This is a genomic window from Pseudomonas sp. KH_040 (genome assembly GCF_057839305.1).
In genome coordinates this window covers 5,602,662-5,828,975 of sequence record NZ_CM174487.1, presented here as the reverse complement: position 1 = coordinate 5,828,975, position 226,314 = coordinate 5,602,662, and the positions used below count along the sequence as shown (strand labels likewise).

At 59.2% G+C, this 226,314-nt stretch carries 206 protein-coding genes, 8 tRNA genes, 3 rRNA genes and 2 pseudogenes (1 of these 219 cut by a window edge); 108 read left to right on the top strand and 111 right to left on the bottom strand.

Annotated features, from left to right (window positions below; all coding sequences use genetic code 11):
• The 3 genes from AC3IUF_RS25965 to AC3IUF_RS25955 form a co-directional block, all read right to left on the bottom strand.
• Window positions 1–534 carry the 5' portion of a WaaS/CpsH family glycosyltransferase gene (locus AC3IUF_RS25965; protein WP_489279684.1) on the bottom strand. 387 nt of this gene lie to the left of the window's left edge, so 534 of the gene's 921 nt are visible here — the first part of the coding sequence; the start codon lies at window positions 532–534; the stop codon falls past the left edge of the window.
• A gap of 51 nt (window positions 535–585) precedes the next feature.
• Window positions 586–1,665, bottom strand: a complete 1,080-nt coding sequence (locus AC3IUF_RS25960; protein ID WP_095114043.1) for an endonuclease/exonuclease/phosphatase family protein — start codon at window positions 1,663–1,665, stop codon at window positions 586–588.
• A 74-nt stretch (window positions 1,666–1,739) separates the two neighbouring features.
• Window positions 1,740–2,414 (bottom strand): YciC family protein, encoded by a 675-nt coding sequence (locus tag AC3IUF_RS25955; RefSeq protein WP_007909682.1) that lies wholly within the window; start codon window positions 2,412–2,414, stop codon window positions 1,740–1,742.
• Window positions 2,415–2,592: 178 nt separating this feature from the next.
• Between AC3IUF_RS25955 and AC3IUF_RS25950 the strand changes: the two genes are divergently transcribed.
• From AC3IUF_RS25950 to AC3IUF_RS25940, 3 genes are all read left to right on the top strand, one after another.
• The gene (locus tag AC3IUF_RS25950; RefSeq protein WP_007909684.1) at window positions 2,593–3,351 is read left to right on the top strand and encodes a DUF2076 domain-containing protein; all 759 of its coding nucleotides are present in this window, start codon (window positions 2,593–2,595) and stop codon (window positions 3,349–3,351) included.
• Between the two features lie 138 nt (window positions 3,352–3,489).
• Window positions 3,490–3,969, top strand: coding sequence for a LabA-like NYN domain-containing protein (locus AC3IUF_RS25945; RefSeq protein ID WP_007949802.1), 480 nt, complete (start codon window positions 3,490–3,492; stop codon window positions 3,967–3,969).
• 41 nt (window positions 3,970–4,010) lie between these two features.
• The gene (locus AC3IUF_RS25940; protein WP_007909701.1) at window positions 4,011–4,616 is read left to right on the top strand and encodes a 3'-5' exonuclease; all 606 of its coding nucleotides are present in this window, start codon (window positions 4,011–4,013) and stop codon (window positions 4,614–4,616) included.
• Between the two features lie 130 nt (window positions 4,617–4,746).
• On the opposite strand, the gene AC3IUF_RS25935 is transcribed toward AC3IUF_RS25940, so the two are convergent.
• Entirely contained in the window at window positions 4,747–5,202 is a 456-nt protein-coding gene (locus AC3IUF_RS25935; protein WP_489279681.1) for an Lrp/AsnC family transcriptional regulator, read from the bottom strand.
• Window positions 5,203–5,364: 162 nt separating this feature from the next.
• Between AC3IUF_RS25935 and yedA the strand changes: the two genes are divergently transcribed.
• Complete coding sequence (yedA, locus tag AC3IUF_RS25930; protein ID WP_095114045.1) at window positions 5,365–6,300, top strand: drug/metabolite exporter YedA; 936 nt, start codon at window positions 5,365–5,367, stop codon at window positions 6,298–6,300.
• 52 nt (window positions 6,301–6,352) lie between these two features.
• On the top strand, window positions 6,353–7,687 hold the full coding sequence (gene rhlE1 / locus AC3IUF_RS25925) for an RNA helicase RhlE1 (RefSeq protein WP_212550834.1): 1,335 nt from the start codon (window positions 6,353–6,355) through the stop codon (window positions 7,685–7,687).
• 298 nt (window positions 7,688–7,985) lie between these two features.
• On the opposite strand, the gene AC3IUF_RS25920 is transcribed toward rhlE1, so the two are convergent.
• Window positions 7,986–9,233 carry a TIGR03862 family flavoprotein gene (locus AC3IUF_RS25920; protein ID WP_489279679.1) on the bottom strand — a complete coding sequence of 416 codons (1,248 nt, stop codon included), beginning with the start codon at window positions 9,231–9,233 and terminating at the stop codon, window positions 7,986–7,988.
• A gap of 280 nt (window positions 9,234–9,513) precedes the next feature.
• Window positions 9,514–10,434, bottom strand: coding sequence for a histone deacetylase family protein (locus AC3IUF_RS25915; protein WP_463399843.1), 921 nt, complete (start codon window positions 10,432–10,434; stop codon window positions 9,514–9,516).
• An 81-nt stretch (window positions 10,435–10,515) separates the two neighbouring features.
• Between AC3IUF_RS25915 and AC3IUF_RS25910 the strand changes: the two genes are divergently transcribed.
• From AC3IUF_RS25910 to AC3IUF_RS25900, 3 genes are all read left to right on the top strand, one after another.
• Window positions 10,516–11,085 (top strand): GNAT family N-acetyltransferase, encoded by a 570-nt coding sequence (locus AC3IUF_RS25910; RefSeq protein WP_038361818.1) that lies wholly within the window; start codon window positions 10,516–10,518, stop codon window positions 11,083–11,085.
• A 109-nt stretch (window positions 11,086–11,194) separates the two neighbouring features.
• Window positions 11,195–12,064, top strand: a complete 870-nt coding sequence (gene tesB, locus AC3IUF_RS25905; RefSeq protein ID WP_003228466.1) for an acyl-CoA thioesterase II — start codon at window positions 11,195–11,197, stop codon at window positions 12,062–12,064.
• Entirely contained in the window at window positions 12,061–12,654 is a 594-nt protein-coding gene (locus AC3IUF_RS25900) for an HAD family hydrolase (protein ID WP_007909708.1), read from the top strand. The genes tesB and AC3IUF_RS25900 overlap by 4 nt, the downstream gene beginning before the upstream one ends.
• A 114-nt stretch (window positions 12,655–12,768) precedes the next feature.
• Here the strand turns inward: AC3IUF_RS25900 and AC3IUF_RS25895 are convergent, their stop codons facing one another.
• From AC3IUF_RS25895 to AC3IUF_RS25880, 4 genes are all read right to left on the bottom strand, one after another.
• Window positions 12,769–13,719 carry an alpha/beta hydrolase family protein gene (locus AC3IUF_RS25895; RefSeq protein WP_042704932.1) on the bottom strand — a complete coding sequence of 317 codons (951 nt, stop codon included), beginning with the start codon at window positions 13,717–13,719 and terminating at the stop codon, window positions 12,769–12,771.
• Entirely contained in the window at window positions 13,720–14,607 is an 888-nt protein-coding gene (gene ypfJ, locus AC3IUF_RS25890; protein WP_489279676.1) for a KPN_02809 family neutral zinc metallopeptidase, read from the bottom strand. It abuts the gene before it with no gap.
• Between the two features lie 192 nt (window positions 14,608–14,799).
• Window positions 14,800–15,633 (bottom strand): aldo/keto reductase, encoded by an 834-nt coding sequence (locus tag AC3IUF_RS25885; protein ID WP_489279675.1) that lies wholly within the window; start codon window positions 15,631–15,633, stop codon window positions 14,800–14,802.
• Window positions 15,617–17,356 carry an FAD-dependent oxidoreductase gene (locus tag AC3IUF_RS25880; RefSeq protein ID WP_414916756.1) on the bottom strand — a complete coding sequence of 580 codons (1,740 nt, stop codon included), beginning with the start codon at window positions 17,354–17,356 and terminating at the stop codon, window positions 15,617–15,619. Before AC3IUF_RS25880 ends, AC3IUF_RS25885 begins: the two co-directional genes overlap by 17 nt.
• Before the next feature lie 176 nt (window positions 17,357–17,532).
• Between AC3IUF_RS25880 and AC3IUF_RS25875 the strand changes: the two genes are divergently transcribed.
• From AC3IUF_RS25875 to AC3IUF_RS25860, 4 genes are all read left to right on the top strand, one after another.
• Window positions 17,533–18,309 carry an IclR family transcriptional regulator gene (locus AC3IUF_RS25875; RefSeq protein ID WP_414895073.1) on the top strand — a complete coding sequence of 259 codons (777 nt, stop codon included), beginning with the start codon at window positions 17,533–17,535 and terminating at the stop codon, window positions 18,307–18,309.
• A 231-nt stretch (window positions 18,310–18,540) separates the two neighbouring features.
• Window positions 18,541–19,602 (top strand): Gfo/Idh/MocA family protein, encoded by a 1,062-nt coding sequence (locus tag AC3IUF_RS25870; protein ID WP_007909715.1) that lies wholly within the window; start codon window positions 18,541–18,543, stop codon window positions 19,600–19,602.
• Between the two features lie 2 nt (window positions 19,603–19,604).
• Window positions 19,605–20,420, top strand: coding sequence for a sugar phosphate isomerase/epimerase family protein (locus AC3IUF_RS25865; RefSeq protein ID WP_489279672.1), 816 nt, complete (start codon window positions 19,605–19,607; stop codon window positions 20,418–20,420).
• 99 nt (window positions 20,421–20,519) lie between these two features.
• On the top strand, window positions 20,520–21,398 hold the full coding sequence (locus AC3IUF_RS25860; RefSeq protein ID WP_007909717.1) for a DMT family transporter: 879 nt from the start codon (window positions 20,520–20,522) through the stop codon (window positions 21,396–21,398).
• A gap of 126 nt (window positions 21,399–21,524) precedes the next feature.
• Here the strand turns inward: AC3IUF_RS25860 and AC3IUF_RS25855 are convergent, their stop codons facing one another.
• Window positions 21,525–22,862 (bottom strand): MFS transporter, encoded by a 1,338-nt coding sequence (locus AC3IUF_RS25855; protein ID WP_447787211.1) that lies wholly within the window; start codon window positions 22,860–22,862, stop codon window positions 21,525–21,527.
• Between the two features lie 356 nt (window positions 22,863–23,218).
• On the opposite strand from AC3IUF_RS25855, the gene quiC reads away from it, so the two are divergent.
• Together quiC and AC3IUF_RS25845 are read left to right on the top strand one after the other, a co-directional pair.
• Window positions 23,219–25,120, top strand: coding sequence for a 3-dehydroshikimate dehydratase QuiC (gene quiC, locus AC3IUF_RS25850; RefSeq protein WP_007909724.1), 1,902 nt, complete (start codon window positions 23,219–23,221; stop codon window positions 25,118–25,120).
• A gap of 101 nt (window positions 25,121–25,221) precedes the next feature.
• Complete coding sequence (locus AC3IUF_RS25845) at window positions 25,222–25,899, top strand: TetR/AcrR family transcriptional regulator (RefSeq protein WP_007909725.1); 678 nt, start codon at window positions 25,222–25,224, stop codon at window positions 25,897–25,899.
• A 113-nt stretch (window positions 25,900–26,012) separates the two neighbouring features.
• Here AC3IUF_RS25845 and AC3IUF_RS25840 read toward each other — a convergent pair whose 3' ends face one another.
• Window positions 26,013–26,867, bottom strand: a complete 855-nt coding sequence (locus AC3IUF_RS25840; RefSeq protein ID WP_007909726.1) for a shikimate dehydrogenase — start codon at window positions 26,865–26,867, stop codon at window positions 26,013–26,015.
• Window positions 26,868–26,872: 5 nt separating this feature from the next.
• A complete protein-coding gene (gene aroQ / locus AC3IUF_RS25835) occupies window positions 26,873–27,313 on the bottom strand; it encodes a type II 3-dehydroquinate dehydratase (protein ID WP_007909727.1) in 441 nt (146 codons plus the stop codon).
• A 328-nt stretch (window positions 27,314–27,641) separates the two neighbouring features.
• On the opposite strand from aroQ, the gene AC3IUF_RS25830 reads away from it, so the two are divergent.
• Window positions 27,642–28,070: a DUF4160 domain-containing protein gene (locus tag AC3IUF_RS25830; protein WP_081498730.1), complete on the top strand. Its 429-nt coding sequence runs from the start codon at window positions 27,642–27,644 to the stop codon at window positions 28,068–28,070.
• Window positions 28,067–28,510 (top strand): DUF2442 domain-containing protein, encoded by a 444-nt coding sequence (locus AC3IUF_RS25825; protein WP_042704861.1) that lies wholly within the window; start codon window positions 28,067–28,069, stop codon window positions 28,508–28,510. The genes AC3IUF_RS25830 and AC3IUF_RS25825 overlap by 4 nt, the downstream gene beginning before the upstream one ends.
• 58 nt (window positions 28,511–28,568) lie before the next feature.
• Here the strand turns inward: AC3IUF_RS25825 and trmA are convergent, their stop codons facing one another.
• Window positions 28,569–29,648: a tRNA (uridine(54)-C5)-methyltransferase TrmA gene (gene trmA, locus AC3IUF_RS25820; RefSeq protein ID WP_007909731.1), complete on the bottom strand. Its 1,080-nt coding sequence runs from the start codon at window positions 29,646–29,648 to the stop codon at window positions 28,569–28,571.
• Window positions 29,645–30,940, bottom strand: coding sequence for an NCS2 family permease (locus tag AC3IUF_RS25815; RefSeq protein ID WP_007909733.1), 1,296 nt, complete (start codon window positions 30,938–30,940; stop codon window positions 29,645–29,647). The genes trmA and AC3IUF_RS25815 overlap by 4 nt, the downstream gene beginning before the upstream one ends.
• A gap of 222 nt (window positions 30,941–31,162) precedes the next feature.
• Here AC3IUF_RS25815 and AC3IUF_RS25810 point away from each other — a divergent pair, with 222 nt between their 5' ends.
• Together AC3IUF_RS25810 and AC3IUF_RS25805 are read left to right on the top strand one after the other, a co-directional pair.
• The gene (locus AC3IUF_RS25810; RefSeq protein WP_007909735.1) at window positions 31,163–31,612 is read left to right on the top strand and encodes a DUF4879 domain-containing protein; all 450 of its coding nucleotides are present in this window, start codon (window positions 31,163–31,165) and stop codon (window positions 31,610–31,612) included.
• A gap of 66 nt (window positions 31,613–31,678) precedes the next feature.
• A complete protein-coding gene (locus AC3IUF_RS25805) occupies window positions 31,679–32,224 on the top strand; it encodes a DJ-1 family glyoxalase III (protein ID WP_447787208.1) in 546 nt (181 codons plus the stop codon).
• Window positions 32,225–32,236: 12 nt separating this feature from the next.
• Here the strand turns inward: AC3IUF_RS25805 and AC3IUF_RS25800 are convergent, their stop codons facing one another.
• Window positions 32,237–33,475: an MFS transporter gene (locus tag AC3IUF_RS25800; RefSeq protein WP_007909739.1), complete on the bottom strand. Its 1,239-nt coding sequence runs from the start codon at window positions 33,473–33,475 to the stop codon at window positions 32,237–32,239.
• Window positions 33,476–33,867: 392 nt separating this feature from the next.
• Here AC3IUF_RS25800 and AC3IUF_RS25795 point away from each other — a divergent pair, with 392 nt between their 5' ends.
• The 3 genes from AC3IUF_RS25795 to AC3IUF_RS25785 all read left to right on the top strand — a co-directional run bounded on the left by AC3IUF_RS25795 (window position 33,868) and on the right by AC3IUF_RS25785 (window position 36,565).
• Window positions 33,868–35,316, top strand: coding sequence for a cytochrome ubiquinol oxidase subunit I (locus AC3IUF_RS25795; protein ID WP_007909747.1), 1,449 nt, complete (start codon window positions 33,868–33,870; stop codon window positions 35,314–35,316).
• 3 nt (window positions 35,317–35,319) lie between these two features.
• Window positions 35,320–36,327 carry a cytochrome d ubiquinol oxidase subunit II gene (gene cydB / locus AC3IUF_RS25790; RefSeq protein WP_007909749.1) on the top strand — a complete coding sequence of 336 codons (1,008 nt, stop codon included), beginning with the start codon at window positions 35,320–35,322 and terminating at the stop codon, window positions 36,325–36,327.
• Window positions 36,328–36,397: 70 nt separating this feature from the next.
• The gene (locus AC3IUF_RS25785) at window positions 36,398–36,565 is read left to right on the top strand and encodes a DUF2474 domain-containing protein (RefSeq protein ID WP_007909751.1); all 168 of its coding nucleotides are present in this window, start codon (window positions 36,398–36,400) and stop codon (window positions 36,563–36,565) included.
• Window positions 36,566–36,637: 72 nt separating this feature from the next.
• On the opposite strand, the gene AC3IUF_RS25780 is transcribed toward AC3IUF_RS25785, so the two are convergent.
• Entirely contained in the window at window positions 36,638–37,762 is a 1,125-nt protein-coding gene (locus tag AC3IUF_RS25780; protein ID WP_095114061.1) for a methyltransferase, read from the bottom strand.
• Between the two features lie 178 nt (window positions 37,763–37,940).
• On the bottom strand, window positions 37,941–38,654 hold the full coding sequence (locus AC3IUF_RS25775; RefSeq protein ID WP_176472365.1) for an autoinducer binding domain-containing protein: 714 nt from the start codon (window positions 38,652–38,654) through the stop codon (window positions 37,941–37,943).
• A 283-nt stretch (window positions 38,655–38,937) separates the two neighbouring features.
• Between AC3IUF_RS25775 and AC3IUF_RS25770 the strand changes: the two genes are divergently transcribed.
• Window positions 38,938–39,714, top strand: a complete 777-nt coding sequence (locus tag AC3IUF_RS25770; RefSeq protein ID WP_489279665.1) for a ferredoxin--NADP reductase — start codon at window positions 38,938–38,940, stop codon at window positions 39,712–39,714.
• Window positions 39,715–39,760: 46 nt separating this feature from the next.
• Here the strand turns inward: AC3IUF_RS25770 and mscL are convergent, their stop codons facing one another.
• Window positions 39,761–40,174: a large-conductance mechanosensitive channel protein MscL gene (gene mscL, locus AC3IUF_RS25765; RefSeq protein WP_007909770.1), complete on the bottom strand. Its 414-nt coding sequence runs from the start codon at window positions 40,172–40,174 to the stop codon at window positions 39,761–39,763.
• 286 nt (window positions 40,175–40,460) lie between these two features.
• Here mscL and katB point away from each other — a divergent pair, with 286 nt between their 5' ends.
• From katB to radA, 3 genes are read left to right on the top strand one after another with little or no spacing between them, the layout of a single operon-like run.
• On the top strand, window positions 40,461–42,002 hold the full coding sequence (katB, locus tag AC3IUF_RS25760) for a catalase KatB (RefSeq protein ID WP_489279664.1): 1,542 nt from the start codon (window positions 40,461–40,463) through the stop codon (window positions 42,000–42,002).
• 59 nt (window positions 42,003–42,061) lie between these two features.
• The gene (locus AC3IUF_RS25755) at window positions 42,062–42,607 is read left to right on the top strand and encodes an ankyrin repeat domain-containing protein (RefSeq protein ID WP_007909772.1); all 546 of its coding nucleotides are present in this window, start codon (window positions 42,062–42,064) and stop codon (window positions 42,605–42,607) included.
• Window positions 42,608–42,650: 43 nt separating this feature from the next.
• The gene (radA, locus tag AC3IUF_RS25750; RefSeq protein ID WP_007909773.1) at window positions 42,651–44,018 is read left to right on the top strand and encodes a DNA repair protein RadA; all 1,368 of its coding nucleotides are present in this window, start codon (window positions 42,651–42,653) and stop codon (window positions 44,016–44,018) included.
• Between the two features lie 127 nt (window positions 44,019–44,145).
• Here the strand turns inward: radA and AC3IUF_RS25745 are convergent, their stop codons facing one another.
• On the bottom strand, window positions 44,146–44,514 hold the full coding sequence (locus AC3IUF_RS25745; RefSeq protein ID WP_007909775.1) for a PilZ domain-containing protein: 369 nt from the start codon (window positions 44,512–44,514) through the stop codon (window positions 44,146–44,148).
• Between the two features lie 159 nt (window positions 44,515–44,673).
• On the opposite strand from AC3IUF_RS25745, the gene AC3IUF_RS25740 reads away from it, so the two are divergent.
• From AC3IUF_RS25740 to yjiA, 3 genes are all read left to right on the top strand, one after another.
• Window positions 44,674–46,740: a carbon starvation CstA family protein gene (locus tag AC3IUF_RS25740; protein ID WP_007909776.1), complete on the top strand. Its 2,067-nt coding sequence runs from the start codon at window positions 44,674–44,676 to the stop codon at window positions 46,738–46,740.
• A gap of 15 nt (window positions 46,741–46,755) precedes the next feature.
• Window positions 46,756–46,953: a YbdD/YjiX family protein gene (locus AC3IUF_RS25735; protein WP_003228401.1), complete on the top strand. Its 198-nt coding sequence runs from the start codon at window positions 46,756–46,758 to the stop codon at window positions 46,951–46,953.
• 164 nt (window positions 46,954–47,117) lie between these two features.
• Entirely contained in the window at window positions 47,118–48,089 is a 972-nt protein-coding gene (gene yjiA / locus AC3IUF_RS25730; RefSeq protein WP_489279661.1) for a GTPase, read from the top strand.
• Window positions 48,090–48,187: 98 nt separating this feature from the next.
• Here yjiA and AC3IUF_RS25725 read toward each other — a convergent pair whose 3' ends face one another.
• The 5 genes from AC3IUF_RS25725 to morA all read right to left on the bottom strand — a co-directional run bounded on the left by AC3IUF_RS25725 (window position 48,188) and on the right by morA (window position 56,713).
• On the bottom strand, window positions 48,188–48,898 hold the full coding sequence (locus AC3IUF_RS25725; RefSeq protein WP_447787195.1) for a GntR family transcriptional regulator: 711 nt from the start codon (window positions 48,896–48,898) through the stop codon (window positions 48,188–48,190).
• Window positions 48,899–48,917: 19 nt separating this feature from the next.
• Window positions 48,918–49,622: a FadR/GntR family transcriptional regulator gene (locus tag AC3IUF_RS25720; RefSeq protein WP_489279659.1), complete on the bottom strand. Its 705-nt coding sequence runs from the start codon at window positions 49,620–49,622 to the stop codon at window positions 48,918–48,920.
• An 87-nt stretch (window positions 49,623–49,709) separates the two neighbouring features.
• Entirely contained in the window at window positions 49,710–51,023 is a 1,314-nt protein-coding gene (locus tag AC3IUF_RS25715; RefSeq protein ID WP_160059488.1) for a C4-dicarboxylate transporter DctA, read from the bottom strand.
• A gap of 334 nt (window positions 51,024–51,357) precedes the next feature.
• Window positions 51,358–52,611: a serine hydroxymethyltransferase gene (glyA, locus tag AC3IUF_RS25710; RefSeq protein WP_007909785.1), complete on the bottom strand. Its 1,254-nt coding sequence runs from the start codon at window positions 52,609–52,611 to the stop codon at window positions 51,358–51,360.
• 253 nt (window positions 52,612–52,864) lie between these two features.
• A complete protein-coding gene (gene morA / locus AC3IUF_RS25705; RefSeq protein ID WP_489279657.1) occupies window positions 52,865–56,713 on the bottom strand; it encodes a cyclic di-GMP receptor MorA in 3,849 nt (1,282 codons plus the stop codon).
• Window positions 56,714–56,998: 285 nt separating this feature from the next.
• Between morA and ettA the strand changes: the two genes are divergently transcribed.
• Window positions 56,999–58,663, top strand: a complete 1,665-nt coding sequence (ettA, locus tag AC3IUF_RS25700) for an energy-dependent translational throttle protein EttA (protein WP_122599745.1) — start codon at window positions 56,999–57,001, stop codon at window positions 58,661–58,663.
• Between the two features lie 197 nt (window positions 58,664–58,860).
• On the opposite strand, the gene AC3IUF_RS25695 is transcribed toward ettA, so the two are convergent.
• Window positions 58,861–59,040: a hypothetical protein gene (locus AC3IUF_RS25695; RefSeq protein ID WP_489279655.1), complete on the bottom strand. Its 180-nt coding sequence runs from the start codon at window positions 59,038–59,040 to the stop codon at window positions 58,861–58,863.
• Here AC3IUF_RS25695 and gdhA point away from each other — a divergent pair.
• Window positions 59,039–60,376 carry an NADP-specific glutamate dehydrogenase gene (gdhA, locus tag AC3IUF_RS25690; protein ID WP_007909792.1) on the top strand — a complete coding sequence of 446 codons (1,338 nt, stop codon included), beginning with the start codon at window positions 59,039–59,041 and terminating at the stop codon, window positions 60,374–60,376. The two genes, AC3IUF_RS25695 and gdhA, sit on opposite strands and share 2 nt — an antisense overlap.
• Here gdhA and AC3IUF_RS25685 read toward each other — a convergent pair.
• The 4 genes from AC3IUF_RS25685 to AC3IUF_RS25670 form a co-directional block, all read right to left on the bottom strand.
• Window positions 60,373–60,867: a GreA/GreB family elongation factor gene (locus AC3IUF_RS25685; RefSeq protein ID WP_150694649.1), complete on the bottom strand. Its 495-nt coding sequence runs from the start codon at window positions 60,865–60,867 to the stop codon at window positions 60,373–60,375. The two genes, gdhA and AC3IUF_RS25685, sit on opposite strands and share 4 nt — an antisense overlap.
• A gap of 70 nt (window positions 60,868–60,937) precedes the next feature.
• Window positions 60,938–61,294 carry a hypothetical protein gene (locus AC3IUF_RS25680; protein WP_016986195.1) on the bottom strand — a complete coding sequence of 119 codons (357 nt, stop codon included), beginning with the start codon at window positions 61,292–61,294 and terminating at the stop codon, window positions 60,938–60,940.
• A gap of 211 nt (window positions 61,295–61,505) precedes the next feature.
• A complete protein-coding gene (locus AC3IUF_RS25675) occupies window positions 61,506–63,359 on the bottom strand; it encodes an Lnb N-terminal periplasmic domain-containing protein (RefSeq protein ID WP_007909796.1) in 1,854 nt (617 codons plus the stop codon).
• A 94-nt stretch (window positions 63,360–63,453) separates the two neighbouring features.
• A complete protein-coding gene (locus AC3IUF_RS25670; protein ID WP_007909797.1) occupies window positions 63,454–63,942 on the bottom strand; it encodes a DUF3015 domain-containing protein in 489 nt (162 codons plus the stop codon).
• A gap of 416 nt (window positions 63,943–64,358) precedes the next feature.
• On the opposite strand from AC3IUF_RS25670, the gene AC3IUF_RS25665 reads away from it, so the two are divergent.
• Complete coding sequence (locus AC3IUF_RS25665) at window positions 64,359–66,797, top strand: Lon protease family protein (RefSeq protein ID WP_007909798.1); 2,439 nt, start codon at window positions 64,359–64,361, stop codon at window positions 66,795–66,797.
• A 309-nt stretch (window positions 66,798–67,106) separates the two neighbouring features.
• On the top strand, window positions 67,107–67,421 hold the full coding sequence (locus tag AC3IUF_RS25660; RefSeq protein WP_007909799.1) for a PA4575 family protein: 315 nt from the start codon (window positions 67,107–67,109) through the stop codon (window positions 67,419–67,421).
• Window positions 67,422–67,457: 36 nt separating this feature from the next.
• Here the strand turns inward: AC3IUF_RS25660 and AC3IUF_RS25655 are convergent, their stop codons facing one another.
• On the bottom strand, window positions 67,458–69,287 hold the full coding sequence (locus tag AC3IUF_RS25655) for a hypothetical protein (protein ID WP_489279653.1): 1,830 nt from the start codon (window positions 69,285–69,287) through the stop codon (window positions 67,458–67,460).
• A 159-nt stretch (window positions 69,288–69,446) separates the two neighbouring features.
• Between AC3IUF_RS25655 and AC3IUF_RS25650 the strand changes: the two genes are divergently transcribed.
• From AC3IUF_RS25650 to bamJ, 3 genes are all read left to right on the top strand, one after another.
• Window positions 69,447–69,935 carry a TIGR00645 family protein gene (locus AC3IUF_RS25650; RefSeq protein WP_007909801.1) on the top strand — a complete coding sequence of 163 codons (489 nt, stop codon included), beginning with the start codon at window positions 69,447–69,449 and terminating at the stop codon, window positions 69,933–69,935.
• 135 nt (window positions 69,936–70,070) lie between these two features.
• Complete coding sequence (locus AC3IUF_RS25645) at window positions 70,071–70,376, top strand: DUF6482 family protein (RefSeq protein ID WP_007909802.1); 306 nt, start codon at window positions 70,071–70,073, stop codon at window positions 70,374–70,376.
• Window positions 70,377–70,498: 122 nt separating this feature from the next.
• On the top strand, window positions 70,499–71,116 hold the full coding sequence (bamJ, locus tag AC3IUF_RS25640; RefSeq protein ID WP_034153844.1) for a BamJ family beta-barrel-assembly machinery protein: 618 nt from the start codon (window positions 70,499–70,501) through the stop codon (window positions 71,114–71,116).
• 131 nt (window positions 71,117–71,247) lie between these two features.
• On the opposite strand, the gene AC3IUF_RS25635 is transcribed toward bamJ, so the two are convergent.
• From AC3IUF_RS25635 to AC3IUF_RS25625, 3 genes are all read right to left on the bottom strand, one after another.
• Entirely contained in the window at window positions 71,248–71,505 is a 258-nt protein-coding gene (locus tag AC3IUF_RS25635) for a PA4570 family protein (RefSeq protein WP_034153845.1), read from the bottom strand.
• Window positions 71,506–71,710: 205 nt separating this feature from the next.
• Entirely contained in the window at window positions 71,711–72,052 is a 342-nt protein-coding gene (locus AC3IUF_RS25630) for a zinc ribbon domain-containing protein YjdM (protein ID WP_007909815.1), read from the bottom strand.
• A gap of 146 nt (window positions 72,053–72,198) precedes the next feature.
• Window positions 72,199–73,167 (bottom strand): polyprenyl synthetase family protein, encoded by a 969-nt coding sequence (locus AC3IUF_RS25625; RefSeq protein WP_007909817.1) that lies wholly within the window; start codon window positions 73,165–73,167, stop codon window positions 72,199–72,201.
• A 239-nt stretch (window positions 73,168–73,406) separates the two neighbouring features.
• Here AC3IUF_RS25625 and rplU point away from each other — a divergent pair, with 239 nt between their 5' ends.
• The 5 genes from rplU to AC3IUF_RS25600 all read left to right on the top strand — a co-directional run bounded on the left by rplU (window position 73,407) and on the right by AC3IUF_RS25600 (window position 77,247).
• A complete protein-coding gene (gene rplU, locus AC3IUF_RS25620; protein WP_003176051.1) occupies window positions 73,407–73,721 on the top strand; it encodes a 50S ribosomal protein L21 in 315 nt (104 codons plus the stop codon).
• Between the two features lie 34 nt (window positions 73,722–73,755).
• Complete coding sequence (gene rpmA, locus AC3IUF_RS25615; protein WP_007909818.1) at window positions 73,756–74,013, top strand: 50S ribosomal protein L27; 258 nt, start codon at window positions 73,756–73,758, stop codon at window positions 74,011–74,013.
• 193 nt (window positions 74,014–74,206) lie between these two features.
• A complete protein-coding gene (gene cgtA, locus AC3IUF_RS25610) occupies window positions 74,207–75,430 on the top strand; it encodes an Obg family GTPase CgtA (protein ID WP_123375908.1) in 1,224 nt (407 codons plus the stop codon).
• A 220-nt stretch (window positions 75,431–75,650) separates the two neighbouring features.
• Entirely contained in the window at window positions 75,651–76,769 is a 1,119-nt protein-coding gene (gene proB / locus AC3IUF_RS25605; protein WP_042704923.1) for a glutamate 5-kinase, read from the top strand.
• A gap of 10 nt (window positions 76,770–76,779) precedes the next feature.
• Window positions 76,780–77,247, top strand: a complete 468-nt coding sequence (locus AC3IUF_RS25600) for a CreA family protein (RefSeq protein ID WP_007909822.1) — start codon at window positions 76,780–76,782, stop codon at window positions 77,245–77,247.
• A 184-nt stretch (window positions 77,248–77,431) separates the two neighbouring features.
• Here the strand turns inward: AC3IUF_RS25600 and rpsT are convergent, their stop codons facing one another.
• Entirely contained in the window at window positions 77,432–77,704 is a 273-nt protein-coding gene (rpsT, locus tag AC3IUF_RS25595; protein WP_003228351.1) for a 30S ribosomal protein S20, read from the bottom strand.
• 252 nt (window positions 77,705–77,956) lie between these two features.
• On the opposite strand from rpsT, the gene murJ reads away from it, so the two are divergent.
• From murJ to ispH, 6 genes are all read left to right on the top strand, one after another.
• A complete protein-coding gene (gene murJ, locus AC3IUF_RS25590) occupies window positions 77,957–79,495 on the top strand; it encodes a murein biosynthesis integral membrane protein MurJ (RefSeq protein WP_007909826.1) in 1,539 nt (512 codons plus the stop codon).
• Window positions 79,496–79,624: 129 nt separating this feature from the next.
• Window positions 79,625–80,563 (top strand): bifunctional riboflavin kinase/FAD synthetase, encoded by a 939-nt coding sequence (gene ribF / locus AC3IUF_RS25585; RefSeq protein ID WP_007909828.1) that lies wholly within the window; start codon window positions 79,625–79,627, stop codon window positions 80,561–80,563.
• A gap of 13 nt (window positions 80,564–80,576) precedes the next feature.
• Entirely contained in the window at window positions 80,577–83,408 is a 2,832-nt protein-coding gene (gene ileS, locus AC3IUF_RS25580) for an isoleucine--tRNA ligase (protein WP_414895059.1), read from the top strand.
• Window positions 83,401–83,913 carry a signal peptidase II gene (gene lspA, locus AC3IUF_RS25575; RefSeq protein ID WP_007909836.1) on the top strand — a complete coding sequence of 171 codons (513 nt, stop codon included), beginning with the start codon at window positions 83,401–83,403 and terminating at the stop codon, window positions 83,911–83,913. The genes ileS and lspA overlap by 8 nt, the downstream gene beginning before the upstream one ends.
• 7 nt (window positions 83,914–83,920) lie before the next feature.
• Window positions 83,921–84,358, top strand: coding sequence for an FKBP-type peptidyl-prolyl cis-trans isomerase (gene fkpB, locus AC3IUF_RS25570; RefSeq protein ID WP_447787607.1), 438 nt, complete (start codon window positions 83,921–83,923; stop codon window positions 84,356–84,358).
• A gap of 136 nt (window positions 84,359–84,494) precedes the next feature.
• Window positions 84,495–85,439 carry a 4-hydroxy-3-methylbut-2-enyl diphosphate reductase gene (ispH, locus tag AC3IUF_RS25565; RefSeq protein WP_007909838.1) on the top strand — a complete coding sequence of 315 codons (945 nt, stop codon included), beginning with the start codon at window positions 84,495–84,497 and terminating at the stop codon, window positions 85,437–85,439.
• Here the strand turns inward: ispH and AC3IUF_RS25560 are convergent.
• The gene (locus AC3IUF_RS25560) at window positions 85,411–85,965 is read right to left on the bottom strand and encodes a GspH/FimT family pseudopilin (RefSeq protein ID WP_007909839.1); all 555 of its coding nucleotides are present in this window, start codon (window positions 85,963–85,965) and stop codon (window positions 85,411–85,413) included. The two genes, ispH and AC3IUF_RS25560, sit on opposite strands and share 29 nt — an antisense overlap.
• A 130-nt stretch (window positions 85,966–86,095) precedes the next feature.
• Here AC3IUF_RS25560 and AC3IUF_RS25555 point away from each other — a divergent pair, with 130 nt between their 5' ends.
• From AC3IUF_RS25555 to thiO, 7 genes are read left to right on the top strand one after another with little or no spacing between them, the layout of a single operon-like run.
• Window positions 86,096–86,569: a GspH/FimT family pseudopilin gene (locus AC3IUF_RS25555; RefSeq protein ID WP_007909840.1), complete on the top strand. Its 474-nt coding sequence runs from the start codon at window positions 86,096–86,098 to the stop codon at window positions 86,567–86,569.
• The gene (pilV, locus tag AC3IUF_RS25550; protein WP_007909841.1) at window positions 86,566–87,015 is read left to right on the top strand and encodes a type IV pilus modification protein PilV; all 450 of its coding nucleotides are present in this window, start codon (window positions 86,566–86,568) and stop codon (window positions 87,013–87,015) included. The genes AC3IUF_RS25555 and pilV overlap by 4 nt, the downstream gene beginning before the upstream one ends.
• Window positions 87,012–87,725, top strand: coding sequence for a PilW family protein (locus AC3IUF_RS25545; protein ID WP_489279648.1), 714 nt, complete (start codon window positions 87,012–87,014; stop codon window positions 87,723–87,725). Before pilV ends, AC3IUF_RS25545 begins: the two co-directional genes overlap by 4 nt.
• Window positions 87,726–87,736: 11 nt before the next feature.
• Window positions 87,737–88,216: a pilus assembly PilX family protein gene (locus tag AC3IUF_RS25540; RefSeq protein WP_489279647.1), complete on the top strand. Its 480-nt coding sequence runs from the start codon at window positions 87,737–87,739 to the stop codon at window positions 88,214–88,216.
• A complete protein-coding gene (locus tag AC3IUF_RS25535) occupies window positions 88,203–91,286 on the top strand; it encodes a pilus assembly protein (RefSeq protein WP_489279646.1) in 3,084 nt (1,027 codons plus the stop codon). The genes AC3IUF_RS25540 and AC3IUF_RS25535 overlap by 14 nt, the downstream gene beginning before the upstream one ends.
• Window positions 91,287–91,301: 15 nt before the next feature.
• Window positions 91,302–91,703: a type IV pilin protein gene (locus tag AC3IUF_RS25530; RefSeq protein WP_007909846.1), complete on the top strand. Its 402-nt coding sequence runs from the start codon at window positions 91,302–91,304 to the stop codon at window positions 91,701–91,703.
• 57 nt (window positions 91,704–91,760) lie between these two features.
• Window positions 91,761–92,861 carry a glycine oxidase ThiO gene (gene thiO / locus AC3IUF_RS25525; RefSeq protein ID WP_007909847.1) on the top strand — a complete coding sequence of 367 codons (1,101 nt, stop codon included), beginning with the start codon at window positions 91,761–91,763 and terminating at the stop codon, window positions 92,859–92,861.
• Window positions 92,862–92,976: 115 nt separating this feature from the next.
• On the opposite strand, the gene AC3IUF_RS25520 is transcribed toward thiO, so the two are convergent.
• The 4 genes from AC3IUF_RS25520 to AC3IUF_RS25505 form a co-directional block, all read right to left on the bottom strand.
• Window positions 92,977–94,323, bottom strand: a complete 1,347-nt coding sequence (locus AC3IUF_RS25520; protein WP_414895056.1) for a sigma-54-dependent transcriptional regulator — start codon at window positions 94,321–94,323, stop codon at window positions 92,977–92,979.
• Complete coding sequence (locus AC3IUF_RS25515; RefSeq protein WP_489279645.1) at window positions 94,320–95,909, bottom strand: sensor histidine kinase; 1,590 nt, start codon at window positions 95,907–95,909, stop codon at window positions 94,320–94,322. Before AC3IUF_RS25515 ends, AC3IUF_RS25520 begins: the two co-directional genes overlap by 4 nt.
• Window positions 95,899–96,141: a PP0621 family protein gene (locus tag AC3IUF_RS25510; protein WP_007909852.1), complete on the bottom strand. Its 243-nt coding sequence runs from the start codon at window positions 96,139–96,141 to the stop codon at window positions 95,899–95,901. The genes AC3IUF_RS25515 and AC3IUF_RS25510 overlap by 11 nt, the downstream gene beginning before the upstream one ends.
• A 126-nt stretch (window positions 96,142–96,267) precedes the next feature.
• The gene (locus AC3IUF_RS25505) at window positions 96,268–97,284 is read right to left on the bottom strand and encodes an outer membrane protein assembly factor BamD (protein ID WP_007909854.1); all 1,017 of its coding nucleotides are present in this window, start codon (window positions 97,282–97,284) and stop codon (window positions 96,268–96,270) included.
• A 151-nt stretch (window positions 97,285–97,435) separates the two neighbouring features.
• Here AC3IUF_RS25505 and rluD point away from each other — a divergent pair, with 151 nt between their 5' ends.
• The 9 genes and pseudogenes from rluD to AC3IUF_RS25460 all read left to right on the top strand — a co-directional run bounded on the left by rluD (window position 97,436) and on the right by AC3IUF_RS25460 (window position 104,316).
• Complete coding sequence (gene rluD / locus AC3IUF_RS25500; protein WP_007909858.1) at window positions 97,436–98,398, top strand: 23S rRNA pseudouridine(1911/1915/1917) synthase RluD; 963 nt, start codon at window positions 97,436–97,438, stop codon at window positions 98,396–98,398.
• On the top strand, window positions 98,395–99,117 hold the full coding sequence (pgeF, locus tag AC3IUF_RS25495; RefSeq protein WP_123375915.1) for a peptidoglycan editing factor PgeF: 723 nt from the start codon (window positions 98,395–98,397) through the stop codon (window positions 99,115–99,117). Before rluD ends, pgeF begins: the two co-directional genes overlap by 4 nt.
• Before the next feature lie 130 nt (window positions 99,118–99,247).
• The gene (gene clpB, locus AC3IUF_RS25490) at window positions 99,248–101,812 is read left to right on the top strand and encodes an ATP-dependent chaperone ClpB (RefSeq protein ID WP_007909871.1); all 2,565 of its coding nucleotides are present in this window, start codon (window positions 99,248–99,250) and stop codon (window positions 101,810–101,812) included.
• Between the two features lie 297 nt (window positions 101,813–102,109).
• Window positions 102,110–102,185, top strand: a tRNA-Asn gene (locus AC3IUF_RS25485).
• Window positions 102,186–102,194: 9 nt separating this feature from the next.
• Window positions 102,195–102,271, top strand: a tRNA-Pro gene (locus AC3IUF_RS25480).
• 5 nt (window positions 102,272–102,276) lie between these two features.
• A tRNA-Lys gene (locus AC3IUF_RS25475) sits at window positions 102,277–102,352 on the top strand.
• Between the two features lie 97 nt (window positions 102,353–102,449).
• A tRNA-Pro gene (locus AC3IUF_RS25470) sits at window positions 102,450–102,526 on the top strand.
• Between the two features lie 164 nt (window positions 102,527–102,690).
• Window positions 102,691–103,461: pseudogene (locus tag AC3IUF_RS25465) on the top strand (MCP four helix bundle domain-containing protein); the annotation flags it as partial.
• Complete coding sequence (locus AC3IUF_RS25460) at window positions 103,453–104,316, top strand: methyl-accepting chemotaxis protein (protein WP_409212654.1); 864 nt, start codon at window positions 103,453–103,455, stop codon at window positions 104,314–104,316. The pseudogene AC3IUF_RS25465 and the gene AC3IUF_RS25460, both read left to right, overlap by 9 nt.
• A 59-nt stretch (window positions 104,317–104,375) precedes the next feature.
• Here the strand turns inward: AC3IUF_RS25460 and AC3IUF_RS25455 are convergent, their stop codons facing one another.
• The 5 genes from AC3IUF_RS25455 to AC3IUF_RS25435 all read right to left on the bottom strand — a co-directional run bounded on the left by AC3IUF_RS25455 (window position 104,376) and on the right by AC3IUF_RS25435 (window position 107,839).
• Window positions 104,376–104,783 (bottom strand): HvfA family oxazolone/thioamide-modified RiPP metallophore, encoded by a 408-nt coding sequence (locus AC3IUF_RS25455; RefSeq protein WP_038361654.1) that lies wholly within the window; start codon window positions 104,781–104,783, stop codon window positions 104,376–104,378.
• A gap of 318 nt (window positions 104,784–105,101) precedes the next feature.
• On the bottom strand, window positions 105,102–106,400 hold the full coding sequence (locus AC3IUF_RS25450) for an NAD(P)/FAD-dependent oxidoreductase (RefSeq protein WP_038369052.1): 1,299 nt from the start codon (window positions 106,398–106,400) through the stop codon (window positions 105,102–105,104).
• Window positions 106,401–106,463: 63 nt separating this feature from the next.
• Window positions 106,464–106,637, bottom strand: coding sequence for a DUF3094 domain-containing protein (locus AC3IUF_RS25445; protein WP_007909875.1), 174 nt, complete (start codon window positions 106,635–106,637; stop codon window positions 106,464–106,466).
• 51 nt (window positions 106,638–106,688) lie between these two features.
• Window positions 106,689–107,216, bottom strand: a complete 528-nt coding sequence (locus tag AC3IUF_RS25440; RefSeq protein ID WP_007909885.1) for an MOSC domain-containing protein — start codon at window positions 107,214–107,216, stop codon at window positions 106,689–106,691.
• Window positions 107,213–107,839: a DUF1780 domain-containing protein gene (locus tag AC3IUF_RS25435; RefSeq protein ID WP_007909887.1), complete on the bottom strand. Its 627-nt coding sequence runs from the start codon at window positions 107,837–107,839 to the stop codon at window positions 107,213–107,215. Before AC3IUF_RS25435 ends, AC3IUF_RS25440 begins: the two co-directional genes overlap by 4 nt.
• Before the next feature lie 130 nt (window positions 107,840–107,969).
• On the opposite strand from AC3IUF_RS25435, the gene AC3IUF_RS25430 reads away from it, so the two are divergent.
• From AC3IUF_RS25430 to AC3IUF_RS25420, 3 genes are all read left to right on the top strand, one after another.
• Window positions 107,970–108,437 carry an FAD/FMN-containing dehydrogenase gene (locus tag AC3IUF_RS25430; protein WP_095114081.1) on the top strand — a complete coding sequence of 156 codons (468 nt, stop codon included), beginning with the start codon at window positions 107,970–107,972 and terminating at the stop codon, window positions 108,435–108,437.
• Window positions 108,434–109,123 carry an energy-coupling factor ABC transporter permease gene (locus AC3IUF_RS25425; protein WP_489279642.1) on the top strand — a complete coding sequence of 230 codons (690 nt, stop codon included), beginning with the start codon at window positions 108,434–108,436 and terminating at the stop codon, window positions 109,121–109,123. The genes AC3IUF_RS25430 and AC3IUF_RS25425 overlap by 4 nt, the downstream gene beginning before the upstream one ends.
• Before the next feature lie 65 nt (window positions 109,124–109,188).
• Window positions 109,189–109,404, top strand: coding sequence for a hypothetical protein (locus AC3IUF_RS25420; RefSeq protein ID WP_007909901.1), 216 nt, complete (start codon window positions 109,189–109,191; stop codon window positions 109,402–109,404).
• A 5-nt stretch (window positions 109,405–109,409) separates the two neighbouring features.
• Here the strand turns inward: AC3IUF_RS25420 and yacG are convergent, their stop codons facing one another.
• Genes yacG through pilB form a run of 5 tightly spaced genes read right to left on the bottom strand, consistent with a single transcriptional unit; the run spans window position 109,410 to window position 114,021 of the window.
• The gene (yacG, locus tag AC3IUF_RS25415; RefSeq protein WP_007959585.1) at window positions 109,410–109,610 is read right to left on the bottom strand and encodes a DNA gyrase inhibitor YacG; all 201 of its coding nucleotides are present in this window, start codon (window positions 109,608–109,610) and stop codon (window positions 109,410–109,412) included.
• The gene (coaE, locus tag AC3IUF_RS25410; protein WP_489279641.1) at window positions 109,607–110,230 is read right to left on the bottom strand and encodes a dephospho-CoA kinase; all 624 of its coding nucleotides are present in this window, start codon (window positions 110,228–110,230) and stop codon (window positions 109,607–109,609) included. Before coaE ends, yacG begins: the two co-directional genes overlap by 4 nt.
• Window positions 110,227–111,099: a prepilin peptidase gene (locus AC3IUF_RS25405; RefSeq protein WP_489279640.1), complete on the bottom strand. Its 873-nt coding sequence runs from the start codon at window positions 111,097–111,099 to the stop codon at window positions 110,227–110,229. The genes coaE and AC3IUF_RS25405 overlap by 4 nt, the downstream gene beginning before the upstream one ends.
• Before the next feature lies 1 nt (window position 111,100).
• Window positions 111,101–112,318 (bottom strand): type II secretion system F family protein, encoded by a 1,218-nt coding sequence (locus AC3IUF_RS25400; RefSeq protein WP_489279639.1) that lies wholly within the window; start codon window positions 112,316–112,318, stop codon window positions 111,101–111,103.
• Window positions 112,319–112,320: 2 nt separating this feature from the next.
• Window positions 112,321–114,021: a type IV-A pilus assembly ATPase PilB gene (gene pilB / locus AC3IUF_RS25395; RefSeq protein WP_007909906.1), complete on the bottom strand. Its 1,701-nt coding sequence runs from the start codon at window positions 114,019–114,021 to the stop codon at window positions 112,321–112,323.
• Between the two features lie 226 nt (window positions 114,022–114,247).
• Here pilB and AC3IUF_RS25390 point away from each other — a divergent pair, with 226 nt between their 5' ends.
• Both AC3IUF_RS25390 and AC3IUF_RS25385 read left to right on the top strand, forming a co-directional pair.
• Complete coding sequence (locus tag AC3IUF_RS25390) at window positions 114,248–114,679, top strand: pilin (RefSeq protein WP_007909907.1); 432 nt, start codon at window positions 114,248–114,250, stop codon at window positions 114,677–114,679.
• A gap of 297 nt (window positions 114,680–114,976) precedes the next feature.
• Window positions 114,977–115,333 (top strand): BON domain-containing protein, encoded by a 357-nt coding sequence (locus AC3IUF_RS25385; RefSeq protein WP_038369042.1) that lies wholly within the window; start codon window positions 114,977–114,979, stop codon window positions 115,331–115,333.
• Between the two features lie 235 nt (window positions 115,334–115,568).
• On the opposite strand, the gene AC3IUF_RS25380 is transcribed toward AC3IUF_RS25385, so the two are convergent.
• From AC3IUF_RS25380 to dksA, 16 genes are all read right to left on the bottom strand, one after another.
• Complete coding sequence (locus AC3IUF_RS25380; protein ID WP_007909909.1) at window positions 115,569–115,865, bottom strand: DUF2845 domain-containing protein; 297 nt, start codon at window positions 115,863–115,865, stop codon at window positions 115,569–115,571.
• A complete protein-coding gene (locus AC3IUF_RS25375) occupies window positions 115,865–118,816 on the bottom strand; it encodes a DUF748 domain-containing protein (RefSeq protein ID WP_489279638.1) in 2,952 nt (983 codons plus the stop codon). Before AC3IUF_RS25375 ends, AC3IUF_RS25380 begins: the two co-directional genes overlap by 1 nt.
• Before the next feature lie 199 nt (window positions 118,817–119,015).
• Window positions 119,016–120,032 carry a class I SAM-dependent rRNA methyltransferase gene (locus AC3IUF_RS25370; RefSeq protein WP_489279637.1) on the bottom strand — a complete coding sequence of 339 codons (1,017 nt, stop codon included), beginning with the start codon at window positions 120,030–120,032 and terminating at the stop codon, window positions 119,016–119,018.
• A gap of 139 nt (window positions 120,033–120,171) precedes the next feature.
• Window positions 120,172–121,044 carry an oxygenase MpaB family protein gene (locus tag AC3IUF_RS25365; RefSeq protein ID WP_489279636.1) on the bottom strand — a complete coding sequence of 291 codons (873 nt, stop codon included), beginning with the start codon at window positions 121,042–121,044 and terminating at the stop codon, window positions 120,172–120,174.
• A gap of 51 nt (window positions 121,045–121,095) precedes the next feature.
• Window positions 121,096–123,033 (bottom strand): acetate--CoA ligase, encoded by a 1,938-nt coding sequence (acs, locus tag AC3IUF_RS25360; RefSeq protein WP_489279635.1) that lies wholly within the window; start codon window positions 123,031–123,033, stop codon window positions 121,096–121,098.
• 320 nt (window positions 123,034–123,353) lie between these two features.
• Complete coding sequence (pgi, locus tag AC3IUF_RS25355; protein WP_007909914.1) at window positions 123,354–125,018, bottom strand: glucose-6-phosphate isomerase; 1,665 nt, start codon at window positions 125,016–125,018, stop codon at window positions 123,354–123,356.
• A 231-nt stretch (window positions 125,019–125,249) separates the two neighbouring features.
• Window positions 125,250–125,630 carry an aspartate 1-decarboxylase gene (gene panD / locus AC3IUF_RS25350; RefSeq protein ID WP_003205654.1) on the bottom strand — a complete coding sequence of 127 codons (381 nt, stop codon included), beginning with the start codon at window positions 125,628–125,630 and terminating at the stop codon, window positions 125,250–125,252.
• Window positions 125,631–125,840: 210 nt separating this feature from the next.
• Window positions 125,841–126,701 (bottom strand): pantoate--beta-alanine ligase, encoded by an 861-nt coding sequence (panC, locus tag AC3IUF_RS25345; protein WP_007909915.1) that lies wholly within the window; start codon window positions 126,699–126,701, stop codon window positions 125,841–125,843.
• Entirely contained in the window at window positions 126,698–127,498 is an 801-nt protein-coding gene (gene panB / locus AC3IUF_RS25340) for a 3-methyl-2-oxobutanoate hydroxymethyltransferase (protein WP_007909916.1), read from the bottom strand. The genes panC and panB overlap by 4 nt, the downstream gene beginning before the upstream one ends.
• A 389-nt stretch (window positions 127,499–127,887) precedes the next feature.
• On the bottom strand, window positions 127,888–128,373 hold the full coding sequence (gene folK, locus AC3IUF_RS25335; protein ID WP_447787149.1) for a 2-amino-4-hydroxy-6-hydroxymethyldihydropteridine diphosphokinase: 486 nt from the start codon (window positions 128,371–128,373) through the stop codon (window positions 127,888–127,890).
• Window positions 128,374–128,377: 4 nt separating this feature from the next.
• Complete coding sequence (locus AC3IUF_RS25330) at window positions 128,378–129,781, bottom strand: polynucleotide adenylyltransferase PcnB (protein WP_007909918.1); 1,404 nt, start codon at window positions 129,779–129,781, stop codon at window positions 128,378–128,380.
• 733 nt (window positions 129,782–130,514) lie between these two features.
• Window positions 130,515–131,951: a sigma-54-dependent transcriptional regulator gene (locus tag AC3IUF_RS25325; RefSeq protein WP_007909919.1), complete on the bottom strand. Its 1,437-nt coding sequence runs from the start codon at window positions 131,949–131,951 to the stop codon at window positions 130,515–130,517.
• Window positions 131,952–131,973: 22 nt separating this feature from the next.
• Window positions 131,974–134,928, bottom strand: coding sequence for a sensor histidine kinase (locus AC3IUF_RS25320; RefSeq protein ID WP_007909920.1), 2,955 nt, complete (start codon window positions 134,926–134,928; stop codon window positions 131,974–131,976).
• The gene (locus AC3IUF_RS25315) at window positions 134,912–135,088 is read right to left on the bottom strand and encodes a hypothetical protein (RefSeq protein ID WP_003176118.1); all 177 of its coding nucleotides are present in this window, start codon (window positions 135,086–135,088) and stop codon (window positions 134,912–134,914) included. The genes AC3IUF_RS25320 and AC3IUF_RS25315 overlap by 17 nt, the downstream gene beginning before the upstream one ends.
• Window positions 135,089–135,165: 77 nt before the next feature.
• On the bottom strand, window positions 135,166–136,062 hold the full coding sequence (gene gluQRS / locus AC3IUF_RS25310) for a tRNA glutamyl-Q(34) synthetase GluQRS (RefSeq protein WP_134177341.1): 897 nt from the start codon (window positions 136,060–136,062) through the stop codon (window positions 135,166–135,168).
• A gap of 191 nt (window positions 136,063–136,253) precedes the next feature.
• On the bottom strand, window positions 136,254–136,697 hold the full coding sequence (gene dksA, locus AC3IUF_RS25305) for an RNA polymerase-binding protein DksA (protein ID WP_007909922.1): 444 nt from the start codon (window positions 136,695–136,697) through the stop codon (window positions 136,254–136,256).
• A gap of 334 nt (window positions 136,698–137,031) precedes the next feature.
• On the opposite strand from dksA, the gene AC3IUF_RS25300 reads away from it, so the two are divergent.
• Window positions 137,032–138,204 (top strand): pyridoxal phosphate-dependent aminotransferase, encoded by a 1,173-nt coding sequence (locus AC3IUF_RS25300; RefSeq protein WP_489279630.1) that lies wholly within the window; start codon window positions 137,032–137,034, stop codon window positions 138,202–138,204.
• Complete coding sequence (gene sfsA / locus AC3IUF_RS25295) at window positions 138,204–138,917, top strand: DNA/RNA nuclease SfsA (RefSeq protein ID WP_489279628.1); 714 nt, start codon at window positions 138,204–138,206, stop codon at window positions 138,915–138,917. The genes AC3IUF_RS25300 and sfsA overlap by 1 nt, the downstream gene beginning before the upstream one ends.
• On the opposite strand, the gene AC3IUF_RS25290 is transcribed toward sfsA, so the two are convergent.
• On the bottom strand, window positions 138,914–139,231 hold the full coding sequence (locus tag AC3IUF_RS25290; protein WP_489279627.1) for a Rieske (2Fe-2S) protein: 318 nt from the start codon (window positions 139,229–139,231) through the stop codon (window positions 138,914–138,916). The genes sfsA and AC3IUF_RS25290 overlap by 4 nt on opposite strands.
• Window positions 139,232–139,396: 165 nt before the next feature.
• Between AC3IUF_RS25290 and AC3IUF_RS25285 the strand changes: the two genes are divergently transcribed.
• Genes AC3IUF_RS25285 through AC3IUF_RS25270 form a run of 4 tightly spaced genes read left to right on the top strand, consistent with a single transcriptional unit; the run spans window position 139,397 to window position 142,943 of the window.
• Window positions 139,397–140,269 carry a heme/hemin ABC transporter substrate-binding protein gene (locus tag AC3IUF_RS25285; protein ID WP_489279625.1) on the top strand — a complete coding sequence of 291 codons (873 nt, stop codon included), beginning with the start codon at window positions 139,397–139,399 and terminating at the stop codon, window positions 140,267–140,269.
• 50 nt (window positions 140,270–140,319) lie between these two features.
• Window positions 140,320–141,303 carry a FecCD family ABC transporter permease gene (locus AC3IUF_RS25280; protein WP_177321058.1) on the top strand — a complete coding sequence of 328 codons (984 nt, stop codon included), beginning with the start codon at window positions 140,320–140,322 and terminating at the stop codon, window positions 141,301–141,303.
• A gap of 44 nt (window positions 141,304–141,347) precedes the next feature.
• Window positions 141,348–142,070, top strand: a complete 723-nt coding sequence (locus tag AC3IUF_RS25275; RefSeq protein ID WP_414895106.1) for a heme ABC transporter ATP-binding protein — start codon at window positions 141,348–141,350, stop codon at window positions 142,068–142,070.
• Between the two features lie 21 nt (window positions 142,071–142,091).
• Entirely contained in the window at window positions 142,092–142,943 is an 852-nt protein-coding gene (locus AC3IUF_RS25270) for a ChaN family lipoprotein (protein WP_447787138.1), read from the top strand.
• A 226-nt stretch (window positions 142,944–143,169) separates the two neighbouring features.
• Here AC3IUF_RS25270 and AC3IUF_RS25265 read toward each other — a convergent pair whose 3' ends face one another.
• The 4 genes from AC3IUF_RS25265 to AC3IUF_RS25250 form a co-directional block, all read right to left on the bottom strand.
• On the bottom strand, window positions 143,170–143,970 hold the full coding sequence (locus tag AC3IUF_RS25265) for a Crp/Fnr family transcriptional regulator (protein WP_489279623.1): 801 nt from the start codon (window positions 143,968–143,970) through the stop codon (window positions 143,170–143,172).
• Window positions 143,971–143,986: 16 nt separating this feature from the next.
• Window positions 143,987–144,259 (bottom strand): TfoX/Sxy family protein, encoded by a 273-nt coding sequence (locus AC3IUF_RS25260; protein ID WP_003228231.1) that lies wholly within the window; start codon window positions 144,257–144,259, stop codon window positions 143,987–143,989.
• A gap of 285 nt (window positions 144,260–144,544) precedes the next feature.
• Window positions 144,545–144,889 carry a pentapeptide repeat-containing protein gene (locus AC3IUF_RS25255; RefSeq protein WP_007909940.1) on the bottom strand — a complete coding sequence of 115 codons (345 nt, stop codon included), beginning with the start codon at window positions 144,887–144,889 and terminating at the stop codon, window positions 144,545–144,547.
• A gap of 90 nt (window positions 144,890–144,979) precedes the next feature.
• Entirely contained in the window at window positions 144,980–146,536 is a 1,557-nt protein-coding gene (locus AC3IUF_RS25250) for a bifunctional aminoglycoside phosphotransferase/ATP-binding protein (protein WP_489279621.1), read from the bottom strand.
• Window positions 146,537–146,654: 118 nt separating this feature from the next.
• Between AC3IUF_RS25250 and mrcB the strand changes: the two genes are divergently transcribed.
• Genes mrcB through AC3IUF_RS25235 form a run of 3 tightly spaced genes read left to right on the top strand, consistent with a single transcriptional unit; the run spans window position 146,655 to window position 150,080 of the window.
• Window positions 146,655–148,979, top strand: coding sequence for a penicillin-binding protein 1B (gene mrcB / locus AC3IUF_RS25245; RefSeq protein WP_489279619.1), 2,325 nt, complete (start codon window positions 146,655–146,657; stop codon window positions 148,977–148,979).
• A gap of 16 nt (window positions 148,980–148,995) precedes the next feature.
• Window positions 148,996–149,745, top strand: a complete 750-nt coding sequence (locus AC3IUF_RS25240; RefSeq protein WP_489279617.1) for a tetratricopeptide repeat protein — start codon at window positions 148,996–148,998, stop codon at window positions 149,743–149,745.
• Window positions 149,745–150,080 carry a YqcC family protein gene (locus tag AC3IUF_RS25235; RefSeq protein WP_007909947.1) on the top strand — a complete coding sequence of 112 codons (336 nt, stop codon included), beginning with the start codon at window positions 149,745–149,747 and terminating at the stop codon, window positions 150,078–150,080. Before AC3IUF_RS25240 ends, AC3IUF_RS25235 begins: the two co-directional genes overlap by 1 nt.
• A 108-nt stretch (window positions 150,081–150,188) precedes the next feature.
• Here AC3IUF_RS25235 and AC3IUF_RS25230 read toward each other — a convergent pair whose 3' ends face one another.
• The gene (locus AC3IUF_RS25230; RefSeq protein ID WP_007949939.1) at window positions 150,189–150,605 is read right to left on the bottom strand and encodes a DUF4124 domain-containing protein; all 417 of its coding nucleotides are present in this window, start codon (window positions 150,603–150,605) and stop codon (window positions 150,189–150,191) included.
• A 399-nt stretch (window positions 150,606–151,004) separates the two neighbouring features.
• Here AC3IUF_RS25230 and AC3IUF_RS25225 point away from each other — a divergent pair, with 399 nt between their 5' ends.
• The 14 genes from AC3IUF_RS25225 to AC3IUF_RS25160 all read left to right on the top strand — a co-directional run bounded on the left by AC3IUF_RS25225 (window position 151,005) and on the right by AC3IUF_RS25160 (window position 166,410).
• Complete coding sequence (locus AC3IUF_RS25225; protein ID WP_007949940.1) at window positions 151,005–152,729, top strand: acetolactate synthase 3 large subunit; 1,725 nt, start codon at window positions 151,005–151,007, stop codon at window positions 152,727–152,729.
• Window positions 152,730–152,731: 2 nt separating this feature from the next.
• Window positions 152,732–153,223, top strand: coding sequence for an acetolactate synthase small subunit (gene ilvN / locus AC3IUF_RS25220; RefSeq protein WP_003176102.1), 492 nt, complete (start codon window positions 152,732–152,734; stop codon window positions 153,221–153,223).
• Between the two features lie 48 nt (window positions 153,224–153,271).
• A complete protein-coding gene (gene ilvC, locus AC3IUF_RS25215; RefSeq protein ID WP_007909969.1) occupies window positions 153,272–154,288 on the top strand; it encodes a ketol-acid reductoisomerase in 1,017 nt (338 codons plus the stop codon).
• A 149-nt stretch (window positions 154,289–154,437) separates the two neighbouring features.
• Window positions 154,438–155,295, top strand: a complete 858-nt coding sequence (gene pssA, locus AC3IUF_RS25210; RefSeq protein ID WP_016983477.1) for a CDP-diacylglycerol--serine O-phosphatidyltransferase — start codon at window positions 154,438–154,440, stop codon at window positions 155,293–155,295.
• 63 nt (window positions 155,296–155,358) lie between these two features.
• Window positions 155,359–156,372, top strand: coding sequence for a protein-methionine-sulfoxide reductase catalytic subunit MsrP (msrP, locus tag AC3IUF_RS25205; RefSeq protein ID WP_095114485.1), 1,014 nt, complete (start codon window positions 155,359–155,361; stop codon window positions 156,370–156,372).
• A complete protein-coding gene (gene msrQ, locus AC3IUF_RS25200; protein ID WP_095114483.1) occupies window positions 156,372–156,995 on the top strand; it encodes a protein-methionine-sulfoxide reductase heme-binding subunit MsrQ in 624 nt (207 codons plus the stop codon). The genes msrP and msrQ overlap by 1 nt, the downstream gene beginning before the upstream one ends.
• A gap of 484 nt (window positions 156,996–157,479) precedes the next feature.
• Window positions 157,480–159,016, top strand: a 16S ribosomal RNA gene (locus AC3IUF_RS25195).
• 123 nt (window positions 159,017–159,139) lie between these two features.
• Window positions 159,140–159,216 (top strand) — tRNA-Ile (locus AC3IUF_RS25190).
• A 10-nt stretch (window positions 159,217–159,226) separates the two neighbouring features.
• Window positions 159,227–159,302, top strand: a tRNA-Ala gene (locus AC3IUF_RS25185).
• Window positions 159,303–159,535: 233 nt separating this feature from the next.
• Window positions 159,536–162,429: ribosomal RNA gene (locus AC3IUF_RS25180) — 23S ribosomal RNA — on the top strand.
• Between the two features lie 151 nt (window positions 162,430–162,580).
• A 5S ribosomal RNA gene (rrf, locus tag AC3IUF_RS25175) occupies window positions 162,581–162,696 on the top strand.
• The 16S, 23S and 5S rRNA genes sit together here with 2 tRNA genes alongside, the layout of an rRNA operon.
• 148 nt (window positions 162,697–162,844) lie before the next feature.
• Complete coding sequence (locus AC3IUF_RS25170) at window positions 162,845–163,504, top strand: paraquat-inducible protein A (RefSeq protein ID WP_007912972.1); 660 nt, start codon at window positions 162,845–162,847, stop codon at window positions 163,502–163,504.
• Window positions 163,491–164,114: a paraquat-inducible protein A gene (locus AC3IUF_RS25165; protein ID WP_007912971.1), complete on the top strand. Its 624-nt coding sequence runs from the start codon at window positions 163,491–163,493 to the stop codon at window positions 164,112–164,114. Before AC3IUF_RS25170 ends, AC3IUF_RS25165 begins: the two co-directional genes overlap by 14 nt.
• Window positions 164,107–166,410: a PqiB family protein gene (locus AC3IUF_RS25160; RefSeq protein ID WP_007912970.1), complete on the top strand. Its 2,304-nt coding sequence runs from the start codon at window positions 164,107–164,109 to the stop codon at window positions 166,408–166,410. Before AC3IUF_RS25165 ends, AC3IUF_RS25160 begins: the two co-directional genes overlap by 8 nt.
• A 182-nt stretch (window positions 166,411–166,592) precedes the next feature.
• Here the strand turns inward: AC3IUF_RS25160 and mksF are convergent, their stop codons facing one another.
• From mksF to mksB, 3 genes are read right to left on the bottom strand one after another with little or no spacing between them, the layout of a single operon-like run.
• Window positions 166,593–169,433, bottom strand: a complete 2,841-nt coding sequence (gene mksF, locus AC3IUF_RS25155; RefSeq protein WP_489279614.1) for an Mks condensin complex protein MksF — start codon at window positions 169,431–169,433, stop codon at window positions 166,593–166,595.
• On the bottom strand, window positions 169,430–170,131 hold the full coding sequence (gene mksE, locus AC3IUF_RS25150; RefSeq protein ID WP_007912968.1) for an Mks condensin complex protein MksE: 702 nt from the start codon (window positions 170,129–170,131) through the stop codon (window positions 169,430–169,432). The genes mksF and mksE overlap by 4 nt, the downstream gene beginning before the upstream one ends.
• Complete coding sequence (gene mksB, locus AC3IUF_RS25145) at window positions 170,121–171,398, bottom strand: Mks condensin complex protein MksB (RefSeq protein WP_414893553.1); 1,278 nt, start codon at window positions 171,396–171,398, stop codon at window positions 170,121–170,123. Before mksB ends, mksE begins: the two co-directional genes overlap by 11 nt.
• Window positions 171,399–171,616: 218 nt before the next feature.
• Between mksB and AC3IUF_RS25140 the strand changes: the two genes are divergently transcribed.
• Window positions 171,617–172,363: a hypothetical protein gene (locus tag AC3IUF_RS25140; protein ID WP_007912965.1), complete on the top strand. Its 747-nt coding sequence runs from the start codon at window positions 171,617–171,619 to the stop codon at window positions 172,361–172,363.
• A complete protein-coding gene (gene rimI / locus AC3IUF_RS25135; RefSeq protein WP_007912963.1) occupies window positions 172,356–172,808 on the top strand; it encodes a ribosomal protein S18-alanine N-acetyltransferase in 453 nt (150 codons plus the stop codon). The genes AC3IUF_RS25140 and rimI overlap by 8 nt, the downstream gene beginning before the upstream one ends.
• A gap of 103 nt (window positions 172,809–172,911) precedes the next feature.
• Here rimI and AC3IUF_RS25130 read toward each other — a convergent pair whose 3' ends face one another.
• The gene (locus AC3IUF_RS25130) at window positions 172,912–173,316 is read right to left on the bottom strand and encodes a hypothetical protein (RefSeq protein WP_007912958.1); all 405 of its coding nucleotides are present in this window, start codon (window positions 173,314–173,316) and stop codon (window positions 172,912–172,914) included.
• A 141-nt stretch (window positions 173,317–173,457) separates the two neighbouring features.
• On the opposite strand from AC3IUF_RS25130, the gene can reads away from it, so the two are divergent.
• Window positions 173,458–174,102 carry a carbonate dehydratase gene (gene can, locus AC3IUF_RS25125; RefSeq protein WP_007912954.1) on the top strand — a complete coding sequence of 215 codons (645 nt, stop codon included), beginning with the start codon at window positions 173,458–173,460 and terminating at the stop codon, window positions 174,100–174,102.
• A gap of 8 nt (window positions 174,103–174,110) precedes the next feature.
• Here the strand turns inward: can and AC3IUF_RS25120 are convergent, their stop codons facing one another.
• From AC3IUF_RS25120 to AC3IUF_RS25095, 6 genes are all read right to left on the bottom strand, one after another.
• The gene (locus AC3IUF_RS25120; RefSeq protein WP_007949698.1) at window positions 174,111–174,635 is read right to left on the bottom strand and encodes an SET domain-containing protein-lysine N-methyltransferase; all 525 of its coding nucleotides are present in this window, start codon (window positions 174,633–174,635) and stop codon (window positions 174,111–174,113) included.
• Window positions 174,636–174,815: 180 nt separating this feature from the next.
• Window positions 174,816–175,988: a hypothetical protein gene (locus AC3IUF_RS25115; protein ID WP_007912948.1), complete on the bottom strand. Its 1,173-nt coding sequence runs from the start codon at window positions 175,986–175,988 to the stop codon at window positions 174,816–174,818.
• 120 nt (window positions 175,989–176,108) lie between these two features.
• Window positions 176,109–177,803, bottom strand: a complete 1,695-nt coding sequence (locus tag AC3IUF_RS25110; RefSeq protein ID WP_489279610.1) for an acid phosphatase — start codon at window positions 177,801–177,803, stop codon at window positions 176,109–176,111.
• A gap of 98 nt (window positions 177,804–177,901) precedes the next feature.
• Window positions 177,902–179,629: a J domain-containing protein gene (locus tag AC3IUF_RS25105; RefSeq protein WP_489279608.1), complete on the bottom strand. Its 1,728-nt coding sequence runs from the start codon at window positions 179,627–179,629 to the stop codon at window positions 177,902–177,904.
• An 11-nt stretch (window positions 179,630–179,640) separates the two neighbouring features.
• Window positions 179,641–181,338, bottom strand: coding sequence for a molecular chaperone HscC (locus tag AC3IUF_RS25100; RefSeq protein ID WP_007912942.1), 1,698 nt, complete (start codon window positions 181,336–181,338; stop codon window positions 179,641–179,643).
• 185 nt (window positions 181,339–181,523) lie between these two features.
• Window positions 181,524–182,942 carry a short-chain fatty acid transporter gene (locus AC3IUF_RS25095; protein ID WP_489279607.1) on the bottom strand — a complete coding sequence of 473 codons (1,419 nt, stop codon included), beginning with the start codon at window positions 182,940–182,942 and terminating at the stop codon, window positions 181,524–181,526.
• Window positions 182,943–183,293: 351 nt separating this feature from the next.
• Here AC3IUF_RS25095 and AC3IUF_RS25090 point away from each other — a divergent pair, with 351 nt between their 5' ends.
• On the top strand, window positions 183,294–184,607 hold the full coding sequence (locus AC3IUF_RS25090) for an MFS transporter (protein ID WP_007912938.1): 1,314 nt from the start codon (window positions 183,294–183,296) through the stop codon (window positions 184,605–184,607).
• Between the two features lie 39 nt (window positions 184,608–184,646).
• Here the strand turns inward: AC3IUF_RS25090 and AC3IUF_RS25085 are convergent, their stop codons facing one another.
• Complete coding sequence (locus AC3IUF_RS25085; protein WP_007912937.1) at window positions 184,647–186,017, bottom strand: GntT/GntP/DsdX family permease; 1,371 nt, start codon at window positions 186,015–186,017, stop codon at window positions 184,647–184,649.
• Between the two features lie 190 nt (window positions 186,018–186,207).
• Between AC3IUF_RS25085 and AC3IUF_RS25080 the strand changes: the two are divergent.
• From AC3IUF_RS25080 to AC3IUF_RS25065, 4 genes and pseudogenes are all read left to right on the top strand, one after another.
• A pseudogene (locus tag AC3IUF_RS25080) lies at window positions 186,208–187,032 on the top strand (PAS domain-containing protein); the annotation flags it as partial.
• Complete coding sequence (locus AC3IUF_RS25075) at window positions 187,012–187,572, top strand: methyl-accepting chemotaxis protein (RefSeq protein ID WP_371748318.1); 561 nt, start codon at window positions 187,012–187,014, stop codon at window positions 187,570–187,572. The pseudogene AC3IUF_RS25080 and the gene AC3IUF_RS25075, both read left to right, overlap by 21 nt.
• Before the next feature lie 181 nt (window positions 187,573–187,753).
• The gene (locus tag AC3IUF_RS25070) at window positions 187,754–188,353 is read left to right on the top strand and encodes a flavin reductase family protein (protein WP_489279604.1); all 600 of its coding nucleotides are present in this window, start codon (window positions 187,754–187,756) and stop codon (window positions 188,351–188,353) included.
• A 73-nt stretch (window positions 188,354–188,426) separates the two neighbouring features.
• Complete coding sequence (locus AC3IUF_RS25065) at window positions 188,427–189,059, top strand: LysE family translocator (RefSeq protein WP_489279603.1); 633 nt, start codon at window positions 188,427–188,429, stop codon at window positions 189,057–189,059.
• 81 nt (window positions 189,060–189,140) lie between these two features.
• Here the strand turns inward: AC3IUF_RS25065 and ggt are convergent, their stop codons facing one another.
• Window positions 189,141–190,973, bottom strand: a complete 1,833-nt coding sequence (gene ggt, locus AC3IUF_RS25060; RefSeq protein ID WP_489279601.1) for a gamma-glutamyltransferase — start codon at window positions 190,971–190,973, stop codon at window positions 189,141–189,143.
• 260 nt (window positions 190,974–191,233) lie between these two features.
• Here ggt and AC3IUF_RS25055 point away from each other — a divergent pair, with 260 nt between their 5' ends.
• Complete coding sequence (locus tag AC3IUF_RS25055) at window positions 191,234–192,334, top strand: DUF2817 domain-containing protein (protein WP_489279600.1); 1,101 nt, start codon at window positions 191,234–191,236, stop codon at window positions 192,332–192,334.
• A 112-nt stretch (window positions 192,335–192,446) separates the two neighbouring features.
• Complete coding sequence (locus tag AC3IUF_RS25050) at window positions 192,447–192,923, top strand: helix-turn-helix domain-containing protein (RefSeq protein WP_489279598.1); 477 nt, start codon at window positions 192,447–192,449, stop codon at window positions 192,921–192,923.
• Window positions 192,924–192,991: 68 nt separating this feature from the next.
• Here AC3IUF_RS25050 and AC3IUF_RS25045 read toward each other — a convergent pair.
• The 6 genes from AC3IUF_RS25045 to AC3IUF_RS25020 form a co-directional block, all read right to left on the bottom strand.
• Window positions 192,992–193,068 (bottom strand) — tRNA-Met (locus AC3IUF_RS25045).
• A gap of 86 nt (window positions 193,069–193,154) precedes the next feature.
• A complete protein-coding gene (locus AC3IUF_RS25040; protein ID WP_489279597.1) occupies window positions 193,155–194,609 on the bottom strand; it encodes an amidase in 1,455 nt (484 codons plus the stop codon).
• A gap of 60 nt (window positions 194,610–194,669) precedes the next feature.
• Entirely contained in the window at window positions 194,670–195,716 is a 1,047-nt protein-coding gene (locus tag AC3IUF_RS25035) for an ABC transporter substrate-binding protein (protein ID WP_007912918.1), read from the bottom strand.
• Window positions 195,717–195,743: 27 nt separating this feature from the next.
• Window positions 195,744–196,550: an ABC transporter permease gene (locus tag AC3IUF_RS25030; protein WP_007912916.1), complete on the bottom strand. Its 807-nt coding sequence runs from the start codon at window positions 196,548–196,550 to the stop codon at window positions 195,744–195,746.
• The gene (locus AC3IUF_RS25025; RefSeq protein ID WP_489279595.1) at window positions 196,550–197,470 is read right to left on the bottom strand and encodes an ABC transporter permease; all 921 of its coding nucleotides are present in this window, start codon (window positions 197,468–197,470) and stop codon (window positions 196,550–196,552) included. Before AC3IUF_RS25025 ends, AC3IUF_RS25030 begins: the two co-directional genes overlap by 1 nt.
• 15 nt (window positions 197,471–197,485) lie before the next feature.
• Entirely contained in the window at window positions 197,486–198,604 is a 1,119-nt protein-coding gene (locus AC3IUF_RS25020) for an ABC transporter ATP-binding protein (RefSeq protein WP_489279593.1), read from the bottom strand.
• A gap of 226 nt (window positions 198,605–198,830) precedes the next feature.
• Here AC3IUF_RS25020 and AC3IUF_RS25015 point away from each other — a divergent pair, with 226 nt between their 5' ends.
• Window positions 198,831–199,733 (top strand): LysR substrate-binding domain-containing protein, encoded by a 903-nt coding sequence (locus AC3IUF_RS25015; protein WP_007912910.1) that lies wholly within the window; start codon window positions 198,831–198,833, stop codon window positions 199,731–199,733.
• Here AC3IUF_RS25015 and AC3IUF_RS25010 read toward each other — a convergent pair.
• Window positions 199,726–201,783 carry a methyl-accepting chemotaxis protein gene (locus AC3IUF_RS25010; RefSeq protein ID WP_489279591.1) on the bottom strand — a complete coding sequence of 686 codons (2,058 nt, stop codon included), beginning with the start codon at window positions 201,781–201,783 and terminating at the stop codon, window positions 199,726–199,728. The two genes, AC3IUF_RS25015 and AC3IUF_RS25010, sit on opposite strands and share 8 nt — an antisense overlap.
• 333 nt (window positions 201,784–202,116) lie before the next feature.
• Here AC3IUF_RS25010 and AC3IUF_RS25005 point away from each other — a divergent pair, with 333 nt between their 5' ends.
• Window positions 202,117–203,334: an MFS transporter gene (locus tag AC3IUF_RS25005; RefSeq protein ID WP_007912906.1), complete on the top strand. Its 1,218-nt coding sequence runs from the start codon at window positions 202,117–202,119 to the stop codon at window positions 203,332–203,334.
• A 185-nt stretch (window positions 203,335–203,519) separates the two neighbouring features.
• Here AC3IUF_RS25005 and ychF read toward each other — a convergent pair whose 3' ends face one another.
• The 8 genes from ychF to AC3IUF_RS24965 all read right to left on the bottom strand — a co-directional run bounded on the left by ychF (window position 203,520) and on the right by AC3IUF_RS24965 (window position 210,441).
• Complete coding sequence (ychF, locus tag AC3IUF_RS25000) at window positions 203,520–204,620, bottom strand: redox-regulated ATPase YchF (RefSeq protein WP_007912904.1); 1,101 nt, start codon at window positions 204,618–204,620, stop codon at window positions 203,520–203,522.
• Window positions 204,621–204,642: 22 nt separating this feature from the next.
• On the bottom strand, window positions 204,643–205,227 hold the full coding sequence (gene pth, locus AC3IUF_RS24995) for an aminoacyl-tRNA hydrolase (RefSeq protein WP_007912902.1): 585 nt from the start codon (window positions 205,225–205,227) through the stop codon (window positions 204,643–204,645).
• A 171-nt stretch (window positions 205,228–205,398) separates the two neighbouring features.
• Entirely contained in the window at window positions 205,399–206,001 is a 603-nt protein-coding gene (locus AC3IUF_RS24990; RefSeq protein ID WP_007912900.1) for a 50S ribosomal protein L25/general stress protein Ctc, read from the bottom strand.
• Window positions 206,002–206,142: 141 nt separating this feature from the next.
• Window positions 206,143–207,084 carry a ribose-phosphate pyrophosphokinase gene (locus AC3IUF_RS24985; RefSeq protein WP_003171603.1) on the bottom strand — a complete coding sequence of 314 codons (942 nt, stop codon included), beginning with the start codon at window positions 207,082–207,084 and terminating at the stop codon, window positions 206,143–206,145.
• Between the two features lie 45 nt (window positions 207,085–207,129).
• Window positions 207,130–207,204, bottom strand: a tRNA-Gln gene (locus AC3IUF_RS24980).
• A 36-nt stretch (window positions 207,205–207,240) separates the two neighbouring features.
• Window positions 207,241–208,092 carry a 4-(cytidine 5'-diphospho)-2-C-methyl-D-erythritol kinase gene (gene ispE / locus AC3IUF_RS24975; protein WP_489279587.1) on the bottom strand — a complete coding sequence of 284 codons (852 nt, stop codon included), beginning with the start codon at window positions 208,090–208,092 and terminating at the stop codon, window positions 207,241–207,243.
• Window positions 208,093–208,095: 3 nt separating this feature from the next.
• Complete coding sequence (gene lolB / locus AC3IUF_RS24970; protein ID WP_007912895.1) at window positions 208,096–208,713, bottom strand: lipoprotein insertase outer membrane protein LolB; 618 nt, start codon at window positions 208,711–208,713, stop codon at window positions 208,096–208,098.
• Between the two features lie 3 nt (window positions 208,714–208,716).
• The gene (locus AC3IUF_RS24965) at window positions 208,717–210,441 is read right to left on the bottom strand and encodes a tetratricopeptide repeat protein (RefSeq protein ID WP_007912892.1); all 1,725 of its coding nucleotides are present in this window, start codon (window positions 210,439–210,441) and stop codon (window positions 208,717–208,719) included.
• A 182-nt stretch (window positions 210,442–210,623) separates the two neighbouring features.
• Between AC3IUF_RS24965 and hemA the strand changes: the two genes are divergently transcribed.
• The 6 genes from hemA (at window position 210,624) to AC3IUF_RS24935 (ending at window position 215,984) form a co-directional block, all read left to right on the top strand.
• The gene (gene hemA, locus AC3IUF_RS24960; protein WP_007912890.1) at window positions 210,624–211,910 is read left to right on the top strand and encodes a glutamyl-tRNA reductase; all 1,287 of its coding nucleotides are present in this window, start codon (window positions 210,624–210,626) and stop codon (window positions 211,908–211,910) included.
• Complete coding sequence (prfA, locus tag AC3IUF_RS24955) at window positions 211,907–212,989, top strand: peptide chain release factor 1 (protein ID WP_095114376.1); 1,083 nt, start codon at window positions 211,907–211,909, stop codon at window positions 212,987–212,989. The genes hemA and prfA overlap by 4 nt, the downstream gene beginning before the upstream one ends.
• A complete protein-coding gene (prmC, locus tag AC3IUF_RS24950) occupies window positions 212,990–213,820 on the top strand; it encodes a peptide chain release factor N(5)-glutamine methyltransferase (RefSeq protein ID WP_489279584.1) in 831 nt (276 codons plus the stop codon).
• Window positions 213,814–214,569 (top strand): molybdopterin-synthase adenylyltransferase MoeB, encoded by a 756-nt coding sequence (locus AC3IUF_RS24945; protein WP_007912884.1) that lies wholly within the window; start codon window positions 213,814–213,816, stop codon window positions 214,567–214,569. Before prmC ends, AC3IUF_RS24945 begins: the two co-directional genes overlap by 7 nt.
• Window positions 214,562–215,353 (top strand): glutamate racemase, encoded by a 792-nt coding sequence (gene murI, locus AC3IUF_RS24940; protein WP_095114378.1) that lies wholly within the window; start codon window positions 214,562–214,564, stop codon window positions 215,351–215,353. The genes AC3IUF_RS24945 and murI overlap by 8 nt, the downstream gene beginning before the upstream one ends.
• 112 nt (window positions 215,354–215,465) lie before the next feature.
• Entirely contained in the window at window positions 215,466–215,984 is a 519-nt protein-coding gene (locus AC3IUF_RS24935; protein ID WP_095114379.1) for an acyloxyacyl hydrolase, read from the top strand.
• 95 nt (window positions 215,985–216,079) lie between these two features.
• Here AC3IUF_RS24935 and AC3IUF_RS24930 read toward each other — a convergent pair whose 3' ends face one another.
• The 12 genes from AC3IUF_RS24930 to AC3IUF_RS24875 all read right to left on the bottom strand — a co-directional run bounded on the left by AC3IUF_RS24930 (window position 216,080) and on the right by AC3IUF_RS24875 (window position 226,178).
• A complete protein-coding gene (locus AC3IUF_RS24930; RefSeq protein ID WP_007912865.1) occupies window positions 216,080–216,385 on the bottom strand; it encodes a YkgJ family cysteine cluster protein in 306 nt (101 codons plus the stop codon).
• Between the two features lie 53 nt (window positions 216,386–216,438).
• On the bottom strand, window positions 216,439–216,930 hold the full coding sequence (locus AC3IUF_RS24925) for a DUF2878 domain-containing protein (RefSeq protein ID WP_007912864.1): 492 nt from the start codon (window positions 216,928–216,930) through the stop codon (window positions 216,439–216,441).
• The gene (locus AC3IUF_RS24920; RefSeq protein ID WP_007912863.1) at window positions 216,923–218,188 is read right to left on the bottom strand and encodes an SAM-dependent methyltransferase; all 1,266 of its coding nucleotides are present in this window, start codon (window positions 218,186–218,188) and stop codon (window positions 216,923–216,925) included. Before AC3IUF_RS24920 ends, AC3IUF_RS24925 begins: the two co-directional genes overlap by 8 nt.
• Complete coding sequence (locus AC3IUF_RS24915) at window positions 218,175–218,990, bottom strand: DUF1365 domain-containing protein (protein WP_489279583.1); 816 nt, start codon at window positions 218,988–218,990, stop codon at window positions 218,175–218,177. The genes AC3IUF_RS24920 and AC3IUF_RS24915 overlap by 14 nt, the downstream gene beginning before the upstream one ends.
• Window positions 218,987–220,234, bottom strand: a complete 1,248-nt coding sequence (locus AC3IUF_RS24910; RefSeq protein ID WP_489279582.1) for an NAD(P)/FAD-dependent oxidoreductase — start codon at window positions 220,232–220,234, stop codon at window positions 218,987–218,989. The genes AC3IUF_RS24915 and AC3IUF_RS24910 overlap by 4 nt, the downstream gene beginning before the upstream one ends.
• On the bottom strand, window positions 220,231–221,013 hold the full coding sequence (locus tag AC3IUF_RS24905) for an SDR family NAD(P)-dependent oxidoreductase (RefSeq protein ID WP_007912854.1): 783 nt from the start codon (window positions 221,011–221,013) through the stop codon (window positions 220,231–220,233). The genes AC3IUF_RS24910 and AC3IUF_RS24905 overlap by 4 nt, the downstream gene beginning before the upstream one ends.
• Window positions 221,010–221,432, bottom strand: a complete 423-nt coding sequence (locus AC3IUF_RS24900) for a nuclear transport factor 2 family protein (RefSeq protein ID WP_007912852.1) — start codon at window positions 221,430–221,432, stop codon at window positions 221,010–221,012. The genes AC3IUF_RS24905 and AC3IUF_RS24900 overlap by 4 nt, the downstream gene beginning before the upstream one ends.
• Window positions 221,425–222,870: a deoxyribodipyrimidine photo-lyase gene (gene phrB, locus AC3IUF_RS24895; protein ID WP_489279580.1), complete on the bottom strand. Its 1,446-nt coding sequence runs from the start codon at window positions 222,868–222,870 to the stop codon at window positions 221,425–221,427. The genes AC3IUF_RS24900 and phrB overlap by 8 nt, the downstream gene beginning before the upstream one ends.
• A gap of 20 nt (window positions 222,871–222,890) precedes the next feature.
• Window positions 222,891–223,832: a MerR family transcriptional regulator gene (locus tag AC3IUF_RS24890; protein ID WP_489279578.1), complete on the bottom strand. Its 942-nt coding sequence runs from the start codon at window positions 223,830–223,832 to the stop codon at window positions 222,891–222,893.
• On the bottom strand, window positions 223,832–224,794 hold the full coding sequence (locus AC3IUF_RS24885; protein ID WP_095114383.1) for a YbgA family protein: 963 nt from the start codon (window positions 224,792–224,794) through the stop codon (window positions 223,832–223,834). Before AC3IUF_RS24885 ends, AC3IUF_RS24890 begins: the two co-directional genes overlap by 1 nt.
• Before the next feature lie 182 nt (window positions 224,795–224,976).
• Window positions 224,977–225,195 carry a TIGR02450 family Trp-rich protein gene (locus AC3IUF_RS24880; protein WP_095114384.1) on the bottom strand — a complete coding sequence of 73 codons (219 nt, stop codon included), beginning with the start codon at window positions 225,193–225,195 and terminating at the stop codon, window positions 224,977–224,979.
• Window positions 225,192–226,178, bottom strand: a complete 987-nt coding sequence (locus tag AC3IUF_RS24875; RefSeq protein ID WP_007912846.1) for an NAD(P)/FAD-dependent oxidoreductase — start codon at window positions 226,176–226,178, stop codon at window positions 225,192–225,194. Before AC3IUF_RS24875 ends, AC3IUF_RS24880 begins: the two co-directional genes overlap by 4 nt.
• Window positions 226,179–226,314: the final 136 nt, after the last annotated feature.

Here is a 226,314-nt window from a genome sequence, read left to right as displayed (position 1 = left end):
CCCGAGACGATCGAATGCCTGCGCCAGGCCTTCAAGTGCCGGCACCCGATCCTTGCCCGCCATTACCACAAACGCCGAGTATTCACCGGGTTCGCCGTCTGCGGTGTAGTCGTCGTAAATGAAGTTGTGGAGCTTTTTCAGGCCGTAGCTTTCAGCATTCTGCGGGTCGAAAGAAAACACCTCGTCATAACCGGCAAGTTCTTCCCGGGTCATCGGCCAGCGACTGAAACTGTCGTAGAGGTAGGCGATCTTGCGCTCGCTGGCATTGAGGCCGGCGGTCAGTTGCTTGGGCTCGATTTGCGCCGGGTTGATGATCAACGCAACGTCAAAGCGCCCTGAGGCACCGATACTCTTCTTGAACTGGCGTAACTGCGCCCAGCGTTTAAGCGGGCGGCGCAGGATCTTCGGCGCTCGATCAAAGCTGTTCTGCATCGCTGACGTATCGATGAAACACACGTCATTGTCGATCATCAGGTAGTCCGCCAGTTTGCGCGCGTAACCACCAATGTCCTTGCACACCAATAAGATTTTCATGAGATTCCATATCGTCAATTCGGGCGACGGGTCGATGCTCCTCGGCCCTGCCTAGGGCGCCGCCGGCAGCAGGAAGCGCGCAATCACCGGCAGATGATCGGAGATGCGCAGCGTATCGTCCTGGCGCACCCTCGCTTCCACCCGTTTGATCTTCGGGCTGTAAAACAGATAGTCGACCGTGCGATCCGGGCCATTCAGGCCGGGGTCGTTGGGGTAGTGGGTCAGCCACTGCGCACGGTCGATGCCGCTGGCTTCGTTGTTGGTCGGGATCATCGGGTACTTGTCCCACAGCAGATGCAGTTCGCTGTCGGCGGAGTAGGGCGTGCGCTGCTCGGCAGGCAGGCGGCGGAACTGGCCGAGCGGCAGCAGATTGAAATCGCCACCGATCAACCATGGCAGGCCCTGACTTTCGTACTTGTCGAGCACTTTGGCCACGGCGCTCACTTGCGCCTGCAACGTGTCATCGGGCTGGCTGGCACGCTCCAGATGGGTATTGAAAACGGTCAGTTGCCCACCATCGCTCAGGGGCAGTTTGGTCGCGAGCAGGGCGTCTTTTGGCTGGAATTGACGGCTGATGAAATTGGCCGCAGCAACCGGCAATTGCAGGCGTTCGGCGTGTTCGATGCGATAGCGGCTCAGGGTTGCCAGTTGCCGGCCGACGCTGCCGAAAACGTGTCGATCAGGGACGAAATCGGCTTTCCAGTCGAATGCGCTGGCGCTGCACGGGTACAGGTCGGCGACGCGTTCCTGCAACAGTTTTAGCTGGTTCTGATAGTCGCTGGCCTTGGCGCCGTCATCGAGCTCCTGCAACAGCACCACATCGGGCTGCTCGTCGCGGATCACCCGCGCCACTTCGTCGAGGCTGAAGGCCATGTCTTCCTGTGTCGGCGCTTCATCGTTGCCCTGGGCCAGATCATTCCAGAACACGTAACGCTTGCCGGCCAGATACTGCACGTTCCAGGTCATGACTTTCAGCGCCTGGCCCGGCACCAGCGTCGGTGGCGTTCCCGTGCAACTGACTGGCAGGGTTTCGCGGGCGTCCGGGCGCCAGGTCAGGCTGAAGATCAGCGCGCCAATCAGCACAAGGGCGAGCACAGAAAGAAACAGGGTGTAGCGCAGTAGACGGGTCATGGCTCGGCTTATAGCGTTACAGAAAGTGGCCCGAGCATACCTGACGGCCGTCTCGAAGCCCAAGCGCAGTGCTGTCAGACCACTCTGTCGCGTTTGTCAGGCAATTCGCTGATCAGCATGAACAGGCGGAACAACACCACGCTGGTGAACAGTTGCAGGAAGCTGTGAGCACTGTCGATCAGTACCGCAATCAGCGGATTCTGCGGCTCGGGGTACACCGCCAATGTCGCGCCTTTGAGCAACCACAGTGGCGTCATCACACAGAGAATGCACAGCAGGATCCGCCAGAAGTGTCCACGGGTCAGGCGCAGGCTTTCTTTCATCGCCTGCAAAGGCCCCATGCCGCGCAGCACCAACAGGTATTCGCCGAACGCGAGCATGACCATCAGCATCAGGCCTGGCAGGAAATACAGCGACAGGCCCAACAGAATCAGCAAGGTATTGAGCGCCGTGAGCAACGCGAAGCGCGGCCACAGAGTGGCGGCCATTGCCAGCAGGTCACGGTTGCGCGGCGCTTCGCCACGGCTGCGCGCATCGAGGAACAGGATCAGCGCTGCGGTGTACAGCGGATACACCAGCAGACCGACGACGATACTGATCGCCGAGATATTTTCCGGCCCGCTGGCGCGATCGACCACTTGTTGTAAAAACGCTTCGAAAATCACCAGCGGCAGGCACAACCGTACGATGCTGCCCAAATGGCGTTTGAAAAAATACAGAGAGTCGCGCAGCACTTCGAGGGCATTCATCAGTCGGTATCGCAGGTCGAAAACAGTGGCTCACTTTAACCGATGATGGCTGGCGCGACACAAACGTAAACATTCGGTAAAGGTCATTGAAACGTTTTGTCACCGTCTCCATTACAGGAGAGCACCTCGGCCAATGTGGACGAGGGCAATGTTATCCCCGGCAATCTACGAGGTCGCCATGAACAGCGAAGAGCAAACCCTGATCGATGGACTGTTTTCCCGGCTGCAACAGGCCGAAACGGAGGCAGCCCCGCGCGATGCCCAGGCTGAGGCGCGGATCAAGGAACACCTGACCCGCCAGCCAGCGGCAGGTTATTTCATGACCCAGGCGATTCTGGTGCAAGAGGCGGCGCTCAAAAGCCTCGATGAGCAGAACAAGCAACTGACTCAACAGGTCCAGCAGTTGCAGGCTGAACTGCAATCGGCCAAAGCGCAGAGTGCCGCACCGGCGCCGAGCGGTGGTGGCGGTTTCCTGTCGAGCATTTTTGGTGGCAGCCCGCGTCCGGCGCCGACCCAGAGCGCCGCCCCGGCGTCCACTGGCGGTTGGCGTGAGCCGGCACCGCAGCAGAACTTCGGTGCTCCTGCGCCACAACAGAACTTCGGCGCAGCGCCGCCTAACTATGCGCAGCAAGCCGCTCCGGCGGCCGGCAGCAGCTTCCTCGGCGGCGCCTTGAAAACCGCCGCCGGTGTGGCCGGTGGCGTGATGCTGGCGCAGGGCATCAGCAGCTTGTTCCATCACAATCAGCAACCGGAAGAAATCGTTGAAGTGATCAAGGAAGAGCCGGCGCAGGTCGCCGACCAGAGCAGCAACGGCTGGGGCGATGATCAGCGTGTGGCCGATAACGGCTTCTCAGGCAATGACCAGGGCGGCTTCACCGACACCGACTACGGCAACGACAATTCCTCGTTCTTTGATGACGACGATTCCTTCGTCTGACTCACCATTCGTCCGGAGCCCTTGAGGGCTCCGGGCCGATTATTCGCGGAACCCTCCTGATGGCTGGCATACTGAGCGCCTTTTTCGGGCCTGGCGCCTGATCCCGCTTCGTGCGCTTGCGCGCCCACAGGAACTCCGGTGAAAAAAATCGCAGTGTTCGCCGACGTGCAGAACCTCTACTACACCGTGCGTCAGGCCTATGGTTGTCACTTCAACTACGCCGCATTGTGGGCAGACATCAGCAAGGACGGACAGATCGTCGAGGCCTACGCCTACGCGATCGACCGTGGCGACAGCAAGCAGCAGCAGTTCCAGCAGATCCTGCGCAACCTCGGCTTCACCGTGAAACTCAAACCCTACATCCAGCGCAGCGACGGCTCGGCCAAGGGCGACTGGGACGTGGGCATCACCCTCGACATCATGGACGCCGCCGACCACGTCGACGAAATTGTCCTGGCCTCCGGTGACGGCGATTTCGACATGCTGCTCGAACGCATTATCAGCAAACACGGCGTGCAAGCGGTCGCCTACGGCGTGCCCGGCCTGACCGCCAACTCGCTGATCCGCGCCGCCAGCCGTTACGTGCCGATCGAAGGCGCGCTGCTGCTGAAAAATTGAGCGGCTACTGAAGAATTGATTTGTACGGAGTTGAACCCGGTTTGGAACGCATTGCAGTCATCGACTTTGAAACCACCGGCCTGTCGCCGAACAGCAGCTGCCGCGCCACGGAAATCGCCGTGGTCATGCTGGAGAACGGCCGCATCGTCGAGCGTTACCAGAGCCTGATGAACGCCGGCGTCCGCGTTCCGGCGTTTATCGAGCAACTGACCGGCATCAGCAACGCCATGCTGCGCACCGCGCCGCCGGCGGAGCGGGTGATGGAAGAGGTCAATGAGTTTGTCGGCTGCACGCCGCTGGTAGCGCACAACGCATCCTTCGACCAGAAGTTCTGGGATTTTGAACTGGGGCGGATCAAGCGCACGCGGTTGCAGAACTTTGCCTGCTCGTTGCTGCTGGCACGGCGGTTGATGCCGGCGGCGCCGAACCACAAGCTCGGTACGCTCACCACGTTTGCGCGCCTGCCGCACACGGGGCAGGCTCACCGGGCCATGGCCGATGCCGAGATGGCGGCCAATCTGATGGCGCATCTGGCTGATGAGTTGCGGCACAAGCACGGCGTCAGCGAGCTATCGCATGACCTGCTGTGCAAACTGCAGAAAGTCCCCGCCGCCAAAGTCAGCGAGCACCTGCAGCGCTATCGCTGATCCCAAGCCCAACACAGACCCCCTGTAGGAGTGAGCCTGCTCGCGATGACGGTGTGTCAGTCAACATTCGTTTCGACTGACGCGCCGCTATCGCGAGCAGGCTCACTCCTACAGGGAGGAATCATCATCCTCAGGATTTGCCGCTGCCTTCGATCTGGCCGAGTGGCACGCGCTTTTCGATGGCGCTCGACAGCACAATCGAGGTCTTGCTGAAACCAAACTTCGCCACGCGATTGATCAACTCCTCCAGCTCCGTCATCGATCCCACCGCAGCCTTCATCATCACGCACGGATCACCTGTCACTCGAAAGCATTCGGTCAGTTGCGGGATTTTCACCAGTTCGTCGTAAACCTTCTGACTGCCGTTCTGGTGCAGGCGCAATTCGATCATGCACTGGATCGGCAGGCCGATTTTCGACAGGTCAATTTTCGCCTCATAGCCGGTGATCACGCCCGATGCCTCAAGCTTGGCCACGCGCTCGGCAACTGCCGGGGCGGAGAGGTTAACTTTGCGCGCCAGATCGGCGTAGGACGCACGGCCGTTTTCCAACAGGGCGCTGAGCAGCATGCGGTCGTATTTATCCAAGGCCGGACTCCTGAAAATGCCAGACTTTCGAAATCACGGCTTAAGCCGTCGATCTCCGTTCTTTCCAAAGTGTACCGGCGCTATAAACAGGTTTTGTAACTTATTTTTAGTCGTGGGCCTTTCTAGAATAATCCATCCCCTGCCCAGACTTTCGAGCTGCCCATGCCTGCCTTGCGCCGTTTTTCCTTGCCGCTGATCGCCGCGTTTTTTGCGTTGTATGTGATTTGGGGATCGACCTATCTGGTGATCCGCATCGGCGTCGAGTACTGGCCACCGCTGATGCTCGGCGGTGTGCGCTTTGTGATCGCGGGTACGTTGATGTATGCCTTTCTGCGCTGGCGCGGGGCACCGGCGCCGACCTGGGCGCAGTGGAAAGCGGCGGGGATCATCGGGATTTTGCTGTTGAGTTTTGGTAATGGCGCGGTGAGTGTGGCTGAGCACACCGGTGTGGCCTCCGGCGTGGCGGCGTTGGCGGTGGCAACGGTGCCATTGTTCACCTTGCTCTGTGGATATTTCTGGGGCGCGCGCAATACCCGTCTGGAGTGGGCCGGGGTGGCGTTGGGGATTATCGGTATCGCCATGCTCAACATGGGTTCCAACCTGCAATCGAGTCCGCTGGGCGCGGCGTTGCTGATTTTCGCAGCGGCGACCTGGGCGTTCGGTTCGGTATGGAGCAAGCATCTGCCATTGCCGCAGGGGGCGATGGCCAGTGCGGTGGAAATGCTCGTTGGCGGTGTGGTGCTGCTGATTGGTAGCGCCGTCAGTGGTGAACACCTGCAAGCTGTGCCGCCGATTGAAGGCTGGCTGGCGCTGGCGTACCTGATCTTCTTCGGCTCGATCATCGCCTTCAACTCTTATATGTACCTGCTCAAGCACGTGCGTCCGGCGGCGGCGACCAGTTATGCCTACGTCAACCCGGCGGTGGCGGTGTTGCTGGGGATCGTGTTCGTTGGCGAGACCATCGGCATCGAAGAAGCGCTGGCGATGCTGGTGATCATCAGCGCCGTAGTGTTGATTGGCTTGCCACAGTGGCGCCGGCCAGCACAGCCGCCAGTCGTGGCGCCGACAGCCGTTCCCACAGAAACGCGTACGAATTAGGGTAAACTGCGCGGCATTGCATGCCTGCGTCATTTTTTCCTACGGTACTTCCATGACTTTCGCCACCCTTGGCCTGATCGAACCCTTGCTGCGCTCCCTCGAGAAGCTCGGCTACCAGACCCCGACGCCGGTTCAGGCGCAAGCCATTCCGGCCGTGCTGGCCGGTCGTGACCTGATGGCAGCGGCGCAGACCGGCACCGGCAAAACCGCCGGTTTCGCCTTGCCGCTGCTGCAGTTGCTGGCCATGGAAGGGCCGAAAGTCGCCGCCAATTCGGTGCGCGCGCTGATTCTGGTGCCGACCCGTGAGCTGGCCGAACAAGTCCACGAAGCCGTGCGCCAGTACGCCGAAAACCTGCCGTTGCGCACGTACGCGGTGTACGGCGGCGTCAGCATCAACCCGCAAATGATGAAGCTGCGCGGCGGCGTCGATCTGCTGGTGGCGACGCCGGGCCGTCTGCTCGACCTGTTCCGCCAGAAGGCGCTGAAATTCAATCAGCTGCAAACCCTGGTGCTCGACGAAGCCGATCGCATGCTCGATCTGGGCTTCTCCGAAGAACTGTCGAACATCTACCGCGCACTGCCGAAGAAACGTCAGACGCTGCTGTTCTCCGCGACCTTCTCCGATGACATCCGCCTGCTGGCCGGGCAGATGCTCGACGATCCGCTGACCGTCGAGGTCAGCCCGCGCAACGTGGCTGCCAACACGGTCAAGCAGTGGATCGTGACGGTGGACAAGAAGCGCAAGGCTGAGCTGTTCGTGCACTTGATGCGCAAGAACAAGTGGAAGCAGGTGCTGGTGTTCGCCAAGACCCGCAACGGTGTGGATGCGCTGGTGGAAAAACTTCAGGGCCTTGGTGTGAATGCTGACGGTATCCATGGTGATAAACCGCAGGCAACCCGTCAGCGAGCGCTGGATCGTTTCAAGCTCAGTGAAGTGCAGATTCTGGTTGCGACTGATGTAGCGGCGCGGGGGCTGGATATCGAAGATCTGCCGTTGGTGATCAACTTCGATCTGCCGATCGTGGCTGAGGATTACATTCACCGTATTGGCCGTACCGGCCGTGCTGGCGCAACCGGTGAGGCGATTTCGCTGGTGTGTGCGGATGAAGTGAACATGTTGTCGGCGATTGAAATGCTGACACGGCAGACCTTGAAGCGTCAGAACGAGCCGGATTTCGAACCTGAGCACCGCGTGCCGGACACCGACGCCAGCGGTCAGGTGATCAAGAAGCCGAAAAAACCGAAGAAGCCGAAAGCTTCGGGTGGTGGCAAGCGCAATCTGGGTAAGTGGGTCGATAGCGGCGAGACGCAGGCGCCGGAGCCTTCGGTCAAGCCTGTGCGTAAAGTGCCGGTGTTTAACACTGGACCGCGCAAGCGTAAGCCTTAAGGTCAAAAGCCCCTCACCCTAACCCTCTCCCCAAGGGAGAGGGGACTGATTGGGGGATGCTCGCGAAGTACGCCGACTTGATCCTATGGCTGTGAATCCATAATCGACAAAGCTTTCGCCTGACACCTAGGTCGTCTGACCAAATCCATAATCGACTCGGTGTTTCAGGTCGATGTATGGCGCCAGACACCTCGGTCGGTTGACCAAATCGATAATCGACTCGGTGGTTCAGGTCGATGTATGGCGTCAGACACCTCACCCCAGCCCTCTCCTTCTGGGAGAGGGCTGGGGTGAGGGTTCAGGCAGACGCCTCGGACTTGAACCACTGCACAATCCCCAACCCTGCCGCCCGCCCGCTGGCAAAACACCCCGTCAGCAAATACCCGCCCGTCGGTGCTTCCCAATCCAGCATCTCCCCCGCGCAGAACACCCCCGGCAACGCCTTGAGCATCAAACGCTCATCCATCGCCTCGAACGTCACGCCACCAGCGCTGCTGATCGCTTCGTCCAGCGGACGGGTTTTCACCAAGGTCAGCGGCAACGCCTTGATCGCCCGCGCCAATAGCGCCGGATCGGCGAAAGTCGCAGCATCGGTCAGCTCACGCAGCAATGCCGCTTTCACCCCATCAATCCCGACCTGACTGTGCAAATGCTTGGCCATCGAACGCGAACCGCGAGGCTTGCTCAACGCTGCCTGCAATTTATCCACAGGCCGGCCGGGCAGCAGATCGATGTGAACGGTCGCTGCGCCGTACTGATTGATCGCCTCACGAATCGGCGCCGACAGCGCATAAATCAAACTGCCCTCAATGCCGGTCGCGGTGATCACGCATTCGCCCAAGCGTGGAGTGTCATCGTTCAAACCGATGGCGATATTTTTCAGCGGTGCGCCGGCGAATTTGCTGACCATCAACTCGCTCCAAGCCTGCACCTCGAAGCCACAATTACTTGGCTGCAACGGCGCCAGTCCTACACCGCGTTGCTCCAGCGGCAGCATCCAGGCACCGTCGGAACCGAGGCGCGACCAACTGCCGCCGCCGAGGGCGAGCAGGGTGGCGTCGGGTTTGACGGTGATTTCACCTTCCGGGCTGTCGATGCGCAGCGCGCCGTGTTCATCCCAGCCGAGCCAGCGATGGCGGGTGTGGATAACTACGCCGCTGTCGCGTAAGCGTTTGAGCCAGGCACGCAACAGTGGCGCGGCTTTCATGTCGGTGGGAAACACGCGGCCGGAGCTGCCGATGAAGGTTTCGATGCCCAGATCGTGAATCCATGTGCACAACGCATCGGCGTCGAAGCTGCGCAACAACGGCGCGATCTGCGGCGCGCGTTCGGCGTAGCGCGAGAGGAATGCCGGGTAGGCTTCGGAGTGGGTGATGTTCATGCCGCCGACGCCGGCGAGCAGGAATTTTCGGCCCACCGAGGGCATGCCGTCGTAGAGATCGACGCGGATTCCGGCCTGGCTCAGCACTTCAGCGGCCATCAGGCCGGCGGGGCCACCGCCGATGATGGCGACGTGAGCGGGGGAGGAGGCGGAAGTCTGGGTCATGGCATGCGCTGCGGTATGGCGGGATAAGGCGCGCATTCTAACAGCGCGGATCTCTTGTAGGAGTGAGCCTGCTCGCGATAGAGGTGTGTCAGCCAAATTAATGTTGAAGGTGCTGACGCATCGCGAGCAGGCTCACTCCTACAGGGATTTGAGGTGGCCTTGAGTTGTTGGTTGAAAAGTGATCAGTGCTCTGTAGGCCCTGTCGGATATGGCCTGTAGTCCCTTTCACTCAGGTTATCCACAGGCCGTTCCACAGCGATTGTGGGTAACGCAGCACAACTCAATGACAACCGTGTGACTGCCAGACCCGTTGCGCGCTGTGATGCAGGATGCCGTGGCGGCGGGCGAGGGCGTGGCGATCCTTGCTGTAGCCGCCGCCGATCACGCCCATCACCGGAATGTCGCGGCCCAGGCAATGGCGCATCACGCTTTCATCGCGGGCGGCGACGCCTTCGTCGGTCAACTGTAGATAGCCGAGGGCGTCGTCCTTGTGTACATCGACGCCGGCGTCGTACAGCACCAGATCCGGTTGATAAAGCGGCAGCAAATAGTTGAGCGTGTCGTCGACCACCTTCAAATAATCGCCATCGCCCATGCCTTTGGGCAGCGGAATATCCCAGTCACTTTCCGCTTTGCGTGCAGGAAAATTCTTCTCGCAGTGCAGGGAAACGGTAATCGCCTCCGGCGTGTCATGCAGGATTCGCGCGGTGCCGTCGCCCTGATGCACATCGCAGTCGAAAATCAGCACGCGGTTGACCCGGCCGCTTTGCAGCAGGTAATGGCTGATGATCGCCAGGTCATTGAAAATGCAGAAGCCCGCCGGGTAATCGTAATGCGCATGATGGGTGCCTCCGGCCAAGTGGCAGGCGAGGCCATGCTCAAGGGCTTTTTCCGCCGCCAGTATCGAACCGCCGACGGCCCGCACCGTACGCCGTGCCAACGCTTCGTTCCAAGGCAGGCCGAGGCGCCGCTGGTCTTCGCGGGACAACTCGCCGCTCATGTAGCGTTCGATATACGCACGGTCATGGGCCAGGGCGAGGATGTCGTTGGGGCAGATCTCCGGGCGCAGCAGGTCGGCATCGCGGGTCAGACCGCTGTCGACCAGGTGATCGCGCAGCAGGCGAAACTTGTCCATCGGGAAGCGGTGATCCGCCGGAAACTCGGGGCTGTAGTCTTCGTGGTAGATCAGCGGCAGTGGCATGGCGGTTTCATGTAGGAACGTAGGAAAGAGTGAAGGATCCTACCAGCGATGTAGACTTGCGGCATGGAAACGGAGGGCACGATGGAGCCGATACTGGAACTTGAAAGCGCGCGCTTGCTGATGCGTCAGTGGCAGGACGAGGATTTGCCGGCATTTGCCGCGATGTGCGCCGATCCTCAAGTGATGCGTTATTTTCCGGCCCCGTTGAGCCGACTGGAAAGCGCTTCAATGATCGGCCGCGTGCGCGGGCATTTTGCCGAGCACGGTTTCGGCTTGTGGGCGCTGGAGCGCAAGGACAGCGGCGAATTCATCGGTTTCACCGGGCTCGGCGTGGTCGGTTTCGACGCGCCGTTCACCCCAGCAGTGGAAATCGGCTGGCGCCTGGCCAAGGAACATTGGGGCCTGGGTTATGCCAGCGAAGCGGCATGGACAGCTCTACGCTGCGGCTTTGATCGCTTGGCCTTGAAGGAAATCGTCTCCTTCACCGCGCAATCCAATCTGCCGTCGGAGAAAGTCATGCAGGCGATCGGCATGCATCACGCCCCGGACGATGATTTCGATCACCCCAAGCTTGCCGTCGATCATCCGTTGCGCCGGCATGTGCTCTACCGCATCACCCGCGAACAATGGCTGCAAACCTTGCATGGATAAGCCGACACGGACGTTTACAATGGCCGCCATATCATTGGCCCGCGCCAGAATCTGAATCGGCCGCCGCAGCCAAGACTGCGCGGCATAGCTTTGTGTGAGGAGAGTCTGAATGAGCCAAGTGTTGGAAGATCTGGTTGACCTGCTGACCCTGGAACCGATCGAAGAAAACCTGTTCCGTGGCCGCAGCCAGGATCTGGGTTTCCGTCAGTTGTTCGGTGGCCAGGTGCTCGGCCAGTCGCTGTCGGCGGCCAGTCAGACCGTTGAAGAGGCGCGCCATGTGCATTCGATGCACGGTTATTTCCTGCGTCCGGGCGATGCCAAGTTGCCGGTGGTCTACTCGGTTGATCGCGTGCGCGATGGCGGCAGCTTCAGCACTCGTCGGGTCACGGCGATCCAGAAGGGCCATCCGATCTTCACTTGCAGTGCTTCGTTTCAGTACGACGAAGCAGGCTTTGAGCACCAGAGCCAGATGCCGGTGGTGGTCGGTCCGGAAAACCTGCCGTCGGAGCTGGAATTGACCCAGCAACGCGCGCACCTGATCCCGGAACACATGCGTGAAAAACTGCTGTGCCCGAAGCCGATCGAAGTGCGCCCAGTCACCGAAAAAGACCCGTACAACCCGCAACCGGCGGATCCGGTGAAGTACGTGTGGTTCCGTGCTGACGGTGCGTTGGCCGACATTCCGGCCCTGCACAAATACCTGTTGGCCTACGCCTCGGACTTCGGCTTGCTGACCACGTCGATGCTGCCCCACGGCAAGTCGGTCTGGCAGAAAGACATGCAGGTCGCCAGCCTCGATCACGCGCTGTGGTTCCACAACGATCTGCGCGCCGATGACTGGTTGCTCTATGCGATGGACAGCCCGTGGGCCGGCAATTCCCGTGGTTTCTCCCGTGGCAGCGTGTACAACCGCGCCGGGCAATTGGTGGCTTCGGTGACGCAGGAAGGCTTGATCCGCCATCGCAAGGATTGGGCATGAGCCTGAAGGATGTGAAGCACTGGGTGTTCGACATGGACGGTACGCTGACCGTCGCCGTACATGATTTTGCAGCGATTCGCGTGGCGCTGGCGATTCCGCCGCAGGACGACATCCTCACTCATCTTGCGGCATTGCCGGCGGATGAGGCAGCAGCGAAACATGCCTGGTTGTTGGAGCACGAGCGCGATCTGGCGCTGGGTTCGACCCCGGCCAACGGGGCGGTAGAGCTGGTGCGTGATCTGCACGCACGCGGTTATCGCCTCGGCATTCTGACCCGCAATGCGCGGGAACTGGCACATGTGACGCTGGAGGCCATTGGTTTGGCTGACTGTTTTGCGGTGGACGATGTGTTGGGCCGTGATGAAGCACCGCCGAAGCCGCATCCGGGTGGTTTGCTGAAACTGGCAGACGCTTGGGACGTGCCGGCGAGTGAGCTGGTGATGGTCGGTGATTACCGCTTTGATCTGGATTGCGGCCGCGCGGCGGGCGCGCGGACAGTGCTGGTGAATCTGCCGGAAAACCCGTGGCCGGAGCTGACCGATTGGCATGCGAAGGATTGTGTCGAGTTGCGGCGGATGCTGCTGGCCTGAAATCTTGGCTGCTTTAGCGGGCCTCATCGCGAGCAGGCTCACTCCTACAATTGAATGCGTTCCCCTGTAGGAGTGAGCCTGCTCGCGATGGCGTCAGATCAATCAGCACAAAACTTATTCGAACAACGCCTTCTGCCCCTCCGGCGAGGTCAGCATTCCATCTCCGTTATGCCCAACCCCGGGCACTTCAACCAACCGCTGATTCACCCCTTCCGGATGGCGACGCAGCAAATAGCCGAAGTAAAACTTGCCACGCTCCAGGCGATACGCCCCTTGCGCTTCGGCTTCACAACGCTTGTCCAACGCCGGATGGTTAGGATCGGTGTCCTGCTGCCCAAGCAGATAAATCACCTCGCGTTTGACGTAACCGCTCTCAAGCTGCAACGGCGTTTGCCCACCGGCGTACACCGGCATGTCCGACAGACCGTACTTCCAGCGATTGAAACCCGCGCACTTGGCGTGATCGAACGCCACCGGCCGTTGCTCATTGAAATACGCATAGGACGACGGATTGGCCACCACATAACGCAAGCGAATGCCGTTGGCCTTCAGCGCTGGCTGATCCTTGGCGAGCAGGGCATAACGCTGCACCACTTGACCGCCACCGGAATGACCGAAAATCACGATCTGCTTCACGTCCGGAAACTGTTTGCGGTCGCTGATCCGCGCGACGATCTCATCGAGCGCCGCATAGGAACTCAACGGATTCGGTCCTGTGGATAACCCGCCGCCCATCCACTCGTTGCCTTGCCAGCGCAGCAGCGTGGTGGGGAGCGAGTACAGCGCGACATCGCTTTCATTGAGGAACTGCGGCGCAATCACCAGCGTGTGGGGGCTTTGTCCCGCCAGCTCGGCCGCGCTCTCGGCGCTTTTGCGATAGGTCTCGGCGTTGCGCAACCGGCCATGAATGACGATCAGCACACGCTCGATCTTCTCCGGCGCAGGACCAATGCCTACCGCCATTTCCCCGGCCTTGAGTTGCAAACGACCGGGGCTGATCGCATCGACACCTGCGGCGTGCGCGGTGCTGCCAACCATCAGTAACGCTAAAAGCCATTTATGCATTTACAGGTTTTTCGCCGCGAAGGTGTCGCACTGGCCGACCTGGCCCTGTGCGAATCCGGTTTTGAACCAGCGCACCCTTTGCGCCGACGTACCGTGGGTAAACGAGTCCGGCACCACACGGCCCTGACCTTGTTGTTGCAAGCGATCATCACCGATGGCGTTGGCCGCATTCAAGGCTTCTTCGATGTCGCCCGGTTCCAGCCAGTGCAAGCGCTTCTGTGCGCTGTAGGCCCAGACGCCGGCGAGGCAATCGGCCTGCAATTCCTGACGCACCAGCAAACCGCCGTCGCCTTCCATTTGCCGACCTTGCTGGCGGGCTGTCTGAATTTTCGCCGAGACGCCAAGAAGCGTCTGCACATGGTGTCCGACTTCATGCGCGATGACGTAGGCCTGAGCGAAATCGCCGGCAGCCTTGAAGCGTTGCGACATCTCCTGGAAGAACGCCATGTCCAGATAAACCTTCTGGTCCGCCGGGCAATAGAACGGGCCAGTGGCCGAGGTCGCCAGACCGCAGGCGGAATTGACCCGGTTGCTGAACAGCACCAAGGTCGGGTCCTTATATTGCCGGCCAGCCTGCTGGAAAACCGCGCCCCAGGTGTCTTCGGTATCGCCGAGGATCGAGCGGACGAATTCGGCCTGTTCATCATTGGCCGGCGGCGCCTGACGGGTTTGCGAAGTCGGCGCGGCTTGTTGCCCCGATTGCCCGGCGAGCTGACCGAGGATCTGCAGCGGATCCTGCCCGGTGATCCAGCCAATGCCGACAATCAGCAGGATGGCCCCCAGGCTCAGGCCTTTGCCGCCGCCGAAACGCATGCCGCCACCGCCGCCGGCATCATCACCACGGGCATCGACGACGTTGTCACTGCGTCGGCCTTTTTTCCATAGCATGTGGGAATCCTCTGTGTGTATCGGGTGATGATGAGTGTTGCTGCTGTGTGAGTGTGGCGCCAGTCCGGTCGTCCGTCTATTGGCCACACGCAAACAGGCCCGGCCTCGTGCTGACGAGGTCGGGCCTGTTATTGACGATCACCCGCCCTGGGAATTCAATCCCTTGGCGGGTTTCTTTCAGCAGGTCATCGATCAGCGATCAAACGCATCCCACTGCGGTGCGAAATCCGGGCTGACCTGGCGTTGATTTTTCGGCAGTGCGGCAATCAAAGCACGGTCCTCATCGTCCAGTTCGACCTTCAGTGACGCCAGGTTGGCCAGTTGATTGGTCTGGCTGCTGGCCTTGGGAATGGCCGCAACGTTGGGCTGATCGAGCAACCATTTCAGTGCGACCTGCGTCGGCAATACGCCGTGCTTTTTGGCGATCTGTTGAATCTGCGGGATGTCCGAGACCTTGTTGCGTGCCAGTGGGGTGTAGGCCGTCAGTGCCATGTCGTGTTGACGGGCGTAGTCGAGCAGGGCGTTTTGGCCGAGCAGGACGTGGTACTCGACCTGAATCGCTGACAGACCAATCCCATATTCCTCGATGACTTTGCGTAGCAGGGGCAGCGGAAAATTCGCCACGCCGATGTTGCGCGCCAGGCCCTGCTCCTTGAACGATGCCAGCGTCTCGAGGGTGCGCGGCAGATCCCAGTCGGTGGCTGGCCAGTGGATCATGAACAGATCGACGTAGTCGCTGCGCAAAGCGCTAAGGCTGCGGTTCATGGAATGGCGCATCGCGTCGGGTTGCAGCTGATCCCACCAGACCTTGGTGGTGACATGAATCTGTTCGCGCGGTGTCGGCGTATTCGCCAGTGCTTGTCCGACCGCGTCTTCGTTGTTGTAGGCCGCCGCGGTGTCGATATGTCGATAACCCAATTCCAGCGCTTGCTCGACGGCGCGGGTGCATTCGTCGCCGAGCATCGGCCAGGTGCCGAGACCGAGTTTCGGCATGTTCAAACCTTGGGCGTTAACGATGTGCTGCATGGTCGATCTCCTGTTCGAAAGCAGTCATGCCGGCAATGTGCCGGGCGGCGATGTAGCCGAAAGTCAGTGCCGGGCCGAGGTTGATCCCGCCCGCCGGGTAGTGGCCACCCATGATGCTGGCCATGTCGCCGCCCGCTGCGTAGAGGCCGGTGATGGGCTGTTCGTGGGCGTCCAGCACTTGTGCGTGTGGGTTGACCTTGAGCCCGGCAAACGTACCGAAGCAGCCCGGTTGGACTTTTACGGCGTAGTACGGGCCGGTATCTATTGGGGCAACGCAGGGGTTGGGAAGGTTCGCCGGATCACCCTGTTTGCGGTTGTAGGGTGTTGCGCCGCGACCGAACTGCGGGTCTTCGCCGTGACGGGCATGGCGGTTGTAGTTATCCACAGTCTGGCGCAAGCCGCTCGGGTCGATGCCGCAGGCGAGGGCCAATTCTTCAATACTGTTACCGCTTTTCAGATAGCCGCTGCGGATAAATTCTGACACTGGCAGCGGAAATGGCCGCGATATGCCGAGGCCATAACGGCGTTGAAAAGCGTGGGTGCAGATCAGCCATGAGGCGACTTCTTCACCTTCAGGCGCGGCGGCAACCATGGCGCTGACGTAGTCGAAATAGCCGTTGGCTTCGTTGACGAAACGCTGACCGTTGCTGAGCACGCCGATGATGCCGGGTTTGCCGCGCTCGATGATGTGTGGGAAATGGCCGATGCTGCCGTCGGAATGTGGCACTTGCGAAACCGGTGCCCACGCCACGGGCGAAGCCACATCGGTATTGACCCGTGCACCGACGCTTTCGCCCAGGCGCAGGCCATCGCCGTTGATGGCCTGCGGTGGCAGCGCCCAATGCTCGTGACCGGTCGGCGTGCGCGGGAACAGGGCTTTGCGCCGCTCGATGTCATTGGCAAAACCACCGGCGGCGAGTACTACGGCTTTGCGTGCATGAATGCGGATCGGGCCCTTGCGGGTGCTGACCTGCGCGCCCGAGACGCGCGAGCCATCACGCAGCAGTTCCGTTACGGGCGCCGATTCCCAGAGCAGAACGCCAAGGTCTTCGGCGGACTTCGCCAGCCTTGCCACCAGCGCCACGCCGTTGACCAGTTGCATCGCCCGGCCATGCACCGCGAAGTCGAACAAGTGCCGAGTGAATCGTCGCGTCACGTGCCACGCGGCTTTCAGCGAACGGGTCAAGTTGAGGAACGCCGACAGATCTGCGCCCGCCATGATCGGCATGCCCATGAAGGACGTTTCGCGCATGGTCGTGCGAAGTCGCTTGAGCAAGCGTCCGACCTTGCGGCCATCGTAGGGTGCGGCGATCACCGATCGACCACCGGTGCCTGCGCCCGGTGTGTCGCCATGGATGTCGGCGATCGCATTGCCGTCGGCGAATTGCAAGGCAGTGTGCTGTTCGAAAAACGCAACCATGCGTGGCCCGGCTTCCAGGAAAGCGTCGATCATCGCCGGATCGAAATGCTCGCCCAGTTCATGGCGCAAATAGGTGCGCGGTTGTTCGACGTCTTCGATGATGCCGGCGCGACGTGCCAGCGGATTGCACGGCACCCACGCCCAGCCACCCGACCACGCGGTGGCGCCACCGAACACCGAATCCTTTTCGACGACGATGACTTTCAGACCATGCCATGCAGCGGTGACGGCTGCTGACAATCCGGCGGCGCCGGAGCCGATGATTAAGACGTCGCAGTCGATAGCGGGAAGTTCGGCAGGCATCAAACAAGGCTCCAGCATTGGTTTTTTTTGGAATTTGATTCCAGAAAGTAACCATTGCTACCATCGGCCTACAAGCCTTGATACGACAAACCGGGCGGTTATCGAACGCGCAGTTCCGGATTTCGCTTTGCGGTAGATGTCTTCTAGAATCGGCGAAATTTCATTTGGATTTCCCTATGGCCGGCAGTCAAATCGAACGGGTTTTCAGCGTGCTGGAAAGCCTCACCAGTGATCCGCGCGGGCTGCCGATGCAGACGCTGGCCGAGCAATTGGACATCCCCAAGAGTGCAACGCACCGCTTGCTCGCCGAGCTGATCCGCCTGGGCTACGTGCGGCAGAATGGGGAAACCTTGCGTTATCACTTGTCGACCAAACTGGTGGCGATGGGCTTCCAGTATTTATCGAGCAGCGGCGCCGATATTGTCCAGCCCGTGCTGGATCGACTGGCGCAGGAAACCGGTGAACTGGTGCGTCTGGGCGTGATCGATGGCGAGCGGCAGACCTGGATCGCCAAGGCGCAGGGCGCGCGTACCGGCCTGCGTTACGACCCGGACATGGGCCGCGATGCGCCGCTGTTTTACACCGCGTCCGGGCACGCATGGCTGGCGTGCATGAGCGATGCCGAGGCGCTGTCGCTGGTTGAGCGTCAAGCGGCGGAAGTGCCTGTGGGGATTGGGCCGAATGCGCCGCGCTCGAATATCGAATTGCTGGAACGCCTACGTCTGGCGCGCGAGCAGGGCTATGCCTGGGTCGAGGAGAGCTCGGCAGTCGGCACTTCGGCGATTGCTGCGGTGGTGAAACACCCGGCGGATGGACGGGTGATCGGCGTACTCAGTATTGCCGGGCCGAGCGCGCGGATGCCGGGGGCACGGTTGCATGAGCTGGCGCCGTTGTTGCTGAAGTCTGCCGAGGAAATGTCAGCGGCGAGCCTGGCCTCAGAACTGTTTATCTAATCCGCCGCAAATCCTCTGTAGGAGCTGCCGAAGGCTGCGATCTTTTGATCTTGTCTTCTAAAGCAAAATCAAAAGATCGCAGCCTTCGGCAGCTCCTACATGGATCTTCGTTTGGCGTGAAATTGTGCGGTGTTCGCACGGTTTTGGCGTTGACGGGTTTTTGATTGTGGAACTCGGTTCTAGATTGTTTGCGGAGTGTCATTCCAACAACAATCACAAAAGGACCGCACCTTGAATTCGCCCCTTCGAATCGCCCTGATCGGCGCCGGCAACATGGGCCAGCAACATTATCGGCATCTGCAATCTCTCACCGAAGCGACGCTGTGCGCGGTGGCTGATCCCGGGCCGCAATCAGCAGGGCTTGCGGCTGAGTGGGGTGTAAGGCATTTCGCTGATCATCGTCAGATGCTCGAGCACATCAGGCCCGACGCGGTGATCGTCGCCAATCCGAATAACCAGCACGTCGCTACGGCGCTCGATTGTCTGGCGGCAGGCGTACCGGTGCTGTTGGAGAAACCGGTCGGCGTGCACCTGGATGAAGCGCGCGAGCTGGTCGCGGCGGTTAAACGCAGCGGTGTGCCGGTGCTGGTCGGCCATCACCGGCGCCACAATCCACTGATCGTGCGCGCCCATGAGCTGTTACAGCGCGGAGCGCTCGGGCGTCTGACCACGGTCACCGCGCTGTTTCAGTTGCGCAAACCGGATAGCTATTTCGAGGTCCCGTGGCGCCGTGAAGCGGGGGCGGGGATGTTGCTGACTAATCTGATTCACGATCTCGATCTGCTGCGTCACCTGTGCGGCGAAGTGCGCTCGGTACAAGCGATCACCGACAACTCAGTGCGCGGTTTCGCCAATGAAGACAGCGCGGCGGTGTTGCTGCAATTCGAAGGTGGCACATTGGGCACGTTGAGCGGGTCCGATGCGGTGGCTGCGCCGTGGAGTTGGGAACTGGATTCCGGTGAGAACCCGGTGTATCCGCGTCAGGCCGATCAGCCGTGTTATCTGCTGGCCGGGACTGCCGGCGCCTTGAGCATTCCGCAGCTCAAGCGTTGGCATTACGCCGCTGATCAGGTCGATGCCGGTTGGCATGAACCCTTGTTGATGGTCGAAGAGTCCTACAGCGGTGACGAAGCTTTGCGCTTGCAGTTACAGCATTTCGTACGCGTGGCACGGCGTGAAGTCGCGCCACTGGTGAGTGCGGCCGACGCTGCGCGCACTTTGGCGCTGATCGAAGCCATCCGCGAGGCCGCCGCCACTGGCCGCGCCTGCGCCCCTGCACTGATCGAGGCTTGAACATGAGCGAACGAATCCTGTCTCTGGCCAGCCTGACTGTGCTGGAGTTATCGCCACCGCAAATGGTCGAGGTGGCGGCACGTGCCGGATACAGCCATGTCGGTTTGCGCCTGGAACCGGCAACGCCCGAGGAGCATCACTTCCCGTTGGTCGCCGATGCTGAATTGCGCCGTCAGACGTTGCAGCGTCTGCGCGATACCGGCATCCGTGTGCTCGACGTGGAAATCCTGCGCTTGAAGCCGCAAACCATCGTTGCCGATTTCGAGAAACTTTTAACGGTCGGTGCAGAATTTGGCGCTACCCAATTGCTGGTCGCCGGTAACGATCCTGACGAGCAGCGGCTTACCGATAACTTTGCGGCGCTTTGCGATCTGGCCAGGCCTTACGGGTTGCACCCGCATCTGGAGTTCATGCCCTGGACCGATGCGCGCGACCTTGAACAAGCGCTGCGAATTGTCGAGAACGCGGATCGGGAAAACGCTGCGGTGCTGGTCGATGCCTTTCACTTTGATCGTTCGGCTTCACGGCTTGAGGATCTGCAAACGGTGTCGCCGGCGAGGCTGCGTTATGCACAATTATGTGATGTCGCGGGTCCGCGACCGTCAGACATGGCCGAGATCTTGCGTCAGGCGCGCAATGAGCGGCGGTTTCCCGGCGAGGGTGATTGTGATCTGCTCGGGCTGCTGAAAGCGCTGCCGGCTAATATCCCACTGAGTCTGGAAATTCCCACGGTTAAACTGCTGGAGCAGGGCGTGAGCGGATTGCAGCGGGCGCAGATGGCGATTGATCGAACGCGCAAGTTGTTGGCGCGGCTGTAAGCGCGGCTGCGCACCTGTCGCGGGCAAGCCCGCTCCCACAGGGGGAGGCGAGACTGCCTGCGAAGCTTTTGATCTTTTACGGCACCACAAGGAAACCCGATGACTGTCAGCACTCCGCTCTCTGGTGTCAACCAACCCTTCAAGGGGATCTTGCTGATTGTCGTGGCGACCTTCCTGTTCTCCAGTCACGACGCATTGTCGAAATATCTCTCGGGTTTCTATCCGATCGTGATGGTGGTCTGGGCGCGCTATCTGGTGCACACCTTACTGATGGCGGGGATTTTTCTGCCGCAGTCCGGGTTGCGCGTCCTACGCACCAAGAAGCCGTTATGGCAGTTGACCCGAGCACTTTGCCTGCTCGGTACCAGCCTGTTTTTCACCACGGCCTTGCTGTATATCCCGCTGGCGGAAGCCACGGCGGTCAACTTTCTTGCGCCGGTATTGGTGACCGCGTTGTCGGTGCCGCTGCTCAAGGAGCGAGTGACACGCGGCCAATGGATCGCGGTGATCTGCGGCTTTATTGGCGTGCTGATCATCGTTCACCCGGGCGGTGAATTGTTCACTCCGGCGGTGTTGCTGCCGTTCTGCTCGGCGCTGTTTTTCTGCTTCTATCAACTGCTGACCCGCAAGCTCGCCGAAGTCGACAGCCCGACCACCAGCAACTTCTTCGCCGGGCTGTGCAACACATTGGTGATGAGTGCGCTGGTGCCGTTCTTCTGGCAAGTGCCGACGTTGACCCATGCCGGGTTGATGCTGGCGCTGGGCAGTTGCGGGATGACTGCGCATTTGTTTCTGACCCAAGCCTTCCGCCATGCCGCACCGGCGCTGCTGGCGCCGTTCGGTTATTGCCAGATCGTGTTTGCCGGGTTGTTGGGTTGGCTGCTGTTCAATCACACGCCGAGTCTGTTGACGATCATTGGCATTGCGGTGATCTGTTGCAGTGGACTGGCGGCAGCGTGGCAGCAGAGCCGCCGCTGAAGAGACCGCAACCCCCTGTGTAGGAGCTGACGAGTGAAACGAGGCTGCGATCTTTTGATCTTCAACATCAAGATCAAAAGATCGCAGCGTGCCGCAGCTCCTACAAGGGAGCCGGGTGTAGGCAGGTTATTCGGTGACGGTCGGGATCTTGCGCGGGGCCATGAAGTACATCCACGTCAGCGCAAGGAAATACATCGCCGGAATCAGGGTGAACAACACGGTGTAGTTGTTGTTGGTCACGGTCAGGATGTGGCCGACGATCTGGGTCATGAACATCCCGCCAATCGCTGCGCACATGCCGCCGAAACCGAACACCGTGCTCATCATGTGCTTGGGCGTGTAGTCCATCACCAGGCTCCAGATGTTCGCCGTCCACGCCTGGTGCGCACCGATGGCCAGAGAGATCGCAGCGACTGCAACCCACAGATTGGCTGAACCGGCCGCCATGACCACGCCGATGATGCAGCAGGCGAACAGCAACATCGACAGCAGCCGCGCCTTGATCGAGTTCATGCCGCGACCGATCAGGAACGAAGACAGAATCCCGCCACCGACGCTGCCGAAGTCAGCCGTGACGTAGATGATGATCAACGGAATACCCATCTGGGTGACGTTGATGCCCAGGTTGTATTGCTGGTTGAGGAACGGCGGCAGCCAGTACAGGTAGAACCAGAACACCGGCGCGGTCAGCGCATAAGCGATGGCGAAGGCCCAAGTGCCGCGCATGCGCAGGATTTTCGAGAACGGCACGCGGGCCTGTTCCGGTTCGACTTCCTGCTGGATGTAGTCCAGTTCGGACTGTTTAACGCTCGGGTGATCTTCCGGGTTGAAGTACTTCAAACCCCAGAACAGCAACCAGATGCCGCCCAGTGCCGCCATGCACAGGAACGCCGCTTGCCAGCCCCAGACGTGCAGAACCAGTGGCAGCAGCATCGGTGTGAACATCGCGCCGACGTTGGTGCCGGCGTTGAAAATGCCGGTGGCGACCGCACGTTCGCCGGCCGGGAACCACAGGCGTGTGGTTTTCACGCAGGCCGGGTAGTTCGCCGCTTCGGTCAGACCGAGAATAAATCGGCAGACCATAAAGCCGACCGCCGATGTCGCCAGGCCGTGAGCACCGGTGGCCAGGCTCCACAGCAGCACGGCGCAGAAGAACACGCGTTTGACGCCGACCCGGTCGATCAAGCGACCTTGCAGAACGAAACCGATCGCGTAGCCGACCTGAAACCAGAAGTTGATGTTGGCGTAATCCATCGCCGTCCAGCTCATTTCCTTGGCGAGGATGGGTTGCATGACGCCGAGGGCGGCGCGGTCGATGTAGTTCAGGGTAGTGGCGAAAAACACCAGCGCCAGCATGCCCCAACGGGTTTTGCCGACAGCCATGGCGCCGCGGATCTTGTCGCCGATGCCACCCGTGGCAGTGCTCATGGCCGGAGCCATGCGGGAAGTCTGTGAAGGAATCATGTGTTCCACCCGTTTTTGGATTTGTTATTTGGTGTGCTTGTTACTTGCACGCTGCGACCGGTGGTTCAGATCCGGACTCAATGTGCGGTCGATGTTGGGCAGTGGACGAAAAATCGTCAATTCGCCAAACCGCCATTGTGTTCGATAATCGCACGCAAAACTAACCGGGTAGTACACTTTAAATTGCTGCCGCGATCGATGCAGCCAATAATTTCCCTACTATAAAAACCATCCCATGTAGGAGCTGCCGAAGGCTGCGATCTGTTGATTCTGTTTTCACGAAGAAAGATCAAACGATCGCAGCCTGCGGCAGCTCCTACAGTAAAGATAAAGCGGCGCAGTCCGGGAGTTGAAACATGCAGCGTTCCATTGCCACCGTTTCCTTGAGCGGCACCCTGCCGGAAAAACTCGAAGCCATTGCCGCCGCCGGGTTCGACGGGGTGGAGATTTTCGAAAACGACCTCCTGTACTACGACGGCAGTCCACGGGAAATTAAACAGATGTGCGCCGACCTCGGCATCGCCATCACTCTGTTTCAGCCGTTCCGCGATTTCGAAGGCTGCCGTCGTGATCGCCTCGCGCGCAATCTCGAGCGGGCCGAGCGCAAGTTCGACCTGATGCAGGAACTGGGCACCGATCTGGTGCTGGTCTGCAGTAACGCCTCGGCCGACAGCGTCGGCGATCAACAAATTCTAGTCGATGACCTGCGGCTGCTGGCTGAACACGCCGGTGCGCGTGGTTTGCGCATCGGTTACGAAGCACTGGCCTGGGGCCGTCACGTCAACACTTATCAACAGGTCTGGGACATCGTGCGCCAAGCCGATCACCCGAGCCTGGGCGTGTTGCTCGACAGTTTTCATACGTTGTCGCTGAAGGGCGATCCCCGCGCCATCGCCGACATTCCCGGTGACAAGATCTTCTTCGTACAGATGGCAGACGCGCCGATTCTGGCCATGGACGTGCTGGAGTGGAGCCGGCATTTCCGCTGCTTCCCGGGACAGGGCGAATTCGATCTGCCGGGCTTCCTCGCGCCGATCATCCAGAGCGGTTACACCGGGCCGCTGTCGCTGGAAATCTTCAACGACGGCTTCCGCGCCGCACCGCCACGGGCCAATGCCGCCGACGGTTTGCGTTCGCTGCTGTATCTGGAAGAGAAGACCCGCCAGCGTCTGGAGCAGGCAGCCCAACCTGTGGCCAACCGTGAAATCCTTTTCGAAACACCGAAGGCCAGCGAGTACAACGGCATCGAGTTTCTTGAGTTTGCCGTAGACGAAAGCCTCGGCGCCAAACTGTCGAACTGGCTGGAGCGCCTCGGTTTCGTCAAGGCCGGGCAGCATCGTTCCAAGAGTGTGAGCCTGCTGCGTCAGGGCGACATCAACCTGATCCTCAACTCCGAACCGTATTCGTTTGCTCACAGCTTTTTCGAGGCTCACGGCCCGTCGCTGTGCGCCACCGCCGTGCGGGTCAAGGACAGCGCCAGTGCGCTGGCCCGCGCCGTCGCCTACAAAGGTCAGCCTTATCGCGGACTGGTCGGCCCCAATGAACTGGAGCTGGCAGCGGTGCGCGCGCCGGACGGCAGCCTGATTTATCTGGTGGATGAACAGGCCGACGTCTACGGCACCGATTTCAATCTGCTGGCAGATGCGCCGGCCCGTGGCGGCCTTAAACGTATCGACCACATGGCCATGGCGCTGCCGGCCGACAGCCTCGACAGTTGGGTGCTGTTCTACAAGAGCCTGCTGGATTTCGAGGCGGACGATGAAGTGGTACTGCCCGACCCGTACGGTCTGGTGAAAAGTCGCGCACTGCGCAGCCGCGACAGTTCGATCCGCTTGCCGCTGAACATTTCCGAGAACCGCAACACCGCCATTTCCCATGCGCTGTCGAGTTATCGCGGCTCCGGTGTGCACCACATCGCCTTCGATTGTGACGACATCTTCGCCGAAGTGAGTCGCGCCAAAGAGGCTGGCGTACCGTTGCTGGATATCCCGCTCAACTATTACGACGACCTTGCTGCGCGCTTCGATTTCGACGACGAATTTCTCAGCGAACTGGCCTATTACAACGTGTTGTACGACCGTGATGCGCAGGGCGGTGAGCTGTTCCACGTCTACACCGAACCGTTCGAAGGGCGCTTCTTCTTCGAGATCATCCAGCGCAAAAACGGCTATGCCGGGTATGGCGCGGCGAACGTCGCGGTGCGTCTGGCGGCGATGGCCAAATCACGCAGTGGCGCTGTGCGCCAGGCGAAGTTGTAGGAAATTCGTAAACGCGGGATTAAACACAGGTCCCGCAGCTTCCTTCACTGTGCTGCGCGGCCCATAATCGCCGCCTGTGCAGTGATGGCCGTGAGCCCGCAATGACGATGAATACAGAACTTTCCGCAGCTCCTGAAGTGTCCGCCGTAGAGCCGCGCAAGAGTCGCAAGAACAACCCGGAAAAGACCCGCGAGAATATCCTGCAGGAGGCGATCGTCGAGTTCGTCCAGCAGGGTTTGTCCGGCGCTCGCGTTGATGCGATTGCCGAGCGCATCCACACCTCAAAACGCATGATCTATTACTACTTCGGCAGTAAGGAGCAGTTGTACGTTGAGGTGCTGGAGAAGCTTTACGGTGATATCCGCAGCACTGAAAGCCGTCTGCACCTGGCCGAGCTGGCGCCGGTGGACGCGATTCGCCGACTGGTCGAATTCACCTTCGATCACCATGATCGCAACGTCGATTTCGTGCGCATCGTCAGCATCGAAAACATCCACAACGCTGAATACGTGAAGCGTTCCGATGCGATCAAGGCGATGAACAACACCATCCTCGATTCGCTCGGCGAGATTCTGCGTCGGGGCGCTGAAGAGGGTGTGTTCCGTGCCGGGCTGGATGCTCTGGATGTGCATTTGCTGATCAGTTCGTTCTGCTTCTATCGCGTATCGAACCGGCACACGTTTGGCGAGATTTTCCAGATCGATCTACCGGATGAAAGCATCAAGCAGCGGCATCGCGAGATGATTTGCGAGTCGGTGCTGCGCTACCTGCAAGCCTGACACAGCTCCCCTGTAGGAGTGAGCCTGCTCGCGATGGCGTACCGTCAGCTAACACATTAGTTGCCTGACACACCGCTTTCGCGAGCAGGCTCGCTCCCACAGGGGGAAAGCGTTCAGCCATTCATGCTTTGAAAATGCGCGAGCATCCGCTGCGCATCCGGCACCATGCCACTGAACAACTCAAACGCCTTCACCGCCTGAAACACCGCCATATTGCCGCCGTCCAGCGTCCGGCAACCGAGCGCGCGGGCATTGCGCAGCAGTTCGGTTTCCAGCGGGAAATACACAATCTCCGCCACCCACAATTCCTTGCGCAGCAGTTCGACCGGTACCGGCATGCCCGGCAGTTTGGCCATGCCCATGGGCGTGGTATTGACCAGACCGTCGGCCAGATTCAGCGTGCTCGGCAGATCCCGACCGGCCACCGCACGACCAAAACCGAAATGCTGATTGAGATTGTTCGCCAGGCTCTCGGCGCGCTCACTGTCGACGTCAAAAATGCTCAGTTGCTGTACGCCTTCGCTCAACAGCGCGTGGGCCACTGCCGCGCCAGCGCCGCCAGCGCCCATCTGCACAACGCGCTCACGGGCAGCGTCCTTCAAGCCTCGACGAAAACCTTCGGCAAAACCGAGGCAGTCGGTGTTGTGGCCAACACGTTTGCCGTCCTTCAACACCACTGTGTTCACGGCGCCGATGCCCTTGGCTTCCGGCGACAGCTCATCGAGCAGCGGGATGATTGCCTGCTTGCACGGGAAGGTGATGTTCAGCCCGGTGTAATTCATCCGCTCGGCCGCCAGCAACAGGTCGGGCAGGGCGGTGCTATCCATTTTCAACTGATCGAGATCGATCAGTCGGTACAGATAACGTAGGCCTTGGGCATCGCCTTCGTGCTCATGCAGCGCCGGCGTGCGCGAGGCCTGAATGCCGGCGCCGATCAGTCCTGCGAGTATTACGTTAGAGCGAGACATGCGCGTTACCCCTTCAGCCGCTGGCTGAAATGTTCCAGTGCCAGTCGATAGCCGTGACTGCCAAAACCGGCCATTACCGCTGTGGCAATCGCCGAGACAAAAGAGTGATGACGAAACGGTTCGCGGGCGTGGACGTTGGACAGGTGTACTTCGATCACCGGCAACTCACTGGCCACCAGCGCATCGCGAATCGCTACCGAGGTGTGCGTCCACGCCGCCGGATTGATCACGATCCCGGCGCAGCGACCACGGGCGGCGTGTATCCAGTCAAGCAGTTCGCCTTCGTGATTGGTCTGGCGAAATTCCACGGCCAGGCCGAATTCTTCGCCAGCGCGACCGCACAACGCCGAGATGTCCGCCAGGGTTTCGTGACCATAAGTCGCCGGCTCGCGGGTGCCGAGCAGGTTCAGGTTCGGGCCGTTGAGCACCAGAACGATAGGGGGCATGAGGGGTAACTCCACTTATTGTTTTTGGCTTTGGCCGAGTTTCAGCCTGTGGAGATAAAATGTACTAGATGGTTACCATGGTCAATCGAAGTGCCTGAGCCTAGGATTTTTGTGTTCGGTAATCGCACCAAGGCTGTTTGATACTTAATGTTGTTCGAATCGTAACGACAGCTTTGCTTACGTTTTCCCTCGAAGATTTACCGACTCCTGGCCCATGCCGGCGCTAGCCTGAGAGAAGAGCGGAGCCGCTTGCGTTCTACGGCACCGGTCGTCGGATTTGAAAGGATTATCGAATCCTGAAATTTATTAACCTAACGGATGGGTTAGCATGAACGTATGCAACTACAAGGGATTGTCGATACGCGTAATGTTGCGGAATGAGCATTGCCCACCGCACGCTCATGTAAATGCGGGCGCCTGGAGTGCGCGATTCCATTTCAGCTTTTGGCACAACGACATTGATCTGTGGGATGTCGTGCCGCTGTCTCGTCGACCGACGATGGCTGTATTGGAGGGTTTGTGTCGATCGTTGGGACATCCCGTTCATCTGCGTCGCGCACGAGGGATCTGGTGGTCAGGTTTGCAAACCGTCTGTCTCGGCAATCAAGTGTGGGACTGCGAATCAAACGAGGTACCGGTGATGAAACTGGTTACCGATACGACTTACAGGATCGCTGCGGCGCGCTACGAACCAGAAGAAGACAAGTTGCTTCTGACATTGGTTGGCAAACTGGAAGGAGTTGAAATCCATTTATGAAAGTCATTAAGGCAAAGCCGTCCGTACATCGACCACTGACGGAAGAAATGCTCGATGCAGCCATAAAGCTTGGTGAAGTACGACAGGCCAGCAGTTTCCAAGCTGTTTCTGTGTGCTTTGAAAAATCATCTTTGGTCATCCGTTTTGAGGATGGCAGCGGTGTGTTGCTTCCGGTGAACCAGTATCCAGAGTTTGACGGGTTTGATGCAGGCGATTACGAGGGGCTGACAGTCGGATTCGCAGGCACTGCGCTTTGCCATGAGGGCAAAGACCTTGACGTTTCCATTGCCGGAATGATTTCAGCGAGCCCGTCACTCATGAAGATGGCTGCGTCGGTGGTTGCATCGCGTAACGGTCGTCAAAGCAGTGCCGCAAAGTCCGAAGCCGCGCGGGCGAATGGCAAAAAGGGCGGGCGTCCGCGTAAGGTCGATCCCGCTTAGTGAGCGCCCACAAAAAAGCCGTCAATCACGACGGCTTTTTCGCATCCGGCATCGGCAATCAACGGCGGGTCAGCAACACACCCGATTCCATGTGATGCGTCCACGGGAACTGGTCAAACAACGCGCACGTGGTAATGCGGTGCGTGTCGTGCAACTGAGCAATGTTCGCTGCCAGGGTTTCCGGGTTGCAGGAGATGTACAGGATGTTGTCGAAGCGCCGGGTCAGCTCGCAGGTGTCCGGATCCATGCCAGCGCGCGGCGGGTCGACGAAGACGCTGCCGAATTCGTAGCTCTTCAGGTCGATACCCTGCAGGCGGCGGAACGGGCGCACGTCGTTGAGCGCTTCGGTCAGCTCTTCGGCGGACAAACGGACCAGCGTGACGTTGTCCACAGCATTTTCGCTGAGGTTGCTCAGTGCGGCGTTGACCGAGGTCTTGCTGATTTCGGTGGCCAGCACTTTGCGCACGCGCGTGGCGAGTGGCAGGGTGAAGTTGCCGTTGCCGCAGTACAACTCCAGCAAGTCATCGGTACGATCGCCCAGTGCTTCGTACGCCCAGTTGAGCATCTTCTGGTTCACCGTGCCGTTAGGCTGGGTGAACGCGCCTTCCGGCTGGCGATAGCTGAAGGTGCGACCGCCGACGTCGAGCTTCTCGACCACGTAATCGAGGCCAAGTACTTCGCGTTTGCCCTTCGAGCGACCAATGATGCTGACGCCCAGATCTGCCGACAACTGGGTCGCAGCGGCATGCCAGTGCGCGTCCAGCGGGCGGTGATAGCACAGGGTGATCATTGCATCGCCGGCCAGCGTGGTCAGGAACTCGACCTGAAACAACTTGTGGCTCAACGCTGAACTGGCCTGCCACGCCGCTTTCAGCTGCGGCATCAACTGGTTGATGCGCAGGCTGGCGATCGGGAATTCTTCAATGAGGATCGGCGTGCGTTTGTCGTCCTGAGCGAACATCGCGTAATGCCGCTCGCCACCCTCGCGCCACAGGCGGAATTCGGCGCGCAGACGGAAGTTCTGCAGCGGCGAATCGAACACCGTTGGCTCGGGGGCATCGAACGGCGCCAGCAGATCACGCAAGCGCGTGACCTTGGCTTCTAGTTGCTCGGCGTAAGCCTGGGAATCGAAAGTCATGCGTTGAACCAACCCAACTTGATCACAAACAGAATCGACAGAATCACCAGCGCCGGGTTCAGCTCACGAGCGCGGCCGGACAGCAGCTTGATCACGGTCCAGGCGATGAAACCAAACGCGATGCCGTTGGCGATCGAGTAAGTGAACGGCATGGCCAGCGCGGTCACGACAACCGGTGCGGCGACGGTGATGTCGTCCCAGTCTATTTCCGCCAGACCGGAAGTCATCAACACGGCGACGAACAGCAGCGCTGGCGCGGTGGCGAAGGCCGGAACGCTGGCCGCCAGTGGCGAGAAAAACAGCGCCAGCAGGAACAGAATCGCCACGACGATGGCCGTCAGACCAGTACGCCCGCCCGCACTCACGCCGGCAGCGGATTCGATGTAACTGGTGGTGGTCGACGTACCCAGCAACGAACCGGCCATGGCCGCAGTGCTGTCAGCGATCAGGGCGCGGCCCATTTTCGGCATGTGGCCGTCCTTGCCCATCAGGCCGGCGCGTTTGGCGACGCCGATCAGGGTGCCGGAGTTGTCGAACAGGTCGACGAACAGGAAGGCGAAGATCACGCTGACCAGACCGATGTCCAGTGCGCCTTTGATGTCCAGTTGCATGAAGGTCGGCGCCAGCGAAGGTGGCATCGAAGTCACGCCGTTGAACGGGGTGAAGCCCATCGCGATGGAAATGATGGTCACTGCCAGAATGCCGATCAGTACCGCACCGCGCACTTTCAGCGCTTCGAGCGCGACGATCAGAGCGAAGCCGAGGGTGGCGAGGATTGGGGCCGGGGCTTTCAGGTCACCGAGGCCGACCATGGTCGCCGGGTTGCTGACCACGATGCCAGCGTTGTGCAGGGCGATCAACGCCAGGAACAGGCCGATACCGGCGGCAATCGCCGAGCGCAGCGGCAGCGGAATGCTGTTGATGATCCATTCACGGATGCGGAAGATCGACAGCAGGAAGAAGCACACCGCCGAGATGAATACCGCGCCCAGCGCCACTTGCCAGGTGTGACCCATGTGCAAGACCACGGTGTAGGTGAAGAAGGCGTTCAGGCCCATGCCCGGAGCGAGGGCAATCGGGTAGTTGGCGATCAGGCCCATGATCGTCGAACCGATCGCGGCGGCCAGGCAGGTGGCGACAAACACCGCACCTTTGTCCATGCCGGTCTCGCCGAGAATGCTCGGGTTGACGAACAGTATGTAGGCCATGGCCAAGAAAGTCGTGATGCCCGCGAGAATCTCGGTGCGCACGTTGGTGTTGTGTGCCTTGAGTTGAAACAGCCTTTCCAGCATGTCTGCTCCCCGTGGCGCGCGTGGCGCCGTGAATGTATCGACCTCAACAGCAAAGCACAGACCGTCGCAAGCGCCTGGAAAATTGTGGTGGGCCGGAAAAAGCCGCGCATCATACCAGCAGCGTGAGGAATATGGCGGTTGTTGGTGTCGATCGTCGGCGAAGTTTTGCGTTGACGCCAACTGCGCCATACTGCGCGCTGATTTTTTCGGGGCGGGAAGCGCATGAGCAAGTGCTGGATGAAGGTTTTGGGTTTGATTGCCGTACTGATGGCCGGGATGTCGACAGCCTGGGCGGCATCGGCGCCACCGTTGACGCAAGTGAAAGTGATCAAGGTGCAATCGCCAGCCTGTGGTCTTGAAGACATCGCCGATGGCCAGGCGCAGACCCAGTGCAATCACAGCGGACCGAATATCAAGGTCTACGTGCTCGAAGTCGGCTACGGCAAGAGTCAGCCTCAGGTCGCACTGGACGGCTTTGAAGTGAACGGCACCCGTGCCCCGGTGTGTGCCTTTGATAACGGCAACCTGACCGAATGCACCCCCGGTAATAAAACCGTCGGTTCTCTTTATACCTTCGATCTGGCGGGCAAGCAGGAAGGCACCTTCACCTTCAGCAACACCTCGATCAATGCGCCGCGCAACACGATGTCGACTCAGCTTTACATCAAGTAACGGCTGCTGCAGCGCGATCCGGTTGAAGCTGACTACGCTTCAAGCATCACCCAGCGGATAACGCCCATGACCTTTAGAGCCCTGATTACCCTCGCCGAGGGCATCGATGATCTGCAAAGCGTGACCCTGATCGACGTGCTGCGCCGCGCCGGTATCGAAGTGGTGGCCGCCAGTATTGAAGGACGACGCATGCTGACCTGCGCGCGTGGCACACGCCTGACCGCCGACGGCATGCTGGTCGATGTGCTGGCGCAAACCTTTGACCTGATCGTCCTGCCCGGCGGTGTTGTCGGTTCACAACACCTGGCCGCGCACCAACCTCTGCAACAGTTGCTCAAGGATCAGGCCAGCGCCGGACGCCTGTTCGCCGCCATCGCCGAATCCCCGGCCGTCGCCCTGCAAACCTTCGGCGTGCTGCGCCAGCGGCGCATGACCTGCCTGCCCAGCGCCAGCCATCAACTCTCGGGCTGTACGTTTGTTGATCAACCGGTGGTGGTCGACGGCAACTGCATCACCGCACAAGGCTCCAGCGCTGCGCTGGAATTTGCCTTGACGCTGGTCGAGCAACTCGGCGGCAAGGCCTTGCGGGGGAAAGTGGCGGGGGAGTTGTAGGTCTGGATCGCTTCAGACCTTCACCTCTTCCACCGGCACATGCATCCGATCGCGGTTAGCCAGCGTCGGAAACAACTTGATCCACGTCCCCGTCACCACCAGCGTGCCGATCCCGCCCATCACCACCGCCGGCACCGTGCCGAACCAGTGAGCGGTGACGCCGGATTCGAATTCGCCCAACTGGTTTGAAGCTCCGATAAACAGCCCGTTCACCGCGCTGACCCGGCCACGCATTTCGTCCGGGGTTTCCAGCTGCACGAAAGACGCGCGGATGACCATGCTGATCATGTCCGCCGCGCCGAGCACCACCAGCACCGCCAGCGAAAACCAGAACGAGGTCGACAGGCCGAAGGCAATGGTCGCGACGCCAAACACCCCAACCGCGGTGAACATCACCCGGCCAACATTGCGTTCCACGGCAAATCGCGCGAGGAACAGCGACATGCCCAATGCGCCGACCGCCGGTGCCGAACGCAGCAACCCGAGGCCCCACGGCCCGGTCAGCAGAATGTCTTTGGCAAATACCGGCAGCAGCGCCGTGGCGCCGCCGAGCAACACCGCAAACAGATCCAGCGAAATCGCCCCGAGAATGTCCGGGCGGCTGCGAATGAAACGAATCCCCGCGAGCAACGAATCCAGTGTGGCTTTGCCTTTATTCAGCGGCGTTTGCCGCGCGGGCAGGTTGAGCATCAGCGTGCAAGCGATCACATAGAGCAGCACTGTCGGGCCATAAACCCAGACACTGCCGAATGCATAGAGCAAACCGCCCAGCGCCGGGGCGACGATCGTTGCCGACTGCTGCGCTGACTGCGCCGCCGCCACTGCCCGAGGAAACAGCGCGCTGGGCACGATGCTCGGCAGCAGTGCCTGCGTGGTCGGCATCTCGAACGAACGCGCCGCGCCGAGCAGGAAGGCGAGGATGAAGATCATCTCGCGGGTGACGTGATCGGTGGCGCTGCCGATGGCCAGCGCCAGGGCGATCAACGCCTGCAACGACTGACAGATCGCCGCGACTTTGCGCCGGTCGTAGCGGTCGGCGACATGCCCGGTGTGCAGCATGAACAGCACGCGCGGGGCGAATTCAACCAGCCCGACCAGACCCAGATCGAGGACGTTACCGGTCAATTGGTAGAGGTTCCAGCCAATCGCCACGGTGAGCATCTGGAAACCGCTGGCGGTAAAAATCCGCGCGAACCAGAAAGCGAGAAACGGACGATGGTGACGTAACAGCAGGGGCTCTTGACTGGGCATCTGAAGGCAGGTCTGGCTCGAGGGGAACCGCGAGGTTATCACCAGTCTGTAACAGGAAGTTGCTATGACAAAAAATTTAGTTAGCCAGACATCGATTTCCACAAGCTCGCCGCAAGAAATCCATTGCAGAGCATTGCCACGCCGATGAGGCAACTTGTCACGCGGCAAACGACCACGCAGTTCATCGGCAAAAATGGGACTACTCTTTTAACGTTGCTTGATCCAGATCAAGACCTAGAAGGAATTGATCCGGTGGCCAGTTGGCCAGACTCCCTGCGTTGCGATGGTTGTTTAAAAAGAACGAATCAGAATTCGCCGCACTCCATATCCGTGGGGGCAGTGGGTGCAGGCCTCCGGGTCCGCAGCCGGTATTACCTGACAGAGGAAGCCATATGTTCGGTTTAGAGGCACTAGATCTCGCCCGAATTCAGTTCGCGTTCACCATTTCGTTCCACATCCTGTTCCCGGCCATCACCATCGGCCTGGCGAGTTACCTCGCGGTACTCGAAGGCCTGTGGCTGAAAACCCGCAACGACACCTACCGTGACCTCTACCATTTCTGGTCGAAGATTTTTGCCGTCAACTTCGGCATGGGCGTGGTCTCGGGGTTGGTCATGGCCTACCAGTTCGGCACCAACTGGAGCCGTTTCTCGGACTTCGCCGGCGCCGTCACCGGGCCGTTGCTGACTTATGAAGTACTCACGGCATTCTTCCTTGAGGCCGGTTTCCTCGGGGTGATGCTGTTTGGCTGGAACAAGGTCGGGCGCGGGCTGCACTTCTTTTCCACCGTCATGGTGGCGATCGGTACGCTGATTTCGACGTTCTGGATTCTCGCTTCCAACAGCTGGATGCAGACACCGCAGGGCTTCGAAATTGTTAACGGGCAAGTCATTCCCACCGATTGGCTGGCGATCATTTTCAACCCTTCGTTCCCGTATCGCCTGATGCACATGGCGACGGCGGCGTTCGTCGCGACGGCATTCTTTGTCGGCTCCTCGGCGGCCTGGCACTTGCTGCGCGGCAAGGACAACCCGGCGATCCGCACCATGCTGTCGATGGCAATGTGGATGGCGCTGATCGTCGCGCCGATCCAGGCCGTCATCGGCGACTTTCATGGTTTGAATACGCTCAAGCACCAACCGGCAAAAATCGCTGCGATCGAAGGTCACTGGGAAAACCACGGTGACGAGGCAACGCCGCTGATTCTGTTCGGCTGGCCGGACATGAAAGAAGAGAAGACCAAATACGCCGTGGAGATTCCGTACCTCGGCAGCTTGATCCTCACCCACTCGCTGGACAAACAGGTGCCAGCGCTCAAGGAATTCCCGCCGGAAGACCGGCCGAATTCGACCATCGTGTTCTGGTCGTTCCGGATCATGGTCGGCCTCGGTTTCCTGATGATCTTCACCGGTCTGTGGAGTTTGTGGCTGCGTAAACGCGACACGCTCTACACCTCACGTCCGTTCCTGTATCTGGCGTTGTGGATGGGGCCGTCCGGTCTGATTGCGATTCTCGCTGGCTGGTTCACCACCGAAATCGGTCGTCAGCCGTGGGTGGTCTACGGGCTGATGCGCACGGCGGACGCGTCCTCCAACCATAGCTTCATGCAGATGAGCATCACCCTGATCATGTTTGTGGTGGTGTACTTCGCGCTGTTCGGCGCAGGTCTGGGCTACATGATGCGTCTGGTGCGCAAAGGGCCGAAGATCAGCGAGGGCACGGAAACGCCCGACGGTGGTCCAGGCAAGAAACGCACACCGGCCCGTCCGTTGTCCGCTGCCGACGACTCGGCCGATGCCGATCACGGCGACGACGACATTCGCGTGACCAAGGAGATTTGACTCATGGGTATTGATCTTCCGCTGATCTGGGCCGTGATCATCATCTTCGGCATCATGATGTACGTGGTCATGGACGGCTTCGACCTGGGGATCGGGATTCTCTTCCCGTTCATCCCCGGCAAAGTCGACCGTGACGTGATGATGAATACGGTCGCACCGGTCTGGGACGGCAACGAAACCTGGCTGGTATTGGGCGGCGCGGCGTTGTTCGGCGCGTTCCCGCTGGCCTATTCGGTGGTGTTGTCGGCGCTGTACCTGCCGCTGATTTTCATGCTGATTGGTCTGATCTTCCGCGGTGTAGCGTTCGAATTCCGCTTCAAGGCCAAGGATGACAAGCGTCACCTGTGGGACAAGGCTTTTATCGGCGGCTCGGTGGCGGCGACTTTCTTCCAGGGTGTGGCGCTGGGCGCGTTCATCGATGGCTTGCCGGTGGTCAATCGGCAGTTCGCCGGCGGCTCACTCGACTGGCTGACGCCGTTCACAATGTTCTGCGGCGCCGCGCTGGTGGTGGCCTATGCCTTGCTTGGCTGCACCTGGCTGATCATGAAAACCGAAGGCAAGCTCCAGGAACAGATGCATGACCTGGCACGGCCATTGGCTTTCGTACTGCTGGCCGTGATCGGTATTGTCAGTATCTGGACGCCGCTGGCTCATCCGGATATTGCCACCCGCTGGTTCAGCATGCCGAACCTGTTCTGGTTCATGCCGGTGCCGATTCTGGTGCTGGTGACGATGTACGGTCTGATCCGCGCCGTGGCACGCAACGCCAACTACATGCCGTTCCTGCTGACGCTGGTGCTGATCTTCCTCGGCTACAGCGGTTTGGGCATCAGCCTGTGGCCGAACATCGTGCCGCCGTCGATCTCGATCTGGGACGCCGCCGCACCGCCGCAAAGCCAGGGCTTCATGCTGGTGGGCACGCTGTTCATCATCCCGTTCATCCTCGGTTACACCTTCTGGAGCTACTACGTGTTCCGCGGCAAGGTTACCCATGAAGACGGTTATCACTAAACCTGTGGGAGCGTGCTCGCTCGCGATGGCGTCGGCAGCGGCGCCATCGATCTGACTGAGGATCGAAACAATGCCCGGCAAACATTCCCTGCACGACATTGAAGAAGCCGAAAAAAAACCGCTGTGGCAGCGGCTCGGCTGGTTGGCCCTGATCTGGGTCGGTAGCGTCGGCGTGCTGTTTATCGCCGCCAGCCTGATGCGCATGTTCATGAACGCAGCAGGCTTGACCACGCACTGAATCATCCCCGTCCCGGCGCCTTCGGGTACGGCTTTGCAACCCTCCTCACGGAGGGTTTTTTTTGTCTGAAGGTTACTTGCGGGCCTTGAGGATCACGAATTTCGGCGTGGCAGCCACTTGCTCGACGCCGCGGAACAGCCGCGCCAGTTTGCTGTGGTAACCCAGATGGCGGTTGCCGACGATGTACAGCGCGCCACCCACCACCAGCGCTTCGCGCGCCTGCTGGAACATGCGCCAGGCGAGGAAATCGCCCACTACCTGCTGTTGATGGAATGGCGGATTGCACAGCACCACGTCCAGTGATTGCGGGTCCTGGCCGGCCAAGCCATCGCCGGCACGCACGATGACCTCGCGATCGCCCAGCGCTGCCTGCCAGTTCTCGGCAGCCGATTGCACGGCCATGAACGATTCGTCGACCAGTGTGTAATGCGCATCGGGGTTTTGTAGTGCACTCGCGATCGCCAGAACACCATTACCACAGCCCAGATCGGCGACTCGGGCACTACCAAGGTTTTTCGGCAGGTGTGGGAGGAAGGCACGTGTGCCGATGTCCAGACCTTCGCGGCAAAACACGTTGGCGTGGTTGAGCAATTCGATCGACGGCTCGTCGAGGCGATATCGCGAAGGGTAGGGCGACACGGCCGGGGCTTTGGCTTCTGGCGTGGCGATCAACAGCCGTGCCTTTTTTACCGCTAGCGAGGCTTGTACCGGACCGATGTAGCGTTCAAGCAGATCACCGGCAGCGCGTGGCAGGTGTTTGACCATGGCCGCTGCGATCACTTCGGCGCCGGGTGCGAGTTGCCCTTGCAAGCGGATCAATTGTTCTTCCAGCAGCGCGAGGGTTTTCGGCACGCGGATCAGTACCCGGTCGAACGGTCCGACCAATGGTTCGCTGGCGGGTATCCCGCGAACAGCGTCAAACGCCTGGCCATTGCGCAGCAGGTTTTTCTCCAGCCCCTGAAAACCCAGGAATGAGTCACCACTGCTACTGACCTTGACCTTGCCCGACAGACTGGCAGCCAAAGCACCGAAGCTGTCGTTGAGCACCAATACGCGGGTGTCGGCCATCGGTTGCTGCGCCGCCAGATGGTTGAGCAGGTATTCGTCGGCGGCATCGAAGGCTTGCAGCGGTTCATTCTGCTGTTCAGGCTGGCGGATCAGATCGAGCTGGGCAAAGGGCGTATCAAGCAAAGGCATCGGGCGGGAACTCAGGGTAATCAACGGGGTGTTCCGCAGCCCTGACATTGTGCAGCGGAACCGACCGAGTGTAATGCAACGCTTAACGTTCGCGTCATCACTCTGGAGGGTCTCGAATGGTACGTTTTTTTCTTCTTTATTACCCGCAAGTTTTCTATGGGAGGCAAGGCTGGATCGACTAGATGATCCCGGCTCTGGCGGCCGCTATGACAGCGGAAATCTTGTTGCAGACGTTGAGCTTCTCGATGACGTTCTGCACGTGGTAGTTCACGGTGCGCTCGCTCAGGCTGAGGATCTTCGAGATTTCATAGGCTGTCTTGCCTCCCGCGGACAATTGCAGAACCTCCAGCTCTCGCGGCGAAAGGTGTGGTTGGCGGGGTTTGAGGGACTCTGCCGGCAGGGTTCGGGCAAACAGCTCACTCAGGTGACTGGTGGCGTAGAACATATAACCAAAGTGCTCATACAGCTCCAGAGGACTGATCGGACAGTGTTTGCGCGCCAGGCTGATAATGCTGCACAAGCCGCTTTGCTCATGATGGAACGACTGGGACCAGCCATGTTGCATACCGTGATGCTGTAATCCTTGCCATAACGGTCGAGTATTTGCGAATACCGACTCGCACCAGACAATAGGTGACATCGAGTGATTGCAGTGTGCTATTAGTGGGTCAACTTTGCTGTAATTGTTTTTCTCGTATTGTGAATTCCATTCGTCAGGGTAGTTGTTGATTTGAAAGGTTTTAAGAGGCATATCGCGATGTAGTGAAACAACTGAAATTGCACAAAAATTGAATCCGAGATTTTCTGCGAATTGCAATAATATCGGATAGGCAGTCTCTACTCCGTTGGCAAAAGTCAGTCTTTTTAACTGTGACTCCTTCCACGTTTCCATCTCTGAACACTCCATTGGCGTTGCGGGGGGGCGCCGAATGGATCCAAAGGATCCGGCACGAAACGAAGTGTAGGATGTTTCTTACAATAAGCTTTAAATTTTTTCGAGATTGCAGATAGCCAAATATCCATAAAGCGTTCTTAGGATGCGCGATTTTTATATTGATGTTGTCATCTGATAATACTGCCGACTTGCTTAATTGATTGAATGTCATTACCAATCATCAGTGTTTAGACCAGTTAATTTGCGCGACACTGTAGGCAATCGTTCAATGGAGTGTCCCATGACTGCCAGCGCAGAGAAGTACACCACGCAGACGTTGCTCGATGTCCAACCCCTGACCCCGAGCCTGTTTACCCTGCGCACCAGCCGGGATGCCGGTTTCCGTTTCCGCGCCGGGCAGTTCGCCAGGCTTGGTGTGAGCAAAGCCGATGGCAGCATCGTGTGGCGCGCGTATTCGATGGTGTCGTCGCCTTTTGACGAGTTTCTCGAGTTCTTTTCCATCGTCGTGCCGGGCGGGGAGTTCACCAGTGAGCTGAGCCGGTTGCAGGTCGGCGACACCTTGCTGGTGGATCGCCAGGCATTCGGCTACCTGACGCTAGATCGCTTTGTCGACGGGCGCGATCTGTGGCTTTTGTCCACAGGCACCGGGGTGGCGCCGTTTCTGTCGATCCTGCAGGACTTCGAAGTCTGGGAGAAATTCGAGCGCATCATTCTGGTGTACAGCGTGCGCGAAGCGCGGGAGTTGGCTTATCAGGAGTTGATTGCCGGACTTACGCAGCGTGAATACCTCAGCGAATACGCGCACAAATTGCAGTTCATCGCCACGGTGACGCGTGAAGCGCACCCCGGTGCACTGCACGGGCGCATCACCACATTGATTGAAAGCGGTGAGCTGGAGCGCGCAGCGGGCGTGGCGCTGTCGGCGGAGCACTCGCGGGTCATGCTGTGCGGCAATCCGCAGATGATCGATGACACACGCGCGTTGCTGAAAAAGCGCCACATGAGCCTAAGCCTGACTCGCCGGCCCGGTCAGGTGGCGGTGGAAAACTACTGGTAAACAAACGGCGCCTCGAAGGCGCCGTTGTTTCTATCGTGCACAGAATTCAGGGCCGGGTGTTCTGGGCCTTGAGCAAGTCGCGGATCTCGCCGAGCAACTCTTCTTCCTTGGTCGGAACCGGTGGCAGGGTAGGGGCCACGGCTTCTTCGCGTTTGAGACGGTTGATGGCTTTGACGCCCATGAAGATCGCGAAAGCGACGATCACGAAGTCCAGAACACTCTGGATGAACTTGCCGTAAGCCAGCATGACCGCAGGGGCATTGCCCTCGGCGGCCTTGAGCGTGATGGCCAAGTCACTGAAATCCACCCCACCGATCAGCAGGCCGATTGGCGGCATGATCACGTCACCGACAAACGACGAAACAATCTTGCCGAAGGCCGCACCGATGATGATACCGACGGCCATGTCGACCACATTGCCTTTGACCGCGAAGGCCTTGAACTCACTTAGCACGCCCATAGTTATTTCCTTGTTACAGATGAGTTTGGTGTACGCAGTGTAAATCAGCAAAACGCGTCCTGCGCGAAACACCTTCTTACAATGCCCGTTTTTATCGACACATCAATAGGCGATTAGTTTGCAAAGTGCCATCAATCGCGCGCGAAATATACGGTAACTCGCTGATCGAACAGCCAATTTTCTCAATCATGGCGTTACGTTCTTTCTATTTATGTTCGACGTCGCAGGCCTCTAGCCTTGGCTTGGCGCATCTGGATGCGCCCCAAAATAACCAGAGGATCCTGATATGAACTCCGCACTTGGACTGGGGGCTTTTCCCCGTCGCCGCACCCTCGGTGTACTCACCGCCAGCCTGTTGACCTTCTCCGTAAACGCCGCGCCCCTGACCCGCGATAACGGGGCTGCGGTTGGCGACAATCAGAACTCGCAGACCGCCGGCGCCAACGGCCCGGTGCTGCTGCAGGATGTACAACTGATTCAGAAGCTGCAGCGTTTCGACCGTGAGCGCATTCCCGAGCGTGTGGTTCACGCCCGCGGTACCGGCGCCCATGGCACCTTCACCGTGACCAACGATCTCAGCGACCTGAGCAAGGCCAAGGTCTTTGCCGCCGGTCAGACGACGCCGGTCTTCGTGCGCTTCTCGGCAGTGGTGCACGGCAATCACTCACCGGAAACCCTGCGCGACCCTCGAGGTTTCGCCACCAAGTTCTACACCGCCGACGGCAACTGGGATCTGGTCGGTAACAATTTCCCGACCTTTTTCATCCGCGACGCGATCAAGTTTCCCGACATGGTGCACGCGTTCAAACCGGACCCGCGGACCAACCTTGATGACGATTCGCGCCGATTCGATTTCTTCTCCCATGTACCGGAAGCCACCCGTACCTTGACCGAGTTGTATTCGAACTCGGGAACGCCTGCCAGTTATCGAGAAATGGACGGCAACGGCGTACACGCTTACAAGTTGATTAATGCCAAGGGCGAAGTTCACTACGTCAAGTTCCACTGGAAGAGTTTGCAAGGACTTAATAACCTTACGCCAAAGCAAGTCGCGAAAGTTCAGGGTCAGGACTACAGTCACATGACCAATGACTTGGTGAGCAACATCAATAAAGGTAACTTCCCGAAGTGGGACTTGTACATTCAAGTGCTGAAACCACAAGATTTGTCCAAGTTTGATTTTGATCCATTAGACGCGACCAAGATCTGGCCAGGTATTCCTGAGCGAAAAGTTGGACAAATGGTATTGAACCGTAATCCGGCAAATGTATTCCAGGAAACCGAACAAGTGGCCATGGCGCCGGCGAATATTGTTCCGGGTATCGAACCTTCTGAAGACCGTTTGTTGCAAGGCCGAGTGTTTTCTTATGCCGATACACAAATGTATCGCTTGGGTGCCAATGCCCTGCAATTGCCGATCAATGCGCCGAAAGTTGTCGTGAACAATGGCAACCAGGATGGCGCGATGAACTTCGGCGCCAGCAACAGCGGTGTCAACTACCAGCCAAGCCGACTGCAACCCCGTGACGAGACGCCAGGCGCGCGTTACAGCCAGTTGGCGCTGTCGGGCAGCACGCAGCAGGCGAAGATCCAGCGTGAGCAGAACTTCAAGCAGGCCGGCGATCTGTATCGCTCGTTCAGCAAGAAGGAACGCCGCGACCTGATCGACAGCTTCGGTGGCTCGCTGGCGACCACCGATGACGAGAGCAAGCACATCATCCTGTCCTTCCTTTATAAGGCCGATCCGGAATACGGCACCGGCGTCACGGAAGTGGCCAAGGGTGACCTCAGCCGGGTCAAGGCGCTGGCGGCCAAATTGGTCGACTGATACCGACATAGCGCACACGGGGCCTGAGCCAGGCCCCGTTCCACGCAAGGAGACTGCTTATGCGAATCTGTTTTTTACTGTTGGCCGGTTGTCTGTCGTTCGCGGCATGGGCGGCACCGGTCGAGCAGACTCCCGAGGCGATCAAGGCCCAGTTACAGGACTACTATTTCGACGCGGCCCGGCGCGGTGATGTGCCGATGCTCGACACGTTCATCGAGTCCGGCTATTCCCTCGACACTCGTGACAGCAAGGGTTACACCGCGCTGATTCTGGCGGCCTATCACGGTCAGGCACCGGCGGTGGAACGTTTGCTCGCTGCTGGCGCCGATGCCTGTGCCCAGGATCAACGCGGCAACACCGCGCTGATGGGGGCCATTTTCAAAGGTGAACTACAGATCGCCCGACGCCTGATGGCCACCGATTGCAGCCCCGACCAGCGTAACGGTGCCGGGCAGACGGCGGCGATGTACGCCGGGTTGTTCAAGCGTCTGGAATTGCTCGATGCACTGAAGGCCAAGGGCGCGGACCTGAATGCCGAAGATCCGTTGGGCAACAGCGCCGCGCGTCTGGCCAACGGCGAAATCCGCACCGCCACGCCGCGCTGAGCGGTGGCTGCGTTATCATCGCGGTTTTTGCCGGGGGATCCAGATGGCCAAGGCCAAGCGCATGTACGGCTGCACTGAGTGCGGCGCAACCTTTCCCAAATGGGCGGGCCAGTGCGGCGAGTGCGGCGCCTGGAACACCCTGACTGAAACCATGATCGAAAGCGGCGGGGCCACGGCGCCGACCGGCCGCACCGGCTGGGCCGGGCAGCAGGCGCAGATCAAGACCCTGGCCGAAGTCAGCATCGAAGAGATTCCGCGCTTCTCCACCGCGTCCGGTGAACTGGACCGGGTCCTTGGCGGCGGTCTGGTCGACGGTTCGGTGGTGCTGATCGGTGGTGATCCGGGGATCGGCAAATCGACGATCCTGTTGCAGACCCTGTGCAACCTCGCCAAAAGCATGCCCGCCCTGTACGTCACCGGCGAAGAATCCCAACAGCAAGTGGCCATGCGTGCCCGGCGCCTTGGCTTGCCGCAGGATCAACTGCGGGTGATGACCGAAACCTGCATCGAAACCATCATCGCCACGGCCCGTCAGGAAAAACCCAAGGTGATGGTGATCGACTCGATCCAGACGATCTTCACCGAACAGTTGCAATCGGCTCCCGGTGGCGTCTCTCAGGTGCGTGAGAGCGCGGCGCTGCTGGTGCGGTATGCCAAGCAGAGCGGTACGGCGATTTTCCTCGTCGGCCACGTCACCAAAGAAGGCGCACTGGCCGGTCCGCGGGTTCTCGAGCACATGGTCGATACCGTGCTGTATTTCGAAGGCGAATCCGATGGGCGTTTGCGTTTGTTGCGTGCGGTGAAAAACCGTTTCGGCGCGGTCAACGAATTGGGTGTGTTCGGCATGACCGACAAGGGTTTGAAAGAAGTCTCCAACCCTTCGGCGATTTTTCTCACCCGTGCGCAGGAAGAAGTCCCGGGCAGTGTGGTCATGGCGACGTGGGAAGGCACCAGGCCGATGCTGGTGGAAGTGCAGGCGCTGGTCGATGACAGCCATCTGGCCAACCCGCGACGGGTGACGTTGGGCCTGGATCAGAACCGTTTGGCGATGTTGCTTGCGGTTTTGCATCGCCACGGCGGAATTCCGACTCACGATCAGGATGTGTTCCTCAACGTCGTGGGTGGGGTGAAGGTGTTGGAGACGGCTTCAGACCTGGCGCTGATGGCGGCCGTGATGTCGAGCCTGCGCAACCGGCCATTGCCGCATGATCTGTTGGTATTTGGTGAAGTGGGGCTGTCCGGTGAGGTGCGGCCGGTGCCAAGCGGGCAGGAACGTTTGAAGGAAGCGGCCAAGCATGGCTTCAAACGGGCGATCGTGCCCAAGGGCAATGCGCCGAAGGAATCTCCGCCAGGCCTGCAGATCATCGCCGTGACCCGCCTCGAACAGGCCCTTGACGCGCTCTTCGAATAACTTGAACCCACTGCATAACCTTTGGGAGCTGGCTTGCCAGCGATTGCGTTCTGTCCGTCGACATATTCGTCGAGTCTGAAATCGCTATCGCTGGCAAGCCAGCTCCCACAGGGTTCAATTGTGGATTCTAGATTTCGATCAGGGCAGCCAACTCGCGCTCCAGTTCGGCCTCATCCGCCAGATTCAACTCGATCAGGCGCCGCAAGCGCTGGATCGATTCCAGGCTTATATGTCGGCAGACAAAGCCCAACTGGTTATTTTCTTCGTGTGCCAGATGCACATCCATCTTGATATCGACGTCATCGCTCAGGTGAATGTCGACGAAAAAATCCTTCTCCGCATCCCCCAACCACGGCTCCGGCCTTTCGATCAGCAATCCTTTGAGCGACAGGTCGATCAGCTTGACCGGCCAGATGTAATCGCCCTGACTCAGCTCGGTTCTGGCATCGAACGCAATACGTTTGAAGCGACGACGGTTGGCTGGGTGTTCGCTCATGGCGCAATCCTCATGAAGGTTCGCTGACTATAGACCGCGAATGCGGGCGCCAGCCAATCGCTAAAGCGTCTAGACCAACGTCGGGGTATGGCCTTTGGCGCCGTAAGCGCTAAACTCGGGGTGGCTGTCTTTCTTGTCCACCCTGGCTGGAATAATAAAATGAAAAATAATAATAGCCTGCTACGCCATTTACCCTGGCTAGTGCTGGCAATCGTAGGAGCGTGCGCCCTGGGCGTAGTGGCATTGCGCCGCGGCGAGGCGATCAACGCCTTGTGGATCGTGGTCGCAGCCGTGGCCATTTATCTGGTTGCGTACCGTTACTACAGCCTGTTCATCGCTAACAATGTGATGCAACTCGATCCGCGTCGGGCCACCCCCGCCGTGCTCAACAATGATGGTCTGGACTATGTGCCGACCAACAAACACATTCTTTTCGGTCACCACTTCGCCGCGATCGCGGGCGCCGGACCTCTGGTCGGCCCGGTGCTGGCGGCGCAGATGGGCTACTTGCCTGGCACGCTCTGGCTGATTGCCGGCGTGGTGCTGGCGGGCGCGGTGCAGGACTTCATGGTTCTGTTCATGTCGACCCGGCGCAACGGCCGTTCCCTGGGCGACATGGTGCGTGAAGAAATGGGCCGCATTCCCGGTACCATCGCCCTGTTCGGCTGCTTCCTGATCATGATCATCATCCTCGCGGTGCTGGCGCTGATCGTGGTTAAAGCGCTGGCCGAGAGCCCGTGGGGCATCTTCACCGTGATGGCGACCATCCCGATCGCGATGTTCATGGGCATTTACATGCGCTACATCCGCCCGGGCCGTATCGGCGAAATCTCCGTGGTCGGTGTGTTGCTGCTGCTGGGTTCGATCTGGCTCGGTGGGCAGATTGCCGCTGATCCGGTGTGGGCCAAGGCGTTCACCTTCACCGGCGTGCAGATTACCTGGATGCTGGTCGGTTACGGTTTCGTCGCTGCATCGCTGCCTGTTTGGCTGATTCTGGCACCGCGTGACTATCTGTCGACGTTCCTCAAGATCGGCACCATCGTCGCCCTGGCGATCGGTATTCTGATCACCATGCCCGAGCTGAAAATGCCGGCGCTGACCCAGTTTGTCGATGGCACTGGCCCGGTGTGGAAGGGCGGTCTGTTCCCGTTCCTGTTCATCACCATTGCTTGCGGTGCGGTTTCCGGTTTCCACGCGCTGATTTCTTCGGGCACCACGCCGAAGCTGCTGGATAACGAAACCAACGCCCGTTACATCGGTTACGGCGGCATGCTGATGGAGTCGTTCGTCGCCATCATGGCGATGGTTGCCGCTTCGGTGATCGAGCCTGGCGTGTACTTCGCCATGAACAGCCCGGCCGCTGTGGTTGGCAGTGACGTTGCTTCGGTTGCGCAAGTGGTCTCCAGCTGGGGCTTTGCGATCACGCCGGAAGCGCTGCAAGCCGTGGCGCATGACATTGGCGAAACCACCATTCTGGCCCGTGCCGGCGGTGCGCCGACCCTGGCGGTCGGTATCGCGCAGATCCTGCACAGTGTCCTGCCGGGTGAAAACACCATGGCGTTCTGGTACCACTTCGCGATCCTGTTCGAAGCGCTGTTCATTCTGACCGCAGTCGACGCCGGTACTCGTGCCGGTCGTTTCATGCTGCAGGATCTGCTCGGCTCCTTCGTGCCAGCGCTCAAGCGTACTGAATCGTGGACCGCCAACCTGATCGCCACCGCCGGTTGTGTGGCGATGTGGGGCTGGTTGCTGTACCAGGGCGTGATCGATCCACTGGGCGGCATCAACACCCTGTGGCCACTGTTCGGTATCTCTAACCAGATGCTGGCCGGTATCGCGCTGATGCTCGGCACCGTGGTCCTGATCAAGATGAAGCGTCAGCGCTACATCTGGGTCACCCTGCTGCCAGCCACCTGGCTGTTGATTTGCACCACGACGGCGGGCTTCATCAAACTGTTCGATGCCAACCCGGCAATCGGCTTCCTGTCGCTGGCCAAGAAGTACAGCGATGCGCTGGCCAATGGTCAGGTGCTGGCCCCGGCAAAAAGCGTCGAGCAGATGCAGCACGTGATCTTCAACGCTTACACCAACGCAACGCTGACGGCGCTGTTCCTGTTCGTGGTCTTCAGTATCCTGTTCTATGCGCTCAAGGTCGGCATCGCCGCCTGGGGCAAAAAAGAGCGTACGGATAAAGAATCGCCATTCCAGGCTCTGCCGGATGCGTAACCAGAGGATTGCAGCATGTTCAATGACCTGAGTCGCCTCGGTAAATACCTCGGTCAGGCCGCGCGCCTGATGGTCGGCATGCCCGACTACGACACCTACGTCGAGCATATGCAAACCAAGCACCCGGACAAACCGGTGATGAGCTACGAGATGTTCTTCCGCGAACGTCAGGAAGCCCGTTACGGTGGCAAGGGTGGGCCGAAGTGCTGTTGAGCTGACAGCGCAAGGTTGAGGTAATCCCCCTGTGGGAGCGAGCTTGCTCGCGAATACGGAGTGTCAGTTGATGAATGATTTGACTGACACACCGCTTTCGCGAGCAAGCTCGCTCCCACAGTTGTTTTTGTGTTGTTCATTCATTTTGTGAAGGAGATCGAGTTTTGTCCTCTCCCATCCCGGTCACGGTACTCAGCGGTTTCCTCGGCGCCGGCAAGACCACTTTGCTGCGCCATATCTTGAAAGCCGAGCACGGCCTGAAAATCGCCGTGATCGAAAACGAATTCAGTGACGCCGGTATCGACACGCAGCTGTTGGGTGACGAACCGGTGCAAGTCATGACCCTGGCCAACGGCTGCGTGTGCTGCACCATTCACACCGACCTGACCAAAGCGCTTTACCTGCTGCTTGAACGGCTGGACAGCGGCGAAATCGCCTTTGATCGCTTGGTCATCGAGTGCACCGGTCTGGCCGATCCGGCGCCGGTGGCGCAGACCTTCTTTATTGACGAAGAACTGCGCGAGCGCTACCTGCTCGACGGCATCATCACCCTGGTCGATGCCGCTCACGCGGACGTGCACCTGAGCCAGACCATCGCCCAGGCGCAGATTGGTTTCGCCGACCGCTTGCTGGTGAGCAAGACTGATCTGGTGGACGAGGCGACTTTCAACGCGCTGAACGAACGCCTGACGCGAATCAACCGTCGTGCGCCAATCCGCGTGGTTGAACATGGCAACATTGATCTGGCTGAACTGCTGGATGTGCGTGGCTTCAACCTCAATGCCGATCTTGGCGGCGGATTGAGCCTTCGCCCAGTGAGCAAGGCACCGTCGATTGATCGCATTTCCAGTCTGGTGTTGCGCACCGATCAGCCGCTGGATATCGATCAGCTCAGCGAGTTCATGAATGAACTGCTGGAAGAACACGGCAAGCAATTGCTGCGTTACAAAGGCGTGTTGAACATTGCGGGTGAGGATCGGCGCTTGGTGTTTCAGGGTGTGTTGAAGCTTTACGGTTTCGACTGGGATACTGAATGGGCCGAGGGTGAGGCGCGGGAAAGTGTGATTGTGTTTATTGCTGATGAGTTGCCGGAAGAGAAGATTCGGGCGGGGTTTGCCAGAGTGGCTTCTGCCTGATGGGTTTGTAGTGTCAATGATGACGCCATCGCGAGCAGGCTCACTCCTACAGGGGAACGCGTTTCAAATGTAGGAGTGAGCCTGCTCGCGATAGTAATCTAACCTGCAACACAATGTTCAAGGTCTGAACCCAGCAACGTCTGCTCAAGATGATCCAGATGCCGATTCATCAGCATCCCGGCCTTGGAAGCATCCCGATTTTCCACCGCTTCAACCAACGCCAAATGCTCCTGCCATGCGCAACAGCTGTGCGTTTGACGCTCACTTCGCGCAACCGCCAATGACGTCAACGGCACCAGGCTGCCGAGAAAATGCGCCAACGGTGCATTCCCCGCCATCTGCGCCAAGTGCAGATGAAACTCCCCGGACAAGCGAATCGCCGCACCACGCCGATCCTGCTCGACAGCCTGACGCTCGCGCTCGATCAACCCGCGCAAGCGTTTCAACCCTTCCGCTTGCGCGCGCTGACAGGCCAGATGTACCAGCGTGCTTTCGGCCAGCCGCCGCGCATGCAGGGCCTGTCGTGTCTGCTCCCGATCAGGTGCTGCCACACGCGGCCGATGGTTGGCCCGCAGCACAATGACGTGCTCAAGCGACAACTGCGTCAACACCCGCCGCACATCGGCGCGGCTGGCGCAGAACATCTCTTTCAAGCTGTCCTCGGTAAATCGGCTGGTCGAATCGATGCGCTGTTCCAGAATCGCATCGAACAATCGCGGATAAAGACCCTCTGCCGTTTCGCGCAGGCGGGAGAAGGGCAGGGGCGTCGTGGTCTGGCGAGTGTGTGACGCTGAGGCGAAACTGTTCATGGCCTGTCTCCAATAGAAATCAGCGACTCAAGTTGTCTTCCGGGATGTTCAACTCGATGCCCATCCGTTGACCTTCGCGCAGAATGTGCCGACGCAATTGCGCACTGGCCTGGGCGCTGTTCTTGCTGCGGATGGCGCGGACCACCGCTTCGTTTTCTTCGAGGCGCTCGGCCAGATGTTCTGGAGAATTACGCAGCACCTCGGCGCTCTGCTTGAGGGCGTTACTGGTTTGCTGCACCACGCTCTGAAAAATCGGATTCGAGGTCAGGGTGAACAATTCTTCGTGAAAGGCGATGTAGGCGCTGACTCCGGCTTCACTGTCGCCAGCCTCAAGGGCTTCGCGCATGTCCATCAGGGTCAGGCGCAACTGGCCGACTTCCTTGCTGCTGATCGACTGCGCAACCAGACCGACAATGAACGGCTCGAGGGTGTAGCGCAGTTGCAGCACGTCTTCGAGGCTGGCACCGGCCACCGCGCTGTCGTGGCTCTGGTTATCGCTCAATTGCGCGTCGAGCACGACCACGCCTTTGCCCGGCATCGAACGGACGAGGCCGAGGGTTTCCAGGACGATCACTGCTTCGCGCAGGCTCGGGCGGCTGATGCCCAATTGTTCGGCCAGTTCGCGCTGGCCCGGCAGCATGTCGCCGGAGCGCCACTGGCCACGGGCCAATGCGGCGCGCAGTTTTTCTACGACTGAGTTGACGACGGTTGATGTGGTTATCAAGGGTCTTGCTCCATTTGCCTGGGGGGAGATAGCCGCAAACTCAAGATCAAAAGATCGCAGCCTGCGGCAGCTCCTACAGGGGTTAAATCAGAACTCCTGCTGGTGCGCCGGAGTTGCTGTTTTACGCGGCTGAAAGGTGTAGCCCTGCTGACCGCTGAGTACTTTGTTGGCGCGTTGCACGTCGATGTCTTTTTCCCAACGGGCGATCGCAACCGTGGCGACGCAGTTGCCGATGAGATTGGTGAGTGCTCGGCCGATGCCCATGAACCAGTCCACTGCCAACACCAGCACCAGACCGACCACCGGGATCGCCGGAATCGCTGTCAGCGTTGCCGCCAGAATCACCAGTGCCGAACCCGGAATCCCGTGGGCACCTTTGGAGGTAATCAGTGACACCAGCAAAATGGTCAGCAGATCGGTCATGGCCAGCGGCGTGCCGGTGGCGTTGGCAATGAACACGATGGCCAGGGTCAGGTAGATCGAGAAACCGTCAAGGTTGAACGAGTACCCGGTTGGAATCACCAAACCAACGGTCGAGCTGCCAATGCCGAGGTGTTCGAGTTTGCGCATGATTTGCGGCAGCACGGCGTCGGAGGATGCCGTGCCCATGACGATCAGCAGTTCTTCGCGCAGATACTTCAATAGCGGCCACATGCGCAGGCCGGAAGCGCGCATCACCAGACCGAGAATCACACTGACGAACGCGATGCAGGTCAGGTAGAACAAACCGACCAGGCTGCCCAGGTGTTGCAGGGAATCGAGGCCATATTTGCTGGTGGTGAAGGCGATGGCGCCGAACACGCCGATCGGCGCCAGACGCACGATCATGCCCATGATGCGGAAGATCACATGGCTCAGCTCGTTGATCAGCCGCGAGATCCCGGAAGCCGCTTCGCCGACCAGATTCAAGGCGCTGCCGAACAGCACCGAGAACAGCAATACTTGCAGAATGTTGTTATCAGCGAAGGCTCCGATCACCGACGTCGGGATCAGGTCCATCAGGAATTGCGTGGTGGTGTGCATGTGCTGGCCGCGTTCGGCGAGATCGCCCATGTCGGCGGTCGACAGCTGCTCCAGATGGATATTCGCGCCGCTGCCGATGCCGGTACTGAAGGCGAACACCAGACCGATCACCAGTGCGATGGTGGTCAACACTTCGAAGTAGATCACCGATTTGAGACCGATGCGCCCGACCTTCTTCAGATCGCCGGCGCCGCTGATGCCGCTGACCACCACGCAGAACACGATGAGGCCGATGAGCATCTTGATCAGTTTGATGAAACCGTCGCCGAGCGGTTTGAGCTGGGCCGAGTATTCAGGAAGGGTCAGCCCGCAGACGATGCCGAGCATCAGTCCGAGAACCACTTGGAGGAAGATTGAACGCGAGCACCATCTGAGCATGGGAGGAATCCTGGTCGGTGTCCTGGCTGCCGTGCGCTTGAACGCATCAGATTCAGAACTTAATTATTGTGGTCTTACCGGTATGTCCAGTGCGGGTGCAGTCTACGCTCGGTTTTTTCGCGATGACAAGTGAAAACATGAAAATTGGCATGACCGGTCTGACCGGCGGCCATAGCCCGTAGGAGCTGCCGCAGGCTGCGATCTTTTGATCTTGTTTTTAAGATCCAGATCAAAAGATCGCAGCCTGCGGCAGCTCCTACACGGGAAATCAGGGGCGAAAAAAAACCGGCCAATCACTTGGCCGGTTTTTCATGCTGCGGATTTAACGGCGCAATTAAGCGCCGTATACCGGCAGCTTCTTGCAGATGGCTTTGACTTTCTCACGAACGGCGTCGATCACCGCTTCGTTGTTCAGGTCAGCCAGGATGTCGCAGATCCAGCCAGCCAGCTCTTTGCACTCAGCTTGCTTGAAGCCACGAGTGGTTACAGCCGGAGTACCGAAGCGCAGGCCGGAAGTGACGAACGGCGAGCGTGGATCGTTTGGCACGGAGTTCTTGTTCACGGTGATGAACGCTTTGCCCAGAGCGGCGTCGGCGTCTTTACCGGAGATGTCCTGCTTGATCAGCGACAGCAGGAACAGGTGGTTCTTGGTACCGCCCGAAACCACGTCGAAACCGCGCTCGATGAACACTTCGGCCATGGCCTGGGCGTTCAGCACCACTTGTTCCTGGTAGGCCTTGAACTCTGGCTGCAGCGCTTCCTTGAAGCAGATCGCTTTAGCGGCGATCACGTGCTCCAGCGGGCCACCCTGGGCGCCCGGGAATACCGCGGAGTTCAGCTTCTTCTCGATGTCGGCGTTGGCGCGCGCCAGGATCAGACCGCCACGTGGACCGCGCAGGGTCTTGTGCGTGGTGGTGGTCACGACGTCAGCGAAAGGCACCGGGTTCGGGTAAACACCCGCGGCAACCAGACCGGCTACGTGAGCCATGTCGACGAACAGGTAAGCACCGACTTTGTCAGCGATGGCGCGGAAACGCGGGAAGTCGAGAATTTGCGAGTAGGCAGAGAAACCGGCCACGATCATTTTTGGCTTGTGCTCAACTGCCAGACGCTCGACTTCGTCGTAGTCGATCAGGCCGTTGGCGTCGATGCCGTACTGCACAGCGTTGTACAGTTTGCCCGAGGAGGAAACGCTGGCGCCGTGGGTCAGGTGACCGCCGTGGGCCAGGCTCATGCCCAGAATGGTGTCGCCACCTTGCAGCAGGGCCAGGTAAACAGCAGCGTTGGCTTGCGAACCGGCGTGCGGCTGAACGTTGGCGTAATCGGCGCCGAACAGCTCTTTGGCGCGGTCGATGGCCAGTTGCTCAACGATGTCGACGTACTCGCAACCACCGTAGTAACGCTTGCCTGGGTAGCCTTCAGCGTACTTGTTGGTCAGGACCGAGCCTTGAGCTTCCATCACCGCTGGGCTGGTGTAGTTTTCCGAAGCGATCAGCTCAATGTGTTCTTCCTGGCGCTGAGCTTCTTGCTCCATGGCGGCAAAAAGGTCGGCGTCGTACTTGGCAATAGTCAAATCACGGCTGAACATGGCGGTCCTCAAGGATCGGGGGCAGAAAAGGGGGGCATTCTAACCCAATGGGTTTTGGATGGCATATGAAACGACATCATGTCGCAGACAAGTGGCGTTCATGCGCAGATAGATGGTGATTGTGCTGGCCTCAAAAGATCGCAGCCTTCGGCAGCTCCTACAGTAATCCGAGCTGATCCCGAATACTGTGACCGACATCAATCCTTGCAGGAGCTGCCGAAGGCTGCGATCTTTTCGGTTGCGCCGCCGATGTTCAGTCGAACATGAACAGCGCGTCATTGCTGAACTGCGCCTCAAACCGCCCCGCCGGCATCGGCCGCCCGAACAGATAGCCCTGAACCTCATCGCAGCCATGTTCGCGCAGGAAGTCCAACTGCTCATGGGTCTCCACACCCTCGGCGATCACCGCCAGATTCAGGCTGTGCGCCATGGCGATGATCGCCCGGGCGATCTGCGCGTCCTGCTCACCGGACGGCAGGCCATCGACGAACGTGCGGTCGATCTTCAGCACGTCGATCGGGAATTGCTTGAGGTAGTTCAGCGATGAGTAACCGGTGCCGAAGTCATCGACTGCGATGCTCAGGCCAAGGTTTTTCAGCCCGGCAAGAATCTGCATGGCCTCGCTGACTTCACGCATCAGGATACTTTCGGTCAGTTCCAGCTCCAGGCATGCCGGCGGCAGGCCGGTTTCGCGTAGGATCGTGGCGATCCGCGTGCCGAGCTGGCCATCGGAGAACTGCCGCGCGGAAATGTTCACCGAGACCTTCGGCACGCGTACACGATTCTGGTGCCAGGTCTTCAACTGACGGCACGCCTCGCTGATCACCCAGTCGCCGACGTCCACCACCAGCCCGAGTTCTTCCAGCACCGGAATGAAATCCCCCGGCGGTACCAGTCCGCGACGTGGATGGCGCCAGCGCAACAGCGCTTCGGCGCCGGTCAGGCGTTTGCCGTCGCCGCTGAATTGCGGCTGGTAATACAGGACGAATTCGTTCTGTTCCAAGGCATGGCGCAAGTCGCTTTCCAGCTCCAGACGCTCCAGCGCACTGGCGTTCATGTCGGCCTGATAGAACTGGAAGTTGTTCTTGCCGCGCTCCTTGGCGTGGTACATCGCGGTGTCGGCGTTCTTCATCAACTGGCTGAGTTCGTTGCCGTCCTGCGGACTCAGGGCGATGCCGATACTGGCGGTGACGAAGAACTCGCGACCTTCGAGCACGAACGGCCGCACCAGGCTGCCGAGGATCTGTTCGGCGACATGAATCGCCCGGTTCAACGCCATTTCGCGACTGGAGCGATGTTGCAGCAGCAGCGTGAATTCGTCACCGCCCATGCGCGCCACAGTGTCGTCATCGTCGACGCAGGCCAGCAGGCGCGTGGCCATGTCTTTCAACATGCGGTCGCCGGCGGCGTGGCCGAGGGAGTCGTTGATCGGTTTGAAACGGTCGAGGTCGAGGAACATCAGCACCACCCACGACTTCTGCCGCTCGGCCGATTGCAGCGCGGTGTGCAGGCGATCCTGGAACAGCGTGCGGTTCGGCAGGTGGGTCAGGGCGTCGTAGTAGGCGAGGCGGTGAATCCGCTGCTCGCTGGCCTTGCGCTCGCTGATGTCGCTGAAGAAGCACACATAACTGGCCAGATCGCCTTCGTCGTCGAGCACCGCGGTGATGCCGACCCACGCCGGGTAGTGCTCGCCGTTACGGCGCTTCATCCAGACTTCGCCTTCCCACGTGTTGTGCTCGTGCAATTGCTTGATCACGTAACGCAGGTGCGCGTCCTGCTGTTCGTCAACGGTGAGCATGTTCGGCAATTGGTCGAGCACTTCGCTCACCGCGTAACCGCTGACGCGGCTGAAGGCTTCGTTGGCCTGCACGATGTATCCGGCCGGGTCGGTGATCAGGATCGCCGAGGTCGAGTGTTCAAATACTGTGGCGGCCATGCGCAGGTCTTTTTCGGCGCGGCGCTGCTGACTGATGTCGCGACCGACACCGAGCACGCCTTCGAACGCGCCGTGCTCGTCCCACACCAGCACCAGACGCAACTCGATCGGGATCTTGCGGCCATCGGCGCGCAGGCAGTCGAACAGGAACAATTGCGTTTGCACCTGATTGCGCAACACCGCCAGTTGCTCGGGCTTGTCCAGCGCCTTGCTGACCCGATCCATCAGCGTATAGATGCCGCTCAGTTGCTGCGGGTTGGCGATGGTCGATTGCCAGCCGTTCTGGAAAATCCACTCGGCGTCGTAGCCCAGTACCGCCTGCACCGACGGGCTGACGTAGTTCAGCGAGAGCTTGCTGTCGGTGGAAAAAATCACGTCACTGATGCTTTCGGCGAGCATGCGATAACGCTGCTCGCTGTCGCGCAGGGATTCGCTGGCTTCGATCTGTTCGGTGATGTCCTTGGCCACGCCGATGATTCGCGTCACCTGATCGTGTTTGTCGCGAGCCAACGCCTGTTCGCGAATGTCGAAACGCCGCCATTTGCCGTCGCGATGGCGGAAGCGCAATTGGCACTGAAGCAACTGACTGTAACCGGCGTGCCGCTGCATCTGCCGCGAGCGATGGTAGTAGTCGGCGTCTTCCGGGTGCAGGAGGATTTCCCAGAAATACTCGCCCATCTGATGCAGTTCAGTGCGGTTGTAGCCGAGGGTTTGACCGAGGTGGTGGTTACTGAAAATCATCCGCTGGCTGATCACGTCCTGCACGTACAGATGATCCGGCACGGTGCGCACCACGTCGGACCAGAAGCCTTCGCGTTCGAGCAGCGACAGTTCGATCAGCTTGCGGCTGGTGATGTCGTTGATGCTGAGGATCACCGCTTTGTAGTCGTGCTGCTCGGTCGGCAGGCGCAACACCATCCACAGGTGCTGGTCGCGGCCATTGATGTCCGGCAGTTTGATTTCCAGTTCCAGCTGCTTCTGTTGCTGCAGGACGGCGTCGAGTACTTGATTGCCGATGGCGCACTGACGGTGTGGGTGGCCATCGATCAACAGTTGCCAGGCGTGCTCGCAAGAGTTGACGTTGAGCAGTTGCAACGCGACCTGGTTGACCTCGGTGACGCGCAATTCCTGCAGCAGTTGCTGACGTTGCGCCGGCTGGTCGAGCCAGGCTTTGAGCTGGTCGCTGGTCTGGATCTGCGCCTTGTCGAAGACCTGCTTGAGGCCGGACAGGTCCAGCACGCACAGGGCGACGCCAGTGCCTTCGAAAATGTCCTGATAGCGCCGGCGGCCTTCATGCAACTGGCGCTGGCGGCGGCGCATGTTCAACAGCGCAATCACCGGCAGCATCGAGAACGCCAGGCCCAAAAGGCATTTGCCGATAAATGCCGGCAGCAGTTCTTCGAGTACGCGCTGGCGGTCGAACAGGCCACGCAACTGCCAGTCGCTGCTGCTCAGTGGCACGGTCAGCACGGTGTTGGCGAGGTCGTCCGGGCTCAGCACGCCGGGCTTGGCCGAGGGCAACGCTTCATCGCGGCTGATGATCTGATGGTTGATGCGGTTTTCCACCAGCCACAACGGGCGGATGCCGGTTTCGCCCTGTTTGGTCAGCGAGTCGAAAAAGGTCGGGGTCAGGCGCAAGGCCCAATAACCGCGCGTGCTGCCGCTGGCTTGATGCAGCAATAGATGCACCACCGAGCCGTCGTCGGCGTTACTGAAATAATGTGCCTGGGCACGGCTGCGGCGCACCAGTTCGGTGAGGTAGTCGGCATCGTGACTGTCGACGGCGCTGTCGTTGATGATTCGTCCGGAAGGGCTGAGCAACGCCAGGCTGCGCAAATCGGGCAGCGATTGCTGGAGCTTGCGCAGCAACGCCTGCTGTTCGTCGGCTGATTGCGGTTGTTCGACGATCGGTAGCAGGTTGAGGGCGATTTGCGCGTTCAGCGCCATGTTCAGGCTGACCTGCGAGGCGAGGTCGGCGGTGTAATCAATGGTGTACTGGCGCTGGTTTTTCTGGGTTTCGCGCAGTTGATCGAGCAGTTGCCAGAACAGCAATGCGAGCAACAAAAGCACAAGCGTCGCCAGCGCACCCTTTAATGTACCGCGCAGGGACGAGCCGGGCGCCGGTGGGGTGCTGCTCACAGAGGCTGGCGGAGTGACATTGGACAAGCTGGAATCCTGCGGTTTGGCTGGACTGGCGCGACGTGCACTATAAGCCGGACGCCCAAAGGGCGGCTAGCATGCCTTGAGTTGTGGCGAAGTGCCAGCCCCGCTCGGCTGGACTGCCACCGGTCATTAAGGTAGCTTTGCCGGTTACGCGGGAGCGTTCCAGCTCCTAGACTCAGACTTTTTCAGCGCGCACGCATTGATAACCATCAAGTGAACGACGCGCATGGTCTGGCCGGGCATCGCCCGCGCTGCAATCATTCATCTGTCACTGACCCAAGGTTCTCCATGGCTCAATACGTCTTCACCATGCATCGGCTGGGCAAAGTTGTTCCGCCGAAGCGGGAAATCCTCAAAAACATTTCGCTGTCGTTCTTCCCCGGCGCCAAGATCGGCGTGCTCGGCCTCAACGGTTCGGGTAAGTCCACGCTGCTGAAAATCATGGCCGGCGTCGACACCGAGTTCGAAGGCGAAGCGCGCCCGATGCCGGAACTGAACATCGGTTATCTGCCACAAGAGCCACAACTTGACCCGACCAAGACCGTGCGTGAAGTGGTCGAGGAAGCAGTCAGCGTGATCAAGGATGCGCAAGCGCGTCTGGACGAGGTCTACGCCGCTTACGCCGATCCGGATGCCGACTTCGACAAGCTCGCCGCCGAGCAAGCCAAACTCGAAGCGATCCTGCAGGCCAGCGATGGCCACAACCTTGAGCGCCAACTGGAAGTCGCTGCCGACGCACTGCGTCTGCCGGCCTGGGACGCAAAAGTAGAACACCTGTCCGGTGGTGAAAAGCGTCGTGTGGCCCTGTGCCGTCTGCTGCTGTCCGCCCCGGACATGCTGCTGCTCGACGAACCGACCAACCACTTGGACGCCGATTCGGTGGCGTGGCTGGAGCACTTCCTGCACGACTTCCCGGGCACCGTGGTAGCGATCACGCACGACCGCTACTTCCTCGACAACGTCGCCGGCTGGATTCTCGAACTCGACCGCGGCGCGGGCATCCCGTACGAAGGCAACTACTCGGGTTGGCTCGAGGCCAAGTCCGATCGTCTGGCGGCGGAATCCAAGCAGCAGTCGGCCCACGAAAAAGCCATGAAGGAAGAACTGGAGTGGGTGCGCAAAGGCGCCAAGGCCCGCCAGTCGAAATCCAAGGCTCGTCTGCAACGCTTCGAGGAAATGCAATCGCAGGAATTCCAGAAGCGCAGCGAAACCAACGAGATCTACATCCCGGCCGGTCCGCGCCTGGGCGACAAGGTCATCGAATTCAAGAACGTCACCAAGGGCTACGGCGATCGCGTGCTGATCGACAACCTGTCGTTCTCGATGCCGAAGGGCGCCATCGTCGGCGTGATCGGCGGTAACGGTGCCGGTAAGTCGACCCTGTTCCGCATGCTGATGGGCAAGGAAACACCGGATTCGGGCAGCATCGAAGTCGGCGAAACCGTGCAACTCGCCTGCGTCGATCAGAGCCGTGACGACCTGGATGGCAGCAAGACTGTGTTCCAGCAAATCTCCGACGGTTCCGACCAGATCCGCATCGGCAACTACGAGATTCCGTCGCGTACTTATGTCGGTCGCTTCAACTTCAAGGGCGGCGATCAGCAGAAGTTCGTCAAGGATCTGTCCGGTGGTGAGCGCGGTCGTCTGCACCTGGCGCTGACCCTGAAGGAGGGCGGCAACGTCCTGCTGCTCGACGAACCGTCCAACGACCTCGACGTTGAAACCCTGCGTTCCCTGGAAGAAGCCCTGCTGGACTTCCCGGGCGCTGCGATTGTGATCTCTCACGATCGGTGGTTCCTTGACCGTGTGGCGACGCACATCCTGGCGTACGAAGACGACTCGCAAGCGATCTTCTTCGAAGGTAACTACACCGAGTACGAAGCCGATCGCAAGAAACGCCTCGGCGAAGCGGCTGCCCAGCCGCACCGCGTACGTCACAAGAAACTGGCCTGATATCGGGTTGGTTGCATGAAAAAGCGGAGCCTTCGGGCTCCGTTTTTTTTTGCCTGGTTTTTCAGGGATACCGAGTTGGATTCATCGCTGGCAAGCCAAGCTCCCACAGGGTTTTGTGGGGTGTTCGAGATAGGTGTTTCACCGATGTCCACTGTGGGAGCGGGCTTGCCAGCGATGGCGGTATAACTGTTGGTGCATCACTTGAATTTGATCTCACCATTCAGGTGCAAAACTGGGCAAAAACCAGCCGGATTTATATCCTGTGCACCATTTGATTTCATAACTGCGACATTTTGCTCTGTTCCTGTGCGCATTTCGTTTGTTACAGTCCGGCCAATCTCCTCCAACGACAATAAATTTGCCGAGACTTTTGCCATGATCGAATCCGTTGAATCCTTCCTCGCCCGCCTGAAAAAACGCGATCCGGATCAACCCGAATTTCACCAGGCCGTCGAAGAAGTCCTGCGCAGTCTGTGGCCGTTCCTCGAAGCCAATCCGCATTACCTGAACTCGGGGATTCTGGAACGTATCTGCGAGCCGGAGCGTGCCGTGGTGTTCCGCGTGTCATGGGTCGACGATCAGGGCAAAGTGCAGGTCAATCGCGGTTTCCGCATCCAGATGAACAGCGCCATCGGCCCGTACAAGGGCGGCTTGCGCTTCCATCCGTCGGTGAACCTGGGTGTGCTGAAATTCCTCGCCTTCGAACAGACCTTTAAAAACTCGCTGACCTCGCTGCCCATGGGCGGCGGTAAGGGCGGCTCGGACTTCGATCCGAAGGGCAAAAGTGACGCTGAAGTCATGCGTTTCTGCCAGGCGTTCATGAGCGAGTTGTATCGCCATATTGGCGCCGACGTTGACGTGCCGGCCGGTGATATCGGTGTCGGTGCGCGCGAGATTGGCTTCCTCTTCGGCCAGTACAAACGCTTGAGCAACCAATTCACCAGTGTGCTGACCGGCAAAGGCATGACCTACGGCGGCAGCCTGATTCGTCCGGAAGCCACCGGTTTCGGTTGCGTGTATTTCGCTGAAGAAATGCTCAAGCGTCGCGGGCAGGGCGTTGAAGGCAAGCGCGTGGCGATCTCCGGTTCCGGCAACGTTGCGCAATACGCGGCGCGCAAAGTGATGGATCTGGGCGGCAAGGTGATTTCCCTGTCCGACTCCGAAGGCACGCTGTATTGCGAAGCCGGGCTGAGCGAAGAACAGTGGCTGGCGCTGCTGGAACTGAAAAACGTTAAACGCGGGCGCATCAGTGAATTGGCGGCAGCGTTCGGTCTGGAATTCCGCGCCGGCCAGTTGCCGTGGTCGCTGCCGTGCGACATCGCGCTGCCGTGCGCTACGCAGAATGAGCTCGACGCTGAAGCCGCACACGCGTTATTGCGCAATGGCTGCGTGTGCGTGGCTGAAGGCGCGAACATGCCGACCACACTGGAGGCTGTGGATATCTTTATCGAGGCCGGGATTCTGTTCGCCCCGGGCAAAGCATCCAACGCCGGCGGCGTGGCGGTGAGTGGTCTGGAGATGTCGCAGAACGCCATGCGCCTGCTGTGGACGGCGGGTGAGGTGGACAGCAAGCTGCACGCGATCATGCAGTCGATCCATCACGCTTGCGTGCATTACGGCGAAGAGAACGGGCGGATCAACTACGTCAAAGGTGCGAACATCGCCGGCTTCGTCAAAGTCGCCGACGCGATGCTCGCGCAGGGCGTGGTTTAAGCCGGTTCGATGCGGATCACTTCAATCATTTGATCGCCGGCGGGGCGCTGCCACAGCACCTCGTCATTGAGTCGGGCACCGAGCAGCGCCCGGCCCAAGGGTGAGCCCCAATTGATCAGGCCTTTGCTGGCATCGGCCTGATCTTCGCCGACCAGTTGCACCCGGCGTTCGGTGTCGTGCTCATCGGCGTAGGTCACCCAACTGCCGATCTGCACTTTGTCTCTGGACGTTGCTGCTACGGCGACTTGTGCGCTGCTCAGGCGCTGATTGAAATAACGCAAATCACGTTGCAGATCCGCCAGCCTTTGCTTGTCGGCCTGCTCACCTCTGGCTGATTGTTCGGCATGCAGGGTTTGCAGTTCGGCGACTTTTTCCTGCAACTGCGCCAGCCCTTGTGCGGTGACGTAATTGGGCTGCTCGCTGACCTGCCGTTCGACCGGCTGATCGGCTTGCGCGGCGGCGTTGTCTTCGTTGACGAATGCGCGACTCATGGTGTCCTCCTCGTATGAGGTTTGGGCCATGCTCGCAGGCATTTGGTTTCACTGGATGTCTGGAAGCGACCTATTGCGAGCGATAAGCCCGTCCGGCGTCCTGATCTTTCTGCTGCTGCCAGGCGCGTTCTCGTTCGTCCCAGTGTTCGTTGCGATACTCTTCTCGTCCCTTGTTTTCCAGCATCGCCTGACACTGGCGGAAGCCGTCGGTCCAGCCTTCGGCGTATTGCTTGTCTTTAAGATAACGCGGCACGTTCTTGCGGAATTCGCCGCTGATCGAACCGGCCGCCTGGCGGCCGCTGATGCAACCGTCATCGAAGCCGTCGGCGAAGGCCGGAGGATAACCCTTGGCGATCAGATCTTCATGGGTGGTCTGGCAACCGCCCAGCAACAGCACAACACCCAGTAAACCCGCACACCGCCACATCGCACTCTCCCGCGCCGGTTCTCGGCTTATGGGAAAGTCTAGAAGCTGATTCGTCGAGCGTTGGTGAAAGGCATGTGAGTAATTCGTTGAGCACCACAAATCCCCTGTAGGAGTGAGCCTGCTCGCGATAGCGGTGTATCAGTCACCGCACCAGTGACTGATGAATTGCTATCGCGAGCAGGCTCACTCCTACAGGGGGATGTGTTCGGGATCAGTAGTGATACCACTTCACTTCAAGCATGACTTCGGTTTCCGGCGTGGCGAGATGGCTGAACTCACGCTGCGCACTCAGGCGCAAACCAAGGTTGCGCGACAATTCCCACTGCTGATTCAGACTCAGGCTGCGGCGCACTTCGCCATTGAAGAAGTAATCGCCCTTGGCCTCCAGGCTGAGATTGCCCAGCGGGTTTTTCCACAACACGCCGGTATTGAAACCGCCGGCCGGGGACACGAACTCGGCGAAATCATTGTTGTGTTCAACGCGCACGGTGCCGAGGGCAAAACCCAGCACATCGTCACCCAGCGCCCACGTGCCACCGCCACCACCGTTGACGTGGCTGACCAGCGTCTCGTCATCATGCTTGCCCGGTACGCGCTCCAGACCACCAGTGACCTGCCACGACAGCGGTTGCAGCAGCTCATTACGCGGCGTCAGCGAACGAATCGTCGCCAGATCCAGTTGCTGGAACTGCCAGTGATTGCCTTCGTACTGACGCAACTTCATCTGCAGGATCTCGATTTGTGCGCCGAGCGGGAAGCTTTCGGCGTTGTCGTTGAGATCGTGATAAGCCATGCGCAAACCGTACTCACCGAATGCACGATCACCACGGGTGCCGAGACCGGCCTGCCAGGTGCGGGATTCGTGGCCGTCTTCCGGCAAGCCTGGCTGCGGAATGTCCAACTCAGGCGCCGGGTTCTTGTTGATCGCCCGCAGCAATTCGAAACTGCGTTGCGCCCGTTGCGGATCACGCTCCTGACCGTTGGCGCGGTAGCGCTCCAGACGATACGCCGCGTCGATGATCAACGCCTGACGGTCGCGTGGCAGGGCTTTGAACGCCGGATCCTGCAACTGCTGCTGATCGGCGCTGACGTTCAGCACCCATTGCTGCTCTTCACCGCTGAGCGGCTCGGCGCGGCTGAGCAGTTCGCGCTCGCGGGACGGGCGGTATTCGATGCTTTCCACCAGCCCGGCTTCTTTCACCGCTTTAACGGTGTCGGTAGGAATGGCGGTCAGCGGGAATTGTTCGGTCAGGCGCAGGCTCGGCCGTGCGACTTGCAGCAGTTCCAGCAGGCGATACGAGCAGTTTTCATCGAAGAAAAAGTAATCGAACTGGATCTGCTTCAACTCCCACACATGCTCGACCATGCGCGCGGTTTCTTCTTGGCTCAGATTGAGCCGGTATTCCCACAGGTCGCGGTTTTCCAGGCTGCGGTATTCCGAGAGTTTTTCCTGATACGGCACCAAGGCGAACAATCCCGGATAACCGCCCATCAAACCTTTCCAAGCGTAGAGAATGCTGTTGTCCGAGCCTTCGATGTAGGCGCCAAAGTTGATCGCATAACTGAGCAGCGACGTCTTGTCGGCCTGCACGTCAGCCTGATCGATACGCAGCAGGGTGTGACCGAACATCGATGACGGACTGTTCAAATAAGCCGCCGGGAAGATCATCACCGCGCTGTGCGGCGAGACATCCTTGAACCACTTCTTGTATTCAGCGCATGCCGGTGTCGGTAGATCCCCGAGATTGAGCTGCGCTTTCAGCCAGCGGGTGCGCGCCGGATAAACGCATTGCGCATGTTGCTCGCCGAGACTGGCCGGTGCGTACAGCGCTTGCACGGTGGCCGCCAGTTCATGATCGGGGTGTTCGTTGCCATCGGGCGCCAGAAAAAACTTCTTGTCGCTGACATAGCTGCGCCAGCCGCCAAGCTTGGCGGTTTCGTAGTGACCGAGGGAAATCCAGAAGCGGTCGTTGGCCAGTTGCTGCAAACGTTGAGGGTCGATGGTTGGCGCGGCGGACAGCGGGGCGCAGACACAGAGCGCCAGCCAGGCAAGGCGTTTGAGCATAGTCGGCAACTTGAACAGGAAAGAAATAAAGACCCAAGGAGGGCGGGCCGAAAAAATAAAACCCGCTTCCCGAAGGAAGCGGGCGAGGTCGAGCTTAAGCCTGAGTTGCGTACTTGGCCAGACGAGGATCCGATTTCAGTACGGCCAGGGTGTTGGTATGCACGTCTTCAGCGGTCACGTCAGCCTTGCTGAAGATCTGCTGGAAGTGCTCGTGAGTCACAGCTGCGAAGTGCGCACGGTCTTCCGGCGCCACGCCCAGTACCACGGCATAAGTCGTCAGCGCTTCGCCGTTGCCTTTGGCCATGTCTTCGGACAGCTCGTTCATCATGCCATTCATGGCAAACCAGGATTTGCCGCCGTAGGTCAGCGATGCGTTGGTCGAGCAACCGTTGGTGCCGGACGTCATCCCGAAGGTGGCGTTACCGGAAGTACCGTTGGTGGTGGAAGCGAGGAAGTGAGCAGGGGTGCCACGCTGACCTTCGAACAGCATGTTGCCCCAACCGCAATCCGGGCCGCCTGGAGCTTGCGCCATTGCGTTGATGGATACAGCGGTGAAGAGAGTACCGAGAAGAATCCGTTTCATAGCTTTTTTCTCTTTGTGTGCATACCAATGGACAGGGTTCTGGCCGGCTCTAAACGTAAGCTGCCTGCGCGACGATCATGCTGCGTTGAAAACAGGCTCGGAATGCTCATGTAGGACCCTACACTCCGCTTCCTCGCCTGTTTTCGCCTTGCCTGATCGCCGCTCGGCGAGCTTACGTTCAGAGCCAAACGAAGCCAGTGGGCCGGTATTAGTTCCAGCCGCGCAGTTTGGAGTTTAGGCACGTTCCAGGGGTTCCGTGGTTTTTTGCAAAATATTTGGAATAAACCCCGGTTTCAGGGGGCGGGCCGCCGGCTTGGCCGGTTGTCTATGCTTTGTGGTGTGGCGCGCCTTGCCAGTGGGGCACGGGCAGCGCCAGAATGCCGCTATCTGCCCCGCCTGATTGTTAAGGAAGCCCGATGCCTGATCCTGTTGCTGCCAGCTTGCGTCTCGCGCCCGAAGCGCTGACCCGTCCGTTTTCCGCTGAACAGTTCAGCTTCACTACCACCAATGATCTGGAGCCCTTTCGCGGTGTGCTCGGCCAGGAACGCGCGGTCGAAGCCTTGCAGTTCGGTGTGGCCATGCCACGCCCCGGTTACAACGTATTCGTGATGGGCGAGCCCGGCACCGGCCGCTTCTCGTTCGTCAAACGCTACCTGAAAGCAGAAGGCAAGCGCCTGCAGACCCCGGCCGACTGGGTCTACGTGAATAATTTCGACGAGCCGCGCGAACCGCGTGCACTGGAATTGCCTTCTGGCACTGCCGGCGTCTTTATCGGTGACATCAACGGCTTGATCGACAACCTGCTGGCAACGTTTCCAGCGGTGTTCGAGCACCCGTCCTACCAGCAAAAGAAAAGCGCCATCGACCGCGCCTTCAACCAGCGCTATGACAAGGCCCTCGACATCATCGAGCGTCTGGCCCTGGAAAAAGACGTCGCCCTGTACCGCGACAGCAGCAACGTTGCCTTCACGCCGATGCTCGACGGCAAGGCTCTGGACGAAGCGGAATTCGCTCAGTTGCCAGAGGCTGATCGCGAGCGTTTTCACGAAGACATTTCCGGCCTCGAAGAGCGCCTGAACGAAGAACTCGCCAGCCTGCCGCAGTGGAAGCGCGAGTCGAACAATCAACTGCGTTCGCTCAACGAAGAAACCATCACCTTGGCGCTGCAGCCATTGCTGTCGCCGCTGTCGGAGAAGTACGCCGAGAACGCCGCGGTCTGCGGTTACCTGCAAGCCATGCAGGTCTACTTGCTGAAAACCGTGGTCGAGCAATTGGTCGATGACAGCAAGACCGACGCCGTCGCGCGCAAGCTGCTGGAAGAGCAATACGCGCCGAGCCTGGTGGTCGGCCATCCGGTGAGCGGCGGTGCGCCGGTGGTGTTCGAGCCGCACCCGACTTACGAAAACCTCTTTGGTCGTATCGAATACACCACCGATCAGGGCGCGCTTTACACCACCTATCGGCAGTTGCGTCCCGGTGCCTTGCACCGCGCCAACGGTGGTTTCCTGATTCTTGAAGCGGAAAAAATGCTCAGCGAGCCGTTCGTGTGGGACGCGCTGAAACGCGCCCTGCAATCGCGCAAACTGAAAATGGAATCGCCGCTGGGCGAGATGGGTCGTTTCGCCACTGTGACGCTCAACCCGCAGCACATACCGTTGCAGGTCAAAGTCATCATCATCGGTGCGCGCTCGCTGTATTACACGCTGCAGGACCTTGATCCGGACTTCCAGGAGATGTTCCGCGTCCTCGTGGATTTCGACGAAGACATCCCGATGGTCGACGAGAGCCTGGAGCAATTTGCCCAGCTGTTGAAAACCCGCACGTCGGAAGAAGGCATGGCACCGCTGACCGCCGACGCGGTGGCACGTCTGGCGACGTACAGCGCTCGTTTGGCCGAGCACCAGGGGCGTTTGTCGGCACGTATCGGTGATCTGTTCCAACTGGTCAGCGAAGCGGATTTCATCCGTCATCTGGCCGGCGATGAGATGACCGATGCCGGGCATATCGAACGTGCGTTGAAGGCCAAGGCCACACGGACCGGTCGCGTGTCGGCGCGGATTCTCGACGACATGCTCGCCGGGATCATCCTGATCGACACTGATGGTGCGGCGGTCGGCAAATGCAATGGCCTGACCGTACTCGAAGTCGGTGATTCGGCATTCGGTGTGCCGGCGCGGATTTCCGCCACGGTGTATCCGGGCGGCAGCGGCATCGTCGACATCGAGCGTGAAGTCAACCTTGGGCAGCCGATTCACTCCAAAGGCGTGATGATTCTCACCGGGTATCTGGGCAGCCGTTACGCTCAGGAATTCCCGCTGGCTATTTCCGCGAGCATCGCGCTGGAGCAGTCGTACGGTTACGTCGATGGCGACAGTGCGTCGCTGGGTGAGGCGTGCACGCTGATTTCGGCGCTGTCGAAAACCCCGTTGAAGCAGTGCTTTGCGATCACCGGTTCGATCAATCAGTTTGGCGAAGTGCAGGCGGTGGGCGGGGTCAACGAGAAGATCGAAGGCTTCTTCCGTCTCTGCGAAGCACGCGGGCTGACGGGCGAGCAGGGCGCGATCATTCCGCAGGCCAACGTCGCTACGCTAATGCTCGATGAGAAAGTCCTGGCGGCGGTGCGTGCCGGGCAGTTCCACGTGTACGCGGTGCGTCAGGCCGACGAGGCGTTGAGCCTGCTGGTCGGTGAACCGGCCGGTGAGCCGAATGCCGATGGCGAATTCCCGGAAGGCAGCATCAACGCGCGGGTGGTGGAGCGCTTGCGCGACATCGCTGAAATGATCAGCGAAGAAGACCTCAAGGAAGCCGAGAAGGAACTGGCGCAAGAGGCCTTGGCCGAAGCCAAACCGGCTTAAGCCTGGCGCGGTCAAACTGTAGGAGTGAGCCTGCTCGCGATAGCGGAGTGTCAGTCGGCGAATAAGTCGACTGGTTCACCGCTATCGCGAGCAGGCTCACTCCTACATTTGTTTTGTGGGGATCTTCGGGAAAATCGCCACTACTCTGGCGCCAATATTCACACAATGACCATTCGGCGCCTTCTGGTTTCATTCGGCTTGCGCAGCGGACTTTTCTTCTATTCTCAGCTCAAGGATATCGACAGTATCACTGGATCGAGCCAGTCCTCCCGTGGGGGCTGAATACCGGCTTCACCGAGGGTCGCCGCCATGTCGCGCAACCTCTGCCTCACCCGTCAATGCCTGGGTCTTGTGACCCGTATCGAATGCGCCATCAAGCCGTTGGCCGGCGATAACGGTATGTGGACGCTGCTCTTCGCGGCCGGCATGGCCGGCGAACAACCTTCTGCCATCAAAGCCCAGGGCCCGTTTCATGGGCCGGTCGCCGCCGAATCGATACTCGACACCATTGTCGAAAGTCTGACCTTGCATGGCTACGAACTGGCTGACGATCCGCAGATCTGGAGCCTGCACCTGCAAGCGCAGTTGCGGCAGATCAACGGTGGTCGCGGCCGCGCTCTTTAGGCGCTGCCGCAGGCTGCGATCTTTTGATCTTGCCCTTCAAGGCGCAGTCTCAGGCATCGGCGCCTTGTCGAGCTTGACCTCAAAACCGTATTGCACGGTGGCGAGGTCGGTTCGCTGATAGGCTTCGACGTGGGTCGGGCGGCCATAAAAGTAATGCACACCAAACAACGCCGGGCCTTCTGCGCTTGCATCGTGGCTGACCGAGAGAATCTGCTTGAGGTAGTTGCCACTGTCGTCTTTGACGAAGAAACGCCACTCGTTGGGCGGGAACAGTTTCAGATCCACCACCAATTGGTTGTTCTTGATCTCCAGGCCTTTGGGCAAGGATTTGGCGTCGTATGCCTGTTTAGCCACCGTGGCGAGAAACAGCGGCATTGAGCCGACCGCAATCGCCGGGGTTTCCGGGAACAGGTTCAGGTCGTAGGTGATCGTCGCGCGCAGCGGATCGACTTGATAGGCCTCGGGCGGCAGTTCGATCGGTTCATCGAGCTTGCCACTGCGCTTTTCGGTAAAGAACGTGACCGGACTGACGCCCGGACTGAAGTCATCGCCCAGCAACTCATCGTTGAACGTACGGCGATGGGAAAACTCGATGCGCGCTGCGCTCGGTTCTTCCACGGACTGATGGACGCGGATGCCAGCCTTCAATTGCTCTTCGGTCAGGCTCGCGCCCTTGAGCCAGCTAACCGCCAGATCGTCGTACACCGTCACCGAGGGATCCAGCGGCTGGATGGTTTTCTCCGTGGTGTGCTGATTGAACGTACGAATCGGCAGATCCAGCGATTTGCGGGTCACGGTCGCCGAAGAAAAATCCAGCACGCTGACTTCCAGCGTTTCGATCGGGCCATTGAAATAGACCTTGTTGTAGCGACGCGGGTGTTTCTGCTCGAAATCCTGTTGTTCCTGGGTCAGCTGCTTTTCCAGCGTAGCGCTCCAGGCTTTCTGCTGTTGCAGGTACGTCAGTTGTTTTTCGTAGAAGGCTACTTGCTCCGGACTCTCGTTGATCGAACCGGCGCGTACCAGATACTGCCCGGTTTTATCGCGGGCCTGGACGATCAGCGGATTGAGCTGCGCCTCTGCGACTTCCGCAGCCAGTGGCAGGTTGTTGCTGAATTCGACTTCGGCGTAGTTGTTTGCAAGTTTCAGCAGTTTGACGCTGAGGTTGTCATTGCTGCGGGTCTGGCCGACGTCCTGTTGTGTCAGGTCGAAGCTGTACAGGCGGCGCGGGGCGATGACTTCGATCTGGCCTTGCAGGCTGACCGGTTGCGGCAGGGACTTCTTGTCCACGTTCAGCCCATCAATGAACGGATAGGTCACGGTCAGGTCATCGGGGTTGGTGACGTTGGAGCTGGAAGGGCTGAGCTGAATGCCCGGATCGGTTTCCGACCATTCCGGCTGATAAGCGATCACGCGTTTGTTGCTCAAGGTCACCGACTGCCATTCCACACCATGGGGAAACAGGAAGCCGCCGGGAATGTTCAGGTTGAACGGGAACACCGGTTGCAGATCGGTGAGGTAATCGGAACTGGCGTCCTTGTGCAGCACGAACAAGCCATTGATAAACGTGTCGACCAGCGTCTGCGGGGCAGGGTAGTGCTTGAGCACGGCGAGGGCGTCTTCACCGTATTCGGTGTGCGGTGGGTTGTCGTCGAGTTTGATCTGCGCCCGTTCGAGCAGCAGCAGCGAGCCGCCGAGTTCAGTGATGGCGTCCTTGAGTTTTGGATCGGTGATGGCGTCCAGTGACTGTTCGAACTTTGCGGTTTTTTCTTCAAGGCTGGCGGCGTGTTTCTCGTCGCCGGGCGAGCAACCGCTGATCAACAGAGCAAGGCAGATTCCGGCCGTCATTATCGGTAATCGCACATCCATTTCCACACGTCCTGTCTACAGTCACTGGGCTGTCAATGGTTTGGACACTAGCAGAAAAAAAACACCCACACGCGCAGGTGGCGGATTTTCGGGCAGTTTCTGGCTGTCATGGGGGGCTGGTATACTCGCGGCCATTTCCAGCCCCCTGTGTGAGATTCAATGGAACGCTTTATCGAAAATGCAATGTACGCCTCGCGCTGGCTGCTGGCGCCGATCTATATCGGGCTGTCCCTCGGGCTGCTGGCGCTGGCACTGAAATTTTTCCAGGAAGTTTTTCACATCCTGCCCAACGTGTTCTCGATGGCCGAGTCGGAACTGATTCTGGTGCTGCTGTCGCTGATCGACATGGCGCTGGTTGGCGGCCTGCTGGTGATGGTGATGATTTCCGGCTACGAGAACTTTGTCTCTGAACTGAACATTGATGAAGGCAAGGAAAAACTCAGCTGGCTCGGCACCATGGACTCTTCGTCGCTGAAGATGAAAGTGGCGGCCTCGATCGTGGCGATCTCCTCGATCCACTTGCTGCGCATCTTCATGGATGCCAAGAACGTCGATCCCGAGCACTTGATGTGGTACGTGATCATCCACATGACCTTCGTCGTCTCGGCGTTCGCCATGGGTTACCTGGACAAGGTCACCAAGCACTGATCAACCGTTGATCGCTGCAAAAACACCGCCCGTCTGTTGCGAAACAGACGGGCGGTGTCATTTGTGGCTTGTGCTTTGATGCGTGCGGGCATATCCCTGTAGAGGTCCTGATTCGCCACTGTCTGAGGTGCGTTCATGAACCTGCAAGAGTTGAATGCGTATGCCATCGCCAAGAAGGTCGATGAGTTGAACCTGATCTCCATGGAAGGCGGGATTTATCTGCTCGAAGCACGGATGCATGGCGCGGCATATCCGTTAAGTGATCTCAAAGGCAACATGCTGACACTGCGTTCGGTGGAGCATGCGCGGGATTTGCTGCATGCCTTCCCGGTGCTGCCGTTCAATCTCGTGCACACCTCGGTACACGATGAAATGTGTGGCCTGGGCCCGAGCAGCGAGGAAAGTCTGAAAGTGCCACTGGCCTGGGGTTCGGCGCTGTAGGCCTTGCGCGCCATCGCCTGAGCATCTGTGCTAGTCTGCTCGCCCTTTTGGTTCCGGGCGCGCCGGGACGCGCTGTGCACGCACGGCAAGTCTTGTGGCCGTCCGCACAGCGGAGCAGTGTCATGTCCGAAGTAAATCTGTCCACCGACGAAACCCGCGTCAGCTACGGCATCGGCCGTCAGCTGGGTGACCAGCTGCGCGACAACCCGCCACCGGGCGTGAGCCTGGACGCGATCCTGGCTGGCCTGACCGACGCGTTCGCCGGTAAGGAAAGCCGTGTTGGCCAGGAAGAGATGTCCGCCAGCTTCAAGGTTATCCGCGAGATCATGCAAGCCGAAGCGGCTGCCAAAGCTGAAGCCGCTGCTGGCGAAGGCCTGGCCTTCCTGGCTGAAAACGCCAAGCGTGAAGGCATCACCACCCTGGCTTCCGGCCTGCAGTTCGAAGTGCTGACTCAGGGCGAAGGCGCCAAGCCGACCCGTGAAGATCAAGTACGTACGCACTACCACGGCACACTGATCGACGGCACTGTGTTCGACAGCTCCTACGAGCGTGGCCAGCCTGCAGAATTCCCGGTTGGCGGCGTGATCGCCGGCTGGACCGAAGCTCTGCAACTGATGAATGCCGGCAGCAAATGGCGTCTGTACGTGCCGAGCGAACTGGCTTACGGCGCTCAAGGCGTTGGCAGCATCCCGCCGCACAGCGTTCTGGTATTCGACGTCGAGCTGCTGGACGTTCTGTAAGACCGGGCCTGCCTTGATGGCGGGCTAATGTGGGAGCCAGCCTGCTGGCGATAGGGTCGACCGGGTTTTCCTTCAGGACCGCGTTGATACCATCGCCAGCAGGCTGGCTCCCACAGTTTTTTGGGTGATGCTCATAGTTCTATCTTGTGATGCAGCTCACTGGTCGGGCGCAACGCCCGGGCATAGCAGAACAGGAACAGATTGCGCACCAGCTCCTTGAGCACCAATGGCTCGCTGGAATTCAGGCTGCTGACGTCCAGATCCCCTTGGTCTTGCAGCTCATGCAGGGCCTCTTCTTCAAGCACCGCGCAGACTTCACCGGTTTCCCGATGGAGGATTCTGAGGTAAGGGTGTGGGCGATCCAGCCACGCGTCGATCAAATAAGTCATGGTTCTCATCTCCTTGAAGGGTTTCAATGAGAATAATTCTTATTCATTAAATAGCAAGCGTCTATTGGCGGATTCTGAGATTTTCCGGGTAAAGATTGCGTAAGGTCAAAACGACTGGCGTTTGGCTATTGCGTGATTTTATTGGGGCGGAGCGCGGAGGGCGAAGCTCCATCCCACGTCTGGCGCGGGATGGATGACAACAGATTCAGACCTTTCTGACGAACTCGGATTTGAGCTTCATCGGGCCGATACCGTCGATCTTGCAGTCGATGTCGTGGTCGCCATCGCACAGGCGGATGTTCTTGACCTTGGTGCCGACCTTGACCACCAGCGAGGTGCCCTTGACCTTGAGGTCCTTGATCACGGTGATGGTGTCGCCGTCCTGCAGGACGTTGCCGACCGAATCTTTCTTCACGGCATCATCGGACGCCACTTCGGTTTCGCCGCTGGCGGACCACTCGTGGGCGCACTCCGGGCACACCAGTTGGCTACCGTCTTCGTAGGTGTATTCGGAATTGCATTTTGGGCAGGGTGGCAACGTGCTCACTAAGGCTCCTTGGGTATGGATCGCTAAAAGTCGCACATTGTATAGGGTTTTAGCTTTTCAGGCAGTCAAAAGCAAAAGATCGCAGCGTCGACAACCCCTGTAGGAGCTGCCGAAGGCTGCGATCTTTTGATCTTGCTTCAGCGATATCAGTGCGTACGGGCGACCGCAAACTCGCTCAGTTCAACCAGTGCATCCCGATATTCACTGGCTGGCAGCGCCTCAAGGCACTTGATCGCACGGGCTACATAATCACGGGCCAGTTGCGCGGTGTACTCCAGCGAACCGGAAGCTTCTACGGCAATACGGATGCTTTCCAGGTCTTCGATCCCGCCTTTCTGGATCGCCTGACGTACCAGTGCAGCCTGTTCCGGCGTGCCTTCGCGCATGGTGTAGATCAGCGGCAGGGTCGGCTTGCCTTCGGCCAGATCGTCACCGACGTTCTTGCCCAAGGTTTCGGCGTCACCCTTGTAGTCAAGCAGGTCGTCGACCAACTGGAACGCCACACCGAGGTGATCACCAAACGTGCGCAGCGCTTCGCTCTGTTCGGCGGTAGCGCCGGCCAGTGCGGCAGCACTGTGGGTTGAGGCTTCGAAGAGCATCGCGGTCTTGCCGCGGATGACTTCCATGTAGGTTTCTTCGGTGGTGCTGGCGTCGCGCACCTTGGACAGTTGCAGCACTTCGCCTTCGGCGATGATGCGCGTGGCCTGGGAGAGGATCTTCATCACCGGCATCGAGCCCAGTTCGACCATCATTTCGAACGAGCGCGAATACAGGAAGTCGCCGACCAGCACGCTCGGGGCGTTGCCCCACATGGCGTTGGCGGTCGAACGGCCACGGCGCATGCCGGACATGTCGACCACGTCGTCATGCAGCAGAGTGGCGGTGTGCAGGAATTCGATGGTGGCGGCCAGCAGACGCATGTCGTCGCCTTCGCGACCCAGGGCCTTGCCACACAGCAACACTAATAAAGGACGCAGACGTTTGCCGCCGGCCGAGGTAATGTAATCGCCGATTTTCGATACCAGCGGTACTCGGGAAGTCAGCTGCTTCTTGATGATGCCGTCGACGGCGCTAAAATCGTCCGCCACCGCGCGGTAGAAAGCTTGGGGTTGCATCAGCGAGAGTCGCTCCAGAAGGGTTGCGCGGCATGCTAGGACCCCCGTCCAGACCTGTCAAGGCGCGATGGACGGCTACTTGCAAGGCTGCCGCGCCTTGCGTACAATCGCGCACCCTGAACTTCCTGGGCAGCACCTGCCTTACGCAATTGCAACGGGCCTTCCAGCCTAATGCAGCCATGCCAGCCAATACCTCTTCTTATAAAGAGCTGGGTGAGCAGGATTATCGGAGAAATACCATGTCTTATGCAGTAATCGTTACTGGCGGCAAGCAGTACAAAGTCGCCCCAGGTGAATACCTGAAGATCGAAAAACTGGAAATCGCTACCGGCGAATCCGTTACCTTTGATCGCGTTCTGTTGGTTGCCAATGGCGACGACGTGAATATCGGCGCTCCAGTTGTTGCTGGCGCTACCGTTGTGGCTGAAGTGATCTCCCAAGGTCGTCACGATAAAGTCCGCATCATCAAGTTCCGTCGCCGTAAGCACCACATGAAGCGTATGGGCCACCGCCAGTGGTACACCGAGATCAAAATCACCGGTATTCAGGCTTAATTTCAGCCTAATTCCTCACTAGGAGAATTGACTCATGGCACACAAAAAAGCTGGTGGTAGTACCCGTAACGGTCGCGACTCAGAAGCCAAACGCCTTGGCGTGAAGATGTATGGCGGCCAGGTCATCAAGGCCGGCAACATCATCGTGCGTCAGCGCGGCACCCAATTCCACGCTGGTTACGGCGTTGGCATGGGTAAAGATCACACCCTTTTCGCGAAAATCGAAGGCGTGATCAAGTTTGAAGTAAAAGGCGCTTTCAACCGCCGTTACGTGAGCGTAATCGCGGCTTAATCGCGAGATCGCTGGAAGAGCCCTGTCTTGCGACGGGGCTTTTTCGTTTGTGGGGTGAGTCTCTTGCAAAACTGTTTGTATGGGCTGTCGGCGTGCGATACATGTCGTGTTTTGGGGTCGCTGCGCTCATTTTTGCAAGAGTCTTATGTCTTGATTGTTTTTCGGCTCGTCCGTATGGCGAGAGGCGTTGGTTATGAAGTTTGTTGATGAAGTATCGATTCGCGTAAAGGCTGGTGACGGCGGCAATGGCGCCATGAGTTTCCGTCGGGAAAAGTTCATCGAAAACGGTGGCCCGAACGGCGGTGATGGTGGTGATGGCGGTTCCATCTACATGATGGCCGATGAAAACCTCAACACCCTTGTCGACTACCGTTACACCCGGCACTTCGATGCCGAGCGTGGTTCCAACGGCGGCAGCACTGACTGCACCGGTAAAAAAGGCGAAGACCTGATCCTGCGCGTGCCGGTCGGCACCACAGTGATCGACTCTGCTACCCAGGAAGTGATTGGCGACCTGACCAAGGCTGGCCAGAAGCTGATGGTCGTGCAGGGCGGTTGGCACGGTCTGGGTAACACCCGTTTTAAATCCAGTACCAACCGTGCGCCGCGTCAGACTACGCCGGGCAAGCCGGGTGAGCAGCGCGACCTGAAGCTGGAAATGAAAGTCCTGGCTGACGTCGGTCTGCTGGGCTTGCCGAACGCCGGTAAAAGTACCTTTATCCGTTCCGTATCGGCCGCAAAGCCGAAAGTCGCCGACTACCCGTTCACCACGCTGGTGCCGAACCTCGGTGTGGTCAGCGTCGATCGCTGGAAGAGCTTCGTCATTGCCGACATTCCGGGTCTGATCGAAGGTGCTTCCGACGGTGCCGGTCTGGGTATTCGCTTCCTCAAGCACTTGGCGCGTACGCGTCTGCTGCTGCACCTCGTCGACATGGCGCCGCTGGATGACAGCAGTGCACCGGATGCCGCTGAAGTGATCGTCAACGAGCTGATCAAGTTCAGCCCGTCCCTGGCTGAGCGTGATCGTTGGCTGGTACTGAACAAGTGCGACCAGATCCTTGAAGAGGATCACGATGAGCGCGTCAAGGAAATCGTTGATCGCCTCGAGTGGACCGGTCCGGTCTACGTTATCTCGGCCATCGCCAAGATCGGTACCGAGCGTCTGTGCCACGACATCATGCGTTACATGGAGGATCGTGCTGACCGTTTGGCTGCCGACCCGGCGTACAAGGAAGAGCTGGCCGATCTCGATCAGCGCATCGAAGACGAAGCTCGCGCGCAACTGCAGGCGCTGGATGACAAGCGTGCCCTGCGTCGCAGCGGTGTGAAGTCGGTCCATGACATCGGCGACGATGATTGGGACGAAGAAGATGTAGATGACGAAGACGGTCCGGAAATCATTTACGTGCGTGACTGATTCGTTGGGTAGGAGCTGCCGCAGGCTGCGATCTTTTGACCTTCAGAAGATCGCTGGTGTGTGCTGAGTCTTCGTCTCAGGGCGGTGTTATCATCGCTGCAAGCCGTTTTTCTAAGGCGCCGCTCAATCGAGCGGCGTTTTAGTATCTGGAAATCGCAAGTCACAAATAACGTCATGGGCAGCGCTGGGTCGCGCTGCCCTCAAGCTAAGGTTGAAGATGATGCGGAGCAAGGTGACAGGTGCGCAGCGTTGGGTCGTGAAGATCGGCAGCGCTTTGCTGACAGCTGATGGCAAAGGGCTGGATCGCGCGGCAATGAGTGTCTGGGTCGAGCAGATGGTGGCCTTGCATGAGGCAGGCGTCGAGTTGGTGCTGGTGTCCTCCGGGGCAGTGGCCGCCGGCATGAGTCGTTTGGGCTGGACCGCACGACCCAGTGCGATGCACGAGCTCCAGGCGGCCGCTGCTATTGGTCAGATGGGTCTGGTGCAGGCGTGGGAGTCGAGCTTCGCTGAGCATGGCCGGCACACTGCACAGATTCTCCTGACGCACGACGACCTGTCCGACCGCAAGCGCTACCTGAACGCCCGCAGCACCTTGCGCGCACTGGTCGAGCTGAAAGTCATCCCGGTGATCAACGAAAACGACACTGTGGTCACTGATGAAATCCGTTTCGGCGACAACGACACGCTGGCGGCGTTGGTGGCGAATCTGGTCGAGGCGGATCTGCTGGTGATCCTGACTGATCGCGACGGCATGTTCGACGCTGATCCGCGTAACAACCCTGAAGCGCAGCTGATTTACGAAGCGCGCGCCGATGATCCGAGCCTCGATGCGGTAGCGGGCGGCACGGGTGGTGCGCTGGGGCGCGGCGGCATGCAGACCAAGCTGCGTGCGGCGCGACTGGCTGCGCGTTCCGGTGCGCACACCATCATTGTCGGTGGGCGTCTTGAGCGCGTGCTTGATCGCCTGAAGGCGGGTGAGCGCATTGGCACCTTGCTGTCGCCGGAGCGCGGCATGCTCGCGGCGCGCAAGCAATGGCTGGCCGGGCATCTGCAAACTCGCGGCACCCTGGTGCTGGATGAGGGGGCGGTGTCGGCGTTGTCCAAGGGCAATAAAAGCCTGCTGCCTGTCGGTGTGAAGTTGGTGCAGGGCAGTTTCCGCCGCGGCGAAATGGTCGTCTGTGTGGCGCCTGACGGTCGTGAGATTGCCCGGGGCCTGGCTAACTACAGTGCGCTGGAAGCGCAAAAAATCATCGGTCAGTCGTCGGATGCGATTGTCGGTTTGCTCGGTTACATGGCGGAGCCGGAACTGGTTCACCGTGACAACCTGATTCTGGTCTAAGGAAAACTCGATGCGTTTAGCGAAAGGATTGTTGGGCTTGCTGATGGCAATGCCATTGCTCGCCTCGGCCGAGGAAATCGGTCAGGTGTCGACGGTGTTCAAGTTTGTCGGCCCGAACGACCGCATTGTGGTCGAGGCTTTCGATGATCCGAAAGTCGAAGGGGTGACCTGTTACCTGTCGCGCGCCAAGACGGGCGGTGTGAAGGGCGGTCTCGGTCTGGCTGAGGATCGCGCCGAGGCGTCGATCGCCTGTCGCCAGGTTGGTCCGATCAAGTTCAAGGGTGATCTGAAGGATGGCGATGAGGTGTTCAAGGAGCGCACTTCGCTGGTATTCAAGACCATGCAGGTGGTGCGTTTCCTCGACAAGAAGCGCAACACGCTGGTGTATCTGGTCTACAGCGACCGCTTGATCGAAGGCAGTCCGCAGAATGCCGTGACCGCCATCCCGATCCTGCCGTGGGTGCCGGTCCAGCAATAACGCCGCGAAACCAACTGTAGGAGTGGGGCTGCTCGCGATAGCGGTGTGTCAGTCGATGCAATTATTGACTGTGACACCGCTATCGCGAGCAGGCTCACTCCTACATTTTTTTGCGCTGGGGTTTGTTAAATCACAGGCAATAAAAAACCGACCCTAAGGTCGGTTTTTTAATGACTACGTCGGATTAAGCAGCTTCTTTCAGTGCTTTGACGTGGCCATTCAGACGGCTCTTATGGCGAGCAGCCTTGTTCTTGTGGATGATGCCTTTATCGGCCATACGGTCGATAACTGGCACAGCCAGAACGTATGCAGCTTGAGCTTTTTCAGCGTCTTTTGCGTCGATGGCTTTAACTACATTCTTGATGTAGGTGCGAACCATGGAACGCAGGCTGGCGTTGTGGCTGCGACGCTTCTCAGCCTGTTTTGCACGTTTTTTGGCGGAAGGTGAGTTGGCCACCGTCGAGCTCCTCGAAAGACTTTTTAGGAAATAGCAAACAAAATAGGCCGCGAATCATGCCGATGAGTTGAAGTCTTGTCAAGGGCACTTGAAACGTTCCGCTAAGTGGTAGGTATAAAGAGGCGGGATATTTATTTCCGGCGCTTGACCTGTAAACTCGCGAGCTTTGGCTCTGTGCTGCTGCGGCGCGGAGTATCGCACAAGTAGGCGCTTTGTTCGCCTGCTGTTTATCGACAGGCACAAATTCCCTCAATGAATCTGCTCAAATCGTTGGCCGCCGTCAGCTCTATCACGATGCTTTCCCGGATTCTGGGCTTTGTTCGTGACACGCTGATTGCCCGTACATTCGGCGCCGGGATGGCGACGGATGCCTTCTTTATTGCCTTCAAACTGCCCAATCTGTTGCGACGAATCTTCGCCGAGGGTGCTTTCTCTCAGGCTTTTGTGCCGATTCTCGCTGAATACAAAAGCCAGCAAGGTGAAGAGGCAACCCGTACGTTCATTGCCTATGTCTCGGGTTTGCTGACACTGGTGCTGGCGGTGGTGACTGCGCTGGGCATGATTGCCGCACCCTGGGTGATCTGGGCTACGGCTCCGGGTTTTACCGACACGCCGGAAAAATTCCAGCTCACTTCTGATCTGTTGCGGGTGACCTTCCCTTATATATTGCTGATCTCCCTGTCCTCACTGGCGGGCGCGATTCTAAATACCTGGAACCGTTTCTCCGTGCCGGCCTTCGTGCCGACTCTGCTTAACGTCAGCATGATCGTGTTTTCGCTGTTCCTCACACCATACTTTGACCCGCCGGTGATGGCGCTCGGTTGGGCGGTGCTGGTCGGTGGTCTGGCGCAATTGCTCTACCAACTGCCGCACCTGAAAAAGATCGGCATGCTGGTACTGCCGCGTCTGAATCTGCGCGATACCGGCGTCTGGCGCGTAATGAAGCAGATGCTGCCGGCGATTCTCGGCGTCTCGGTCAGCCAGATCTCGCTGATCATCAACACCATCTTCGCCTCGTTTCTGGTCGCAGGCTCGGTGTCGTGGATGTATTACGCCGACCGCCTGATGGAGTTGCCATCCGGCGTACTGGGTGTGGCGCTGGGCACAATCCTGCTGCCGACCCTGGCGAAAACTTACGCGAGCAAAGATCGCCACGAATATTCGCGGATTCTCGATTGGGGCCTGCGCCTGTGCTTTGTGCTGGTGCTGCCCTGTGCGCTGGCGCTGGGGATTCTCGCCGAGCCGCTGACGGTTTCGTTATTCCAGTACGGTCAGTTCAGTGGCTTCGACGCCGAAATGACTCAGCGCGCATTGATTGCTTACTCTGTCGGTTTGCTCGGGATTATCGTGATCAAGGTTCTGGCGCCGGGCTTTTATGCGCAACAGAACATCCGTACGCCGGTAAAAATCGCAATATTCACCCTGGTGGTTACTCAGTTGTTCAACCTGGTGCTGATTGGCCCGTTGGCGCACGCGGGGCTGGCACTGGCGATCAGTGCCGGTGCCTGTCTCAACGCCGGATTGCTGTTCTATCAACTGCGCAAGCAGCAGATGTATCAGCCGCAGCCGGGCTGGGCCAAGTTCGGTTTCAAACTGGTTATCGCGGTGGCGGTGATGTCGGCAGTGCTGTTGCTGGGCATGCATTTCATGCCGGCGTGGGATCAGGGGCACATGCTTGAGCGCTTTCTGCGTCTGGGCGCATTGGTCGCGGCGGGCGTGGTCGCTTATTTCGGTATGTTGCTGCTGCTCGGTTTCCGCCTGCGAGACTTCAATCGCAAGGCCTTGAGCTAAGGTTTTACCCTTTATAAGCAGGCCCGGGCCGGCAGTTTTGTCGGCTCGTTCACTTTGCGTTACGGTGTTGCCTGTCGTCGACCGTCGGGTGTGGTTATAATCGACCACTTTATGAGCAAGAAGCGCGTTATGCAGCTGGTTCGAGGCCTCCACAACTTGCGCCCCCAGCATCGGGGCTGCGTCGCCACTATTGGCAACTTTGACGGTGTTCACCGTGGTCACCAGGCTATCCTGGCCCGACTGCGTGAGCGTGCGCTCGAGTTGGGCGTACCCAGCTGCGTGGTGATTTTCGAGCCGCAGCCACGGGAGTTCTTTGCCCCCGAGACTGCGCCGGCGCGTCTGGCAAGGTTGCGCGACAAGCTGCAACTGCTGGCGGCCGAAGGCGTTGACCGGGTCTTGTGCCTGGCGTTCAACCAGCGCTTGAGCAAGCTCAGCGCCAGCGAATTCGTCGACACCATCCTCGTCGATGGCCTCGGCGTGCAGCACCTGGAAGTCGGTGATGATTTCCGCTTCGGCTGCGACCGCCTCGGCGATTTCGATTTTCTGATGCAGGCCGGGCAGATGCACGGTTTTACCGTCGAAGCGGCACAAACCGTCGAGCTGGACGGCATTCGCGTCAGCAGCACACAAGTGCGCAACGCCTTGGCCGCCGCCGATTTTGCCTTGGCCGAACGTTTGCTCGGCCGCCCGTACCGCATCGCCGGTCGCGTGCTGCATGGCCAGAAGCTGGCCCGGCAACTGGGTACGCCGACTGCGAACATTCAACTCAAGCGTCGTCGCGTGCCGTTCACCGGGGTGTACCTGGTGGATGTCGATATCGACGGCAAGACCTGGCCCGGTGTCGCCAATATCGGCGTACGGCCTACGGTGCAAGGTGATGGCAAGGCCCACCTTGAAGTCCATCTTTTAGATTTTGCCGGCGATCTGTATGACCGGCGTTTGACGGTGGTTTTCCACCAAAAGCTGCGTGAAGAGCAGCGCTTCGCCTCCCTGGAGGCATTGAAAACGGCGATCAATGCGGATGTCGCCACCGCCCGTGCACTAGCCGCACCTAGCGCCCATCGCTAATGAAGAGCCTTAAATGACCGACTATAAAGCCACGCTTAACCTTCCGGACACCGCCTTCCCAATGAAGGCCGGCCTGCCACAGCGCGAACCGCAGATCCTGCAGCGCTGGGACAGTATTGGCCTGTACGGAAAGTTGCGCGAGATTGGCAAGGATCGTCCGAAGTTCGTTTTGCATGACGGCCCTCCGTATGCCAACGGCACGATCCACATCGGTCACGCACTGAACAAGATTCTCAAGGACATGATCATCCGCTCGAAGACCCTGTCGGGCTTCGACGCGCCGTATGTTCCGGGTTGGGACTGCCACGGCCTGCCGATCGAGCACAAGGTTGAAGTGACCCACGGCAAAAATCTGGGCGCGGACAAGACCCGCGAACTGTGCCGTGCCTACGCCACCGAGCAGATCGAAGGGCAGAAGTCCGAATTCATCCGTCTCGGCGTGCTGGGCGATTGGGCTAACCCGTACAAGACCATGGATTTCAAGAACGAGGCCGGTGAAATCCGCGCCCTCGCGGAAATCGTCAAGGGCGGTTTCGTGTTCAAGGGCTTGAAGCCTGTGAACTGGTGCTTCGACTGCGGTTCGGCTTTGGCTGAAGCGGAAGTCGAGTACGAGAACAAAAAGTCCTCGACCATCGACGTGGCCTTCCCGATCGCTGACGAAGCCCAACTGGCTGCCGCGTTCGGTCTGCCATCGCTGAGCAAGCCTGCCTCGATCGTGATCTGGACCACTACCCCGTGGACCATCCCGGCCAACCAAGCGCTCAACGTTCACCCGGAATTCAACTACGCGTTGGTTGATGTCGGCGACAAGCTGCTGGTACTGGCTGAAGAGCTGGTCGAGGCCTGCCTGGCGCGTTACAGCCTGGAAGGTTCGGTCATCGCCACCACCACCGGTAAACAGCTGGAACTGATCAACTTCCGTCACCCGTTCTACGACCGTCTGTCGCCGGTGTACCTGGCTGACTACGTCGAACTGGGCGCTGGCACCGGTGTGGTTCACTCCGCTCCGGCCTACGGCGTGGACGACTTCGTGACCTGCAAGAAATACGGCATGGTCAACGACGACATCCTCAACCCGGTGCAGAGCAACGGCGTGTACGTGCCGTCGCTGGAGTTCTTCGGCGGTCAGTTCATCTGGAAGGCCAACCCGGCCATCGTCGACAAGCTGACCGAAGTCGGTGCGCTGATGCACACCACCGTCATCGAACACAGCTACATGCACTGCTGGCGTCACAAAACCCCGCTGATCTACCGCGCGACTGCGCAGTGGTTCATCGGTATGGATAAAGAGCCAACCAGCGGTGACACCCTGCGTGTGCGCTCGCTCAAAGCCATTGAGGACACCAAGTTCGTTCCGGCCTGGGGCCAAGCGCGCCTGCACTCGATGATCGCCAACCGTCCGGACTGGTGCATCTCGCGTCAACGTAACTGGGGCGTGCCGATCCCGTTCTTCCTCAACAAGGAAAGCGGCGAACTGCACCCACGCACCGTCGAGCTGATGGAAGAAGTCGCCAAACGCGTTGAAGTCGAAGGCATCGAAGCCTGGTTCAAGATGGACGCTGCCGAACTGCTCGGCGACGAAGCGCCGCTGTACGACAAGATCAGCGACACCCTCGACGTCTGGTTCGATTCGGGCACCACGCACTGGCACGTCCTGCGCGGTTCGCACCCGATGGGCCACGAGAGCGGCCCGCGTGCCGACCTGTATCTGGAAGGTTCCGATCAACACCGTGGCTGGTTCCACTCGTCGCTGCTGACCGGTTGCGCCATCGACAACCACGCGCCGTACCGCGAACTGCTGACCCACGGTTTCACCGTCGACGAAGCCGGCCGCAAGATGTCCAAGTCGCTGGGCAACGTGATCGCGCCACAGAAAGTCAACGACACCCTGGGCGCCGACATCATGCGTCTGTGGGTGGCTTCGACCGACTACTCCGGCGAAATGGCGGTTTCCGACCAGATCCTGCAGCGCAGTGCGGACGCCTATCGTCGTATCCGTAACACCGCGCGTTTCCTGCTCTCGAACCTGACCGGCTTCAACCCGGCCACCGACATCCTTCCGGCCGAAGAAATGCTCGCGCTGGATCGTTGGGCGGTCGACCGCACCTTGCTGCTGCAGCGCGAGCTGCAAGAGCACTACGGCGAATACCGTTTCTGGAACGTCTACTCGAAGATCCACAACTTCTGCGTGCAGGAGCTGGGCGGTTTCTACCTCGACATCATCAAGGACCGTCAGTACACCACTGGCGCCAACAGCAAGGCCCGCCGTTCGGCGCAAACCGCGCTGTTCCATATCTCCGAAGCGCTGGTGCGCTGGATCGCGCCGATCCTCGCCTTTACTGCTGACGAACTGTGGGAATACCTGCCGGGCGAGCGTAACGAATCGGTGATGCTCAACACCTGGTACGAAGGCCTGACCGAACTGCCGGCTGACGTGGAACTGGGTCGCGACTACTGGGAACGCGTGATGGCGGTCAAAGTAGCGGTCAACAAAGAAATGGAAATCCAGCGCGCAGCGAAAGCTGTCGGTGGCAACCTGCAAGCCGAAGTGACGCTGTACGCCGAAGACGCCCTGAGCGCCGATCTGGCCAAGCTGAGCAACGAACTGCGCTTTGTCCTGATCACTTCGACCGCAAGCGTTGCGCCGTTCGTTCAGGCACCGGCTGATGCGGTAGTGACTGAAGTCAGCGGCCTGAAGCTGAAGATCGTCAAATCGGCCTTCCCGAAGTGCGCCCGTTGCTGGCACTGCCGCGAAGACGTCGGCGTGAACCCGGAGCATCCGGAAATCTGCGGTCGTTGCGTCGACAACATCAGCGGCGCTGGCGAGGTTCGTCACTATGCCTAATGCCGTTGGCCGTTTCGGACGGTTGAGCTGGCTGTGGTTGAGCTTGCTGGTTCTGGTCATCGACCAGGCCAGCAAGTTCTACTTCGAAGGCAAGCTCGAAATGTTCCAGCAGATCGTGATCATTCCCGATTACTTCAGCTGGACCCTGGCCTACAACACCGGCGCTGCTTTCAGCTTTTTGGCTGACAGCTCCGGCTGGCAGCGCTGGCTGTTTGCCCTGATCGCGATTGTGGTCAGTGCGGTGCTGGTGGTCTGGCTCAAGCGTCTGGGCCGCAACGAAACCTGGCTGGCCGTCGCGCTGGCGCTGGTATTGGGCGGCGCGCTGGGCAATCTGTATGACCGCATTGCCCTGGGCCATGTGATCGATTTCATTCTGGTGCACTGGCAGAACCGCTGGTACTTCCCGGCGTTCAACTTCGCCGACAGCGCGATTACCGTTGGCGCGGTGATGCTGGCACTGGATATGTTCAAAAGTAAAAAGACCGGAGAAGCCGTTCATGACTGAACAGGTATTGGCTGAGCAACGCATCGGCCAGAACACGGAAGTCACCTTGCACTTTGCATTGCGCCTGGAGAACGGCGACACCGTCGACAGTACGTTCGACAAAGCCCCGGCGACCTTCAAGGTCGGCGACGGCAACCTGCTGCCGGGTTTCGAAGCAGCGCTGTTCGGCTTCAAGGCCGGCGACAAGCGCACGCTGACCGTCGAGCCGGAAAACGCCTTCGGCCAACCGAACCCGCAAAACGTACAGATCATTCCGCGCTCGCAGTTCGTCGATATGGAGCTATCACCGGGTTTGCTGGTGATCTTCAACGATGCGGCCAATACTGAGCTGCCGGGTGTGGTGAAAGAGTTCGATGACGCGCAAGTGACCATCGACTTCAACCACCCTCTGTCGGGCAAGACGCTGACCTTTGACGTCGAGATCATCAACGTTAAAGCGCTGTAAAAATGTGGGAGCGAGCCTGCTCGCGAATGCGGTGTGTCAGGCGACATCAGTGTTGAATGTCAGTCAGCTTTCGCGAGCAGGCTCGCTCCCACAATTAGTAATTCATTGTTTTCGCGCGCAAGACACGAGGCACAGCATGCAAATCAAACTCGCCAACCCCCGTGGCTTCTGCGCCGGCGTGGACCGGGCGATCGAAATCGTCAACCGCGCCCTGGAAGTCTTCGGGCCGCCGATCTACGTGCGTCACGAAGTGGTGCACAACAAGTTTGTCGTTGAAGACCTGCGTAGTCGCGGGGCGATCTTCGTCGAGGAGCTGGATCAGGTGCCGGACGACGTCATCGTGATTTTCAGTGCTCACGGTGTTTCCCAAGCCGTGCGCACCGAAGCCGCCGGCCGTGGCCTGAAAGTATTCGACGCCACTTGCCCGCTGGTGACCAAGGTGCACATCGAAGTGGCGAAATACAGCCGCGACGGTCGTGAGTGCATCCTGATCGGTCACGCCGGTCACCCGGAAGTCGAAGGCACCATGGGCCAGTACGACGGCAGCAATGGCGGCGCGATCTACCTCGTTGAAGACGAGAAAGACGTCGCCGAATTGCAGGTACACAACCCGGACAAACTGGCTTTCGTCACCCAGACCACGCTGTCGATGGACGATACCAGTCGTGTCATCGATGCGCTGCGCACGCGCTTCCCGGCTATCGGCGGCCCGCGCAAGGACGATATCTGCTACGCCACGCAAAACCGTCAGGACGCGGTCAAGCAATTGGCTGACGAGTGCGACGTGGTGTTGGTGGTCGGCAGCCCGAACAGCTCCAACTCCAATCGTCTGCGTGAACTCGCCGAGCGCATGGCCACACCGGCCTACCTGATCGACGGCGCCGAAGACCTGCAAAAGAGCTGGTTCGATGGCGTTGAGCGTATCGGCATTACCGCCGGTGCTTCCGCGCCGGAGGTACTGGTGCGCGGCGTGATTCAGCAATTGCAGGCCTGGGGCGCTACCGGTGCCGATGAACTGGCCGGGCGTGAAGAGAACATCACGTTCTCGATGCCTAAAGAGCTGCGCGTGCGTTCGATCTGACGTTTTCGGTTTTTTGACACAGCGCCTGCTCAGTCTCTTGACTGTTCAGGCGCACGCGACCGGTCGCCGCCAGTACTATCTGGCGCTGACTGACCGGCTCGCGAGCCGAGCAGACATGTAATGTCCCAGCCTGAAACGCCCGCCCGGGCATCAGTGGTTGCCCCAGACTGCTGAAACGTACGTAACGACTCACCGACCAATTGCCGACAATCGGCACCTGCGTGTCACTCGCACGCTCTTGCAGCAGCGGATTGCTGCTGTCCTTCGGCCCTTTGCCGCTGATATCCAGAATGATCCGCCAGCCCTGACTCCAGTCGCCGTTGATGCCATGAATCACCACGCTCTGATTGCGCGTGATGGCCAGTGTGCGAGCGTTACGCAGGCCATCGAGCAGCGATTGCGCCGCTTGATCCCGATGGTTCGATTCTCTGAGCGTGGCGAACGCCGGACTGACCAGCAGCAGAACAATTGCGCCAATCGCCAGTCCCATAAGCAGTTCTATCAGGCTGAAACCCTGTTGCGGCATGAAAACTCCCTCCATGGAGTGTGATGTGCGGCGCGCTCCGTGCGCCGGGCAGGGCAAATCAACCGACGCGGGCCGGTTGAATGTTCTAGCGTGTAGAAGCAGGTATAGCCGACGGCAACGGAGGGCATCGATGGATCTTCGTACAAAAGGTTTCACGCTGATCGAGTTGTTGGTTGCGATCGCGATCTTTGTGATCCTGATTACCCTGGCGGTGCCGGCGTTCACCCGTTCGGTACAGGGCAGCAAGGCTGATACCGAGATGGGCGATCTGCAACGGGCGATCAATTTCGCCAGGCTCGAAGCCATCAATCGAGGTACTACCTTGCGCCTGCGCCCGACTGCCGGCGGCAGCGTCTGGACCGGTGAACTGGCGGTTTATGACAGTACTGGCACTCCGGCCAATGTGTTGCGGGTTGTTCCCGCGATGAGCAGTGGTGCGACTCTGACGCTACCCTCAGGAGTGACCGCACTGGATTTCAACAACCTTGGCGGTCTGGCAGCGCCGTCGACGGCGGTGGTCATCAGTTACACGCTGGGAACGCAAAGCAGGACGCTGAACGTGTGTTTGAACGGACGAATTCAATTGGGTGGAAGTTGCGGATGAGGGCAGGGAGCAAAAATGCACAGCACGGCATGACGCTGATCGAGGTGCTGGTCGCGTTGCTGATTCTGACGGTCGGGCTGCTGGGCGCGGCAGCGGTGCAACTGAATGCGCTGAAGTACACCGATAGCTCACGGATGACCAGTCAGGCCAGTTTCATTGCCTACGACATGATGGACCGCATCCGCGCCAACTCCGGCGCCGACTACACCGCCACGCCGCCGACCTCGGGCAATCTGAGCGTTGCCCGCGATCAGGACCTCTACGATTTCACTACCAACATCACCAACTTCGGTGGGCCGACCGCGACTGGCAGCATCACCCTCAATCAGCGCGTCTACACCATCACCATCAACTGGAGCGATGCGCGAGCCGCCAACACCGCCAGCGCCCAGCGCAGCTTTGTCCTGACCAGCCGCGCTGCGGTTGATCCGGTGGCCACGCCATGAAGCAGCAAAACCGTGGATTCGGTCTGATCGAATTACTTATTGCTTTGGCACTGGGGCTCATCGTGGTTCTGGGCGTGGTGCAGATTTTCATCGCGGCGAAAAATACTTATGTCAGCCAGAACACTGCCGCGGCGATGCAGGAAGACGCACGGTTTGTGTTGAGCAAGATGATTCAGGAAATTCGCATGGTCGGGATGTTCGGCTGTCTTGGCACCATTACCGATTCGAGCAGTGCGGGCGACTTCAACGCTGCGCAGGTCACGCCGATCAACTGGGACAATGCCAACCTCAAACTGACGCTGGTCACTGCCGATATCGGCAGCGGCGGGGGCACGCCAACCTGGACCGTGGTCTCCGATTGCCGCAACAGCGCAACGGCCTATACCGGCTTGCGCTCCCCGGCGAGCGGGCAGATCGCGTTCCCGATCCGGCGTCTGATCTACAGCTTCAGCAACAATCAGATTCTCATGGGCACCGGCAGCGGCAATCCTGCGCAGCAGGTGCTGGTGAACAACGTCAGTGCGTTCACCGTGATGTTCGGTCTGGCCAGTTCGGCAACGGATGTGGCCGCTTCGACTTACAGCACCAATCCCAGTGATCCGGCGCGCATCCGCAGTGTGCGCCTGAGCCTGACCCTCACCGACCCGAACAACCGGGTGCGCAATCAAACCTTCAACGTGGTTGCCGCTTTGCGCAACCGCTTGCAGTGAGGGGCGCGGCGATGAGGATGACTCTCCACACCCGTCAGGCGCAGCACGGCATGGTCTTGCTGGTCAGTCTGGTATTCCTGTTATTGCTGACCCTGATTGGTCTGTCGTCGATGCAGAGCGCCAACCTGCAGGAAAAAATGGCCGGCAGCGTGAGCCTGCGCAATCAGTCGTTCCAGACTGCCGAGGCGGCGTTGCGCATTGGCGAAAGTGCGGTGCAACTGGACAGTTATTCGCTGGCTGTATGCAGCGGTACCACGCAATGCGCGCCGCCGGCGGAGTCGTCGGTGGTCAGCGCGGCGGGACTCAATTCGACTTCCGGGGTGACCTGGATTGCGGTCGGCAATGGATTCTATGGAGTACAGAACATCGGTACGACTCTGACGGCCGTGAACGTACCGAGCAACACCTCGGCGACGTTGTATCGGGTTACAGCGGTCGGCATCGCCGGCACTTCGCGTAGCGTGGTGGAGAGTGTTTATGCGAAGTATTGAGCGCTGCATATCAGTATGGATCGGCATGCTGCTGAGCTGTTATCTGGCCGCGCCGGCGTATGCGTTCACGCCTTCCGATTCGCCGCTGTTGAGTGCGGCAGCGGTACCACCCAACGTCATGCTGCTGATCGACGATTCGGGGAGTATGAACAGCATCATCTATGCGACCGGTTTTGACCCCACCGACAATTTCACCCCGGCCCGGCAATGCAACGCCTTACTTGGCCTGTGCCTGAGTTCGACAGCGATTACCGGCGATACGATCTTTCTGTCCAGCCTGCCGACATCAGGTTGCTCCGGCGGCGCCTATGCGTTCTATAACAACAGTCTGGCGCCGTTGTGCCTGAAGCTGCCGGATCCGGTCGGCAGCGGCAATACGCGTTACTCAGGGGATTACATTTCCTACGTATTCGGCCTGGCCATCAACAACGGCACACGCGATTTCACCACCGGGGCGATTCCCAACGACTACCGCATCAACGTCGCGCGCAACGTCTCTACGGCATTGGTCAGCAGCAACCGCACGTTGCGTATGGGTCTGTCGACATTCAATCCGGCCACCAGCAACAACTCCGGCAATGGCGGTTTCATTGCTCGTGCGATCAGCGATTTGTCGCCGGTGTCCGGCAGCGTGACTCAAGCCCAGGCCGACTCCAATTACAACGCACTGATCTCTTCCATCAACGGTTTGAGCGCCGTGGCCAACACGCCGTTGGCGGAAACCTATTACGAAATCACTCGTTACATGCGTGGCATGGCGCCGTACTACAACAGCACACCGACCACCTACACCAGCCCGATTCAGTACCGCTGCCAGAAAAACTATGGTGTGGTGATCACCGACGGCTTGCCGACCTTCGACCGTACTTTCCCCACCAATGACCCACTGGGCGGCAGCCGTTTGCCGAACTGGGATGGCGTCAACAATGACGGCAACAACCTTAACGGTGATGGTGAAGGGGATACGCTGTATCTGGATGACATCGCCAAGTTTGCCTTTGACATCGATATGCGTTCGACCGGCACCGACGCAGCGGGTAAGAGCTGGAATGCGGTGGATTTTCCCAAACAGAACATGAACACCTACACCGTGGGTTTCACCGCCGATAATGACATGCTGTCGGACGCCGCTAGTTATGGACAGGGCAGGTATTACCAGGCGACCGACAGTACCGGGCTCAACGCCGCCTTATCCTCGGCGCTGAGCGACATCACGTCCAAGGCCGGCTCCGGCGGCGCGGGAGTCACCAGCGGAACCACACTGACGTCCAGCAGCAGCTTTTATCAAACCACTTATGACCCCAAGGACTGGCGCGGCACGATCAAGTCGTTTGGGTTCACCTCGACCGGGACGGTCAATACCTCGGCGGCGCAGTGGACGACCGACACCACCATCGTGCCAGCCGCCACCGCCGCGACCTTTCAGTCATGGAATACCCTGAGCAACGCAGCGGTAACCCTGGCTTACGGCAACTTTTCCCCGGCCCAGCAGACCACGCTGAGTCAGGGATTGCCCACCGGTATCAGTGGCATTGATCTGGTGGAGTGGAGCAAGGGCACGAACAAGGCCGGGCTGAAAGTGCGCAGCGTGCTGCTCGGCGACATCATCAATTCGCCGCTGGTGCTGGCTTCGCCATCAGACAAAACCGCCTCCGATCTTTCCGGTGACACCAGCTACAGCACTTACCTGGCCACCAAGGCTGCGAATATGAACACCAGCCTGGTGGTCAACGCCAACGATGGTTTCGTCAACGTGATCAATTCGGCGAACGGTACTCGCCGTTACGCCTACATGCCGTCCAGTGTGCTGCCGTCATTGCGCCTGATCGCCGATACCAACTACGTCAACGGTGTGAGCCACAAGTTTTTGGTAGACGGTCAGGTTGGGGTGTTCGATGCGCAGTCCGGCACCGTGTGGAAAACCCTGGCCATTGGCGGCACCGGTGCCGGGGGTAAAACCTTCTACGGGCTGCAACTGTTTGATGCGTCTGCGGGCAATGTGATCAAGGCCTTGTGGGAGGTCAGTGCGCCGGCCACCGCCAGTGCTGCGAACGCATTCAATGATCTGGGTTATGCCTACGCCCGTCCGGAAGTGGCACGCTTGGCCAATGGTCGCTGGGCGACATTCATTGCCAATGGCTACGGCAGTAATTCGGGCGTGGCGGCCCTGTATGTACTGGATGCGCTGGACGGTTCGCTGATCAGGAAAATCGTTATCGACAGCACGGAAACCACCAACGGTTTGTCGTCGGTGAAACTCAAGGTCAACTCTTCGAATGTGGTGCAGGCCGCTTACGGTGGCGACTTGAAGGGGCGGTTATGGAAGTTCGACCTGAGTGCCACGTCCTCCGATAGTTGGGGCGTGGCGTTTTCCGGCAAGCCACTGTTCACCACGGCGGGCGGGGCGACTCAACCGATCACCGCGCAGCCGTTACTGGCGGATAACGCGCTGGGCGGCAAACAGGTCTTCGTCGGTACCGGCAAGTTCAATGAAACGGCCGATAAGACCAACAAGGATTTGCAGGCGTTCTATTCCGTGTGGGACGCCGATGGTGGTTCTGGACAGTTGACCGTCAGCAGTTTGCAGCCGCAGGCGATCACCGGATCATTCTCCGGCAGCTCTGGACAGTTTCTGACCACAACGCAGAATGACACGACGTATCCGGCGGAGAAGGGTTGGTATCTTCCGCTGGTGTACAACAACGTGCTGACCGGCGAGCGGGTGATCAATCAGGCGAGTATCGTGCTGGGCCGTGTTGTCTTTACCACGGCGAGTGTTGATACCACTGATCCCTGTGCGAGTTTTGGTACCGGCAAACTGGTCGAACTGGATGCGTTCAGCGGTAAGATGCTCAATTACGCCGTGCTCGATACCAGCTCTGACGGTTTGGTCGACAGCAATGACTCGATCTCCAGCGGCGTGATATTCACCGGTGGCATTCCGACCCTGAACTTCGTCTCCAGCGATGGCAAGCGCAAGGGTACGACCGACACCAGTGGCACCATCACGATCATTGTAGAAAAGGGCGGTGGCGGCAGCCGTCGTATCATGTGGCGACAAATACAGTAAGCGAGAGTTTGAGGCATGCGCAGATCCAACCGAGGCTTCACCCTGATCGAAATCATGATCGTGATTGCGATCATCGGGATCGTCATCACCATCGCCGCACCGAGCTATACCGAATATGTGAAAAAGGGCCGTCGCGCCGAAGTGGTGTCGCTGCTCTCGGAGCAGGCGCAGACCCTTGAACGTTTCTACACCAAGAGCAATGTCTACACCGGCGTTACCGGGCTCAGCACGGGCACTGATTTCTACACCATCACCCCGACCATCGCTGACCAGACCTTCCTGTTGACCGCCACCCGCAAGACGGGCACGGCCATGGCCACCGACAAATGCGGGGATTTCACCCTGACCAACACCGGTGTCAGAAGCATGAACAACGCGACTACCGGGCTGACCACCAAGGATTGCTGGGGCCGCTGAGGCGCTTTCTTTCGGGTGCCTTTTGCGCCCACTGTCTTTTTTACGGTTGGATCAAACATGACCAGGCAACAGCAAGTGGTGATTGTCGGTGGCGGGGTGATTGGCCTGCTGACCGCCTACAATCTCGCCTCCGAAGTACGCAGCGTGGTGCTGCTCGATCGCTCGAACCTCGGCCAGGAATCGTCCTGGGCGGGCGGCGGTATCGTTTCGCCGTTATATCCGTGGCGTTATAGCCCGGCGGTCACGGCACTGGCGCACTGGTCGCAGGATTTTTATCCACAGCTCGGCGAGCGTTTGTTCGCTGACACCGGGGTGGATCCTGAAGTACATACCACCGGCCTGTACTGGCTGGATCTGGACGATGAAGCCGAAGCGCTGGCCTGGGCCGAGCGGGAAAACCGGCCGCTGCGGGCTGTGGATATCTCGGCGGCGCATGATGCGGTGCCGGTGCTCGGTGGCGGTTTCTCCCGAGCGATCTACATGGCGGATGTCGCCAACGTGCGCAATCCGCGTCTGGTGAAATCACTGAAAGCGGCGTTGCAGGCACTGCCTAACGTGACGATTCACGAACAGTGCGAAGTCAGCGGGTTTGTCCGTGAGGGCGGGCAGGTTGTTGGCGTCGAGACGTCGAAGGGTGTGATCAACGGTGATCAGGTCGTACTGACCGCGGGGGCGTGGAGCGGTGATCTGCTCAAGACGCTGGATCTGACATTGCCGGTCGAACCAGTCAAAGGCCAGATGATTCTCTATAAATGTGCGGCAGATTTCCTGCCGAGCATGGTGCTGGCCAAAGGGCGTTATGCGATTCCGCGTCGTGACGGTCATATCCTGATCGGCAGCACGCTGGAGCACGAAGGTTACGACAAGACCCCAACCGACGTTGCGCTGGAAAGTCTCAAGGCTTCAGCGGTGGAATTGTTGCCGGCGCTGGCAGAGGCCGAAGTGGTAGGGCACTGGGCAGGGTTGCGTCCGGGGTCGCCGGAGGGCATTCCGTACATTGGCCGTGTGCCGGGGTTTGCCGGGTTGTGGCTGAACTGCGGACATTACCGCAATGGGCTGGTGCTGGCGCCAGCGTCGTGTCAGTTGTTTGCCGATGTGATGCTGGGAAGGGCGCCGATTATTGATCCGGCGCCGTATGCGCCTGAAGGCCGCATTTAGTCTGATATTTCTCTGTAGCCTGGCAGATCTCTTTCGCGAGCAGGCTCGCTCCCACAGTTGATCTTTGTCGGTCACAAAATCCAATGTGAGAGCGAGCTTGCTCGCGAAGGGGCCCTCAGTCCAAACCGAGTTTTTTCAGCCTGTAACGCATCGACCTGAACGATAGACTCAAGCGCTGCGCCGCCGCCGTACGATTCCAGCGCGTCTCCTCCAGCGCTTGCAGAATCAGCTTCCGCTCGACGTTCTCCAGGTAATCCTCAAGATTATCGATCTGCGTCAGATCGGCAATCGCGCCATCCGCCGCGCAGTTCCCCTCGCTCAAGCGCAAATCCTCTGCCTCGATCGTGCGGTTTTCACACAAGGTGTGCGCCCGTTCGAGCACGTTTTCCAGCTCCCGCACATTCCCCGGAAACCGGTAATTCTTCAGCGCTTCCAACGCCTGCGGATGCAAGCGTGCTGCTGGTTGGCCGGTGTCCTTGGCGAGGCGCTTGAGCATATTGGCTGCCAGCACTTCAATGTCATCACGGCGCTCACGCAGGGACGGCACGCGCAATTCAATCACGTTCAGGCGGTAATAAAGGTCCTGACGAAAGCGTTCGGCCGCGACCTCGGCATCGAGGTCCTTGTGCGTGGCACAGAGGATCCGCACATCGACCACGCTTTCCTGCTGACCGCCAACACTGCGCACAGCTTTTTCCTGAATCGCTCGCAGCAGTTTTACCTGCATCGACAACGGCAAGTCTGCCACTTCATCGAGGAACAACGTGCCGCCATGGGCCGCCTGAAACAGCCCCGGCTTGTCTTCGACCGCGCCGGTGAAACTGCCTTTGCGATGGCCGAAAAACTCGCTTTCCATCAGCTCCGAAGGTATTGCCCCACAGTTCACCGGCACGAACGGCTGGCTGGCGCGTGGCCCTTGTTCATGGATCAGCCGCGCGACCAGTTCCTTGCCACTGCCCGACTCGCCACTGATGTACACCGGCGCTTGGCTGCGAGCGAGTTTGTCGATTTGCTTGCGCAGACTGCGCATCGGCTGCGAATCGCCCAGCAAGCGCCGTTCTATCGTTGTAGAGCTGCCTCCTGCCGCCGGCATGCGCAGGGCCGTGCCGACCAGTTCGCGCAGGCGCGTGAGGTCGACCGGTTTGGTCAGGAAGTCGAAAGCACCTGCTTTCAAAGCGTTGATGGCCGTTTCCAGGCTGCCATAGGCGGTGATCATCGCCACCGGCAGTTGTGGATAACGTTGCTGAATGTGCTGCACCAGTTCCAGGCCCGTACCGTCGGGCAGGCGCATGTCGGTCAGGCACAGATCGAAGTTCTCGCGGTTGAGCAGCGCCTGGGCTTCAGCCAGATTGCGTGCGCTGTAGGTGTCGAGCTTCATCCGTCCCAGAGTGATTTCCAGGAGTTCGCGGATGTCCGGTTCGTCGTCGACGATGAGGATTTTTTGCCGTGGGCTCGTATTCAACTTTGTTTCCGTCCGTGAGCAAAGGTGATGCGAAAGCAGCCGCCGCCTTGGCGTGATTGAAAGTCTAGGCGCGCTTGGTTGCTTTCGCACAGCTCACGGGACAGATAAAGCCCAAGGCCGGTGCCCTGGCTGCTGGTGGTGAAGAACGGTTCGAACAGATGCGCCTGTTCATCGGCAGGCACGCCGGGGCCGTTGTCCTGCACTTCAAGGACCGCCAACTGGCTCTCGGGATCGATGAACAGGGCCAGCCAGACTTGCGCTTGATCGTGCAGCAGGGCGCTGTGGCGCCAGCCGTTGCGTAACAGGTTGTCGAGAATTTGCGTGAGCTGGTTGGGGTCCATCAGCGTGGTGAAATCCCCCGAATCGATTCGCAGGTGAATCTGCTGGCGCTCACTGGCTTGTTCGCGGCTTTCAACAACGAAGTTTTCCAGCCACGGCTTGAGATCCAGTCGTTGCGGGGCGCTCTGTTGGCGGCGGGACAGTTGCAGGACGTTTTCGATGACTCGGTTCATGCGCTGGGAGTGGTCTTGAATGATCTGCGTCAGACGCCGATCGGCGCTATCGAGTTCCTCGGATTCAGCCAATAGCTGTGCGGCGTGACTGATGGCACCCAGCGGGTTGCGGATCTCATGGGAGATGCCAGCGGTCAGTCGCCCCAACGCAGCGAGTTTCAGTTGCTGAGCTTGTTGGGCGATTTGCGCGAGGTCTTCGAGAAATACCAGGGTTTGCTGGTTTGGGCTTTGTTCGAGGGCGATGAAACTCGGTTGCAGCTCCAGGCCGTTGCCGGGGATTTTCAGGCTCTGTGGGCGCAGGGTCGGGTTGTTCATCCACAGTTGCAGGCGATCAACCAGCGCCATCGAATAGTCATCGATCAGATGTCCCTGAAGTTGCGATTGCGCGAGCAGGGTTTGCGCGCTGTGGTTGGCCAGTTGCACCCGACGCGCCTCGTCGAGCACCAGAATGCCGGTGCGCATGCGTTGCAGGATCAGCGCGTTGAGGGCTTCGAGCCCCACCACTTCGCTGGCGCGTTGCTCGGCCAGGGTTTCGCTGACCTCCAGGCGTCGGATCAAGCCTTGCACCAACAGCGAGGCGGCAAAGCACAGAGCGCCGAGGGTGCCGGCCTGCAAGTATTCATTGGCGCTCAGGGGATGGTTGAAGCCGAGCAGGAAACTCGAGCCGACGATGCCCAGCGCACCGATAGCGGCGATCAACAGGCCGATGCGTCGCCGTAGCAGGGTGTTGCTGATCGCCACCGAGACAATCAGCAAATTACCCAGCGCACTGCCGACGCCGCCCGCAGCAAAGAACAATGCGCATAAAAGCAGGATATCGACGAGGGCCAGGCTGAATAGCTGCGCCGGCCGTCGTGTGTTCTCCAGGAACACCACCAACAGAATATTGAGGATCAGGTACAGCCAACTGCCACCGCGCAGCAATTCGTCATTGGCCGACGTCAGCAGGCGGTTGTCCATGTTGCTGGAGATCAGCAGCACCAGGGTGATGCCGATGCTTAAGCGGTAGAGATGATAAAGGCGCAGCAGGCGCTGCGCCTGTTTGCTGTCGGCGTGGGTGGCCTCAGCGATCACTGGAGCCCGGGCCTTGCTCGAGGTGAGCCTGGCTGCAATACCACTGTTGTTGCACGCTCAGCGCACGGTCGCGCGGCAAATGTACGCCGCAATGGGCGCAGCGCACCATCGGTGGCGCGTCCTGTTCGCGATTTGGGCGATTGGATGGGTTGGACGCGGCAGGCGCCTTGAATTTACGCCACAACCATATCGCGGCAAAAATCACGACGATCCAGAACAATAAACGAAGCATGATGAGCGGCTTTTCGACTGATGATCCGGCAGTTTAGCCAAGGACCTGACGAGCGCACAGCGGATTAAAGCGCAGAAATGAAAAAGGGAGATCCGCAGATCTCCCTTTTCTGTACCGCCGGTGTGATCAGTCGAACACGCCGAAAGTCATGTAGCTGAACCACGAGCGGTCGGTGTTGCTCGACTCTGGTTCCGGCTCTTCGATCACGTCGCCGTTTTCGTCTTTAGGCTTGAGCTCGTTCGGGATCGCGTCTTTCGCATCCTGGAACTGCTTCTGCACGTCCTGGTTGGCGCGGGTTTCGCCCGGCGGCAGCGGTGGACGCGACTCGATCAGACCCAACGTCGCCTTGCTCAGGAACGAACGGTTGTCGGCTTCGGCAACCCGTGGCACGAACTGGCCGTCTTGCAGGCTCGGGTGGTTCGGGTAGTTGAGCTTCAGGGTTTCCAGGCTGGTGGCCGCCAGTTCGTCCAGGTGCAGACGCTGGTAGGCTTCAGTCATCACTGCCAGGCCGTCGCCGACCGATGGGGTTTCCTGGAAGTTTTCCACTACGTAACGGCCACGGTTGGCAGCGGCTACATACGCCTGACGGGTCAGGTAGTAGTCGGCCACGTGGATTTCGTAAGCGGCCAGCAGGTTGCGCAGGTAGATCATGCGCTGCTTGGCGTCCGGCGCGTAGCGGCTGTTCGGATAACGGCTGGTCAGCTGTGCGAACTCGTTGTACGAGTCGCGGGCGGCGCCCGGGTCACGCTTGGTCATGTCCAGCGGCAGGAAGCGCGCCAGCAGGCCGACGTCCTGGTCGAAAGAGGTCAGACCTTTCAGATAGTAGGCGTAATCCACGTTCGGGTGCTGCGGATGCAAACGAATGAAACGCTCGGCGGCGGACTTTGCAGCTTCCGGCTCGGCGTTCTTGTAGTTGGCGTAGATCAGCTCCAGCTGTGCCTGATCGGCGTAGCGACCGAACGGATAACGCGACTCCAGAGCCTTCAGCTTGGCTGTGGCGCTGGTGTAGCTGTTGTTGTCCAGGTCAGTCTGAGCCTGCTGATACAGCTCGGCTTCGCTGAGGTTTTCGTCTACGACTTCCTTCGATGAGCAAGCAGCGGTCAATGCGAGGATGGCGATCAGCAGCAGGTGTTTCACTTGCATGGCGGCTTGCGTCCCTATGACGGCCGCTGTCTTGGGCGGGGCCGTCCTGTTATGATGAGCGCCCCGTTGAAAAGCCTCGGGGCAAAAGACGCCGTATTTAACCACAAGCGCGCAGCCGAAACCAAAAGCTGTGCCGACGCACAGTCAGAGCATGTCCGATAAAATTGAACTTCGCGCAGAGGTGCCGTCCGAATTGGGCGGCCAACGCCTCGATCAAGTCGCTGCCCAACTCTTCGCTGAGCACTCACGCTCGCGCCTTTCCGCCTGGATCAAAGAAGGTCGCCTGACTGTGGACGGGGCGGTCATCCGCCCTCGCGACATCGTGCACGGGGGGGCCATCCTTGAGCTGACTGCCGAGCAGGAAGCCCAGGGTGAATGGATCGCCCAAGACATCGAGCTCGACATCGTCTATGAAGACGACGACATTCTGGTGATCAACAAGCCTGCGGGCCTGGTGGTACACCCGGCTGCCGGTCACGCCGATGGCACCTTGCTCAACGCCTTGCTGCACCACGTGCCGGACATCATCAATGTCCCGCGTGCCGGCATCGTGCATCGTCTGGACAAGGACACCACCGGTCTGATGGTGGTGGCCAAGACCATTCAGGCGCAGACCAAGCTTGTTACTCAACTGCAGAGTCGCAGCGTCAGCCGCATCTATGAGTGCATCGTGATTGGTGTCGTGACCGCCGGGGGCAAGATCAACGCCCCGATCGGTCGTCACGGCCAGCAGCGCCAGCGCATGGCGGTTATGGAAGGTGGCAAGCCTGCCGTCAGCCACTACCGCGTGCTGGAGCGCTTCCGCTCCCACACCCACGTACGGGTGAAGCTGGAAACCGGTCGTACTCACCAGATTCGCGTGCACATGTCGCATATCAACTTCCCGTTGGTCGGTGATCCGGCGTATGGCGGGCGTTTCCGCATTCCGCCGGCGGCAAACCCGACGATGGTTGAGTCCCTCAAGCATTTCCCGCGTCAGGCCCTGCATGCGCGCTTCCTTGAACTCGATCATCCGACGACCGGTGTGCGCATGAGCTGGGAATCGCCGCTGCCAGAAGATTTCGTCTGGCTGCTGACCCTGCTCAAGCAGGATCGCGAGGCCTTCGTCGGATGAACTGGCTGACGCCGGACTGGCCTGCGCCGGCCAGCGTCAAAGCCTGCGTCACCACCCGCGAGGGCGGTGTCAGCGAGGCGCCGTTCGACAGCCTCAATCTGGGCGATCATGTCGATGATCGTCCTGAGGCTGTTGCCGAGAACCGACGGCGCCTGACCGATCACTTCTCTATACAGCCTGCCTGGTTGCAGCAAGTGCACGGGATTGCCGTGGCGCATGCTGATCCGGGCATTGTTGCGACTGCCGATGCCAGCTGGACGGCAACGCCGGGCATTGCCTGCGCGGCGATGACGGCAGACTGTCTGCCAGCATTATTCTGCGATCGTGCCGGTACTCGCGTCGCAGCGGCTCACGCCGGTTGGCGTGGTCTGGCGGCGGGTGTGCTGGAAGCGACCCTCGACAGCCTCAATGTTCCGGCTGAAGACGTTTTGGTCTGGCTCGGTCCGGCGATTGGCCCGAAGGCCTTTGAAGTCGGCCCGGAAGTGCGGGAAGTCTTTATTGATCAATTGCCCGCAGCGGCAGATGCCTTCGTGCCGAGCCACAATGCCGGCAAGTTCATGGCTGACATCTACTTGCTGGCGCGCCTGCGCCTGGCGGCTCGTGGTGTCACAGCGGTTTACGGCGGTGGCTTCTGCACCGTGACCGATCCACGCTTCTTCTCCTATCGCCGTGCTTCACGCACCGGTCGCTTCGCCTCCTTGGTTTGGCTCACCCGCTAGACTGTCTGATCTGCATCAACTGCCTGACGCTTGAATCTTGCAGAATCGACCGCATCTACAGTGGTATCTGGCAGGTTTCTTTATTCAGGATGGTTTTTTAGGTCCGGCCTGCTCAAAAGGAAGGTGACCCATGCGTATAGACCGTTTAACCAGCAAATTACAGTTGGCCTTGTCCGACGCCCAGTCGTTGGCTGTCGGCCACGATCATCCGGCCATCGAGCCGGCGCACTTGATGCAAGCCATGCTTGAACAGCAGGGTGGTTCGATCAAACCTCTGCTGATGCAGGTGGGCTTCGACGTCAACAGCTTGCGTAAAGAGCTGACCAAAGAGCTCGACCAATTACCAAAAATCCAGAACCCGACTGGCGACGTCAACATGTCGCAGGATCTGGCGCGCCTGCTTAACCAGGCTGACCGGCTGGCCCAGCAGAAGGGCGATCAGTTCATTTCCAGCGAACTGGTGTTGCTCGCGGCGATGGACGAGAACAGCAAGCTCGGCAAGTTGCTGCTCGGCCAGGGCGTGAGCAAGAAAGCTTTGGAAAACGCGATCAATAACCTGCGTGGCGGCGAAGCGGTGAATGACGCCAACCACGAAGAGTCGCGCCAGGCGCTGGATAAATACACCGTCGACCTGACCAAGCGCGCCGAAGACGGCAAGCTCGATCCAGTGATCGGTCGTGATGACGAAATCCGTCGCACCATCCAGGTTCTGCAGCGCCGCACCAAGAACAACCCGGTGCTGATCGGCGAACCTGGCGTGGGTAAAACTGCAATTGCCGAAGGTCTGGCCCAGCGCATCATCAACGGCGAAGTGCCGGACGGCCTTAAAGGCAAGCGTCTGCTCTCGCTGGACATGGGCGCGTTGATTGCCGGTGCCAAGTATCGCGGTGAGTTCGAAGAGCGCCTGAAATCGCTGCTCAACGAGCTGTCGAAGCAAGAAGGGCAGATCATTCTGTTCATCGACGAACTGCACACCATGGTCGGCGCCGGTAAGGGCGAAGGTTCGATGGACGCCGGCAACATGCTCAAGCCAGCACTGGCGCGCGGCGAGTTGCACTGCGTCGGTGCGACCACGCTCAACGAGTACCGCCAATATATAGAGAAGGACGCGGCGCTCGAGCGACGCTTCCAGAAAGTATTGGTGGATGAGCCAAGCGAAGAAGACACCATCGCCATCCTGCGGGGCCTCAAAGAGCGTTACGAGGTTCACCATAAAGTGGCGATCACCGACGGCGCGATCATCGCCGCGGCCAAGCTCAGCCATCGCTACATCACTGACCGGCAGTTGCCGGACAAGGCCATCGACCTGATCGACGAGGCTGCGAGCCGTATCCGCATGGAAATCGATTCCAAGCCGGAAGTGCTCGATCGTCTGGAGCGTCGCCTGATTCAGTTGAAGGTGGAATCCCAGGCGCTGAAGAAAGAAAGCGACGAAGCGGCGATGAAACGTCTGGAAAAACTCCAGGAAGAAATCGTCCGTCTGGAGCGCGAGTACTCGGACCTGGAAGAAATCTGGAACTCGGAGAAAGCCGAGGTGCAGGGTTCTGCGCAGATTCAGCAGAAGATCGAACAGTCGCGTCAGGAGCTGGAAGCCGCACGCCGTAAGGGCGACCTTAACCGCATGGCCGAGTTGCAGTACGGGGTGATCCCGGATCTGGAGCGTAGCCTGCAAATGGTCGATCAGCACGGCAAGAGCGAAAACCAACTGCTGCGCAGCAAAGTGACTGAAGAAGAAATCGCTGAAGTTGTATCGAAGTGGACCGGCATCCCCGTGTCGAAAATGCTCGAAGGCGAGCGCGACAAGCTGATGAAGATGGAAAGCCTGTTGCACAAACGCGTGATTGGCCAGGAAGAAGCGGTGGTTGCCGTCGCTAACGCTGTACGCCGTTCGCGTGCCGGGTTGTCCGATCCGAATCGTCCAAGCGGCTCGTTCATGTTCCTCGGCCCGACCGGTGTCGGTAAAACCGAACTGTGCAAGGCGCTGGCCGAATTCCTCTTTGATACGGAAGAGGCGATGGTGCGGATCGACATGTCCGAGTTCATGGAGAAACATTCCGTGGCGCGTCTGATCGGTGCGCCACCGGGATACGTCGGCTATGAAGAGGGCGGTTACCTGACCGAAGCGGTGCGTCGCAAGCCTTATTCGGTGATCCTGCTGGACGAAGTCGAGAAGGCGCACCCGGATGTGTTCAACATCTTGCTGCAAGTGCTTGAGGACGGTCGCCTGACTGACAGCCATGGCCGTACGGTGGACTTCCGCAATACCGTGATCGTCATGACCTCGAACCTGGGGTCGGTACAGATCCAGGAGCTGGTCGGTGATCGTGAAGCGCAGCGTGCTGCGGTGATGGATGCGCTGACGTCGCACTTCCGTCCGGAGTTCATCAACCGGGTCGACGAAGTGGTGATCTTCGAGCCACTGGCGCGGGATCAGATTGCGGGCATCACCGAGATCCAGTTGGGTCGCCTGCGTACGCGTCTGGCTGAGCGTGAGCTGAAGCTGGAACTCAGCCCGGAAGCGATGGACAAGCTGATCGCTGTCGGTTACGACCCGGTGTATGGCGCACGTCCTTTGAAACGGGCGATTCAGCGCTGGATCGAAAACCCGCTGGCGCAATTGATCCTTTCGGGTCACTTCATGCCAGGCGACACCGCAACCGGCGTGGTTGAGAACGACGAAATCGTTTTCAACTAAGTCCAAACGCCAATGAAAATTGGCAGGCCCCACCTTGTGGGGCCTTTTTTTTCGTTAGGCTGTTGAACTCAAAGGAAAAGGCTTGTAAAGTGCGCCCCGCAGTCAGTCGCCAAGACGGTCTCAGCTCACTGAGTTGAAATCTGAAATAAGTTGCAAATCATTAACTTGAAAGCAATTTAGGGGGTTGACAGAGGTGTTCTAGGTTGTAGAATAGCGCGCCTCAGACACACGAACGCAGCGATGCGAACGAGTGACTGAAAGCAACAGGTTTCACCGTTGTAAATTGAAATATGTAGTTCCGTGATAGCTCAGTCGGTAGAGCAAATGACTGTTAATCATTGGGTCCCAGGTTCGAGTCCTGGTCACGGAGCCAATTTCAAACCGGGGTATAGCGCAGTCCGGTAGCGCGCCTGCTTTGGGAGCAGGATGTCAGGAGTTCGAATCCCCTTACCCCGACCATTTTTGGGTCGTTAGCTCAGTTGGTAGAGCAGTTGGCTTTTAACCAATTGGTCGTAGGTTCGAATCCCACACGACCCACCATTTTTGAAACCAGTTAGCGCTGGGATCGAATCTTAAGATCAGAGGCCAAAAGCGCTGATCGAAGAAGGCGATCTTTGAAAGGTCGCCTTTTTTTTACCGGGGTATAGCGCAGTCCGGTAGCGCGCCTGCTTTGGGAGCAGGATGTCAGGAGTTCGAATCCCCTTACCCCGACCATATTAAAAATCCTCGTATCGAAAGATACGGGGATTTTTTTTGTCCGACAAAAACTCATTTCCCTTCAAGTCATCATACAACCTGCCGATAGCCCGCTAACACGAGGGGACTGCCATGGCTTTCGCCCCTTGAATCTGGCCAATACAAGAATAAGGGCGTGCGTCATGTTGCTTCGTCAGTTGAATATTGCTCCCCGGGCTGCCTTGGGATTTGCCCTGATTGCGGTGTTGGTCGCCTTGCTCGGCGTGTTTGCGCTGGGGCAGATGTCGAGTATTCGCGACAGTGAAGTTGCGGTAGAAAATCAGTGGCTGCCAAGCATTCGTGGCGGCGACGAGATTCGCGAGATCATGCTGCGCATTCGCACCATCTCGTTGCGCATGGCGCTGGACCAGGATGCGAACAATATCGCCACCTACCGCAGCCAGATGGACACCCGCGACAAGGAGCTGAGCGAGAAAATCGCCGCCTACGACAAACTGGTCAATACCCCGGAAGGCCAGCAGCTATACGACCAATTCAAAAAGACCTTCGCCGCGTATCGCAGTGGTATTGCTCAATCTTTCGCCCTCGCCGAGCAAGGTAAGCGTGATGAGTTGACCAAATTGTTGCTGGTCGACATGAAGACAGTGGTCGATGGCTCCGGCAAGCAACTCAACGACTTGGCGGACCTGTTCGCCAAACAAGTCGCGGCTGAAAGCCAGAAGTCCGCTGCGCACTACGAAAACTCGCGCACGATCGTCAGCTTGTTCATTGCCTTGGCAGCGCTGGCCACGGTGGCACTGGCGATGATGCTCACGCGCAGTATCGTTCGTCCGCTGAGCAGTGCCGTGAGCGCCGCAGAAAGTGTGGCGCAGGGTGATCTGACCCGGCCGATCGAAACCCATGGCAACGATGAAGTCAGTCGCTTGCTCAAAGCGTTGGCGACCATGCAGCAGAACCTGCGCGAGACGCTGCAAGGCATCAGCGGTTCCGCCACGCAACTGGCGACCGCTGCCGATGAACTCAATGCGGTAACACTCGACAGTACGCAAGGGCTGCAACAGCAGAACCACGAAATCGAACAAGCCGCGACAGCGGTCAATCAGATGACGGCTGCGGTGGAAGAGGTCGCACGCAATGCGGTGTCGACCTCTGACGCGACCCGCCAGTCCAGCGAGTCGGCGCATCTGGGGCAGGTGCGTGTCAGTGAGACCGCCACGGCCATCAACGCACTGGCCAGCGATGTGCAACAGACCGGCGAGTTGGTGCAATCACTGGCCAACCAGTCGCAGGACATCGGCAAAGTACTCGACGTGATTCGGGCGATTGCCGAGCAGACCAATCTGCTGGCGCTCAACGCGGCGATTGAAGCAGCGCGCGCCGGCGAGAGCGGCCGAGGTTTCGCCGTAGTGGCCGATGAAGTGCGGGCGCTGGCTTATCGCACGCAGCAATCGACTCAGGAGATCGAGCAGATGGTTCAGGGCATGCGCAGCGGTTCGAGCCTGGCATTGGATTCGATGCAGGCCAGTACGGCGCGTGCAACCACCACGCTGGCATTGGCTGAGCGCGCCGGTGAGGCGCTGCAAACCATTACCGCGTCGGTGCACGAGATCCATGAGCGCAACCTGGTGATCGCCAGCGCTGCGGAAGAACAGGCGCAAGTCGCGCGGGAAGTGGATCGCAATCTGGTGAACATTCGTGATTTGTCGGTACGTTCTGCCGCAGGCGCCGACCAGACCAGTGCTTCCAGCCATGAGTTGTCGCAACTGGCCAATGCTTTGCAGGGCATGGTGCGGCGTTTCCAGCTGTAAATAACCACACATGAAAAAGCCGCGCTTCTCACAGGAGAAGTGCGGCTTTTTTCTGCCGATCAGGCGCCGTCTTGATCTTTCAGGTGTTCGAACAGGCCTTTGGGCATCTTCTTGCCGTTGGCTTCAAAGTTGGCCTTTACGTTGTTGTAGGCCTCTTGCTCGTCGATGAAACCGTCATGGTTGGTGTCGATCTTGTCGAAGTCGGACTTCGGCGCGACTTTGAGGAATTCGGCGCGGGAGACCTTGCCGTCTCCGTCGCTGTCAGTCTTGGCCATCGAAGCATCGCCACACTTGCCTTCACCGCATTTGCCTTCCGGCGCTTTCACCGAGGTATCGGCCGAAGCGACCATATAGCCCTGCGCCAGTGGCTGGGCGGCAAACACCGAACCGGACAACATCAGACCGCCAGCCAGTGCGGCGCCGATCAGGCCAATGGATTTTTTACCGAGGGTCGAAGTACGGAACATTTTACATTCTCCTGGCTGCACAACGCAACCACACGTTAAGGACGAAAGCCTGAGCAGGTGCGCTCGGGTGTGGCCATTAGGCGGTGGCGGTGTATCGCGACTGTGTCGCGGAGCGGGGGAGTTTGTAAGCGAAGGAGGGAAAAGCGGGGCGGGGATACAGTAAGAAACAGATCTTTCGATCAACACAAAACAATGTGGGAGCGAGCCTGCTCCGGGCGGCGATCCGACGAATGCGTCAGATCAGTCGCATCAATAACGACTGACAGAACGCTTTCGTCGGATCGCCGCCCGGAGCAGGCTCGCTCCCACAGGTTTACATCAATGCAATTTCAGACGCGGTTCAGTGCCACGGCCGATCTTGCTGCCCAGCATCAGCATCGCCGTGCGGAACGGCCCGTACAGCGCCATCTGGTGCATGCGGTACAGCGACACGTAAAACATCCGCGCCAGCCAGCCTTCGAGCATCACGCTGCCGGTCAGGTTGCCCATCAAGTTACCCACCGCCGAAAAACGCGACAGCGAGATCAGCGAGCCGTAGTCGGTGTACTTGTACTCCGGCAGGGGCTTGCCTTCGATGCGCAACTTCAGCGATTTGGCCAGCAGTGACGCCTGTTGATGCGCGGCTTGCGCCCGTGGCGGCACGTTGCGATCGGTACCCGGTTGCGGACAGGCGGCGCAGTCACCGAAAGCGAAGATGTTCTCGTCGCGGGTGGTTTGCAGCGTCGGCAGCACTTGCAACTGATTGATGCGGTTGGTTTCCAGGCCATCGATGTCCTTGAGAAAACCCGGTGCGCGAATACCGGCGGCCCATACTTTCAGGCTGGCCTTGATCTCATTGCCATCGGCCGTGATCAGACTGTCGGCGGTCACTTCGCTGACCGAAGCGTTGGTCATCACATTGACCCCGAGCTTTTCCAGGGTTTTGTGCACCGGCCCGCTGATACGCTCGGGCAGGGCAGGCAACACCCGTGGCCCGGCTTCGATCAGGGTAATGTGCATGTTTTCCGGTTTGATCCGGTCCAGACCATACGCCGCCAGTTCATGGGCGGCATTGTGCAGTTCTGCCGCCAGCTCGACGCCCGTGGCGCCAGCGCCGACGATCGCGACGCTGATCTGCTCGACCACATCGGTTTGCCCGGCGTGTGCACGCAGATAGTGATTCAGCAGTTGCTGATGGAAACGCTCGGCCTGTTTGCGCGTGTCCAGGAACAGGCAGTGCTGCGCCGCGCCCTGTGTGCCGAAATCATTGGTGGTGCTGCCGACGCTGATCACTAGCGAGTCGTACTGCACTTCACGCGCCGGCACTAGCTCGACGCCGTTTTCGTCGTAGGTCGCCGCCAACTGGATTTTCTTCTGTGCGCGATCAAGCCCGCTCATGCGCCCCAGCTGGAACTCGAAGTGGTTCCATTTCGCCTGGGCAACATAGTTGAGTTCGTCTTCGGAAGAGTTCAGCGATCCGGCGGCCACTTCGTGCAGCAAGGGCTTCCAGATGTGCGTCAGGTTGGCGTCGACCAGCATCACACTGGCGGTGCCGCGTTTGCCCAGAGTCTTACCCAGACGGGTAGCCAACTCCAGACCGCCGGCGCCGCCGCCGACAATAACAATACGATGGGACATAGGGATAACTCGCAAGGTTTTTAAAGGAAATCGGTGCTGTTACCCAAGCGAGCGCGAGGCAGCTCATAGCGTCAGGTAACTGATAAATCGGCTCAACAAGCCCAGACCAATGGTCACTGCCAGCACCAGCACGAGGAGCATCCACGGCCGGAAAGGCCGGCGCTCGACTCGGTGTTGGGACAGTTGCAGGTACTCTTCGACATGTTTCTGGTCTTCGGGGTTCAGGCGGCTGGTCATATTTGCCTCGTCAGGTAGACGTTGCTGAATGGACAGAAGCTACAGCGGTTTTTATCCGGGGTTGAACGCAGCATAGCCGCTGTCCGGAACCGGCTCGACGCTGACCCGGTCTTCGAGGCGAATGATCCCGCTTTGTAACACCCGCGCGGTAATTCCGCCATGCCCGCGCACCGCTTGAAAGGTGCCCGGGCCAAGGTTGTTCTGCAGGCGTGCGCAGGGCTGACACCAGCCCGTGGTTTCGAATATTGCCTGACCGATGCGAAAGCGCCGACCCTTGAGACTAAACAAATTGATACCGCTGATAACGAGATTGCGCCGCAGGTCTTCAGGCCTGACGGGTTGATCGTCGGGGCGGCCCATCAATGCGCTGATCACTGCCAGATGTTCCCACTGGATCAACGTCACCTGCCGCGCGTTACGCACACCGGGACGGGCGTGATCGCCGGTCAGCCCTGCTTCCAGCCGCGCTTCCACCGCATCAAGTTCGATCATCGGCCCACGGGATTCCGGACGCACGCCGATCCAGCGCACGCGGCCGGTTTGCGGCACATCGGCGATCAATTGCTGCAGCGGCGTCACAGGCTGATCCCGACATCGAAAACAATGCTACGACCGAGGTTGCTGCGCAGAAAATCTGGCGCGTCCGGATGGGCGAACAGCACGCGGGCGAAAGTCGGGCCGACCAGCGACAGCGAGCGCCAGCCTTGGCGCAAATATTCGGTAGGCGGGGGGAAATGGCTGTTCAGATCCAGCACCTCACGTTTAAGACTGGCGAAGGCGATGATATCCAGTTCGCCCAGATCCATACCGCGTTCCTTGTAGTTGTGGGCTTTTTTGCGCAGGGTCGGCGCCAGTCGCAGCAAGAATTCATTGGCCGGGATCCGTTTCGGTTTGGCTTCGCGGCGCACCAGTTGGCTGAGGGAAAAGGCGCTGCGGCGGCGCTGCAGTTCATCGCGCCATTCGTCGTTGAGTCGGCGCCCCTCGTCGAGCACGAAGAACACCTCGAAATTGGCATCGCGAAACAGCACATCCGGCGGTTCGCCGGCCGGCGCGAATTCGTCGGCGCGGTAGGGAATGTTGAGGCCTTGCAGCAGGCGTTGGCAGACCCAACGCTCACGCTCCCATTTGCGGGCATTGGACAGAAAGGCGTTGGCCTGCTCGGCCGCGATGGTCAGCAGGCGTAAATAATCTGAGTCATCCATAAGCCCAAGCTTAGCGTTCAAATGCGACAAGCTGAAAGCGTTACCCGGCAAAGTGCATCAGTGGGCAGTCGAGAAGGGCAGTGTAGACTCATGGCAATCGATTATTTGCGCCAAACCGTGAGGACTCATCGTGAAATTTCGCTGGCTGCTGCTGTTTGCTGTTTTTCCGCTGTGTGCCCATGCACTCGAAACCGGCGAGCGTCTGGCTCCCTGGACGTTACTCGATCAGCACGAGCAACCCTTCACCCTCGACAACAGCACCACCACGCTGCTGGTGGCGCGCGATATGGACGGCGCCAAACTGATCAAAGAAGCGTTGAAGGATCGGCCCAAGGGCTATCTGGAGGCGCGCCACGCAGTATTCGTTGCCGACATCCAGCGCATGCCGGCGCTGATTGCCAAAATGTTTGCCGTACCGGCCATGCGCGACTACCGCTATCGAGTCATGCTCGATCGAGAAGGTCGGGTTGCATCGCGCTATCCCGGCGCGGAAGGGCAGGTGTTGTGGTTGCAACTCAAGGACGGTCAATTGCTCTCGCAACGTGAATACGCCAACGCGAGCGAGCTGCGCGAGGCACTGGAGAAGGCGCGCCCATGATCGGCGTCGAGGTGCTGGCGACTGAAAGTCTGCTGCTGGGCTGGCTGATTTACTTGCCGGTGTTGCTCTGGACGATCATGCGTGCACCGTGGGTCGAGTTGTTCAGCGACAGCCGGCGTCAGCATCTGCTGTTCGGCACCGTGTTTGCGTTGTTTCTGTTGTGGTTGATGCGCAGGGATTTCGATACCGGTGTGTCGTATCACTTCCTCGGCATGACGGCGGTGACCCTGCTGCTGGACTGGCCGCTGGCGATCGTCGGCGGGCTGGTGGCGCAAATCGGCCTGGTGCTGCTCGGTCGTCAGGATCTCGCGGCGATGGGGGTCAATGGCGCGATGTTCATTTTGCTGCCGGTGCTGGTCACCGAGTGTGTGGCGATCCTCGTCGAGCGGGCGCAGCCGCGCAACCCGTTCGTGTACATCTTCTGTTCCGGATTTTTTGCCGCCGCGCTGTCAGCCCTGTTGTGCCTGATCCTCAGCCTGACGCTGCTGTGGTACGACGGCCTCTTCGCCATGCCGGAGTGGCTGGAAGACTTCATCGGTTACGTGTGGCTGATCATTTTCCCCGAGGCGTTCATCAACGGCATGATCGTCAGTGCGCTGGTGGTATTCAGCCCGGAATGGCTGGAGACCTTCAACCGCACGCGCTACCTTTCGGCGCCGTGGAAGGACGACGACCCCAAGTCTTGATCCACATCAAACCCGCCACGCGCGGGAAATTTCATGCTCGCGCAAATCTCTTCAGGAGCAGCGGCATGAGCGTTTACGAGTGGGCAAGGCAGGAAACCCGGCAGAGTCTGGACATGGCGCAGGAGGTGGGCTTTGACCCGGGGTTGAGTTTGCGCGCCTTGCTCAGTGCGGTGGTGCAGCAGAGCAAGGCCGTGCGCAACGCCGAAGACCTGGCCGACGAGTTGCGCTTTCTGGCGGAAAACCTCGACGACGATCAGGACTACGGCTTTATGCGGCCCTGAGAGGATCAGTGGCGCGGATCGAAATCGCCGGAAAACAGTTCGTCCTCGGCGTCCGGTGCGACCGGAATTTTGTGTTCTTCCGACGCCCAGGCGCCGAGGTCGATCAGTTTGCAGCGATCGGAGCAGAACGGCCGAAACTTGTTCTCAGGGGTGAATTCTACGGGGGCGCCACAGGTCGGGCATTCAACGGTGGGGATCTGGCTCATGCTTGGCCTCCGGATAAAGTCAGGTAAAAGTGATGCAGACGCTCGACTTCGCTGTGCAGCCAGGCGAGGTCGCGGTCATTGACCACCACGTCGTCGGCGCGGCTCACACGGTCTTCGCGGCTCGACTGAGCGTTGAGGATCGCCTGAACCTGCTGCTCGCTGGTCTGGTCACGCTGCAAGGTGCGTTCGATCTGCAATTGTTGCGGGGCGTCGATCACCAGGATGCGCTGGGTCATCGCGTATTGCCCGGATTCGATCAGCAGTGGCGAAACCAGAATCGCGTAAGGCGATTTTGCCAGCGCCAGGTGATGGGCGATTTCTTCGGCGATCAACGGATGCAGCAGCGCTTCGAGCCAGCGACGTTGCTCCGGCAATTCGAAGATCAGTTTGCGCAGGGCGGCGCGGTCCAGCGTGCCATCGGCCTGCAGCACGTCGGGGCCGAAGTGTTCGGCAATCTTCGCCAGCGCCGGGCGCCCCGGTTCAACCACCCAGCGCGCCGCGTGATCGGCATCCACCACGTGGACACCCAAATCAATGAAGTGCTGAGCTGCCGCGCTTTTGCCGCTGCCGATGCCGCCGGTGAGGCCGAGAATCCAGGGTTTTTCCACAGGGGTATTCATTTCAAACCGACAAACTGCCAATAGAAGTCGGTTATTTGACCACCCCAGAGCAAGGCAATCCAGCCAGCAATTGCCAGCCACGGGCCAAAGGGTATCGGCGTGGAGGTTTTCTCATTGCGCAAGCGCAGTAAAACCACCCCGATAATGGCGCCCACCAGCGATGAGAGGAGGATGGTCAGCGGTAGAATCTGCCAGCCGCCCCAAGCGCCAAGCAGCGCCAACAGCTTGAAATCACCATGGCCGATGCCGTCCTTGCCGGTCAGCAGCTTGAACAGCCAGAACACCGACCACAGCGCCATATATCCGGCCACCGCGCCCCACAGTGCATCGTGCAACGGCACGAACAGGCCGAAGCTGTTGACGATCAACCCCAGCCACAGCAACGGCAGCACCAGCACATCGGGCAGCAGTTGATGTTCGGTGTCGATCAGGCTCATCGCCAGCAACCCCCAGGTGAGGACGATCAGCAGGCACGCCGGCCAACCGAAACCGAAGTGCCAGCCGATGAAGGCCGAGAGCAACCCGCAAGTCAGTTCGGTCAAAGGATAGCGTTTGCTGATGGGCGCCGCGCACGCTGAACAACGCCCGCGCAGCCATAGATAACTGAGCAGGGGAATGTTTTCCCACGGACGGATCCGGTGGGCGCAATGCGGGCATTCGGAGTGCGGCAGCATCAGGTTGTAGGTCGGCAACGGCGCTTCGCCGGGCAAACCGAGTACGTCGTGGGCTTGCTGGCGCCAATCGCGTTCGAGCATTTTCGGCAGGCGCCAGATCAGCACGTTAAGGAAACTGCCGACCACCAGACCCAGCAGCAGGGCGGTGAAAACAAAGGCCAGTGGATACAGGGCGAACAGTTCGTCGATAGGCATGTCAGATCGCTGAGCCGAGTTGGAAGATCGGCAGGTACATGGCCACCACCAGCCCACCGACGATAACGCCTAGCACCACCATGATGAACGGCTCCATCAGGCTGGTGAGGTTGTCGACCATGTTATCCACTTCTTCTTCGTAAAAGCCTGCAACCTTGTCGAGCATTTCATCTAGAGCCCCCGACTCTTCGCCAATTGCGGTCATCTGCACGGCCATGTTGGGAAAGACCCCGGTGCTGCGCATCGAAAAATTCAACTGCATGCCGGTGGAGACGTCCTGGCGAATGCGCAACACGGCACGCTTGAAGACAACGTTACCGGTGGCGCCGGCCACTGAGTCGAGCGCTTCCACCAGCGGCACACCGGCAGCAAACGTGGTCGACAGGGTTCGAGCGAATCGCGCCACCGCAGACTTGTACATCAGCGTGCCCACCAAGGGCAGTTTCAACAGCCAGGTGTCTTTGCGGTCGCGTAATGCCTGAGATGTTTTCAGTGCATGGCGGCTACCAAAGATCGCCGCGACCAGCGCGCCGAGCATCGCCCACCACCATTGCTGCATGAATTCCGACAGGCTGATCACCATCAGGGTGAAGGCCGGCAGTTCGGCGCCGAACCCCGAGAACACCGACTGGAATTGCGGCACCACTTTGACCAGCAGGATCCCGGTCACGACTGCCGCCACCAGCACCACGGCGGTGGGGTAGGTCATGGCTTTTTTGATTTTGGCCTTCAGCCGTTCGCTTTTTTCCTTATAGGTCGCGACGCGTTCCAGCAACGTGTCGAGGGCGCCGGACTGCTCGCCCGCATCGACCAGATTGCAATACAACTCGTCGAAATACTGCGGCTTCTTGCGCAGGGCTGTGGCGAAGCTGTTACCGGCCGCGACCTCCTGTTTGACCTCGTCCACCAGCTTGCGCATGGCCGGGTTTTCAAAGCCTTCGCCAATGATGTCGAACGACTGCAGCAGCGGCACTCCGGCCTTCATCATGGTCGCCATCTGCCGGGTGAACAGAGCGATGTCCTGGGCCTTGATGCGTTTGCCAAAACTCAACAACGATGCGGATTTTTTGCGTACCTTGCCGGGACTGATCCCCTGTTTACGCAGTTGGGCCTTGATCAGTGCCGGATTCTGTCCACTGAGTTCACCGGTGACTTTGCTGCCTTTCCTGTCCGTACCTTCCCAGGCATAGATACTGATTTTCGCTGCCTTGACCGCCATGTTCAGTCCTTGGTGACCCGGTTGATTTCTTCAAGGCTGGTGATGCCTTGCATGGCCTTGTGCAGCCCGGAGGTGCGCAGGTCGTCGAAGCCGTCGCGGCGCATCTGCAGGTCGATTTCCAGCGAGTTGCCTTCGGCCATGATCAAGTGTTGCAGTGCTGGTGTGTTCTTCACCACTTCATATATCCCCACGCGTCCTTTGTAGCCGCCGTTGCAGTGATCGCAACCGACCGGCTCGTAGATCGTGAAATGGCCGATGCGTTCCTCGGGGAAACCTTCCTTGATCAAGGTTTCGCGCGGGATCTCGATGGCTTTCTTGCAGTGACTGCACAGTTTGCGCGCCAGGCGCTGGGCAATGATCAGGCTGACCGAGGTGGCAATGTTGAAGCCGGGAATGCCCATGTTGTGCAGGCGCGTCAGGGTTTCCGCGGCGCTGTTGGTGTGCAGGGTCGAGAGCACCAGGTGACCGGTCTGCGCAGCTTTGATGGCGATCTCGGCGGTTTCCAGATCGCGGATCTCACCGACCATGATCACGTCCGGGTCCTGGCGCAGAAACGAGCGCAACGCCTGAGCAAAGTCGAGTCCTTGTTTAGGATTGACGTTGACCTGGTTGATGCCTTCCATGTTTATCTCCACCGGGTCTTCGGCGGTGGAGATGTTGATGTCGACGGTATTGAGGATATTCAGGCCGGTGTAGAGCGACACGGTTTTACCCGAGCCGGTGGGGCCGGTGACCAGAATCATGCCCTGTGGCTGCTTGAGTGCGGCCATGTACAGATCCTTTTGCTCGGGCTCATAGCCGAGGGCGTCGATACCGATCTGCGCGCTGGACGGGTCGAGAATCCGGATCACCACTTTTTCGCCCCACAACGTGGGCAGCGTGTTGACCCGGAAATCGATCGACTTGCTTTTCGACAGGCGCATCTTGATCCGCCCGTCCTGCGGTTTGCGCCGTTCCGAGATATCGAGGCTGGCCATGACTTTCAGGCGTGCGGCGATGCGCCCGGCCAGTTGAATCGGTGGTTTGGCCACCTCACGCAGGATGCCGTCGGTGCGCACCCGTACCCGGTAGTTTTTCTCGTAAGGCTCGAAGTGCAGGTCGGAAGAGCCACTCTTGATCGCGTCGAGCAGCATCTTGTGCACGAAACGCACCACCGGCGCATCGTCGGCATCGAGGCCACCGATGGCGTCCTGCTTGCTGTCATCGACGGATTCGACATCGAGGCCGTCAAGATCGACATCGGCCATGTCTTCCAGGCCACTGCTGTGGGTGTCGAAGAACTTCTCGATGGCATCGGTGAGCTTGTCGTCCTCGACCAGAATGGCTTCGGTGCTCAGCCCGGTGCTGAACTGAATGTCGTTGATCGCTTGATGGTTGCTCGGGTCGGAGATGCCAACGAACAGCTTGTTGCCACGTCGCCACAGGGGCAGGGCATGGTGCTGACGCACAAGTTTTTCGCTGACCAGTCCTTTGGGTTGGGTTTCCTTGTCGAGGCAATTGAGATCAAGGAACGCCATGCCGAAATGCTCGCTGGCAATCTCGGCCACTTGCCAGCTCTTGACCAGTTTGTTCTGCACCAGATAGCTGACCAGCGACAGGCGATTGCGCTGGGCCTGTTGCCAGGCTTGCTGGGCGCTTTTTTCCGTGAGCAGTTCGGCCTGGACCAATTGCTTGGCCAGACCGCTCAGAGCGATGTCATTCATGGGAATTCCGCACACTTGCAGTTCATGACTTATAGCCTAGTCAAGTGACAGCGCCAAACACGGCGGGGGCAGGTGACAAAAAGTGTCAGATAGTGCGGTTGCGGGTTGTAGGAAATGGCGTTGTAGGTGGTTCGCGCCCAAGGGGCAGGGCCTCGAAGGCATTGGCATGGCCTATGCTGCGTCCCTTTCAGATCATGAGATTTCGACTCATGCATGGAGCGTGTCTATGAAAAAACAACAAGGTTTTACGCTGATCGAGCTGTTGATCGTGGTGGCGATCATCGGGATTCTGGCGACCATCGCCCTGCCGCAGTATTCCAAGTATCAGGCGCGGTCGAAGGTGACGGCGGGGCTGGCGGAGATCAGTGCGATGAAAGTGCCGTTCGAAGACACCATCAACCAAGGTACCGATCCGACGCTGACGCTGGTGGCCGGTAGTGCCACGGTCACAACGTCAAATTGCGCCGTGACCGCATCGGGCACCGCTTCGACCGGGGCCGGCACCATTGTCTGCACAATCAAGAACGCTCCTGGCCCTGTTCTGGACAAAACCATTACCTTGACCCGTTCATCGGGCACCGGTGCTGGCGTCTGGACTTGCGGCACCACTGTGGCGCCGGACTATTCGCCAAAAGGCTGCACCGCCAGTGGTACATAAGTTGAATGTGTGCTGAACAGGATGCCCCGCTTTGCGGGGCATTTTTCATTGCGCGACACTTCACAAAAGCTTCAATAATTTCAGCGTCTTAGGAACTTTTCAAAAAACCGCAACTTGCATGTGAATATTGCGCATGTCATGCAAATTGCATGATTTCGAAAATCTGCGTTAAACATAAGATATTGATTTATAAGGATTTTGTGTTGATGGAAAAGTTGGCACAGCGTTCGCAACTACCTTGGTAACCCTGCTGACAAGACAACCAGCAGACTTTCCAGAAAAACAGGAGTTACTCGTATGAAGAAGTTCGCTATCACTGCCGCTGCTGCTACCGCGCTGACCCTGACCATGGCTTCCGGTGCATTCGCACAATCCACTCAGGCTACCCAGGCTCCAATGACTCTGGCCGCCGGTGAAGTCACCCAGGCTAAAGAAGCTACTTCCGACACCTGGATCACCACTAAAGTGAAAAGCGACCTGGTGACCGAAAAAGGCATCCCAGGCACTGACATCAAAGTAGAAACCAACAAAGGTGTTGTATCTCTGTCGTCGACTGTAGCCATTACCGAAGCTCAGAAAACCACCGCAGTGAATATCACCAAGAAAATCAAAGGCGTCAAAGCGGTCTCCGCTGACGGCCTGAAAGCCGAGTAAGGCATGACTTCTCGCCTGGACCGGGAGAAGACGCGACAGACGGGCCGAGCAATACGTCTGCCGCAACTTTAGAGTTCATGCGAACGGTCACACGGAGGTGACCATTACGGGCCCCGGCACTTGTGTCGGGGCCTGTTCTATTTTTAGAAGCAAAAGATCGCAGCCTTCGGCAGCTCCTACAGGGAAATGCATTCCAGATTGTAGGAGCTGCCGAAGGCTGCGATCTTTTGCTTTTTCAGTTGCCGCGTTTGCTGTTGATCTGGCGCAGGCGATTGCCTTCGAAGCGCAGGTATTGATACATGCCGTTGCTCGGGCCGTAAGTCCATTCCTCGACCTGAAACTCCTCGCGGCGATTGGCGCTGCGCTTGTAGCCCAACACATCACGGCTGACCGGCTCACCGCATTTCTGCAGGACTTCGCTGGACCGGTCGCCAAGGCTGATCAATTGACTGCCGCAGCGCAGCGTATCGGACGCCGAGGCGTGACTGGCCGCGAGCGTCATTGCGAGCAAGGCCAGCCACTGAAGTTTCATCACTCGGCATCCAGGTGCATTTGCGTGACCACGCGGCCATCGCTTTCGGCCTCGCCAAGGTTGGCGTCGATGAAGTACACGCGGTCGTCTGCCAGCTGGCCTTTATCGACCAGATAATCCTTGATGCTGCTGGCGCGGTCCTGACCCAACTGACGCAGCAGCACGTCGCTGCCACTCCAGAACTTGATCACGCCTTCGCGCATCTTCGCCGTACGTTCTTCCTTGCCCAGATCCTTCCATTCCGCCGGTGGCTGGGTTTTCAGGCGGGTGCGGTAAATGCCTTCGAGCAGCGGACCTTTCTCGCTGTCCGGCACTTGCAGCAACGACGCCTGCGCCGGGACTTTATCGCCGCGACGCTGGAGCATCTTGTAGTAGTTGTACTGGTATTCACGTTCCAGACGCTGCTCGGCGAGCAATGGGCCATCGCTGCTTTGCGCGGCAGTACCCTCGATTTCCAGGCGCAGTGCCGGACGTTCCTTCAGTGCTTGGGACAGCTTGATCAGCGCCGCTTCGGCATCCTTGCTCAACTCGCTGGAGCCGGGCGCAAACGACACAGTGCCAAGGTCTTGCGAACCGCCGCCACTGATCAACCCGCCGATCATTTTGAATGGCGCGGCTGCGGCTTTGACGATCAGGTTGCGCAGGGTCTGCCAGACGATCGGCATCACGCTGAATTGCGGGTTGTTCAAGTCGCCGGTCACCGGCAATTCGATGGAGATCTTGCCGTCGACGTCCTTGAGCAGGGCAATCGCCAGTTTCAGCGGCAGGCTCACGGCATCCGGGCTGTCGACTTTTTCGCCGAGCTGCAATTGTTCGACCACCACTTTGTTTTCGGCTTTGAGCTGGCCCTTGGTGATCAGGTAATGCAGGTCGAGGTTGAGCCGACCCTTGCGAATGCGGTAACCGGCGAATTTGCCGGAGTAGGGCGTCAACGTCGTCAGTTCGACCCGTTTGAAACTGGTGGCGATGTCGAGGCTGGCCATCGGGTCGAACGGATTGACCGCGCCCTTGATGGTCACCGGTGCATAGCGGTCGACCTTGCCTTTGATGTCGACGCTGGCCGGTTTTGCCTGGCGGCTGTCGATGGTGCCGATCTGGCCGTTGAGTTGCTGCACGGCGGTGGCGAAGTTGGGCGTCAGGCTGAAGTCGGCGAAGTTCGCCGAGCCGTCATTGATCGCGATGCCACCGATGTGAATGCCCAGCGGTTTTTCGTTGCTGGCTGGTTTGGCTGCTGTGCTTTTTGCGCCACTGTCAGCGGGCTGCGGGATCAGCAGATCATCAATGTTGGTGGTGCGATCATCGTTGATCATGAACCGCGCGTACGGCTGGAACAGGTTGATCCTGTCGATCGACAGGCTGTCGCCGTGCTGATAATTCAGGCCTTCGACCACCACTTGCTGCCACTTGAGGAAGTCGCGGGTTTTCAGGGTGTCGAGGGTGTGCAGTTGATCGATCTGCGCACGTCCGGTGACGCTGAGTGCCAGTGGTTCTGTGCTCTTGAGATTGACCTTCAGGTCACTGCCGAGCATGCCGCTGCGCAGTTCCAGGCGAATGAAAGGATTGATGTAGGACTGTGCGACGCGCAGGTCGATGTCCTGGGTTTTCACGTTGAGCTGGGCGTTGACCGGGGCGAGATTGACGGTGCCGTCGGCGGTGATCTTGCCTTGCTTGCCCACGCCGCTGTCGAGATTGAGCTTGAAGGGCGAGCCGTTGAGGCTGTCGAAATCCTGCAGGTCGACGTTGAGCGGGGTGATATCCAGTGCTACTGCCGGTTGGGCCGAGCGGTCGGCCAGATGCACGGTGTAGTTACGCAATTGCACGTCTTTGAGCAGCACTTGCCAAGGCTTGCTTGGCGCAGTCGGTTCAGCTTTCGGCGAGTCGGCAGCGGCGGGCGTGCTGGCAGGTTCTGCGGCGGCTTTGGCGGCCGGTTTCGACGGTTGGCTGGCGAACAGTTTCTGCCAGTCCAGTTGGCCGTCAGCTTCGAGCGCCGCCCAGGTTTCCAGTTTGTTGCTGCGGATCTTGCCGACCACGACTTGTTGCTTGGCCAGATCCAGCGAGGTTTCGCTGATGTCGAGACGTTCGAGTTTTGCCAGTGGGCGTCCATCAGGCGCCTTGATCGCGAAGGGCGCGATGCTCACCGCGACATTGTTCAACTGCAGTTCGGTTTCTTTCGACAGATTGAGTTTGTATTCGCTGCTGAGACTGATCACGCCGTCTTCAAGTACCAGCGGCACCGAGTCTCGCACGTAGGGCCAGAAGGCTTTCATCTTGCCGTCGGTGACTTTCAGGGTGCCTTCGGAAGTGAACGGGATCAGGCTGAAATTGCCACTCCAGTCGATCCGGCCACCGGCCGGGCCGATGGCGACCAGGGTCATGTCGGCGCTGTCTTCGGGCAGGGTGCTGAGGTTTTTCAGCTCGAAGCTGAGATCGTCGTAGAGAAACTCGATGGGTTCGCTGGGGCGCACGTCCTCAAAGTGCACGACGCCGCCGGCCAGTTTGATGTTGTCGATGCGCAGCGGGAACGGTTTGGCGTCCGGGTCGGCTGGTGTCGGCTCACTGGCCGGCACATTGAACAGGCCCAGCAGGTTGAGTTTGCCGTCTTTGGCGAAAAGGATTTCGCTCTTTGGTTTGTCCAGCTCGATGTTGGACAGATGCAGGGCTTTGGTCCACAGGCTGTCGATTTGCAGGTCGGCGTACAGGCGATCGAAGCCGATCTGTTCCTTGCCCGGCTCGCCGATGACCAGTCCCCACAGGGTGACTTCAAGGCTGAACGGGTTGAGCTCGATGCGCTGGATATGCGCAGGCACCGTCGCGTAGGTGGCCAGTTGCTGATTGGCTACCCGCAGAGCGATGCCCGGCAAAATCAGAAACCCCAGCAGGCTGTAGAGGGCCAGAGCAGTCAACAAGGCGCCAATCGCGCGAATCAATCCTTTGGGCATGTGCGGCTTCATCTGTCTGAATCGGAGTGCCTTGGAGTATGGCACGCGATTCTGGTTCCGAAGTACCTCGCATGGAGCAGGATTGTTCAGATTTCTCTCAAATCACAGAACCCCTGTGGGAGCTTGCTTGCCAGCGATGAGGGAATACCAGTCGACAACTTTGTTGACTGACCCACCGCAATCGCTGACAAGCCAGCTCCCACAGGGTTGTTTATAGCTGCAGGATCAGGGTTTTCAGCGGCGGTTGCTGGTCCATGGACGGGAAGTCGGCGCCCGGGGTCATCACGCTCCACTCACGCACCGGTCGCCCGGCCTTCTCCGCGCAGCGCAGCACCTGTTCGCGCCAATCGTCCATGCTGACTTTCGCCAGGTTGTTGCAGCAGATCAGCACGCCGTTGTCGGCGGTGGTCAGCAAGGCCGGTTTGAGCAGGCTCTGATAGTCGCGCAGCAGGTCGACGGTACCGAATGCGCTCTTGGCCCAGGCGGGCGGATCAAGCAGGACCAGATCGTATTGACGCTGATCAAGGCGCTGGTAGCTCGGCAGTTTCTGCCCGCGACGCTGGCTGATCGGCAGGCCGGCGAGTTGGCGGATGGCCGGGAAGTAGTCGGACTGGATGAATTGCATCTCGGGCAATTGCGGGTTGAGCAAACCGTTTTCGCGACCGACCGCCAAGTTACCTTCGGCGAAATCCAGATTGCACACTTCACGGGCGCCACCGGCTGCGGCACTGAGGCCGACGCCGCAGGTGTAGGCAAACAGGTTGAGCACGGATTTACCTTTGGCGTGATCCTTGACCCAGCCGCGCGTGTTGCGCAGGTCGAGGAACAGCAGCGGATCCTGCCCGGCATGACGCCCGCGCACACGGTAGTTGAGGCCCCATTCGTGACCGACCAGATCAACCAGTGCGGCGTCTTCGGCTTTGTAGACGCTGTCTTCACGGTCGATGCGCGAGTTGCCACGGGAGCGGTCGTTGTAGACCAGCAAGGTTTCCAGGCCCAGGGTTTGATTGACCATCGCGTGCAGTTGCAGCAGGTCATCGCGTTCCAGCGTCTGGTGAAAACTCTGCACCAGCAGTTGCGGGCCGTAGCGGTCGATGGTCAAACCGCCGGCGCCTTCCTGGCTGCCGTGGAACAGCCGATAGCAATCGGTGCCCTGACGGTGCAGCTCAGTGAGCAAGTCCTGGCGTTGATTGAGGGCGGCGCGCAGCGCCTGATTCAAGGAAGACATGCATGCGCCTTGCTGGAGAGAATTGGGGCGCGGGAGTTTAACAGCTTGGCGGGTAACCGAGGTGCTGCCTTCGCGAGCAGGCTCGCTCCCACATGGGAATGCATTCCAAATGTGGGAGCGAGCCTGCTCGTGAAGCTTTTTAGGTCAACAGGCCCATCCGCCGTTTCGCTCGCTGCACCGAACCATTGCGCATCGCCCAACGCAGCATCGGTGCGCTGCGCCTGACGCTCGCGCGAATCAATTGCCGTTGCAGCGAGCCCTGCCGGACATCGAGCATGTCGCTGGCCCAGTCCGGCAGCAGGTCGATGCCGGCCTTCATCATCAAATCACCAAAGGGTCGCGCCAGAACACTCGGCGCCGGTGCTGCGAGCAACAATCGCAAAACCTCGCGGCTGCGTTCATCGCACAACAACTGCGGGCGCATGCGTTGCAGATAGTCGGCCACGGCTTGCCGTGATTTCGGCACATCCCGCGCGCCCAGGCGTTCGGCAATCACGGCGATTTCCGCGTAATAACGATCCTGATCCGCCCCCGACAACTGCGGATTGCGATAACGCAAATGCGCGGCGAGAAAGTTACTGACTTCGGCCACATGCACCCACGTCAGCAAATCCGCATCGCTGGCCGCGTAAGGGCGGCCATCCGGCGCGGTGCCAACCACTTGCAGGTGAATGGTGCGCACCTTCTCGATCAACCAGTCGGCGTCGCGTCGCGAGCCGAACGTGGTGCCGGATACAAACTGACTGGTGCGCCGCAAACGCCCGAGCATGTCTTCACGAAAATTCGAATGATCCCAAACCCCGGCCAGTGCCAGCGGATGCAAAGCCTGCAACAACAACGCACTGATACCACCGATCAACATGCTGCTGAAATCGCCGTGCACTTGCCAACTGACTGAGTCGGGGCCGAACAGGCCGGGGTCGCCCTTGGGGTTTTCCAGGTCGAGTTGACCGAGCGACAGCCCGGTCAGGCTCATGAGTTGCTGTTCGATACGACTGCGGATGAATTCCATGACCACTCAGTGCGAAAGGGCGGGCGCGGTCGGTTGACCACGCCCGGGGTGTTACTGATTGAGGCGCTTGTCGATCAGTCCCTGCACCACACTCGGGTCGGCCAAGGTCGACGTGTCGCCGAGGCTGTCGAGTTCGTTGCAGGCGATCTTGCGCAAGATGCGCCGCATGATCTTGCCTGAGCGGGTTTTCGGCAAGGCCGGCGCCCATTGGATCAAGTCGGGTTTGGCAAAGCTGCCGATTTCCTTGCTGACGTGGGCGAGCAGTTCTTTCTTCAGCTCGTCATTCGGTTCGGTGCCGTTCATGGGCGTGACGAAGGCGTAGATGCCCTGACCTTTGACGTCGTGGGGGTAACCGACCACGGCGGCTTCGGCGATGCTGTCGTGCAGCACCAGCGCGCTTTCCACTTCAGCCGTGCCGATGCGGTGGCCGGAAACGTTAATCACGTCGTCGATGCGCCCGGTGATCCAGTAGTCGCCATCCTCGTCGCGGCGTGCGCCGTCGCCGGTGAAATAGTAGCCGGGGTAGGGTTTGAAATAGGTGTCGACCATTCGCTGCGGGTCGCCATAGACGCTGCGGATCTGCGCCGGCCAACTCGACTTGATCGCCAGCACGCCGCTGCCGGCGCCTTTGATTTCCTTGCCGTGTTCATCGAGCAGCACCGGTTGCACGCCGAACATCGGTTGTGTGGCGCAGCCCGGTTTGATTCGCTGGGCGCTGACCAGCGGGCTGAGCATGATGCCGCCGGTTTCGGTCTGCCACCAGGTGTCGACGATGGGGCAGCGCTGTTCTCCTACGACATTGAAATACCATTCCCACGCTTCAGGGTTGATTGGCTCGCCGACGCTGCCGAGCAATCTGAGGCTGGCGCGCGAGGTTTCTTTCAATGGTTCGGCACCTTCGCGCATCAACGCGCGCAGAGCGGTGGGTGCAGTGTAGAAAATATTGACCTTGTGTTTATCGATGACCTGCCAGAATCGTGAGCTGCTCGGATAACTCGGTACGCCTTCGAACATCAGCGTGGTCGCGCCGTTGGCCAGCGGGCCGTAGACGATATAGCTGTGACCGGTGACCCAGCCGACGTCGGCGGTGCACCAAAACACTTCGCCGTCGCGGTAATCGAGCACGTATTTGAAGGTCATCGCCGCTTGCAGCAAATAGCCGCCGGTAGTGTGCAGCACGCCTTTGGGTTTGCCGGTACTGCCGGAGGTGTAGAGGATGAACAGCGGATCTTCGGCGTCCATCGGTTCTGGCGGGCAATCGTCGCTGACATCGCGCACGGCCTGGTGATACCAGATATCGCGCCCCTCGACCCAGTCGACCTTGCCTTGGCTGCGCTCGACCACCACGACGGTGCTGACGTCCGGGCAACTTTGCAGGGCTTTGTCGACGTTCTGCTTCAGTGGCACGAACTTGCCGCCGCGCACGCCTTCATCTGCGGTGATCACCGTGCGGCAATCGGCATCGAGAATGCGGTCACGCAGGGAATCAGGGGAGAAACCGCCGAACACCACCGAGTGAATCGCGCCGATCCGCGAGCAGGCGAGCATGGCGTACGCGGCTTCGGGGATCATTGGCATGTAGATGCACACCCGGTCGCCTTTCTTCACGCCACGGCTTTTCAGCACGTTAGCCAAGCGGCAGACGTGGTGGTGGAGTTTTTTATAAGTGATTTGCGCCGACTCGGCGGGATCGTCGCCTTCCCAGAGCAGGGCGGTCTGCTCGCCGCGCTGTTCCAGGTGACGGTCGATGCAGTTGTAGCTGACGTTCAGTTTGCCCCCGGCAAACCAGGCGGCTTCACCGGTTTTCAGGTCGTAGCGCTGGACAGTCTGCCACGGCGTGCTCCAGTCGAGGAAACGCGTGGCCTGTTCGGCCCAGAAGGCCGTGGGGTGTTCAATGGATTCGCGGTAAAGCCGTCGATACTCATCCTGACTCAATTGCGCAGCGTGGCGGACGGCATCGGCTTTGGGGAACGTGCTGATATCGAACATGACGGTTCCTTATTCTTGTGGTGCGACAAGGATAAAGATGCGCTGATGGGGGGAAGGGATCAAGGCCGCCCCTCACCCTAACCCTCTCCCAAAGGGAGAGGGGACTGACCGAGGTGTTTGGGCTTGATACATCGACTTGAAATTCCGGAGTCGAACTCAAGTATTGAAAAGCGTGAAAATCGGCTCCCTTTCCCCCTCTACCCCTTGGGGGAGAGGGCTGGGGTGAGGGGGAAGCGATTTGGCTGCCACCGCGAAATCCATGCCAAACGCCAGACGAAAAAAAGCCCCTGAACTTCAGGGGCTCTCTATCAAGCAACAGATCAACCGCGGTGACGACCGCGGAAGTAGTTGATCAGGCCCTGGGTGGAAGGATCATCAGCAAGGGTTTCATCGCTGCCGACCAGGCGGTTGTAAACGCCTTTGCCCAGTTCCTTGCCCAACTCCACGCCCCATTGGTCGAAGGCGTTGATGCCCCAGACCACGCTCTGTACGAACACTTTGTGCTCATACATGGCAACCAATGCGCCGAGGCGACGCGGGCTGATGCGTTCGACCACGATGGTGTTGCTCGGGCGGTTGCCCGGGATCACCTTGTGCGGCGCGAGTTTGTGCACCTGCTCTTCGCTCATGCCCTTGTCGCGCAATTCCTGCTCGGCTTCCGGCAGGGTCTTGCCGAGCATCAGCGCCTGGCTCTGCGACAAGCAGTTGGCGTACAGCCACTGATGGTGGTCGGAGACCGGGTTGAAGCTGACGATCGGCACGATGAAGTCGGCCGGGATCAACTGCGAACCTTGATGCAGCAACTGGTGGTAGGCGTGCTGACCGTTGCAGCCGACGCCGCCCCAGATCACCGGACCGGTATCGGTCGACACCGGCGTGCCGTCCTGACGCACGCTCTTGCCGTTGGATTCCATGTCCAGCTGTTGCAAGTGCTTGGTGATGTTGCGCAGGTAGTGGTCGTACGGCAGGATCGCGTGGCTTTGCGCGCCCCAGAAGTTGCCGTACCAGACACCGAGCAGGGCCAGCAGCACCGGCATGTTCTGTTCGAACGGCGCGGTCTGGAAATGCTGGTCCATGGTGTAGGCACCGGACAGCAGCTCCTTGAAGTTGGACATGCCGATGGCCAGGGCAATCGGCAAACCGATGGCCGACCACAGCGAGTAACGACCGCCAACCCAGTCCCACATCGGGAAGATGTTTTCTTCACGGATACCGAACGCCACGGCTGCCGCGTTGTTGCTCGATACGGCGATGAAGTGACGATACAGCTCGGCTTCCGAGCCGCCCTGTGCCAGGTACCAGGCACGAGCAGCCTGAGCGTTCTTCAGGGTTTCGAGGGTGTTGAACGACTTCGACGAAACAATGAACAGCGTGGTCTCGGCGCGCAGTTTCTGCGTCAGCTCGTGGAATTCGCTGCCGTCGATGTTCGCCAGATAATGGCAACGCACGCCTTTCTGCGCGTACGACAGCAGTGCTTCGGAGACCAGCTCAGGGCCGAGGAACGAGCCACCGATGCCGATGTTGACCACGTCGGTGATCGGCTTCTCGGTGTAACCACGCCACAGACCGTCGTGGATGCGGCCGACCAGATCGGTAATCTGGTTCAGAACCTTGTGGACTTCCGGCATCACGTTGACGCCATTGACCGACAGCTTGTCGCCTACCGGGCGGCGCAGGGCGGTGTGCAGCGCCGGGCGGCCTTCGGAAGTGTTGACGATTTCGCCTTCAAACAGCGCTTTGATGGCGCCTTTGAGATCGACTTCATTGGCCAGACCGACCAGCAGGTTGCGGGTCTGGGCGTTGATCAAATTCTTCGAATAATCGAGAAACAGTCCGCAGCTGCTGAGGGTGAACTGGTTGAAGCGCTGCGGATCGGCGTTGAAGGCTTCGCGCATGCTGAAATCCTGCATGGCTTGGCGGTGATCTTTCAACGCTTGCCAGGCGGGCAGAGCGGTAACGTCTTGAGGAGTGAGGTAATACGCCATCGCTGCGGTTTTCCTTTTTACTTGAACGGCCTTTTGAACACTGAACAGACCCGGCACGCCATGTTTGGGCATGGGATCAACTGCGTCGACACGATTTCTGGACACAGGGCGAATACAGTAAACCTCGCGCTGCGTTCTGTCTTGACTTTGTCTGACCAGATCCCTGTACTTTTTTAACATCGAGACCGGGAACTGGCCGACAAACGGAGGGGGAGCGGGGCGGTTTCGCGATCAGGCGAGCTGAACCGGGATGGCGTTGCTGGTGTGGCTCAGCTCATTGCCCGGCGCCATGTAAAGCATGCGCGGCTTGAAATTGACCAGCTCGGCTTCGCTGTAATGGGCGTAGGCACAAATGATCACGCGGTCGCCAACCTTGGCCTTGTGTGCAGCGGCGCCGTTGACGGAGATCATCCGCGAACCCTCTTCACCACGAATCGCGTAGGTGGTGAAACGCTCGCCGTTGTCGACGTTGTAAATCTGGATCTGCTCGTATTCACGGATGCCGGACAAGTCCAGCCACTCGCCATCGATGGCGCACGAACCTTCGTAATCGAGCACCGCATGAGTGACTTCGGCGCGGTGCAGTTTGGCCTTGAGCATGATCGCGTGCATGAGGGTTTTCCCGGGTTGGAATCGAACGGCGGGCAGTGTGCCCGAAGGCTTTGAGGGCGGCAATACAGCTGGAATGCAATCTTCATGACGCTGAAAAACACTGTAGGAGTGAGCCTGCTCGCGATAGCGGTGTGTCATTCAACACTAATGCTGACTGACACACCGCTATCGCGAGCAGGCTCACTCCTACAGGGGGTATTGCGGTGTAGGTTAAACCGGGGTATCGAGATTCAGGTGCAGGTTATCGATCAACCGCGTGGTGCCGAGGAATGCGGCCACCAGAATCACCAGATCACGGTCTTCAGCCGTCGCCGGACGCAGGGTCAGGGCGTGGCGGATTTCCAGGTAATCCGGACGCAACCCAGATGCCTCCAGCAGTTGCTGCTGAGCACTGATCAACGCCGGGAAATCCCGTTCGCCTTGCTTGATCGACTCGGCAATGTTGCTCAGGCTGCGATAAACCACCGGGGCCACCGCACGTTGTTCTTCGCTGAGGAAGCCATTGCGCGAGGACAGCGCCAGGCCGTCGGCGGCACGCACAGTCGGTTCGCCAATGATCTGGATCGGCATGTTCAAGTCGTGCACCAGCGCGCGAATCACCGCCAGTTGCTGATAATCCTTCTGGCCGAAAATCGCCAGATCCGGCTGGACCATGTTGAACAGCTTGCTGACCACGGTCGCCACGCCTTCAAAGTGCCCCGGACGGCTGGCGCCGCACAGGCCTTCGGACAATTGCGGCACGCTGACCCGAGTCTGTCCGGCCATGCCGTCGGGGTACATTTCCTCGACAGTTGGCGCGAACAGCAGGGAGCAGCCCGCCTCCAGGAGTTTTTCCTGATCCGCCGCCAAGGTGCGCGGGTATTTGTCGAGGTCTTCGCCGGCGCCGAATTGCAGCGGATTGACGAAAATGCTCGCGACCACGAAATCCACACGTTGCGTGGCTTTGGTGATCAGTGCAACGTGACCGCTGTGCAGATTGCCCATGGTCGGCACGAAGCCGATGCGCTTGCCTTCGCTGCGTGCGCGGGCGACAGCGGCGCGCAGTTCGCGTACGGTTTTAACGGTGTTCATGCAGAGAATCCGTGTTCGATGCCAGGGAACGTGGTGGCTTTGACTTCGTTGACGTAAGCCTTCAGCGCGGACTGGATGCTGTCCTGACCCTGCATGAAGTTCTTCACGAACTTCGGCACTCGGCCAGTGATCGACAGGCCGAGCATGTCGTGCAGCACCAATACCTGACCGTCGGTGGCGTTACCGGCGCCGATCCCGATCACCGGAATCTTCACTGCCTGGCTGATTTCAGCGGCCAGTTCACTCGGCACGCATTCGAGCAGCAGCATCGCCGCACCGGCCTGTTCCAGCGAAATCGCGTCAGCGCGCATCTGCCGTGCCTGGTTCTCGTTGCGACCCTGCACTTTATAGCCGCCAAGAATGTTCACCGCTTGCGGGGTCAGGCCCATGTGCGCGCACACCGGTACACCGCGTTCGGCGAGCAGACGGATCGACTCGGCGAGCCACAACTGACCTTCGACCTTGACCATGTGCGCACCGGCCTGCATCAGCATGGCGCTGTTGGTCATGGTTTGTTCAAGGGTGGCGTTGGCCATGAACGGCAGGTCGGCGAGGATCAGGGCATCAGTGTTGCCGCGTTTGACGCAAGCGGTGTGGTAGGCCATTTCTGCGGTGGTCACCGGCAACGTGCTGTCGTGACCTTGCAGGACCATGCCGAGGGAGTCGCCCACCAGCAGCACTTCGACGCCGGCCTCATTACAGGCGTGGGCGAAGGTCGCGTCATAGCAGGTCAGCATGGTGATCTTTTCACCTTTCTGCTTGAGGCTCTGGAGCGTGGTCAGGGTGATGGCTGGCATGTAAAAAATCCTCGTTCAGGCGCTCTGGAAACTACTGCGAGTAACGCGCGTGATTCTTCATCTACTCAGGCGCACGCTCTTTTGTCGTGCTTATAAGGCCTGGATTGCGCCCGTATGTGCCGGGTTGGCGGCAGCGGGACGCCTATAGTCGTGATGAGCCAACAGGAAGTCAATTGCGTGTGTTACCGCATTGTTACGAGGGGAGTGTTACCGCCGTTACTGATGCGATTCAGCGGCGCGGCGGGCCTGATTCGAGGGGTTTTTGTCCGACAATAAATCTGGATATGGAAAGCTATTCCTGTAGGAGCTGCGGAACGCTGCGATCTTTTGATCTTGATTTTGAAGATCAAAAGATCGCAGCGTTCCGCAGCTCCTACAAGGGATTTATGTCAGGCGTGGGGGAGGCGTTCCAAGCCGACGAACGGGCAGGCTGCCAGCAGATCGGAGAGGTTGCGGCCATCGGCCAGGCGCAGGTCCTGTGGGGCCAGTTCGGCGAGCGGATACAACACGAACGCGCGTTCCTGAATCTGGTAATGCGGGACTTTCAGGCGCGGCTCGTCGATCAAACGATTACCGAACAGCAGAATATCCAGATCCAGCGTACGAGGCCCCCAACGCTCAAGGCGTTCGCGACCTTGATCGTTTTCGATGGCTTGCAGCGCGTCGAGCAGTGCAATCGGCGCAAGATCGCTGTCGAGCGCCGCGACCGCGTTGGTGTAACGCGGCTGGCCCGGCAGCAATGAATCGCTTTGATAAAAGGCAGAAACGCCAGCGAGCAGGGTCTGCGGCAATTGCCCCAGCGCCTCGACGGCGCTGCGCAATTGTTCGGCCGGGTCAGCGAGGTTGCTGCCCATGCCGATGTAGATGCGTTCCATGCCTTTACTCGCCTGTCGAAGCGCTCGGTGCGCCGGCGCGTTTGCGCTTGGAACCGCTGCTGCGGCGACGTTTGCGCGGCGCGCCACTGGCGTCATCACCTTTACCGCTGAGGTCGCGGATCATGTCGCGGCGCTCGCTGTCGTTGGCGTCCTGATAATCCGTCCACCATTCGCCCAGGCCATCGGTTTCCTCGCCAGCGCTTTCACGCAGCAGCAGGAAGTCGTAACCGGCACGGAAACGCGGGTTGTCCAGCAACAGGTCGGCACGTTTGCCGCTGCGCCGTGGCAGACGCTCCTGCATGTCCCAGATCTCGCGGATCGGCATGGTAAAACGCTTCGGAATCGCAATGCGCTGGCACTGTTCGGCGATCAGTTCGTGAGCGCCTTCCTGCATCGCCGGAATCGGCGGCATGCCACGTTCCTGCAAGCGCAGCACGCGGGCCGGCAAAGCAGGCCACAACAGCGCGGCAAACAGGAACGCCGGGGTCACCGGTTTGTTCTGCTTGATGCGCAGGTCGGTGTTGGTCAGCGCTTCGCTGATCAGCGTGTGCGTGTACTCCGGGTTGTGTTCCAGCGCATCGGCACTGGCCGGGAACAATGGGGCGAACAGCTGCAGATCAACCAGCATTTCGAAAGTGATCGCGCCGTGCCCGGAGAGGAACAGCTTGAGCACTTCTTCGAACAGACGCGCCGACGGGATCTCGCGCAGCATTGGCGCCAGTTCACGGATCGGCTGCACGGTGTGCTTTTCAATGCCGAAATTGAGCTTGGCGGCGAAACGCACCGCGCGCAGCATGCGCACCGGGTCTTCCTGGTAACGCTGCTTCGGATCACCGATCAAGCGGATCAGGTGGTTGCGGATATCGTGTACGCCGTTGGCGTAATCGAGGATGCGCTCGCTGACCGGATCGTAATACAGGGCGTTGATGGTGAAGTCGCGGCGTTGCGCGTCTTCTTCCAAGGTGCCGTAAACGTTGTCGCGCAGAATCCGCCCGCTCTCGTTACGCGAAGACTGATTGCTGTCTTCGTCGTCTTCGTTGACCGGGTGGTTGGCGCGGAAGGTCGCGACTTCGATGATTTCGCGGCCGAAATGGATATGCACCAATTTGAAGCGGCGACCGATGATCCGCGCATTGCGGAATTCGGCACGGACTTGCTCGGGGGTGGCGCTGGTGGCGACGTCGAAATCCTTGGGCGTGATGCCCAGCAGCATGTCACGCACGCAACCGCCGACCAGATAAGCCTGGTAACCGGCACCTTGCAGGCGTTCGACGATATTCACCGCATAGCGGCTGAATTGCGTTTTCTGCAGCGAATGTTGGCCGCTGTTGAGCACTTCAGGGGTGCTGCGGATGTGTTGCGTACGACGCACGGGAGCTCGGAATGACTGGAACAACTTCTTCAGCATGGGATGCACTGTTTGAAGGAATGTTCGGCCATACCAAAGAATGACCGCATGATGGGCGCAGATTCTAGCATTTAGTCGGGGGATGGTGTAGGACACGGCCGATTTGAGCTGCAAGCCGCAGGCTACAGGCATCGCGCACGATAAAAAGGGGGGATTTTGCTACGAGGAGAAACTACAAGGGGAGCCGAAGCTCCCCAAGAAGTAGTTGCGTGCTCTTTTTATTATTGATTCGGGCTTCTTGTTTTTGTTGAGTGCCCTCGCCACGAAGTGTTTCCTTCGTGACCCTCCCAATCGGGAGCCAAGAGCAAACGGATTGCTTTGGTCGCTGAATTGCAGTGATCTCTCGATCCAACCAGTACAGGCTCTGTCTTAGGACAGTTTTTGTTGTTCTCGGCCTGGTCGTGGGGCAAGCCCCAAATACAACGCCTCTCCAAAAGAATCAGTTAGCTGCGCCTCTCGCCGTCTTGTTTTTATTGTGCGTGAGTCGATTCGTCTTATTTTTATTGTCTTGTGCATTGCTTGTTATTGTTCTTGTACTGAACATATAGCAGGTGCCGTGCCAACTTTTGCGAAACCCAATAAAACAAGGGGTTAGGTCGATATAACCGTTTTGTCGGGGCGAAAAAAAGCCGGGGTTTCGTTACCGATAACCCCGGCTTCTGTTACGTGAATCGACTGAGGTAACAGTTTTTTCACATCTTCAAGCGTTACCCGCACACTCGACAGGTAACGTTCAGCTCTCGCTGGCGACCCCGGTCTTGCGCCGCGGAATGCCCAGACGCTGACGGCGTTCCCACAGGCATTTACGGCTGACGCCCAGTTTGCGCGCCAGTTCGGTCTCGGTCATGTGGTCCTGATGCTCGAGGACGAAGTGCTGGAAGTAGTCTTCCAGCGACAGGTCTTCGGTCGGCTCATGGCTGCTGTTGCTGGCGTTACCGCCCGTTTGCGGTGGCAGACCGATGAACTCGTCGTCTTCCAGATCGCTCAGCTCGATATCGATGCCCAGCAGATCGGCGGAGATTTCCGGGCTTTCGCTCAGAATCACTGCGCGCTCGACCGCGTTCTCCAGCTCACGCACGTTACCCGGCCAGGAATAATGCCGGATCGCCTGTTCGGCATCCGCAGCAAACTTAAGGTCGGTACGGTTGATGCGCGCGCTCTGGCGAGCGAGGAAAGCCGTGGCGATCTCATTGACGTCGGCACCGCGCTCGCGCAAGGCCGGCAGTTTCAGTGCGATCACATGCAGACGGTAATAAAGGTCTTCACGGAACTGGCCGATTTTCGCCAGGCTCTTGAGATCCCGGTGAGTCGCCGCGATCAGGCGCACATCGACTTTCTGCGACTGCACCGAGCCAACCCGGCGAATCTCGCCTTCCTGCAACACGCGCAGCAGGCGGGCCTGGGCTTCCAATGGCAGCTCACCGATTTCGTCGAGGAACAAGGTGCCGCCGTCCGCCGCTTCAACCAGACCGGCACGCCCGGCGCTGGCGCCAGTGAATGCGCCTTTCTCATGGCCGAACAGTTCGGACTCGATCAGGCTTTCCGGAATGGCTGCGCAGTTCACCGAAATCATCGGCGCCTTGGCGCGTTTCGACAGGTTGTGCAGGGCGCGGGCCACCAGTTCTTTACCGGTGCCGGACTCGCCCTGGATCAACACATTGGAGTCGGTCGGCGCGACTTTGCGGATCTTGCTGTACAGATCCTGCATCGGCGGGCAGGAGCCGATGATGCCGATTTCGCCGTTGCTGTTGTCGACGGCGGATTTACCGCTGCCATTGGCCGGTTTGCTGGCAACCGCTTCGCCGGCCGCCGGTGCCGATTGGCGATCACGCAGGATCCGCGCGACAGCCTGAAGCATTTCATCGTGGTCGAAAGGCTTGGCGATGTAGTCCACCGCGCCCATCTTCATCGAGTCGACCGCCGAGCGCAGGCTGGCGTAACTGGTCATGATCAGCACCGGCGTGCCCTGGCCGAGCTTGATCAGCTCGGTGCCAGGCGCACCCGGCAAGCGCAGATCGCTGACGATCAGATCGAACGTAGGAATGGTGAAGCGTTCTTGTGCTTCCTGCACTGAACCGGCTTCGCTGACCTGGTACTGATTACGTTCCAGCAGGCGGCGCAAGGCGGAGCGGATAATTGTTTCGTCTTCGACGATCAAAATGTGCGGCATTGATTCGATACTCTCGACGGTCTCAGTTCACAGCGGACGTCGCTTCGACATGACGCGGTAAGGTCACCCGGATACGGGTGCCGCGTTGGCTTTGTACATCAGCCGGGCTGTCGATGGTGATTTGTCCATAATGCTCTTCAACGATGGAATAGACCAGTGCAAGGCCCAGACCGGTGCCTTCGCCAGGATCCTTGGTGGTGAAGAAGGGTTCGAACAATCGGTCCATGATGTTCTTCGGAATTCCGCTGCCTTCGTCCTCCACGATCAGATCGACCGTGTGTTCGCCGGCTTCGCTCTTGACCCGCACCGCACTGTGCGGCGGCGAGGCGTCGCGGGCGTTGGAGAGCAGATTGATCAGTACCTGGGCGAGCCGCTGCGGGTCACCTTCGACCCAGTGATCGGGGTCGCACAGGTTGTAGAACTGCACTTCGAAATTGCGTCGGTTCAGCGCCAGCAGGCCAATAGCATCCTGGGCAACTTCGGCCAGACAAACGGGTTCATCGCTGTGCTGATGGCTGCCGGCGTGAGCGAAGCTCATCAGCGACTGGACGATGCGTGACACGCGTTTGGTCTGTTCAAGAATCTGCCCGCTGATTTCCGTCAGTTCGCCGTCGTCTTCACGCTCTTCGCGCAGGTTCTGCGCCAGGCAAGCGATGCCGGTGATCGGGTTGCCGATTTCGTGGGCCACACCGGCCGCGAGGCGACCGATGCTGGCCAGGCGCTCGGAGTGCACCAGTTTGTCTTCGAGCATCTGGGTTTCGGTCAAATCCTCGACCAGTAACACCAGGCCACTGTTACCCGGCGCCAATGGCTCATCGATGGCGGCTTTGTGCAGGTTCAGCCAGCGGGTCTGGCCGTCGAGGGCCAGATGTTGTTTGTGCAAATGCTCGTCGGGCAGGTTGATGAAGCCTTGCAGCAACTCTTTCCACGGCTCGCCAATGGTGCTCAGACGCGAACCGACCACGCGTTGTGCGGCGATCCCGGTGAGTTCTTCCATGGCCTTGTTCCACATCAGGATCTCTTGATCCTTGGCCAGCGAGCAGACGCCCATCGGCAGTTCCTGCAGGGTCTGGCGGTGGTAACGACGCAGGGCATCGAGTTCGGCGGCCAGGCCTGTGAGGCGCGAGTGGTAATCCTCGAGACGGCTTTCGATGAAGTGGATGTCTTCGGTCACATAGTTTTCGCCGCCGGCCTTGTAGGGCAGGAAGGTTTCCACCATGTCCTGCGCCACGCTCGGGCCCATCAGGCCGGAGAGGTTGGCTTCGATGCGGTCGCGCAAACGACGCAAGGCGTACGGGCGGCGTTCGTCGAAAGGCAGATAGAGGTCACGCAGCGCTTGCTCGACCTCCTTCTGCGCAGCCTTGGCGCCCAACGGTTTCGCCAGTTGTGTGGCGAACTCCTGTGGCGAGGCGGCGTGCAGCTCACGCCGCTGCGGGCGACGGACGTTATCCACAGCGCAAGCTTCGGCAGCGCTGGCTTCTTCGGGGCTGGCGTTGGTGAACAGCGAGATCAGCGTGAACATCAAGACGTTGGCGGCGAGCGAGGCGATGGCCGCCATGTGCCAACTGGTGTCGTCGAGTACGTAAATCATGTTCAGCAGCGGGATGTAGAAACCCTGCAGATTGCCGACCAGCGGCAGCAGCATGGTCACTACCCAGACCAGAATCCCCGCCAGCAGACCGGCGATAAAGCCGCGCCGGTTGGCGGTCGGCCAGTACAGCACCGACAACACGCCGGGCAGGAATTGCAGGGTCGCCACAAACGCGACGATGCCGAGGTTGGCCAGATCCTGTTCGGCGCCGAGCATCAGGTAGAAACCGAAACCAGCCATGATGATCGCGACGATCAGCGCGCGGCGGGTCCACTTCAGCCAGCGGTAGATATTGCCTTCGGCCGGCGGTTGATAAAGCGGCAGCACCAAGTGGTTCAGCGCCATGCCCGACAGCGCGAGCGTGGTCACAATGATCAATCCGCTGGCCGCCGATAAGCCACCGACGTAAGCCAGCAAGGCCAGCGGTTTGCTGTTGGCGGCGATGCCGATGCCGAGGGTGAAGTATTCCGGATTGGTCGTTGCACCGAGCTTGAGCCCGGCCCAGAGGATCAGTGGTACTGCCAGACTCATCAGCAGCAGGAACAGCGGCAAACCCCAGCTCGCACTGACCAGCGAGCGCGGATTGAGGTTTTCGGTAAAGGTCATGTGATACATGTGCGGCATCACGATCGCCGAGGCGAAGAACACCAACAGCAACGTGCGCCACGGGCCTTCCTGCAATGGCGTGTGCAGGGCGGCGAGGGCGGTCTGGTTCTGCAGCAGCCACAGCTCAAGTTGCTGCGGGCCGTCGAACACACCATACAGCGCATACAAACCGACGCCGCCGAGGGCGATCAGTTTGATCACCGACTCAAAGGCGATCGCAAATACCAGTCCTTCGTGCTTCTCACGGGTGGCGATATGCCGGGAACCAAAAAAAATCGTGAACAGAATGATCAGCGCACAGAACGCCAATGCCACGCGGCTCTGGATCGGCTCGCCGGTGAGGATGCCGATGGAGTCGGCCACCGCCTGAATCTGCAACGCCAACAGCGGCAGTACGCCGATCAGCATGAAAATCGTGGTCAGCGCGCCGGCCCAGGTGCTGCGGAAGCGGAACGCGAACAGATCCGCCAGCGACGACAGTTGATAGGTGCGGGTGATTTTCAGGATCGGATAGAGCAGCACCGGCGCCAGCAGAAACGCGCCGGACACGCCGAGGTAACTGGAGAGAAAGCCGTAGCCGTACTGGTAGGCGAGGCCGACCGTGCCGTAAAACGCCCAGGCACTGGCGTAAACACCCAGTGACAGGGTGTAGGTCAACGGGTGGCGAATGATCGCGCGCGGGATCATGCCCCGTTCGCTGATCCAGGCAACGCCGAACAGCACCGCCAGGTACGCGGCGCTGACCAGGATCATCTGGGTCAGGCTAAAGCTCATCGGCATCTTTTTGGCTCTGCAGGATGAAGGTCACGACTATGAGGATCAGCCAGAGCAGATACGGGCGATACCAGGCGCCCGTAGCGTCGATCCACCAATCCATGATGGCGGGGGAAAACAGGTAGATCCCCACGACTAAAAGCAGGACCAAGCGATAGATGTACATCCCGGCCTCTCTTTTTTATGCGCGTGCCCGAAAACGTGCGGCGATGGTAACGGATGGGCGCACGACTGCAAGTGTCGTCATAGCAGTTGCGCTTCGGGCAGCGTCAGTGTGCGCGGGATCTGTGTGGCATCCCAGTGTGCGCTGCCCCACGCCAGCAACTCTTGCGGCGAGGCGTGAGCCAGTTCGGCGCCTGGGTTTTGCCCCAGTGCGCGCAGGGCTCGCAGCAACAATGGCGTGGCTTGATCGGCTTGTAGCGGCGGCGAGCGGTAGGACTTGCCGAGCTTGTTGCCGTCCGGTTGGATAATCAGCGGCAAGTGCAGGTAACGCGGTTGGCGCAAGCCGAGCAATTCTTGCAGATAGAGTTGGCGTGGGGTCGAGTCGAGCAGGTCGGCACCGCGCACGATGTCGGTGATGCCTTGCCAGGCATCATCGAGGACCACGGCCAGTTGATAGGCGTAGAGGCCGTCGCGGCGCCGGATCACGAAATCGCCGACGTCGCGGCCCAGATGCTGGCGGTATTCGCCCTGAACACGATCGATGAAGTGGTATTCCAGTTCCGGTACGCGCAGGCGGATCGCCGCGTCTTGCTGATCGTGACCGGCATTGCGGCACAGGCCCGGATAGATGCCGTTGTACGCTTCGAGCTGTTTGCGCGAGCAGGTGCAAGCGTAGGCCAGGCCATGATTGAACAGGCTGTTGAGCACTTCGGCGTAAGCATCGTGGCGATCGCTCTGACGCACCATGTCGCCGTCCCATTCAAAGCCGTAACTCTCCAGCGCCTTGAGGATCGCCACCTGCGCACCGGGTTCTTCACGGGGCGGATCGAGGTCTTCCATGCGCACCAGCCAGCGACCGCCGACCGAACGGGCGTCGAGATACGAGGCGAGGGCGGCAACCAGCGAACCGAAGTGCAGGTGGCCACTCGGGGTTGGGGCGAAGCGGCCGATGTAGGCGGGGGATGTTTTGGCAGTCATGGAGACGAAGCTACTTTTCAGGCTATACGCAGGTCAACCTGTGGGAGCGAGCCTGCTCGCGATAGCGTAATTTCAGACGATTAAATGCTGAATGACACACCGATTTCGCGAGCAGGCTCACTCCTACAAAAGGCAAAAGGCAGAAACAAAAACGGAGCGTTCGCACGCTCCGTTTTTCGTTCAGGTCGAGATTACTTGCCGACCTGCTTTTCCTTGATCTCAGCCAGGTTCTTGCAGTCGACGCACATGTCGGCAGTAGGACGGGCTTCAAGGCGCTTGACGCCGATCTCGATGCCGCACGAATCGCACCAGCCGTATTCGCCGTCTTCGATCAGTTGCAGTGTCTTGTCGATCTTCTTGATCAGCTTGCGCTCGCGATCACGGGCACGCAGTTCAAGGGCGAACTCTTCTTCCTGACTGGCACGGTCGGCCGGGTCGGGAAAGTTGGCCGCTTCGTCCTTCATGTGATCAACAGTTCGGTCGACTTCCTGCATCAAGTCCAGTTTCCACTTGGTCAGGATCTTGGTGAAGTGCGCGCGCATGGGTTTGCCCATGTACTCTTCGTCTTTGGCCTGAACATAAGGTTCGAAGCCGCTGATCGCCGTTTGCTGCTGTTGCTTTGCTTGGGTGGGCATGAAATGGACCGCCTCTACTCTTGTAATCCATTGCGCAGGATTGCTCCATCACCGACACCTGCCGGCCCTGCGGCTGCAAGCGGGCGAACTTACCAGATCAAATCGGCCTGCGCTACTCCCGGATGTCGAGGCCCCGGCGGGTGGCGCTTGCAAATGTTTGGCAAGCCGTGTCTGGTGGTGTTGAAGACCTGTTCAATCACTGATTTTAGTCAATCCTGGAGCGTACGTGCGTATCGTTACAGTCCAGCGTTCTTGAGGCTGTGACCGCTGCGGGTTCTCGCTCGTTCCGGCAGATGGGTAGAATCGTCTCTTTTTCCCTGCCGAAGGAAAACCAATGGCTCAGCCTTACAGTGCGCGCAGTCGTGCGATCGAACCGTTCCATGTGATGGCGCTGCTGGCGCGGGCCAATGAGTTACAGGCTGAAGGTCATGATGTCATCCATCTGGAGATCGGTGAGCCAGACTTCACTACCGCTGAACCGATCATTCGTGCCGGGCAAGCGGCGCTGACGGCGGGCAAGACCCGTTACACCGCTGCGCGCGGCATTCCGGAACTGCGCGAGGCAATCGCCGGGTTTTATCAATCGTGTTATGGCTTGAATATCGACCCACGGCGGATTCTGATTACACCGGGCGGTTCCGGTGCGCTGTTGCTGGCCAGCGCGTTGCTGGTCGATCCCGGTAAACACTGGCTGCTGGCGGATCCGGGTTACCCGTGCAACCGGCACTTCCTGCGTTTGGTCGAAGGTGCGGCGCAGTTGGTGCCGGTGGGTCCGGACGTGCGTTATCAACTGACTCCTGATCTGGTCGAGCGGCATTGGGATCACGACAGCGTCGGCGCACTGGTGGCTTCGCCGGCCAACCCGACCGGGACGATCCTGACACGCGATGAGCTGGCCGGGTTATCCACAGCCATCAAGGCGAAACACGGGCATCTGGTGGTGGACGAGATCTATCACGGTCTGACTTACGGCACCGATGCCGCCAGCGTGCTGGAAGTCGATGACAGCGCTTTTGTGTTGAACAGTTTCTCCAAGTATTTCGGCATGACCGGCTGGCGTCTCGGCTGGCTGGTGGCGCCGGACGCGGCGGTCAGCGAGCTGGAAAAACTCGCGCAGAACCTCTACATCAGTGCACCGAGCATGGCGCAATATGCGGCGTTGGCCTGTTTCGAGCCGGATACTATTGCGATTCTTGAAGAGCGTCGTGCCGAATTCGGCCGTCGCCGGGATTTCCTCCTGCCAGCGTTGCGCGAGTTGGGTTTCAACATCGCCGTGGAGCCGGAAGGCGCTTTCTATCTCTACGCCGATATCAGCCAGTTCGGCGGCGATGCCTTCGCGTTCTGCCGACATTTCCTCGAAACCGAGCATGTGGCGTTCACCCCGGGTCTGGATTTCGGTCGCTATCAGGCCAGTCACCATGTGCGTTTTGCCTACACGCAAAACCTCCCGCGCTTACAGGAAGCGGTGGAGCGAATCGCCCGTGGCTTGAAGAGCTGGCAAGGCTGATGCGCTTTTATCCACCTCTGGAAGAGGCGCGACTGATCCGGCGTTACAAGCGTTTTCTCGCCGATATCGAAACCGTTGGCGGCGAGTTGCTGACCATTCACTGCCCGAATACCGGTTCGATGCTCAATTGTCAGGTCGAGGGTGGGCAGGTCTGGTTCAGTCGCTCCAACGATCCGAAACGTAAGTTGCCCGGTACATGGGAAATCGGTGAAACCCCGCAAGGCCGGTTGTTTTGCGTGAATACAGCGCGGGCCAATGGACTGGTCGAAGAGGCGTTGCAGGCGGGTGTCATCAGCGAGCTGAACGGCTTTACCGCGTTGAAACGTGAAGTCGCTTACGGGCAGGAAAAGAGCCGTATCGATTTCCGTCTCGAATACCCGAGTGGCCCGGCCTATGTAGAGGTGAAAAGCGTCACTCTGGGTTTCGACGGTACTGCGGTGGCGGCATTTCCCGATGCCGTGACCCAGCGTGGCGCCAAGCATCTGCGGGAGTTGGCGCATCTGGCACGGGACGGGATTCGCGCGGTGCAGTTGTACTGCGTCAATCTGAGCGGGATTGACGCGGTGCGGCCGGCGAAGGAAATCGATTCGGCGTACGCCGATGCACTTCTCGAAGCAGTGGCCTTCGGCGTTGAGGTGCTGGCGTATGGCGTGCGGCTGGACCATGAAGAGATGGTCATCGACCGGCGTCTCGACGTGTTACTCAACGGTTAAACATTGATCCACAGGCCTTGGGCGTCTTCGCGGCAGGGTATGGCGGTGAGTGATTGCCCGGCGCAGGGGCCAGCGACGCATTCGCCGTCCTCGATCAGAAACAGTGCGCCGTGGGTGGCGCACTGGATCAGGCTGTTGCTCGGGTCGAGAAACTGGTCTGGCTGCCATTCCAGCCCGACGCCGCGATGCGGGCAGCGATTGAGGTAGACATACGCCTGGCCGCTGCGGCGCACGGCGAACAGTTTGTTGCCGTCGATCTCAAAACCACGGCTTTTCGCTTCAGCCAGGTCGGCGCCCGCGCAGAGAAACTTCATGACTATCCTCTAGTGTCCGCTCGTGTCTGGATATGTCCGAGCTTGACGTTTAAATGCAAACAATTATCAAATGGCGGCCTTCACCCGCAGGCGTCTGGCAGATGTCGAGGATACTTGGCCTGCCATCCTGATGCCCGGGAAAAACCTTATTCAAGGAAGCTGTGTATGCGCCTGAGTACCCGCGTTGCCGCGCTGTGTGTCGGACTTTTGGTCAGCCACCAGGCTGCAGCGGCTGATTTGCCGCAACGTTGGGTCAGTGCCGGCGGTGCGCTGTCGGAGTGGGTCAGTGCGTTGGGCGGCGAATCGAAACTGGTCGGCGTCGATACCACCAGCCAGCACCCGGAGTCGTTGAAGGCGCTGCCGAGCATTGGTTATCAGCGCAGCCTTTCGGCTGAGGGCATTCTCAGTCTGCGTCCGGATATCTTGATTGGCACTGAAGAAATGGGCCCGCCGCCGGTTCTGTCGCAAGTCAAAGCGGCCAAGGTTCAGGTGGTGTTGTTCTCGGCTCAACCGGATCTGCCGACGCTGGAGAAGAACGTTACTCATTTGGGCCAATTGCTCGGCGCCGAGCCGAAGGCTGCGCAGTTGCTGCAAACTTATCAACAGCAGCTCGATGCGCAGAAGGCGCGTGTTGTTCAAGTGCAGAGCAAACAAAAGGCGCCGGGCGTGTTGCTGTTGCTCGGGCATGCGGGCAGCAAACCGTTGATCGCCGGCAAGGACACTGCCGCCGACTGGCTGTTGCAGCAGGCCGGGGGGCGTAACCTGGCGACGCACACCGGTTACAAACCGTTCTCCGTGGAATCCCTCGCCAGCCTTGATCCTGAGGTGCTGGTGTTCGCCGACCGTGCGTTGACCGGTGAGGCGGCGAAAGCGGCGCTGTTCAAGGAAAACCCGATTCTCGATTCAAGCCGCGCGGCCAAGGCCGGGCGCGTGCTGGAGCTTGACCCGACTTTGCTGGTCGGCGGCCTCGGGCCACGTTTGCCGGCGGCGCTGAAAAGCCTGACTGACGGCTTCTACCCGGCCAAGAGCGGCCAATGACCACACTGGTAAAACCCCGTGCCTTGTTCATTGGCCTGACACTGCTGTGTTTGCTGGCGATCTGGCTGTCGCTGGCGTTGGGGCCGGTCAGCCTGCCGCTGTTCGATACATTACGCGCGGCGTTACGCATGCTCGGCCTGCCGCTGGCACCGGACGGTCTGGAGCAGGCGGAGCTGATCCTGGGGCAGATTCGTTTGCCGCGTACTTTGCTCGGGCTGGCGGTCGGCGGTGTGTTGGCGTTGTCCGGTGTGGCAATGCAGGGCTTGTTTCGTAACCCGTTAGCGGATCCGGGGCTGGTCGGCGTTTCCAGCGGCGCGGCATTGGGCGCGGCGATCGCGATTGTTGGTGGCTCGTTTTTCGGCGGTCTGCCGGAATGGTTTGGACCGTATCTGTTGTCGGTCTGTGCGTTTCTCGGCGGGCTTGGAGTGACGGCGCTGGTTTATCGACTCGGTCGCCGCAACGGCCAGACCAATGTTGCAACCATGTTGCTCGCGGGGATTGCCCTGACGGCGCTGGCCAGTTCGGCCGTCGGCTTGTTCACTTATCTGGCGGATGACGCGACGCTGCGCACGCTGACCTTCTGGAACCTTGGCAGCCTCAATGGCGCCAGTTACGCGCGGCTGTGGCCTTTGCTGATCATCAGCGCTGGTGTCGCATTGTGGTTGCCGCGTCGGGCGAAAGCGCTGAATGCCTTGCTGCTCGGAGAATCCGAGGCCGGGCATTTAGGCATCGAAGTCGAGCGGCTCAAGCGTGAATTAGTGTTTTGTACGGCGCTGGGGGTTGGCGCCGCAGTGGCGGCAGCCGGGATGATCGGTTTTGTCGGGCTGGTGGTGCCGCATCTGGTGCGCTTGCTGGCGGGGCCGGATCACAAAGTCTTGCTGCCGGCATCGGTGTTGGCGGGGGCGAGCCTGTTGCTGTTGGCTGATCTGGTCGCGCGATTGGCGCTGGCGCCGGCAGAGTTGCCGATCGGTATTGTCACCGCGTTTATCGGTGCGCCGTTCTTCCTCTATCTGCTGTTACGAGGGCGCGCCTGATGTTACGTGCACAGGATCTGCACATTCAGCGTGGTCGCAAGACAGTGCTCAGCGATGTCACGTTGCAGCTTGAACCGGGTGAAGTACTCGGTGTGCTGGGGCCGAACGGTGCTGGCAAAAGTACCTTGCTGGGCGCCTTGTGCGGCGAGTTGGCGGCGAGCAACGGCGGGGTTTCCCTCGACGGGCAGGCGTTGAGTCACTGGACTGGCCCGCAACGTGCGCAGCGATTGGCGGTATTGCCTCAAGTGTCGACCCTGGATTTTGCTTTCCGCGTCGAAGAGGTGGTCGGCATGGGCCGCTTGCCTTGGCAGAGTGGTCGGGTGCGGGATGACGAAATCATTGCGGCGGCGTTGACGGCGGCGGATGCCGGGCACTTGAGCGGTCGCAGTTATCTGGCGCTGTCCGGTGGCGAGCGTCAGCGTGTGCATCTGGCGCGGGTGCTGGCGCAGCTTTGGCCGGGGCAGGCCGGGCAGACGCTGCTGTTGGATGAGCCGACGTCGATGCTCGATCCGCTGCATCAACACACAACGCTGCAGGCCGTGCGCGAGTTTGCTGATCGTGGCGCCGCGGTATTGGTGATCCTGCATGATCTGAATCTGGCGGCGCGTTATTGTGATCGCATTCTGCTGCTGGAAGGCGGGCATCCGGTGGCGCTGGATACACCGCAGCAGGTTTTGCGACCGGACACGCTCCAGGCCGTATTCGGTCTCGAAGTGTTGGTGCAGCCGCACCCGGAGCGTGGGCATCCGCTGATTATCGCCCGCTGACTGGATCATCGAGGTGATTGCATGCGTGGGATGTGGCTGTTGGCGGTGGTGTTGCTTGCGGGGTGTCAGCATGCTGTGGTGCCACCGCCGGTCAGTGGCGAGATTCGCGATCTACGCAACGGCGAAGTGCTGACGGCGCAGCAGCTGGTGAAGCGCTTGGCTGAGCCTGAGCGGTTGATCATCGGTGAGCAGCATGACAATGCCGATCATCATGCCGCGCAGTTGTGGCTGTTGCGCTCGCTCGGCGAGCAGCGGCCGCAGGGAAGTCTTCTAATGGAAATGTTCACGCCGGACCAGCAGCCTCGTGTTGACCAGGCACGCCAGACGAAAACGCCGTCCGCTGATCTGCCCGGTGCATTGGCCTGGCAGGACGGTTGGGACTGGAATCTCTATGGGCCGATTGTCCGCTTCGCGCTCACTCAACCTTATCCGCTACTGGCGGCAAATCTGGATAGCGACGAGATTCGAACCTTCTATCGCAATCCGTCCGTGTTGAAGGGAGAGCGCAGCAATGCTGAGTCGGTGAAAGCCGTATTGTTGGAGCAGATCAGCGATTCCCACTGTGGCCTGCTGCCCGAATCACAGATGCCGGCAATGCTCGCTGTTCAGCAACAACGTGATCGGCGTATGGCCGAAGGGCTATTGGCGGCCCCGACACCTTCAGTCTTGCTGGCCGGTGCGTGGCATGCGCGCAAGGATGTTGGCGTGCCGTTGCATGTTGTGGATTTGGGCGCCACGGAGTCCCCGACGGTGTTGATGCTGGCAGAGCAGGGCACCGAGATAACGGCAGCGATGGCCGATTACGTTTGGTACACGCCCGCCACGCCCAAGCAGGATTACTGCGAGCAGATGCGCAAACAGTTCGGCAAATGACTTTTCCACAGGCAAAAAAAGACCCGGTAAAAACCGGGTCAAATAACCGTGATTAGCCTGATGAGGAGATAATCTGAGAGTCCGAACCAAGGGCTTTTCAGAATATCGACTGATCTCGCGACCAGTTGTGATAATCATAGCGATTCTCATTAGCGAGTCAACAACTGTTTTTCCGTTTCTTTGAATTCGTCTGGTAAATGGCCGGAACACCCCGTAAACAAAGGGTTCAGCGCAGGCTTTCCGGTGGGGGTATTCGTGTGATCTGCCGATTCAGCTGGCCGATCCGCCGCGCCATGCTCTCGATCAGGCTGTGGGCGATCTTCGGATTGGTGCGAGTCATGCTCAAGAATTGTTCACCGGGAATCAGCATTATCGTGCTCGGTTCTCGGGCGATGACCGTGGCACTGCGTGGCTCGCCGGTGAACACGGCCATAGCACCAAAAATTTCGTCCTTGGGCACGTCGCCAACTTTCTGCCCGTCTACAAACGCTTCGGCATGCCCGTCGATGATTACGAACACGTGGTCAGCTGCGTCACCCTGGCTGATCAGGGTTTCACCGGCTTCGACCCGTTTGAAACCGTTGGTGCTGCGAAACTCGCGTGGCTTCAGCTGCGCGACGGCATGGGCAAGGATTGCCATTTGCCCGAGCAGATACTCCAGAAACTGCTCTGCCCGATGAGTGTCGGCATGCAAATGCTGGAAAAACTCACCACGCCGATAGGGCGTCAAGCGCAATGCCCCTTCATTGCATAAACGGCAATCAGCCCAGTTCTCACCTTGCTGGAGGCCGATCAAATCACCCTCCTGCCAATAAAACAGCGGGCGGGCGGCGATACAGCCGCTGATCCCACCTTCATTGAGCAGGAATAGCTGATCGGCGGGCAATTGCGCGAGCAAATCATCCGACGCTTCCAGCTCCAGAGTCGGCCCGCAAGGCGCCAAATCGCGCAGCCACAGTGCAGGCAAGCTCTGCAAACGGTTGATCAAGGCATCGGCCCAGGCCGATTGTTCCCCCAGTAAATACATAACGGTCTATGCCCGTTCAGTTCTTGTGGCGCGAGGAAATGGCTTCAAGCTGCTTGTTCAAGGCGTCCTTGCGTTCGGCGGGGATGTCGTTCCAGTGCACATCCATCAGCGCGCCTTCAATCGCATACAACAACACCTTCGATGCGCGAAACCCGCGGGTACGCACGGCCCGGTAGGCATCCACTGCGCCCAGGCGACGCAAGTCCGAGGCGCTGTGGATGCCCACGGCATGCAGCCATTGCGCCGACGTCTTGCCAAGATTCTTCAGGTGTTGCAGTTCATCATTCATCAAGCCTCCTTGCGACGGCCGAATGGTGCGTGGGCGAGCTTCTCAGGAGTGTAGCCATCAGTAGGAAAAGCGTGGTTGTTTGGTCGGATTCAACGCAAACGCTTCTAAGAAGGGCGCTTTTAAGGGCTGCGAGCGCAGATGAGGAGGGGGGAACACAAATCAATGTAGGAGTGAGCCTGCTCGCGATAGCGGACTTGCAGGCACACATGTGTTGAATTCTAAACCGCTATCGCGAGCAGGCTCACTCCTGCAGGGGCGGCGTTGTGTCAGGGAACAATGAGGCGATCAGCGGGTGCGATAACGCAAACGCGTGCCGAAATTCATCGACATCAGAATCTCGTCAGCGCTCAGCTCCGGCGGGAAATACGCCCCGGAAATCTGTGCGTGAGCCAGGCTTGCACCTTCCAGCGACGCATTGCGGAAATCGATGCCACGCAGATCGGCGGAACGGAAGTACGCGTCCCGGAAATCCACGCCATCGGCGTTCAGTTCACGTAAATCGAGACCACGGAAATCGCCGCCGACCATGTCGATCGGGCCATCCTGTGGGCGCTCTTTGTTGAAACCTGTGATGTCATCTTTGTGCAGCAAGGCATACAGCGGGGTGTCGAGAAGTTTCGGCTGGCTCATGTCATATCACCGTTGGTTTTATGACGCCAGTATAGTGCCACTATTTGACGGCCGTGAAGCGAGCGAGGGCTTCACGGCCGAAATAGTTTCTTACAGGCCTGGCAGGCGCTGACGGATCTGCGCGACCACGGTGTCCAGCGTGCCGGATTCGTTGGTCTGCACGCGTTTGCTGCGCAGGATTTCTTCCGGCGTCAGCGCTTCACGATTGGCCTGCTGCGCTTCGATTACGGCCAGGGTGGCGTCAGACGGATCCTGTTTGTCGGCCTGACGAATCGCCAGCCAGCTCTCGATCACCGCTTGCGGTGCGTTGCAGTCGAGGATCAGGAATGGTGTGCCGGTGGCTTCGGCAATTTTTGCCGCGTTGTCGCGTTGTTCGCGTTTGAGGTAAGTCGCGTCGATGACCACCGGGAAACCAGCGTGCAGGATCACTTCCGCAATTTCGTGCAGGCGCGCGTAGGTCGCGGTGCTGGCGTCAGCACTATAGATACCGGCTTGCACGTCGTTGGTAACGGTTTGCTCGCCGAACAAGCGCTTGCGCTCGACATCGGAGCGCAGGCGGATGGCACCCAGCGCTTCGACCAGACGCATGGCCACGTGGCTTTTGCCAACCGCGGAAACACCGTGGGTGATCGCCATGAAACGCGAGGGAATGGTGCTGTAGCTCTCCGCCAGGTTGGCGTAGTTGCGGTACTGGCGCAGGGTGGTGGCGCGCTGCACTGGTGTTGCGTCTGCCGGCATGCTGAACAGCGCAACCTTGGCGCGAACCAGTGCGCGGTAGGCTTTGTAGAAGTTCAGCACTTCCAGGCCTTGATAGTCGCCGGTCAACTCGAGGTACTGGCTGATGAAGCGGCGCGCCAGGGATTTCAGGCCACGGTCTTCCAGGTCCATCGCGAGGAAACCGGTGTCGGCCCAGACGTCCGTGAAACGGAACGGTTCGTTGAACTCGATGCAGTCGAAGATCACCACTTTGCCGTCAATGACCGTGGCGTTGCCCAGGTGAATATCGCCGTGGCATTCACGGGTAAAACCTTCGGTTTTGCGCTGAGCGAACAGTGGCTTGAGACGTTCGAAACTGCTTTCGGCCCAGGCTTTCAGTGCGTCGAGTTGCAGCAGATCGTTTTTGTCGCTGAGGAACGGCAGGATCTGCTCGAAGTTTTGCGCGACCGGCGCCATTACGCTGTCCGGGGTGCCGGCATCGTGTTCGGCCGGGACTTTTGGCGCGGTGAGGTGGAAGTGAGCGATCTGCTGCGCCATCTCGTCGATGTGCTGGGTGGTCAGCTCGCCATTGGCTTGCAGGGTGCTGAGCAAACCGCTCTGCGGGAACTGGCGCATTTTCAGCACGTATTCGATCGCTGCGCCGTCGCCGCCCAGTTGCGGTGCTTCAACGCTGCCAGTCACCGGCAACACTTCCAGATACAAATCATCAGTCAAACGCTGGTTCAAACGCAGCTCTTCTGCGCAGAAATGTGCACGCGACTCGAGACCGGTGAAGTCGAGGAAGCCGAAATTTACCGGTTTCTTCACTTTATAAGCGAAGGGACCGGTGAGGATCACCCACGAGATATGGGTTTCGATGACCTGAAACCCTTCGACAGGGTGCGGGTAGAGGGCCGGGTTTTGCAGGGCAGCGATCAGTGACTGGCTCACGGGCGATCCTTCAGAGACTGGGGGAAATTCGAGGTGGCCATTATGGCCGCTCGCCAGCCCGACGCAAACCTCGGAGCGCTCCTGTTGAGGATGAATAAAGTGCGTATAATCCGCCGCCATGACTCGAACTCGATCCCCCCGTACCAAGAAAAAGCCACCCTCCAAGGGCCTTAGCCCGTGGTTGAGCTGGGCCATTAAACTCAGTCTGGTCGGCCTTGTCGTGCTGGCCGGCTTCGCCGTTTACCTCGATGCCGTGGTGCAGGAGAAGTTCTCCGGCAAACGCTGGACCATCCCGGCCAAGGTCTACGCGCGGCCGCTCGAGCTGTTCGTCGGACAAAAGCTCAGCAAGGACGATTTCCTTACCGAACTCGATGCCCTTGGCTATCGCCGTGAGGCGGTCAGCAATGGCCCCGGCGCCGCAGCCGTCAGTGGCAATACGGTCGATCTGAATACCCGTGGCTTCCAGTTCTATGAAGGCCTGGAAAAACCGCAGTCGGTACGCGTGCGTTTCTCCGGCGATTACGTCGCAGAACTGTCGGCGACCAACGGTTCAAAGTTATCCGTAGTGCGCCTTGAGCCGTTGATGATCGGCGGCATTTATCCAAAGAATCTCGAAGACCGCATTCTGATCAAACTCGATCAGGTGCCGCCGTATCTGCTCGAAACCCTGGTCGCTGTAGAAGACCGCGACTTTTATAGCCACTGGGGCGTGTCGCCGAAGTCGATTGCCCGCGCTGTCTGGGTCAACACCTCTGGCGGCAAGATGACCCAGGGCGGCAGTACGCTGACCCAGCAGTTGGTGAAAAACTTCTACCTGACCAGCGAACGCAGCCTGACTCGCAAGCTCACCGAAGCAATGATGGCGATGCTGCTGGAGTTGCATTACGACAAGAAGGAAATTCTTGAGGCTTACCTCAACGAAGTCTTCGTCGGACAGGACGGTCAGCGTGCGGTGCACGGTTTTGGTCTGGCCAGCCAGTTCTTCTTCGGCCAGCCATTGTCCGAGCTGAAACTGCATCAGGTGGCGTTGCTGGTCGGCATGGTCAAAGGCCCGTCCTACTACAACCCGCGTCGTAATCCTGAGCGCGCGCTGGAGCGGCGTAACCTGGTGCTCGACGTGCTTGAGCAGCAAGGCGTGGCGACTGCCGAACAGGTCGAAGCGGCGAAGAAAATGCCACTGGGCGTGACCACGCGCGGCAAGCTCGCCGACAGCTCGTTCCCGGGCTTTATCGATCTGGTCAAACGCCAGTTGCGTGAAGACTACCGCGACGAAGACTTGACCGAAGAAGGCCTGCGCATCTTCACCAGTTTCGATCCGATCCTGCAGATGAAGGCCGAAGCGTCGGTCAACGACACCTTCAAACGTCTGGCCGGGCGCAAGGGTTCTGATGACGTGGAAGCGGCGATGGTCGTGACCAATCCGGAAACCGGCGAAGTCCAGGCCATGATCGGCAGCCGTCAGGCCAGTTATGCCGGTTTCAACCGCGCACTGGATGCCGTGCGGCCGATTGGCTCGTTGATCAAGCCTGCGGTTTATCTGACTGCGCTGGAAAAACCGAGCCAGTACACCCTGACCAGTTGGCTGTCCGACGATCCGTTGTCGGTCAAAGGCGCGAACGGTCAGGTGTGGAAACCACAGAACTATGACCGTCGCTCTCACGGTACCGTGTTCCTTTATCAGGGCTTGGCGCATTCCTACAACCTGTCGACTTCGCGTCTGGGCCTGGAAGTCGGCGTGCCGAATGTATTGAAAACCCTGGGGCGACTGGGCGTGACGCGTGAGTTCCCGGCATTCCCGTCGATGCTTCTCGGCGCTGGCGGCATGACCCCGATCGAAGTCGCGACCATGTACCAGACGCTGGCCAACGGTGGTTTCAATACGCCGATGCGCGGGATTCGCAGCGTGCTGACCGCCGAGGGCGAGCCGCTCAAGCGTTATCCGTTTCAGATTGAGCAGCGCTTCGATCCGGCGTCCATTTATCTGATCCAGAACGCCATGCAGCGCGTGATGCGTGAAGGTACCGGCAGCTCGGTTTATAACGTGCTGCCCAAGACTCTGACGCTGGCGGGCAAGACCGGTACCAGTAACGATTCCCGTGACAGCTGGTTCGCCGGTTTCAGTCAGGATCTGCTGGCGGTGGTCTGGTTGGGTCGTGATGACAACGGCAAGACACCGTTCACCGGGGCGACTGGTGCACTGCAGGTCTGGACCAGTTTCATGCGCAAGGCCGATCCGCTGCCGCTGGACATGCCGCAACCGGACAACGTCGTGCAGGCGTGGGTCGATTCGCGTACCGGGCAGGGCTCCGATGCCAACTGCCCGGGGGCGGTGCAGATGCCGTATATTCGCGGCAGCGAACCGCCACCCGGCGCCGCCTGTGCGGGCGAAACGCCTGCTTCCGGCGAGTCGGTGATGGATTGGGTCAAGGGCTGGATGAATTAAGCGAAGAGGGTTTCAAGTGAACAAGTGGTTGATTCCAGCGGTGACCGCCGTGGCTTTGCTCAGCGGCTGCTCTACCGTACAGCGTGGTTCGATTCCGGTGGTTGATTCCGGTACTGCGGTGTCCAACAGCGAGCGTATTTCGGCCAATGGCGGTTTCCGTCAAACGACGGTGAAGCGTCCTGCGCAGGGCCAGACTCAGGCCATTCCGCAAGGTGATACTGGTGTGGTGGTGATGGTGCCGGGCGGCGGCGCTGCCGTGTCGACACCGATCAGCGCTTCGCCAATCGTGCCAGGCCCGGCATCCGGCGGTATCACGGCGGGGCCGTACAATCCTTCGCCGGCCGAGTCCGCGCCGGTCAATTCCGGCAGCTACAGCATGCCGTCGACGCCCAGCGGGATTCCTTCGGCCAGCAGCGGCGGTGGCTTGTCGGCAGATGAGCAACTGGACGGTCCGGTGCTTGCCTTGCTGACGACAGCTCAACAACAACAGGCCGGTGGCGACCTCAATGGCGCGTCGTCCAGCCTGGAGCGTGCCCAGCGTGTGGCGCCGCGTGAGCCGCAAGTGCTTTATCGTCTGGCGCAGGTGCGCATGGCCCAAGGTGACGCGCCGCAAGCAGAGCAGTTCGCCCGTCGTGCGTTGACCATGGCCAACGGTCGTCCGGACTTGCAGGCCAGCCTATGGGAAATCATTGCTCAGTCCCGTGAGAAACAAGGCGATTCCGCCGGCGCCGCTCAGGCCCGTCAGAAGGCCAAGGTTTCGCTGTGATGGATGCTCGTTTCCCGAAAATCGCTGATCAGCTGTTGCTGATCGAGCGTGAGCTGCGCACACAAGGCTGGTGGGATGAGGTTTCTCCGTCGGCCGAAGCGCTGAGCAGTGTCGAGCCGTTTTCGGTCGATACACTGGACTTCGAGCAGTGGCTGCAATGGATCTTCCTGCCACGCATGAAGATGATCCTTGAACAGGATTTGCCGTTGCCGAATGCTTCGGGGATTCAGGAAATGGCCGAAATGGTCTTCGCCCAGCGCAACCTGGGTGGCAAGGATCGTCAGTTGCAGGTGCTGCTCAAAGAGTTTGACCTGCTGATCACTGCCTCGCGCTAACCCAGACTGACACCGGATAGGTAGGAGCTGACGAAGGCTGCGATCTTTTGATCTTGTTTTTGAAAGCAAAATCAAGAGATCTCAGCCTGCGGCAGCTCCTACAGGTGTCTATTCACAATTCTGCGCGATTTGTTTCTGTGCCTCGACGATGCGTTCCTGACGCTGTGCATCATCCAGCCGGCGCATCTGCCCCTCCACCTCCTCCCTCAGGCGCGGATTGTTCTGCAATTGCGCAAGGTTCGTCCGTGCCTGCTCGCAAAACTGCTTGAGCTGCGCCTGCTGGTCAGCCACCTGTTTCTTCACCTTGTCGTCGATAGCCTTCTGGTCACCGAGTACACCGCTGCCCGGCATTGCCCCGGGCTTGGGCGGGGGCGACGAGGGCGTCTGCAAGGTCGTCGACGGCTGGCCCGCTGGCGGCTGCGCATCGAAATGCGTGACGCCTTGAGCGTCGACCCATTTGTAGATTTGAGCGGCCATGCCCCATGGGCTGATGCCGATCAGCAGAGTGAGGAGGAGCGTTCGCATGCTGAATCCTTGGTAAAAGTGCGCAATTGACACTAACAGAGTAGCGGTTTTCAGGTTTTTTCTTGCGTTCTCATGTGTTTACCCACAATTAACCACATAGACGGCTTGACTTGGAGAGGGCGAAACAGAAGAATCCAAAGTCCGCTGTAGAGGGACTGCCAGAAGCAGACCCACTCGGTAGATCATGAGGCGCACATCCGCGCCGACCTGTTACACCCGCAACGCGTTACCTCGCGCTGGGTGGGAAAGGCCCGCAACACTTGGGACGATCCCAATACTTGCTCAGTCAGTGCTGACGTAGTCGGCGACCACCGTCGCTCATGCTCTGCCGAGAAGTAAACCTATTAAGACCCGCCCCTTTTTTGTGGACGGTATTCTGGCGTTTTAGAGGTGAACAACGTGGAGCTTTTATCTGGCGGTGAGATGCTCGTCCGCTTTTTGCGTGACGAAGGCGTCAAATATATCTACGGGTACCCGGGTGGTGCTCTCCTGCATGTTTACGATGCCCTGTTCAAAGAACCGGAAGTGACTCACATCCTGGTTCGTCACGAACAAGCGGCAACCCATATGGCTGACGGTTATGCCCGTGCCACCGGTAAAGCCGGCGTGGTATTGGTGACTTCCGGTCCTGGCGCCACAAACGCCATTACCGGGATCGCGACCGCCTATATGGACTCGATTCCAATGGTGATCATTTCCGGTCAGGTGCCAAGCACCATGGTCGGCACCGACGCGTTCCAGGAAACCGACATGATCGGTATCTCCCGGCCGATCGTGAAGCACAGCTTCATGATCAAGCACGCTTCGGAAATCCCGGAAGTCATGAAGAAGGCCTTCTACCTGGCGCAATCCGGTCGTCCGGGCCCGGTCGTGGTCGATATCCCGAAAGACATGACCAACCCGGCCGAGAAGTTCGAATACATCTTCCCGAAAAAAGCCAAGCTGCGTTCCTACAGCCCGGCCGTTCGCGGTCACTCCGGGCAAATCCGCAAGGCGGCAGAAATGCTCCTGGCGGCCAAGCGCCCAGTGCTCTATTCGGGTGGCGGCGTGATCCTCGGCAACGGTTCTGCACCGCTGACCGAACTGGCGAAAATGCTCAACCTGCCCGTGACCAACACGTTGATGGGCCTGGGTGGTTTCCCGGGTACTGATCGTCAGTTCATCGGCATGCTCGGCATGCACGGCAGCTACACCGCCAACCTGGCGATGCACCATGCTGACGTGATCCTCGCGGTCGGCGCACGTTTCGACGATCGCGTGATCAACGGCGCGGCGAAGTTCTGCCCGAACGCCAAGATCATCCACATCGATATCGACCCGGCTTCGATTTCCAAGACCATCAAGGCCGACGTGCCAATCGTTGGCCCGGTGGAGAGCGTCCTGACCGAAATGGTTGCGATCCTCAAGGAAATCGGCGAGACCCCGAACAAGGAGTCCGTTGCCAGTTGGTGGAAGCAGGTTGATGAATGGCGCGGTGATCGCGGCCTGTTCCCTTACGAGAAGGGCGACGGCAGCAAGATCAAGCCACAGACCGTGATCGAAACCCTCTGCGAAGTGACCAAGGGCGATGCCTTCATCACTTCCGACGTGGGCCAGCACCAGATGTTCGCTGCGCAGTACTACACGTTCAACAAGCCGAACCGCTGGATCAACTCCGGTGGTCTGGGCACCATGGGCTTCGGTTTCCCGGCGGCCATGGGCATCAAGTTGAGCTTCCCGGATGACGATGTTGCCTGCGTCACCGGCGAAGGCAGTATCCAGATGAACATCCAGGAACTGTCGACCTGCCTGCAATATGGCTTGCCAGTGAAAATCGTCATCCTCAACAACGGTGTTCTGGGGATGGTGCGTCAGTGGCAGGACATGAGCTACGGCAGCCGTCACTCGCATTCCTACATGGAATCGCTGCCTGACTTCGTCAAGCTGGCTGAAGCCTACGGCCACGTCGGCGTACGCATCACCGAATCGAAAGATTTGAAGTCGAAAATGGCAGAAGCGTTCGCCATGAAGGATCGCCTGGTGATCATCGACGTTTCGGTCGACACCAGCGAGCACGTCTATCCGATGCAGATCAAAGACGGCTCGATGCGCGATATGTGGCTGAGCAAGACGGAGCGTACTTAATCATGCGGCACATTATTTCCTTGCTTCTGGAAAACGAACCCGGCGCTCTGTCTCGCGTAGTCGGCCTGTTCTCGCAGCGCAACTACAACATCGAAAGCCTGACCGTGGCTCCGACCGAAGACCCGACCCTGTCGCGTCTGACGCTGACCACCGTTGGCCACGATGAAGTCATCGAGCAGATCACCAAAAACCTGAACAAGCTGATCGAAGTGGTCAAGCTGGTGGACCTGTCGGAAAGCGCTCACATCGAGCGCGAGCTGATGCTGGTCAAGGTCAAGGCCACTGGCGCCCAGCGCGCCGAGATCAAACGCACCACCGATATTTACCGTGGACAGATCGTCGACGTCAGCGCCAGCGTGTATACCGTTCAATTGACCGGTACCAGCGACAAGCTCGACAGCTTCATTCAGTCCATCGGCACCGCATCGATTCTGGAAACCGTCCGTAGCGGCGTGACCGGCATTGCCCGCGGCGACAAAGTACTCAGCATCTAAACCAAATTAGCGAATGGCCTGAACGGCCTGGATATATAGGGGAAATTCATGAAAGTTTTCTACGATAAAGACTGCGACCTGTCGATCATCCAGGGCAAGAAAGTTGCCATCATCGGTTACGGTTCCCAGGGCCACGCCCAAGCGTGCAACCTGAAAGACTCCGGTGTCGACGTTACCGTTGGCCTGCGTAAAGGTTCGGCCACCGTTGCCAAAGCAGAAGCTCACGGCCTGAAAGTGACCGACGTTGCTTCCGCTGTTGCTGCTGCCGACCTGGTCATGATTCTGACCCCGGACGAGTTCCAGTCTTCCCTGTACAAGAACGAAATCGAGCCGAACATCAAGAAAGGCGCCACCCTGGCCTTCTCCCACGGCTTCGCGATCCACTACAACCAGGTTGTACCGCGTGCCGACCTCGACGTGATCATGATCGCGCCGAAAGCTCCGGGTCACACCGTACGTTCCGAGTTCGTCAAGGGCGGCGGTATCCCTGACCTGATCGCGATCTACCAGGACGCCTCGGGCAACGCCAAAAACGTTGCGCTGTCCTACGCCGCTGGCGTTGGTGGCGGTCGTACCGGCATCATCGAAACCACCTTCAAGGACGAGACCGAAACCGACCTGTTCGGCGAACAAGCCGTTCTGTGCGGCGGTACCGTTGAGCTGGTCAAAGCCGGTTTCGAAACTCTGGTTGAAGCTGGCTACGCGCCGGAAATGGCCTACTTCGAGTGCCTGCACGAACTGAAGCTGATCGTTGACCTCATGTACGAAGGCGGTATCGCCAACATGAACTACTCGATCTCCAACAACGCCGAGTACGGCGAGTACGTGACTGGCCCGGAAGTGATCAACGCCGAGTCCCGTCAGGCCATGCGCAACGCCCTGAAACGTATTCAGGACGGCGAATACGCCAAAATGTTCATCAGCGAAGGCGCAACCGGCTACCCTTCGATGACCGCCAAGCGTCGTAACAACGCCGCTCACGGCATCGAAGTCATCGGCGAGCAACTGCGCTCCATGATGCCGTGGATCGGTGCCAACAAGATCGTCGACAAAGCCAAAAACTAAGTCGTCGTCCCTTGTATGAAAAAACGCGGCCTCGGCCGCGTTTTTTCGTTTGAGCCGGTGGTTCTGGTATAAAGCTGCAGCGTTTGTGGCCGAACTGTCGTCCTCAAGCACCTGTCGAATTTTCTCCAAACCGTTGCAAGGTAATGTCCATGAGCGAACGTCCCGAAGAGCCGAACAAGGCTTCTGACGCCGAAAGCCTGCTGCCCATCGATGAACACATCGAGGAAGGGCACGACGCAGAAGGTCGTAAAGTCCGGCATCGTGGTATCTATCTGCTGCCGAATCTGTTCACCACTGCGAACCTGTTCGCAGGGTTTTACTCCATCATCAACTCGATGAGCGCCCAGGCGGCCTTGAGTGCCGGTGATTCCGCCAACGCGAGCAAGTATTTTGCTTTCGCTGCGATCGCGATCTTCGTTGCCATGGTGCTCGACGGCCTCGACGGTCGTGTCGCGCGCATGACCAATACACAAAGTGCCTTCGGCGCCGAGTACGACTCGCTGTCGGACATGGTCGCGTTCGGTGTTGCACCGGCGTTGCTGGCATTCGGTTGGGCGTTGGGCGATATGGGCAAGGTCGGCTGGATGGTCGCCTTTATCTATGTAGCAGGCGCGGCGTTGCGTCTGGCGCGCTTCAATACTCAGGTCGGTACGGCGGACAAGCGCTATTTCATCGGTCTGGCCAGTCCGGCGGCTGCTGGTGTGGTGGCGGGGATTGTCTGGGCGTTCAGTGATTATGGCATTCAGGGTTCGAAGATGTCGTTCCTGGTTGCGTTGATGGTGGCGGCCGCCGGCATGCTGATGGTCAGCAACATCAAGTACAACAGCTTTAAAGAGCTGGATCTGAAAGGGCGCGTACCGTTCGTGGCTATCCTTGCTGTGGTGCTGGTGTTTGCCGTGGTATTCAGCGATCCACCGCGCATTCTGTTGCTGGTGTTCCTTGCTTACGCGGCGTCCGGCCCGGTTCAGTACCTGTTGCATCTTCGTCGGCACAAAAAAGCCGAGTGATGTAATTTCCCGCATACTCCGCAGTCTATGGGTGCATCTGTCCTCCAAAGCTGCGGAGTTGCCATGTTGATCAAAGTCCCCAAAGCGTCCGACTGCCACGAGTCGGATGTCACACCTGAATCCATCTATCTTTCTCGCCGCCAATTGCTGGGGGCCACTGCTGCCGGTATCGCCGTCAGTAGCCTGCCGCGCTGGGCCAATGCTGACGATGCGGCGCGGTATGCCGATGTCGAGCCGGGCAAAGCACCTGCCTGGTTTAGCGAGAAGCTCTCCTCTACTAAATGGGGGGCGGTCAACGTCAAGGATGAGGCGATCACGCCTTATAAAGACGCCACTCACTACAACAATTTTTATGAGTTCGGTACCGACAAGGGCGACCCGGCGGCGAATGCTGGCTCGCTGAAAACCGAACCATGGAGCGTAGTGATCGACGGGGAGGTGGGTAAGCCTGGGCGCTATGCGCTGGAAGACTTCATGAAGCCTTATCAGTTGGAAGAGCGTATCTATCGTTTGCGCTGCGTCGAGGCGTGGTCGATGGTCATTCCGTGGATTGGCTTTCCGATCTCGGCGCTGCTCAAGCAGGTCGAGCCAACGTCCAAAGCCAAATACATTCGCTTTGAAACCTTGCAGGATCCCAAGAGCATGCCCGGCCAGCGCTCCGGTTTTGCCTTGATCGATTGGCCTTATGTAGAAGGCTTGCGGCTGGATGAGGCGATGAATCCCTTGGCAATTCTGGCGGTAGGCATGTATGGCCGTGAATTGCCGAATCAAAATGGCGCGCCGCTGCGTCTGGTGGTGCCGTGGAAGTATGGCTTCAAGAGCGTCAAATCCATCGTGCGCATCAGTCTGGTCAGCGAGCAGCCGAAGACGACCTGGCAGAGCATTGCGGCAGATGAATACGGGTTTTATGCGAACGTGAATCCTACGGTTGATCACCCACGATGGACGCAAGCACGGGAGCGTCGCCTGCCGAACAGTCTGTTCAAGCCGAATGTTCGTGATACGCAAATGTTCAACGGCTATGCGGATGAAGTCGCTTCTTTATATGCAGGGCTCGATCTGCGGAAGAACTACTGATGCGATTCCCGTACTGGCGTATAGGCGTTTTCATTGCGGCAGCGGTCTGGCCGATGCTGTGGTTGTATCAGGCGCTTGAGGATTTGCTTGGGCCGGATCCCGGCAAAGTGCTGGTTGATCGGCTGGGGCTGGGAACATTGGTGTTGTTATTGATCACCCTGAGCATGACGCCGATGCAGAAACTGACCGGCTGGGCAGGGTGGATTGCGGTTCGCCGGCAGTTGGGGCTCTGGTGTTTCGCCTATGTGGTTTTGCATCTGTGTAGCTATATGGCGTTCATTCTGGGTTTCGATTGGTCGCAGCTGACGGTCGAGTTGCGCAAGCGACCTTACATAATAGTAGGGGCGTTGGGCTTTCTCGGATTGTTGGCGTTGGCGGTGACTTCCAATCGCTACAGTCAGCGTCGTTTAGGTGTGCGCTGGAAGAAACTGCATCGTCTGGTCTACGTGATTCTGGGCCTGGGTTTGCTGCACATGTTGTGGATCGTGCGCGCTGATCTTGAGGAGTGGGCGATCTATGCCTTTATAGGTGCGGTGCTCCTGCTACTGCGTATTCCGCCGGTGACGCGTCGGATCCCGCGTTTGCTGGCTAAAAAGCAGGTTTTGCAAGAAAAGCGAAATTAACGGTTGACGGCAGATTTCAGATGTCTATAATTCGCCCCACTTCCGGCGCAGTCGAAACGGAAAACTCCTTGAGATTCAATGAGTTATGCAGGTTTCGGCAGTGAGTTGCTTCAGTTCATCGAAGCCGAAAGGAAGTTGAAAAAGAGGTGTTGACAGCAGCGTGTAACGCTGTAGAATTCGCCTCCCGCTGACGAGAGATCGGAAGCGCAAGTGGTTGAAGTTGTTGAAGAATTCTTCGAAAACTTCTGAAAATAATCACTTGACAGCAAATGAGGCTGCTGTAGAATGCGCGCCTCGGTTGAGACGAAAGATCTTAACCAACCGCTCTTTAACAACTGAATCAAGCAATTCGTGTGGGTGCTTGTGGAGTCAGACTGATAGTCAACAAGATTATCAGCATCACAAGTTACTCCGCGAGAAATCAAAGATGTAACCAACGATTGCTGAGCCAAGTTTAGGGTTTCTTAAAAACCCAAAGATGTTTGAACTGAAGAGTTTGATCATGGCTCAGATTGAACGCTGGCGGCAGGCCTAACACATGCAAGTCGAGCGGATGAGAGGAGCTTGCTCCTGGATTCAGCGGCGGACGGGTGAGTAATGCCTAGGAATCTACCTGGTAGTGGGGGACAACGTTTCGAAAGGAACGCTAATACCGCATACGTCCTACGGGAGAAAGCAGGGGACCTTCGGGCCTTGCGCTATCAGATGAGCCTAGGTCGGATTAGCTAGTTGGTGAGGTAATGGCTCACCAAGGCGACGATCCGTAACTGGTCTGAGAGGATGATCAGTCACACTGGAACTGAGACACGGTCCAGACTCCTACGGGAGGCAGCAGTGGGGAATATTGGACAATGGGCGAAAGCCTGATCCAGCCATGCCGCGTGTGTGAAGAAGGTCTTCGGATTGTAAAGCACTTTAAGTTGGGAGGAAGGGTTGTAGATTAATACTCTGCAATTTTGACGTTACCGACAGAATAAGCACCGGCTAACTCTGTGCCAGCAGCCGCGGTAATACAGAGGGTGCAAGCGTTAATCGGAATTACTGGGCGTAAAGCGCGCGTAGGTGGTTCGTTAAGTTGGATGTGAAATCCCCGGGCTCAACCTGGGAACTGCATTCAAAACTGTCGAGCTAGAGTATGGTAGAGGGTGGTGGAATTTCCTGTGTAGCGGTGAAATGCGTAGATATAGGAAGGAACACCAGTGGCGAAGGCGACCACCTGGACTGATACTGACACTGAGGTGCGAAAGCGTGGGGAGCAAACAGGATTAGATACCCTGGTAGTCCACGCCGTAAACGATGTCAACTAGCCGTTGGGAGCCTTGAGCTCTTAGTGGCGCAGCTAACGCATTAAGTTGACCGCCTGGGGAGTACGGCCGCAAGGTTAAAACTCAAATGAATTGACGGGGGCCCGCACAAGCGGTGGAGCATGTGGTTTAATTCGAAGCAACGCGAAGAACCTTACCAGGCCTTGACATCCAATGAACTTTCCAGAGATGGATTGGTGCCTTCGGGAACATTGAGACAGGTGCTGCATGGCTGTCGTCAGCTCGTGTCGTGAGATGTTGGGTTAAGTCCCGTAACGAGCGCAACCCTTGTCCTTAGTTACCAGCACGTCATGGTGGGCACTCTAAGGAGACTGCCGGTGACAAACCGGAGGAAGGTGGGGATGACGTCAAGTCATCATGGCCCTTACGGCCTGGGCTACACACGTGCTACAATGGTCGGTACAAAGGGTTGCCAAGCCGCGAGGTGGAGCTAATCCCATAAAACCGATCGTAGTCCGGATCGCAGTCTGCAACTCGACTGCGTGAAGTCGGAATCGCTAGTAATCGTGAATCAGAATGTCACGGTGAATACGTTCCCGGGCCTTGTACACACCGCCCGTCACACCATGGGAGTGGGTTGCACCAGAAGTAGCTAGTCTAACCTTCGGGAGGACGGTTACCACGGTGTGATTCATGACTGGGGTGAAGTCGTAACAAGGTAGCCGTAGGGGAACCTGCGGCTGGATCACCTCCTTAATCGACGACATCAGCTGCTCCATAAGTTCCCACACGAATTGCTTGATTCATTGAAGAAGACGATAGAAGCAGCTTTAAGCTCCAAGCTGATAGCTCCAAGCTAACAGTTACGCGCTCGAAATTGGGTCTGTAGCTCAGTTGGTTAGAGCGCACCCCTGATAAGGGTGAGGTCGGCAGTTCGAATCTGCCCAGACCCACCAATTTTGTTATGGGGCCATAGCTCAGCTGGGAGAGCGCCTGCCTTGCACGCAGGAGGTCAGCGGTTCGATCCCGCTTGGCTCCACCATATAACTGCTTCTGAAAGCTTAGAAATGAGTATTCCTTGAGAATATTGATTTCTAGTCTTTTGATTAGATCGTTCTTTAAAAATTTGGGTATGTGATAGAAAGATAGACTGAACGTTACTTTCACTGGTAACGGATCAGGCTAAGGTAAAATTTGTGAGTTCTCTTAGTTGAGAAATTCGAATTTTCGGCGAATGTCGTCTTCACAGTATAACCAGATTGCTTGGGGTTATATGGTCAAGTGAAGAAGCGCATACGGTGGATGCCTTGGCAGTCAGAGGCGATGAAAGACGTGGTAGCCTGCGAAAAGCTTCGGGGAGTCGGCAAACAGACTTTGATCCGGAGATGTCTGAATGGGGGAACCCAGCCATCATAAGATGGTTATCTTGTACTGAATACATAGGTGCAAGAGGCGAACCAGGGGAACTGAAACATCTAAGTACCCTGAGGAAAAGAAATCAACCGAGATTCCCTTAGTAGTGGCGAGCGAACGGGGACTAGCCCTTAAGTGGCTTTGAGATTAGCGGAACGCTCTGGAAAGTGCGGCCATAGTGGGTGATAGCCCTGTACGCGAAAATCTCTTAGTCATGAAATCGAGTAGGACGGAGCACGAGAAACTTTGTCTGAATATGGGGGGACCATCCTCCAAGGCTAAATACTACTGACTGACCGATAGTGAACTAGTACCGTGAGGGAAAGGCGAAAAGAACCCCGGAGAGGGGAGTGAAATAGATCCTGAAACCGTATGCGTACAAGCAGTGGGAGCCCACTTTGTTGGGTGACTGCGTACCTTTTGTATAATGGGTCAGCGACTTATTTTCAGTGGCGAGCTTAACCGAATAGGGGAGGCGTAGCGAAAGCGAGTCTTAATAGGGCGTCTAGTCGCTGGGAATAGACCCGAAACCGGGCGATCTATCCATGGGCAGGTTGAAGGTTGGGTAACACTAACTGGAGGACCGAACCGACTACCGTTGAAAAGTTAGCGGATGACCTGTGGATCGGAGTGAAAGGCTAATCAAGCTCGGAGATAGCTGGTTCTCCTCGAAAGCTATTTAGGTAGCGCCTCATGTATCACTGTAGGGGGTAGAGCACTGTTTCGGCTAGGGGGTCATCCCGACTTACCAAACCGATGCAAACTCCGAATACCTACAAGTGCCGAGCATGGGAGACACACGGCGGGTGCTAACGTCCGTCGTGAAAAGGGAAACAACCCAGACCGTCAGCTAAGGTCCCAAAGTTATGGTTAAGTGGGAAACGATGTGGGAAGGCTTAGACAGCTAGGAGGTTGGCTTAGAAGCAGCCACCCTTTAAAGAAAGCGTAATAGCTCACTAGTCGAGTCGGCCTGCGCGGAAGATGTAACGGGGCTCAAACCATACACCGAAGCTACGGGTATCACCTTCGGGTGATGCGGTAGAGGAGCGTTCTGTAAGCCTGTGAAGGTGAGTTGAGAAGCTTGCTGGAGGTATCAGAAGTGCGAATGCTGACATGAGTAACGACAATGGGTGTGAAAAACACCCACGCCGAAAGACCAAGGTTTCCTGCGCAACGTTAATCGACGCAGGGTTAGTCGGTCCCTAAGGCGAGGCTGAAAAGCGTAGTCGATGGAAAACAGGTTAATATTCCTGTACTTCTGGTTATTGCGATGGAGGGACGGAGAAGGCTAGGCCAGCTTGGCGTTGGTTGTCCAAGTTTAAGGTGGTAGGCTGAGATCTTAGGTAAATCCGGGATCTTAAGGCCGAGAGCTGATGACGAGTGTTCTTTTAGAACACGAAGTGGTTGATGCCATGCTTCCAAGAAAAGCTTCTAAGCTTCAGGTAACCAGGAACCGTACCCCAAACCGACACAGGTGGTTGGGTAGAGAATACCAAGGCGCTTGAGAGAACTCGGGTGAAGGAACTAGGCAAAATGGCACCGTAACTTCGGGAGAAGGTGCGCCGGTGAGGGTGAAGGACTTGCTCCGTAAGCTCATGCCGGTCGAAGATACCAGGCCGCTGCGACTGTTTATTAAAAACACAGCACTCTGCAAACACGAAAGTGGACGTATAGGGTGTGACGCCTGCCCGGTGCCGGAAGGTTAATTGATGGGGTTAGCTAACGCGAAGCTCTTGATCGAAGCCCCGGTAAACGGCGGCCGTAACTATAACGGTCCTAAGGTAGCGAAATTCCTTGTCGGGTAAGTTCCGACCTGCACGAATGGCGTAACGATGGCGGCGCTGTCTCCACCCGAGACTCAGTGAAATTGAAATCGCTGTGAAGATGCAGTGTATCCGCGGCTAGACGGAAAGACCCCGTGAACCTTTACTATAGCTTTGCACTGGACTTTGAATTTGCTTGTGTAGGATAGGTGGGAGGCTTTGAAGCGTGGACGCCAGTTCGCGTGGAGCCATCCTTGAAATACCACCCTGGCAACTTTGAGGTTCTAACTCAGGTCCGTTATCCGGATCGAGGACAGTGTATGGTGGGTAGTTTGACTGGGGCGGTCTCCTCCTAAAGAGTAACGGAGGAGTACGAAGGTGCGCTCAGACCGGTCGGAAATCGGTCGTAGAGTATAAAGGCAAAAGCGCGCTTGACTGCGAGACAGACACGTCGAGCAGGTACGAAAGTAGGTCTTAGTGATCCGGTGGTTCTGTATGGAAGGGCCATCGCTCAACGGATAAAAGGTACTCCGGGGATAACAGGCTGATACCGCCCAAGAGTTCATATCGACGGCGGTGTTTGGCACCTCGATGTCGGCTCATCACATCCTGGGGCTGAAGCCGGTCCCAAGGGTATGGCTGTTCGCCATTTAAAGTGGTACGCGAGCTGGGTTTAGAACGTCGTGAGACAGTTCGGTCCCTATCTGCCGTGGACGTTTGAGATTTGAGAGGGGCTGCTCCTAGTACGAGAGGACCGGAGTGGACGAACCTCTGGTGTTCCGGTTGTCACGCCAGTGGCATTGCCGGGTAGCTATGTTCGGGAAAGATAACCGCTGAAAGCATCTAAGCGGGAAACTTGCCTCAAGATGAGATCTCACTGGAACCTTGAGTTCCCTGAAGGGCCGTCGAAGACTACGACGTTGATAGGTTGGGTGTGTAAGCGCTGTGAGGCGTTGAGCTAACCAATACTAATTGCCCGTGAGGCTTGACCATATAACACCCAAGCAATTTGCGTCGAAGAGACCAGATTGCGGTGTGTGAAGACGAAACGAACCGAAAGTTCGAAAGACTCACAAAACACCAGCTGTCACATACCCAATTTGCTGAAGCGAGGCCACAAGGCCACGACTCAGTACCCGAATTTCTTGACGACCATAGAGCGTTGGAACCACCTGATCCCATCCCGAACTCAGCAGTGAAACGATGCATCGCCGATGGTAGTGTGGGGTTTCCCCATGTGAGAGTAGGTCATCGTCAAGATTAAATTCCGAAACCCCAATTGCGAAAGCAGTTGGGGTTTTGTTTTGCCTGTAGAAAAGTTTTTACTCGCGACAGCGAACAAATTTGCACAGTTATTTTCGAATCAGAACACTAGAATAGCCCCACCTTATTCGGAGCCAGAGCCTTTATGTCAGAGTCGGTTGACGCCCCCGGGCTGTCAGATTTACCGCTGGAAGACTTGGTGGCCTGTCACGAGTGCGACCTGCTGATGCGCAAGCCCACACTTGCCCACGGCGAAAAAGCGCTCTGCCCACGCTGCGGTTACGAGTTGTACGCTCACCGTCACAACGTGGTGCAGCGCAGCCTCGCCTTGGTGATCGCAGCCTTATTGCTGTACATCCCGGCAAACTTTTTACCCATCATGCAACTCAATATCCTCGGACAATCCTCGCAGGATACGGTCTGGAGTGGTGTGCTCGGCCTGTTCAATACGGACATGCAGGGCGTTTCGATTGTCGTATTTCTGTGCAGCATGGCCATACCGCTGCTCAAGTTGCTGTGCCAGTTGTTCGTGTTACTGACGATCCGCTTCAATGTCGGACGCAGCTATGGCTTGCTGCTCTATCGCATTTATCACCACCTCAAAGACTGGGGAATGCTCGAGGTCTACCTCATGGGCGTACTGGTGGCGATCGTCAAACTGGCAGACATGGCAGCCATTACCGTAGGCCTGGGTTTGGCGTGTTTCATCGGCTTGTTGTTGGTTCAGGTCTGGCTGGAAGTGGTGATGTCACCGCACCAGATCTGGCAGGCGTTATCAGGAGAGGACGCTCATGCGGGCGATTGATGCGGGCATTCTGGTCTGTACCGAATGTCATGAGTTGAACAGGCAGGAAGCGGACACCGACGAGCAGACCTGCACCCGCTGCGGTGCATTGGTTCACGCTCGCAGGCCTGACAGCCTCACCCGTACCTGGGCACTGCTGATCACGGCAGCGATTATCTACATTCCAGCCAACGTGCTGCCGATCATGACTGTCAGTTCTTTGGGCCAGGGTGATCCGAGCACTATCATGTCCGGCGTGATCCAGTTGGTGCAGCACGGCATGATTCCGATCGCGGCTGTGGTGTTTATCGCCAGTATTCTCGTGCCCACCTTCAAACTGGTGGGTATTGCGCTGCTGCTGTTTTCGGTACAACGACGCCAACCGTTGTCCGCGCGTCAGCGTATCTGGATGTACCGCTTTATCGAGTTCATCGGCCGCTGGTCGATGCTCGATATTTTTGTGATCGCCATTCTCGTGGCGGTCGTCAACTTCGGCCGGCTTGCCAGTGTCGAAGCCAATCTTGGCGCCATCGCCTTCGCCAGTGTGGTGATTCTGACGATGCTCGCCGCAGTAACTTTCGATCCCCGACTGATTTGGGATAACACGGAGTCGGACGACGACCATGACTGATTTGCCCGTAGCGAAAACCCGACCGGCTTCGAACTGGTCTGCCATTTGGGTTCTGCCTCTGATCGCGCTGATCATCGGCGGCTGGCTCGGCTGGCGTGCCTACTCCGAAACCGGTATCGAGATTCAGATCCGCTTTGAAAGTGGCGAAGGCATCCAGGCCAACAAGACCGAGGTCATGTACAAAGGCATGCCGGTCGGTAAGGTCAAGGCGCTTAAGCTCGACGATGAAGGCAACTCAAAAGGTGTGATCGCCACCGTTGAGATGAACAAGGACGTCGAGCAATACCTCAAGACCAGCACGCGTTTCTGGCTGGTCAAACCGAGCGTGACCCTGGCCGGTATCACCGGCCTGGAAACTCTGGTTTCGGGTAACTACGTCGCTATCAGCCCCGGCGAAGGCGAACCGACGCGCAAGTTCAAGGCGCTGGCCGAAGAGCCGCCGCTGTCGGACGCCAAGCCCGGTCTGCACCTGACTATCAAGGCGGATCGTCTCGGATCACTGAACCGTGGCAGCCCCGTGTTCTACAAGCAGATCAAGGTCGGCCAGGTCAAAAGCTACTTGCTCTCGGAAGACCAGAGTACCGTCGAGCTCAAGGTTTTCATTGAGCCGACCTACGCCAAACTGGTGCGCAAACACACGCGTTTCTGGAACGCCAGCGGCATCAGCATCGACGCCAACCTGTCCGGGGTGAAAGTGCGCAGCGAATCGCTGGCCAGCATCGTCGCCGGTGGTATCGCTTTCGCCACACCCGAAAACCGCAAGGACAGCCCGCCGACCGATCCAAGCCTGCCATTTCGTCTGTACGAAGACTTCGATGCGGCCGCTGCCGGGATCCGTGTGAAGGTCAAACTCAGCGATTTCGAAGGTCTGCAGGCTGGCCGTACACCAGTGATGTACAAAGGTATTCAGGTCGGCAACCTGAAGGCGCTGAAGGTCGATCCGGACCTGAACAGCGCCACTGCCGAACTGACTCTTGATCCGTTGGCTGAAGACTATCTGGTGGACGGCACGCAGTTCTGGGTAGTGAAGCCGTCGATTTCCCTGGCGGGCATTACCGGTCTGGAAGCTTTGGTGAAAGGTAACTACATCGCTGTGCGTCCGGGTGATAAAGGCGCGCCGCCGAAACGCGAGTTCGAGGCACGGCCGAAGGCGCCGCCGCTGGATCTGCGTTCGCCGGGCCTGCACCTGGTGTTGTTCACCGATACACTTGGCTCGATTGATGTCGGCAGTCCGATTCTGTTCAAACAGGTCAAGGTCGGTTCGGTTCAGAGCTACCAGTTCTCCAAGACTCGCAAGCAGATAGTCATCGGTGTGCACATCGAGAAGGAGTACGAAAACCTGGTCAACGCCTCGACACGCTTCTGGAACGTCAGCGGTGTCACGCTGACCGGCGGGTTGACCGGCGGAATCCAAGTGAAGAGCGAGTCGTTGCAAACCCTGATGGCCGGCGGTATCGCTTTCGAAACACCGCAAGCCAAGGCGCCGTTACAGAAGCGCATTCCGCGCTTCCGTCTGTTCGCCAACCACGATGACGCTAATCAGAAGGGTGCCGTGGTCACGATCAAGGTCGATCGCGCCGATGGTTTGCGCAGCGGCACGCCAGTTCGCTTCAAGGGCCTGGATGTCGGCAAGATTGAAAGTGTTGATCTGACTGACGATCTGCAATCGGTGATCCTCACGGCGCGCATCACCGAAGTGCCGGAGAAGATCGCCCGGGTTGGTAGCCAGTTCTGGGTGGTAAAACCGGAGCTCGGCCTGATCAAGACAGAAAATCTGGAAACCCTGGTGACCGGGAAGTACATCGAAGTGCAACCGGCGGCGAAGAACCTCGGCCCGCAGAAGAACTTTGTGGCCTTGGCCAATGCGCCGGAAGTGACCAAGCAAGAGGCCGGTCTGAGTCTGGTCTTGAGCGCGGCCCGTCGTGGTTCGCTGAAGCCGGGTGTGCCGGTGACTTACCGTGAAATTACCGTGGGTAAGGTCACAGGTTATGAACTGGGCCAGACAGCTGATCGCGTGTTGGTGCACATTCTGATCGAGCCGAAATACGCGCCGTTGGTGCGCAGCGGTAGCCGGTTCTGGAACACCAGCGGTGTCGGGTTTGATATCGGTTTGTTCAACGGGCTGACGGTGCGCACCGAGTCGCTGGAGACGGCGATTCAGGGAGGGATTGCCTTCGCCACGCCGGATGGCGAGCGCATGGGTAACCCGGCGCGAGCTGAGCAGACGTTTCCGCTGTTCGACAAGTTTGAGGATGAGTGGCTGACCTGGGCGCCGAAGATTTCCCTCGGTAAGTGATTCTATGGTGTCTGAAGTGGCGCCATCGCGAGCAGGCTCACTCCCACAGGGGAGCGCATTCCAACTGTAGGAGTGAGCCTGCTCGCGATAGGGCCCGCAAAATCAGCACAAATCCCAAGCCATAAAAAAGGGCCGCGATCCAAACAGATCGCGGCCCTTTTTTTGCCTTCAGTTAATGCCGATCAAACCGCATCCAGCTCCGGCTCATCCGCTTCAACATTGACCGTAGCCTTCACCACATCATGGCGACGGATGTACTTCCAGTCCGCCTCATCAATGTAGATCCCCGCCGGGCCGCTGCCACCTTCCAGGTCGATCGCGACACTGGCGCAGACCTGCGGCTTCACACTCGCCAGAATCGGCACGAAGCCCAGTTGCAGACTGGTTTCCAGCAGTGCAGCCTGGTTTTTCTCGTCGATGTCTGCGGCCTCGTCGAGGTAGTACGGCAGGCGCACGCGACCGGCCAGATCGCGATCCATCAAGTGCAGCAACAAGTACATGTTGGTCAGCGCCTTGATGGTCATGGTCGTACCGTTGGACGCCGCGCCATCAATGTCGGTGTGGATCACCGGCTGGCCGTTGACCTTGGTGATCTCGAAGGCCAGTTCGAACAAGTCCTTGAGGCCGAGTTGGTTGTGGTTCGCCGCCACCAGCCGCGCCAGGTATTCCTTGGCCTCTTCGTTCTTGTTGTCCTGCTCGGCACTTTGGCTGAGGTCGAACACCGACAGGGTTTCGCCTTCTTCGTACTGACCGGCGCTGTGGATGATCTGGTCGATGTGCTTGAGCGCTTCCTTGTTCGGCGCAAGGACGATGCGGAAGCTCTGCAGGTTGGACACTTGACGCTTGTTGATCTCGCGGTTGAACAGCGCCAGTTGATGTTCGAGGCTGTCGTAGTCGCTGCGAATGTTGCGCAGCGTTCGGGCGATGTCGGTGACTGCCGCGCGACGGGCCTTGCCCAGTGTCAGCGCTTCATCGGTGCGGTGCGCGTAAGCGTTGATCAGCAGTGACAGACGGCGCTCCATGTCGTCTTCGCTGTCGAACTTGGCCACGCCTTTCAGGCGCACTTGCGCGTACAGCGCTTCAATCTGGCCGTCGGCGCGCAGCAGACCTTGCCAGCTGTCCTGATAGTCGTTGAGCAGCGGCAACAGGTTATCCATCGAATCGTCGACCGGATCCATGAACGGCGTACCGAACGGCAGATCCGCCGGCAACAACTGACGACGGCGCAGCGCATCGTCGAGGGTGCGTTGTTTGGCTTCCATGTCAGCGATCTGGCGGCCGACCAGTTGCAGCTTGGCCGACAGTTGCTGGACGCGTTCGGTGAAGGCGTCACTGGAACGCTTGAGTTCGTCCTGCGCGCCTTCCATCTGCGCCAGTTGCTCGAGCTTGTCGCTTTCTTCAGCGCTCAAAGTCTGCGTGCGGCGGAAATCTTCCAGGGCTTTCTGCGCGTCCAGCACTTGCTGGTACAGCGCTTCGGTCTGGGTCTTGCTCGCGGCGCGGTCGGCGGCCACGGCTTGCTGGGTTTTCAGTTGCTTGAGTTCTTTTTCCAGACGCTCTTTCTGGTCGCGCAGCGCAGCGCGGTCAGCCAAGGCCTGCAGCGCCGGCGGCTCGATGTGCGAGATGTCGATGGACAAGCCCGGCACTTCGAAGCGCTCGCCCTTGAAGCCATCGAGAATCAGCTCGACCGATTTGACCCACTCGCCGTCGTCGTCGAGGGTGATGCCGTGTTCGCCCAGCGGCAGGCTGAACAGCGCGCTGTTGAACAGACGCATCAAGCGCTCGACGTCCTGTTGCGAGAACTCCTCGCGCAGACGGGCGTAGCTGTTGTTGTCGGCGTGATCGAGTTGCTGCTTCACCGACTTCAGGCGTTTTTCCAGATCGCGTACGCGCTCTTCCAGATCTTCCGCACTGAATTGACGCGATTGCGCCAAGGCACCGGCCAGTTCGTCGTGGGCGTCTTTGGCGGCGAGCAATTGTTGCTCGAGCACTTTGACGTCATCGACCAGGGCGAAGCGATTTTTCAGCACCGACAATTCGCCGAGCCAGCGCTGGATACCGGAAATTTCCCGCTCCAGACGCATCAGTTCCTGGGTGCCACCGCGCTGATCGTTTTGCAGACTGTCCTGCTCGCCACGGTAGTGGTCGGCCTGAATCGTCAGCTCTTCTTTGCGCGCACTGGCGTAGTCCGACCAGGTGCCGAGCAACGAATCCAGAAGTGGCGACAGGCGATGCAGTTTGCCGCGCAGCACGTCGCGCTGTTTCACGCCGTTGGCCAAGGCTTCAACCAACGGGCCGGCAGCGACCAGCGAGTTGTAGTCCTGTTCCATCCGGCGCACGTCGCGGAAGGCTTCTTCGCAGGCGGCGATGTAATCGACGCTGCCGGAACGCAGGCTGTGTTCGAAGGCATCGAGGAACAACTGCTTGAGCTTGGCCGCGGTGATTTCGCGCATGTGCAGCAGGTTGATAAACAGCGCACGGAAAGTCTTCAGGCTCTGTTCGCTGGTGGAGCGCAGTGGAATCAGGGTCAGATCCAAAGGAATCGACGTATGACCGCCCACCAGCAAACGACGCAGCTCATCAGGCTTGAGTTCGTAGGCTTTCAGGCCTTCTTTTTCAAGGTTGCTGAACAGCTCTTTCTGGCGCAGGCAGGTGTCGTTCTTCTGGTAATGCGCCAGATCGAGCTTGCCGGCGTAAGCAAAGAACTGGTGACCGAAACCGCCGCCCGGGCCGCGACCGACCACGCCGATCACGTGCGGGCCGTGGGGCAGATTCACTTCGACAAGGATGTAGCTGGTGTCGGAAGCGAAGTAGAAGCGCCGCGATTGTTCCAGGCTGTATTTGCCGAAACTCATGTCCGACATGCGCGCCAGAATCGGGAATTGCAAGGCGTTGATCGATGCCGATTTACCGAGGTTGTTCGCGCCGTAAACCGACAGCGGTTCTTCCAGCGGGAACAGGCCGAGGCTGTAACCGGCGGTGTTCAAAAGGGCAAAGCGGCGGATGCCGTAGCGTTCCTGGCTCATGCGTCGGACTCCTGTTCTTCGGCAATGGCGCGGGCCAGTGCGTCTTCTTCGCTCTCTTCTTCAAATTCGGAAAGATCGAGCGGGTCGTCGGTTTCGAGGAATTTGGCTTCGGCCGCTTCGTCGATCAGCACCGGTGCTGGCAACGGCAGCACGCTGTGCACGCTGGCCGCCAGATCACGGTCCTGCTGTACCGACAGGCAGACGTCGAGGAAGCGGTGCATCGGCGGCAGGAAGCGGTACACGCCGTTTTCTTCGCTGGCAAAGCCGAGCTGAGTCATGCGGCGCATGATCTTTTCTTCGAGTTCTTCAACGGTCTGCACTTCGGCCTGAATGAACAGGTCGCGGTATTTCTCCAGCAGCGATGGCAGCTCTTCGCGGCCGAGGCTGCCGCCATCGAGCACGGCAATCGGGTCGCGGCCCTGATCGGCCAGATGCTCGACGAGGATGAAGGTGAACAGCGCCAGACGCTGGGCAGTCTTGTTCACCGCCGCGGCGGCCATGTCCGGCACGAAGTAGTAGAAACCACGGGTATCGCAGACCAGTTCAAAGCCCAGCGCCTTGAACAGCGTGCGGTATTGATCCTGGAAGTTCGACAGTTGCGCGTACAGCTCCGGGTCGCGGCGGCTGACGTGGTAGCCCTTGAACAGCTCGCGGAAAATCGGCGCGAGTTGCGACAGTTCGGAAAGATCAAGATGCATTGGGGATGCTCGCAGAATTCTCGGCGGCGTTATCGCTGGCCGAGAGCAGGGCGAAGGAGCGCAGGCTGACCTGGTGCTCGTGAGTGTGGTATTCGCGGCGTTCCAGACGCTCGCGCTTGAAGCGTTTTTCCCGCGACAGGCGCGAGAACCAGTAGAGCAATTCGTCGGTGGCGCCGTCCGGTTCCTGTTCCAACAGCCAGGTCATCAGATCCGGCATCGGCAGGGCTTCTTCGCAGCGGTCGACCATCTCGCGAACGGTGCGTGGCGCGCGTGGGGCTTCGCCTTTCTGCGTTTTGTGCGCTTTCGGGAAGCGCGCCGGTTTCGGCTCGAATCGCGCCAAGGCATAAACGTAGGCTTCGACCTGACTGGCGCTGCCGAGGAAGGTGCTCTGCGGGCGGGTAAACAGCGGCATCGCCGCTTGCGGCACGGCGTCGATGCCTTTGCGGCGAATCGCTGCCAACGCCAACGCGGCGCCACGGGTCACGGCGTTGTGCCGACGCGCTTCTTCACGCAGCGGCAGCAGCAGTTCACGGGCATGACGCAAAGTCAGCTGGGCACTGGTCTGCATTTCGAGGATGCGCGCGTGGGTGCGCAGCAGCATGTCGTCATCGACCAGATGGCCGAGGCGCTGCTGTTCGCTGAGCATCTTCAGCAGCACGGTTTCGACCTTGCGCACGCCTTGTTCGAAGGCGCCGTCGGCGTTGACCAGATCGATCATCGGCTCGACATATTCGTCCCACGTCGCCAGCACTTCGGCGTAACGCTGACGCAGCGGAATTTGTCGATCGCTGGTCTTCGCGCGCTCGGCGACGGCGACCAGGGCCTGTTCGTCGTTGTCGAGCTTCTTCAGCACATCGCGCACGCGCATGTCGAGCAGGCGCAACTGGCGCGCGAGGTCGTGGCCGTCGCGGATGTCGAACGCGTCCTGGATGTAACCGGCCAGACGCTCGAGGTGACGCAGATAGGCTTCGATTTCCAGGCACAGGCCCAGCCGGTGCTCACGACGCAGGTAAGCGAGGAAGTCGTGAATCTGCGCATTCAGCTCGAAACGGTTCGGGCTTTTCGCCACCGGAATCAGAATATCGAGGCGAATCCACACGTCGAGCAGGCTGGTGATGTCCTGCGGTGTGCTGTCCAGTTGTTGGGCGGCCAGTTGCGAGCGCAGTTCGTTGAGGCTCAATGTGCCTTGGTCGAAATGCTCACACAGTGGCTCAAGCAATGCCCAGTGTTCAGCGAGGGCGCGCAAGACGCGCTTGGGTTCGATCATCGGAATGCCCGGCTGGTTGGCAATGAAAAGCGGCGATTGTACTGCATCACGAAGGATGCGATTCACTCTCGGGACGGACTGTCGCTTTCTTTAGACCAAGTCTATCGATCAACAACGGGCGATCTTGAGCGAACGGCGGTAGAATCAGCGCACTTCAGTTATCCACAAGTGGCCGACCCTTGCTAATCGAGTCCCGCCGCCGCGCCTATTTGAACGCCATGCAGGTGGTCAACTGGCTGCCGCGCACCGAATTGCCTTTCGCCGCGCCTTCACGGCCCGAGCTGCTGGACATGCCCGAGCCCGAGGTAGAGGCGCCGGTGGTGCTTGCGCCTGCGGTCGAAGCGCCCGCGCAGCCTGCCGCTCGTCCGGCCGAACGGCCGAAGATCGAAGTGCCGCGTCCTTCGTTGGCCAGCACCCGGACCAACGCCAAACCGGTGGAAGAGGCCGACGACACGCCGGTTGTCGCCAAACCGGCGCCAGTGCCACCGCCACGTTTTGCTCTGCAATTGCTTCGTGCCGGGCGCTGCCTGTTGTTGGTCGAGTTACCCACAGGTGAACCGTTCCAGAGCCGTGATCCGGCTTATCTGTTGCTCAAGGACATGCTGCGCGCCGCCGGTCTGCCGGATGCGCCGCAAATCGTCGGCGAACCGGTGCGTTGGCCGTGGCTCAATCGCGGCACCATGGATCAGGGCCCGGACGCGGCGCGCGACTTCGTTCAGGGTTTCCTTTCGGTGCAAATGGAAGCCGCTCCGTGCGCCTGCCTGTGGCTGATCGGCCTACCGGCGGTACGTTTTGCCGGTGAAGCGGATGCCGAAGCATTCAATCGTGAATTGCAGATCGAAGGTCTGGGCTCGGCCTGGGCCATTCCCGGTCTGGAATTGTTAATGGAAGAGCCACAGCGCAAGGCCGCTGTGTGGCAAGCCATGCGTCGGCTGATGGCGCGCTGGAAAGAATCGAATGAGTGACGCTGTATCGTTCCGCCCGATGACCGAGGCGGATCTGGAAACCGTGCTGAAAATCGAGTACGCCGCTTACAGCCACCCGTGGACTCGCGGGATTTTTCTTGATGGGCTGGGCAAGTACCAGATCTGGCTGATGTTCGAGGGTGAGCAGCAGGTTGGTCACGGGGTGGTGCAGATCATTCTGGATGAGGCGCATCTGCTCAACATTACCGTCAAACCTGAAAATCAGGGGCGTGGGCTGGGGCTGACGTTGCTTGAGCACTTGATGTCGCGGGCGTATGCGGCTTCGGCGCGGGAATGTTTTCTGGAAGTGCGTGACAGCAATACGGGCGCGTTCAAGTTGTATGAGCGTTATGGCTTCAATGAGATTGGCCGGCGTCGGGATTATTATCCGGCGGTGGGCGGGCGCGAGGATGCCGTGGTCATGGCTTGCACCCTGGTTGACTGATGACCTGTAGGAGCTGCCGAAGGCTGCGATCTTTTGATTTTGATGTTACGACCAAGATCAAAAGATCGCAGCCTTCGGCAGCTCCTACAGGGGGGCACGTCTGCTAGCGGTTGCCATCCAGCGGATCACGCCGCGCCAGTTCCGCCTCATCCAGCCCATTGCCACCGCCGATGTCATCTTCATCGACAATGCTCAAATCCCAATCCGCCTGATTGCCTTCCCCGGCCTCTTCGGCATCCCGCGCACCGTCTTCGTGAATCAGCGTTTCCGGGCTCAAGTCATCGTCGGTGGGTTCATGGTCAGCGGTCGATGCACCGGTAAAACCGGCCTCGCGCACCCGCTCACGCGGCATCAACTGCTCGCGCTCACGCTCGGGAATCTCATCACCGATTTTCGCGCTGGGCTGGTCTTCATCGAAATCCAGCTCATGCACCGAACCCATGCGGTCTTCGTTATCATCAATGGGTTCTGGTTGCACCGCATCGTAAGGGCGTCGTGAATCAGTCATGGCAATTCCTCATACTGTGGGCCTTACTTAGGTGGACTCGCCGGGCACACGAGAATTCCAATGAAATCACTTGCGTTGGCGGCGTGACCCCGACGGGCGGTCGTCTGTCATACCAGCGCATCTTTCTTGAGGCCTTACAGCATGCATGACTTACAAGACCTGATTGATAACAACGAACGTTGGGCTGACGCGATCACCAAGGAAGACCCGGATTTCTTCGCCAAACTGGCGCGCCAGCAAACGCCGGAATATCTGTGGATCGGCTGCTCCGATGCGCGTGTGCCGGCCAACGAAATCGTCGGCATGCTGCCGGGCGATCTGTTCGTGCACCGCAACGTTGCCAACGTGGTGCTACACACCGACCTCAACTGCCTGTCGGTGATCCAGTACGCGGTCGACGTACTCAAGGTCAAACACATCCTCGTCACTGGCCACTACGGCTGTGGCGGTGTGCGCGCGTCAATGCAGGATCGTCAGTTTGGCCTGATTGATGGCTGGCTGCGTTCGATTCGCGATCTGTACTACGAGAAACGCGAAGAACTGGCCAAGCTGCCGACCGAAGAAGAGCAGGTTGATCGGATGTGCGAACTCAACGTGATCCAGCAAGTGGCCAACGTCGCGCACACCAGCATCATCCAGAACGCCTGGCATCGTGGGCAGAGCCTGTCGATCCACGGTTGCATCTACGGCATCAAGGATGGTCGCTGGAAAAGCCTGAACACCACCATCAGCGGTTTTGAGCAATTGCCGCCGCAGTATCGTTTGCGTCCGGTTGGCGCTTTGTAACCGGGCTGTCAGCGCAAACCCGAGAGCCGCCAGCGCTGTAAAAAGTGCTGGCCCTCGATACTGGGTGGCTCGTCGTGACCGGTGATCCACCCTCGACAGCGTTTGGCTGCGCAGCCGCAGGCAAACTGATGCAGCAGTTTGTCTTCGGTGGCGGCGTAGTCCATGGTCAGCCGCTCCCCCCTGTGGATATCTTTTAACGCCCACAACCACAGCTCGCTCATGTCGAGAAATACGTTGGGGTCGCACGCGTGTTCGATCAAACCGCAAAAGCGCGGATCGTAAATGTGGATGCCCGTCAGCATTTGTCGGGTCTGTCGGCAGCGATAGGGCAGTAGTTGCCCGGACACCCGGCATATCCGATGACTTTGCACAAACTCGCTTCGCGCTGCGACCGCCATAGGGCTGCCGTGCGCATCGTGGATGATTTCGAAATCGGCACTGGCGGGAAACCCCAGTCGCACGGGCAAACCGGCGAAGGGGTAAATACCTTCAGTATCGCGTGGCGCCGATTGCGCCATGGCGTGGATATTCATAACAGTCCTTGTCGCAAAGGTTTTGCGACTTCTTTGGGTTGACGTCCTGTCAGCACTGCAATACTTCTGTTTGGATCCAATCGTGTCGTATTAGGTATAGCCGGTCTACTGTCAGATCTGACAGGCGATTTAGACGCTTTCCCGCGTCAGCATTGGCTGACACGGGAGCGCTTTCGGCGATTACAGGTGCGGGGCGGGAACGGCGGTGGCCGGCAGCGGTGCCTGCAATTGCTTCAGTTGCGCCTTGATCGGGGTGGTCGCGCACTTGGCGACGGCCTGATCCGGGGTCAGGTTGCGGATCGAGGTGTAGAACAACTCGCAGGTTTTGACCTTCTGCGTCACCTGCCACGTCTGTGTGCAACTGTTGAGGGTGGCCTGCGCATCGCTGCCCGGTTTGCTGCCCATGCCAGCCTGCCAGCAGGCCGCGCTCAAATCCTGACCCATGACTTTCAGACCCGCAGCATCAGCCTTGGCCTGGGCGTCGTCGCCGGTGTAGCTTTTCGGGTCAGCGGCATACCAGATATAGCTCGGATGGTTGGAACCCAGCACCGGCACTTTCACGCCTTCGCTTGGGCTGATCGTCGCCAGGCCCAAGACATTCACGGTTGGCCCGTATTGTTGCTTGATCCAGTTACGCACCGGTGCGCCGAACGCGACCATTGGCAGCGTCGTGCCGCTGGCGGTCTGGCTGAACTGTTTGACCAGGGTGGTCTGGTAGTCCTTGAAATAGTCATACACGCCTTCCAGATCACTGCCGGCGTTGGACGGTGCCGCGATCGGGGCGATGTCGATAATGGTCTGGAACGCTGGTGTCTGGGCGGCGGGGATGCCGTTGTCGGTCAACAGAGTCGCCCAACGATCAGTGGTGTTCGAACGCAGATAATCCTGCGCTTGCGTCAGCGAGTAATCCGGCGGGAAATGCAGCAACTCGACACTTTTGCGGTTTTCCAGAGCCATGCCCAGCGGCAGGAACAGGTACCAGCTGTAGGCCCATTTGCCATCGGCGTTGAGCTTGCTGGCGCCGGTGTAGGCCAGATCCCCGGCGTCCAGCAGCGCCGACAGCGGTTTATCGTAATCCTTTGGCACGCCGGTGATTTCGGCGTAGAGCTGGCCGTTGTCGGTTTTTACCAACACCTTGGCATCGGCATAACCATCGCGTTGCACGCTCTGGCTCAGGTAATGGGCGACGGTCTGTTCCAGCGTCCAGTTGCGGAAGCAGATCACGCTGCAATTGTTGGGGTAAGCGAAGAGACGGGTGACGCGTTCGGTGCTGCCCAGTTTCAGATCGACATCGGCGTGGGCGGCTGCGCTCAGTGTGAGCGCGGCGAGTGTGAGTCCTGCGAGTTTGAACATGCTCAGATCCTTTTCAGCGTGGGTTCCCCCGCGTATCGGGGGCGCCTCATAGTGGATCAGCCGCGTTTGACAGAGAAGCCGTCATCGGCAGATTTTTGCGCAAACTCGCAGGGCGGGTTTTCAAGCCTGAAAATGCAGGGCGTTGGTCAGATCGCCCATGGGTTTCTGACCCCGGGCAATCATCGCCTCGTCCCGTTGCTTGAGGCCGTCAAGGGTCTCCAACTGGAAGACACGGGTGATCAGCCGCAGGATCGACGCGGTGTCGTAGACCGTGTGATCCACCGTGCCTTTGCGCGTGAACGGCGACACTACCAGCGCCGGCACGCGTGACCCCGGACCCCAGCGGTCGCCCTTGGGCGGCGCGACGTGATCCCACCAACCACCGTTCTCATCGACCGTGACGATGACCACCATGTTTTTCCACTGGGGGCTTTCGCGCAGCACTTTCAACGCACGCACGATATGTCGATCCCCGGAAGCCACATCGGCATAACCGGCGTGCATGTTCAGGTTGCCTTGGGGTTTGTAGAAACTCACCGCCGGCAACTTGCCCGCTTCGGCATCGGCGAAGAACTTGTTGCTGCTCGATTCGTCACCCAGACCGGCATCGCGCAAGCGTTTATTGCGTTCGGCGGGGTTCTCCGGACCTTGCTGCTTGAAGTAGTTGAACGGCTGATGGTGATACTGGAAGTTGGGGATTTTCGGAATGCCGCCGGAATCCTTGTACTGATCCAGCGTCGCCTGCCACGCACCGGCATACCACGCCCAGTCAATGTTCTTTTTCGACAACTTGTCGCCGATATGCTCGTGGGTCTGCGGCACCATGACGTTGGGCAGATCCGCTTTCGAATACGCCGGGCGCTCGGGGTCGCGAATCCAGGTGGGCCAATAGGGCGGCGCGAGGGTGTTGACGCCAAAGCCGTCCGGGGTCAGCGCACTCGGGCCGAACTGCGGCGGGCCGCTCATGGCGCTGGCCGGCGATGCGTCCAGCGGCTTGAGGCGCGGATCGGCCGGATCATCGCTTTGCAGCGCGGCGATCTGCGACTTGGCCACCGAATTGGCTGCGTCCGGATAGAACGGCGCGGTGGCGCTGATCAGGTACTGGTGGTTGAGGAACGAGCCACCGAAGGCGCCCTGAAAGAAGTTGTCGCACAGCACGAACTCCTGAGCGACGTCCCACAGGCGCAGGGAATAACGGCTCTGCGCGTAATGACCCATGGTCAAACCACCGGAGTCGGCCCAAGCGACGAAGCCGTCGTTCTTGCCACCATTGATCTGCATCTGGTTCTGATAGAACACGTGCCACAAATCGCGGGTCACCAGACCGAATGGCAAGTCTTCGCCATTCGGGCCTTTGAGGGCGAACGGTGCATTGGGCAGGTTTTCCTGAAACTGCGTGGCGCTGGGGTAAGACACGCCATCGAGGGTTTGCGGGCCGATCTGCAGGACGCCGCCCCAAACGGGTGGCAGGGTTTGCAGCAGCGAGCCGTCGCGGTCACGTTGTTGATAGTCGCCGGGCTTGAGTGCGGCCAGCGGCTTTTCGACACCGGGGAAATCACCGAACAGATTATTGAAACTGCGGTTCTCGGCGTAGATCACCACCACGGTTTTCACCTGATCGCGCAGGGACTTGTCCAGTTCGGCGGGCGTCAGCGGGCGCTCGGCCGGTTTGCCCGGTTGATCACCTGCGCTGCCACACCCGGCCAGTGTGGCTCCGACACCGAGCACCGCGACGCCGCCGAGGAAGCGGCGGCGACTGGTGTCGGTGGGTTGATTGGATTCAGCTGCGTCAGTGCCGTCTGTGTCGTCTTTCATCGTTCAGCCCGTTTTGCTTAATTGTTTCAGTATGTTTCGGGCGGACGCTAGCAAGGGAATATGACGGTTGGGTGACAGAGCGTTTTGTCGTTGCGCTCCTAGCCGGGCATGAGCTGGGTGAGCGAATAGCCGAGCCTGCTGGCCGCTGTTACGGCGGTCATGACCACCAGAAACAGCAATTGCAGCGGACTGAAGTGCGCCCAGTGCAATGCGGTCAGCCATGGGCGGCGGCTGCTCAGTTCCGGATCGAGCGAACCGATACGGCGTTTGTGCACCAGCCCGATCAGGAGCGTGCCGACATAAGTGAGCGCGCCCAGCGGCCCGAGCATCAGCGAAAACAGCAGCACCATCATCCCTTGCGGTACTCCGTGGCGTATCAGCAGCCAGCGCGTGTCAGGGTTCCATTTGCGCGGTATCAGCCATTCGGTGAGCCACAGGTCCGGCACGATGACATAGGACGTGAGCACCACCCACCAACTCAGGGCAAAGCGAAAAAACCATACCGGCACGCAGGCAAACAACATCGGCATGAAGACGAGGTGCATGGCCGTTTTTTCTTGGGAGGACAGATGTTGCAGGAGCAGCGCCAAGGCAATCGCTGTCCAGACCCACACCCAGGTTTCGGCGGCAATCGGTCGTGGAAAGAACCGTCGCCAGTAAAAAACATCGGCATAAGGCAAACGTGCGAGCAGCTCGGGGAAGCGCCACGTGAGCTTTTCCGACAAGTCATGGCAGGCCTGCCATTCATTCTGGCCAAAGCCGTCGATGATTTTCTTTTGCTGCAGAGGCTTGAGCGGGTTGATCAACAAGTGCGCCGCCTGAACATCGGCCGCCCACGTGCGGTCGCTTTCAGCCTTGGCGCGCAGATTGTCGTAGAAACTTTCCTGCTCGCAGCGTTCGATCAAGGTGTCCCAGAGCCAGTCCGGTTGCGGGTGCAGGCCTTTGTTGTGATCCCAGCCGAACAGTTGGCCGATGCGGTCGAACAGCGGCACGCTCCACTCAGTGTCATTGAGCAAGTGCAAAAGGGTTTGCTGCCATTGTTCGCGGCGATCGAATACCTGCAGCCACGGTTGAGCGCTGTAGCGTTTGAGCACGTTGAGAAATTCGCGTTCGCTCTGGCTTTCGAGCAGCGCTTGCAGGGCGTTTCGATAATCGGCCATCAGGCTTTCGGCGAGCAGGTCGCGCTGGCGATCATTCATCAGCACGTCTTGCCACGGCCCTAGCCATCCGAGGTGCTCGACGGCCCAGTGCAGCACTGGGCTGCGCAATTGTGGCTGGTCAAAACACCGTTGCAGCAGCAGCCTTTCGAACGCCTTGGCGCAGCTTTGCTGTTGCGCCTGATCCCAACGCTCGCCGAGATTTTCTGGCGACAGTCCCTCAAGCAGTTGCCGTGCGGCCTGCGCTTCAAGCACATACGCTTCTGTGTCCGGGGCCGCCGTCAGTGGCTCGACAGGCAAAACATCATCCTTCGCCGGCGGTGCAAAAGGCTCTGGGGCTGCCGGGTTGACGGGCGGAACGTCGAGATCGGCAAATTCCCACGGCTGGTTTTGCCGGTGGCTGTGTTTGTTTGCCAGCGCAGCATCGAACGCCAGCGCGGCAAAGGCGCTGGACGCCGTGGCGACGTCGGTGTCTTGTTCCTCCTCGGGTTCAGCGTTTTCAAGGCGCCACCGGGCAATCGCCAGCGCTTGCTCGTAGGCTTCGCGCAGGCGCTGGAAACCTTCGGCATCCTCATCGGGGCGGAAGGTTTTCAGCAGCCGCGCATAGGCGCGCTTGATGTCGCGGGCTTCGGCGTCATCGTGCAGGTGCAGCACCGACCAGCAATCCATGGCCAGACTCCTTATTGCCACGGGGTGCGGTCGAGTTCGCTCAGGCGTCGGCTCAAATCGGTGCGCACTTCGCGGATCTGGCGCTCATCCTGAGAGTCGAGCGCGATCTGGAATTGCTTGGCCCAATCGCCCATCAGATCACGCAGATCGCCCAGGCTTTCCTGATAGAGGCGCTCCAGACGTGCACTGAGCAGCGTGTTGACCTGCTGCTCGCGCGGATGAATCTTCAGTTGTGCGAGGTTCGCCAGGCGTTGCTGGATCTCCTCGGGTGACAGCACGCCGGGGTTGTTCTCGATGACCAGCGAATGCTGTTGCCCGGTCAGGGGGATTTTCACCTGGGCTTCGAGCAGACCGTTGTTGTCGTAGGTGAAACGCACGTCGAGGGCAACTTCGCCGGCCTTGCGTTTCGGCACCTTGATGTCCAGTTCGCCGAGTGCCACGTTGTCTTTGACCAGACGGCTTTCGCCCTGAAAGATGCGCACGACCACCTGTTCCTGATTGTCGTGCAGCGTGTACACGGTTTTCACCCGACTGACCGGCACGATGCTGTTGCGCTCGATGATCGGCAGGTAGTGGCCGCTCTCATAGTTGCGGCCGACCTGCGTGGAGGTCTCGATGCCCAGCGTGTAAGAGCAGACATCGGTCAACACCACTTCTTCCAGCGCTGCGGCGCGGGCCTTGAGTGCCGCCTGAATGGCTGCGCCCTGGGCCACGACCTGATCCGGGTCGAGGGTGATCGACGGGAACCGGCCGAACAGCCCGGCAGCGAGTTTGCGCACCAGCGGCATGCGCGTGGTACCGCCGACCAACAGAATCTCGTCGAGATCGCTGACGCGGATGCGCGCATCGCGCAGCGCCCGTTCAATCGGCGCGCGCAGACGTTCGAGCAGCGGCATGTACAGCGTCGCCAACTGCTGTTGAGTAATGGTGTGCGTCCACTGCCGCTCACCGAGTTGCAAGCGGAATTCGGCGCTGTCGTCCTGACCCAGCGCCTTGCGCACGCGCTCGGCCTCGCGACGCAGCGGCTGGATGACGCTGCTGCGCTCCGGGAAGTCTGCGGCGGAACGGTGCTGGCTGATGAAGTGCTCAAGCAGCACGGTGTCGAAGTCTTCGCCGCCGAGGAAGTTGTCACCGGCACTGGCGCGGACCTCCATCACGCCTTCGAACAACTCCAGAATCGACACGTCGAACGTGCCGCCACCGAGGTCGAAGACCAGGAACGAAGTTTCCTTGTCCCGTTGATGCAGTCCATAGGCGAGGGCGGCGGCGGTCGGCTCGTTGATCAGCTTCTCGACCTTCAGCCCGGCCAGTTCGCCGGCGATGCGCGTGGCTTTGCGTTGAGCGTCGCTGAAGTAGGCCGGGACGCTGATCACCGCTTCGGTGACGGTTTCGCCAAATGCGCGCTCGACGTCTTCTTTCAGACTCTTGAGCACCAAGGCGGAGAGTTCTTCCGGGCGAAACGCCTTGTCCGCCAGGTACGTTTGCGTGGCGCTGCCCATGTGGCGCTTGAACAGCGAAGCGGTCAGGCGCGGATGCGTGTGCAGACGCTCGCGCGCCGCCTGACCCACCAGAATCCGGCCTTGATCATCCAGGCCGACGACGCTTGGTGTCAGGAACTGGCCCAGGGCATTGGGCACCAACTCGGTGGCATCGCCCCGCCAGACGGCGACCAGGCTGTTGGTGGTTCCCAGGTCAATCCCTACGATCATTGCAACGAACTCCCTTTGCGCTTGGTAAAAAATGGAAACATTTATGGGCGCGCAGAATATTACCGAGGGTGCGATGCGGTAAAGCAGGATGATGGCTCTGAGCCATTATTTGCGACAGGCAGCCCGACACACGGCTGTTTCAGGAGAAAAATGCGGGCGCGGCCAGCATGACCGCGCCCGCTTTGTTACGGCATCACTGGCGGCGTATACGCCAGTGTCGTCCCCAGCGCCCACAACAACAGCAGCACCAGCGGCGTGTGCACCAGCAGTTGCACGAAGGAGAAACCAATCAGATCCCGCGCCTTCAACCCCAGCACGCCCAGCAGCGGCAGCATGTAGAACGGGTTGATCAGGTTCGGCAACGCTTCGGCGGCGTTGTAGATCTGTACCGCCCAGCCGAGGTGATATTGCAGATCATTGGCGACCTGCATCACGTACGGCGCTTCGATGATCCACTTGCCGCCACCCGACGGAATGAAGAAACCGAGAATCGCTGAATACACGCCCATCAGCAGCGCATAGGTGTCGTGGGAGGCGATGCTGACGAAGAACGTCGAGATGTGGTGCGCCAGGGTTTGCGCGTCGGTGCCTTTGACCGTGGTCATCAGCGCGGCAATCGAGCCATACAGCGGGAACTGAATCAACACGCCCGTGGTGGTCGGCACCGCCCGGGCCACGGCATCGAGGAAACTGCGCGGACGCCAGTGCAGCAATGCGCCGAGCATGATGAACAGGAAGTTGTAAGTATTGAGCCCGGAAATCGCGGTGATCGCCGGTTTGGTCGAAAACTCATGGAACAGCCATCCCGCCGCCAGCAGCACCAGCACGATGATCAGCAGCGGACTGTGTTCGAGCCATTCGCCCGGCCGCGTGCGCGGTTGCAGCAGAGGCAGGTTGAAGGCCGGGTCGATGCCGCAGGCCTTGGCATCGCGAGCCGAGTTCGGCCCGGGAGCGGTGGCGTAGGCAATGATGATCGAGATCACGATCAGCGCCAGCAGCATGACGCCGGACTGCCAGAGGAAAATCGTTTCGGTGAACGGAATCACCCCGGTGATCGACAGGATCGACGGCGGCAGGCTGGCGGGGTTGGCCTGCAATTGCGCAGCCGACGACGACAAGCCCAGCGCCCACACCGCGCCAAGGCCCAGATAGGCAGCGGCGCCGGCAGCGCGGTAATCCATTTTCAGATCGGTGCGGCGGGCGAGGGCGCGCACCAGCAAACCGCCGAATACCAAGGACAAGCCCCAGTTGAGCAGGGACGCGACCATCGAGATCAGCGCCACCCACGCCACGGCGGAACGGCCGTTTTTCGGGATGCGTGCCAAGCGATCAATCAGTTTTACAGCGGGCGGCGAACTGGCGACCACGTAGCCGCCGATCACCACGAAGGCCATCTGCATGGTGAACGGAATCAGACTCCAGAAGCCGTCCCCGAAGGCCATCGCCGCATCGGTGGGTTTGGCGCCCATGGCCAGTGTGGCCAGGGCGACGATGATCACCGCCAGCGCGGCGAATACCCAGGAGTCGGGAAACCAGCGTTCGGCAAAACTTGAACAGCGCAGGGCAAAGCGTGCGGAGCGGCTATCTTCGATATCAACGGCCACAGGGAGTACCTCGGATTTTTTATGGTTATTGTGGTCCGCGGGAACGCTCGCCGATCTCGACAACACAGAGATCCCTGTGGGAGCGAGCCTGCTCGCGAAGAGGTCGGCACATTCAACATTGAGGTTGCCTGAACTGACGCTTTCGCGAGCAGGCTCGCTCCCACATGGGGTTTACGGCGGTTGGCCGGCGTTGGCGTGGTCCCGCTGGACAGGCATTAACAGTAATTCAACTGCCGATGCTTTGTGAGCAGGTTTTGCAAAACCGGGACTATGGTCTAACGGGTTGTCCACCAGCCCATTTGCGTAGACCATGGGCGCCTTGGTTTTTTACCTGTTTCCGAGTTCTTTGCCATGACTGCCCAATCCCCGGCCAAACCTGCGCCGTTCAGCCGTTCCGACTACAAAACCCTCGGCCTCGCGGCCCTTGGCGGCGCGCTGGAAATTTACGATTTCATCATTTTCGTATTCTTCGCCCTGACCCTCAGCCAGTTGTTCTTCCCGCCGGAAATGCCCGAATGGCTGCGTCTGCTGCAAAGTTTCGGGATCTTCGTCACTGGTTATCTGGCGCGGCCGCTGGGCGGGATTCTGATGGCGCATTTCGCCGACAAACTCGGGCGCAAGAAAGTCTTCAGCCTGAGCATCCTGATGATGGCGCTGCCGTGCCTGCTGATCGGCATCATGCCGACTTATGCACAGATCGGTTATTTCGCACCATTGTTGCTGCTGGCGCTACGCATCCTGCAAGGCGCGGCAGTCGGCGGTGAAGTGCCGAGCGCCTGGGTGTTCGTCGCCGAGCACGCGCCGGCCGGTCATCGCGGGTATGCCTTGGGATTTTTGCAGGCCGGGCTGACGTTCGGTTACTTGATCGGCGCACTGACCGCGACCTTTCTCGCGCAAGTCTTCACACCTGCTGAAATCCTTGATTACGCCTGGCGCTATCCGTTCCTGCTCGGCGGTGTGTTCGGCGTGATTGGCGTTTATCTGCGCCGCTGGCTGAGCGAAACCCCAGTGTTCATGGCCATGGAAGCGCAGCGCGAGGCACGGGTCGAGCTGCCCTTGCGCACCGTTCTGCGCGAGCATCGTCTGGCGATGTTGCCGGCGATGCTGCTGACTTGCGTGCTGACCTCGGCGGTGGTGGTGTTCGTAGTGATCACCCCAACCATGATGCAGAAAACTTTCGGCATGACCGCCAGCCACACCTTCGCGCTCAGTGCCTTGGGCATCGTGTTTCTCAATATCGGCTGCGTGATCGCCGGGTTGCTGGTCGATCGTATTGGCGCTTGGCGCACGGTCATGCTGTATAGCTTGCTGCTACCGTTGGGCATCGGCGTGCTGTATGGCTGTTTGATCATGGGCGGCGAATGGATTGGCCTGGCTTACGCCGTCGCCGGTCTGGCGTGCGGTGTGGTTGGTGCGGTGCCGTCGGTGATGGTCGGGTTGTTCCCTGCGCGTATCCGCGTGTCAGGCATTTCCTTCACCTACAACATCGCCTACGCCGCGTGGGCAAGCATCACACCGCTGCTGCTGATCGGTCTGATGCCGTGGAGCCCGTGGATTTGTGTGATGTTCTGCGCGGTGATGGGCATGGTCGGCATCGTCAGCGCGGCGTATTTCGGCGCGCGCATGCCCCGAGTCGGCAGCCAATCCGTGGCGCCCTGTTCCTGAAGGCGAGTTAACGGCCTCAGCGCAAACCCGCGGAGGCCGTTACGTCAGCCAGTGCCACCACAGTAACGTCCCCGCCAGGCCTACCACCGAGACGATGGTTTGCAGGATCGACCAGACCCAGATCGTCTGTTTCAGTTGCAAGCCAAAATACTCGCGAACCATCCAGAAGCCGGCGTCGTTGACGTGGCAGAAGAACACCGAGCCGGCACCAATCGCCAATGCCACCAACGAACTTTGCGTCGCGGCGAGGCCCGCCATCATCGGCGCCAGAATCCCCGCCGTCGTGGTCGTGGCCACCGTCGCCGAGCCTGTGGCCTGACGCAATGCCACAGCGATCAACCAGGCCAGCAACAGGTACGGCATATGCGCGCCTTCGGCGACTTTGCTGATGGTCTGACTGACGCCGGCATCCAGCAATGTCTGCTTCAAGCCGCCGCCGGCGCCGATGGTCAGCAACAGCACGGCAATCGGCGCCAGACTTTTGCGCAGGGTGCCGCCGACGTCTTCACGGGGCATGCCGTTGGCCCAACCGAGGCAGATCACCGCCGCCATCACCGCAATGCTCAGCGCCACCAACGGTTCGCCGAGAAACTTCAGGCTCAGGGCGACGCTGCTTTGCGGGCTCATCGCGACTTTCGCCAGGGTGCTGCCGAGCATCAGCAGCACCGGCAGCAGAATGATCAGCAGCGACATGGCGAAACTCGGCTGGCGCGGCGCTTTCGGCGGCGCACTGAACAACGCGCCGAGTTCTGCCGGCTCATCAATGTGCATGCGTTTCGACAGCCAGTTGCCGTACAGCGGCCCGGCCAGAATCACCGCCGGGATGGCGATGCTGAAACCCAGCAGCATGGTCAGCCCAAGGTCGGCATGCAACGCGCTGACAGCAATCAACGGCCCGGGATGCGGAGGCATGAGAGCATGCAGCGTGGTCATCCCGGCCAGCGCTGGAATCGCGATTTTCAACAGCGGCTGACCCGAACGGCGAGCCATGACGAAAATGATCGGCACCATCATCACCAGGCCCACTTCAAAGAACAGCGGCAGGCCGATCACCATCGCCACCAGCGCCATGACCCACGGCAACGACTTGCCTTTGCCCAGCCCGAGCAAGGTCGACGCAATGCGGTCGGCGGCGCCGGATTCGGCCATCAGCGCACCGAGCATCGACCCCAGCGCAATGATGATCCCCGCTTCACCGAGAATCGCCCCGGCGCCCTTGCTGAACGCCTTGGCCACGTCTTCGGGCGGTAAACCAGCGCCGACACCGGCAATGAAAGTACCGATCAGGATCGATAGAAACGGCGGCAGTTTAGTCGCGCTGATCAACACGATAATCGTCGCAATGGCCAGCAGACAGCAGAGAATCAGGCGGGTGTCGTGAACCATCCAGGCAGCGGTCGATAAATCCAAAACGGAACTCCTTATCGGGCGGATACCTGCAACATATTGTTGCAATTTGCCTTGAGGATACCCGATATAGCCGGGCCAGAGCGCTGGGTTTTGCAGTCGCTCGGTGGGGAACAGAACAGACCAGTGGCCTATCGAGATTATTTTTGACTGACCGGTCGCAAACGCTCTTCAGAAAAGATTTTCAAGGCCGATGGCTAGGCTGCATCCCGCTTTCTATCCTGCCCATCGGTACTTTCCCATGTTCAACAAACGCCTGAAGCAAGAGCTGGCCGCTCTTCGTGAAGAACTCTCCAGCCTCGTGCAGGTAAAGGAAAGCCTGGAAAGCGAGATGCTGGTGCTGAACCTTGAGCCCGACGGGCGCATTCAATCGGTCAACCAGAACTTCCTCACCGAGATGCTCTACAAGAGTCAGGACCTGATCGGGCGGGCGATTGAAGACATCGTCCCGGCGCATGTGAAGACTGACGAGTTCCATCACCGCTTCAAAAACGCCATGAACCGCGGCGAACATTTCGCCGGTGCCGTGCGCCTGCTGCGCGGCAATGGTGAAGAAGCGTGGCTGCGTTCGATCGTGCAACCGGTGCGTTCCTCGGATGGGCGCATCAAGCACATTTCGCTGTTCGCCAGCGACCTGACCCGCACCATCGAAGCTTCTCGTGAACACGAAAACCTGATCGGTGCGCTTGTGCGTTCGACCGCGGTAATCGAGTTCGACCTCAACGGCAATGTGCTGAACGCCAACGATCGCTTCCTCAGCGGCATGGGTTACAGCCTGGCGCAGATCAAGGGCAAACATCACCGCATGTTCTGCACGCCGGAGGAGTACAACAGCGCCGAGTACCAAAACTTCTGGCGCCGTTTGAACAACGGTGAGTTCGTGGCTGATCGCTTCAAGCGTGTCGACAGCCACGGTCGTACGGTCTGGCTGGAGGCGTCCTACAACCCGGTGGTCGATGCCAACGACAAACTGTACAAAGTGGTGAAGTTCGCCACCGTGATCACCGATCAGGTCAACCGCGAGCAAGCCGTCGCCGACGCAGCCAGCATCGCCTACAGCACCTCGCAGCAAACCGACAGCACCGCCCAGCGCGGTACCACGGTGGTGACCGAAGCGGTCAACGTAATGCGAGATCTGTCGCGGCACATGCAGGCTGCCGGTGAGGGCATCGAGGCACTGAACGAGCAGTCGCAGGTGATCGGTACCATCGTCAAAACCATCAGCGGCATTGCCGAACAGACCAACCTGCTGGCGCTCAACGCTGCCATCGAAGCGGCCCGTGCCGGCGAGCAGGGCCGAGGCTTTGCGGTGGTGGCCGACGAAGTGCGACAACTGGCCTCGCGCACCAGTCAGGCGACCGAAGAGATCGTCACTGTGGTGCGGCAGAACCAGGAAATGGCGCGCAACGCCGTGGCGCTGATGACCGACGGCAAGCTTCAGGCCGAACAAGGGCTGGCGCTGGCGGCCGAGGCGGGCACGGTGATCGTCGAGATTCAGGACGGTGCGCAGAAAGTCGTGAATGCCGTCGGCCAGTTCGCCAATCAACTCTCCCACTGACCTGCACCCAACCCCTGTAGGAGCTGTCGAGTGAAACGAGGCTGCGATCTTTTGATCTTGATTCCGAGGATCAACATCAAGATCAAATGATCGCAGCGTGCCGCAGCTCCTACAGAGTTTTCACCTGCCTGTATTTCGATGCTGGCGCTACAATCGGCTCCTTTTTCCCGGAGCAGATCCCATGAGCGATTCCCACCGCCGCCCGGTGCCCCTGAACAAAGCCTACCGTTTGCTCAATCACGGGCCGACCGTTCTGGTCAGCGCCGCCCACGACGGTCAGCGCAACATCATGGCCGCCGCCTGGGCGATGCCGCTGGATTTCGAGCCACCGAAAGTTGCCGTCGTCCTCGATAAATCGACTTGGACCCGCCAGTTGCTCGAAGCCTCCGGCTCCTTCGTGCTCAATGTGCCTTGCGTCAATCAGGCCGACATCGTGCAAACCGTCGGCAATACCTCGGGCTTGGAAATCAGCCAAACCCAAGGGCAAGACAAGTTTCAGGCGTACGGCTTGCAGACGTTTACCGGCGAACAAGTCGAAGCACCTTTGCTCGACGGCTGTGTGGCCTGGCTCGAATGCCGTTTGCTCCCGGAGCCGCGCAATCACGAGCAATACGATCTGTTCCTCGCCGAAGTCATCGCCGCCCATGCCGATGAGCGTGTGTTCAGCGACGGACGCTGGCATTTCGAAGGGCACGATGGCTTGCGCACCTTGCACCACGTGGCGGGCGGGCATTTCCTGAAGATTGGTGACGCGGTGGATGGCAAGACGTTAGCGGTTTGAATACGGCTGATGGCAAAACATTACCGGATGTTGCAAGGTAGAGAGCATCGTCAAACCTATCAGGCGCATGCCCATGGATCTTTCCTTTTCAAGTTATCTGGCGCCGCTGCTGTCGTTGGCCCTGTTGTGGACGGTGGCCGTGGCCACGCCCGGCCCGAACTTCTTCAACATCGCGCAACTCGCGGTCAGCCGTTCCCGCCGTCATGGCGTGGTCGCGGCGCTGGGCGTAGCCAGCGGAACCGTGTTGTGGGGGCTGGCGGGGGGCTTGGGCATTCAGTCGCTGTTCAGTGCCGCGCCGACGCTGTACCTGAGCTTCAAGATTGCCGGCGGCTGTTACCTGATCTACCTCGGGCTCAAGCAGTTCAAGCGCAAGGCGCCGATCGTCGCGGGTACGCTGGATGACTCGCAGCAAACGTTGCTCGGCGCTTATGGCCGCGGCTTTCTGGGCAACATGACCAATCCTAAGTCAGCTCTGTTCGTCGCGACAATCTTCGCCACCGCCATGCCGGCTCACATCCCGCCACTGTTACTGGCGCTGGCGGTGCTGACCATGGCGACGCTGTCGTTCAGTTGGTATTGCTGCGTAGCGCTGTTCTTCGCCAGTCGCCGGATTGCTGGTGTGTATGAGCGTTCGCGGCAATGGCTGGATCGCTTGGCCGGTGGTTGTTATTTGCTGTTTGGGGTGCATCTGCTGGCTAATCGCTGAGCCGACTGATCTTCCAAGTTAAATCAGTTGCATGAAAAAAGGCCTACCTCGCGGTAAGCCTTTTTTGTTTGCGTCCTAGCCTCAATCCCCCAATGCTTCGCCTTCCCGCCGTGGATCCGCGCCACCTTCCAGCGACGCTTTCCCCTGCGCATCCTTGACCCGCACGATGGCCTGGGTGCCGCTGGTCATGTCGATTTCATTCACTGCGTGCCCTTTGTCTTTCAATGCCTGAATCAGCGCCGGGCTGAACTGGCCTTGTTCCAGTTCGGTGGGGCCGTTGCGGCTGCCGAAGTTGGGCAGGCTGATGGCGCTTTGCGGGTCGAGGTTCCAGTCGAGCAGGCCGACGGTGGTTTTCGCCACGTATTCGATGATTTGCGAACCGCCGGGCGAGCCGACGGTGGCGACGAATTCGCCGCTGTGGCGATCAAAGATCAGTGTTGGCGCCATCGACGAGCGTGGACGTTTGCCGGGTTCGACGCGGTTGGCGACTTTCTGGCCATTCTCTTCCGGGATGAACGAGAAGTCGGTCATCTGGTTGTTCAGCAGAAAACCCTGAACCATCAGGTGCGAGCCGAACGCGGCCTCGATGGTGGTGGTCATCGACACCGCGCCACCGAGGTCATCCACCGCGACCACTTGCGAGGTGGAGATGCGCAGCGGCGAGCGGTCCGGGGCGTAGGCAACCTGCACACCCGGTGGCGTGCCTGGTTTGGCGCTGCCCATGCTGCGTTCGCCGATCAGGCTGGCGCGGCTGGCGAGGTAACCGGGATCGACCAAGCCTTTGACCGGCACCGGCACGAAGTCGGTGTCGGCGACGTATTGCGCACGGTCGGCGTAGGCCAGACGTTCGGCTTCGGCGATCAGATGCACGGCTTGCGGATCCGGTTCGATGCCGGCCGGTTTGTCGGTTTTCACTGGTTTGAGCGGCGTCAGGGAAAGACGTGGATCGCGGGTTTCCAGCGTCTGCAACGTACCAAGAATCTGCGCCACGGCGATCCCGCCCGACGACGGCGGCGGCATGCCGCAGACCTGCCAGCGCTTGTAATCGGTGCACAGCGGCGCGCGTTCCTTGGCCTGATAGCGCTGCAGATCGTTCAGCGACAGGCTGCCGGGGTTGGCGTGACCCTGCACCTTGGCGACGATTTCTTCGGCGATCGGGCCTTTGTACAACGCGTCCGGGCCCTCGTTGGCGATGCGTTTGAGCACTGCGGCCAGCGCCGGGTTTTGCAGGCGCGTGCCGACGGCTTTGACGCTGCCATCGGCGTTGAGGAAATACTTGGCCATGTCCGGCGACTGGCGGATGACTGGATCTGATTCCAGCAGCGAGTGCAAACGCGCAGAGATCGCAAAGCCTTGCTCGGACAGTTTGATCGCCGGTTCAAACAGCTTCGCCCATGGCAGGCGACCGTGTTGTTGATGCGCCATCTCCAGCGCGCGCAGTACGCCCGGTGTGCCGACTGAGCGACCGCCAATCTGCGCCTGCGGGAACGACATCGGCTGGCCATCGGCGCGCAAGAACAGTTTCTCGGTCGCGCCGGCCGGTGCGGTTTCGCGACCGTCATACGTGCGCACCTGTTTACCGTCCCACAACACGATCATCGCGCCGCCACCGATCCCGGAAGACTGCGGCTCAACCAAGGTCAGCACCGCTTGCATCGCAATCGCCGCATCAATCGCCGAACCGCCCTGACGCAGCATCTCGCGACCAGCCTCGGCCGCCAGTGGATTGGCAGCGGCGGCCATGTGTTTACTGGCGTGACGGGTTTGCAGATCGGTGCGGTAACCGGAAGCAGCTTCAGGTGCCAGCGGCAAAGTCGAGGAGGGCGGGGCGTTGCACGCAGTGAGGGTCAGGGCGCTGATGATCAGCGTCAGGGCAGGCAGGCGAAAGCGGCTCAAGGGCAAGGCTGAAAACACGCGGGCTCTCCGTCCGTGGGATAAAAGTCTCGGGGACTTTATCGACCGCTCGGTCGCGACGCAAACCGATGGGCATTTTTGTCTTTCTTTTCGGGGCGGATGTTCGCTAGGGTCAACCGCAATCGATCTACCGCACACGTCCCCTTGTAGGCCTTCGCCTGCTCGCGATAGCGTCATCACATTCAACATCATTGCTGACTGAACCACCGCTATCGCGAGCAGGCTCACTCCTACAATTACAAGATCAACAAGAGGCTGATATGCACAGCGAGTTCCCCGCCGAATCCAGCTACCGCGATCAACGCGAGCAGTTCATCGCCGCCGCCAATGCCGCCGGCGCCACGCTCTCTTCCTACGCACATCCGCGTTGCGGGCCATTCGGCGAACCGCTGAGCACCGACGTCGCCGTGCTCGGTGATCCACAGGCCAAACGCCGACTGGTAACGCTCAGCGGTACGCACGGAGTCGAGGGCTATTACGGCTCGGACTGTCAGATCGATTGGCTGAAAACCTTCGCACCCGGATCGCTGCCCAAGGATGTCGCGGTGGTCATGGTTCACCTGATCAACCCATGGGGCACAGCGTGGTTACGCCGGGTCAACGAAGACAACATCGACCTCAACCGCAATCACCTCGATTTCACCCGGCCGCTACCGGATAACCGCGCGTACGCCGCACTCCACGAAATCTACGCCTGCACCGATCTGCATGGCCCCGAGCGCCAACGCGCCGATGCCTTGCTCGATGCGCAGATCAACGAATACGGCTGGCCAGCGGTGATGTCGATTGTCGAGGGTGGTCAACACAGCCATCCCGACGGACTGTTTTACGGTGGCCGTGCGCCGAGCTGGTCGAACCGCACGTTGCATCAAATCATCGAAACGCATCTGGCTGGCGCTGAAACCGTGATGTGTTTTGACCTGCACACCGGCGCTGGCGAATACGGCCATCCGATGTTGCTGACCATCACCCAGACGCCTTACCCGGCACTCGCGCAGGCCCAGGCAATTTATGGCCCATGGCTTTACACCCTGCACACCGGCGCCGACACCTTGAGCGAAACCGGAGTGGCAGCGACGGCCACGGGGTACACCTCGCAGGCGTTGCTCAAGGCCTTGCCGGACGTGCGGTTGATGCCGTTCGTGATCGAGTGCGGGACGTATCCGGGGCCGGATGTGCATCGGCATTTGCGTGATGACCAGTGGCTGCATTTGCATGGCGATCCGCTGGATGCTGTAGGACGTGAAATCAAACTGAATCTGCTCGAGCAGTTCTATCCAGCTGATCCGGATTGGCGCGCAATGGTCGGTTTGCGCACTCGGCAAATCTGGGCGAAAGGTTTGTCGGCGTTGGCTTGCTGAAAAGGCATTTCGCGCTTGTAGTACTTCGCTCCAGCTTGGCGGTTGCTCCACATTTCTCCTACAGACTTTTCAGGTCGACAACTTACGCGCCGCTGCCTGAGGATATTTTCTGTTGTTTTTTCCAGGATGGATTTCAGATGAAAAGGATGAGTCCGTTGCCAATCAACTCTATTTTCAGTCGGCCATTGTCATGAGTATTTCCAATGAGGATCGCGATTTTCTGGTGGCGATGGGCAGTCGCATTGCGCACTTACGCACAGTGCACGAGATCACACAGACTCGGTTTGCACGGGCTTTAGGTCTTTCCCGGCAAACCTTTCAGGGCTACGAGGAGGGCACGCGCAGCATGCCGGTCACGACGCTGGTGAAGATGGCGTTTGCGCTTCGCGTGCCTGTTGAAGATCTGCTCGGGGTTCCCTCGTACACGCAGATGCCCAGACGCAGCTTGACCTCGACGTGGTATCGACGGCTGCAGTCCATCAATGAGCTCTCGAAGGTCCAACAGAAGGTCATTGCGCAGATGATCGACGCCTTGATCGCACAGGCAGCGACCAAAACGAGCAACGAACAGAAGGATATTTTGAAGTAACAGATTACCGAGACTTTTCTCGAGGCATAAAAAAACGGCCTACCTTTCGGTAAGCCGTTTTTAGTACTTGGTGGCTACACAGGGACTTGAACCCCGGACCCCAGCATTATGAATGCTATGCTCTAACCAACTGAGCTATGTAGCCAAGTGGCGCGCATTATTCCCCTGAAATGGAAAAGCGTCAAGCGTAAATTTAAAAATTTTTTCTACGCTTTCAACCGTTTATCAAAATCACTGGCCGAGCAGCGGCGAAGGGCAGCGTTGGAACCAGCGGCTGGCCTGCTCATACGCGTGCGCCAATTGCAGGACAGCGAAGTCAGCCTGGTGCTTGCCGATGATCTGTAGCCCCATCGGTAAACCGTGCGAATTGAATCCGGCCTGAACATTGGCCACCGGGCAACCCGACAGCGTGCCGGGGATGACCACCTCCATCCAGCGGTGATACGTGTCCATCGCCACGCCTTCGATAGACGTTGGCCAAGGCTGGGTTTTATCGAACGGGAACACTTGGGCGCTGGGCAGCAGCAGGTAATCGTACTTTTCGAACAGTCGAGAAATCGCCCGATACCAATCGCTGCGAACCACTGAAGCGGCGAACACTTCGCTGGCCGACAGCTTCAAGCCGTTTTCCACTTCCCAGATCGCTTCCGGTTTCAACAACGCACGCCTCTGCGGGTCGGCATACGTCGCGCCCAACGATCCCGCGACCATCCAGTGCCGCAACGTCCGCCAACTGCTCCACAGCCCCTCAGGCGCGAAACCGGGCTCAACCGACTCAACGTGGCAGCCAAGGCTCTCAAAATCAGCAAAGGTCTTCTCACACAGCGACAGAACACCTTGCTCCATCGGCAGATAACCGCTGAAGTCCCCCAGCCAACCCAAACGTGTACCTTTGAAATCACGCCCCAACGGCGCCGCAAAAGCCTCGCCGGTTTCAGCGATGGACAATGGCGCACGCGCATCGCCCCCGGCCTGCACCGACAATAGCAACGCCGCATCCCTCACACTGCGCGCCATTGGCCCCTCATAACCGAGCTGATCGAAAAACAGATCCGCACTGTCATCGAACGGCACACGCCCCTGCGAAGGACGAAACCCAAAGATGTTATTGAACGCCGCCGGATTGCGCAGCGAGCCCATCATGTCGCTGCCATCCGCGACAGGCACCAGATGCATCGCCAGCGCTGCCGCCGCACCGCCACTGCTGCCCCCCGCCGTTTTGCTCGGGTCATACGCGCAAGCAGTCGCGCCAAACAACGGGTTGTAACTTTGCGAGCCGAGACCGAATTCCGGGGTGTTGGTCTTGCCGATAATGACCGCGCCGGCCGCCTTGATTCGCTCGACCATGATGCCGTCGCGCTCAGGCACAAAGTCCTTGTACAGCGGCGAACCCAGCGTGGTGCGAATACCTTGGGTCAGCGACAGATCCTTGATCGCATGAGGCAAGCCATGCATCCAGCCACGGTATTCGCCACGCGCCAGTTCGGCATCGCGTTCATCGGCCTGAGCCAGCAGATGTTCCGGTGACTGCAGGCTGATCAGCGCATTCACCATCGGGTTGAAATGTTCGATATGGGCAAGGTAAGTCTGCATCACTTCCCGGCAGGAAACCTGGCGCAGGCGGATGCGTTCGGCGAGCTTGTGGGCCTGCAACAGGACCAGTTCGCTGATGTTATTAGAGTTCATTGCAAGCGGCCTTTCAGACGGCTGGAAAAACGCCCCGCCAGTGCGACGGGGCGGTAGCGATCAACGCATCAGGTTGGTCCAGAGACGGTCAGCGAGGCGGATCGCACCTTCGCCGCAAGTCTTGCTGAACACCACGTTCGTCCCTTCGGGAATATGCAGTTCCGGCGCGTCCTTGAGCGCCGCGTCGAGGAACGGTTCGACGCCTTTGATCGGGCTCTGGTGCTTGAGGAAGTTCTGCGTCATCGCCGAGTTTTCTGGCTGGCTGAGGAAGGCGATGAACGCCTTGGCATTCGCCGGATTTTTGCTGCCGGCAGGGATGACCATGTTATCGACCCAGGCCAGCACACCTTCTTTCGGGTAGAGGTATTTCAGCGTCGGTTTCATCTCACGGGCACGCATCGACGAACCGCCCCAGAACATCGACATGTCGATTTCACCTGAGGCAAGGTTCTCGCGAATCGAGCCGGCCTTGGAGCTGTAGGTTTTCACGAATGGCTTCTGCGCCTTGAGCAGTGTCAGCACCTGCTGCATCTGTTTCGGGTCTTCGCTGCACAGCGGAATATTCAGATAGAGGCTGGCCATATCGACCATGTCGCTGACCGAATCGAACATGTTGATGCGCCCCTGCAACTCGGCTGGCGGCTCATACAAAACCTTGTAGCTGTCGGCCGGGCCTTTGTAGCGCGCCGAGTCCAACACGACGCTGGTGGTGCCCCAAATGAACGGCACCGAATATGCGCCTTCCGGGTCCCAGCTCGGTTTTTTCAAGTTATCCACAACGCTGGCGTAGTAGGGCTCCTTGACCGGGTCGAAGCGCTCCAGCAGGTTTTCCTTGATCAGGATCGGCACGAACTGGTGCGACGGAATCGCCACGTCATAACCGGCGCCGCCCTGTTTCAATTTTGCCAACAAGGTTTCGTTGGAATCGTAGGAATCGACAGTGACTTCGATGCCGGTCTGCTTCTGGAACTTGGCAAGAATCTCCGGCGAAAAATAGCCGCTCCAACTGACCACGTTGAGTTTTTCGGCCGCCTGAACACTAACAGCCATGGTCAGCGGCACAGTCAGAAACAACGAAGTGCCAACGCTTTTTATCCACTTGCTCATGCTATTTCCCCACAGGTCGTAGAAGGTTCAGGCGTTCTTTTTGCCCAACAGGTAAGAGAGGCTGACGAACAGCACCGAGACGCCGAGGATCAGCGTCGACACGGCGTTGACGTCGGGTGTTACACCCATGCGCAGCAGGCCGAAAATGAAGATCGGCAGGGTCGTGGTGCCAGCCTGCGAGACCATCATCGAGATCACGAAGTTATCCAGCGAGACGATGAAGGCCAGCATCAGCCCGGAGAAAATCCCCGGCATCAGCAGCGGCAGAGTGACCTTGCGAAAGGTTCGCCACGGGCCGGCGTAGAGGTCGGCGGAGGCTTGCTCCAGCGACAGGTCCATGTCGTTCAGCCGTGCCCGAATCGGCAGGTAGGCGAAGGGAATGCAGAACACCGTGTGCGCGATGATCAGATTGCCGTAACCCAGCGACAGGCCGATGGTGGAGAACAGCGCCAGCGTCGCCACACCGACGACAATCTCCGGCAACACCAGCGGCAACATGATCGCGCCCATCGACAAGTGCAGGCCCTTGAACTTGGCGCCGCGGGAGGTGCCGAGGGCGGCGAGGGTGGCAATCGCCGTGGCAATCATGCTCGCGCAAACGGCGATCAACAGACTGTTGCCAGCAGCCTGGCGCAAGGCCTGATTGGCGAACGCGGCGCGATACCAATCGAGGCTGAAACCGGTCCACACCGTCGCCGATTGATTGGCGTTGAACGAGAACACCACCAGCACCACGATCGGTGCGTAGAGGTACAGATAGAACAGAAAACTGAAGCCGCCGAAACCGGGGAAGTCCTGCACGCCCAGCCCTTTGCGTTTGAATAGCGCGAGCATCACGCACCTCCTTTGGCGATGCGCTGGCGCTCGGCGCGCAGGGCATACACGGTCAGCACCAACATCACCGCAGCCATCAGCACCAGCGATAACGCCGCACCGAACGGCCAGTTACGCGCATCGCTGAACTGCCGGAAGATCAGGTTGCCGAGCATCATTCGCGTGCCGCCACCGAGCAGTTCCGGGGCGATCATCGCGCCCAGGCACGGTACGAAAGTGAGGATCGCGCCGGCGAGAATCCCCGGCTTGGCGATCGGCAAAACCACTTTGCGTAACGTGCGCACACGTCCGGCGTAGAGATCCTGCGCGGCTTCGAGCAGGCGGATATCCATCTTTTCCAGCGTTGCGTAAATCGGCAACACCACGAACGGTGCGTAGGTGTAAACCAGCCCCAGCAGCACCGCGCCGTCGGTGTACAACAACTGCATCGGTTCATGGATAACGCCCAGGCCCATCAGGCTGTTGTTGATCACCCCGGTGTTGCGCAGCAGCAGAATCCACGCGTAGGTGCGGATCAGCAGGTTGGCCCAGAACGGCACGGTGATCAGAAAGATCAGCAAGCCACGGCGATGCGCCGGTTGCATGGCCAGCCACACCGCCACCGGAAAACCGATCAGCAACGTGATGATCGTGGTCAGCCCGGCAATGCCAATCGAGCGCAGGGCGATGATCAGATACGAGTCGGCAAACGCGAGGCTGTCGTCCAGTTGCCGCTCGAACAGCAGCGAGGTGTAGGCGTCACTGCTGAAGACTTTGTTGACCCCGCCGTAAGGGTTGGCCTCCATCAGCGAATAGCCGATGACGATGAGGATCGGCACCACCAGAAACAAACAGATGGCGATCAGCGCCGGGCTGACCCCGAGGAAACTCTGGAAGGCCTTGCGGCGTTCCAGCGTGTTGGCAATCGGTAAGGCGTGCATGGCAACTCCTCCGGCTCAATCGTGCAGGACGCTGGCGCTTCCACGGTCGAACAACAGACCGGCCTGGGAGCCGACGGCAAAGCGCAGGCTTTGATCGACGCAATTGGGCGTACGCACGGTGAGGCGCGAACCGTCGCTGAGGCTGACCTGATATTGCAGATCTGTGCCGAGATAGATCTGCGCTTCGATCCGGCACGGCAGCGCGGCTTCAGTCACGGCCGGTACCAGGTGCAAGCGTTCGGGGCGTACTGACAGGGTGACGTTGGCGCCGACCTGCACATCGCTGCACGATTGCGCTGGCAATGGATGCCCGGCCGGTCCAGCGAACCACGCCTGACCGTCTTCCACACGGGTGACGGTGCCTTCGATGAAATTGGTCTCGCCAATGAAGTCAGCAACGAAGCGATTACGCGGGCGTTCGTAGATATCTTCAGGACGACCGACCTGCTGCACTTCGCCTTCGGAAAGTACGGCGATGCGGTCGGACATGGTCAGCGCTTCTTCTTGGTCGTGGGTGACGAAGATGAAAGTGATCCCGGTCTTGGCCTGGATTGTTTTCAACTCTTCACGCATCGCCTGGCGCAGCTTGAGATCGAGCGCCGACAGTGGCTCATCGAGCAACAACACTTTCGGATGCGGAGCCAAAGCGCGGGCGAGGGCGACACGTTGTTGCTGGCCGCCCGACAGTTGCGCCGGTTTGCGATTGGCGAAGCGCTCCATCTGCACCAGCGCCAGCATCTCGCGCACACGCTCGGCGATTTGCGCCTTGGTGAGGACTTTGCCCATTGGGTGCGATTCGAGACCGAAAGCCAGGTTCTCGGCGATGGTCATGTGCGGGAACAGCGCGTAATGCTGGAACACCGTGTTGACCGGGCGCTGGAAGGGCGGGCGATCAGCGATGTTTTCGCCGTAGAGAAGAATTTCGCCTTCGGTGGGAAATTCGAAACCGGCGATCATCCGCAGCAGCGTGGTCTTGCCGCAGCCGGAAGGGCCGAGAAGGGTGAAGAATTCGTTGTCGCGGATGTCCAGGTCGATGCTTTTCAGCGCCACCGGACCGGTCTGCGGATCACCGTAAACCTTGCGCACTGAGCGGATCGAGACCGCCAGCGTTTGCAGCGAATGCAGGGCGTTCATGCGTTACCTCCGATTCCCCCATCGCCTGCGACTCGCTTTGCAAAGCGTTGCCGTCGGGCCATGGATATTATTTTTTTGGGCAGGATCGAGATTGCGTTCGGGTGTGAAACCAGCTGTTTTTTTGTTCTGCTGTGGCTCGATTATCAGCCAGGGGTTGCGCGGCGCGACACTTCAATTTAAACATGGCAGGTGTTAGTTAATTTAACAGCCGAAGGTGCCAGGAATCATGCCCGACCACCGTTTGCCGCCGCTCAACGCGGTGCGCGCCTTTGATGCCGCCGCCCGTTTGGGCAGCTACGTCGAAGCCTCGAAAGCCCTGCACGTGACCCAGCCTGCGATTGGCCGTCACGTGAAATTGCTTGAGGACTGGTTGGGCATTCAACTGTTCGAACGCACCTCACGCGGGGTCAACCTGACGCCGGCGGGGGAGAAGTACCACCGCAAGATCAGCGCTGCTTTGCAACTGATCATCGAAGCCGGCAAGGAAGCTCGGCCGAAAGATGCCGAGCGTTGGTTGCGGATCATGGTGGTGCCGGGTTTCGCCAAGCGCTGGCTGATGCCTCGGATCGAAGCGCTGCGGCATTTGCGCCCGGGATTGAAACTGGCGATCGAGCCGAATTCGACCTTCACCGAAGTGGATGGCAAGAGCGCCGATCTGGGCATCGTCTACGGCCTCGACGGGCAATATGCCGACTCGCGGGAGGCGCTGATTTGTCCTCGGGTTTTCCCGATCTGCACGCCGGCGTATCTGGCCAGCATTGCACCGATCAACAGCCCGGCCGATCTGGTCAGCCACGAGCTGATCCACGTCGATGACGGCGAATGGTGGAACCTGTGGTTCGCCGCCCACGACCTCGATATCCATCTCAATTCCGACATGCTCTACGTCAACAATGACCATGCGCTGTCAGTCGCCGAGAGTGGGCAAGGCATTGCGCTGGCCAACGAGGTGCTGGTGCGCCATGAACTCGCCAGCGGCAAACTGGTGCGCGCGGTCGACGCTCAGGTGAAGCTGGAAAGCTATCGGGTGCTGACGCCGTCCGCCGAACTCTCGGCGGATGTGGCGTGGTTCATTCAATGGCTCAAGGCTGAACTGGAAACGGACTTCCCCGAGGCCGTGATCAACTGAGGCGGAAGCGTGCGGTGTTGTCGCTCAGTGCTTTGCTGCCCTGGCTCAGGGTGTCTGCGGCGAGATTCACTGCGCGTGCGCCTTCGAGCAAACGCACTGCGGCCTGATCGACCTGCTGGATATTGCCGCTGACTTCATCGGCGGTGCTGGCCTGTTCCTCAACCGCTGTGGCGATCTGCGCCAACGTATCAGTGACGCTCTGCACGGCGCTGGCGATTTCGCCCAAACGTTCACCGAGGCCAGTGACCGACTCAGCATCGGTTTGCGCCTGGCCGCACGCGGCCTCCATCAGCGTCACGGCTTCGTTGACCGTGGCGCGCAGGCTATCGACCGTGCCGGCGATCTGCGCGGTGGACGACTGCGTGCGTTGCGAAAGGCTGCGCACCTCGTCGGCGACCACGGCGAAGCCACGACCCTGTTCACCGGCACGCGCAGCTTCAATGGCGGCGTTGAGTGCAAGCAAATTGGTCTGTTCGGCAACACCGCGAATGGTGTCGACGACCAATTGAATCTGCTGACCTTGTTCACTGACCCGGCCCAGTGCTGCTGCAGTTTCGTTCAAACGCTGATTGAGCTGCTGAATACTCGCCGTGGTGCGCTGGCTGTCGCGGCTGCTGTCGGCCGCGATGCGTCGGGTGTGCTGGGCGCTGCCGGAGGCCTGCTCGCAACTCTGCGCCACGCCTTGCGATGTCGCGGCCAGTTGCGTGGCAGCAGCGGCGATCTGGCTGATCTGCAACTGTTGCGCCTCGACTTCGCCGAGAGCGCCGCTGGAGTGTTCGTTGAGGCTGCGCACGGCATGGCTCAACTGCGAGGTTTCGTGATCGACACCGAGCATGCTCGCGCGCAGTTGCACCACGGCAACGTTGAGCGCGGTGCTGATCGCTGCCAGCTCATCGCGGCCCTCCACCGGTACTTGCAGACTGAGGTTGCCATCGCGAAGGGCTTCGGCGAGCAGGGTGATGCCGCTGGCGCTGCGACGGATCGAGGCTTGCAGGCAGACAAACAGATACAGCGCCGCGAGCAGCAGGCAGCCGAAAATGGCTGCAACGATAATGAACTGACGGATCGCCGAGCTGTGGTAGGCATCCAGTCGTTGGTCCAGCGACACCAGCGACTGCTGGCGCAGAGCGGCGAGGTCAGTCAGCAGAGCATCAAGGTTGCGTTCGAAGTCTTCCGGTTTGAGCGTGATGCTGCCGCCGAACACGCCGTCATCCAGCACCTTCAGGCCGCTATCAAGGCGTTTCAGGCTGTCGTGGTATTGGCTGGCCCAGCTCTGCTGATCGTTCGGCAGGCGTGCCTCAAGTAGCGTGGCGGTTTTCACCAGTTGCTCGCGGGCATCACCGATGCGGCTGCGCAAGTCGCGCAACTGCAAACGGCTTTGCAGGGTGAACTGGCCAGAAACCACTGAGGCTTGGCCGACTGCTGCGAGACGGCCGACGCGTTCGATCAGGTCTGGCGCGTGTTGCGTTGATATCTGCGTCAGCAGGTAGGTTTCAAGCCACGGTGCGAGGGTCAGGCGATTGTCCATGACGATCTGCTCGCGCAACGCTTGCAGAGCGCTGAGGGCATTGGTGAAACGGTCGTAACCGTCCGGCCACCAGCCGACGCCGCTGAGGCTTTTCGAGTCCAGACCATTTAGTGCGGTTTGCAGTGCCTGATAGCGCGTGAGGGTTTCGCCTTCAGCACCTTCATTCTTCAGGGCATTGCCCAAGTCCGTGGTTGCTTGCTGCACGGCCGGTTGCACAGCGTCGAACGCGCCCATCGCGGCGAGAGTAGCGGGCGTCGGCTGACGATTGGTTTCCGTCGCACGCCAACGGGCGGCGCGGTCGCGTTGCGCGGCGAGCAGGTTGTCCAGCGCATCCAGCGCGAGCAACTGACGCACGCCGGCACGTTCGCCGGAAATCAGATTGAGCTTGTCGCGATAGTCCTGGCCGATCATCAACAGGCTGCCGGCCAACGGCAGAATGAACAGCAGAAACAACAACTGGAATTTACCTGCGAAGCCAAACCGCCCCAGCAATTTGATCCCCGGTGAAAGGAAAGCCTGCATGCCCCATGACTCCTCTGGACACCACGCACCATTGGCGTGCATCGCGGTCGCTCGACGTTGATGTTGTGCCCTGCTAAAAGGCCTCGAAAGTTCACTCTCGCCCGCTCTGTAGGCCGGCTCTGTAGCGAAACTTCCCATTGTCGGTGCCCTTTGTAAGGGCGCCGCGTTCAAGGGGAGAAGCAAGGCAAGATTCAGACCATGGCGTTGCGCTATCACCTTGCAGTCGACGACCAGTCAGTTAGTTAGCTGGCTAAGGGGATGGCGCTAACGCACCGAAAAATGGCACATTGATGCACCTGCCTGTGTGCACCCATCTGCTGTCCGGAAACTTCCATGGCTATCAGCAACGTTCAGACCGCCGCTGCCTCGGCGCCCGCTGCTCCGCAAAGCAGTCCATTGGTGATGCGTATCATCGGCGCGGTGGCGCTGGCGCATTTGATCAACGACCTGATCCAGTCGGTGCTGCCGTCGATCTACCCGATGCTCAAGGCCAATTACGGCCTGACCTTTACTCAGGTCGGCCTGATCACTTTGACCTTTCAACTGACCGCGTCGCTGTTGCAGCCGTGGGTCGGTTATCACACCGATCGGCATCCAAAACCGTGGTTGTTGCCGGCCGGTTCGATTTGCACACTGATTGGCATCGTGATGATGTCGATGGTTGGCAGTTTCCCCCTGATCCTGCTGGCGGCGGCGCTGATCGGTATCGGTTCCTCGACGTTCCACCCCGAAGCCTCGCGGATTGCGCGGCTGGCTTCGGGCGGACGCTTCGGTCTGGCGCAATCGACCTTCCAGGTCGGCGGTAACGCCGGTTCGGCGTTCGGTCCGTTGCTGGCGGCGGCGATCATCATTCCGTTCGGTCAGGGCAACGTGGCGTGGTTCGGTTTGTTCGCGGTGTTTGCGCTGTTCGTGCTGTACCGCATCAGTCGCTGGTACGCCCATCACTTGAATCTGTTCAAGCTCAAGGCGGGTCAGGCAGCGACTCACGGGCTGTCGAAGGGCAGGGTGACCAGTGCGTTGGTGGTGCTGGGGCTGCTGGTGTTCTCCAAGTATTTCTACATGGCCAGCCTGACCAGCTATTTCACCTTTTACCTGATCGAGAAGTTCGACCTGTCGGTGGCCAGTTCGCAGTTGCACCTGTTCCTGTTTCTTGGCGCGGTAGCGGCGGGGACGTTCTTTGGTGGGCCGATTGGCGACAAGATCGGCCGTAAGGCGGTGATCTGGTTTTCGATCCTCGGTGTGGCGCCGTTTACGCTGCTTATGCCTCACGTTGATCTGTTCTGGACCAGTGTTCTCAGCGTGGTGATCGGCTTCATTCTCGCTTCGGCGTTCTCGGCGATTGTGGTGTACGCGCAGGAACTGGTGCCGGGCAATGTCGGGATGATTGCCGGAATCTTCTTCGGTTTGATGTTTGGTTTCGGCGGGATTGGCGCGGCGTTGCTGGGGCACTTGGCGGATATTCACGGGATCGAGTACGTGTATTTCCTGTGTTCGTTCCTGCCGCTGTTTGGCGTGTTGGCGATTTTCTTGCCGCGCACCAAAAAGCCCTGATTCACACATTTCCCATTGTAGGAGTGAGCCTGCTCGCGATAGCGGTGTGTCAGTTACGGTTGAATTGACTGACACTCCGCTATCGCGAGCAGGCTCACTCCTACAAGGGATTGGTGGTGTGGCGGAAAATATTTCAGGCACAAAAAAGCCGCGTATCAAACGCGGCTTTTTCTTGGGCGTAACGCTTACACGTTGAAGCGGAAGTGCATCACGTCGCCGTCCTTGACGATGTAATCCTTGCCTTCCAGACGCCATTTACCGGCTTCTTTGGTACCGGCTTCGCCCTTGTACTGGATGAAGTCGTTGTAGGCGATCACTTCGGCGCGGATAAAGCCTTTCTCGAAGTCGGTGTGGATCACGCCGGCAGCCTGAGGTGCGGTGGCACCGACTTTGACGGTCCAGGCGCGGACTTCTTCAACACCGGCGGTGAAGTAGGTCTGCAGGTGCAGCATTTCGTAGCCGGCGCGGATCACGCGGTTCAGGCCAGGCTCTTCCAGGCCCAGGGCCTCAAGGAACATGTCCTTCTCTTCGCCGTCATCGAGCTCGGCGATTTCCGCTTCGATCTTGTTGCAGACCGGAACGACCATCGCGCCTTCTTCTTCGGCAATGGCGCGAACCACGTCCAGGTGCGGGTTGTTCTCGAAACCGTCTTCAGCAACGTTGGCGATGTACATGACCGGCTTGGTGGTCAGCAGGTGGAAGCCCTTGATCACTGCTTTTTCGTCAGCGCTCATGTTCTTCATCAGGCTGCGCGCCGGCTTGGCTTCGGTGAAGTGTGCGATCAGTTGTTCAAGCAATGCCTTCTGAACCACAGCGTCCTTGTCACCACCCTTGGCGTTACGCGCGACTTTCTGCAGTTGCTTCTCGCAGCTGTCGAGGTCGGCGAAGATCAGTTCCAGGTCGATGATTTCGATGTCGCGCTTCGGGTCAACGCTATTGGAAACGTGAATCACGTTTTCATCTTCGAAGCAGCGCACGACGTGAGCGATCGCGTCAGTCTCACGGATGTTGGCGAGGAACTTGTTGCCCAGGCCTTCACCTTTCGAGGCGCCGGCCACAAGGCCTGCGATGTCGACGAATTCCATGGTGGTCGGCAGGATGCGCTTCGGATTGACGATGGCCGCCAGTGCTTCCAGACGCGGATCCGGCATCGGCACGATGCCGCTGTTCGGCTCGATGGTGCAGAAGGGGAAGTTCTCGGCCGCGATACCGGATTTGGTCAGGGCGTTGAACAGGGTGGACTTGCCGACGTTAGGCAGGCCGACGATGCCGCAATTGAATCCCATGGTGTTTCCCCTCGGATAAGAGTCAGGCCTTCTGGCTGTGCAGGTTTTTCATCGCGCGGTTCCATTCACCGGCGAGGATATCCGGCAGCACGCCGAGGGCAAAGTCGATGCTGGCATCGAGTTTTTCCTGTTCGGCGCGTGGCGCACGACCCAGGACGAAATTTGAAACCATACTGGCGACGCCCGGGTGGCCGATGCCAAGCCGCAGGCGGTAGAACGTATTCTGATTGCCCAGTTGCGCAATGATGTCGCGCAACCCGTTGTGACCGCCATGGCCGCCGCCCTGCTTGAGCTTGGCAACGCCCGGAGGCAAGTCGAGTTCGTCATGCGCCACGAGGATTTCTTCAGGCTTGATGCGGAAGAAGCCGGCGAGTGCCGCCACGGCCTGGCCGCTGCGGTTCATGTAAGTGGTGGGAATCAGCAGACGAACATCCTGACCCTGATGCGAATAGCGCCCGGTCAGGCCGAAATATTTGCGATCGGCGACAAGGTTGACACCTTGTGCGTCAGCGATGCGCTCAACAAAAAGGGCCCCTGCGTTATGCCGGGTCTGGTCGTATTCAGCGCCTGGATTTCCCAGGCCAACGATCAGTTTGATGGCAGTCACGATAGGGGCCCTTCCTTTGAGTGGTGAGTAACATCGCCGCGATCAGGAAAAGCGGCGAAAGTGGACGAAAAATGCTCATTTACCATGGATGTAAACTCCGCGTTCTCGCCCGCTTTCTCGCTACGTTCCAGTCCGCGATGTTCCTTGCTCACTCAGGCATGACAGAGTGAATTACTCTGCTGCGCCTTCTTCGGTAGCTTCTGGAGCAACACGTGGAGCGTGGACGTTGGCAACAGCCTTGTCATCGCCGTGTGCCAGAGCAACGAACTCAACGCCTTTAGGGGCTTTGAGGTCCGACAGGTGAATGATCGAACCGATTTCAGCGTCAGCCAGGTCGACTTCGATGAACTCAGGCAGATCTTTCGGCAGGCAGGTCACTTCGATTTCAGCAACAACGTGCGAAATCTCGCCGCCTTTCTTCACTGGAGCAGCTTCGTTGATGAAGTGCACAGGAACGATAGCGGTCAGTTTCTGGCCAGCGACAACGCGTACGAAGTCAGCGTGCAGCACGTGGCCTTTGGCTGGGTGACGTTGCAGAGCTTTGATGATGACGTTCTGCTTGGTGCCGCCAACGTTCAGCTCGATGATGTGGCTGTAAGCCGCTTCGTTTTCGAGCAGTTTGGCAACTTCTTTGGCCAGCATGCTGATGGATTCAGGGGCTTTCTCGCCACCGTAAACAACAGCTGGAACCAGAGCGGCGAGACGACGCAGGCGGCGGCTCGCACCTTTCCCCAGGTCGGAACGCACTTCAGCATTCAGAGTAAAATCGTTCATTTTGTATCTCCAAAATAGCCATGACCGAGTGGCGTTTGCGACCAGCGCCGAACACGGTATGGGCAAAAAAGCCCCGCCCCGGCAGGAATGCCGGGGCGGGGCGCTTTTCGTCAACGAGACATTTCGCGAAGGGCAGGGCCCTTAACGGAACATCGCGCTGATCGATTCTTCATTGCTGATGCGGCGAACCGCTTCGGCAACAACCGGTGCGATATCCAGTTGACGGATACGTGCACAGGCTTGTGCTGCAGCGGACAGCGGGATGGTATTTGTCACCACCAGCTCGTCCAGCACGGAATTTTCGATATTCTCGATGGCCCGACCCGACAGCACAGGGTGTGTGCAGTAGGCAAAGACCTTGGCTGCGCCATGCTCTTTCAGGGCCTTCGCCGCGTGGCACAGAGTGCCGGCGGTATCGACCATGTCATCGACCAGAATACAGGTACGCCCTTCGACATCACCGATGATATGCATCACTTCAGAGTGATTGGCTTTCTCACGGCGTTTGTCGATGATCCCGAGATCCACGCCCAGGGATTTGGCAACAGCACGTGCACGCACGACGCCACCAATGTCCGGGGACACGATCATCAGGTTTTCGAAGCGCTGATCTTCAATGTCATCCACCAGAACCGGGGAGCCGTAGATGTTATCTACCGGAATATCGAAGAAGCCCTGAATCTGGTCAGCATGCAGATCAACCGTGAGAACACGGTCGATGCCGACTACGGTAAGCATGTCAGCAACGACTTTCGCGCTGATAGCTACACGTGCGGAACGCGGACGGCGATCCTGACGGGCATAACCAAAATAAGGAATAACAGCAGTGATACGAGTAGCCGAGGAGCGGCGGAAGGCATCAGCCATCACTACCAGTTCCATCAGGTTATCGTTGGTCGGAGCGCAAGTCGGCTGAATAATGAAAACGTCTTTACCGCGAACGTTTTCATTGATCTCGGCTGTAATTTCGCCGTCGGAAAACTTACCGACAGAGATGTCACCGAGAGGGATATGCAGCTGACGTACAACACGCCGAGCCAGATCGGGGTTAGCGTTCCCCGTAAAGACCATCATCTTGGACACGCGCAGTACCTAGAGGCTGAGGGTAACCTGGATGAGTATAGAAAATGGCAGGGGCGGCTGGATTCGAACCAACGCATGGCAGGATCAAAACCTGCTGCCTTACCGCTTGGCGACGCCCCTGTATCTGTTGCATCAAGTGCCGAGCACCTGGTTCCTTTAGAGCAGACTTTGCAGTTTTCGGTGCAACATCGAAACGTTGCTGCCTTTGGCTACAAACCCTGTAAGGGTCTCTGTCAGAAGGGCCGAGACTTTATCAGCTTCAGCTTTGCTTGGGAAGCCCCCAAACACACAACTTCCAGTTCCGGTGAGTTTCGCTTCGGTAAATTTACCTAACAAATCCAATGCGTTACGTACTTCTGGATAACGCCTTGCAACCACCGGCAAGCAGTCATTTCGACTGTTTCCCTCGGGAACGGGGCGCACTTTAATGGGCGGCGTGTTACGTGTCAACAAAGGATCGGAAAAAATTTCTGCCGTACTAACAGAGACTTGCGGCACGAGCACCAGATACCACGGTTCTTCGGGATCCACCGGGGTGAGTTTCTCCCCCACGCCCTCGGCAAACGCCGCATGGCCACGGACGAAAACCGGCACGTCAGCGCCAAGCGTCAGGCCCAGAGTAGCCAGGCGATCTTCGTCCCAACCCAGCTGCCACAAATGATTCAGACCGAGCAAAGTGGTCGCCGCGTTCGAGCTGCCACCACCAATGCCGCCACCCATAGGCAGGACTTTATCGATCCAGATATCGATGCCGAGTGAACAGCCGGACTGTTGCTGCAGCATTTTTGCCGCGCGCACGATCAGGTTGCTGTCATGCGGCACGCCGACGAATTCGGTGTGCAGTTGAATCACGCCGTCATCACGCACGGCAAAAGTGATTTCATCGCCGTAATCGACAAACTGAAACAAAGTCTGCAACTCGTGATAACCGTCTTTACGACGACCGAGAATGTGCAGCATCAGGTTGAGTTTGGCCGGCGAGGGCAGGGTCAGGCGTGCAGCGGTCATGCGTTATTGCCCCAACTTGCGCGGTTGCCAGGTCTTGATCACCAGCGTGACGTCGAGGTCGGTGCCGTGCAGCTTGATGCGCTCGGGCAACCAGTAACCGTTTTGTTCGGTGTAGGCGGTGTATTCGACTTTCCAGCCATCCTGTTCCAGGTTGGCCAGACGACTGTCCGCATCCAGGTTCAGGCGGCTTTTGCTGTTCGGCGCCGGCAGGCCACGCACCCACCACGCCAGATTCGACACCGGCAGTTTCCAGCCGAGCTGTTCTTCGAGCAGCGCTTCCGGCGACTCGGAGTCGTAGCGACCCTGATTGGCGACTTCCAGCGACACTTTGCCCGGCCGCCCGGTCAGGCGCGCGGCGCCACGACCCAGCGGGCCGGACAGACGGATGTCGTAATAGTCCTGACGTTGCAGCCAGAACAGCGTGCCGCTACCGGAATCTTTCGGTGCGCGGATGCCGATCTTGCCATCGATCTGCCAGCCATCGAGGCCGGTCAGTTGTTGTTTGTTCGCGGCCCATTGAGCCGGACTGCCGTGGCCCTCGACCGATTCGCGAGTGCCAAAACCCGAGCAGCCAGCGAGCAGGGCGATGAAGCTGAAAACAATAACGTGGCGCAAAAACATGAGTTAAAGAGTCTCGGATCCGGTCAGGCGCTTGATGGTGCTGCGCAGAATGGTGCTGTCGGGCTGATCCTTGAGGAATTTGCCCCAGATTTGTTTGGCTTCACGCTGGTTGCCCTTGGTCCACAACACTTCGCCCAGGTGTGCGGCGACTTCGTGATCAGGGAAACGCTCCAGCGCCTGACGCAGATATTTCTCGGCGTCATCCAGGTTGCCCAGGCGGTAATTCACCCAGCCGAGGCTGTCGAGTACGGCCGGGTCTTCCGGATTGATCTGGTGTGCCTGCTCGATCAGCGCTTTGGCTTCAGCGTAGCGAGTGGTGCGGTCGGACAGGGTATAGCCCAGCGCGTTAAGGGCCATGGCGTTGTCCGGATCACGCTTGATGATCAGGCGCAGGTCTTTTTCCATCTGTGCCAGATCATTGCGTTTTTCCGCGAGCATGGCCCGGGTGTAGAGCAGATTCAAATCGTCCGGGTATTGCAGCAAGGCTTGCTGCAAGACTTTCCAGGCCTTGTCGTCCTGTTTATTGGCCGACAGGGTTTCCGATTCGATCAGGTACAACTGAATCGCGTAGTCCGGTTGTTCGTCGCGCTGAGCGGCGAGTTTGCTTTGCGCTTCAGCGGTTTTGCCGTTGTTCATCAGGATATCGGCCTGACGCAATTGCGCCGGCAGATAATCGTTGCCCGGGCCGACCTGGGCGTACTCGATGAGCGCGCCTTGCGGGTCGTTGCGTTCTTCGGCGATGCGACCGAGGTTCAGGTGCGCCGAATCGACGTGGCTTTCGCGGGCGATCAAGTCTTCCAGGTAACCCTTGGCCTCATCCCAGGCCTTGGCTTCCAGGCATACAAGTGCCAGCGAATAACGCAGTTCGTCGTCTTCAGGATATTGTTGAACAAGGCTGGAAAACTCGGCCTTGGCGTCGTCCATCCGGTCCTGTTCAACCAGCATGCGTGCGTAAGTCAGGCGCAAGCGTTTGTCGTCCGGGTACTTCTTGATGCTTTTTTGCAGCAGAGGCAGGGCTTCGTCGCCACGGTTGAGCAATTGCAGCAGACGTGCGCGCAGCAGAATCGGCGCAATCTCGCCTTCTTCCGGCGGATGGTCTTCGAGCAATGCCAGTGCGGCTTTGTTGTCGCCATCCTGTTGCAACAACAGGGCCTTGCCGAAAATCAGCTGGCTGTTGTTCGGATGACGCTGCAACAAACGGTCAAAACTTTTCATCAGGCCGTTGCGGGTTTCCTGATCGGTATCCGCTGCCGACAGCGCGAGGAAGTCGAAATGGGTATCGCCCTTGCCCTGCAGGACTTTCTCCATATAGACCATCGAGTCGTCGTAACGCCCGGCGCGCGCCAGTTGCACGGCAGCGGCGCGTTGCGCTTCGAGGTCGTCCGGGGCGTTTTTCGCCCAGATCAGCGCGGTATCGAGGGCCGGTTGATCGGCGCCGAGATATTCGGCGATACGGAATGCGCGCTCGGAGACGCCCGGATCCTGGGTGTTGATGGCCTGGGTCACGTAGTTGTCCAGGGCAATGTCGAAACGATTGCGCTGGCCGGCGAGTTCGGCGCTCAACAGGCTGAAAACGGTTTCCTCGCTGAACGAGCTGTAAACCTTGGGCTTTTCAGGCGCGGGCGTGGTGTCTTCAACCGACGGCGTACCGTCCGGCGAAACGGGAGCCAAGGCCTGGCAGCCGCTGAGGAAGACAAAAGCGAGGAGCAACGCGGAAGATCTATTCATATAGGAAGAGGACGACTAACCTGCGGTCGGATCATCATGACACAAGCCTTCGGCCAAACATAACCGAGACTCAATTGTGCCCATTATAGGGGCTGACGATTGGGACAATAGTCAGCGGTAGTTGTTCTGAATCTTTCGAAGGTGGACAATTGCCGGCTTCACGTCACCATCAGCGACCTTGAATGGCCTTCCTTGCACTCGGTATCAACCACAAGACTGCTTCAGTAGACGTCCGCGAGCGCGTGGCCTTTACCCCTGAGCAGCTGGTGGAAGCCTTGCAGCAGCTCTGCCGACTGACCGACAGCCGCGAAGCTGCGATCCTCTCGACCTGCAATCGCAGTGAGCTTTATATAGAACAGGATCAGCTTTCTGCCGATATCGTGCTGCGCTGGCTGGCCGACTATCACCATTTAAGCCTTGATGAGCTGCGCGCGAGTGCTTATGTGCATGAAGATGATGCGGCAGTTCGTCACATGATGCGCGTCGCCTCCGGGCTCGACTCGCTGGTGCTCGGCGAACCGCAAATTCTCGGCCAGATGAAATCGGCCTACGCCGTGGCCCGCGAGGCCGGCACCATTGGTCCGCTGCTGGGACGACTGTTTCAAGCCACGTTCAATGCCGCCAAACAGGTGCGCACCGACACGGCGATCGGTGAAAACCCGGTGTCCGTGGCATTTGCCGCGGTCAGCCTGGCGAAACAGATTTTCAGCGATTTGCAGCGTAGTCAGGCTTTGCTGATCGGCGCCGGCGAGACCATTACTTTGGTCGCCCGCCATTTGCACGAGCTGGGGGTCAAGCGCATCGTCGTCGCCAACCGCACGCTGGAACGCGCCAGTCTGTTGGCTGAACAGTTCGGCGCTCACGCGGTGTTGCTCTCGGACATCCCGGCAGAACTGGTGCGCAGCGATATCGTGATCAGTTCGACCGCCAGTCAGTTGCCGATTCTCGGCAAGGGTGCGGTGGAAAGCGCGCTGAAGCTGCGCAAGCACAAGCCGATCTTCATGGTCGACATCGCCGTTCCCCGGGATATCGAGCCGGAAGTCGGCGAGTTGGACGACGTTTACCTCTACAGCGTCGACGATCTCCACGAAGTGGTCGCCGAGAACCTCAAGAGTCGTCAGGGCGCAGCCCAGGCCGCGGAAGAGATGGTTTCGGTCGGCGCCGATGATTTCATGGTGCGCCTGCGCGAACTGGCGGCGGTCGATGTGCTCAAGGCCTATCGTCAACAGAGCGAACGCCTGCGCGACGAAGAGCTGCAAAAAGCCCTGCGTCTGCTGGCCAACGGCGGCAACGCTGAAGACGTGCTCGGACAATTGGCCCGTGGCCTGACCAATAAACTGTTGCACGCGCCCAGTGTGCAATTGAAAAAGCTTTCTGCCGAAGGCCGCCTCGATGCGCTGGCCATGGCCCAGGAACTCTTTGCCCTTGAGGGCTCACCGGATAGCTTTTCGGATAAAAAATCGCAATGAAAGCGTCACTGCTCAATAAGCTGGACATCCTCCAGGACCGTTTCGAGGAACTGACCGCGCTGCTCGGCGACGGCGAAGTCATTGCCGATCAGACCAAATTCCGCGCCTATTCCAAGGAATACGCCGAACTCGAGCCGGTCGTGCAAACCTATAAAAAGCTGCTCAGCGTACAAAGCGATCTTGAAGGCGCCCAGGCGCTGCTCAAGGACAGCGACCCGGACATGCGTGAAATGGCCGTGGAAGAAGTCCGTGAAGCCAAGGAATTGCTGATTACCCTGGAAGGCGATCTGCAACGCATGTTGCTGCCCAAGGATCCGAATGACGGCCGCAACGTCTATCTCGAAATTCGCGCCGGCACTGGTGGCGACGAGGCGGCGATCTTCTCCGGCGACCTGTTCCGCATGTACTCGCGTTACGCCGAACGGCGTGGCTGGCGTGTCGAGATCCTTTCGGCAAACGAAGGCGAACACGGCGGTTATAAAGAAGTCATCGCGCGCATTGAAGGCGACAACGTTTACGGCAAGCTGAAATTCGAATCCGGCGCGCACCGCGTACAGCGTGTACCCGCCACCGAATCCCAGGGCCGTATCCACACCTCGGCCTGCACCGTGGCGGTGTTGCCCGAGCCGGACGAGCGCGAAGCCATCGAGATCAACCCGGCGGATTTGCGCGTCGACACTTACCGCTCCTCCGGGGCCGGTGGTCAGCACGTCAACACCACCGACTCGGCGATCCGCATCACCCACATACCGACCGGCACCGTCGTCGAGTGTCAGGAAGAACGTTCCCAGCACAAGAACCGTGCCCGGGCGATGGCTTGGCTGTCGGCCAAACTCAACGACCAGCAAACCGCCGCGGCGGCCAATGCGATTGCCAGCGAGCGTAAATTGCTGGTGGGTTCCGGTGACCGTTCCGAGCGGATTCGCACCTACAACTTTGCTCAGGGCCGGGTTACCGACCATCGCGTCAACCTGACCCTGTACTCGCTGGATGAAATCCTCGCCGGTGGCGTTGAAGCGGTGATCGAGCCGTTGTTGGCCGAATATCAGGCTGACCAACTCGCTGCGATAGGTGAATAAATGACCATCATTGCCAGCCTGTTGCGCGCTGCCGAATTGCCGGACTCGCCCACCGCGCGTCTGGACGCCGAGTTGCTTCTCGCGGCGGCACTGGGCAAATCACGCAGCTTTCTGCACACCTGGCCCGAGCGCATCGTACCCAGTGAAGCGGCGCTAACCTTTGCTGAATACCTGCAACGCCGCCGTAGCGGTGAACCGGTGGCTTATATTCTCGGGCAGCAGGGCTTCTGGAAACTCGATCTTGAAGTCGCGCCGCACACGCTGATCCCGCGTCCGGACACTGAATTGCTAGTGGAAGCGGCGCTGGAACTGCTGCCCGCGACCCCGGCCAAAGTGCTCGACCTCGGCACCGGCAGCGGCGCAATCGCATTGGCCCTGGCCAGCGAGCGCCCGGCATGGAAAGTCACCGCCGTAGATCGCGTACTCGAAGCCGTGGCTCTCGCCGAACGCAATCGCCAGCGCCTGCATTTGAACAACGCCACCGTGCTGAGCAGCCATTGGTTCAGCGCGCTGGAAGGTCAGCGTTTCCAGTTGATCATCAGCAATCCGCCGTACATCGCTGCGGCCGATCCGCATCTGGTCGAAGGCGATGTGCGCTTCGAGCCGGCGAGTGCGCTGGTGGCCGGTGAAGACGGTCTGGACGATCTGCGTCTGATCGTTGCGCAAGCCCCGGATCATCTGCAAGCAGGTGGCTGGCTGATGCTCGAACACGGCTATGATCAAGCCGAAGCCGTACGCGATTTGTTGCTGACGCGTGGTTTCGCAGAAGTCCACAGCCGCACCGATCTGGGCGGTCATCAACGCATCAGTCTGGGGCGCCTGCCGTGCTGAATGATCAGGAATTGCTGCGCTACAGCCGGCAGATTCTGCTGCAACACATCGACATCGACGGGCAACTGAAGCTCAAGGATAGTCGCGTGCTGATCGTCGGCCTTGGCGGTCTCGGTGCACCGGTTGCCTTGTATCTGGCAGCGGCGGGTGTCGGTGAATTGCATCTGGCGGATTTCGACACGGTCGATCTGACCAACCTGCAACGCCAGATCATCCATGACACCGACAGCGTCGGCATGAGCAAGGTCGACTCGGCGCTCAAGCGTCTGGGTGCGATCAATCCTGAGATCCAACTGATCGCTCACCGTCAGGCGCTGGATGAGGATTCTCTCGCTGCAGCCGTGGCGGCGGTGGATCTGGTGCTCGACTGTTCCGATAATTTTTCCACGCGCGAGGCAGTCAACGCGGCGTGCGTGGCCGCGTGTAAACCGTTGGTCAGCGGCGCGGCGATTCGGCTGGAAGGGCAGTTGTCGGTGTTCGACCCGCGTCGCGCCGAGAGCCCGTGCTACCACTGTTTATACGGGCATGGCAGTGAAGCCGAACTGACTTGCAGTGAGGCCGGTGTGGTCGGGCCTTTGGTGGGGCTGGTCGGCAGCCTGCAAGCGCTCGAGGCCTTGAAGGTTCTGGTCGGTTTCGGTGAGCCGCTGGTGGGCCGCTTGTTGCTGATCGATGCCCTTGGTTCGCGTTTCCGTGAGTTGCGCGTCAAGCGCGATCCGGGTTGCAGTGTCTGTGGTTCGCGCCATGCGTGAAGCGCCGATCGGCGTGTTCGACTCCGGCGTCGGCGGCTTGTCGGTGCTGGCGGAAATCCAGCGTTTGCTGCCTAATGAATCACTGCTCTATGTCGCCGATTGCGGGCACATTCCCTACGGTGAGAAAACCCCTGAATTCATCCGTCAGCGCTGCAGCGTGATGGCCGGGTTTTTCCGTGAGCAGGGCGCCAAGGCGTTGGTGCTGGCCTGCAATACCGCGACGGTCGCAGGCGTTGCCGATTTACGACGTGATTTTCCCGACTGGCCGATTGTCGGTATGGAGCCTGCGGTCAAACCTGCCGCTGCCGCGACCCGCAGCGGTGTGGTCGGCGTGCTCGCCACCACTGGCACGTTGCAGAGCGCCAAGTTCGCCGCGCTGCTTGATCGCTTTGCCACTGACGTTCGCGTGATTACCCAGCCATGCCCCGGCCTCGTCGAGCTGATTGAAAGCGGCGATCTGCACAGCGCCGAGTTGCGCCAGTTGCTGCAAGGGTATGTCGAGCCACTGTTGGCCAGCGGTTGCGACACGATCATTTTGGGCTGCACCCACTATCCCTTTCTCAAGCCGATGCTCAAGTCGATGATCCCAGCGGACATAAGTCTGATCGATACTGGCGCGGCTGTAGCACGGCAACTTCAGCGGCTTTTGGCGGAGCGCGATTTGCTCGCTGGCGGCCCGAACCAGCCGGTCAGATTCTGGACCAGCGCCGATCCTGCGTACTTCAAAAACATCCTGCCGCTACTGGGGCAAAGTGCTGGCGAAGTGCAAAACTTCAGCTTGTAAAAAAATTGTGAAATAACTAAAACTTCAGCTGAACTTCTGAGTAGGCGCTAGCTTCTATAGCGAAGAGTTACCTAGAAAACCAAACGATCGTTCCGGAAAAGGAAGTTTCAACGTGAAGCGACTATTCTGCTTGGCCGCGATTGCGGCCGCATTGATGGGGCAAAGTATTACTGCGCAAGCGGCAGGTGTTGAGTTCGCCGTGGGGGCCACCAGCGACTCGACCATGACGTACCGCCTGGGCATGAATTTCGACTGGGACAAGAGCTGGCTGCAAAGTGACGTCGGTCGCCTGACCGGTTACTGGAGCGGGGCGTACACCTACTGGGAAGGTGACAAGACTTCCAGTAACAACAGCCTGTCGTTCTCGCCGGTATTTGTTTACGAGTTCGCCGGTCAATCGGTCAAACCGTATGTGGAAGCGGGGATCGGCGTCGCGGCGTTCTCCAATACCAAGTACGAATCCAACAACCTCGGCGGTTCTTTCCAGTTTGAAGACCGCTTCGGTTTTGGTCTGCGTTTCAATGGCGGGCATGAAGTCGGGATTCGTGCGACGCACTATTCCAACGCTGGCTTGGCCAGTGACAACGACGGCGTAGAAAGTTACTCGCTGCATTACACGATGCCGTTGTAAGCACGATCAAAAGATCGCAGCCTTCGGCAGCTCCTACAGGTGAAACACATTCCCATGTAGGAGCTGCCGAAGGCTGCGATCTTTTGTTTTTGGGATCACCGGTAAGCCGTGGTGATGCCTTTGCGCTCTTCAATGCACTCGGGCGCGCCCATCTCGAATTCGCGGCAGATCAACGGGCGTTTCTCATAGATCGTGCACATCATGCTGTCGCGATCCAGCGCCGCGCACCAGCCGTCGTCCAGACGCAGCATCACTTCGCCGCCCCACTCATCGGTATCGATAAAGCGATCAGGCACGCCAGTGTCGGTGATCAGCATCACTTCGAGCTGGCAACAGCACGCCGCGCAGGTCGAACAAGTGACCGCCGGTTCCGTGATTTGTTGGTGGGGAATGGTCTTCATGGCCGGCAGTGTAAGGCAGTGGCCGGCATGCGTGTGAAAGGTCTGACAGACGCTCAGTGCGTCAGTCGCCGCGCCATCGTATGCAACAGCGGAAACAGCAGCGCCCAGAGCAGGCCGATACCGATCAGTGTCGGCAGTTCACCATAGGGAAATTGCACGCCGGCTAGCCGCCCGCCGGCGTAGTACGACATTGCGCCACCGACGGCCCCCAGCGAACTCGCCAGCCACCACGGCCGCGCGCTCCAGGCCAGGCAGTGACGCAACGTGGTCGCGAGCAACGCCCAGAGCAGCATCAGCCACAACGGAATCAGCGGCGACAGATCCTGAAACTCGAATACACCCAGCGCGCGCAAAACGCTGTCCACCGCCGTGCCGACAATCACCACGCTCAACACCAGGCGACCCTCAGCCGCCCAACTGCTGATCCAGCGCAGATGAATCACCAGCACCGCCAACGCCAGTAGCAACCACAAACTGTTGCCGCCGAGCACGCAGGTCAGCCAGCCGATCTGGAACAGCACGGCATTGGCGACACGCTCAAGCATCGAAGCGTCCGAGCAGCGGCGCGGTCATCGCCGCCGGTTTGGCCAGCAACAATTGCGCGGTGCCGATGGTGCGTTCGAGGAAGCCACCCTCGCAGTAACACAGGTAGAACTCCCACAGCCGCAGGAAATAATCGTCGTAACCCAACTCGCTCAAACGGCCATGGGCGCGGCGGAAGTTCTCGTGCCACAGGCGCAGGGTGCGGGCGTAGTGCAGGCCGAAATCTTCCATGTGCAACAGGTTCATGTCGGTGTCGCGGCTGACCACTTCGAGCATTTTCTGCACGCAGGGCAGGGCGCCGCCGGGGAAGATGTAACGCTGGATGAAATCGACGCCGCGCTTGGCCTGTTCATAGCGCTGCTCGCGGATGGTGATCGCCTGGATCAGCATCAGACCGTTGCTCTTGAGCAGGTGCGCGCATTGTTTGAAATAGGTCGGCAGGAAGCGGTGACCGACCGCTTCGATCATTTCGATCGACACCAGTTTGTCGTATTCGCCGGTCAGGTCGCGATAGTCCTTGAGGAGCAGCGTGACCTGATCCTGCAAGCCCAGTTGTTCGATGCGTTGCGCGGTAAACGCGTACTGCTCTTTCGACAGCGTCGTGGTGGTGACCCGGCAACCGTAATTCTGGGCGGCGTAAAGCGCCATGCTGCCCCAACCGGTGCCGATCTCCAGCAAATGATCATCGGGTTTGAGCGCAAGCTTCTGGCAGATCCGCTCCAGTTTGTTCAACTGCGCCTGCTCCAGACTGTCTTCGGGCGTCAGGAACTGCGCCGCCGAATACATCATGGTCGGATCAAGAAATTGCTCGAACAGATCGTTGCCGAGGTCGTAGTGCGCGGCGATGTTCTTTTGCGAACCCTTGCGCGTGTTGCGGTTGAGCCAGTGCAGACCTTGCACCAACGGCCGGCCGAGGCGGGCTAGGCCACCCTCCATGGCGTCGAGCACGTCGAGATTGCTGACGAATACGCGTACCACCGCTGTCAGATCCGGCGAACTCCAATAGCCGTGGATAAACGCCTCGCCGGCACCAATCGAACCATTGCCGGCGACCATGCCCCAGACGGCCGCATCCGTCACATGGATTTCCCCCAGCAACGCACTGCCCGGCGTACCGAACATCAGCCGTTCGCCATCCTCGACCACCAGCAATTGCCCGTGTTTGAGTTGAGCCAATTGGCGCAACACGCCACGGCGCAGCAGCGATCCGGTCAAACCGTTGGCGCTGAACCGACTGACCGACAGACTAGAGGATTTCATGGCGCTGCTCCTTGGGAGGCACAGTGGCGGTTTGAAAGCTGCCGTCGGCAGTCTGATGAGCAAAGATCGGTGCGCGTTTGAGCAGCAGTCGCAGCGCTTGCCAGTAAATCGCCAAGGCAGTTTTTGCGGTCATCCACGGAAACCGCCGCAAGTAGCGGTGCAGGCTGCGACGATCGAGACTTTCGCGTTGCAGATTGAGCGTGGCGTCGAACAGTTTGTGCTCGCCTTGCCAGTCGGCCATGTGCACGCCGAGGTTCTGCGCAGCGGGGCTGAAGCTCATGCGGTATTCGAGATCGCGCGGCAAAAACGGCGAAACGTGAAAGGCCTTGTCCACGGCGAAGTGCTGGTGAAAATCCTGCAGATTGGCGGGCGCACGCGCCGGCAGCACATAGTGATAACGCTCGCGCCACGGCGTGTTGGTGACTTCACAGACAATCGCCGCCAGTTGCCCATCGGCTTCATGGCAGTAAAAGAAACTCACCGGATTGAACGACAATCCCCAACTGCGCGCCTGGGTCAGCAGGCAAATCGAGCCTTGCGGTTCGTGGCCGATGGCGATGCCGACCTGCTGACGCACGGCATCGATCAGGCGTATGCCTCGGCCAGTGAATGCCTTGAGATAGTCCGTCTCGCGAAACGAGAAGGGCGCAAAGCGACTGCGTCCGGCCAGCGGCGACAGTGCAAGCACCGCGTCCTGTTCGCTGAGGTCGAGGTAGAGCAAACCGATCCGGTAGCGGAACTCATGGCGGCGCGGCGAGAAGCGCCGATGACCGATCCAGCCGCTGTAGAGGGCGCTGTTCATAAGGTTTCCCCGAACGCGGCGGCCACGCGCAAGGCGCTGACGACACCGTCCTCATGAAAACCATTGGCCCAGTAGGCGCCGCAATAATGCGTGTGTTGCGCGCCATCAAGTTCGCCCCAGCGTTGCTGTGCGGCCGCTGCTGCGAGGCTGAACTGTGGGTGGGCGTAGGTGTAGCGGGCGAGCACTTTGTCCGGGCTGATGCCGGCACTCTGATTGAGGCTGACGCAGAACGTGGTGTCGCTCTGAATGCCCTGCAGAATGTTCATGTCATAGGTGACGGCGGCGTGGGTGTGACCGGCGCCGCTGAGCCGATAATTCCAGCTGGCCCAGGCCAGTTTGCGCGTCGGCAGCAAACGCGTATCGGTGTGCAGCACCACTTCATTGTCGGCGTAGGGCAGGGCACCGAGGATCGCGCGTTCGGCATCGCTGGGGACTGCCAGCAGTTTCAGCGCCTGGTCGCTGTGGCAGGCGAACACCACCCGATCGAAATGCTCAAGGCCTGCCGGGCTGTGGATAACTACGCCATGCACATCGCGATCAACCCGAGTGACGGGGCAATTGAGCCGAATCCTGTCTTTGAACGCTGCCGTCAGCGGCGCGATATAGGCGCTGGAACCGCCTTCGATGACTTGCCACTGCGGACGATCACTGACCGATAACAGGCCATGGTTTTTGAAAAAGCGCACAAAAAACTGCAGCGGAAAGTTGAGCATTTCCGCCATCGGCATCGACCAGATCGCCGAGCCCATCGGCACGATGTAATGCAGGATGAAACGTTCGCCGTAACCGCCGGCCTTGAGGTAGTCGTCGAGGGTGGTGTCGGCGGCGATGCGCAGTTCGACGAGGTCGCGCTGGGCTTCTTTATTGAAGCGCAGAATATCGCGCAACATGCCCCAGAACCCCGGCGACAACAGATTGCTGCGCTGGGCGAACAGGCTGTTGAGGTTGTTGCCGTTGTATTCCAGACCGGTGTCCGGGTCGGTCACCGAGAAGCTCATTTCCGTCGGCTTGAACGCCACGCCGAGCTGGCCGAGCAGTTGGATGAAATTCGGGTAGGTCCAGTCGTTGAAGACGATGAAACCGGTGTCCACGGCATACTGCCGTCCAGCGACCGTAACGTCCACGGTGTGCGTGTGGCCACCGACCCAATCGCCCGCCTCGAACACCGTGATGTCATGGCGACGATTGAGCAGGTAAGCGCAGGTAAGCCCGGCGATGCCGCTGCCGACGATGGCAATTTTCATGTCGGATCCGTCAGTGGAGGCGACTTGCGCACCATGCGCTTGCCGATCGCCAGTTGTACCCGTGCCGGCAGTTTCGACAGCGGCCACAGCGCGGCCATGAACAGCGCCGGAAAGGCGATCTCCAGCGGCCGATCCTTGAGCTTGGCGAAGATGTGCCGCGCGGCTTTATCCACAGGCCAGCTCAACGGCATGGGGAAATCGTTTTTGGCGGTCAGCGGTGTTTCGACAAAACCGGGGCTGACCACGGTGACTTCAATGCCTTCGTCGGCCAGATCGATGCGCAACGACTCGAACAGGTAACGCAAACCGGCCTTCGAGGCACCGTAGGCTTCGGCCCGTGGCAGCGGCAGATAGGTCACCGAACTGGCGACGCCGACCAGGTGCGGCGCAGTGCCTTTGCGCAGCAGCGGCAGTGCGGCCTCGATGCAATAACTGCTGGCGAGCAGGTTGGTGCGCACCACATGTTCGATGATCGATGAGTCGAACTGCTTGGCGTCCACGTATTCGCAGGTGCCGGCGTTGAGAATCACCGAGTCCAGCGAACCCCAGTCCTCGGCGATCTGCTCACCGATTTCGCGCACAGTCTGGCTGTTGGTCAGATCTCCCGGCACGACCAGAACCTGCCCCGGATAGCGTTGCGACAAGACCTTGAGCGGAGCAACCTGACGGGAACTGACTGCCAGGTGCGCACCGGTTTTCAGGATCTCTTCAGCCAGCGCCGCGCCGATGCCACTGCTGGCCCCGGTCAACCAATAACGCCGTGGAGGTGTACGACTCATCCCATTCTCCTTTTCAGCCAGGCAATGACCCGGCCCAATACTGGCAAGTGTTCATACAGCAGCGCCCCGGCATCGAAGTAATCCCGGTGGCGATAAACCTTGTCACGCCAGAGCAGATGCGAGCAGCCGCTGACGCGAATCACGCGGCCATTCGCCAGGCGCGGATGGCGATAGCTCATGACCCAGCGCAAATAGCCTTCGCAGTCGCTGATCTGGTCGAAACCATGAAAGTCGAAACGCAGTTCGCTGACGTTGGCGTATAACTCGCCGAAATAGTCGCGTAACTGCGCCAGACCCTGCACCTCATGCAGCGGGTCGGTGAAGTGAATGTCATCGCTGTACAGCTCGCCCAGGCTTTGCAGGTTGTCTTTGTTCAACGCTGAAAATTGCCGGGCGAAGCGGCGCAGGAATTCACTCATCATCACCTCCTGAAGACGTACGCGAAGGCAGATTCTTGAAGGCTGCCAGCGCCCGTTGCCGCGAGGTGCTGAGGTTGACGATCGGCGACGGGTAGTCGGCGGCGCCGAACAAGCCGCCGAGGTTGGCCGGGTTGTGCACTTCTTTTTTGTTGAGGCCGGCCAGTTCTGGTAGCCAGTGCTTGATGAACAAGCCTTCGCTGTCGAATTTTTCCGATTGGCTCAGCGGATTGAAGATGCGGAAGTACGGCGCCGAATCGGTGCCCGTCGACGAACTCCATTGCCAGCCACCGTTGTTCGCCGCCAGATCGCCATCAATCAAGTGGCGCATGAAAAAGCGTTCGCCTTCGCGCCAGTCGATCAGCAGGTTTTTGGTCAGGAACATCGCCACGATCATGCGCAGGCGATTGTGCATCCAGCCGGTTTCGAGCAATTGGCGCATGGCCGCGTCGATGATCGGCAGACCGGTGCGCGCTTCTTGCCATGCGGCAAGATCGTCCGGCGCATCACGCCAGGCCAGCGCTTCGGTTTCCGGGCGAAATGCACGGTGCCGCGAGACCCGTGGATAGCCGACCAGAATGTGTTTGTAGAACTCACGCCACAGCAACTCGTTGATCCAGGTGACCGCACCGACCTTGCCGCTCTCGAACTCGCCCTGATTACTTTGCAGGGCGGCGTGCAGGCATTGGCGCGGCGAAATCACGCCGGCCGCGAGATACGCCGAGAGCTGACTGGTGCCCGGTTTGGCCGGGAAGTCGCGTTCGCTCTGGTAGTAGTCGATCTGCGCGTCGGTGAAGGTGTCGAGACGGCGCCGGGCTTCGTTTTCGCCGGCGGGCCATAGATCGCGCAAGGTCTGGCTCGGCGTCGAGAAGCCCTTAACCGAGTCGGGAATCGGATCGCTGCTGAGCTCAAGTTTTTCCTGTTTGCCGGGGGCCTTGACCAGCGCCGGCATCGAGCGATGCAGGCGTTCGTAACAGACTTTGCGGAACTGACTGAACACCTTGAAGTAACTCTCGGTCTTGGTCAGCACGCTGCCAGGTTTGAACAGCAACTGGTCGAGATAGCTGTGAAAGGTGATGCCCTCGGCCTTTAGTGTTTCGCCTACCGCTGCATCGCGACGGCTTTCATGAACGCCATATTCTTCATTGGCGTGAACCGCCGCTATCTTCAGCTGCCGGCAGAGTTTGAGCAGTTCTGCCGGGGCTTGATCCCAATGGCTTGCAGTGCGAATCAGCAACGGGATATTCAGTTGGTCAAGGCTGGCGCTCAACTCACGCAGGTTGCGCAACCAGAAGTCGACCTTGCACGGCGCATCGTCATGTTCCAGCCACTGCTGCGGGCTCAACAGGTACACGGCGACCGTCGGGCCGCGCGCTGCGGCGGCCGCGAGGGCGGTGTTGTCATGTTGGCGCAAGTCGCTGCGCAGCCAGATCAATTGCATGTCGGAACTCACTGCGTCCATTAGATCAGCCCACGCTGAACGAGCACCTGGTGCGCCAGCAGCGCGTCTTCAGCCAGGAACACATCAGCCATCTCGGAAGTTCTTACGGACAACTCGGCGTGGTGGATGCATACCGTTGGTCCGACCAGCATTTTCGGGCAACTGACTCCGTTCAATAGTTTCGGCAACTGCGCAAGGTTCATGGCTTTGCTGGAATACAGCAGTACGCCACGGGCTTGCAGATGTTCGACCGCCAGCGCCAGTTCGGCGGCAGGCAGCGGCCAGTCAAACACTTGCACCGGACAATCAGCGCTACTGATCAGCCACGCGCACAGCCACAGATGAGGTTCCAGTGGCAGGTCGGAATGATTGATCAATAGCAGCGGGGCGCCATGCAACTGACGATTGTTATGGTAGATGCGTGTGCCGAATTTGCTGCGTAACCACGAATAAAAGAACACCCGCTCCATCTGTGCGCCGAACTGGCCTTGCCAGCGCTGCTCCAGTTCCGCCAGCAGCGGCATCAGCAATTGCTCGCACAATGTGCGTGGCGGGTAGAGCGCCATGGCCTGATTGACACTGTCGTCGAGGCTGCGTTCATTGAGTTGCGTGACGGCCGTCAGCAGTGTCTGGCGCAACCGCTGCCAGTCGTTTTCCACGGTTTCGCTGAACGCCTGTGGTGTGTCGAGCAGAGGTTTGACCTGGCTGACCGCGACGCCACGGTTGAGCCAGGTAAGGATGGTCAGAATCCGCTGCACATGTTCGGCCGAATACAGCCGGTGGCCCTTGGGCGTGCGTTGCGGCACGACCAGCCCGTAGCGGCGTTCCCACGCACGCAGGGTAATCGCGTTGACGCCGGTCTGCCGGGCGACTTCGCGGATCGGCAGCCAGCCCTCGTCGAGGGCTTTTTTAAAATCAGCGCCAAGGTCTTCCTGGGCGCTGGTATCCATTTTGTCGTTCATTAGATAGCGTTTCGCAGGCTGAGGTTTTCCGGGTGCGGTTGCAGGTAAACCTGTTGCGCGATGTACGAATCCGGATGGAGGCGAAAGTGGTGCTTGAGCAGCGTCAACGGCACCACCAGCGGCACGATGCCCTGGCGGTACTGGCCGATGACGTGTTGCATTTCCTGTTTGTCTTCGGCGCTGATTGCCTGTTTCAGATAACCGCTGATGTGCAGCAAAACATTGCAGTGCGTGCCACGGGTGGCGCATTTCTTCAATGCCGCCATCAGTTCGCTGAAATAGCGCGGGCCGAGTTCGGCGGGATCGGTGTCGGCCATGTTGCCGAGCATTTTGCCCAGCGCTTTGTATTGCGGCGGATTGTGCGCCATCAGCAAATATTTATAGCGCGAATGGAATTCGGTGAGGGCGCGACGACTCAGGCCACCGGCAAGGACGTGTTGCCATTCGCTGTAGGCGAACACGCGGGTGATGAAGTTCTCGCGCAGCACCGGATCGTTGAGTCGCCCGGCTTCTTCCACCGGCAAATCCGGATGGCGCGCGCAGAACGCCTGGGCGTAAATACCGCGCCCGCCGCCGTTAATCGGGGCACCGTTGGTGTGGTAGACCTTGACCCGTTCGAGGCCGCAGGACGGCGATTGCTGCATGAAGATGTAGCCGCAGATGTCATCAAGCTCGGCGGCCATTTTCGTGCCGTACTCGGCCAATGGCTGGGTGACGTTGATCGCCGGGTTGACCGTGCCGACCGCTTGCGGATGCTCGGCCTCGCCAACGAGGCGGATCGGTTCGCGCGGGATGCCCAGGCCGATGGCGACTTCAGGGCATACCGGGACAAAATCGAAATGCTCGGTGAGGGTGCGGCTGCACAGTCGCGATTCCTTGTGCCCACCGTTGAAGCGCACCTCGGCACCCAGCAGGCAGGCGCTGATGGCGATTTTTGGCTTGGCTACGCAAGTATCTGACATGGGCACCTCGAATCTATACCTGTACAGAGGTAGATCTCTGTACAACTTTCGTCAGCATAGATTCATGGATGTACAAGTCAAATTATTTGTACAACTTTCTGTAGGAGCAGCTGCCGAAGGCTGCGATCTTTTGATGTTGTGGTTGTAAAGCAAAATCAAAAGATCGCAGCCTTCGGCAGCTCCTACATGAGCCAACCGATTTTCCAGTGAGTGCTGTTTTGTAGCGCTTGCCAATCGAGTCGTTCGGCACGCTTGGTCAACACCGCCTGCAATTCGACTTCCAGCACCGTACCTTCCTCATCTCGGAACAGTTCGGTCACCAGAAAATGTTTTTCACGATTCAGCGGTTGAGCTGCTGTCCATTTCGACAGCAGCAATTTTTGCGGATTGATGCGGTTCATTGCAGGTGTTCGTGCAAGCGTCGCGCAGCTTCCTGGCCACTGAGCCAAGCGCCTTCGACGCGCCCGGACAGGCACCAGTCGCCGCAAGCGTAGAGGCCCAGATCGGCATCGGCCAGCGTGCCCCATTCGTGGCCCGTCGCGGGTCGCGCATAGAGCCAGCGGTGGGCGAGGCTGAAGGTCGGCGCGGGCATGGCGCTGTGCAGCAGTTCGGCAAAGGCACCGTGCAGTTGCTCGATCACCGCTTCCTTGGACAAGTCGATGTGTTGCCGGCTCCACGCGCTGGTGGCATGCAGCACCCACGTGTCGAGGGTGTTGTCGCGCCCCGGTTTACTGCGGTTTCGCGCCAACCAGTCGAGCGGGCTGTCCTGCACAAAGCAACCTTCGATCGGCGTATCCAGTGGTGTTTCGAAAGCGAGGGCGACGGCCCAGGTCGGGTCCATTTTCACCCCGGCGGCGGCCCCGGCAAGTTTCGGTGCGGCGGCCAGCAGGGCAGTCGCTTGCGGTGCTGGCGTGGCGATCACGACATGACTGAACGGCCCGTGCGTGAAACCTTCGGCGTCCTGCAAGTGCCAATGTTCTTCACCGCGATAGACCTCGGTAATCCGGCAGGCAAAGTGCACTTCCAGACCGTCAAGCAAGCCACGAGTAATGGCGCTCATACGCGGCGCACCGACCCATCGGGTCTGCTCGTCCGGCGACAGGTTCAGTTGCCCGCCCTGATAGGTGTAGAGCTGTGGCGTCCACTCGGCGACCCAACCCTGGCTTTGCCAGCGCTGCACTTCGGTGACGAAGCGGCGGTCGCGGGCAGTGAAATATTGCGCGCCCATGTCCAGCGAGCCAGCGTCACTGCGCTTGCTCGACATACGCCCGCCGCTGCCGCGACTTTTGTCGAATAATTGAACGGTGTGCCCGCTCTCTGTCAGAGCCTGGGCGGCGGAGAGCCCGGCGATGCCGGTGCCGATGATTGCGATAGGTACAGTCATAGGGGCCTCGTTTACCTTTCTGTACAGACTACGCCGTGGATGAAACCTGTACAATTTTGTTTTTTGGTATAACTTCTAGCGTTCTCGTTCTGACAGCTTGGCCTATGGTTAAACAATAGAGCCTGCCCGATAGAAA

What these genes read in the sequence shown, in the direction of transcription:
- AC3IUF_RS25960 (WP_095114043.1), bottom strand. Translation starts at nt 1,665, where the DNA reads ATGACCCGTCTACTGCGCTACACCCTGTTTCTTTCTGTGCTCGCCCTT.
- AC3IUF_RS25955 (WP_007909682.1), bottom strand. Translation starts at nt 2,414, where the DNA reads ATGAATGCCCTCGAAGTGCTGCGCGACTCTCTGTATTTTTTCAAACGC.
- AC3IUF_RS25950 (WP_007909684.1), top strand. Translation starts at nt 2,593, where the DNA reads ATGAACAGCGAAGAGCAAACCCTGATCGATGGACTGTTTTCCCGGCTG.
- yedA (WP_095114045.1), top strand. Translation starts at nt 5,365, where the DNA reads ATGCCTGCCTTGCGCCGTTTTTCCTTGCCGCTGATCGCCGCGTTTTTT.
- rhlE1 (WP_212550834.1), top strand. Translation starts at nt 6,353, where the DNA reads ATGACTTTCGCCACCCTTGGCCTGATCGAACCCTTGCTGCGCTCCCTC.
- AC3IUF_RS25920 (WP_489279679.1), bottom strand. Translation starts at nt 9,233, where the DNA reads ATGACCCAGACTTCCGCCTCCTCCCCCGCTCACGTCGCCATCATCGGC.
- AC3IUF_RS25915 (WP_463399843.1), bottom strand. Translation starts at nt 10,434, where the DNA reads ATGCCACTGCCGCTGATCTACCACGAAGACTACAGCCCCGAGTTTCCG.
- AC3IUF_RS25910 (WP_038361818.1), top strand. Translation starts at nt 10,516, where the DNA reads ATGGAGCCGATACTGGAACTTGAAAGCGCGCGCTTGCTGATGCGTCAG.
- tesB (WP_003228466.1), top strand. Translation starts at nt 11,195, where the DNA reads ATGAGCCAAGTGTTGGAAGATCTGGTTGACCTGCTGACCCTGGAACCG.
- AC3IUF_RS25900 (WP_007909708.1), top strand. Translation starts at nt 12,061, where the DNA reads ATGAGCCTGAAGGATGTGAAGCACTGGGTGTTCGACATGGACGGTACG.
- AC3IUF_RS25895 (WP_042704932.1), bottom strand. Translation starts at nt 13,719, where the DNA reads ATGCATAAATGGCTTTTAGCGTTACTGATGGTTGGCAGCACCGCGCAC.
- ypfJ (WP_489279676.1), bottom strand. Translation starts at nt 14,607, where the DNA reads ATGCTATGGAAAAAAGGCCGACGCAGTGACAACGTCGTCGATGCCCGT.
- AC3IUF_RS25885 (WP_489279675.1), bottom strand. Translation starts at nt 15,633, where the DNA reads ATGCAGCACATCGTTAACGCCCAAGGTTTGAACATGCCGAAACTCGGT.
- AC3IUF_RS25880 (WP_414916756.1), bottom strand. Translation starts at nt 17,356, where the DNA reads ATGCCTGCCGAACTTCCCGCTATCGACTGCGACGTCTTAATCATCGGC.
- AC3IUF_RS25875 (WP_414895073.1), top strand. Translation starts at nt 17,533, where the DNA reads ATGGCCGGCAGTCAAATCGAACGGGTTTTCAGCGTGCTGGAAAGCCTC.
- AC3IUF_RS25865 (WP_489279672.1), top strand. Translation starts at nt 19,605, where the DNA reads ATGAGCGAACGAATCCTGTCTCTGGCCAGCCTGACTGTGCTGGAGTTA.
- AC3IUF_RS25860 (WP_007909717.1), top strand. Translation starts at nt 20,520, where the DNA reads ATGACTGTCAGCACTCCGCTCTCTGGTGTCAACCAACCCTTCAAGGGG.
- AC3IUF_RS25855 (WP_447787211.1), bottom strand. Translation starts at nt 22,862, where the DNA reads ATGATTCCTTCACAGACTTCCCGCATGGCTCCGGCCATGAGCACTGCC.
- quiC (WP_007909724.1), top strand. Translation starts at nt 23,219, where the DNA reads ATGCAGCGTTCCATTGCCACCGTTTCCTTGAGCGGCACCCTGCCGGAA.
- AC3IUF_RS25845 (WP_007909725.1), top strand. Translation starts at nt 25,222, where the DNA reads ATGACGATGAATACAGAACTTTCCGCAGCTCCTGAAGTGTCCGCCGTA.
- AC3IUF_RS25840 (WP_007909726.1), bottom strand. Translation starts at nt 26,867, where the DNA reads ATGTCTCGCTCTAACGTAATACTCGCAGGACTGATCGGCGCCGGCATT.
- aroQ (WP_007909727.1), bottom strand. Translation starts at nt 27,313, where the DNA reads ATGCCCCCTATCGTTCTGGTGCTCAACGGCCCGAACCTGAACCTGCTC.
- AC3IUF_RS25830 (WP_081498730.1), top strand. Translation starts at nt 27,642, where the DNA reads ATGAACGTATGCAACTACAAGGGATTGTCGATACGCGTAATGTTGCGG.
- AC3IUF_RS25825 (WP_042704861.1), top strand. Translation starts at nt 28,067, where the DNA reads ATGAAAGTCATTAAGGCAAAGCCGTCCGTACATCGACCACTGACGGAA.
- trmA (WP_007909731.1), bottom strand. Translation starts at nt 29,648, where the DNA reads ATGACTTTCGATTCCCAGGCTTACGCCGAGCAACTAGAAGCCAAGGTC.
- AC3IUF_RS25815 (WP_007909733.1), bottom strand. Translation starts at nt 30,940, where the DNA reads ATGCTGGAAAGGCTGTTTCAACTCAAGGCACACAACACCAACGTGCGC.
- AC3IUF_RS25810 (WP_007909735.1), top strand. Translation starts at nt 31,163, where the DNA reads ATGAGCAAGTGCTGGATGAAGGTTTTGGGTTTGATTGCCGTACTGATG.
- AC3IUF_RS25805 (WP_447787208.1), top strand. Translation starts at nt 31,679, where the DNA reads ATGACCTTTAGAGCCCTGATTACCCTCGCCGAGGGCATCGATGATCTG.
- AC3IUF_RS25800 (WP_007909739.1), bottom strand. Translation starts at nt 33,475, where the DNA reads ATGCCCAGTCAAGAGCCCCTGCTGTTACGTCACCATCGTCCGTTTCTC.
- AC3IUF_RS25795 (WP_007909747.1), top strand. Translation starts at nt 33,868, where the DNA reads ATGTTCGGTTTAGAGGCACTAGATCTCGCCCGAATTCAGTTCGCGTTC.
- cydB (WP_007909749.1), top strand. Translation starts at nt 35,320, where the DNA reads ATGGGTATTGATCTTCCGCTGATCTGGGCCGTGATCATCATCTTCGGC.
- AC3IUF_RS25785 (WP_007909751.1), top strand. Translation starts at nt 36,398, where the DNA reads ATGCCCGGCAAACATTCCCTGCACGACATTGAAGAAGCCGAAAAAAAA.
- AC3IUF_RS25780 (WP_095114061.1), bottom strand. Translation starts at nt 37,762, where the DNA reads ATGCCTTTGCTTGATACGCCCTTTGCCCAGCTCGATCTGATCCGCCAG.
- AC3IUF_RS25775 (WP_176472365.1), bottom strand. Translation starts at nt 38,654, where the DNA reads ATGGAAACGTGGAAGGAGTCACAGTTAAAAAGACTGACTTTTGCCAAC.
- AC3IUF_RS25770 (WP_489279665.1), top strand. Translation starts at nt 38,938, where the DNA reads ATGACTGCCAGCGCAGAGAAGTACACCACGCAGACGTTGCTCGATGTC.
- mscL (WP_007909770.1), bottom strand. Translation starts at nt 40,174, where the DNA reads ATGGGCGTGCTAAGTGAGTTCAAGGCCTTCGCGGTCAAAGGCAATGTG.
- katB (WP_489279664.1), top strand. Translation starts at nt 40,461, where the DNA reads ATGAACTCCGCACTTGGACTGGGGGCTTTTCCCCGTCGCCGCACCCTC.
- AC3IUF_RS25755 (WP_007909772.1), top strand. Translation starts at nt 42,062, where the DNA reads ATGCGAATCTGTTTTTTACTGTTGGCCGGTTGTCTGTCGTTCGCGGCA.
- radA (WP_007909773.1), top strand. Translation starts at nt 42,651, where the DNA reads ATGGCCAAGGCCAAGCGCATGTACGGCTGCACTGAGTGCGGCGCAACC.
- AC3IUF_RS25745 (WP_007909775.1), bottom strand. Translation starts at nt 44,514, where the DNA reads ATGAGCGAACACCCAGCCAACCGTCGTCGCTTCAAACGTATTGCGTTC.
- AC3IUF_RS25740 (WP_007909776.1), top strand. Translation starts at nt 44,674, where the DNA reads ATGAAAAATAATAATAGCCTGCTACGCCATTTACCCTGGCTAGTGCTG.
- AC3IUF_RS25735 (WP_003228401.1), top strand. Translation starts at nt 46,756, where the DNA reads ATGTTCAATGACCTGAGTCGCCTCGGTAAATACCTCGGTCAGGCCGCG.
- AC3IUF_RS25725 (WP_447787195.1), bottom strand. Translation starts at nt 48,898, where the DNA reads ATGAACAGTTTCGCCTCAGCGTCACACACTCGCCAGACCACGACGCCC.
- AC3IUF_RS25715 (WP_160059488.1), bottom strand. Translation starts at nt 51,023, where the DNA reads ATGCTCAGATGGTGCTCGCGTTCAATCTTCCTCCAAGTGGTTCTCGGA.
- glyA (WP_007909785.1), bottom strand. Translation starts at nt 52,611, where the DNA reads ATGTTCAGCCGTGATTTGACTATTGCCAAGTACGACGCCGACCTTTTT.
- ettA (WP_122599745.1), top strand. Translation starts at nt 56,999, where the DNA reads ATGGCTCAATACGTCTTCACCATGCATCGGCTGGGCAAAGTTGTTCCG.
- gdhA (WP_007909792.1), top strand. Translation starts at nt 59,039, where the DNA reads ATGATCGAATCCGTTGAATCCTTCCTCGCCCGCCTGAAAAAACGCGAT.
- AC3IUF_RS25695 (WP_489279655.1), bottom strand. Translation starts at nt 59,040, where the DNA reads ATGGCAAAAGTCTCGGCAAATTTATTGTCGTTGGAGGAGATTGGCCGG.
- AC3IUF_RS25685 (WP_150694649.1), bottom strand. Translation starts at nt 60,867, where the DNA reads ATGAGTCGCGCATTCGTCAACGAAGACAACGCCGCCGCGCAAGCCGAT.
- AC3IUF_RS25680 (WP_016986195.1), bottom strand. Translation starts at nt 61,294, where the DNA reads ATGTGGCGGTGTGCGGGTTTACTGGGTGTTGTGCTGTTGCTGGGCGGT.
- AC3IUF_RS25675 (WP_007909796.1), bottom strand. Translation starts at nt 63,359, where the DNA reads ATGCTCAAACGCCTTGCCTGGCTGGCGCTCTGTGTCTGCGCCCCGCTG.
- AC3IUF_RS25670 (WP_007909797.1), bottom strand. Translation starts at nt 63,942, where the DNA reads ATGAAACGGATTCTTCTCGGTACTCTCTTCACCGCTGTATCCATCAAC.
- AC3IUF_RS25665 (WP_007909798.1), top strand. Translation starts at nt 64,359, where the DNA reads ATGCCTGATCCTGTTGCTGCCAGCTTGCGTCTCGCGCCCGAAGCGCTG.
- AC3IUF_RS25660 (WP_007909799.1), top strand. Translation starts at nt 67,107, where the DNA reads ATGTCGCGCAACCTCTGCCTCACCCGTCAATGCCTGGGTCTTGTGACC.
- AC3IUF_RS25655 (WP_489279653.1), bottom strand. Translation starts at nt 69,287, where the DNA reads ATGGATGTGCGATTACCGATAATGACGGCCGGAATCTGCCTTGCTCTG.
- AC3IUF_RS25650 (WP_007909801.1), top strand. Translation starts at nt 69,447, where the DNA reads ATGGAACGCTTTATCGAAAATGCAATGTACGCCTCGCGCTGGCTGCTG.
- AC3IUF_RS25645 (WP_007909802.1), top strand. Translation starts at nt 70,071, where the DNA reads ATGAACCTGCAAGAGTTGAATGCGTATGCCATCGCCAAGAAGGTCGAT.
- bamJ (WP_034153844.1), top strand. Translation starts at nt 70,499, where the DNA reads ATGTCCGAAGTAAATCTGTCCACCGACGAAACCCGCGTCAGCTACGGC.
- AC3IUF_RS25635 (WP_034153845.1), bottom strand. Translation starts at nt 71,505, where the DNA reads ATGACTTATTTGATCGACGCGTGGCTGGATCGCCCACACCCTTACCTC.
- AC3IUF_RS25625 (WP_007909817.1), bottom strand. Translation starts at nt 73,167, where the DNA reads ATGCAACCCCAAGCTTTCTACCGCGCGGTGGCGGACGATTTTAGCGCC.
- rplU (WP_003176051.1), top strand. Translation starts at nt 73,407, where the DNA reads ATGTCTTATGCAGTAATCGTTACTGGCGGCAAGCAGTACAAAGTCGCC.
- rpmA (WP_007909818.1), top strand. Translation starts at nt 73,756, where the DNA reads ATGGCACACAAAAAAGCTGGTGGTAGTACCCGTAACGGTCGCGACTCA.
- cgtA (WP_123375908.1), top strand. Translation starts at nt 74,207, where the DNA reads ATGAAGTTTGTTGATGAAGTATCGATTCGCGTAAAGGCTGGTGACGGC.
- proB (WP_042704923.1), top strand. Translation starts at nt 75,651, where the DNA reads ATGCGGAGCAAGGTGACAGGTGCGCAGCGTTGGGTCGTGAAGATCGGC.
- AC3IUF_RS25600 (WP_007909822.1), top strand. Translation starts at nt 76,780, where the DNA reads ATGCGTTTAGCGAAAGGATTGTTGGGCTTGCTGATGGCAATGCCATTG.
- murJ (WP_007909826.1), top strand. Translation starts at nt 77,957, where the DNA reads ATGAATCTGCTCAAATCGTTGGCCGCCGTCAGCTCTATCACGATGCTT.
- ribF (WP_007909828.1), top strand. Translation starts at nt 79,625, where the DNA reads ATGCAGCTGGTTCGAGGCCTCCACAACTTGCGCCCCCAGCATCGGGGC.
- ileS (WP_414895059.1), top strand. Translation starts at nt 80,577, where the DNA reads ATGACCGACTATAAAGCCACGCTTAACCTTCCGGACACCGCCTTCCCA.
- lspA (WP_007909836.1), top strand. Translation starts at nt 83,401, where the DNA reads ATGCCTAATGCCGTTGGCCGTTTCGGACGGTTGAGCTGGCTGTGGTTG.
- ispH (WP_007909838.1), top strand. Translation starts at nt 84,495, where the DNA reads ATGCAAATCAAACTCGCCAACCCCCGTGGCTTCTGCGCCGGCGTGGAC.
- AC3IUF_RS25560 (WP_007909839.1), bottom strand. Translation starts at nt 85,965, where the DNA reads ATGCCGCAACAGGGTTTCAGCCTGATAGAACTGCTTATGGGACTGGCG.
- AC3IUF_RS25555 (WP_007909840.1), top strand. Translation starts at nt 86,096, where the DNA reads ATGGATCTTCGTACAAAAGGTTTCACGCTGATCGAGTTGTTGGTTGCG.
- pilV (WP_007909841.1), top strand. Translation starts at nt 86,566, where the DNA reads ATGAGGGCAGGGAGCAAAAATGCACAGCACGGCATGACGCTGATCGAG.
- AC3IUF_RS25545 (WP_489279648.1), top strand. Translation starts at nt 87,012, where the DNA reads ATGAAGCAGCAAAACCGTGGATTCGGTCTGATCGAATTACTTATTGCT.
- AC3IUF_RS25540 (WP_489279647.1), top strand. Translation starts at nt 87,737, where the DNA reads ATGAGGATGACTCTCCACACCCGTCAGGCGCAGCACGGCATGGTCTTG.
- AC3IUF_RS25535 (WP_489279646.1), top strand. Translation starts at nt 88,203, where the DNA reads ATGCGAAGTATTGAGCGCTGCATATCAGTATGGATCGGCATGCTGCTG.
- AC3IUF_RS25530 (WP_007909846.1), top strand. Translation starts at nt 91,302, where the DNA reads ATGCGCAGATCCAACCGAGGCTTCACCCTGATCGAAATCATGATCGTG.
- thiO (WP_007909847.1), top strand. Translation starts at nt 91,761, where the DNA reads ATGACCAGGCAACAGCAAGTGGTGATTGTCGGTGGCGGGGTGATTGGC.
- AC3IUF_RS25510 (WP_007909852.1), bottom strand. Translation starts at nt 96,141, where the DNA reads ATGCTTCGTTTATTGTTCTGGATCGTCGTGATTTTTGCCGCGATATGG.
- AC3IUF_RS25505 (WP_007909854.1), bottom strand. Translation starts at nt 97,284, where the DNA reads ATGCAAGTGAAACACCTGCTGCTGATCGCCATCCTCGCATTGACCGCT.
- rluD (WP_007909858.1), top strand. Translation starts at nt 97,436, where the DNA reads ATGTCCGATAAAATTGAACTTCGCGCAGAGGTGCCGTCCGAATTGGGC.
- pgeF (WP_123375915.1), top strand. Translation starts at nt 98,395, where the DNA reads ATGAACTGGCTGACGCCGGACTGGCCTGCGCCGGCCAGCGTCAAAGCC.
- clpB (WP_007909871.1), top strand. Translation starts at nt 99,248, where the DNA reads ATGCGTATAGACCGTTTAACCAGCAAATTACAGTTGGCCTTGTCCGAC.
- AC3IUF_RS25460 (WP_409212654.1), top strand. Translation starts at nt 103,453, where the DNA reads ATGCAGCAGAACCTGCGCGAGACGCTGCAAGGCATCAGCGGTTCCGCC.
- AC3IUF_RS25455 (WP_038361654.1), bottom strand. Translation starts at nt 104,783, where the DNA reads ATGTTCCGTACTTCGACCCTCGGTAAAAAATCCATTGGCCTGATCGGC.
- AC3IUF_RS25450 (WP_038369052.1), bottom strand. Translation starts at nt 106,400, where the DNA reads ATGTCCCATCGTATTGTTATTGTCGGCGGCGGCGCCGGCGGTCTGGAG.
- AC3IUF_RS25445 (WP_007909875.1), bottom strand. Translation starts at nt 106,637, where the DNA reads ATGACCAGCCGCCTGAACCCCGAAGACCAGAAACATGTCGAAGAGTAC.
- AC3IUF_RS25435 (WP_007909887.1), bottom strand. Translation starts at nt 107,839, where the DNA reads ATGGATGACTCAGATTATTTACGCCTGCTGACCATCGCGGCCGAGCAG.
- AC3IUF_RS25425 (WP_489279642.1), top strand. Translation starts at nt 108,434, where the DNA reads ATGATCGGCGTCGAGGTGCTGGCGACTGAAAGTCTGCTGCTGGGCTGG.
- AC3IUF_RS25420 (WP_007909901.1), top strand. Translation starts at nt 109,189, where the DNA reads ATGAGCGTTTACGAGTGGGCAAGGCAGGAAACCCGGCAGAGTCTGGAC.
- yacG (WP_007959585.1), bottom strand. Translation starts at nt 109,610, where the DNA reads ATGAGCCAGATCCCCACCGTTGAATGCCCGACCTGTGGCGCCCCCGTA.
- coaE (WP_489279641.1), bottom strand. Translation starts at nt 110,230, where the DNA reads ATGAATACCCCTGTGGAAAAACCCTGGATTCTCGGCCTCACCGGCGGC.
- AC3IUF_RS25405 (WP_489279640.1), bottom strand. Translation starts at nt 111,099, where the DNA reads ATGCCTATCGACGAACTGTTCGCCCTGTATCCACTGGCCTTTGTTTTC.
- AC3IUF_RS25400 (WP_489279639.1), bottom strand. Translation starts at nt 112,318, where the DNA reads ATGGCGGTCAAGGCAGCGAAAATCAGTATCTATGCCTGGGAAGGTACG.
- pilB (WP_007909906.1), bottom strand. Translation starts at nt 114,021, where the DNA reads ATGAATGACATCGCTCTGAGCGGTCTGGCCAAGCAATTGGTCCAGGCC.
- AC3IUF_RS25390 (WP_007909907.1), top strand. Translation starts at nt 114,248, where the DNA reads ATGAAAAAACAACAAGGTTTTACGCTGATCGAGCTGTTGATCGTGGTG.
- AC3IUF_RS25385 (WP_038369042.1), top strand. Translation starts at nt 114,977, where the DNA reads ATGAAGAAGTTCGCTATCACTGCCGCTGCTGCTACCGCGCTGACCCTG.
- AC3IUF_RS25380 (WP_007909909.1), bottom strand. Translation starts at nt 115,865, where the DNA reads ATGAAACTTCAGTGGCTGGCCTTGCTCGCAATGACGCTCGCGGCCAGT.
- AC3IUF_RS25375 (WP_489279638.1), bottom strand. Translation starts at nt 118,816, where the DNA reads ATGAAGCCGCACATGCCCAAAGGATTGATTCGCGCGATTGGCGCCTTG.
- AC3IUF_RS25370 (WP_489279637.1), bottom strand. Translation starts at nt 120,032, where the DNA reads ATGTCTTCCTTGAATCAGGCGCTGCGCGCCGCCCTCAATCAACGCCAG.
- AC3IUF_RS25365 (WP_489279636.1), bottom strand. Translation starts at nt 121,044, where the DNA reads ATGGAATTCATCCGCAGTCGTATCGAACAGCAACTCATGAGCCTGACC.
- acs (WP_489279635.1), bottom strand. Translation starts at nt 123,033, where the DNA reads ATGTTCGATATCAGCACGTTCCCCAAAGCCGATGCCGTCCGCCACGCT.
- pgi (WP_007909914.1), bottom strand. Translation starts at nt 125,018, where the DNA reads ATGGCGTATTACCTCACTCCTCAAGACGTTACCGCTCTGCCCGCCTGG.
- panD (WP_003205654.1), bottom strand. Translation starts at nt 125,630, where the DNA reads ATGCACGCGATCATGCTCAAGGCCAAACTGCACCGCGCCGAAGTCACT.
- panC (WP_007909915.1), bottom strand. Translation starts at nt 126,701, where the DNA reads ATGAACACCGTTAAAACCGTACGCGAACTGCGCGCCGCTGTCGCCCGC.
- panB (WP_007909916.1), bottom strand. Translation starts at nt 127,498, where the DNA reads ATGCCAGCCATCACCCTGACCACGCTCCAGAGCCTCAAGCAGAAAGGT.
- folK (WP_447787149.1), bottom strand. Translation starts at nt 128,373, where the DNA reads ATGGAACGCATCTACATCGGCATGGGCAGCAACCTCGCTGACCCGGCC.
- AC3IUF_RS25330 (WP_007909918.1), bottom strand. Translation starts at nt 129,781, where the DNA reads ATGCTGAAGAAGTTGTTCCAGTCATTCCGAGCTCCCGTGCGTCGTACG.
- AC3IUF_RS25325 (WP_007909919.1), bottom strand. Translation starts at nt 131,951, where the DNA reads ATGCCGCACATTTTGATCGTCGAAGACGAAACAATTATCCGCTCCGCC.
- AC3IUF_RS25320 (WP_007909920.1), bottom strand. Translation starts at nt 134,928, where the DNA reads ATGCCGATGAGCTTTAGCCTGACCCAGATGATCCTGGTCAGCGCCGCG.
- AC3IUF_RS25315 (WP_003176118.1), bottom strand. Translation starts at nt 135,088, where the DNA reads ATGTACATCTATCGCTTGGTCCTGCTTTTAGTCGTGGGGATCTACCTG.
- gluQRS (WP_134177341.1), bottom strand. Translation starts at nt 136,062, where the DNA reads ATGACTGCCAAAACATCCCCCGCCTACATCGGCCGCTTCGCCCCAACC.
- dksA (WP_007909922.1), bottom strand. Translation starts at nt 136,697, where the DNA reads ATGCCCACCCAAGCAAAGCAACAGCAGCAAACGGCGATCAGCGGCTTC.
- AC3IUF_RS25300 (WP_489279630.1), top strand. Translation starts at nt 137,032, where the DNA reads ATGGCTCAGCCTTACAGTGCGCGCAGTCGTGCGATCGAACCGTTCCAT.
- sfsA (WP_489279628.1), top strand. Translation starts at nt 138,204, where the DNA reads ATGCGCTTTTATCCACCTCTGGAAGAGGCGCGACTGATCCGGCGTTAC.
- AC3IUF_RS25290 (WP_489279627.1), bottom strand. Translation starts at nt 139,231, where the DNA reads ATGAAGTTTCTCTGCGCGGGCGCCGACCTGGCTGAAGCGAAAAGCCGT.
- AC3IUF_RS25285 (WP_489279625.1), top strand. Translation starts at nt 139,397, where the DNA reads ATGCGCCTGAGTACCCGCGTTGCCGCGCTGTGTGTCGGACTTTTGGTC.
- AC3IUF_RS25270 (WP_447787138.1), top strand. Translation starts at nt 142,092, where the DNA reads ATGCGTGGGATGTGGCTGTTGGCGGTGGTGTTGCTTGCGGGGTGTCAG.
- AC3IUF_RS25265 (WP_489279623.1), bottom strand. Translation starts at nt 143,970, where the DNA reads ATGTATTTACTGGGGGAACAATCGGCCTGGGCCGATGCCTTGATCAAC.
- AC3IUF_RS25260 (WP_003228231.1), bottom strand. Translation starts at nt 144,259, where the DNA reads ATGAATGATGAACTGCAACACCTGAAGAATCTTGGCAAGACGTCGGCG.
- AC3IUF_RS25255 (WP_007909940.1), bottom strand. Translation starts at nt 144,889, where the DNA reads ATGAGCCAGCCGAAACTTCTCGACACCCCGCTGTATGCCTTGCTGCAC.
- mrcB (WP_489279619.1), top strand. Translation starts at nt 146,655, where the DNA reads ATGACTCGAACTCGATCCCCCCGTACCAAGAAAAAGCCACCCTCCAAG.
- AC3IUF_RS25235 (WP_007909947.1), top strand. Translation starts at nt 149,745, where the DNA reads ATGGATGCTCGTTTCCCGAAAATCGCTGATCAGCTGTTGCTGATCGAG.
- AC3IUF_RS25230 (WP_007949939.1), bottom strand. Translation starts at nt 150,605, where the DNA reads ATGCGAACGCTCCTCCTCACTCTGCTGATCGGCATCAGCCCATGGGGC.
- ilvN (WP_003176102.1), top strand. Translation starts at nt 152,732, where the DNA reads ATGCGGCACATTATTTCCTTGCTTCTGGAAAACGAACCCGGCGCTCTG.
- ilvC (WP_007909969.1), top strand. Translation starts at nt 153,272, where the DNA reads ATGAAAGTTTTCTACGATAAAGACTGCGACCTGTCGATCATCCAGGGC.
- pssA (WP_016983477.1), top strand. Translation starts at nt 154,438, where the DNA reads ATGAGCGAACGTCCCGAAGAGCCGAACAAGGCTTCTGACGCCGAAAGC.
- msrP (WP_095114485.1), top strand. Translation starts at nt 155,359, where the DNA reads ATGTTGATCAAAGTCCCCAAAGCGTCCGACTGCCACGAGTCGGATGTC.
- msrQ (WP_095114483.1), top strand. Translation starts at nt 156,372, where the DNA reads ATGCGATTCCCGTACTGGCGTATAGGCGTTTTCATTGCGGCAGCGGTC.
- AC3IUF_RS25170 (WP_007912972.1), top strand. Translation starts at nt 162,845, where the DNA reads ATGTCAGAGTCGGTTGACGCCCCCGGGCTGTCAGATTTACCGCTGGAA.
- AC3IUF_RS25165 (WP_007912971.1), top strand. Translation starts at nt 163,491, where the DNA reads ATGCGGGCGATTGATGCGGGCATTCTGGTCTGTACCGAATGTCATGAG.
- AC3IUF_RS25160 (WP_007912970.1), top strand. Translation starts at nt 164,107, where the DNA reads ATGACTGATTTGCCCGTAGCGAAAACCCGACCGGCTTCGAACTGGTCT.
- mksF (WP_489279614.1), bottom strand. Translation starts at nt 169,433, where the DNA reads ATGAGCCAGGAACGCTACGGCATCCGCCGCTTTGCCCTTTTGAACACC.
- mksE (WP_007912968.1), bottom strand. Translation starts at nt 170,131, where the DNA reads ATGCATCTTGATCTTTCCGAACTGTCGCAACTCGCGCCGATTTTCCGC.
- mksB (WP_414893553.1), bottom strand. Translation starts at nt 171,398, where the DNA reads ATGATCGAACCCAAGCGCGTCTTGCGCGCCCTCGCTGAACACTGGGCA.
- AC3IUF_RS25140 (WP_007912965.1), top strand. Translation starts at nt 171,617, where the DNA reads ATGCAGGTGGTCAACTGGCTGCCGCGCACCGAATTGCCTTTCGCCGCG.
- rimI (WP_007912963.1), top strand. Translation starts at nt 172,356, where the DNA reads ATGAGTGACGCTGTATCGTTCCGCCCGATGACCGAGGCGGATCTGGAA.
- AC3IUF_RS25130 (WP_007912958.1), bottom strand. Translation starts at nt 173,316, where the DNA reads ATGACTGATTCACGACGCCCTTACGATGCGGTGCAACCAGAACCCATT.
- can (WP_007912954.1), top strand. Translation starts at nt 173,458, where the DNA reads ATGCATGACTTACAAGACCTGATTGATAACAACGAACGTTGGGCTGAC.
- AC3IUF_RS25120 (WP_007949698.1), bottom strand. Translation starts at nt 174,635, where the DNA reads ATGAATATCCACGCCATGGCGCAATCGGCGCCACGCGATACTGAAGGT.
- AC3IUF_RS25115 (WP_007912948.1), bottom strand. Translation starts at nt 175,988, where the DNA reads ATGTTCAAACTCGCAGGACTCACACTCGCCGCGCTCACACTGAGCGCA.
- AC3IUF_RS25110 (WP_489279610.1), bottom strand. Translation starts at nt 177,803, where the DNA reads ATGAAAGACGACACAGACGGCACTGACGCAGCTGAATCCAATCAACCC.
- AC3IUF_RS25105 (WP_489279608.1), bottom strand. Translation starts at nt 179,629, where the DNA reads ATGGATTGCTGGTCGGTGCTGCACCTGCACGATGACGCCGAAGCCCGC.
- AC3IUF_RS25100 (WP_007912942.1), bottom strand. Translation starts at nt 181,338, where the DNA reads ATGATCGTAGGGATTGACCTGGGAACCACCAACAGCCTGGTCGCCGTC.
- AC3IUF_RS25090 (WP_007912938.1), top strand. Translation starts at nt 183,294, where the DNA reads ATGACTGCCCAATCCCCGGCCAAACCTGCGCCGTTCAGCCGTTCCGAC.
- AC3IUF_RS25070 (WP_489279604.1), top strand. Translation starts at nt 187,754, where the DNA reads ATGAGCGATTCCCACCGCCGCCCGGTGCCCCTGAACAAAGCCTACCGT.
- AC3IUF_RS25065 (WP_489279603.1), top strand. Translation starts at nt 188,427, where the DNA reads ATGGATCTTTCCTTTTCAAGTTATCTGGCGCCGCTGCTGTCGTTGGCC.
- AC3IUF_RS25055 (WP_489279600.1), top strand. Translation starts at nt 191,234, where the DNA reads ATGCACAGCGAGTTCCCCGCCGAATCCAGCTACCGCGATCAACGCGAG.
- AC3IUF_RS25040 (WP_489279597.1), bottom strand. Translation starts at nt 194,609, where the DNA reads ATGAACTCTAATAACATCAGCGAACTGGTCCTGTTGCAGGCCCACAAG.
- AC3IUF_RS25035 (WP_007912918.1), bottom strand. Translation starts at nt 195,716, where the DNA reads ATGAGCAAGTGGATAAAAAGCGTTGGCACTTCGTTGTTTCTGACTGTG.
- AC3IUF_RS25030 (WP_007912916.1), bottom strand. Translation starts at nt 196,550, where the DNA reads ATGCTCGCGCTATTCAAACGCAAAGGGCTGGGCGTGCAGGACTTCCCC.
- AC3IUF_RS25025 (WP_489279595.1), bottom strand. Translation starts at nt 197,470, where the DNA reads ATGCACGCCTTACCGATTGCCAACACGCTGGAACGCCGCAAGGCCTTC.
- AC3IUF_RS25020 (WP_489279593.1), bottom strand. Translation starts at nt 198,604, where the DNA reads ATGAACGCCCTGCATTCGCTGCAAACGCTGGCGGTCTCGATCCGCTCA.
- AC3IUF_RS25015 (WP_007912910.1), top strand. Translation starts at nt 198,831, where the DNA reads ATGCCCGACCACCGTTTGCCGCCGCTCAACGCGGTGCGCGCCTTTGAT.
- AC3IUF_RS25010 (WP_489279591.1), bottom strand. Translation starts at nt 201,783, where the DNA reads ATGCAGGCTTTCCTTTCACCGGGGATCAAATTGCTGGGGCGGTTTGGC.
- AC3IUF_RS25005 (WP_007912906.1), top strand. Translation starts at nt 202,117, where the DNA reads ATGGCTATCAGCAACGTTCAGACCGCCGCTGCCTCGGCGCCCGCTGCT.
- ychF (WP_007912904.1), bottom strand. Translation starts at nt 204,620, where the DNA reads ATGGGATTCAATTGCGGCATCGTCGGCCTGCCTAACGTCGGCAAGTCC.
- AC3IUF_RS24990 (WP_007912900.1), bottom strand. Translation starts at nt 206,001, where the DNA reads ATGAACGATTTTACTCTGAATGCTGAAGTGCGTTCCGACCTGGGGAAA.
- ispE (WP_489279587.1), bottom strand. Translation starts at nt 208,092, where the DNA reads ATGACCGCTGCACGCCTGACCCTGCCCTCGCCGGCCAAACTCAACCTG.
- lolB (WP_007912895.1), bottom strand. Translation starts at nt 208,713, where the DNA reads ATGTTTTTGCGCCACGTTATTGTTTTCAGCTTCATCGCCCTGCTCGCT.
- AC3IUF_RS24965 (WP_007912892.1), bottom strand. Translation starts at nt 210,441, where the DNA reads ATGAATAGATCTTCCGCGTTGCTCCTCGCTTTTGTCTTCCTCAGCGGC.
- hemA (WP_007912890.1), top strand. Translation starts at nt 210,624, where the DNA reads ATGGCCTTCCTTGCACTCGGTATCAACCACAAGACTGCTTCAGTAGAC.
- prfA (WP_095114376.1), top strand. Translation starts at nt 211,907, where the DNA reads ATGAAAGCGTCACTGCTCAATAAGCTGGACATCCTCCAGGACCGTTTC.
- prmC (WP_489279584.1), top strand. Translation starts at nt 212,990, where the DNA reads ATGACCATCATTGCCAGCCTGTTGCGCGCTGCCGAATTGCCGGACTCG.
- murI (WP_095114378.1), top strand. Translation starts at nt 214,562, where the DNA reads ATGCGTGAAGCGCCGATCGGCGTGTTCGACTCCGGCGTCGGCGGCTTG.
- AC3IUF_RS24930 (WP_007912865.1), bottom strand. Translation starts at nt 216,385, where the DNA reads ATGAAGACCATTCCCCACCAACAAATCACGGAACCGGCGGTCACTTGT.
- AC3IUF_RS24925 (WP_007912864.1), bottom strand. Translation starts at nt 216,930, where the DNA reads ATGCTTGAGCGTGTCGCCAATGCCGTGCTGTTCCAGATCGGCTGGCTG.
- AC3IUF_RS24920 (WP_007912863.1), bottom strand. Translation starts at nt 218,188, where the DNA reads ATGAAATCCTCTAGTCTGTCGGTCAGTCGGTTCAGCGCCAACGGTTTG.
- AC3IUF_RS24915 (WP_489279583.1), bottom strand. Translation starts at nt 218,990, where the DNA reads ATGAACAGCGCCCTCTACAGCGGCTGGATCGGTCATCGGCGCTTCTCG.
- AC3IUF_RS24910 (WP_489279582.1), bottom strand. Translation starts at nt 220,234, where the DNA reads ATGAAAATTGCCATCGTCGGCAGCGGCATCGCCGGGCTTACCTGCGCT.
- AC3IUF_RS24905 (WP_007912854.1), bottom strand. Translation starts at nt 221,013, where the DNA reads ATGAGTCGTACACCTCCACGGCGTTATTGGTTGACCGGGGCCAGCAGT.
- AC3IUF_RS24900 (WP_007912852.1), bottom strand. Translation starts at nt 221,432, where the DNA reads ATGAGTGAATTCCTGCGCCGCTTCGCCCGGCAATTTTCAGCGTTGAAC.
- phrB (WP_489279580.1), bottom strand. Translation starts at nt 222,870, where the DNA reads ATGCAATTGATCTGGCTGCGCAGCGACTTGCGCCAACATGACAACACC.
- AC3IUF_RS24890 (WP_489279578.1), bottom strand. Translation starts at nt 223,832, where the DNA reads ATGAACGACAAAATGGATACCAGCGCCCAGGAAGACCTTGGCGCTGAT.
- AC3IUF_RS24885 (WP_095114383.1), bottom strand. Translation starts at nt 224,794, where the DNA reads ATGTCAGATACTTGCGTAGCCAAGCCAAAAATCGCCATCAGCGCCTGC.
- AC3IUF_RS24880 (WP_095114384.1), bottom strand. Translation starts at nt 225,195, where the DNA reads ATGAACCGCATCAATCCGCAAAAATTGCTGCTGTCGAAATGGACAGCA.
- AC3IUF_RS24875 (WP_007912846.1), bottom strand. Translation starts at nt 226,178, where the DNA reads ATGACTGTACCTATCGCAATCATCGGCACCGGCATCGCCGGGCTCTCC.